This window comes from Mediterraneibacter agrestimuris (assembly GCF_943193195.1).
Taxonomy (GTDB): Bacteria; Bacillota; Clostridia; order Lachnospirales; family Lachnospiraceae; genus Schaedlerella; species Schaedlerella agrestimuris.
Genome location: NZ_CALPDG010000001.1, coordinates 1 through 230,686 on the forward strand (window position 1 = coordinate 1; position 230,686 = coordinate 230,686).

Annotated in this window: 210 protein-coding genes, 2 tRNA genes and 4 pseudogenes (1 of these 216 cut by a window edge); 46 read left to right on the forward strand and 170 right to left on the reverse strand. The window is 41.9% G+C overall.

Annotated features, from left to right (window positions below; all coding sequences use genetic code 11):
• Positions 1–73: 73 nt before the first annotated feature.
• Positions 74–394 (reverse strand): annotated as a pseudogene (locus tag NFS18_RS00005) (Y-family DNA polymerase); the annotation flags it as partial.
• Positions 395–586: 192 nt separating this feature from the next.
• On the opposite strand from NFS18_RS00005, the gene NFS18_RS00010 reads away from it, so the two are divergent.
• Together NFS18_RS00010 and NFS18_RS00015 are read left to right on the forward strand one after the other, a co-directional pair.
• On the forward strand, positions 587–1,327 hold the full coding sequence (locus tag NFS18_RS00010; protein WP_251386433.1) for a helix-turn-helix domain-containing protein: 741 nt from the start codon (positions 587–589) through the stop codon (positions 1,325–1,327).
• 67 nt (positions 1,328–1,394) lie between these two features.
• Positions 1,395–1,625, forward strand: coding sequence for a helix-turn-helix transcriptional regulator (locus NFS18_RS00015; RefSeq protein WP_251386434.1), 231 nt, complete (start codon positions 1,395–1,397; stop codon positions 1,623–1,625).
• Between the two features lie 94 nt (positions 1,626–1,719).
• Here NFS18_RS00015 and NFS18_RS00020 read toward each other — a convergent pair whose 3' ends face one another.
• The 9 genes and pseudogenes from NFS18_RS00020 to NFS18_RS00060 all read right to left on the reverse strand — a co-directional run bounded on the left by NFS18_RS00020 (position 1,720) and on the right by NFS18_RS00060 (position 14,938).
• The gene (locus tag NFS18_RS00020) at positions 1,720–2,841 is read right to left on the reverse strand and encodes a hypothetical protein (protein ID WP_251386437.1); all 1,122 of its coding nucleotides are present in this window, start codon (positions 2,839–2,841) and stop codon (positions 1,720–1,722) included.
• Entirely contained in the window at positions 2,798–4,717 is a 1,920-nt protein-coding gene (locus NFS18_RS00025; protein WP_251386438.1) for a UvrD-helicase domain-containing protein, read from the reverse strand. The genes NFS18_RS00020 and NFS18_RS00025 overlap by 44 nt, the downstream gene beginning before the upstream one ends.
• A complete protein-coding gene (locus tag NFS18_RS00030; RefSeq protein ID WP_251386439.1) occupies positions 4,702–6,693 on the reverse strand; it encodes an ATP-dependent nuclease in 1,992 nt (663 codons plus the stop codon). Before NFS18_RS00030 ends, NFS18_RS00025 begins: the two co-directional genes overlap by 16 nt.
• Before the next feature lie 23 nt (positions 6,694–6,716).
• A complete protein-coding gene (locus NFS18_RS00035) occupies positions 6,717–9,941 on the reverse strand; it encodes an N-6 DNA methylase (RefSeq protein ID WP_251386440.1) in 3,225 nt (1,074 codons plus the stop codon).
• Positions 9,938–11,899: an Eco57I restriction-modification methylase domain-containing protein gene (locus tag NFS18_RS00040; RefSeq protein ID WP_251386441.1), complete on the reverse strand. Its 1,962-nt coding sequence runs from the start codon at positions 11,897–11,899 to the stop codon at positions 9,938–9,940. The genes NFS18_RS00035 and NFS18_RS00040 overlap by 4 nt, the downstream gene beginning before the upstream one ends.
• Entirely contained in the window at positions 11,892–13,676 is a 1,785-nt protein-coding gene (locus tag NFS18_RS00045; protein WP_251386443.1) for a DNA methyltransferase, read from the reverse strand. Before NFS18_RS00045 ends, NFS18_RS00040 begins: the two co-directional genes overlap by 8 nt.
• 38 nt (positions 13,677–13,714) lie before the next feature.
• On the reverse strand, positions 13,715–13,924 hold the full coding sequence (locus NFS18_RS00050) for a helix-turn-helix domain-containing protein (RefSeq protein WP_251386445.1): 210 nt from the start codon (positions 13,922–13,924) through the stop codon (positions 13,715–13,717).
• A gap of 152 nt (positions 13,925–14,076) precedes the next feature.
• Positions 14,077–14,547 (reverse strand): annotated as a pseudogene (locus NFS18_RS19660) (GNAT family N-acetyltransferase).
• A 28-nt stretch (positions 14,548–14,575) separates the two neighbouring features.
• Positions 14,576–14,938 carry an MmcQ/YjbR family DNA-binding protein gene (locus NFS18_RS00060; RefSeq protein WP_251386843.1) on the reverse strand — a complete coding sequence of 121 codons (363 nt, stop codon included), beginning with the start codon at positions 14,936–14,938 and terminating at the stop codon, positions 14,576–14,578.
• Between the two features lie 257 nt (positions 14,939–15,195).
• On the opposite strand from NFS18_RS00060, the gene NFS18_RS00065 reads away from it, so the two are divergent.
• Positions 15,196–15,519, forward strand: a complete 324-nt coding sequence (locus tag NFS18_RS00065; RefSeq protein ID WP_251386447.1) for a plasmid mobilization protein — start codon at positions 15,196–15,198, stop codon at positions 15,517–15,519.
• Positions 15,486–16,853: a relaxase/mobilization nuclease domain-containing protein gene (locus tag NFS18_RS00070; RefSeq protein WP_251386449.1), complete on the forward strand. Its 1,368-nt coding sequence runs from the start codon at positions 15,486–15,488 to the stop codon at positions 16,851–16,853. The genes NFS18_RS00065 and NFS18_RS00070 overlap by 34 nt, the downstream gene beginning before the upstream one ends.
• A 208-nt stretch (positions 16,854–17,061) precedes the next feature.
• Here the strand turns inward: NFS18_RS00070 and NFS18_RS00075 are convergent, their stop codons facing one another.
• The 6 genes from NFS18_RS00075 to NFS18_RS00100 all read right to left on the reverse strand — a co-directional run bounded on the left by NFS18_RS00075 (position 17,062) and on the right by NFS18_RS00100 (position 20,640).
• Entirely contained in the window at positions 17,062–17,448 is a 387-nt protein-coding gene (locus NFS18_RS00075; RefSeq protein WP_251386451.1) for a GntR family transcriptional regulator, read from the reverse strand.
• A gap of 156 nt (positions 17,449–17,604) precedes the next feature.
• Complete coding sequence (locus tag NFS18_RS00080; protein ID WP_251386454.1) at positions 17,605–18,093, reverse strand: hypothetical protein; 489 nt, start codon at positions 18,091–18,093, stop codon at positions 17,605–17,607.
• A gap of 15 nt (positions 18,094–18,108) precedes the next feature.
• Positions 18,109–18,393, reverse strand: a complete 285-nt coding sequence (locus NFS18_RS00085) for a hypothetical protein (RefSeq protein WP_251386458.1) — start codon at positions 18,391–18,393, stop codon at positions 18,109–18,111.
• 5 nt (positions 18,394–18,398) lie between these two features.
• Positions 18,399–19,169, reverse strand: a complete 771-nt coding sequence (locus tag NFS18_RS00090; RefSeq protein WP_251386460.1) for an ABC transporter permease — start codon at positions 19,167–19,169, stop codon at positions 18,399–18,401.
• Positions 19,166–19,888: an ABC transporter permease gene (locus tag NFS18_RS00095; RefSeq protein WP_251386462.1), complete on the reverse strand. Its 723-nt coding sequence runs from the start codon at positions 19,886–19,888 to the stop codon at positions 19,166–19,168. Before NFS18_RS00095 ends, NFS18_RS00090 begins: the two co-directional genes overlap by 4 nt.
• Positions 19,885–20,640, reverse strand: coding sequence for an ABC transporter ATP-binding protein (locus NFS18_RS00100; protein ID WP_251386464.1), 756 nt, complete (start codon positions 20,638–20,640; stop codon positions 19,885–19,887). The genes NFS18_RS00095 and NFS18_RS00100 overlap by 4 nt, the downstream gene beginning before the upstream one ends.
• A 151-nt stretch (positions 20,641–20,791) precedes the next feature.
• Between NFS18_RS00100 and NFS18_RS00105 the strand changes: the two genes are divergently transcribed.
• The 9 genes from NFS18_RS00105 (at position 20,792) to NFS18_RS00145 (ending at position 28,416) form a co-directional block, all read left to right on the forward strand.
• A complete protein-coding gene (locus NFS18_RS00105; RefSeq protein ID WP_251386466.1) occupies positions 20,792–21,496 on the forward strand; it encodes a response regulator transcription factor in 705 nt (234 codons plus the stop codon).
• 1 nt (position 21,497) lies between these two features.
• Positions 21,498–22,901 (forward strand): sensor histidine kinase, encoded by a 1,404-nt coding sequence (locus NFS18_RS00110; protein WP_251386468.1) that lies wholly within the window; start codon positions 21,498–21,500, stop codon positions 22,899–22,901.
• A 153-nt stretch (positions 22,902–23,054) separates the two neighbouring features.
• Positions 23,055–23,219, forward strand: a complete 165-nt coding sequence (locus NFS18_RS00115; RefSeq protein WP_251386470.1) for an aromatic acid exporter family protein — start codon at positions 23,055–23,057, stop codon at positions 23,217–23,219.
• Positions 23,220–23,393: 174 nt separating this feature from the next.
• Positions 23,394–23,582, forward strand: a complete 189-nt coding sequence (locus NFS18_RS00120; protein ID WP_251386471.1) for a helix-turn-helix domain-containing protein — start codon at positions 23,394–23,396, stop codon at positions 23,580–23,582.
• Entirely contained in the window at positions 23,575–24,261 is a 687-nt protein-coding gene (locus NFS18_RS00125; protein ID WP_251386472.1) for a response regulator transcription factor, read from the forward strand. Before NFS18_RS00120 ends, NFS18_RS00125 begins: the two co-directional genes overlap by 8 nt.
• Positions 24,262–24,268: 7 nt before the next feature.
• Positions 24,269–25,306 (forward strand): sensor histidine kinase, encoded by a 1,038-nt coding sequence (locus tag NFS18_RS00130; protein WP_251386473.1) that lies wholly within the window; start codon positions 24,269–24,271, stop codon positions 25,304–25,306.
• Positions 25,307–25,415: 109 nt separating this feature from the next.
• Positions 25,416–26,099 (forward strand): ABC transporter ATP-binding protein, encoded by a 684-nt coding sequence (locus tag NFS18_RS00135; RefSeq protein ID WP_177297618.1) that lies wholly within the window; start codon positions 25,416–25,418, stop codon positions 26,097–26,099.
• The gene (locus NFS18_RS00140) at positions 26,096–26,743 is read left to right on the forward strand and encodes an ABC transporter permease (RefSeq protein ID WP_251386474.1); all 648 of its coding nucleotides are present in this window, start codon (positions 26,096–26,098) and stop codon (positions 26,741–26,743) included. The genes NFS18_RS00135 and NFS18_RS00140 overlap by 4 nt, the downstream gene beginning before the upstream one ends.
• Positions 26,744–26,751: 8 nt before the next feature.
• Positions 26,752–28,416, forward strand: coding sequence for an ABC transporter permease (locus NFS18_RS00145; protein ID WP_251386475.1), 1,665 nt, complete (start codon positions 26,752–26,754; stop codon positions 28,414–28,416).
• A gap of 9 nt (positions 28,417–28,425) precedes the next feature.
• Here the strand turns inward: NFS18_RS00145 and NFS18_RS19895 are convergent, their stop codons facing one another.
• From NFS18_RS19895 to NFS18_RS00275, 27 genes are all read right to left on the reverse strand, one after another.
• The gene (locus NFS18_RS19895; RefSeq protein WP_408631540.1) at positions 28,426–28,677 is read right to left on the reverse strand and encodes a hypothetical protein; all 252 of its coding nucleotides are present in this window, start codon (positions 28,675–28,677) and stop codon (positions 28,426–28,428) included.
• 9 nt (positions 28,678–28,686) lie between these two features.
• Complete coding sequence (locus tag NFS18_RS00150; RefSeq protein WP_251386476.1) at positions 28,687–29,559, reverse strand: ATP-binding cassette domain-containing protein; 873 nt, start codon at positions 29,557–29,559, stop codon at positions 28,687–28,689.
• A gap of 4 nt (positions 29,560–29,563) precedes the next feature.
• Positions 29,564–30,235 (reverse strand): hypothetical protein, encoded by a 672-nt coding sequence (locus NFS18_RS00155; RefSeq protein WP_251386477.1) that lies wholly within the window; start codon positions 30,233–30,235, stop codon positions 29,564–29,566.
• Entirely contained in the window at positions 30,235–30,498 is a 264-nt protein-coding gene (locus NFS18_RS00160) for a hypothetical protein (RefSeq protein WP_331477405.1), read from the reverse strand. Before NFS18_RS00160 ends, NFS18_RS00155 begins: the two co-directional genes overlap by 1 nt.
• Complete coding sequence (locus NFS18_RS00165) at positions 30,479–31,096, reverse strand: response regulator transcription factor (RefSeq protein ID WP_251386844.1); 618 nt, start codon at positions 31,094–31,096, stop codon at positions 30,479–30,481. Before NFS18_RS00165 ends, NFS18_RS00160 begins: the two co-directional genes overlap by 20 nt.
• 62 nt (positions 31,097–31,158) lie before the next feature.
• Entirely contained in the window at positions 31,159–31,833 is a 675-nt protein-coding gene (locus tag NFS18_RS00170; RefSeq protein ID WP_251386478.1) for a response regulator transcription factor, read from the reverse strand.
• Between the two features lie 499 nt (positions 31,834–32,332).
• Positions 32,333–35,422 carry a YodL domain-containing protein gene (locus NFS18_RS00175; protein ID WP_251386479.1) on the reverse strand — a complete coding sequence of 1,030 codons (3,090 nt, stop codon included), beginning with the start codon at positions 35,420–35,422 and terminating at the stop codon, positions 32,333–32,335.
• A gap of 20 nt (positions 35,423–35,442) precedes the next feature.
• Positions 35,443–36,201, reverse strand: a complete 759-nt coding sequence (srtB, locus tag NFS18_RS00180; RefSeq protein WP_251386480.1) for a class B sortase — start codon at positions 36,199–36,201, stop codon at positions 35,443–35,445.
• 82 nt (positions 36,202–36,283) lie between these two features.
• Positions 36,284–37,147 carry a MerR family transcriptional regulator gene (locus tag NFS18_RS00185; protein ID WP_251386481.1) on the reverse strand — a complete coding sequence of 288 codons (864 nt, stop codon included), beginning with the start codon at positions 37,145–37,147 and terminating at the stop codon, positions 36,284–36,286.
• A gap of 144 nt (positions 37,148–37,291) precedes the next feature.
• The gene (locus NFS18_RS00190) at positions 37,292–37,807 is read right to left on the reverse strand and encodes a helix-turn-helix domain-containing protein (protein ID WP_251386482.1); all 516 of its coding nucleotides are present in this window, start codon (positions 37,805–37,807) and stop codon (positions 37,292–37,294) included.
• Between the two features lie 183 nt (positions 37,808–37,990).
• The gene (locus NFS18_RS00195) at positions 37,991–38,869 is read right to left on the reverse strand and encodes a MerR family transcriptional regulator (protein WP_251386483.1); all 879 of its coding nucleotides are present in this window, start codon (positions 38,867–38,869) and stop codon (positions 37,991–37,993) included.
• A gap of 84 nt (positions 38,870–38,953) precedes the next feature.
• Entirely contained in the window at positions 38,954–39,127 is a 174-nt protein-coding gene (locus NFS18_RS00200) for a hypothetical protein (RefSeq protein ID WP_251386485.1), read from the reverse strand.
• A 149-nt stretch (positions 39,128–39,276) separates the two neighbouring features.
• Complete coding sequence (locus NFS18_RS00205) at positions 39,277–40,176, reverse strand: DUF3658 domain-containing protein (RefSeq protein ID WP_251386487.1); 900 nt, start codon at positions 40,174–40,176, stop codon at positions 39,277–39,279.
• Positions 40,177–40,314: 138 nt separating this feature from the next.
• Positions 40,315–46,503 (reverse strand): DEAD/DEAH box helicase family protein, encoded by a 6,189-nt coding sequence (locus NFS18_RS00210; RefSeq protein ID WP_408631542.1) that lies wholly within the window; start codon positions 46,501–46,503, stop codon positions 40,315–40,317.
• 278 nt (positions 46,504–46,781) lie between these two features.
• A complete protein-coding gene (locus tag NFS18_RS00215; RefSeq protein ID WP_251386491.1) occupies positions 46,782–47,273 on the reverse strand; it encodes a TnpV protein in 492 nt (163 codons plus the stop codon).
• Between the two features lie 214 nt (positions 47,274–47,487).
• Positions 47,488–47,799, reverse strand: a complete 312-nt coding sequence (locus tag NFS18_RS00220; RefSeq protein ID WP_251386493.1) for a DUF6050 family protein — start codon at positions 47,797–47,799, stop codon at positions 47,488–47,490.
• On the reverse strand, positions 47,777–48,772 hold the full coding sequence (locus NFS18_RS00225) for a DEAD/DEAH box helicase family protein (protein ID WP_251386495.1): 996 nt from the start codon (positions 48,770–48,772) through the stop codon (positions 47,777–47,779). Before NFS18_RS00225 ends, NFS18_RS00220 begins: the two co-directional genes overlap by 23 nt.
• Positions 48,773–48,910: 138 nt before the next feature.
• Entirely contained in the window at positions 48,911–50,347 is a 1,437-nt protein-coding gene (locus NFS18_RS00230) for a hypothetical protein (RefSeq protein WP_251386497.1), read from the reverse strand.
• A gap of 182 nt (positions 50,348–50,529) precedes the next feature.
• The gene (locus tag NFS18_RS00235; RefSeq protein WP_251386499.1) at positions 50,530–50,691 is read right to left on the reverse strand and encodes a hypothetical protein; all 162 of its coding nucleotides are present in this window, start codon (positions 50,689–50,691) and stop codon (positions 50,530–50,532) included.
• A 127-nt stretch (positions 50,692–50,818) separates the two neighbouring features.
• Positions 50,819–51,724 carry a DUF5688 family protein gene (locus tag NFS18_RS00240; RefSeq protein ID WP_251386501.1) on the reverse strand — a complete coding sequence of 302 codons (906 nt, stop codon included), beginning with the start codon at positions 51,722–51,724 and terminating at the stop codon, positions 50,819–50,821.
• A gap of 30 nt (positions 51,725–51,754) precedes the next feature.
• Positions 51,755–52,555: a recombinase RecT gene (locus tag NFS18_RS00245; RefSeq protein WP_251386503.1), complete on the reverse strand. Its 801-nt coding sequence runs from the start codon at positions 52,553–52,555 to the stop codon at positions 51,755–51,757.
• A gap of 72 nt (positions 52,556–52,627) precedes the next feature.
• Positions 52,628–53,023: a HEPN domain-containing protein gene (locus NFS18_RS00250; RefSeq protein WP_251386505.1), complete on the reverse strand. Its 396-nt coding sequence runs from the start codon at positions 53,021–53,023 to the stop codon at positions 52,628–52,630.
• On the reverse strand, positions 53,008–53,337 hold the full coding sequence (locus NFS18_RS00255; RefSeq protein WP_251386507.1) for a nucleotidyltransferase domain-containing protein: 330 nt from the start codon (positions 53,335–53,337) through the stop codon (positions 53,008–53,010). Before NFS18_RS00255 ends, NFS18_RS00250 begins: the two co-directional genes overlap by 16 nt.
• 246 nt (positions 53,338–53,583) lie before the next feature.
• Positions 53,584–54,390, reverse strand: coding sequence for a YqaJ viral recombinase family nuclease (locus NFS18_RS00260; protein ID WP_251386509.1), 807 nt, complete (start codon positions 54,388–54,390; stop codon positions 53,584–53,586).
• Positions 54,371–54,706 (reverse strand): hypothetical protein, encoded by a 336-nt coding sequence (locus tag NFS18_RS00265; protein WP_251386511.1) that lies wholly within the window; start codon positions 54,704–54,706, stop codon positions 54,371–54,373. The genes NFS18_RS00260 and NFS18_RS00265 overlap by 20 nt, the downstream gene beginning before the upstream one ends.
• On the reverse strand, positions 54,687–55,094 hold the full coding sequence (locus NFS18_RS00270) for a hypothetical protein (protein WP_251386513.1): 408 nt from the start codon (positions 55,092–55,094) through the stop codon (positions 54,687–54,689). The genes NFS18_RS00265 and NFS18_RS00270 overlap by 20 nt, the downstream gene beginning before the upstream one ends.
• 66 nt (positions 55,095–55,160) lie before the next feature.
• Positions 55,161–55,442, reverse strand: a complete 282-nt coding sequence (locus NFS18_RS00275; protein WP_251386515.1) for a hypothetical protein — start codon at positions 55,440–55,442, stop codon at positions 55,161–55,163.
• A gap of 102 nt (positions 55,443–55,544) precedes the next feature.
• Here NFS18_RS00275 and NFS18_RS00280 point away from each other — a divergent pair, with 102 nt between their 5' ends.
• Positions 55,545–55,865, forward strand: a complete 321-nt coding sequence (locus tag NFS18_RS00280) for a helix-turn-helix domain-containing protein (protein WP_251386517.1) — start codon at positions 55,545–55,547, stop codon at positions 55,863–55,865.
• Here the strand turns inward: NFS18_RS00280 and NFS18_RS00285 are convergent, their stop codons facing one another.
• The 4 genes from NFS18_RS00285 to NFS18_RS00300 all read right to left on the reverse strand — a co-directional run bounded on the left by NFS18_RS00285 (position 55,866) and on the right by NFS18_RS00300 (position 57,675).
• Positions 55,866–56,117, reverse strand: coding sequence for a hypothetical protein (locus NFS18_RS00285; RefSeq protein ID WP_251386518.1), 252 nt, complete (start codon positions 56,115–56,117; stop codon positions 55,866–55,868).
• Between the two features lie 97 nt (positions 56,118–56,214).
• Complete coding sequence (locus NFS18_RS00290) at positions 56,215–56,901, reverse strand: hypothetical protein (RefSeq protein ID WP_251386519.1); 687 nt, start codon at positions 56,899–56,901, stop codon at positions 56,215–56,217.
• 13 nt (positions 56,902–56,914) lie between these two features.
• Entirely contained in the window at positions 56,915–57,412 is a 498-nt protein-coding gene (locus NFS18_RS00295) for a relaxase/mobilization nuclease domain-containing protein (protein WP_251386520.1), read from the reverse strand.
• Complete coding sequence (locus NFS18_RS00300; protein WP_251386521.1) at positions 57,400–57,675, reverse strand: hypothetical protein; 276 nt, start codon at positions 57,673–57,675, stop codon at positions 57,400–57,402. Before NFS18_RS00300 ends, NFS18_RS00295 begins: the two co-directional genes overlap by 13 nt.
• Positions 57,676–57,888: 213 nt before the next feature.
• Between NFS18_RS00300 and NFS18_RS00305 the strand changes: the two genes are divergently transcribed.
• Both NFS18_RS00305 and NFS18_RS00310 read left to right on the forward strand, forming a co-directional pair.
• A complete protein-coding gene (locus NFS18_RS00305; RefSeq protein ID WP_251386522.1) occupies positions 57,889–58,074 on the forward strand; it encodes a helix-turn-helix domain-containing protein in 186 nt (61 codons plus the stop codon).
• A 188-nt stretch (positions 58,075–58,262) separates the two neighbouring features.
• Positions 58,263–58,763, forward strand: coding sequence for a QueT transporter family protein (locus NFS18_RS00310; RefSeq protein WP_251386523.1), 501 nt, complete (start codon positions 58,263–58,265; stop codon positions 58,761–58,763).
• 113 nt (positions 58,764–58,876) lie between these two features.
• On the opposite strand, the gene NFS18_RS00315 is transcribed toward NFS18_RS00310, so the two are convergent.
• The 17 genes from NFS18_RS00315 to trmB form a co-directional block, all read right to left on the reverse strand.
• Positions 58,877–63,634, reverse strand: a complete 4,758-nt coding sequence (locus NFS18_RS00315; protein ID WP_251386524.1) for a SpaA isopeptide-forming pilin-related protein — start codon at positions 63,632–63,634, stop codon at positions 58,877–58,879.
• A 227-nt stretch (positions 63,635–63,861) separates the two neighbouring features.
• Positions 63,862–66,309, reverse strand: a complete 2,448-nt coding sequence (locus NFS18_RS00320) for a C39 family peptidase (RefSeq protein ID WP_251386525.1) — start codon at positions 66,307–66,309, stop codon at positions 63,862–63,864.
• Positions 66,215–67,537, reverse strand: a complete 1,323-nt coding sequence (locus tag NFS18_RS00325; RefSeq protein ID WP_251386527.1) for a class I SAM-dependent methyltransferase — start codon at positions 67,535–67,537, stop codon at positions 66,215–66,217. Before NFS18_RS00325 ends, NFS18_RS00320 begins: the two co-directional genes overlap by 95 nt.
• A gap of 58 nt (positions 67,538–67,595) precedes the next feature.
• Positions 67,596–68,519: a bifunctional hydroxymethylpyrimidine kinase/phosphomethylpyrimidine kinase gene (locus NFS18_RS00330; RefSeq protein WP_251386529.1), complete on the reverse strand. Its 924-nt coding sequence runs from the start codon at positions 68,517–68,519 to the stop codon at positions 67,596–67,598.
• Between the two features lie 121 nt (positions 68,520–68,640).
• Complete coding sequence (locus tag NFS18_RS00335; protein WP_251386530.1) at positions 68,641–69,375, reverse strand: GntR family transcriptional regulator; 735 nt, start codon at positions 69,373–69,375, stop codon at positions 68,641–68,643.
• Positions 69,365–70,126: a GntR family transcriptional regulator gene (locus NFS18_RS00340; RefSeq protein WP_251386531.1), complete on the reverse strand. Its 762-nt coding sequence runs from the start codon at positions 70,124–70,126 to the stop codon at positions 69,365–69,367. The genes NFS18_RS00335 and NFS18_RS00340 overlap by 11 nt, the downstream gene beginning before the upstream one ends.
• A 204-nt stretch (positions 70,127–70,330) precedes the next feature.
• The gene (locus NFS18_RS00345; protein ID WP_251386532.1) at positions 70,331–70,996 is read right to left on the reverse strand and encodes an HAD family hydrolase; all 666 of its coding nucleotides are present in this window, start codon (positions 70,994–70,996) and stop codon (positions 70,331–70,333) included.
• An 8-nt stretch (positions 70,997–71,004) separates the two neighbouring features.
• Entirely contained in the window at positions 71,005–72,018 is a 1,014-nt protein-coding gene (locus NFS18_RS00350; RefSeq protein ID WP_251386533.1) for an SIS domain-containing protein, read from the reverse strand.
• Between the two features lie 44 nt (positions 72,019–72,062).
• Positions 72,063–72,896: a PTS system mannose/fructose/sorbose family transporter subunit IID gene (locus tag NFS18_RS00355; protein ID WP_251386534.1), complete on the reverse strand. Its 834-nt coding sequence runs from the start codon at positions 72,894–72,896 to the stop codon at positions 72,063–72,065.
• A complete protein-coding gene (locus NFS18_RS00360) occupies positions 72,886–73,671 on the reverse strand; it encodes a PTS mannose/fructose/sorbose/N-acetylgalactosamine transporter subunit IIC (protein ID WP_251386536.1) in 786 nt (261 codons plus the stop codon). The genes NFS18_RS00355 and NFS18_RS00360 overlap by 11 nt, the downstream gene beginning before the upstream one ends.
• A gap of 21 nt (positions 73,672–73,692) precedes the next feature.
• The gene (locus NFS18_RS00365; protein WP_251386538.1) at positions 73,693–74,160 is read right to left on the reverse strand and encodes a PTS sugar transporter subunit IIB; all 468 of its coding nucleotides are present in this window, start codon (positions 74,158–74,160) and stop codon (positions 73,693–73,695) included.
• A 17-nt stretch (positions 74,161–74,177) separates the two neighbouring features.
• A complete protein-coding gene (locus NFS18_RS00370; RefSeq protein WP_251386540.1) occupies positions 74,178–74,591 on the reverse strand; it encodes a PTS sugar transporter subunit IIA in 414 nt (137 codons plus the stop codon).
• Positions 74,588–75,712 carry an SIS domain-containing protein gene (locus tag NFS18_RS00375; protein WP_251386542.1) on the reverse strand — a complete coding sequence of 375 codons (1,125 nt, stop codon included), beginning with the start codon at positions 75,710–75,712 and terminating at the stop codon, positions 74,588–74,590. Before NFS18_RS00375 ends, NFS18_RS00370 begins: the two co-directional genes overlap by 4 nt.
• 577 nt (positions 75,713–76,289) lie before the next feature.
• Positions 76,290–76,362 (reverse strand) — tRNA-Lys (locus tag NFS18_RS00380).
• Between the two features lie 297 nt (positions 76,363–76,659).
• Complete coding sequence (locus NFS18_RS00385) at positions 76,660–76,977, reverse strand: thioredoxin family protein (protein WP_251386544.1); 318 nt, start codon at positions 76,975–76,977, stop codon at positions 76,660–76,662.
• 18 nt (positions 76,978–76,995) lie between these two features.
• The gene (locus NFS18_RS00390; RefSeq protein WP_251386551.1) at positions 76,996–77,145 is read right to left on the reverse strand and encodes a hypothetical protein; all 150 of its coding nucleotides are present in this window, start codon (positions 77,143–77,145) and stop codon (positions 76,996–76,998) included.
• Positions 77,146–77,215: 70 nt separating this feature from the next.
• The gene (trmB, locus tag NFS18_RS00395) at positions 77,216–77,863 is read right to left on the reverse strand and encodes a tRNA (guanosine(46)-N7)-methyltransferase TrmB (RefSeq protein ID WP_251386552.1); all 648 of its coding nucleotides are present in this window, start codon (positions 77,861–77,863) and stop codon (positions 77,216–77,218) included.
• A gap of 315 nt (positions 77,864–78,178) precedes the next feature.
• On the opposite strand from trmB, the gene NFS18_RS00400 reads away from it, so the two are divergent.
• From NFS18_RS00400 to NFS18_RS00440, 9 genes are all read left to right on the forward strand, one after another.
• On the forward strand, positions 78,179–78,490 hold the full coding sequence (locus tag NFS18_RS00400) for a hypothetical protein (RefSeq protein WP_251386553.1): 312 nt from the start codon (positions 78,179–78,181) through the stop codon (positions 78,488–78,490).
• A 3-nt stretch (positions 78,491–78,493) separates the two neighbouring features.
• On the forward strand, positions 78,494–79,543 hold the full coding sequence (locus NFS18_RS00405; protein ID WP_251386554.1) for a V0D/AC39 family V-type ATPase subunit: 1,050 nt from the start codon (positions 78,494–78,496) through the stop codon (positions 79,541–79,543).
• Positions 79,540–81,492 (forward strand): V-type ATP synthase subunit I, encoded by a 1,953-nt coding sequence (locus tag NFS18_RS00410; protein WP_251386555.1) that lies wholly within the window; start codon positions 79,540–79,542, stop codon positions 81,490–81,492. The genes NFS18_RS00405 and NFS18_RS00410 overlap by 4 nt, the downstream gene beginning before the upstream one ends.
• Positions 81,493–81,525: 33 nt before the next feature.
• Positions 81,526–81,957: an ATP synthase subunit C gene (locus NFS18_RS00415; protein WP_251386557.1), complete on the forward strand. Its 432-nt coding sequence runs from the start codon at positions 81,526–81,528 to the stop codon at positions 81,955–81,957.
• 2 nt (positions 81,958–81,959) lie between these two features.
• Positions 81,960–82,268, forward strand: coding sequence for a V-type ATP synthase subunit F (locus tag NFS18_RS00420; protein WP_251386559.1), 309 nt, complete (start codon positions 81,960–81,962; stop codon positions 82,266–82,268).
• Between the two features lie 169 nt (positions 82,269–82,437).
• Complete coding sequence (locus NFS18_RS00425) at positions 82,438–83,025, forward strand: V-type ATP synthase subunit E (protein ID WP_251386561.1); 588 nt, start codon at positions 82,438–82,440, stop codon at positions 83,023–83,025.
• Positions 83,018–84,784 (forward strand): V-type ATP synthase subunit A, encoded by a 1,767-nt coding sequence (locus NFS18_RS00430; RefSeq protein WP_251386563.1) that lies wholly within the window; start codon positions 83,018–83,020, stop codon positions 84,782–84,784. The genes NFS18_RS00425 and NFS18_RS00430 overlap by 8 nt, the downstream gene beginning before the upstream one ends.
• A 15-nt stretch (positions 84,785–84,799) precedes the next feature.
• Complete coding sequence (locus NFS18_RS00435; RefSeq protein WP_251386565.1) at positions 84,800–86,188, forward strand: V-type ATP synthase subunit B; 1,389 nt, start codon at positions 84,800–84,802, stop codon at positions 86,186–86,188.
• A gap of 16 nt (positions 86,189–86,204) precedes the next feature.
• Positions 86,205–86,828, forward strand: a complete 624-nt coding sequence (locus NFS18_RS00440; protein WP_251386567.1) for a V-type ATP synthase subunit D — start codon at positions 86,205–86,207, stop codon at positions 86,826–86,828.
• An 83-nt stretch (positions 86,829–86,911) separates the two neighbouring features.
• Here the strand turns inward: NFS18_RS00440 and NFS18_RS00445 are convergent, their stop codons facing one another.
• Together NFS18_RS00445 and NFS18_RS00450 are read right to left on the reverse strand one after the other, a co-directional pair.
• Positions 86,912–88,270, reverse strand: a complete 1,359-nt coding sequence (locus NFS18_RS00445; protein ID WP_251386569.1) for an MFS transporter — start codon at positions 88,268–88,270, stop codon at positions 86,912–86,914.
• 23 nt (positions 88,271–88,293) lie between these two features.
• Complete coding sequence (locus NFS18_RS00450; protein WP_251386571.1) at positions 88,294–89,130, reverse strand: acetoacetate decarboxylase family protein; 837 nt, start codon at positions 89,128–89,130, stop codon at positions 88,294–88,296.
• A 282-nt stretch (positions 89,131–89,412) separates the two neighbouring features.
• On the opposite strand from NFS18_RS00450, the gene NFS18_RS00455 reads away from it, so the two are divergent.
• The gene (locus NFS18_RS00455) at positions 89,413–90,930 is read left to right on the forward strand and encodes a PucR family transcriptional regulator (RefSeq protein ID WP_251386578.1); all 1,518 of its coding nucleotides are present in this window, start codon (positions 89,413–89,415) and stop codon (positions 90,928–90,930) included.
• 176 nt (positions 90,931–91,106) lie between these two features.
• Here the strand turns inward: NFS18_RS00455 and glgB are convergent, their stop codons facing one another.
• The 12 genes from glgB to NFS18_RS00515 all read right to left on the reverse strand — a co-directional run bounded on the left by glgB (position 91,107) and on the right by NFS18_RS00515 (position 107,301).
• Positions 91,107–93,032: a 1,4-alpha-glucan branching protein GlgB gene (glgB, locus tag NFS18_RS00460; RefSeq protein WP_251386580.1), complete on the reverse strand. Its 1,926-nt coding sequence runs from the start codon at positions 93,030–93,032 to the stop codon at positions 91,107–91,109.
• A 145-nt stretch (positions 93,033–93,177) separates the two neighbouring features.
• Positions 93,178–96,243, reverse strand: a complete 3,066-nt coding sequence (locus NFS18_RS00465; RefSeq protein ID WP_331477411.1) for a hypothetical protein — start codon at positions 96,241–96,243, stop codon at positions 93,178–93,180.
• Between the two features lie 1,270 nt (positions 96,244–97,513).
• Positions 97,514–98,452 carry a transketolase family protein gene (locus tag NFS18_RS00470; protein WP_251386584.1) on the reverse strand — a complete coding sequence of 313 codons (939 nt, stop codon included), beginning with the start codon at positions 98,450–98,452 and terminating at the stop codon, positions 97,514–97,516.
• Positions 98,440–99,276 (reverse strand): transketolase, encoded by an 837-nt coding sequence (locus tag NFS18_RS00475; protein WP_251386586.1) that lies wholly within the window; start codon positions 99,274–99,276, stop codon positions 98,440–98,442. The genes NFS18_RS00470 and NFS18_RS00475 overlap by 13 nt, the downstream gene beginning before the upstream one ends.
• A gap of 37 nt (positions 99,277–99,313) precedes the next feature.
• A complete protein-coding gene (fsa, locus tag NFS18_RS00480; protein ID WP_251386588.1) occupies positions 99,314–99,967 on the reverse strand; it encodes a fructose-6-phosphate aldolase in 654 nt (217 codons plus the stop codon).
• Between the two features lie 313 nt (positions 99,968–100,280).
• Positions 100,281–101,396, reverse strand: a complete 1,116-nt coding sequence (locus NFS18_RS00485) for a LacI family DNA-binding transcriptional regulator (RefSeq protein ID WP_251386590.1) — start codon at positions 101,394–101,396, stop codon at positions 100,281–100,283.
• 13 nt (positions 101,397–101,409) lie between these two features.
• Positions 101,410–102,006, reverse strand: a complete 597-nt coding sequence (recR, locus tag NFS18_RS00490) for a recombination mediator RecR (protein ID WP_251386593.1) — start codon at positions 102,004–102,006, stop codon at positions 101,410–101,412.
• Complete coding sequence (locus NFS18_RS00495) at positions 102,006–102,350, reverse strand: YbaB/EbfC family nucleoid-associated protein (protein WP_251386595.1); 345 nt, start codon at positions 102,348–102,350, stop codon at positions 102,006–102,008. Before NFS18_RS00495 ends, recR begins: the two co-directional genes overlap by 1 nt.
• Before the next feature lie 2 nt (positions 102,351–102,352).
• Positions 102,353–103,969, reverse strand: coding sequence for a DNA polymerase III subunit gamma/tau (gene dnaX, locus NFS18_RS00500; protein WP_251386597.1), 1,617 nt, complete (start codon positions 103,967–103,969; stop codon positions 102,353–102,355).
• A 24-nt stretch (positions 103,970–103,993) separates the two neighbouring features.
• Positions 103,994–105,112 (reverse strand): 6-phosphofructokinase, encoded by a 1,119-nt coding sequence (locus NFS18_RS00505; RefSeq protein ID WP_251386599.1) that lies wholly within the window; start codon positions 105,110–105,112, stop codon positions 103,994–103,996.
• A 182-nt stretch (positions 105,113–105,294) separates the two neighbouring features.
• Positions 105,295–106,284 carry a CPBP family intramembrane glutamic endopeptidase gene (locus tag NFS18_RS00510; RefSeq protein WP_251386601.1) on the reverse strand — a complete coding sequence of 330 codons (990 nt, stop codon included), beginning with the start codon at positions 106,282–106,284 and terminating at the stop codon, positions 105,295–105,297.
• A 12-nt stretch (positions 106,285–106,296) separates the two neighbouring features.
• Positions 106,297–107,301: a LacI family DNA-binding transcriptional regulator gene (locus NFS18_RS00515; RefSeq protein WP_251386603.1), complete on the reverse strand. Its 1,005-nt coding sequence runs from the start codon at positions 107,299–107,301 to the stop codon at positions 106,297–106,299.
• A gap of 241 nt (positions 107,302–107,542) precedes the next feature.
• Between NFS18_RS00515 and NFS18_RS00520 the strand changes: the two genes are divergently transcribed.
• Both NFS18_RS00520 and NFS18_RS00525 read left to right on the forward strand, forming a co-directional pair.
• The gene (locus tag NFS18_RS00520) at positions 107,543–109,024 is read left to right on the forward strand and encodes a UxaA family hydrolase (protein ID WP_251386605.1); all 1,482 of its coding nucleotides are present in this window, start codon (positions 107,543–107,545) and stop codon (positions 109,022–109,024) included.
• Positions 109,025–109,082: 58 nt separating this feature from the next.
• Entirely contained in the window at positions 109,083–110,567 is a 1,485-nt protein-coding gene (locus NFS18_RS00525; protein WP_251386607.1) for a tagaturonate reductase, read from the forward strand.
• A gap of 97 nt (positions 110,568–110,664) precedes the next feature.
• On the opposite strand, the gene uxaC is transcribed toward NFS18_RS00525, so the two are convergent.
• The 4 genes from uxaC to NFS18_RS00545 form a co-directional block, all read right to left on the reverse strand.
• The gene (gene uxaC, locus NFS18_RS00530) at positions 110,665–112,071 is read right to left on the reverse strand and encodes a glucuronate isomerase (RefSeq protein ID WP_251386609.1); all 1,407 of its coding nucleotides are present in this window, start codon (positions 112,069–112,071) and stop codon (positions 110,665–110,667) included.
• 70 nt (positions 112,072–112,141) lie between these two features.
• Positions 112,142–113,449: a TRAP transporter large permease gene (locus NFS18_RS00535; protein WP_251386611.1), complete on the reverse strand. Its 1,308-nt coding sequence runs from the start codon at positions 113,447–113,449 to the stop codon at positions 112,142–112,144.
• A 24-nt stretch (positions 113,450–113,473) separates the two neighbouring features.
• Positions 113,474–113,980: a TRAP transporter small permease gene (locus tag NFS18_RS00540; protein WP_251386612.1), complete on the reverse strand. Its 507-nt coding sequence runs from the start codon at positions 113,978–113,980 to the stop codon at positions 113,474–113,476.
• A gap of 3 nt (positions 113,981–113,983) precedes the next feature.
• Positions 113,984–115,036: a TRAP transporter substrate-binding protein gene (locus NFS18_RS00545; RefSeq protein WP_251386614.1), complete on the reverse strand. Its 1,053-nt coding sequence runs from the start codon at positions 115,034–115,036 to the stop codon at positions 113,984–113,986.
• Positions 115,037–115,372: 336 nt separating this feature from the next.
• Between NFS18_RS00545 and NFS18_RS00550 the strand changes: the two genes are divergently transcribed.
• Together NFS18_RS00550 and NFS18_RS00555 are read left to right on the forward strand one after the other, a co-directional pair.
• Positions 115,373–116,671, forward strand: a complete 1,299-nt coding sequence (locus NFS18_RS00550; RefSeq protein ID WP_251386616.1) for a DUF1015 domain-containing protein — start codon at positions 115,373–115,375, stop codon at positions 116,669–116,671.
• A gap of 56 nt (positions 116,672–116,727) precedes the next feature.
• Positions 116,728–117,591, forward strand: coding sequence for a methionyl aminopeptidase (locus NFS18_RS00555; protein WP_251386619.1), 864 nt, complete (start codon positions 116,728–116,730; stop codon positions 117,589–117,591).
• A 187-nt stretch (positions 117,592–117,778) separates the two neighbouring features.
• On the opposite strand, the gene NFS18_RS00560 is transcribed toward NFS18_RS00555, so the two are convergent.
• From NFS18_RS00560 to NFS18_RS00615, 12 genes are all read right to left on the reverse strand, one after another.
• A complete protein-coding gene (locus tag NFS18_RS00560) occupies positions 117,779–119,191 on the reverse strand; it encodes an MmgE/PrpD family protein (RefSeq protein WP_251386621.1) in 1,413 nt (470 codons plus the stop codon).
• Positions 119,192–119,208: 17 nt separating this feature from the next.
• On the reverse strand, positions 119,209–119,919 hold the full coding sequence (locus NFS18_RS00565; protein WP_251386623.1) for a maleate cis-trans isomerase family protein: 711 nt from the start codon (positions 119,917–119,919) through the stop codon (positions 119,209–119,211).
• A 199-nt stretch (positions 119,920–120,118) separates the two neighbouring features.
• Positions 120,119–120,829 carry an aspartate racemase/maleate isomerase family protein gene (locus NFS18_RS00570; protein ID WP_251386624.1) on the reverse strand — a complete coding sequence of 237 codons (711 nt, stop codon included), beginning with the start codon at positions 120,827–120,829 and terminating at the stop codon, positions 120,119–120,121.
• Positions 120,830–120,831: 2 nt separating this feature from the next.
• Positions 120,832–121,674 (reverse strand): sigma 54-interacting transcriptional regulator, encoded by an 843-nt coding sequence (locus NFS18_RS00575; RefSeq protein WP_251386625.1) that lies wholly within the window; start codon positions 121,672–121,674, stop codon positions 120,832–120,834.
• A complete protein-coding gene (locus tag NFS18_RS00580) occupies positions 121,619–122,167 on the reverse strand; it encodes a hypothetical protein (RefSeq protein ID WP_251386626.1) in 549 nt (182 codons plus the stop codon). Before NFS18_RS00580 ends, NFS18_RS00575 begins: the two co-directional genes overlap by 56 nt.
• A 45-nt stretch (positions 122,168–122,212) precedes the next feature.
• The gene (locus NFS18_RS00585) at positions 122,213–123,202 is read right to left on the reverse strand and encodes an ornithine cyclodeaminase family protein (RefSeq protein WP_251386627.1); all 990 of its coding nucleotides are present in this window, start codon (positions 123,200–123,202) and stop codon (positions 122,213–122,215) included.
• A 129-nt stretch (positions 123,203–123,331) separates the two neighbouring features.
• Positions 123,332–123,598 carry a tautomerase family protein gene (locus NFS18_RS00590; protein ID WP_251386628.1) on the reverse strand — a complete coding sequence of 89 codons (267 nt, stop codon included), beginning with the start codon at positions 123,596–123,598 and terminating at the stop codon, positions 123,332–123,334.
• Between the two features lie 12 nt (positions 123,599–123,610).
• Positions 123,611–124,324: a maleate cis-trans isomerase family protein gene (locus tag NFS18_RS00595; protein WP_251386630.1), complete on the reverse strand. Its 714-nt coding sequence runs from the start codon at positions 124,322–124,324 to the stop codon at positions 123,611–123,613.
• 35 nt (positions 124,325–124,359) lie between these two features.
• The gene (locus NFS18_RS00600; RefSeq protein WP_251386632.1) at positions 124,360–125,763 is read right to left on the reverse strand and encodes an MmgE/PrpD family protein; all 1,404 of its coding nucleotides are present in this window, start codon (positions 125,761–125,763) and stop codon (positions 124,360–124,362) included.
• 111 nt (positions 125,764–125,874) lie between these two features.
• Entirely contained in the window at positions 125,875–127,329 is a 1,455-nt protein-coding gene (locus NFS18_RS00605) for an SLC13 family permease (protein WP_251386633.1), read from the reverse strand.
• A 27-nt stretch (positions 127,330–127,356) separates the two neighbouring features.
• A complete protein-coding gene (locus NFS18_RS00610; RefSeq protein WP_251386634.1) occupies positions 127,357–128,427 on the reverse strand; it encodes an NAD/NADP-dependent octopine/nopaline dehydrogenase family protein in 1,071 nt (356 codons plus the stop codon).
• Positions 128,428–128,572: 145 nt separating this feature from the next.
• Positions 128,573–129,286, reverse strand: coding sequence for an aspartate racemase/maleate isomerase family protein (locus tag NFS18_RS00615; protein WP_251386635.1), 714 nt, complete (start codon positions 129,284–129,286; stop codon positions 128,573–128,575).
• Positions 129,287–129,564: 278 nt separating this feature from the next.
• Between NFS18_RS00615 and NFS18_RS00620 the strand changes: the two genes are divergently transcribed.
• Positions 129,565–130,890 carry a sigma 54-interacting transcriptional regulator gene (locus NFS18_RS00620; RefSeq protein ID WP_251386636.1) on the forward strand — a complete coding sequence of 442 codons (1,326 nt, stop codon included), beginning with the start codon at positions 129,565–129,567 and terminating at the stop codon, positions 130,888–130,890.
• Between the two features lie 121 nt (positions 130,891–131,011).
• Here the strand turns inward: NFS18_RS00620 and rpoN are convergent, their stop codons facing one another.
• The 13 genes from rpoN to NFS18_RS00685 all read right to left on the reverse strand — a co-directional run bounded on the left by rpoN (position 131,012) and on the right by NFS18_RS00685 (position 141,315).
• Complete coding sequence (gene rpoN / locus NFS18_RS00625) at positions 131,012–132,319, reverse strand: RNA polymerase factor sigma-54 (RefSeq protein WP_251386637.1); 1,308 nt, start codon at positions 132,317–132,319, stop codon at positions 131,012–131,014.
• A gap of 282 nt (positions 132,320–132,601) precedes the next feature.
• Positions 132,602–135,169 carry a sensor histidine kinase gene (locus NFS18_RS00630; RefSeq protein WP_251386639.1) on the reverse strand — a complete coding sequence of 856 codons (2,568 nt, stop codon included), beginning with the start codon at positions 135,167–135,169 and terminating at the stop codon, positions 132,602–132,604.
• An 11-nt stretch (positions 135,170–135,180) separates the two neighbouring features.
• A complete protein-coding gene (locus NFS18_RS00635) occupies positions 135,181–135,876 on the reverse strand; it encodes a response regulator transcription factor (protein WP_251386640.1) in 696 nt (231 codons plus the stop codon).
• A gap of 334 nt (positions 135,877–136,210) precedes the next feature.
• The gene (locus tag NFS18_RS00640; RefSeq protein WP_251386641.1) at positions 136,211–137,077 is read right to left on the reverse strand and encodes a sigma-70 family RNA polymerase sigma factor; all 867 of its coding nucleotides are present in this window, start codon (positions 137,075–137,077) and stop codon (positions 136,211–136,213) included.
• A gap of 79 nt (positions 137,078–137,156) precedes the next feature.
• Positions 137,157–138,005: a hypothetical protein gene (locus tag NFS18_RS00645; protein WP_251386642.1), complete on the reverse strand. Its 849-nt coding sequence runs from the start codon at positions 138,003–138,005 to the stop codon at positions 137,157–137,159.
• Between the two features lie 11 nt (positions 138,006–138,016).
• Positions 138,017–138,409 carry a hypothetical protein gene (locus NFS18_RS00650; protein ID WP_251386645.1) on the reverse strand — a complete coding sequence of 131 codons (393 nt, stop codon included), beginning with the start codon at positions 138,407–138,409 and terminating at the stop codon, positions 138,017–138,019.
• Between the two features lie 258 nt (positions 138,410–138,667).
• Positions 138,668–138,877 (reverse strand): hypothetical protein, encoded by a 210-nt coding sequence (locus NFS18_RS00655; protein ID WP_251386649.1) that lies wholly within the window; start codon positions 138,875–138,877, stop codon positions 138,668–138,670.
• 119 nt (positions 138,878–138,996) lie between these two features.
• A complete protein-coding gene (locus NFS18_RS00660; RefSeq protein ID WP_251386650.1) occupies positions 138,997–139,194 on the reverse strand; it encodes a hypothetical protein in 198 nt (65 codons plus the stop codon).
• A 105-nt stretch (positions 139,195–139,299) separates the two neighbouring features.
• Positions 139,300–139,803, reverse strand: a complete 504-nt coding sequence (locus NFS18_RS00665; protein WP_251386651.1) for a hypothetical protein — start codon at positions 139,801–139,803, stop codon at positions 139,300–139,302.
• A 2-nt stretch (positions 139,804–139,805) separates the two neighbouring features.
• The gene (locus tag NFS18_RS00670; RefSeq protein WP_251386654.1) at positions 139,806–140,678 is read right to left on the reverse strand and encodes a phage replisome organizer N-terminal domain-containing protein; all 873 of its coding nucleotides are present in this window, start codon (positions 140,676–140,678) and stop codon (positions 139,806–139,808) included.
• 2 nt (positions 140,679–140,680) lie between these two features.
• Complete coding sequence (locus tag NFS18_RS00675; protein WP_251386655.1) at positions 140,681–140,899, reverse strand: helix-turn-helix domain-containing protein; 219 nt, start codon at positions 140,897–140,899, stop codon at positions 140,681–140,683.
• A gap of 5 nt (positions 140,900–140,904) precedes the next feature.
• A complete protein-coding gene (locus NFS18_RS00680) occupies positions 140,905–141,048 on the reverse strand; it encodes a hypothetical protein (protein ID WP_251386656.1) in 144 nt (47 codons plus the stop codon).
• Positions 141,049–141,126: 78 nt separating this feature from the next.
• The gene (locus NFS18_RS00685; RefSeq protein ID WP_251386659.1) at positions 141,127–141,315 is read right to left on the reverse strand and encodes a helix-turn-helix domain-containing protein; all 189 of its coding nucleotides are present in this window, start codon (positions 141,313–141,315) and stop codon (positions 141,127–141,129) included.
• Positions 141,316–141,451: 136 nt separating this feature from the next.
• Between NFS18_RS00685 and NFS18_RS00690 the strand changes: the two genes are divergently transcribed.
• The 3 genes from NFS18_RS00690 (at position 141,452) to NFS18_RS00700 (ending at position 145,006) form a co-directional block, all read left to right on the forward strand.
• Positions 141,452–141,895 carry a helix-turn-helix domain-containing protein gene (locus NFS18_RS00690; protein WP_251386660.1) on the forward strand — a complete coding sequence of 148 codons (444 nt, stop codon included), beginning with the start codon at positions 141,452–141,454 and terminating at the stop codon, positions 141,893–141,895.
• A 725-nt stretch (positions 141,896–142,620) separates the two neighbouring features.
• Positions 142,621–143,784 (forward strand): tyrosine-type recombinase/integrase, encoded by a 1,164-nt coding sequence (locus tag NFS18_RS00695; RefSeq protein ID WP_251386667.1) that lies wholly within the window; start codon positions 142,621–142,623, stop codon positions 143,782–143,784.
• A 412-nt stretch (positions 143,785–144,196) separates the two neighbouring features.
• The gene (locus NFS18_RS00700) at positions 144,197–145,006 is read left to right on the forward strand and encodes a GH25 family lysozyme (RefSeq protein WP_251386668.1); all 810 of its coding nucleotides are present in this window, start codon (positions 144,197–144,199) and stop codon (positions 145,004–145,006) included.
• A gap of 857 nt (positions 145,007–145,863) precedes the next feature.
• Here NFS18_RS00700 and NFS18_RS00705 read toward each other — a convergent pair.
• From NFS18_RS00705 to NFS18_RS00835, 27 genes are all read right to left on the reverse strand, one after another.
• Entirely contained in the window at positions 145,864–147,225 is a 1,362-nt protein-coding gene (locus tag NFS18_RS00705; RefSeq protein WP_251386669.1) for an MATE family efflux transporter, read from the reverse strand.
• A 211-nt stretch (positions 147,226–147,436) separates the two neighbouring features.
• A complete protein-coding gene (locus NFS18_RS00710) occupies positions 147,437–148,150 on the reverse strand; it encodes a hypothetical protein (protein ID WP_251386846.1) in 714 nt (237 codons plus the stop codon).
• Between the two features lie 2 nt (positions 148,151–148,152).
• The gene (locus tag NFS18_RS00715) at positions 148,153–148,320 is read right to left on the reverse strand and encodes a hypothetical protein (protein ID WP_251386674.1); all 168 of its coding nucleotides are present in this window, start codon (positions 148,318–148,320) and stop codon (positions 148,153–148,155) included.
• A gap of 21 nt (positions 148,321–148,341) precedes the next feature.
• Entirely contained in the window at positions 148,342–149,127 is a 786-nt protein-coding gene (locus NFS18_RS00720) for an acyl-CoA dehydratase activase (RefSeq protein ID WP_251386676.1), read from the reverse strand.
• 21 nt (positions 149,128–149,148) lie between these two features.
• Positions 149,149–150,795: a 2-hydroxyacyl-CoA dehydratase family protein gene (locus NFS18_RS00725; RefSeq protein WP_251386678.1), complete on the reverse strand. Its 1,647-nt coding sequence runs from the start codon at positions 150,793–150,795 to the stop codon at positions 149,149–149,151.
• On the reverse strand, positions 150,792–152,000 hold the full coding sequence (locus NFS18_RS00730) for a 2-hydroxyacyl-CoA dehydratase family protein (protein WP_251386680.1): 1,209 nt from the start codon (positions 151,998–152,000) through the stop codon (positions 150,792–150,794). The genes NFS18_RS00725 and NFS18_RS00730 overlap by 4 nt, the downstream gene beginning before the upstream one ends.
• 11 nt (positions 152,001–152,011) lie before the next feature.
• On the reverse strand, positions 152,012–152,776 hold the full coding sequence (locus NFS18_RS00735; RefSeq protein ID WP_251386682.1) for an ATP-binding protein: 765 nt from the start codon (positions 152,774–152,776) through the stop codon (positions 152,012–152,014).
• Positions 152,777–153,237: 461 nt separating this feature from the next.
• Complete coding sequence (locus NFS18_RS00740; protein ID WP_251386684.1) at positions 153,238–154,167, reverse strand: alpha/beta fold hydrolase; 930 nt, start codon at positions 154,165–154,167, stop codon at positions 153,238–153,240.
• Positions 154,168–154,175: 8 nt separating this feature from the next.
• Entirely contained in the window at positions 154,176–155,546 is a 1,371-nt protein-coding gene (locus NFS18_RS00745) for a citrate/2-methylcitrate synthase (protein ID WP_251386686.1), read from the reverse strand.
• Between the two features lie 222 nt (positions 155,547–155,768).
• On the reverse strand, positions 155,769–156,656 hold the full coding sequence (gene rsmA / locus NFS18_RS00750; RefSeq protein ID WP_251386688.1) for a 16S rRNA (adenine(1518)-N(6)/adenine(1519)-N(6))-dimethyltransferase RsmA: 888 nt from the start codon (positions 156,654–156,656) through the stop codon (positions 155,769–155,771).
• A 60-nt stretch (positions 156,657–156,716) separates the two neighbouring features.
• On the reverse strand, positions 156,717–157,478 hold the full coding sequence (locus tag NFS18_RS00755; protein ID WP_251386690.1) for a TatD family hydrolase: 762 nt from the start codon (positions 157,476–157,478) through the stop codon (positions 156,717–156,719).
• 36 nt (positions 157,479–157,514) lie between these two features.
• On the reverse strand, positions 157,515–159,518 hold the full coding sequence (locus NFS18_RS00760) for a beta-propeller domain-containing protein (RefSeq protein WP_251386692.1): 2,004 nt from the start codon (positions 159,516–159,518) through the stop codon (positions 157,515–157,517).
• A gap of 19 nt (positions 159,519–159,537) precedes the next feature.
• Positions 159,538–160,050 (reverse strand): RNA polymerase sigma factor, encoded by a 513-nt coding sequence (locus NFS18_RS00765; protein WP_251386694.1) that lies wholly within the window; start codon positions 160,048–160,050, stop codon positions 159,538–159,540.
• A 335-nt stretch (positions 160,051–160,385) separates the two neighbouring features.
• The gene (locus NFS18_RS00770; RefSeq protein WP_251386695.1) at positions 160,386–160,577 is read right to left on the reverse strand and encodes a hypothetical protein; all 192 of its coding nucleotides are present in this window, start codon (positions 160,575–160,577) and stop codon (positions 160,386–160,388) included.
• A gap of 23 nt (positions 160,578–160,600) precedes the next feature.
• Positions 160,601–160,828, reverse strand: coding sequence for a hypothetical protein (locus tag NFS18_RS00775; protein ID WP_251386697.1), 228 nt, complete (start codon positions 160,826–160,828; stop codon positions 160,601–160,603).
• A gap of 43 nt (positions 160,829–160,871) precedes the next feature.
• A complete protein-coding gene (locus tag NFS18_RS00780; RefSeq protein ID WP_251386706.1) occupies positions 160,872–169,649 on the reverse strand; it encodes a DUF7507 domain-containing protein in 8,778 nt (2,925 codons plus the stop codon).
• Positions 169,650–170,254: 605 nt separating this feature from the next.
• Positions 170,255–170,803, reverse strand: a complete 549-nt coding sequence (gene lepB, locus NFS18_RS00785) for a signal peptidase I (RefSeq protein WP_251386708.1) — start codon at positions 170,801–170,803, stop codon at positions 170,255–170,257.
• A 42-nt stretch (positions 170,804–170,845) separates the two neighbouring features.
• Entirely contained in the window at positions 170,846–171,649 is an 804-nt protein-coding gene (locus tag NFS18_RS00790) for a sigma-70 domain-containing protein (protein ID WP_251386710.1), read from the reverse strand.
• 358 nt (positions 171,650–172,007) lie between these two features.
• Complete coding sequence (locus NFS18_RS00795) at positions 172,008–174,275, reverse strand: hydratase (protein ID WP_251386712.1); 2,268 nt, start codon at positions 174,273–174,275, stop codon at positions 172,008–172,010.
• Between the two features lie 147 nt (positions 174,276–174,422).
• The gene (locus tag NFS18_RS00800; RefSeq protein ID WP_251386714.1) at positions 174,423–175,085 is read right to left on the reverse strand and encodes an FHA domain-containing protein; all 663 of its coding nucleotides are present in this window, start codon (positions 175,083–175,085) and stop codon (positions 174,423–174,425) included.
• 187 nt (positions 175,086–175,272) lie between these two features.
• A complete protein-coding gene (gene deoC, locus NFS18_RS00805) occupies positions 175,273–176,034 on the reverse strand; it encodes a deoxyribose-phosphate aldolase (protein ID WP_251386715.1) in 762 nt (253 codons plus the stop codon).
• 189 nt (positions 176,035–176,223) lie between these two features.
• Entirely contained in the window at positions 176,224–177,468 is a 1,245-nt protein-coding gene (locus tag NFS18_RS00810; protein ID WP_251386716.1) for an oxidoreductase, read from the reverse strand.
• A gap of 22 nt (positions 177,469–177,490) precedes the next feature.
• Positions 177,491–178,990: a sugar ABC transporter ATP-binding protein gene (locus NFS18_RS00815; protein WP_251386717.1), complete on the reverse strand. Its 1,500-nt coding sequence runs from the start codon at positions 178,988–178,990 to the stop codon at positions 177,491–177,493.
• Positions 178,991–179,014: 24 nt separating this feature from the next.
• Positions 179,015–179,989, reverse strand: coding sequence for an ABC transporter permease (locus tag NFS18_RS00820; protein ID WP_251386718.1), 975 nt, complete (start codon positions 179,987–179,989; stop codon positions 179,015–179,017).
• 39 nt (positions 179,990–180,028) lie between these two features.
• A complete protein-coding gene (locus NFS18_RS00825; protein ID WP_251386719.1) occupies positions 180,029–181,096 on the reverse strand; it encodes a zinc-dependent alcohol dehydrogenase in 1,068 nt (355 codons plus the stop codon).
• A 16-nt stretch (positions 181,097–181,112) separates the two neighbouring features.
• On the reverse strand, positions 181,113–182,093 hold the full coding sequence (locus NFS18_RS00830; protein WP_251386721.1) for a sugar phosphate isomerase/epimerase family protein: 981 nt from the start codon (positions 182,091–182,093) through the stop codon (positions 181,113–181,115).
• 69 nt (positions 182,094–182,162) lie between these two features.
• Complete coding sequence (locus NFS18_RS00835; RefSeq protein WP_251386723.1) at positions 182,163–183,194, reverse strand: substrate-binding domain-containing protein; 1,032 nt, start codon at positions 183,192–183,194, stop codon at positions 182,163–182,165.
• Positions 183,195–183,583: 389 nt separating this feature from the next.
• Between NFS18_RS00835 and NFS18_RS00840 the strand changes: the two genes are divergently transcribed.
• From NFS18_RS00840 to NFS18_RS00850, 3 genes are read left to right on the forward strand one after another with little or no spacing between them, the layout of a single operon-like run.
• Positions 183,584–184,378 (forward strand): DeoR/GlpR family DNA-binding transcription regulator, encoded by a 795-nt coding sequence (locus NFS18_RS00840; RefSeq protein WP_251386724.1) that lies wholly within the window; start codon positions 183,584–183,586, stop codon positions 184,376–184,378.
• Between the two features lie 30 nt (positions 184,379–184,408).
• Positions 184,409–185,866, forward strand: a complete 1,458-nt coding sequence (locus tag NFS18_RS00845) for an ATP-binding cassette domain-containing protein (protein ID WP_251386725.1) — start codon at positions 184,409–184,411, stop codon at positions 185,864–185,866.
• An 18-nt stretch (positions 185,867–185,884) separates the two neighbouring features.
• On the forward strand, positions 185,885–187,411 hold the full coding sequence (locus NFS18_RS00850) for a xylulokinase (RefSeq protein WP_251386726.1): 1,527 nt from the start codon (positions 185,885–185,887) through the stop codon (positions 187,409–187,411).
• A gap of 123 nt (positions 187,412–187,534) precedes the next feature.
• Here NFS18_RS00850 and NFS18_RS00855 read toward each other — a convergent pair whose 3' ends face one another.
• Positions 187,535–188,323 (reverse strand): hypothetical protein, encoded by a 789-nt coding sequence (locus NFS18_RS00855; protein WP_251386727.1) that lies wholly within the window; start codon positions 188,321–188,323, stop codon positions 187,535–187,537.
• Positions 188,324–188,731: 408 nt separating this feature from the next.
• Here NFS18_RS00855 and NFS18_RS00860 point away from each other — a divergent pair, with 408 nt between their 5' ends.
• On the forward strand, positions 188,732–188,974 hold the full coding sequence (locus NFS18_RS00860; protein WP_251386728.1) for a TIGR03905 family TSCPD domain-containing protein: 243 nt from the start codon (positions 188,732–188,734) through the stop codon (positions 188,972–188,974).
• A 220-nt stretch (positions 188,975–189,194) separates the two neighbouring features.
• Here the strand turns inward: NFS18_RS00860 and NFS18_RS00865 are convergent, their stop codons facing one another.
• Positions 189,195–189,698, reverse strand: coding sequence for a DUF6147 family protein (locus NFS18_RS00865; RefSeq protein ID WP_251386730.1), 504 nt, complete (start codon positions 189,696–189,698; stop codon positions 189,195–189,197).
• A 93-nt stretch (positions 189,699–189,791) separates the two neighbouring features.
• Complete coding sequence (locus NFS18_RS00870) at positions 189,792–190,712, reverse strand: DUF4367 domain-containing protein (protein ID WP_251386732.1); 921 nt, start codon at positions 190,710–190,712, stop codon at positions 189,792–189,794.
• 89 nt (positions 190,713–190,801) lie between these two features.
• Between NFS18_RS00870 and NFS18_RS00875 the strand changes: the two genes are divergently transcribed.
• A complete protein-coding gene (locus NFS18_RS00875) occupies positions 190,802–191,869 on the forward strand; it encodes an undecaprenyldiphospho-muramoylpentapeptide beta-N-acetylglucosaminyltransferase (protein WP_251386734.1) in 1,068 nt (355 codons plus the stop codon).
• Between the two features lie 58 nt (positions 191,870–191,927).
• Here the strand turns inward: NFS18_RS00875 and NFS18_RS00880 are convergent, their stop codons facing one another.
• Positions 191,928–192,491 carry an RNA polymerase sigma factor gene (locus NFS18_RS00880; protein ID WP_251386736.1) on the reverse strand — a complete coding sequence of 188 codons (564 nt, stop codon included), beginning with the start codon at positions 192,489–192,491 and terminating at the stop codon, positions 191,928–191,930.
• A 14-nt stretch (positions 192,492–192,505) separates the two neighbouring features.
• Positions 192,506–192,913 carry an HIT family protein gene (locus NFS18_RS00885; protein WP_251386848.1) on the reverse strand — a complete coding sequence of 136 codons (408 nt, stop codon included), beginning with the start codon at positions 192,911–192,913 and terminating at the stop codon, positions 192,506–192,508.
• A 261-nt stretch (positions 192,914–193,174) separates the two neighbouring features.
• On the opposite strand from NFS18_RS00885, the gene NFS18_RS00890 reads away from it, so the two are divergent.
• Positions 193,175–193,906 (forward strand): sensor histidine kinase, encoded by a 732-nt coding sequence (locus tag NFS18_RS00890; protein WP_251386737.1) that lies wholly within the window; start codon positions 193,175–193,177, stop codon positions 193,904–193,906.
• Here the strand turns inward: NFS18_RS00890 and NFS18_RS00895 are convergent.
• The 17 genes from NFS18_RS00895 to NFS18_RS00975 all read right to left on the reverse strand — a co-directional run bounded on the left by NFS18_RS00895 (position 193,884) and on the right by NFS18_RS00975 (position 209,055).
• A complete protein-coding gene (locus NFS18_RS00895; RefSeq protein ID WP_251386739.1) occupies positions 193,884–194,465 on the reverse strand; it encodes a rhomboid family intramembrane serine protease in 582 nt (193 codons plus the stop codon). The two genes, NFS18_RS00890 and NFS18_RS00895, sit on opposite strands and share 23 nt — an antisense overlap.
• Before the next feature lie 172 nt (positions 194,466–194,637).
• Positions 194,638–195,480, reverse strand: coding sequence for a DUF6382 domain-containing protein (locus tag NFS18_RS00900; RefSeq protein WP_251386741.1), 843 nt, complete (start codon positions 195,478–195,480; stop codon positions 194,638–194,640).
• On the reverse strand, positions 195,437–195,874 hold the full coding sequence (locus NFS18_RS00905) for a TadE family protein (RefSeq protein WP_251386744.1): 438 nt from the start codon (positions 195,872–195,874) through the stop codon (positions 195,437–195,439). Before NFS18_RS00905 ends, NFS18_RS00900 begins: the two co-directional genes overlap by 44 nt.
• Position 195,875: 1 nt before the next feature.
• Positions 195,876–196,325: a prepilin peptidase gene (locus tag NFS18_RS00910; protein ID WP_251386745.1), complete on the reverse strand. Its 450-nt coding sequence runs from the start codon at positions 196,323–196,325 to the stop codon at positions 195,876–195,878.
• Between the two features lie 19 nt (positions 196,326–196,344).
• On the reverse strand, positions 196,345–197,151 hold the full coding sequence (locus tag NFS18_RS00915; RefSeq protein ID WP_251386746.1) for a pilus assembly protein: 807 nt from the start codon (positions 197,149–197,151) through the stop codon (positions 196,345–196,347).
• Between the two features lie 93 nt (positions 197,152–197,244).
• Entirely contained in the window at positions 197,245–198,627 is a 1,383-nt protein-coding gene (locus tag NFS18_RS00920) for a DUF5702 domain-containing protein (protein WP_251386747.1), read from the reverse strand.
• Entirely contained in the window at positions 198,608–198,817 is a 210-nt protein-coding gene (locus NFS18_RS00925) for a Flp1 family type IVb pilin (protein ID WP_251386748.1), read from the reverse strand. Before NFS18_RS00925 ends, NFS18_RS00920 begins: the two co-directional genes overlap by 20 nt.
• An 89-nt stretch (positions 198,818–198,906) precedes the next feature.
• A complete protein-coding gene (locus tag NFS18_RS00930) occupies positions 198,907–200,148 on the reverse strand; it encodes a secretion protein F (protein ID WP_251386749.1) in 1,242 nt (413 codons plus the stop codon).
• Between the two features lie 46 nt (positions 200,149–200,194).
• On the reverse strand, positions 200,195–200,881 hold the full coding sequence (locus tag NFS18_RS00935; RefSeq protein WP_251386750.1) for a type II secretion system F family protein: 687 nt from the start codon (positions 200,879–200,881) through the stop codon (positions 200,195–200,197).
• A 19-nt stretch (positions 200,882–200,900) separates the two neighbouring features.
• Complete coding sequence (locus tag NFS18_RS00940; RefSeq protein WP_251386849.1) at positions 200,901–202,112, reverse strand: CpaF family protein; 1,212 nt, start codon at positions 202,110–202,112, stop codon at positions 200,901–200,903.
• Positions 202,106–203,101, reverse strand: a complete 996-nt coding sequence (locus NFS18_RS00945; RefSeq protein ID WP_251386751.1) for a P-loop NTPase family protein — start codon at positions 203,099–203,101, stop codon at positions 202,106–202,108. Before NFS18_RS00945 ends, NFS18_RS00940 begins: the two co-directional genes overlap by 7 nt.
• Positions 203,102–203,323: 222 nt before the next feature.
• Positions 203,324–203,533 (reverse strand): pro-sigmaK processing inhibitor BofA family protein, encoded by a 210-nt coding sequence (locus NFS18_RS00950; protein ID WP_251386851.1) that lies wholly within the window; start codon positions 203,531–203,533, stop codon positions 203,324–203,326.
• Between the two features lie 112 nt (positions 203,534–203,645).
• A complete protein-coding gene (locus NFS18_RS00955) occupies positions 203,646–204,140 on the reverse strand; it encodes a deoxycytidylate deaminase (protein ID WP_251386752.1) in 495 nt (164 codons plus the stop codon).
• A gap of 61 nt (positions 204,141–204,201) precedes the next feature.
• Positions 204,202–205,722, reverse strand: a complete 1,521-nt coding sequence (locus NFS18_RS00960) for an L-threonylcarbamoyladenylate synthase (protein ID WP_251386754.1) — start codon at positions 205,720–205,722, stop codon at positions 204,202–204,204.
• Positions 205,723–205,767: 45 nt separating this feature from the next.
• The gene (locus tag NFS18_RS00965) at positions 205,768–206,454 is read right to left on the reverse strand and encodes an N-acetylmuramoyl-L-alanine amidase (protein WP_251386756.1); all 687 of its coding nucleotides are present in this window, start codon (positions 206,452–206,454) and stop codon (positions 205,768–205,770) included.
• Between the two features lie 81 nt (positions 206,455–206,535).
• Positions 206,536–208,536, reverse strand: a complete 2,001-nt coding sequence (locus tag NFS18_RS00970) for a glycosyl hydrolase family 18 protein (protein WP_251386758.1) — start codon at positions 208,534–208,536, stop codon at positions 206,536–206,538.
• Positions 208,537–208,797: 261 nt separating this feature from the next.
• Positions 208,798–209,055, reverse strand: a complete 258-nt coding sequence (locus NFS18_RS00975) for a hypothetical protein (RefSeq protein ID WP_251386760.1) — start codon at positions 209,053–209,055, stop codon at positions 208,798–208,800.
• Between the two features lie 443 nt (positions 209,056–209,498).
• Here NFS18_RS00975 and NFS18_RS00980 point away from each other — a divergent pair, with 443 nt between their 5' ends.
• The gene (locus NFS18_RS00980; protein WP_251386762.1) at positions 209,499–210,218 is read left to right on the forward strand and encodes an adaptor protein MecA; all 720 of its coding nucleotides are present in this window, start codon (positions 209,499–209,501) and stop codon (positions 210,216–210,218) included.
• A 167-nt stretch (positions 210,219–210,385) separates the two neighbouring features.
• On the opposite strand, the gene NFS18_RS00985 is transcribed toward NFS18_RS00980, so the two are convergent.
• Together NFS18_RS00985 and NFS18_RS00990 are read right to left on the reverse strand one after the other, a co-directional pair.
• Positions 210,386–210,595, reverse strand: coding sequence for a DUF1858 domain-containing protein (locus tag NFS18_RS00985; RefSeq protein WP_251386763.1), 210 nt, complete (start codon positions 210,593–210,595; stop codon positions 210,386–210,388).
• A gap of 638 nt (positions 210,596–211,233) precedes the next feature.
• On the reverse strand, positions 211,234–212,391 hold the full coding sequence (locus NFS18_RS00990; protein ID WP_251386764.1) for a C40 family peptidase: 1,158 nt from the start codon (positions 212,389–212,391) through the stop codon (positions 211,234–211,236).
• A gap of 407 nt (positions 212,392–212,798) precedes the next feature.
• On the opposite strand from NFS18_RS00990, the gene NFS18_RS00995 reads away from it, so the two are divergent.
• The 3 genes from NFS18_RS00995 to rbr all read left to right on the forward strand — a co-directional run bounded on the left by NFS18_RS00995 (position 212,799) and on the right by rbr (position 214,477).
• On the forward strand, positions 212,799–213,194 hold the full coding sequence (locus NFS18_RS00995; RefSeq protein WP_251386765.1) for a Fur family transcriptional regulator: 396 nt from the start codon (positions 212,799–212,801) through the stop codon (positions 213,192–213,194).
• 36 nt (positions 213,195–213,230) lie between these two features.
• Positions 213,231–213,773, forward strand: a complete 543-nt coding sequence (locus tag NFS18_RS01000; RefSeq protein ID WP_251386766.1) for an NADH peroxidase — start codon at positions 213,231–213,233, stop codon at positions 213,771–213,773.
• A gap of 167 nt (positions 213,774–213,940) precedes the next feature.
• Complete coding sequence (gene rbr, locus NFS18_RS01005; protein ID WP_251386767.1) at positions 213,941–214,477, forward strand: rubrerythrin; 537 nt, start codon at positions 213,941–213,943, stop codon at positions 214,475–214,477.
• A gap of 96 nt (positions 214,478–214,573) precedes the next feature.
• Here the strand turns inward: rbr and NFS18_RS01010 are convergent, their stop codons facing one another.
• The 10 genes from NFS18_RS01010 to NFS18_RS01055 form a co-directional block, all read right to left on the reverse strand.
• Positions 214,574–214,840 (reverse strand): GIY-YIG nuclease family protein, encoded by a 267-nt coding sequence (locus NFS18_RS01010; RefSeq protein WP_251386768.1) that lies wholly within the window; start codon positions 214,838–214,840, stop codon positions 214,574–214,576.
• Between the two features lie 284 nt (positions 214,841–215,124).
• Positions 215,125–215,871: a M23 family metallopeptidase gene (locus NFS18_RS01015; protein WP_251386769.1), complete on the reverse strand. Its 747-nt coding sequence runs from the start codon at positions 215,869–215,871 to the stop codon at positions 215,125–215,127.
• 102 nt (positions 215,872–215,973) lie between these two features.
• On the reverse strand, positions 215,974–216,948 hold the full coding sequence (locus tag NFS18_RS01020) for a SpoIID/LytB domain-containing protein (protein ID WP_251386770.1): 975 nt from the start codon (positions 216,946–216,948) through the stop codon (positions 215,974–215,976).
• A 144-nt stretch (positions 216,949–217,092) separates the two neighbouring features.
• Complete coding sequence (locus NFS18_RS01025) at positions 217,093–217,971, reverse strand: hypothetical protein (protein WP_251386771.1); 879 nt, start codon at positions 217,969–217,971, stop codon at positions 217,093–217,095.
• A gap of 45 nt (positions 217,972–218,016) precedes the next feature.
• Positions 218,017–220,506, reverse strand: coding sequence for a glycogen/starch/alpha-glucan phosphorylase (locus NFS18_RS01030; protein ID WP_277613520.1), 2,490 nt, complete (start codon positions 220,504–220,506; stop codon positions 218,017–218,019).
• 13 nt (positions 220,507–220,519) lie between these two features.
• On the reverse strand, positions 220,520–223,681 hold the full coding sequence (gene ileS / locus NFS18_RS01035) for an isoleucine--tRNA ligase (RefSeq protein WP_251386772.1): 3,162 nt from the start codon (positions 223,679–223,681) through the stop codon (positions 220,520–220,522).
• A 545-nt stretch (positions 223,682–224,226) separates the two neighbouring features.
• Complete coding sequence (locus NFS18_RS01040; RefSeq protein ID WP_251386773.1) at positions 224,227–225,282, reverse strand: coiled-coil domain-containing protein; 1,056 nt, start codon at positions 225,280–225,282, stop codon at positions 224,227–224,229.
• A 168-nt stretch (positions 225,283–225,450) separates the two neighbouring features.
• A complete protein-coding gene (locus NFS18_RS01045) occupies positions 225,451–226,764 on the reverse strand; it encodes a D-alanyl-D-alanine carboxypeptidase family protein (protein WP_251386774.1) in 1,314 nt (437 codons plus the stop codon).
• A gap of 67 nt (positions 226,765–226,831) precedes the next feature.
• The gene (locus tag NFS18_RS01050; protein ID WP_251386855.1) at positions 226,832–227,485 is read right to left on the reverse strand and encodes a potassium channel family protein; all 654 of its coding nucleotides are present in this window, start codon (positions 227,483–227,485) and stop codon (positions 226,832–226,834) included.
• A 22-nt stretch (positions 227,486–227,507) separates the two neighbouring features.
• Positions 227,508–228,860 (reverse strand): TrkH family potassium uptake protein, encoded by a 1,353-nt coding sequence (locus tag NFS18_RS01055; RefSeq protein ID WP_251386775.1) that lies wholly within the window; start codon positions 228,858–228,860, stop codon positions 227,508–227,510.
• 436 nt (positions 228,861–229,296) lie between these two features.
• On the opposite strand from NFS18_RS01055, the gene NFS18_RS01060 reads away from it, so the two are divergent.
• Positions 229,297–229,370 (forward strand) — tRNA-Arg (locus tag NFS18_RS01060).
• Positions 229,371–229,639: 269 nt separating this feature from the next.
• A pseudogene (locus NFS18_RS01065) lies at positions 229,640–229,879 on the forward strand (ORF6N domain-containing protein); the annotation flags it as partial.
• Positions 229,880–230,144: 265 nt separating this feature from the next.
• Here the strand turns inward: NFS18_RS01065 and NFS18_RS01070 are convergent.
• Both NFS18_RS01070 and NFS18_RS01075 read right to left on the reverse strand, forming a co-directional pair.
• A pseudogene (locus NFS18_RS01070) lies at positions 230,145–230,276 on the reverse strand (helix-turn-helix domain-containing protein); the annotation flags it as partial.
• A 330-nt stretch (positions 230,277–230,606) separates the two neighbouring features.
• Positions 230,607–230,686 carry the end of a DUF3267 domain-containing protein gene (locus NFS18_RS01075; RefSeq protein WP_251386776.1) on the reverse strand. It continues 547 nt past the right edge of the window, so the window shows 80 of its 627 coding nt (coding positions 548–627); its start codon lies beyond the right edge, outside the window; the stop codon is at positions 230,607–230,609.

Genomic DNA, 230,686 nt, shown 5'->3' on the forward strand with positions numbered 1-230,686 from the left:
TCAAGCGTGATAATTATATTGAAAACAAAGTGGCTCTCAAGTATGAGAACGATAGCTCCCAAGCTTGATAATAATCATCTATTCCATACGGCTCAATTTTGTCCGTATATTCTGAATAAATTTCTCTCGCCATGCTGGCAAATCTCAAATACAGATCCATCCTCGGCGGCACAAAAATGATTTCCGGACAAACCTGTTTTGCCTGCCAGAGCGCCATCCCGGTTTTTACACCACATTTCTTTGCAATATAATTTGCTGTCAAAACGATTCCTTGCCTTGCTTCCGGATCTCCACCTACAGCAAGTGGCTTTCCCGCAAATTCCGGATGATGCAACATTTCTACGCTGGCATAAAAACAATTCATATCACTATGTAAAATTGTCCTGTCACCCATCCTGTTCTCACCTCCGTCCGGCTTTCTTATCATTCCTTGCATGGTTAGTATAAGCCGACATTATGGAGATAGTCAACTGACATTTTGGTTGTGTTATCTACATATTGGAGATTTTACTTGATTTTCTTGTATATGTGCTGTATAATGCACCTATAAGAATCTAACGAAATTTCATAGAAATGAGGCGAATATATGCGTTCTATCGGCAGAATTATTGCAGAAAACAGAAAAAAGAAACAGCTTTCGCAGCCAGAACTTGCAAAACTGCTCTCACAGCAGGGTATTGACGTTACTGCTAAGGCAATCTCCAAATGGGAGACAGATGCACGAGAACCAGGACTGCATGTTTTTCTAACTCTCTGTAAATTGTTGGATATTGAAGATATTTATGATGCTTATTTCGGGAAAAATCCATACAGCGTAATGGACGGTCTGAATCAGGAAGGAAAAGATAAGATAAAAGATTACGCAAAAATACTAAAAGCCTCCGGCTTGTTTGAACCAGTAGTTACAAACATTATTCCTTTCCGTAAAAAAGAAATATTTATGGACATCTTCGGAGATGCTGTTTCTGCAGGTACCGGTAATTTCCTGACAGATGCGCCAAAAGAATCTTATGAAGTTGGCGATCTTGCCCCGGACAATGCAGACTTCGGAGTCCGGATATCTGGTGACAGTATGGAACCGGAATACCACAACGGGGAAATTGCATGGATTCAACAAAAAGACAGCATCTGCAATGGAGAGATTGGCATTTTCTATCTCAATGGAGACGCCTACATCAAAAAGCTCCATGATGAACCAGATGGATTATTCCTGATCTCCCTGAATAAAAAATACAAACCTATCGCAATTCAGGAATCGGACTCTTTTAAAATATTCGGCAGAGTTGTCGGCAAGTGTGATGCTTCCGACATCCCCGGTTTTCAATAATCGTAATACAGTCCGTGCCATTCAAACCGGCTGTTGAAACAATAATAAAGTTAAAGGAAGTGATTGGATGGCAATCAGCAACATCCTGAAAGATATTCGTGTGGAGCGAAATCTAATTCAAGAAGACCTTGCAGAAGCAACCGGCTCCTGCAGCCGTACCATCGGCAGAATTGAACGTGGGGAGCGAAACCCCTCATTGGAAATGGCAATCCGACTTGCCCATTATCTGAATATGAGCGTGGAAGAAATATTCAAATTAGATGACGAAGTTTCAAGCCAACAAAAAGCCGAGGAATAATTTCCCGAATTCTATCTACACTGATTTAACATAATATACATCGTTCACCTATAAAAAGCCAGTCGAATGATAAAACATCAACTGGCTTATTTTTTTATAAAAGCATTTTTTTTAAAACCTCATACTCATGAGATAGCAAATTTTTCACGGTCAAAACTTTTTCTTCATCTTGCATATTGGTAAAGGGCCGAATTCTTGCATCTCCAAATTTCATTTTCCACAAAGCTTGAAGTTTCTTTCGTTCATTTTTTGTCGTAAAGATTGCACTTATTGCATTAGACCATTCCCCTGTTGGAATTATATTCAATACTATTCTTTTTTGAGTTTCATCATCAGTAGCAAACATAGTGTTTTTTCCGTTTTCGTCTCGATAATAAAACATACTCCAAAGCGTAATATATGTAACATCCCAAGTCTGGTTTTTTATTCCTTTTACAACTTTTTGATAGTCTTTCACCTTTGCATTTTTAGGTGGAGCAACATCGGGAATATTAGCAAAAATCATTGCCGCATATACTACTACGCTTTCTGCTATATCAAGGTTATCAGCATACCAATTCATGAAATCAATAAACTTATCAATTGCTGTTAATTCTGAATTACGAATAAGCTGCACCATTTTTACCATTGCAGCTTCGTTGCTCAACAGTAACAGGTTATCGCCAAATTGATATTCCTTTATTTCTTCTATAACTCCGGTATATAAAAACACATCCGGTATGCTATCTCTAGATGCGAAAGCAATTTCTTTCCATATTTGTGCTGGAATATTATCCAAAGCATGTAGAAATGCCAATTGATATTCCTCACCAGGGATAGTGGCAAGTCCTACAGTATCATTTTCAAAAAGACTGACACCACAAGTCAAACGAGCATGAATGGATTTTGTCCATGTAACAAACATCGCAACCTTTTGCATTCTTAGCTCGTTGTTTAACCTTCCTTTTTTTGCAATCTCACAAATTGGAGATACCAGATTATTATCTGCTATGATAGTAATATCTTTGTCTTTTGAATCTAACTTAAAGATATTTTTCACAGTAAATTGACCATCAGGTGCATAGACTGGATGATAGCACATCTGTTGACTATTTATCACTGTGAGCATATTGTCGAAATCATCATCTTCAAAATAAATATAGCTCATATTTAATCCTTTTGTTCTAAAGAAATTATGTGAATTCATATTCCAAAGAGCATTTTTTGTCTTGGACATATAAATCAATCTGCTGTTTTATAGTTCTTTTCAGCTTCTGATCATCAGGAATATGTATATACAACGACTTACGTGCACGACTGCATGCAACATAATATATACGAACAAACTCGTCAATACTATTTTCACCTAATATTCCTGGTGAATTAAACATATTAGTCAAACTTGTATTATCACGCCTTGTTGGTATAGCAGCTACTACAACAGTATCCCATTCAAGCCCCTTTGCTTGATGCACTGTCATAAATTTTGCATCCTTTGAAAATACTTCTGAGAATAGTTTTGAGGCAGTATCCCAAGTTATTTTCTTAATTTGATCAGCAATTTTTTCATCGAAGTCAGTTATATATTGTAAAGCAAATCCATTAGTATCAAATAAGATCTTCTGCAAATCATTATATTCTACCCCAAAAAGTGTGGCATTAAATTTATCTATAACATCGGACACTAAACTATAGGCAGTTAATCCTTCAAAAGTTTTATCCAACAGCTTTCTAATTTTCAATATTACTTTAGCAGAGAATGCGCCATTCACCTTTATATGAGAAATCTTAGAATATAGCCCAATTGCATTGAGAACGTCTATCAGCGATCCACTTTTATGCGCAGAGTTAAGTAGCATGATAAATCGAAATGCTCGAACCCACATCACACGATTATGCTCAACAATATCTGCTCGAATATCAATAGACGTCGGAAAATAGCTGTTATAAATTTTATTTAATATAGTTCTCTGCCCATCATCTATGCCTTGAATATACGCAAAGGCAGCTGCCCATGTTCGAGTTAAAACAACACCCCCATCTTGTACAAGAGCATTGATTCGTTCCATAGTTTCTGGAGAATCACCACAGATAAAACGAACAGGGATTTGTTTACTTTTTCGCTCATCTTCCTTATTTTTGTATGGTTTTATGCTGATTTGTTCCAGCACATCTGAACTTCTAAGGTAATTACACAAACTTACAATATTATTTGTTGATCTGCGATTCCCTAAAATATGATATATGTCAGTTCCTTTTGTACCGGACACTGTAAAGCTGCTGAATTGCGAAGGTTGCGCTCCCTGAAAACTGTAAATGGACTGCGCCACATCACCAACAACGCCTATTGTTGTTGACTTTTCACCCAAGTGCTTAATAATAAGCGTTTGAAGCGGATTTGTGTCTTGGAACTCATCAACAAAAATAAAAGGGTATTTCACTCTTAAGGCATAGGTTATTGTCGAGTTTTCCTGTAACATGCGATATCCAAAATATAATATTTCGTCATGAGTCAACTTACCGACAACTTCCCATACATACTTTTTAATGTGAGAGACATGAGCGTCATCTATTTTTGTAGAATGAGTAAATACATGCAAGCCACCATGTAAATAAGCATTGTTGTCTATTTCTACTTCACTGAGCATTTTTTTGCTATAATCGATGTTGGAACAGGGAATAGCTTTCTGAAGGTATTCATTTATTGTTTCTTTTTCATACCCATGTAGAATACTTAGTCCCTCGATTTGTGATGTAATTTTCGCTCGTCGTATTACATCAATTCCAAAGTCTTTTTTCATAACTTTTTTTAGATCGCTTTGGAACGGAATAATTATATTATCAATAATAAAGCCATGAATTGTGCTAATCACTACTGACGAAGCATACCTATCCAATCTTCTCTGAATTTCATCAACTGCAGTATTCGTATAAGTAATGCACAACACTTTGCGTTCATTGCTATTGATTATTACAGGATGTGTGGTGACTATGTTCTTTATGTTATTTACAAGGAAATGTGTTTTCCCTGATCCAGGACCAGCATAAACAGCGAAATGACTATTAAGCTGCTCTTCCGTTAATAAATCGCCAGATGTTAGATCGATAGCCATGCAATTCCCTCCTTGATGTAAGGAGGAACTTTAAGTTCGCTCATAAGTTCCTCATCAACTAAAATTTCTAAAGCAACATCACCTTTCTTATTTTCTGCGTAGGCATAAAAAAGCTTTGCAAAAAATAGTCCTTTGTACATGCGGGCTTCATCCGGATACAATCCTATAGAATCTATCACAGAATCGAGAATTTTAAATATTCTTTTCTGGCTTATAGTTGGGATTTCAGCTCTATTTCTATCCCATTTGTTAAAGCTAATTCCGTTGTTTTCAATAAATGCGTGCAAAGATACAGGCAATGCAATTTTCAACAGAGCTTTTGCAACTTTACTACTTCCAATATTACACATAAACAAATCGTCTTCAAAAGTTGAACCATAAGACTTCTGTATTACCGTTCTTACGTTACTGTCGCCTGCAAATGCTAAGTTTAAATTGGATACATGGGTAGGAATATGAGCTTTATACTCTGCAAGTGTTTTTGCCGAAGCACCTAATTCCCATGCAAAATCCCCATCTGTGATGCACAACACCTTCTTTTTAACTGGATTATTAGCAAATGCCCGTACAAAGTAAGTGAAATTTTTACCACCAACCTCAACAATAGAAATATGTTCATCCTCATATGGAAAACCGCATTTTTCAAGAAATTTAGGCAATAATAATTTTTCTGCAATTCCCTCAACAAAAATCACCTTATCAGCAAACAGCATATCTGAGCGAGTCACATCAAGAAATTTCATCATGTGTTTTTGGGCTGGTTTATCATTCTCGAATTGTTTTTTTAAACTCCGTTGTCTACAATCAGCTGGACTATTTTCTCGATCATACGCCAGCATGTACATATTATCTAACCCCGCTACAGCGGTGATATTTGATGAATGTGTCGTTACAAATATCTGCTGATTTAGATTTTCTTCTTCATCAAGTCTCTTTAAAAACTTAAATAGTTTGTACTGCATTGCTGGATGTAAATGTGCTTCAGGTTCTTCTAAACACAAAATGCGAAAATCTTTACCTTTCTGAATTTCTACCAACTTTACAAGCATATACATATTGATCAAATTATTATAGCCCAGGCCATTATGTGACAAAGGAACTACATATCCAGATTTAGTATCCTTTACATCAATAACATATGCCCCAGAAATAGTAGTGGATGGACGTAAATCTTGAGAAATTGCCACATTACCCTTTGATAATCCTATATCGTTTTTCTCATGTTCCACTAATCCGGCTATTTTGCCCAACACAGGATCTATAGCTTCTTTCATTTTCTGAGAGAGTTCTTGCTGAATCGTTCGTAGTTTGAGTGCACCTTCAGGATCACTTTTTAGGAAACGCTCAATTTCTCTCTTTGTTTCACTATAAACTGCCTCACTATTGCGTTCAGCTTCAATGAAATCAACCCTAAATATTTTGGTAGCCTCCTTAGCTTCAACAAGTGTTTCCGAAACGCCATTTGTATACGTCCAGCTATAATACTTTTGACAAATCGCAAGAGCGGAGAAAAACTCTTCAAAAGTGGTTGATTCAGATACAGATTGCAAATACTCAGTAAGGTGTTTAGGATCGAGTGCATACTTTGCCTTTACACAAGCTGATAAAGTATACTTTGTAGGATCGTCTCCAGCATTTTTACTGGAGACAATCTCATCCATCCCAATGAAAGAGAGTAGCTTTATTATACTTTCATCCGCAGTGTCATCTTCTGAAATATCATGCTTTATATGGTACTCAATAACAATTTCTGGAGAAGATTCTTTATATTTAGAGTCATAATTGAACTGCAAGTCATTCTTATTGAAGTCTTCTGATGAAATCTGGCCAGGTTCACTTAATAAATAAATTGCTTTTAAAAGCCCAGTCTTACCTGCATTATTGGCACCTACAATGACATTTAATCCATCATGAAAACTCATATCAAATTCATGAAAATTGCGAAAATTTATTATTTTTATATGACTAATATACATTGAAGCACCTCACTCCTTTTCATTTAAATCCCAAGAACTGCCTTACAGGCATTCTCATATTCTTCATACGAATTTAAAGTTCTAATTGCACGCTGTTGACGTTTTCTACGACTTGAAAGTGATCCGCTGTTGGGATTCAACAATGCCTCCCATTCTCTTTGCGTATAAAGAATGGCACATTCCGCAATTAATGCTTCTGTTTTGGAAACTATGTCTTGGTGTGCAGGATTCTCAGAATCAAACCTTGGCATTATTTTGTATGGTAAAGTATGAATATGTCTCTGACCAAACTCTCCTTGGGGTTGAAAATCAATGATTGCTTCCGCCAGAGAATTACTATTCAGTATACCAACAATATACTTTGCTTCTTCTTCACTATTCACCAAATACCAATACAAGGTCTGGTCAATTATCAACCGGGACCTATCGCAATTCTCCAGGGAGATATAGGCAGCACAAGGATTTTTTCCACCAGCGTTTGAAAGTATCAGCCAATTACCTTGCGAGAAATTTTGCTGGCTAAGTTTTCCCCTATAGTTTATCGTGTCTTCCCACCATCTTTGCAAAGATTTTTTCAAAATACCCTGTATCTGTTCAAAGAAATTTCTCGTACTTACATTCATAAGAACCAAATCCTGATTTTGCAGTGCATGCCATGTACCATTCTCTTTTCTTCCAGGCATAATTACATTCGCAGGATCTGCAACATAAAATGGAGACATAAGCTTTGAAGTCAAACATTTATAAATGTACTCGTTTTCAAAATCTGTTGCTGTCAGCTCAATGCCTTCTTCGCTTTTCCTTTGATTAATCAGATAATAAGATTGACTGGTTGGAACAATTTCTTCAAAACGCCAATTTCCGTTAGCTTGACGTTCAAACTCATGGAACAATGCAGTTCGTGGCATCACATCTGCCCCTTGTTTAAATATCATTGGATTAGTGTTAATCAAATCTTCAACATCAATAGTACGCTGAGAATCAGCCCATGCTGATCGTCTTCCTTGAACCTTTAAAACAAATTGGTTTGCCACAAATGTTGTTTTGTCTTCATATACACGACCGTTTATACTAACCGCATTTCTGTTACCACCTTTTTTACCACCCAATACAATTGCTTTGTTTTTAAATGTCAATTTAGGGAGCTCCCAAATTTCATCAATTAACATTGAAACTGGGATAGCTGACCCACGGTACTCTTCTCGACGAAGACGTTCATGATTATAACCACTAAGCAAACTTCCAGGCATAACACAATACCATACCCCATCTTCAATCAAATACTTGTCTATTGCTCCAAGCAAGAATGTTGATGCCAATTCTGTATGTAAGTGTGAAGCTCCAGGCGGTTGAATACCATATTCTTCAGATCTTGTTTTCAACATGGCCCTATATGGATTATCTGCCAACTTGCTCATAGCCAGCCAAGGGGGATTAGAAACAATACAATTAAACTGATGAGATGCAAGTCCGGGACGATAACTATTACTCAATATGAAATACCAAATTCCATTACGTCCCTCTCTCTGCATACATTCAAGTTGAATAATTAAGTCATTTGCACCACCACGAAGTTGTCCAATTAGTTCATCACTCAAGTCAACTTCACTCTCACGTTTTACATTATCAATAAGTCTTTCAACGATAGCTTCATCCAACTCGGTTTCTGGATCTTGTGCTCTGACCATTGCCAAATTATAGCAACGATTCATAAATGAATCATACACCTTTTTGTATTCAGGTGTAACCAATAGTGCCGGTAGGACAATTTCGTTTTCGTCAAAACGCAAAACAATAGATTCCGTGCCATCTTCCGGAATTTTTTCAGTTATCGGTGTCGCTACAAACATTGAGTCTGCGTGATAGATTGGAATTACAATTTGTCCATGATGTAAGCCGAACAAATCATTCATGGCAAGTACCCAGTTTGCTTTAGCAAGCATAACTGCAAGAGGGTCAATATCAAATCCAGTAACGCAAGAAAAAGCTACGCAATCTTTCCTCTCGTCAAAACTATCTGGACGTATATCAAATCTTTCACGCACTGCTTTAATTGCTTCTATTAAGAACACTCCCGAACCGCAACACATATCCAAAAATCGGGGCTCTTCATTTTCCGGAATACGATTAAGACTTTGATCAACCATCGCCTTTGCTACCCAGTGTGGTGTGAATTCCTGTCCTAACAGCAATCTGTGTTCCCGATTAGCCAGCTGGGCCAGCAGTTCACCAAACAAATCTTGATCGGTGTAAGAAGAAAAATCGTAACTGGTTAATTGCCGTTGAATATTAATAGCACACTCTGCTATTTCAGCCGCATAAGGTTCATTATTTAGCCAGCCAAAGTAATCATAATCAACAAGATTAGAAATACTTCGACTCTCGAAATACCTACCATTAAGTATACGTAAAACAGCTTGTTCATCACTAATAATCGGGGTCTTATTGATTACGTTTGCACAAATTATCTTTGCTACAGTAACAAGATAGAATTCGTTAATGTATGTCTGTTGCGAAAAGTTACCATAGTCAGATGCCCCTAAATATGCAACAAAATTCTGCCAAACTCTTTTAACTAATTCTGCATAATTAGGTTTTTCTATCATTGCACGATTGACTAAATCTGTAAAGATAGCAATATTACGGTGATAAAAACTACTATCCATACCAAAATCACGAACAAGCGCAGAAGCTTCTAATGGGTATATCTGCACTCGGTTTAGATATTTATTAACAAACAGCTCAAATTTATGAAATTCCAACTCTGTTGCTGTAGACAAATCTATAAAGTCTGCTTGATTCAAAACAATATTGTTTACACCATATAGGCCATGCTGTGGCTTCCCGGTTATTGTGACTTTATATCCGTACCACCTCACAGTATCCGAAAGAATACCATAAATCTCATCTACTTGAATACCTTGGTTATACAAACCTGCACAATATTCTTTTACTTGGGCATAGCCCTCTTGAAAAATGGCTTGTACGTTCAAATTTTTTTCATATTCAATGGCTGTTTTTCCGACAACAGCGTCTGCAAAACCTTGCTTCACTACATTGTTCTCATCAAGGAAATGTAAACGAGTCTCTGATCTATCTGCATGCACTTGAATCCAATGGGGTCTATCCGGAAAAATGGATGTCAAACTTGTTGACAATAAATGTCGTAAAGCGTCTTCTAGCGCACCATTGTTTATTTGATGTTGCGCCGCTTGAGCATACAGGTATAATTCTTCGTTATTAATCAAAGCGTTGCCCCCCTTTCTGAAAGAAGCATTCTAAGAGTATCTCTCAATTTCTGTAAAACATCGCCGCTATTTAGACCAAATGGCTTTAATACTATGGTATCAATTTCATCTTGAATTTTGGGAGACAGTACAAGTTCATCTCTTAACCTCTTGCCACATTGGGCAAGTAATGCAATCTGCTTAGTTGAATACTTAGGAAATAATACTTTTCGAACATGCGCTGCTTCTACTTTAAGTGCCCCGCCTCCCATTACTGTTGAAATACACTCCATATAACATTTGAACCAAGTGGAATTCAACAATGCAAAGACAAAATATTGCATAGTAGAATCATTGTTCCACAGAGTTATAAAATTCGCATCGACAGCAATAGGAGTATCTTCGCTTTGTTCCACAAACATGCATTCAGTAGCTTTACCACATACTCTGGGTATACACAGACATGGAATATGTCTTGGCGCCATTTCAGGAAGCATATACCAAAACTTTTTATAACCATTGATATCTTTATGCTCATTGGGTTTTACGGCAGATCGCTCAGGAAATGGTTTTAAGCTTTTCCCAGAAGTCGGAACGTAGTTTTCACCAGCACAGATATAATCTGAAGTTTCAGTATTTAATATAGAAAAACGCTTTGAGACCTGCGAGCTTAATGTTGCAAGTTCAGATCTGCGGACTTGTTTTGTGATGTATAAAACTCTTCTATTCAAAACATCTTTTGTAACGCACAGACCATGAATCTTATTTCTATTTTGTAGAACATGCAATAAGTTTTGGTTGTCTATATTAACCTCCTGCTCATACCAATTAAAATGAACAATGGATTTGTCTGAATCTTGCGAAACAATATCGCAATAGAAAAAGTCATTTGCTCCTGTTCTTAAACCTTGACCAACACTCCATCCCATTTCGTCGATCGTAACCAGATTATCGAATGCACTTGTGGACAATACCTCTCTAATTCCAATTGGAAGAAAACTAAAGTTGTTTATTGCATGCGATTTTTTTATATAATTTCCGTCAAACAATCTCGGAAATAATGTGTAAGTACTTTCTACGGTGGCTCTACAGTCATCATTGATGATTGACACACGGTCACTTACCATGTTTGAAAAAGCAACCATACCATGAGAATTCTTGTAGAAAAGATTATCTATAAGTGATGTATCACCAACTAAATTCTTTCCCAGTTTGATGCAATATGTTTCAGAGCTTAAAGCTTCATTGAGCTCAATCGTAGATTTTCGTTGTGCGACAATTAGACAAGTCTTAACCTGTGCATTTTCAAACCAAGCCAAACCAGAATCTGATACTATAGCCAAAACATCATAACACCTCAAAAGAAGATTTTGAATTGGAGTTGCATATTCTCTGTTCAACCATGTATCCGGAACAACCATAGCTAAATATCCATTTAACTTGACCATGGATGCACACAATAACCATGATGGCACAGCCATATCAGACAAACCCGAATAACTTTGAGCAAGTTCAAGAAACAGCTTCTTGTCGCTCTTATCTAGATTTTTACTCTTAGAGATAGTAGAAATAAGGTTGCTTCTTATTTGTTCACCAGAAGGCAACCCGTCCATATTATCTGATTCATTCAACAGCTGATATCTTACATATGGCGGATTTGTTATCACCAAATCCCATCCATTAGGAGCGTTCGGAACTTGTGTAACAAAAGCATCGCCTTGGATTATTTCGGATGTTGGATTGTTGCTTCGGCATGTATCAATTATTGAAGAATCGATTTCAATGCCTACCAATCGATCGATTTCCCAATCCGTTGAAGATATTGCAGAAAGCAGGTCTCCAGTACCAACCATCGGATCAATTACATTTTTTATGTGAGCTTCTTTCGGCAAAAGCGATACCAATAAATCGGATACTTTTCTTCCCGAAAAGTATTGCCCGTAGCGCTTCTGACGAGAGATTCTTTCTTTATCATTCATTGATTTCATCACTATACCTTTCAATGTAAGCATATGCATCCTTAGCATCTAAAGCAACTACTTGCCCTCGTTTCAAGCACTCATTAACATAAAGAGAATAAATCCTACGCTCATCAACAATCCCTGAATTGTATGCTTCTGCAATCAGCATATCCAAAATATGTTGATCTCGAATCACATCATTTTTTTCTTGTTCAGCAGCTTTTAATAAAACCAGAGGATCCCCTTGAACAGAACCTGCAGATACCACTTGCTTGAAACTTGACTGTTTTTTATCCAAGATGCTTGCCATACAAACAGCTAAACCAGAATCTATAATAGCATTTTCAAAAGCTTTCCAAATTTTGGCTTTAGCCGCATGAAATACTACTGCAGCATAATGATCCGATTTAAGTACACGAGCAATTTCTGTAAACACTTGTGTCAACATACATTGGTAATCAGACACACTTTTTTCCTGTGAAGGACTTATAATAATCTCTTTTTCGCGGTCTGTTGTTTGATCCAACCACAATTCATTAATTTGATTAACTTCAGCATAAGGAATAAAATCTCCGAAAGGAGGATCTGTAAACACAAAGTCAATCGATCCTGTTTTCTCTAACATTTCCTCGCTCGAAGAATTGTAAACCTTCAATTCTCCAGTACATTTTTCTAATAGACCATATGCTTCATAGAAGGGAATCGATTTACGCTTCAACCCTAAAAGGATATTCTTTTCGACAGGTAATTTGCTAATGTACAGAACACCACTTTGAGCACCTGTCAAAACAAAATCTTTTGCATTTCGTTTCGCAACCACACGAGTCATCATTGTACAATGAGTAGCATTATAACTGAGCAAAAGAAGCTGTAAAGCATCTCGAATTTTGTCTGGATACTGTTCTGTTAGTTTCCATAACCTGTACATGACGCAATAGTTTCTCTTTGTGTAGAACTGGTGCAAATGAGTAATGCCCAAATGATAACCTGCTCTATGAAGTTCTCCCCAGCATATTTCCTTCGGCATATCAGATTCTTCATATTCCCGTTCTTCCAATGTTTGGATGAAAACTCGATCTTCGTCATTTGCTTTGCGATCCCAGTTCTCACCGTTTGTTGCTCCGTATATCCACGCAGGCTCACGCTTTTTACGAACAACATTCTTTTTCAAAAGTGAATCATAAACATTTTCAAGAGCAGGCTTGAAAATCTCAGTATTATGAGTTTTTCCACAATGAGGACAGGTTATTGTTTTTGCGAACTGCACTGGATTGCGACTGGTGCCATTTTCGAAGTAGGATAGTTCCTTGCCACATTCAGGACAAATTAATACCTCACTCCAAATAATATGGCGCATAATTCCATCATTACCATGTGCATCTTTAGTCCTGTAATACCACGCTAATTCCATTTCAGCACGCTGCACAAAATCATTTACCGAATAACGAAATTCATTTGCAGTTAACCTATTAGAAAGAGTTTTTGCCGCAAAAGAACCATATGTACCAATTTCATATAATACGGCATTTCTTTTTCCCCACTTCGGCGTTACACCAAGACCATCCGCTAACTCTTTCATTTTTGCTGTGGGATATTCACAAAGTAACGCAGCTATTCCTGTACTTCCGCTGCCACCAAATGCATCTAAAACAGTATCCTCTGGATTTGTAAAGCAAGCGATATATACAGCAATAGCCTCCGGTGAAATCTTTGTGGGATAAGGAAAAGTATTATAAAATGCGCCAGACCTTGTAGATGGCAATGGTTTAGATAACAGTTTCTTTAAATTATTCATTATTATCTCCGTACTATGTATATAATCTTTGTCTGCTCTCAATTGCAGTCTGTTGTAATTTCCATAATATCGCCTATATCACAATTAAGTGCTGTGCAGATTTTAACTAACACATCCGTCGTAACATTTTCGTTTTTTCCAAGTTTTGCCATAGAAGCATGGCTAATACCAGCTGCAATGCATAAATCCTTCTTTTTCATATCTCGTTCAGTTAATATCTTCCATAATTTTTTGTAACTCACTGCCATAATATGCACCTCATCCATTATGTATAAAAACGCTTCTTTAAACTTTGTAAATAGAATTTTTTTCAGCGAACGCTGAATTTATATTAGTATAGCACACGAAAACATTTTCAGCAAATCAAGTGTTTAGAACCCTAAAATTTGAATCTGTCGAATTACAACTTGCAAACAATATATTCTTCATCGTTTTCATTAACAATATTGAAACCGACCTTCGTATACATATGGACAGCATTATTTATCTTTTGAACCGACAATGATGCCTGCTTATATCCTTGCTTTTTAAGTTCAAAAAGCATTCTTTTCATCAATTCCGTTCCTATGCCATAATTCCTATACTCTTTAAGAAGCGAAATAGCAAATGACGGAGTTTCATCATCGACATGTCCATAATCATCCATAATGCGAACTCACACTGCTCCTACTATTTTGTCATCACATTCGGCTACATAACAGATATCACCTTTTTGTTTGCCAAAATCTGTTACATATACTTGTAATTCCGGTTGTTTAATAATTTCATATGGCGGTGCATCAACTCCATCTGGAATAAATATCGCTTCATACAAAAATTTATTTAATACATTTAGTTCATTCTGCTTTAATTCTCTTATCTCGTAACTCATATAAATCTCCAATTTACTATTCTATAAATCAGTTGTTATATCCATCAATCAAATCGTAACTCATATCCAAAAAATCTAAAATCTTTGATTCTCCCACTGTTCCATCCAACAAAATCGTAATCCAATGTTGCTTATTCATGTGATAGCCCGGCAGAAAACCATAGGTCTGGATAATCATTCCTGTCATTTCCGGATCACATTTAACATCTATAATTTCCACGGTATCATCTCCATCCAATCCAAGTTTGGATCTCTCAACATTCATGATCACCGCATACCATTTTCCATTATGATGGCGAAGCACTGCACTATCCGGAGAACTGCTCCACAAATATTCAGGTATTGTTCCATACTGCTTCTTCACATATTCAAAGATTTCTTCTCTATCCACTCTTTTTTTCACCTCTGGATGTTCTCGTATATTGACAATAATCATACCACATTTTCATGAGCTGCACTACCTGTTCAGTTCCTCAAATTCTTTTGCACTTCTCTATTTCACCTGAATTTATCTATTAGAGGGTAGAACAGCAAGGACAGGAAGTGTATATACACTTCCACAAAAATGGCAATTCAGGGAACCCTGCCCTAAATTGAAAACCCCGAAGCACCCCAAAACCGAATTACGTACAGAAGGAGAAAATAGACATGTCAAACAGAAAAAGAAACATCCAAATATTGTTTTGTGTTACTCCAGAGGAAAAGAAGCTGATCCGCCAAAAGATGATTCTGTCAAAGACCAGAAACATGGGCGCCTATCTTAGAAAAATGGCTATCGACGGCTATATCATCAACACCGACACAACCCCGATCAAGCAGATGTACGAAGAGATGCACAAAATCGGTGTAAACATCAACCAGATTGCAAAAAAGGTAAATACCACCGGTGATTTGTACCCGGAAGAAATGGAAGAATTGAGAAGGATGGTAAGCGAGATATGGCATATATTAAAATCTTCCCCATTAAAGTAACTGACAAAAAAGCGCTGGACTATATTATGAATCCGGACAAAACCGAAGAAAAATTACTGATTTCCAGTTTTGCCTGTTCCCCAGAATCTGCTGATCTGGAATTTGCTTTCACCAGAGATGAAGGTAAAAAGAACGTGATGGATAAAGGCAACAATCTGGCATTTCATTTAATTCAATCTTTTAAGCCTGGAGAGGTTGACGCTGAAACCGCACATAAGCTCGGCAAAGAATTTGCTGACGAAGTACTAAAAGGGAAATATGAATATGTCATCAGTACCCATGTTGACCAGAACCATATTCATAACCATATCATTTTTAATGCTACCAGCTTTGTTGACCATCATAAATATGTCTCCAACAAACGCAGTTATCATAAAATCTGCAGGATCAGCAACCGTATTTGCCAGGAAAACGGTCTGGCCACCAGTATGCCAACCGGCGAAAAAGGGAAATCTTATAAAGAAAATATGGAATACCATCGTGGAAACAGCTGGAAAGCAAAACTAAAAGTCGCTGTAGATAAAGCGATCTGGTCATCCATCAACTATGATGAGTTTCTTCAAAAAATGAAGCTTGCCGGATATGAGATCCGTCAGGGAAAGAACCTGGCTTTCCGGGCACCGGAGCAAAAAAACTTTACAAATATGAAATCTCTGGGTAGCTATTATACGGAAGAAAATGTATTACTCCGCCTTGAGAAAAATCGGCATAAAACAAAATCTCCACGTAACGTCTCCAGAGAAGTACGACTTTTTGTCAATATCTCATCTTATGTAAGTACCGGAAACCGTGCCGTATTTGAACGGTGGGCACAACTCAATAATCTGAAAGAAGCAGCACGAACCTTCAATTATCTATCCGAAAACAATTTGCTGAATTACGAAGACTTTAGGCAGCATATTGCAGATATTGATAATTCTTTTATTGCTACGGAACAGCGAATTTCTGAATTAAGCTCTGAAATATCCCACCAGGAACTTATTCAGAAACATTGTTCGTCCTACCGTACCTGCAGAAAAATAGTAGAAGATGCAAAAACAGCACCGGATCCTCAGAAATATAAAGCCGCTCACCAGTCAGAATACAAACTGCATGATTCCTTAAAACAGCAATTACAGGAACTGGGCATTACCAAATTACCTTCCCCGGAAAGACTGCAGAAAAAAATAGACAACCTTAGAAATGAACGTTCTTCTGCGACCAAAGAAAAGCAAGATTTAGAAAAAAGACGATCTACATTAAATACCATAACCGCCAATTTCAACACCTTGCTATCCAATGACGCACATTTCAAGGATATTTCTGAACACCGGCAAGAGGAACATGACTTATAATAATCTCCATATGCTATGAGCTAAGGTCAATTACACTGTACATCATTGGCCTTAGCTCATTTTTTACTCTTCATCAATTTCAAACAAAAATCCCTCCAAACTCAAAACGGGTTTAGAGGGCAGATGGAATTTTATCTGGGCGTGACAAATCCGCACACCAAAGCACCGTTTTTTATTGGCGGGCCTATGCCTTTCTATTAATAGTTCTTTATTGATGACACCTTAGTTTATCGCAGTAATTCTGTAACTGTTCAATAGCTTCGGATTTGCTAAATCCCAATGCAAACATCTTGCTCAAATATGAGCAACAAAGTTCTTTAATGGTATTTTGCTTTACCTGCTGTATGCAATCATAATCTTGCGTGACAGAATACTTTCCGCCCTTAGAGCAAATAATAAGGTGGTCTTGTTTTATCGCTTTATAAGATTTCAAAACGGTATTTGGATTGATATGTAGTATTTCAGCCATTTCACGAACAGACGGAATACTATCCCCAGAGGAAAGCTCATTACTCAAAATGGCATATATCAGCTTCTGGGTAAGTTGTCTGGAAATAGGGGTTATGTCGTGAAACGCCCATTTTTCATAATTCATTTTTTTCCTCCACCAATCGTAAAATTTCATCCGTAGAAGTCCATAGAATAAAAATAAGTATAAGCAATATGCCAACTGGTATCAGCAGTATTCCGATTAGGATCACGCTGATACCAGTTATGGTATAAGATAGACATTTTCTGAAATACAAGCCTGTCATTCTACTGTCAATGTCAGAGTACCGCTGAAGTCCTCGCCTTTAAGGACGATGTAGTTATCTCCAGAGGAAATGGTGTACTCCTTTGTATCTTCTGAATTGTCATTTGCTATCGTATATTCATCACCACCTGCAATCCAATACAACTCAGCCGTACCTTCATCTATGGTTATCGTATAAGTCACAGTAAGTTGATTACCGTTGCCTCGTTCCAAAGCTGTTCCGCCGAAGATAAACTCTTTCCCATTGAATTCATCATAAGTGGCTGTATAAGTACCCGTGTATGCGTCATCACCCTTATCTTTTTCGCCTTGTAGGTCTTTTTCCTTTGTTAATGCGTGTTTGCTAAAAGATTGCATCCAACTATCCCATCCGTCAATCAGATTATCTTTCAAACTTCCTTTGTCGTGATTTGAGCCGCAGCCTGCAACACAAAAAGTCAAACATAAAATCAAAATCAGAGATATTATTACTTTTGCACTTTTCATATTCCGCATATCTCCTTACATAATTTTCGGTAAAACCATCATAGCGAATACAGCAACGCCGCCAACTGCATAAAGACCGTTCACAATCAAGCAAATCTTCATCAAATTGTTCTGCACTTTTGCCCTAACATAAGATATGATTGTAAACACTCCGCTGAATATCATAAACGCCGCATAGCAGGAAATCATAATTTCAGCTACGGGTGACTCTAACGCCCAATCGAACATTCTAAGCGGCAGGATAGTCCACGGAACAAAAAGCATAATGGTACTGATAGTAGTTAAAATTTTATTTTTCATACTGATTATCTCCTTTCAGCCTTTCCGAAGTAGGAACAGGCAATCAATAAACAAATTACTGTGATACAGACAGCAACAGGCAGCCACGGAACTAACTCAACCTGTGCTGTATTTAGATTAGACGCTATCCTTCCGTACTCTGCCGTTACCACAAAGAACGGGTAAGCCATAGGATACGCAAACCAGATTTTCGTGTTAATCATCAATACGGACGGCACAATCGAAGCAAGTCCGATCCCGACAGAGAAAATCGGCGTCTGAATACAGACAGATAGAAGCCAGAAAAAGGTAAGCATCGGTATAGATGACACAAGCAACAGTCCTGCTTCCTTAATTACAAATAACGGCGACAAGATAAAATTATAGTTCTGCGTTCCTGTCACAATAGCGGCACTCAGGTAATACATAGCAACTGACATAAGGACTTGGACAGCTGCCAAAGAAAGCAGCACCACAAACTTTGCCATACATAATTTCGCTGTACTGATAGGCAGCGCAAGCATTTTCAAAATACCCTTGTTGCTTCTTTCGGTTTGGTTAAGCAAAACGGTACTAACAACCATACTTGCAGGGAAAATAAACCACGACATTGCAAGAAAGCCCTGTATCAAAAAATTATATTCTGGAGATATGCCCTCTGCTTGCATTTGGAAGTTCATATTCGCATTAAAAATTGATGGTAGCCATAGGGCAATTACCGCTACTGATAAAATCAGCATTATTTTAGAACGGCGTATTTTCTTAAACTCAACGCCGAGTAATGAAAGAAAACTCATTCCATAAACCTCCTTACCTTCAAAAGAAATACTTCCGCAATAGCGATAATGACGGTTTCAACCACGCTTGCAATCAGCATATTTCGGATAACATTTCCTGTTGTTCCTGCGAATGTCTGAAACGGCAGAGCAAATGGGAATATGGATAAAACAAATTTATCGGTAGGAAGCATTGTTGCCATAAACACACAAATAACTCCAATGCCAAGTGATACCCACATATTCTGACAAAGCGATGCAATGAAAAGTGATAACAACGCTGATGGCAGCATCAAGGCAAAGGCATATCCGAAACTTTTCAGCAGTTCCAATGCAAAATTGCCCGAAAGCTCAAACCAATGAGCAGAACAGAAGGCGATACCAATAGCTTCAAATATTAAGATGACTATTCCCATAACCGCAATCAAAACAGTTTTGCCAAAGAATAAATCCTGTTCTTTGATGGGCAGCATACACATTTTTTGAATAGCATTATCTGCATACTCGGTATGGTACATCAAACACGCACCTGCCACTAAGAGCAGAACATTCAGCATAGCCATCATCTGCCAGTTGGCATCCATCAAAATTTGAATTGGAGAGCTTTCAAGTCCGACATAAATTTCTGAACGAACTGCCATATTCACAACAGGAACAGCCGCATCCAGCAGACCGCCTACAATGAATGTAGGGATAAATCCTGTCCGTTTTACCTTTTTACATTCCAAACCGAAGGTCATCTTGTACCACCTCTCTGCCTGTTGTCGACATCAATAAGTGCAAGGAAAGTATCTTCCAGATTATCCGTAGGATAGCCCTGTGATACGGCTCTCTGCTTCAGTTCATCAAGACTTCCCTCAAACAGTAACCGTCCGTGATTGAGAATACCGATGTTGTCTGCCATAAGCTCAATTTCGGAAAGTAGGTGTGAGGACACCAAAACCGTGCAATCAAATTTTTGTGGTAGAGAACGAATAAGTGTTCTGATTTCGTGGATACCCACGGGGTCAAGTCCGTTTGTCGGCTCGTCAAGGATAAGGATAGGCGGTCTGCCAATCAATGCACTTGCAAGTCCTAATCGCTGTTTCATACCAAGCGAATATTTTTTTGCAAGTCTGTCTTTGTACTGTGTCAGCCCGACAAGTTCCAACGCATCCATAACGGCTGATTTTGGTAATCCCAAAATTTTACATACAATTTCCAAATTTTCCTTACCGCTTAAATTTCCGTAAAAAGCAGGGGCTTCAATGAAAGACCCGACTTCCTTCAAAATCTCAACTCGATTCCCCGGATATTTCTTTCCGTCAATCACAAAAGAGCCGCTTGTAGGTTTCGTCAGTCCGAGAAACATTTTCATTGTTGTGGATTTACCTGCTCCATTCGGACCGAGGAAACCATAAACCTTTCCTTTTGGAATATGAAGATTAACTTCAGATACAGCCGTAAAGTCTGCATAGGATTTCGTTAAATTGTTTGTTTCAATGATGTTCATATCTGTTTGCTCCTTTCTCGATATGGTTTCATTCTACAATTCCAACCTTGCGGCAACATTCTCTCTACCTTACATCTACCTTACATTTATTCGCACATTATAAAATTTCATATTTATATGCTATAATGTGAAACAGAAAGAAGGTGTCCGTATGGATTTTGAATATTTGAAGAACAAACGCCTGCTGCTCGTTGATGATGAGCAGGAGCTTTTGGATATGGTTGTATCCATTTTAAAAGAGGAAGGTTTTAATAATATAGCAACTGCTAAAACTATCAAAGAAGCACTTGCTTTGGCAGACAACTTCCAACCAGAATTTGCAATCCTCGATGTAATGCTGCCAGACGGTAACGGTTTCTCTTTAATGGAACAGCTAAAGCAAAAGGGTGAATATCCCATATTATTTTTAACTGCCCGTGGAGAGGACGAGGACAAATTCAAAGGCTTTGGTCTTGGTGCAGATGATTATGTGGTTAAACCATTTCTGCCAAAGGAGCTGACATTCCGCATAATGGCTATCTTACGCAGAAGCTATAAAGGCGAAAATCCTCTTATAAAATTACAGAACAGCGAAATTGACTTTGACCGTGCAGAAGTAATCAAAGGCGGAGAGCATATTGCTCTGACCGCAAAAGAACATGATATTCTGGCTGCCTTGTACCGCAATGTAGGTCGTATCGTAACAATAGATGCTCTGTGTGAAGCAGCTTGGGGCGAAAACCCTTTCGGGTATGAAAATTCTTTAATGGCTCACATAAGACGTATCAGAGAAAAAATCGAATTAAATCCCTCACGCCCCGTATCATTAATCACGGTTAAGGGATTAGGATATAAGCTGATTGTCGGGGGTAAGTGATATGAAAAGTGTACCTAAACTAATACGCCGTTTTGTCGGCATTTTACTTCTCAGCTCAATTCTTTTAATCATCTTAAATATCGTCCTGTTAGTTGTATTTACAACGAGGCAGATACCCAATGCGAGGCCGTGGAAAACTGCTGAAGAAGTCGTTAACGCCTTACATCAGGCAAAGGACGGAAATTATGTACTGACAGACGAAATGGCTCTTGAATTAAGTGAAGCCGATGTCTGGGGCATTTTCATCGACAATGACACGAAGCAGGTAGTCTGGAAAACAGATAATTTACCAGACACCGTACCTACGACATACACTCTTTCGGATATTGCAAGCTTAACCCGTGGATATATAAGCGACTATCCAACCTTTACGGGCGAAGCAGAAAACGGGCTTGTGGTGCTTGGCTATCCAAAAGAGAGTTTTTGGAAACATATGTGGTCGAGTTGGGATTATCAGTTAATCGCTAACTTACCTAAAACTGTCCTTACGGTATTGATAATCAATGTTATCGTCATATTTATTATCTATGTGACAGCGAATACAAAACTCTTAAAATCGGTCAAGCCCATTACAAAGGGAATACAGGATTTATCTGTTGGAGAGCCTGTGCAGATTAAAGAAAGCGGTTTGCTTTCCGAAATTTCCGCAAACATTAATCATACCTCTGATATTCTTCAAAGTCAGAAATATCAACTACGAAAAAAGGAAACTGCAAGAGCGAATTGGATCGCAGGAGTTTCTCATGACATCAGAACTCCGTTATCTATGGTTATGGGGTATGCAGGTCAACTAAAGGACGATGCAAATTTGAATCCTGAAGAACGCCAAAAGGCAGAAGTCATTGTTAGACAAAGTAAGCGTATGCAGAACTTAATCAATGACCTTAATCTTGCGTCCAAATTAGAGTACAATATGCAGCCGATAAATCCTGCAAAGCAAAATCTAATTGCTATTGTTCGGCAGGTAGTTGTTGATTTTATCAATATGGATATTGAGGACAAATATCCGATTGAATGGGAAACAGACGAAGCCTTAACTATCTGCCCTGTAAATGCTGATAAGGATTTACTAAAGCGAGCGATTAGCAATCTCATTCAAAACAGCATCAATCATAATGAACAAGGCTGTAAAATCTATGTCAGCGTTACGGCTGATAGCTACAAATGCACAGTAGGTGTTTCTGATGACGGCGTTGGAGCTACTGACGAGCAAATAGAAAAGCTCAATAATGCTCCGCATTATATGTTCTGCGATGAAAATACAACTGAGCAACGCCACGGTTTAGGATTGCTTATCGTAAAACAAATTGTAGCTGCACACGATGGTATAACTGTAATTGAACATAGTACCTATGGCGGATTTACCGTTAAACTTACATTACCGATAAACAACCTCGTCTTTTGATAGGTAACAAGGCAACTATATTTATCTATGAATAAATTTTGCATTGGATAAATTATAAAATCTAAATGCTGGATTTTATCTCATCGAGTCGTATCGTGAAATGGACGAACACATTCTGGAGGAATATATATTGAAAGGTGTATACAACAAGGTATGGGATCCTATCCCCTAAAAGTCGGGGGACGTATTTATAAAACTGTATTCGCTGTATTTGTATGCTTTTTTATTGATACAATTCGTAACGCTGGTGCTCCGTTTTATGCGGCTATTGCTGCCATTCTTTGTATGCGGCAGAATCAGCAGGACAGTTTTCAATAAGCCAAAAATAGAGAATTTGCGACCATAATAGATGGTATATGGGGAATGATTTTGCTGCCGCCCTTTCCCATAATCGAAGAAAGGGGGATTTTCCATGACTGATTCCAAACACTTAATATTGAAGGTTGTATTGTTCGATTTAAAGAACTATAATAGATTCTATGGAGGTGCGAGATGGACTATATGACATTAAAAGAGGCCGCCGAGAAATGGGGCGTGACACCTCGTAGAGTGAATTATTATTGTGCCGGTGGGCGTATCTCCGGCGCTGTGAAGATGGCCTGTGTTTGGCTGCTCCCTAAAACTGCGGAAAAGCCAGTTGATGGCCGGACAAAACAAGGAAAGGAGCAAAAGCATGAGTAATATATTACTTCTTGAAGATGATCTGAGCCTGATTAACGGGCTTTCTTTTGCGTTCAAAAAACAGGGATTTGAATTAGTTGTTGCCAGAACCCTCAAAGAAGCAGACAGTTTGTGGACAGATGGAAAATATGATTTGCTGGTGCTTGATGTATCACTGCCGGATGGCACTGGATTTGAATTTTGCAAAAAAGTGCGGCAGGTTTCCAAAGTCCCCATCATGTTTTTGACAGCGGCAGATGAAGAAATGAACATTATCATGGGATTGGACATTGGCGGAGACGATTATATTACAAAACCGTTTAAGCTGGGAGTGTTAGTATCCAGAGTAAATGCACTGCTTCGTCGGGCAAAGGATTTTAGCTCCGCAGATACACAGCTGGAATCCAACGGAATGAAAGTGCTTTTGCTGCAAGGGGAGGCGTTCAAGAATGGAAAGCTATTGGATCTGACTGCCGCAGAATATAAACTGCTGTGTCTGTTTATGAGAAACCCTAACATGGTACTTACCAAAGAACAAATTTTAGATAAGCTATGGGACTGCGATGGAAATTATATTGACAGCAGTACCCTTACCGTATATATGAGGCGGCTGCGTATGAAGATCGAGGATAATCCGAGTGAACCACAAATGCTCCTGACGGTTCGGGGAATGGGTTACAAATGGAATGTGATCGGGTGAGGGGTCTATGAAAATATTTGCAAACAAAGAGATCAAAAGATTGTTTCTTGTATTATCAGTTATTTGGGTGACCTCCTTTCTGCTGACACAAGGGTTCTTATGGCTGTGCTATCAGCGGTTTTCTTTGTTCCTATTGCTTGTTTTTGTATTGGAAGGAGGGGCCATATTGGCAGCGTGTTGTTCCTATTTCACCAAACAAAATCAAGTTATGGAACAGGCGGTATCACAGATCAATGCGTATCTTGACGGAGATCACAATGCCCGTATTGAATGTGATGATGAGGGCGAACTGTATCGGTTGTTTCATTCTGTCAATTCTCTGTCGGCTGTCTTAAATGCTCACGCAGATAACGAACTTCGGGAAAAGGAATTTCTGAAAAATACAATCTCTGATATTTCCCACCAACTGAAAACACCGCTGGCTGCTTTGAATATTTATAATGGTCTGCTTCAGGACGAAGATATGGAATTGAGTACGGTAAAAGAGTTTGCTGATTTATCCGAACAGGAACTTGACCGCATTGAAACACTGGTACAAAACCTGCTCAAGATTACAAGACTGGATGCCAGTGCCATCGTGTTGGAAAAGGCCACAGAGAATGTGGCGGATATGATACGGGATATTGAACTGCATTTTGCATATAGAGCCAGACAGGAAAAGAAGGAAATCATTCTGTCTGGCTCGGATCATGTTTCTCTTTGCTGTGATCGTGATTGGCTGTCTGAGGCAATCGACAATATTGTGAAAAATGCGTTTGACCATACGGAAAATGGTGCTGCCATTCGCATCACATGGAAGGCGTTGCCATCTGGTGTTCAAATTGTGGTAAAGGATAATGGATGTGGCATCCACCCGGAGGATATACACCATATTTTCAAGCGTTTTTATCGCAGCCGTTTTTCAAAAGATACACAGGGTATCGGTCTTGGCCTCCCGCTTGCGAAAGCAGTCATTGAAGCACACGGGGGAGCAATCGAGGTAGACAGTGAATTGGGCAGAGGGACAAGTTTCACGATGAATTTTCTGATTCCTACAAAATTGTAGGCTGATTGTAGGGTTACAGTAATATTTCAGTGCTATTCTTTCAGTCGTAGATAGGAAACGAAGTCTGCCTGTCTGCATCGCAAAAACATAAGAAAGAGGTGTTTGCACTATGAATTTATTAGAGGTCAACAAGATTTGTAAGACCTATGGCAGCGGGGAAACCGCTGTTAAGGCACTGAAAGATGTCAGCTTTTCCATCCCCAAAGGCGAATATGTGGCAATCGTGGGGGAATCCGGTTCCGGCAAGAGTACGCTGCTGAACATGATCGGCGCTCTGGACACGCCCACATCGGGCAAGGTGAGGATCGACGGCAAGGACATTTTTTCCATGAACGACAAGAAACTGACCGTATTCCGGCGCAGGAATATTGGCTTTATCTTTCAGGCGTTCAACCTTGTGCCGGAGCTGACCGTGGAGCAGAATATCATCTTCCCTATGCTGCTGGACTACCAGAAGCCGGATAAGAAGTATCTGGAAGAACTACTGACGGTACTGAACCTGAAAGAGCGCCGTAACCACCTGCCGAGCCAGCTTTCCGGCGGCCAGCAGCAGCGTGTGGCAATCGGGCGGGCGCTTATCACCCGGCCAGCTCTAATCTTAGCTGACGAGCCGACCGGCAATCTGGACACGCAGAACAGCAGCGAAGTCATTGCCCTGCTGAAAGAGGCATCGAAAAAATACGAGCAGACCATCATTATGATTACCCACAATCGCAGTATCGCGCAGACGGCTGACCGGGTTTTGCAGGTATCGGACGGTGTACTGACCGACTTCGGGAGGTGCCGCGAATGAAAAGCTATCTTAGCCTTATTCCGATTTCTGCAAAGGTGCGGAAGAGACAGAATAGGATGACGATGCTGTGCATCATTATCTCAGTGCTGTTGGTTACGATGATTTTCAGCATGGCAGATATGGCGATCCGCATGGAAAAGACACGAGTGATCAAAGAACATGGGAACTGGCATATCATGTTGAAGGAGCCATCCGAGCAACAGATTGAGCAAATCGCACAGCGAACAGATGTGATGACGTCCTCCCGTTATGACGGACTGAACTTTGATTTATCCGAAGACTATACGATCAATGGAAAAAGCTGCGTCATCGCAGGTGGTGATAATGCGATTCTAACGGAGATTTATGACAATTTGACGGAAGGCCGATATCCTACAAAAAAGGATGAAATTTTACTTTCGAATCGTTCAAAAGAACTGCTTTCTCTGAAGATTGGAGAGGCGATTACCGTACATACACCAGCTGGAGATTTTGGCTATACGATTTCCGGTTTTGGAGGAGATGTTACCATTACCACAGATGCCGACATTGTGGGGGCTTTTCTAAATTGGACTCCTTCCAAAGTCTTGCAAAAGCAGAAGGAAGTAAGCTTGCTCCCGTTTGTTTTGTGCGCTTTCACGAGAATATCCATATTCGTAAGGTGATTGCAGAGTTGCGGAAAACCTATGGCTTTACCGACGAAACATTATCCGAAAACACGGCTTTGCTGGGATTGACGGGATTCAGCAGTGATTCTTATGTCATGGGAATGTACCTTGTAGCTGCAATCTTGTTTGTTCTGGTTTTGGCTGCGGGAGTCTTTATGATTGCGGGAAGCCTGAACAGCAGAACCGCAGAGAGAACACAATTTTTTGGAATGCTTCGTTGTATTGGAGCAAGCCGGGCACAAGTTATGCACATAGTCAAGTTGGAAGCACTCTATTGGTGCAAAACAGCGGTTCCGATTGGCGTGATAGTTGGGATTGTGGGCACATGGATGCTTTGTGCACTGCTCCGGTTTGGTGCGGGCGCTGAATTTGTACAGATTCCGCTATTTGGGATTAGTAGTGTCGGTATCATCAGCGGAATTGTTGTTGGTGTTTTGACCGTGCTGTTATCTTCCATCTCTCCCGCAAGGCGGGCGGCAGGTGTTTCTCCGGTTGCGGCTGTTACCGGAAATCTTTCCGAAAACTGGAACACATCCCGGCCAATCAAGCAGAACTTTTTGAAAATTGAGATGGCCTTGGGGATTCATCATGCCGTATCCTCTCCCAAAAATCTACTTCTCATGACTGGCTCCTTTGCACTCAGCATCATTATGATTTTGAGCTTTTCCGTTCTTATACAATGGGTGAATATGGCACTCAATCCCTTAAAGCCATGGGCACCAGATGTCTTTTATAGTAGTCCTGATAATCTGTGCGACATTAAACAAAGTTTTGCCAAAGAGGTGGAAAGCCGGCCGTATGTAAAGCGGGTATTTGGGCGGATGTATCAAAGCCTTCCTGCAGAATATGAAGGGAAATTGGGGCAAATTGATTTGATTTCTTATGAGAATCAGCAGTTTCAGTGGGCAGCAGAAGATTTGATTGCAGGTGAAATATCGGCTGTCTCTGAAGGCAACGGTGTACTGACGGTTTTTGATAAAAGCAATTCTTTGAAGGTTGGAGATACGATTCAGCTGGATCAGACAGAGCTTACCGTGGCTGGAGTCTTGAAAGATAGTCCCTTTGATACATCGGATCAGCCAACTGTGATTTGCTCAGAGAAAACGTTCAAGGAAATTACAGGCAAAGATGCCTATGCTGTTCTTGACGTACAGCTGTCCAAAAAAGCAACAGAGCAGAATGTAAATGAGCTTCACGTATTGGCAGATGGACATTATCGCTTTTATGATCGACTGGCGCAAAACAAAGACACACAAAATACCTATTTTATGTTCTGCCTGTTTGTTTATGGATTCCTCGCCGTGATCACATTGATTACTATTATTCATACGGTAAACAGTATTTCTATGAGCGTGTCTGCAAGAACAAAGCAATACGGAGCCATGCGTGCAGTGGGGATGGATAGTTTACAAATCAAGAAGATGATTCTCATGGAAGCCGCCACGTACACAATGCTTGGATTCCTCGCAGGTTGTGGTCTGGGGTTACCGCTGCATCATTTTCTCTATTCGCAGATGATTACAAATTATTGGGGAACGGCATGGCAAATCCCTTTAACATCTATTGGAGAAATACTGGTGCTGCTTGTGTTCACTTCTCTTCTTGCACCTTTCGCTCCGGCAAAACGCATCTGTAACATGCCGATTACTGCAACCATCAATGAATTGTAATTCAATATTTTAATCTGCCGCACGACGGCAAAAGAAAAAAGCCGTCGTACAGCAGACACATTTCCACGTGCCTATGAAGCGGCAGCTTTGATTTTCAGAGCCGCCGTTTCTATATTTGTTTTTTTTACAGTACTCGGAAAGGAAGAACATGAATAAAAAGAAACGAAGTGCCAGAAAACACTGCCCAAACGGCTTTCTTGCGCTGCCACCGGACATTGCAAATGGTATTACAGTCTTTCCACTGCAATCATAAGTTTCCAAAAAAGTATACTACTGCTTATTGGTGATATAAATGTATGCATCTTCCAGCGTTGCAGATACCGGAGTGCAATCAATGTCCGGTTTTCCCTTATTGATTAATTTTATCCGCAATTCTCCATCTACATACTGTTTAGAGGAAACATGATATTTCTTCTCTATCTCTCTGGCCTGCTTTTCATCCGTAGCCCTGCAGATCCAGATATGCCCCTTTGCTTCATTGATCAATTCCTGCATGGAACCTGCATAAAGAAATGCTCCTTTTTTCATCACTGCAAGCTGATTACAGGTCGCTACCAAATCCTCCACAACATGAGTAGAAAACAAGATAGTACGTTTTTCTGAAAAATCCACCAGCAGATTACGGATGCGGATACGTTCCTCCGGGTCCAGGCCGGTGGTTGGTTCGTCTATGATCAAAAATTCTGGTTCGTTCAGAAGGGCTTGTATCAGTCCAACCCTTCGTTTCATTCCACCGGAAAGCTGGCGCATTTTTTTCCTGCGATGTTCTATCAGACTGGTCTTTTCCAGATAATACCGGATACGTTCCTTACACACTTTTTTCGATACCCCAGCCAGGTCTCCCATATATTCCAGACATTCCTGCACGGTCAGGTTCGGATAAAGTTCAATTTCCTGGGGAAGATATCCGATCTTCCTCTGGATTTTCTCATAATTCCCCTCACTGTATAACATCCCATCCAGCGTAACGGTTCCACCCGTAGGTTTTAACACAGTTGTCAGCACCCGCATTAACGTAGTTTTTCCAGCACCGTTTTCCCCTAGCAGCCCAAACAGCCCTTTCGGGATTTCCAAATCAGCATGATCGATTGCCGTCACTCCATTTTTAAAAGTTACTGTCAAATCATTTATCTTAATACTCATAGTTCTATCCTCTTTTCTTTATTATTTCAGGTAGCATGGCGCCCATGATCAAGATCAAACATACACAGACTATTTTCCCACATATCCACTTTAGATCCCCATTATCTTCTATATTTCTGAATGTATAAGAGAATACATTCCATTTTCCTAACAGCCGATCTCCAATCGTTGAATTTGTTGTGATCCACAGGATTAAGGCGCATCCGATCCCCGCCCACATATTACGAAACAAACAAGACAGAGTATGGGATAAAAGCCCCCAGAAAATAAGGGTAACAGCAATAGCTGCCAGATACACCAAAAACATTTTTAGTTCATCTTTTATTACAATTTGTGTTCCATAAAGCGAGAGCGGTTTTTGAATGATACCATACATTCCATAACTTGCCGCTGCAAGAAGGAACAGATAGCCTTCTTGTACCATCATCCTCTTTATGATAGAAAGTGTTCTGTTTTTTACCGGATACAGACGCTCTACTTCCGCCCTTTTACTGACAATTTCCTGTACATAAGTATCTGCACAGAACACGGCTGCAAGTAAGGCCAATGGAGGCTCCAGCGCAACTCCTATTTCATTTGTAAAGCTCACTCCCCGGACTATACATAAAATACTCACGAAAAAAGTGGAATATACGATCTTGTAGAGGGATAAACAGATCTTCACTTCCTTCCCCATTACATCCTCCTCCTTTTCCATAGCTGTATACAGATTAGAATAATTCCTATCGCTGCCAGTACCAGAAAGCTTTGATTCAGCAATACCATCGGCGGCTCCGCAGTGTCAAAGAACCGGCCAGGGAACCGCACCATGATAGCCAGCGGTCTTCCATAATAACCATATACCCCTTCCGCATTTCTGCCGCCGGCATTGGAATACACCATATATAAGATGAGGAACGGTACTGCAGGCAGCGGATTTTTAAACAATAGGGAAATCAAACCATCCCATCCCCCATACCGTTTCGATATACTCTTTCTCCGTCTGCAGACTCATTTTCTTTCGGATTCTTCGTATCAGTTCTGTAACCACCCGGCTGTCTCCCTCTCCATCATATCCACAGACTTTTTCATAGATTCTTTCTTTGTCAAAAACAAGTCCCGGATTCATAGATAAAAATTCAATAATCCCATACTCCAGTTTTGTCAATTCCAGATCATTCCCATTGATCTGCACCGTTTTTGCCGTATAATCGATCAGGAGTTCACCCTGAAAGCGATACTCTGATTTTGTTTTATGACGTTCTTCCCGTTTTAAGTGTGCGATGATCCTTGCCTCCAGCTCCTTTAAACTAAATGGCTTTAAGATATAATCATCTCCTCCAGATAAAAGACCATTCACTCTGTCCTGTTCCTCTACCCTTGCGGTCAAGAACAAAATAGGGCAAGCCACTTTGTCTCTGATTCTGCGGCAGACCTCCATTCCATCAAGCTGAGGCATATTCACATCCAATAAAATGATATCCGGATTTACTGCTAACATCTTCATTGCTTCCATCCCATCTTCTGCCGTAAATATAGAATATCTTTTTATTTTTATAAATGCTGTACCCTACAGTGAAGCATAACAGCACCACAAGTATGATATTGAGAATCATGTTCCTATTCCTTCCAAATATATCCAACCCCATGAATGGTCTTTATAAACTTTGGATTGGATGCATCCTCTTCTATCTTCATTCGCAATCTACTGATATTTACTGAAACTGTATTGTTGTCTACATACTTTCCGTCACTATCCCAAATCTGGCTTAAAATCTGTTCCTTCGACAGCACATGGTTTTTATTTTCAATGAAGTACATCAGCAGCCTGTATTCTAATTTGCTTAATGCTACTTCCTCCTCATCCTTATAGACTTTACAGGTACTTTTATCAATGACAATATTTCCGGAGCATAAATATGCCGTTTCTGCTTTTTCATTTAGAATCCGTTTCATTCTCGCTTTCAGCACACCCAGGGAAAACGGTTTTGACAGATAATCATTCACCCCCAGTTCCAATGCCTTGATCTCATCCATTTCCGTATCACGGGCAGTCAGCATGATAATGGGAATCATGCTGAACCGGCGCACTTCCCTGCACAGGTCAAATCCAGTTCCATCCGGGAGGTTGCAATCCAAAAGCACAAGATCATAACTACCTTTTTTGATTTCCTGCTGTCCCTCTCTTCTGGTTCCCACATCGAAAACCTCATATCCATCTCCTTCAAAAGAAAAGCGCAATCCTTCTCTTAAATCCATATCATCTTCAATAATCAATAGTTTTTTACCAACCATTATTTTCTCCTTCCCAGGCAATCATTTCGTTATTTCGCAGTGCAGCACTGATTATACTCGTATCTGCAATCAAGAAACTGCTTATAGAATAGCATATCTGCGAAAAAAAAACATCTGCCAGCTTTCATCCACGGACAGATGCCATTATCCATTTTACATACTTACCCCACAAAACGATATCCACTATTTACAACAGTTTCTATGTACCCCTCTCCAACTTTTCTCCGAATCTGGCTGATCACATTCACTACTGCATTCGCAGTACGCAACCTACAATATTGTAATATTAATATAGAAAAAATCTAACCTTACTCTTTTAACAAAAATAGAAAATTGTGCAAAAAAAAATGCTATCTTAAAACATTACATATTAAAGCGGACAGGAATGACTATCTTAAAACATTCCTGTCCACATTAACGTCACTTCTACACCTCTTTATTTTATCTACCATAATACAAAAAGAAGAACATATCTTTTGAACGAACTACATTTTAGTATTCAAACAAGCTCAACCCCTTTCTCTTTGCTATCTTTTCCCTGCTGTTTGGCAATGATCTCCTTATTGATTTTTAATCGCTCATGAATAGACTTCCTCTCCGTTTGCACAGTTTTCGACTTTTCATTCCCAACAGATGCTATTGTCTTCCCTGTTTCCATTTCTGATTTTGATACCGTGGTCGGTTCTACTGATCTCTCTGGTGCTCTTTCTTCCAAACTGCAGAAACTCTGCAAATATGGCAGCACATGCTCCTGCATATCCGTAAGATCTGCCATATATGCCTGAAAGGATTCTTCGCCCTTACCCTTTTGGTAATTCAGCCAGCTTTCATCGTTCAGTTTCATCTCATTCTGGTTCTTCAACTGGCTCACAATACCGCCGTTTCCATCTCCGATATTGATTTTTCCTTTTAATTCCTGCATCTGATCACGATCCGGGTAATAAATTGTAAAGTACATCTGTACAGTTTTCTCCGGCATTCCCGTCTTAGGGTCCGCTTTTGAAGCCAGCTCTGCATCCATTTTGGCTGTAGTTTCATCCAGAGTTCCAAGCTTCTGATAACCGGAAAAGTTCATTTCCTTATCCTCACAGAAATTGATGTGGACAACCGGTACTGCTGTCTCCGGTATCTCAGGCTGATAGGCTTTCAGTTTCTCCAGAAGTTCTTCTGCCCGTGGAGACTCTTCACATTCCTCATCTATAATATCTTTCAAGAACGGAATGTACTTATGGGCATAACCACATCTTAATTCCAATGCGACAGTTTCCACCATATCTTCCTCCGGGCTAAAGTTATCATGATAATCATAATGGTCAAAGTCTTCCGCTAATTGATCCAGTGCCGCCGCCAGTTCATCCGCAGTCATTTTCTCCGGATAATAATGGACATTCAATTCCTTTGGAGGATAATACCGAAAATCAGGGAACGCCTCTACAATCTTTTCCAGTGCTTCATGTACCATTGGAAGTGCTGCCAGAAATGCCACATCATCCAGGTTGTCTCCCCGGATAGATTTCCTGCTGACCAGAGATACCTCCGCCTCATCATAAAAAGTATCATTCGGGTCACGGTAAATAATTCCCATGCCGTTTCCATAGTAACTTAACGTAGGGTCATCAATGATTTCCCGGTATTTTGCAAGTATCTCATCCAGATTGGTACTCTTATAAATGTTGCCAAGGCTATGGTATTCATCACATTCTGCAGCATAGTATTCCAGATACGGCTCTTTCTTTGGCGGCATATTGTTCAGGACGTTATCGATCATATTGTAGTTTGCCTCCTCCAACTCTTCTACTTTCGCCAATGGCTTGTACTCCTCACTGGCTTTCATCTGCTCCGTTTTTTCATCCAGATACCGTTCAGATTTTTCAAGAAAATCTTCTAACGTACCAGTCTTATCCGGTCTGATCGGGTTCATATCCACTTTCATATTACCAGTCTTATACCCTGCTTCATTCAATACGGAAAACAAATCATCCTCCCGGACAGTTCCCTCATAAGCAATTACCACATCCACATCAGAATCCTCTTTATATAGCCCATCCCTTGTACGGCTGCCGTACACACGCACAGCCTGTATCCTGGCATCCAAATCATTTTCAATAATCTCTGCCTGTGCAATCGCCCATACGGTCTCTTCGATTTCTGACCGGCTCATTCCATTTAATCCGGCTTCCACTTCCGTATGATCCGAAATAGCCGGCACCCGTTTTCCCTGACTTCTTGCTTCCTGAAGGATCTCTGCCTCTACTTCTTCCGCTTTTTCCTGAAGTTCATCATAATCTACCGGTATCCTTTCTAACTGCTCCAGCCCTTCATCTTCTAAAATATTCTGAATAGCCTGTCTCATAGAAATATCCGGATCCTCCAAAATGCCTCCGTCCATGAGTTTATACTCCTTATCATAAAAGGAATAATCATATCCCTCTGTTGCCACCTGAATTGAAAAGTATTGATCCCCGATCCGGTAAGCCACTTCCTCCTGGTTCATTTCCGGCTCCAATTGCAGAAAATCCGGCAATTCACGGAAGCTGATACTGTCTACAAAATAGGCTTTTACATTTCCATTTTCATTGAAGACTACAATATCGCTTACCGATAAGGAATGCCCGGTATAATCCGCCGGATGGGCAATATTGAATTTCTCATACAGAGAATCCAACGTGTCGCCATAAAGCATTTTATCGGAATAGATTAACTCATAGTCCTCTTTTTTCACCTGATACCCATGCCTTTCAATGAAATTCAGATCCATAAATTCATATTCTCTGCCGGGGCTGCCCTCAACGATCTGGTATATTCCATATCTGTTTTCTGTCCCCAGAAGAAGTTTCGCCTCTTTCAATGACTTTATCTGTGGATACTCCTGCATCCGTTTTTCCAACGTCCTGATCCGTTCCACCTCCTCTCTCTCCATCTGATAATGCTCCGGTCCTCTTTCAATCTCCATCCGTTCCCGCACCGCAATCGGTCTTGGATAAGTGGTAATCAGATATACGGTCTCCCCCGCATCGAACATCCTTAATGCTTCATCTCTATCCAGATCTGTCATTGGAGGCTGATACAATCCAGCTTCCTCAAAATCTATTTCGTCCTCCCGCTCCTGCATACGCTGCCATGCCTCTTTTTCAATTCCATAGAGACCTTCATGTTCCAGTATCATCTCTCTGCTGGCATAGTCCCCATGGGAACCATCTGACTGCAGGCAGTACACCTTTTCCCCGACACGATGAAGCTCCAGTGCCATCTCCTGACGAAGAGGAAACATATCATCTGCGGTATAGCCATATCTCTTTAGTTCTGCCATACCAACGGAACGATCCGGGAATTCGTCAATTTCCTCTCTTGCATCCCTCAGAATTTCTTTCACCTTCTCTTCATCCGAGGAACGGACAGCATCTGCAAGATCTCTGATCATTTTCCTGATATCATAATCATCCCCAGTCATAGCCGCATATTCCAGAACCTGTTCTTTCTGTTCCTCTGTAAATAAAATGTCTTCCCGCTGTTCTGCCCGCTCCATCTGTCTCTGGGCATAGTCCCGAATTTCTTTTTCTGCCATTGTCATAATCCTGTTCATTGCCATACGCATTTTCCTCCCTATCGTCAAATTCTTCTGGCAAGTACAATCAGCCTGCCGTTTGTGCTGGAATATTCACAGGTAGATAAAGAAAGCAGCTCATCATCCTCCCTGACGGTAACACCCGTCGGATAAAGCTGATAAGCTGCCATCTGCTGTAAATAATCCATCTGCTGTTTTCGTGTTTCTTTGTGTAAAAAATCATAATAACCACCGCTTTGTGCCACATTTGTCACATACACAGCAGCTACTTCATACTGGTATTTCTGGTTTTCCAGATATAGTGTGATCTCCTTATGCTCATAATAAAACTCTTCTTTTTTATATCCATGCAATTGCTTGAACATGCTGCCATCTTTCATTTGGTGACCATAAATAATCAAATGTTCCTGCCCGGCTTCAATATCATTCCGGCAGTCCAACATCAGTGTTCCACAGATAGCATAGTTTTTTTGAAAATCATGATGAAGATAAAACTCATTGTCTTCTCCCTGCACGACCGGATAACTGATATCAGTTCCATCAATCTTCAGCCACCCGATGCAGTCTGAATTTTCATCCAGCAATGACTGATAATCAAAGTCATCTATCTCTGTCGTTGGATTATCCTCATTAGGTTCTGTCTCCTCTTCCTGTGTATCCTTCTCCGGAAACGCTATCTCTTCCACCTGCCGGTAATTCTGTCTGTTATCATAGGAATCCTGCCAGTAATCCAAGAGGAATTTCCCGCATATCAACGAAACAACCAGAAACACAGTCAGCATCATATTTTCTATTTTTCTCACATAGCACCTCCTTCCGGCATGAAAAAACCGGCAGGTATTTCACTGCCGGCGAATATAGGTTATAAACCATGATCGAATTTAATTACTTTTGAGTTCCATTGTCATATTGATAAAATTGCTTGATTGCATTTGCAAAAAAATTAGATGCCCCTTCACCATAATCTGCATCAATTTTTTCTCGCACCCTCATATCACGATATGATTCTGCGACAGAAAGCATAACTGGTTTTTCATCTTTAATCTGATAAAGCATTTTCATAATAAATCCATACTCTGCTACTGCTTCTTTGATTTCAAAAGAATCCAGTGGATACTCTCTTCTTGCCAATAATTTTCTCAAAACTGTATCGATTCGTTTATTAAAGCATTCTGCTGTTTCCTTACTGATTGGATTGTTAGCAAAAGACAAAAATGCTTCTTTACTTCCATACCACTCGATAACTTTTGCATATCGCTCCTGCATATCTTTTGAAGACATAACCTCAATATAATGCTGTTTCCATTCCTCTTCACTTCCAAACTCGTTAATTGAAATCTTTCTTATATTCTCAGGCATATGATCAAACATAGTCTGAAACATTTCTTCGATTTCCTTCTCATTGAATACTGAAAAATCCATTTTGTTCTCTCCTTTTAGAATATCATCAATACTTGCAATTAAACGCTCCATGCGTTCTTTTTTTGCAACAAGCATTTTTCTCTGCATCTGCAGAATTTGGTTTCTATCAAAATCAGGAGATGTTATAATAGATTTTATTTCTTTTAAAGGAATATCAAACTCACGAAAAAACAGTATTTGCTGTAATGTTTCTAAAGCTTTATCATCATAGAGTCTGTATCCCGCCTCACTCTTTGCTGTCGGCTTCAATAATCCAATCTCATCATAATAATGAAGTGTACGTGCACTGATCCCTGTAATTTCTGCAATTTCCTTTACGGTCATCATTATCATTATCCTCCTGTCTTTGATAATCTGAATATACTCTATGACGTTCCGTGAAGGTCAATACTTTTCTTTAAAATTTCTGCGCTGAAAAACAGAATCGTTCCACTCAAAGAATAAAAATTATTCAGCTCTACAAACTGGAAGTTATCGTTTTCTATATGTGAATACAATTCCAATTACAGAACCAATAAAAACGAATGGCGCCAATCTTACAAACAAAAATTCAAAGCCATGTAATAGAGTACTTGCAATTGCCAACTCCGGATCATTAAAATCCCAAGTCAAATATTCACTATTCATAGCTGCAAAAGCAATAAATACTACTACAATGATCGCACACACTATAATGAGCAGACAACGAATTGTTCGAACTCTCATCTCACTTCTTTTCACAAGCTGAAGATTGATAACTTCAAGTTTTTCAGAAATATTCTTTAAACTTCCTTCATTCAAACTTTCTTCCTGTATAGTTTCTCCGAGCAAAGTACTTACAGAAGTATCAAATTCTTCTGCTAATGAGACAAGTAAACTTGAATCAGGAACCGATAATCCTTTTTCCCATTTAGATACTGTTTGCCTTACTACATTTAGCTTTATAGCCAGCTCTTCTTGAGAAAGCCCTTTTGCTTTTCGCAGATTTCTAATATTTTCATTTAACATAACCTGTGCCTCCTTTGTTTTGATACATCTATTAAATATCAAAACAATCGTTGCCACAAGCAACGCAAATTAACATCTATTGTTATTGCATAAAATTCTAGGCACTTACATGTTTTCAATCTCTCTGTAAAGCTAGAAGTTGCATTGCATCATTCTTTTACTCCATAATTAGATACAGCAATTTCACTTGGACTTTTTTATAACTAAGTTGTAATTACTATCATAGTGCAGTCCAAGCTCTCTGCACATTCTATCGTTCACCTTATCTAAGGCTTTCTTATATTCTGCATACTGCGGCGACAGAACCATCATGTTAGGAATGAATATATCATTATATCCTTTATCCTGGAACTCTTTCTGCATTTTTCTCTGTGCGACAAACGAGGGATGGTATTTCATGATACCAGTTTTCATTTTAGCACCATTCCATACCATTTTTTTTAATCTTTCGTATTCGCTTTCACTCATATCACGATAATGGGCTATCATCTCATCAGCAGTTCTTTTTTCTTGAATAATCCCACCTGCCAACTTCACACCCATTCCCATAATAAAAGGAACTTTCAATGTAGTTTCATCACAATACTCTAATATATTCCTTAGAGCTTGCTTCTGCTCCGGCGTTCTTAATCTTACATTAAGAAATGGTTTGAAGTGACTTTTTAAGTAATCGCCCCATTCTTTTCCCGGTAGCAAAGACTCAATTGCATTTTCAACAGTCTGGTAATCAAGTAACTCATTTGCTTTATCTGCATTACCATCATCTATGAATTGCCTCAAAGCTTCAAGTTCTGATTCTTGTAAAGCTTTTTCCTCCAATTTTTCTTGGTAAATACGAAGAAGAATGCTTTTGTCTCCACTTTCCAAAAGACTTTGTATATCTTTAATACCAATACCGAGCTTTCTATATACTGAAATCTTTTTTAAAGTTTCAACATCTTGTACGGAATAGTTGCGATAACCGTTGCTATCTTTATCTACTGACAGCAATCCCTTTTCTTCATAATACTTAACTGCACGCTTTGTCATTCCGACTTCATTTATAATCTCGTTCAATAACATCGGAAACACCTCCTTGTGGTGATAGTATAAGGGTGTACGCTGCGTACAGGTCAAGAGATTTTCGTACTTTTTCAATTTTCTTATTCAAACCGGGAGTTGCTGTTCTCCATTTAACAGAGAATGCATCTTCATATCAATCACTTTCCCGTTCTTTATGGCATTGCTTGTGTGCAAATGCTTCAGCATAAATACGATGTGGACTCTATTCGCCCATTTATAATATCCAAATTTCATGCCCTTTTCATAGTTTCCAATCAAACAGATATCACCTGGGTATCACGAATGCTTCTCCTTAATCGCCTTATCTACATGGTGCTAGCACCATGTAATTAAAGTTTAACATCTGGTATTTTATAAGCCTTGATTTATCTAACTCTTTAACCTGAAAATAAAGTGGTCAATCAACTTTATCCTCTGTTGCTGCAAATCATTCTTGCATATTTATTCTTTGAATCTTCAACAACACGAATCTCCCCCTGTTTAATATAATACTCTATTCTTCGATTGTACCACCAGTCTCCCACTCCAATTTGCGACTGACCAAGGATATCCCCAATCAGTCTGGCCTCTTTCAATGGAACATTTTTCAGCCTTTGCCATATTAGGAAATCATAGAAATCTTCTGGAACGCTAAGAACTTTGCCATTAACTACCGCGCGAAGCGGGCTGTTCTCTTCAATCAATTCACTCCATAACATAGCATACATACGAACTTCTTCTTTTGAAAGCGCTTTTTCATATGGTAAAAATCCTGCAAATTCTTCTGCGGATACCTCACTCCAACTTTGGTAAGAGACAATGCAATTCTCCCGAACGATATGCGCTGGAAGCTTTACTGCTGATATTTCGTTTTTATACCCTTTTAATATCTGGCACAAGCTATAAAAACCGCATCTGGAATAGGGAGTATCGCTGTACCATATCCTGACAGCTTCTCCGTGATCCAGAAATTCCATCAATCGATATAATTCTTTTACATAAACATCTCCGGCATTTTTCAGTTCTTCCTCTGTCTCTCCATCCTGTTCCCACTGATTTTGCGCATACATAGAATAAATCAATTCCCTGCGGTAAAGACTATCCATTTGCTCTTTGATGTTTCCAATATCTAGCATAAAGCCAAGACAAATCACTTCCTCCGATGTCCCCTCTATCCATCCGGTAAAAGGTTTTTGTGGCGGCGTCTTTTTCCCTGCCATCCATACAGAAACAGGACCATTAACCTTACCAACCACTATTTTATTTTTTGCTGCTTTCATGGAACCGGCTTCGCTCTCACCAAACAATATTTCAATCATTAACCCCATTTCCTCCCTGGCTAAACTCACTTTTGGATACATTATCCAAATACCCTTGTCTCCTCGACTTCCAATTTGTTCATTTCAAGGGGCATAACCCTATGCCCCTCATTTTACACCTTATAACCTGTCTTGTATATCAAAAGATTACCCGATACACGCTTCTGTGGTTCTCACTGCAGCCTCTTTCACATCCTGTTTCTGGCTGTTCTGCTTGATGGCACTAATTCTGTCATGAAGAGACTGGTGTTCCTCTTTCTCCTCGTCCTGTTCTTCCTCCCCTTCCATCACAGTTTCCTTTTCATCCATGTTCAACAAGGCATTCAGTTCCGAGAGACGTTCCAGTTTCTGGTTCAGTTCTTCCTCTTTCGGGAACGTTTTTTTCACCTCTTCCATCGCATTTTTCAGCTGTCCCTGCACCGTCTCAAGCTTACGCTCTGCTTCCGCCAGTTTTTGCGGGATTGCTTCCAATGCGTTATTGATCCTGATGATATTACCATTTTCATCGGAACCAAGGCTGACACGATATACATTTTCATTTTTCAGGGAAAGAATAAATTCCTTGTTCCAGGAATCAAACTTTAGTCGGATAGAAAATCCTTGATACTGTCCGACATTGATTATGGCATCTGCCTGTTTCATGGACTGGCAGACAGCAAGAAGGGCTGCTCCTGCCTCTTTTTTCTCATAAAATACCGTGCCGCCGACTTCCATCACAAATTTCTCCGGATCTGTGATCTTATTTGCCTGATACTGCACCAGATCCACTTTGTACCCCTCAATGCTTTCCTTAAGTACTGCTATCTGTTGCGGGAAATTCTTTGCAATATCATCTTCCAGCCGATAATGGTTGCTCACAAAATTCGCTTTCAGCAGTTTCAGCTTCGATACTTCAACATCCAGTGCCATTTTTTCCTTAATCGCCGGATTCCCTGTTGCCAGGGCTTTTACTTCCGCATAGGATAATGCCGTATCGTCCACATCCTCGCAGCTTCGTACCGGAGATTTGCTGGTCATGATCTGGGAAATGAATTTCTGCTTACTTTCGATCAGCTGCCACATGTAACTGTCGAAGGTTGCTTCCGTCACATACCGATAGATATGCACTTTCTTATTCATATTACCCTGACGGATAATACGCCCTTCCCTTTGTTCCAGGTCAGAAGGCTTCCAGCCCACATCCAGATGATGCAGGGCAATCAGACGGTCCTGCACATTGGTTCCGGCACCCATTTTTGCTGTGGAACCCAATAAAAAACGAACCTGTCCGGATTTTACTTTACTGAACAGCTCCGTTTTCTTCACTTCCGTATTGGCATCATGGATAAAAGCAATCTCTGCTTCCGGTACTCCTTTTGCCATGAGTTTCTTCTTTAAATCGTCATAAACATTGAATGTCCCATCCCCTTTCGGTGTGCTGAGGTCGCAAAAAATGAGCTGGGCTGACCGTTTTGATGCCGTCTCTTTCCAGATAGCAAAGCTCTTCTCCACACAGGCACAGATTTTACTATCCTCATCATCCTGAAGCAATGGATTTACAAGACGCTGATCCAGTGCCAGCTTCCTTCCATCATTTGTCACTTTCAGCATATTGTCAACAGAGGAATCCACACCGCCGTCCCGGATTACTTCTGCACGTTCTCCAAGGCTTTCCACAATCTCTTTCTGGTGCTCGGATGGTTTTAAAACCACCGTTTCATATTCCGCGTCCGGCACCGGAAGTTCCAGCTGGTCTGCCGTCTTAATGTCAGCAATCTCCTTAAACATGCTCATCAGTTCCGGGATATTGTAAAATCTGGCAAATCTGGATTTTGCCCGGTATCCGGTACCCTCAGGAGCCAGCTCAATACTGGTCACAACCTCACCAAAGGTGGATGCCCAGGAATCAAAATGTCCCAGCCCCATCCGGTTCAGTTTGCCATACTGCAGGTAACGCTGCATGGTATAAAGTTCCGTCATGCTGTTGCTGACCGGTGTACCCGTTGCGAATGTAATGCCTTTCCCGCCGGTGATCTCATCCAGATACTGGCATTTGCTAAACATATCTGCCGATTTCTGTGCTTCATTCTGGGCAATGCCTGCCACATTCCTCATTTTTGTGTAAAGGAATGCATTTTTGTAATAATGGGCTTCATCCACATACAAACGGTCTACCCCCAGTTCTTCAAACGTTACCACATCATCCTTTTTCTCTTTGTTCTCCAGCTTTTCCAGACGTCTCCTGAGACTTTTCTTTGTCTTTTCCAGCTGTTTTACCGTAAAACGGCCGCCATCACTTTCCAGCTTTGCCTGCTGAATCCCTGCTTCCAGCTCTTCGATCTGCTCTTCTATGATCTTTTTCTGGCGTTCTTCCGATAAGGGGATCCTCTCAAACTGGGAATGCCCGATGATCACTGCGTCATAGCTGCCCATTGCGATTCTGGCACAGAACTTTTTACGGTTTGCCGGTTCAAAATCTTTTTTCGTTGCCACAAGGATATTGGCTCCCGGATAAAGCTGTAGAAACTCTGCGCCCCACTGCTCCGTCAGGTGGTTGGGAACTACAAAAAGGCTTTTCTGGGCAATACCAAGACGTTTGCTCTCCATAGCTGCAGCTACCATCTCATAGGTCTTTCCACTTCCCACTACATGGGCAAGCAGGACATTATCCCCATAAAGCTGATGGGCAACGGCATTTTTCTGGTGCGGGCGGAGCTCTATTTCCGGATTCATTCCCGGAAAGGTCAGATGGCTGCCATCGTATTCCCTGGGACGGATGGAATTGAAGCGTTCATTATAAATCCGGCACAGCTTTTCCCTCCGTTCCTGATCCCTGAAGATCCAGTCCTTAAATGCTTCCTTGATTGCATCCTGTTTCTGGGTTGCCAGCATCGTTTCTTTTTTATTCAACACACGGATTTCATTTCCCTCTGCATCCATCTTTGTGTCATAGATCCGGACATCTTTTAAATTCAGGGTTTCTTCCAGAATCTTATAGGCATTGATCCGGCTCGTACCATACGTTGCCGTGGTCAGCACATTCCGGTCACTGTCCGCATTTTTACCGCTGATATTCCATGCACCGCTGGCTTCCGAATACCGGATATCAATTACCCTTCCAACCAGATACCCCGGGGTATCAAATATTTCTTCCATAAAATCCCGGTATATTTCCGGAGCGATCCATGTAGCTCCGATTCGGACTTCAATCTCTGATGCATCCAGGTCTACCGGCTGCACCTGCTTAAGGGCATGTACATTGCTGGTAAATTCCGGATGGTTTTCTGCAAAGATTTTTGCCGTTTTCAGCTTCTCCCGGACATTCCCGGATAGATATTCATCCGCTGTCTCCCATTGCCCGTTGACCGGATCCCGAAAGATTACTCCTGTCAGTTCTTCTGCAACTTTCTCTTCCGTCTTACCTGTCAGCCCTGACATATAGGGAAGATCAACCCTTGCTTTTTCATTCAGAGAAATCGTCAGGGCTTCCGCCGCAGTTTCAACACTGGTCACAGCCACTGCTTTCTTAATCGTCCGCTTGGTAAACATATCCGCTTTCCGTTTCAATGTACCATCTTCATTAAGATCCTCCAACGAACAAAGCAGACAATAAGAAGAGTCATCGGAGAATGCCCGTTTGTTTGCATTGCTTCCGTTGACCCCATATTTTTCCGTATAAGCGTCATAGACCTGATTCAGTTTGACCTGAAGCTCCCGTATCGCCTCATCCGTTGCATTTTCCTCCATCTGCAGGGCGATCAAGTCCCGGACTACCTCACGGATCTCTACCATACCCTTTACACGTTCCGCTGTGGCTGCAGGCAGCTTCACCGGATTCATCAGGGAATTTACCCGGTAATAGATCTGGTCATCCACCACGGTAAAACTGTAGTTTCGGACAGACGGATCCGCAGGAATACTTTCCATGATCTCATCCAGTTCTGTTTCTGCCGTTACTGCCGAAACCATCGTTCCATGGATCTTCGCTGCGGCATCTTCCAGCTGTTCCGCCAGGTCTGCCCCTTCCAGCGGAAGGCAGGCAGTCTCCATGCCATAAGGTCCGGACACCTCTGCCATTGTTCCAAGTACCATTTCCGGATGGGTAATAAAATACTGGTTTATGGTAATCCCATTCTTATCCTCTCCAAGAGCAACCCATTCCGGCTCTTCCATGGAAATGCTCTCCCTCTTCTGGAAAAACAGAATGTCGGCACTGACTTCGGTTCCCGCATTCGCCTTAAAAGCATTGTTCGGAAGACGGACCGCACCGAGAAGTTCTGCCCTCTCTGCAAGATACTTCCTTACTTCCGACGATGCTTTATCCATAGTTCCCTTTGTTGTGATCAGGGCAGCCACTCCACCCGGTCGTAACTGGTCAATGGTCTTTGCAAGGAAATAGTCGTGGACCATAAAATTATACTTTTCATACTGGCGGTCATTCACTTTATAGGAACCAAAAGGGACATTTCCGATTGCCACATCAAAAAAATCATTGGGATAAGCGGTCTTTTCAAATCCTTTGATCTCGATATCAGCGTTCGGATAAAGCAGTTTTGCGATCCTTCCGCTGATGCTGTCCAGTTCCACTCCGTAAAGCCGGGACTGCTGTAACTTGTCTGGAAGCATTCCAAAAAAGTTTCCTACACCCATGGATGGTTCCAGGATGTTTCCCTTTTCAAATCCCAGATTCTGAAGCACCTGGTACATGCTCTCGATGATAACAGGCTGTGTATAATGGGCATTCAACGTGGATTCCCTTGCCGCCGCATATTCTTCTTTGGTAAGCAGATCTTTCAGTTCCTGATACTCGTCACTCCAGGAAGCTTTGCTTTCATCAAAGGCATCCGGCAAGCCTCCCCAGCCAACATAGTATGACAGGATTTCCTGCTCCTCTGGTGATGCATAACGGTTCTCGCTTTCACATTTTTTCAGAACCTGGATTGCCATCACATTGGCTCTGAATTTTTCTTTTGCTGTTCCGTAGCCCAGCTGGTCATCCGTGATATGAAAATTAACTGCCGGTATCTCAACAGACAATTCCCGTTCTCTTTGCCCATACTCATTCCAGACACGTTCCGATATTTGCCGGAAATAGATGGATTCATTTTCCATGATACTGTAGCTGACTTCCCGGAGTTCTTCCAGATTCGTCGCATTTTCGATATCCTCATGGTATCGAAAATAAAGGGCTTCCCGTTCCAGTACCATCTCCAGCCGCTCCAGTTCCGGTTCGGACATCCGCTCCCAGATATCATCTTTTTCCGTATGGATGGTGAACCCTTCCCCGCCATCGTGGTATTCCACCGTATAATGCAGGATATCCTGCTCCCCACGTATCTCACAGGTAAAATCATACTCCGTCGTCCTGCTCACAGAGGAATACTGGCGGTTTACTAAGACCAGGTTCTGCACATCTTCTGCCCTTAATGGCTGCCCATCTTCTTCCGGCTTATCTTCCACATTTTCTTCCGCATGAACTTCTTCATTAACCTCCTCAATTTCTTCCGGAACTTCCTCTGTTCCCAGTGACTGCTTTACCTCTTCCATATCAGCAAGCCGCTGTGCTTCCTGCCGTTCTTCATACTTTTCCAGTTCTTCCGGAGACAAAAAATCATCCATCCGGATCAGCTGCCTCGTCCTTGAAGCTGCCTGTTTCCACTTGACCAGTGTTGTCAGGCTTGGGTTGGCTATCTGTCCTTTGCTCAAACGGATCCCTTTTGCATCATGCCACTCATCGGAAAGATCGCTTCCCTGGATACCGGGTGTGCATCCTCCGTCTCCATACTCATGTTTTAAGAAGTCAGCTGTTTCTTTCTCATCGTGATGTTCCATGAAAAATTCATAGATACGGTTCCTTCCGCCAGCTACATTTCCACCTCTCCGTAAAACAGAGTCGATCTCATCCTGCGTAATAAAAGCCATTTCCGGCGGTGTTACGGTATCTTCCTGCCTACTCCAATCGAGAGTCCTTCCAAGGTCATAGACCCTCTGCTTATATATAGGATTATTCCGGATCTGGTACCTCATATAGTTTTCCGGATGACGTTCCATATCCCGTTCCAGTTCCACAAGCATCTGGTAATACTCCCTTGTCTGTTCCGGATCATCCAGACCTGCCCGAAATCTTTCGGTCGTTTCTGTATGGCTGTATATTCCCCTGATAGCCCCGGTATCCCGGAAATGAAGTGCCAGCTGGCTGGAAAGCTCATCACATTCCACTTTAATGGAATTTAGCATAATCACGTTGGAAACATAAGTCCCCGCATCATACATATCCTGAATGCGGTTTGCCGCTTCTTCCCAGGTAAGCATACGGTCATAATTGCGTCTTGCGGATTCCCCACGTCGGAAACGCATACCATCCCCGTCATACCAGACGCTGAATTTCTGTCCGGAAAACTCAAACCCTTTCCCGCCGGTACCATATTCCTGGATGAGAAAACTTCTCAGCTCCTCATGGTCAATTCCCTCCACAAGCTTTGCAGTGATATGGAATAACGTATTCTTCCGTCCGCTTCCGGTACGAAGCACATCCTCCACGATCTCATCCGAAACAAAAAAAGCGGCTGGCTGTGTGAGTGCAGCTGCCGCTTTCCTGATCTCTCCAAACTGTTCTTCCTCTGTGGGGAACAGGCTTAATTGTATATAATCTCCTGAACCACCATCTCCTCTGCCTGTGCCCTGATCCGGTTCATGTGACGGGTCCATGCCATGCTGTCGGCTGATTTCTCCGGTGCCGGGTCTTTCTCCAGAAGCTGTATACATGGACCACACTTGGCATAACAACAGTCGTAACATTCATCCTTTTCCAGTTCCTCCTGTGCCATTTCAGCCTCAAACATACTCATAAGCAGTTCATACGCAGTTTTTAATTCCAGATATTTCTCTTCTGCTTTTTCCATCTTCCTTTTAAATTCCGGAAGCATCTGGCGAAGAACTGGATGGAAATGTTCTTCTTCATCATCCCAGGCACAGGATGCCATCATGCATCTTGGAAATTTTTCATAACTTCCTGCATAATAAGGGCAATAAGAACAGCCCCTTTCCCGGAACATAGCCGGTGCAATAACCGGAAGCTGCCCTCTGATTTCTTTCGTAATCTGTTTGTTCTTGATTCGCTCTCTCATGTTCGTTCTCCTCCGTCTTTTTCTTTATGCAAAAGGGGATTCCCCCTGAATTGCCTGCTTTATCGCACATTTCGCAGCATTGCTGCTCAATGACCGTTAGCTGTCAAATACAAATCCAAAACAATTTTGGCTTTGTACTTTCCAGCTTTATCGCACAAAAAAAGGCAGGCTTACGAATTTGTTTTTCGCAAGCCTGCCTCAAATCTGCTACTCATTATCTTTTTACTATATACCGGATGGTCACATAGATTGCCCTCACAATATAATATGGGATCATAAGGCTTCCCAATAAACCACCCACAATAACACTCAATGCGATCATTCCAACAGTACCCCCAACATCATAGCCTCTGGGGATTAAAATGATACACATTTTATGTATTCCAAACGGAAGCCCTGCAAGGAACAGGAACATAAATAAATCTGTATTCCCGGTCACTCCCATAATCGTTTTTACCATCCAGAGCCAGAATGCCATAGCTGCCAGTGGTAACAATGCCTTTTTAATCACATCCACGATTGTCATTATGAACACGCTCCTTATTGTCTGCCCATTCCTCTAACAATTTAAAAATCACTTCTTCTATCTGCTCTTTTGTATAACTCTCCGGAAAAAACATCCGGAGCTTCTTTTCCGGCAGCTTCACCTGTAATTTCTCTGTTTTACCCTGGCAACAGATACGATCAATTTCCGGATATGTCAGTAAATGTTCCTTAGAACACTTCTTCATTTCCTGTGCCTGCTTCATGGACGGAACCATTTCATGGTTACCCATATACTGAAGCAATATATCCTGCTCCTCTTTTTTCAAATATGATAGTTCAACAGCAGTATTAAACGGGAGCTGTTTATGGTCAGCCATATCCAGAAGAACCGGAAGTAATTCCGTCAGATGGATATAAATTAGCGTCATAGGAGTAGTAAATCGTTTTGGGAACATCAAATATTCGGAAAAATCATTTTCCCTAACCCATTTCATGTACCGAACATTAACTCCATATTTCTCCCATACAATCCGTTCTTTTAGTTCTCCTAACGTTGCGGATATGCAAACCAAACAACTGGAAATATCTTTTAAAAATTTTACCAGCCATATGATTTGTGGATTGAAGGCGGAATCTTCCAGTAAGTAGTGTATTTCGTCGCAGACAACATATTGGTACCTACGATTCATTTCCCATATATATCCTTCTTGTTGACATAATAGTTGTAGTTTCTGGTAACTCATAATAGTAATGCCGTCAAATTCCTCTACATTTTCAAGCCACGTAAGTTCTGCTGGTAAATCTTGCTTTTCTGCAATCTCTTGTTTAATTTGCTCTTTCAGTAAAAAACGATTACTAAGATAGAGCAATTCCATATTCAAAGAGTTGACAAATGGTAGTAACTCCTTTAGAATAAATGTGGTTTTACCTGCACCTGTCGGGGCTTCTAAGAAAATGCAATCCCCGACATTCCAATTTTCATAATTATCCTTAATTACTTCTGACACATACATTGTTTCTGTCCTCCTTTATCTACCTCTATCATACTCCTTAAAGAGCATTTAAAATATCAGGCAGTTAGGAATATATGTATGATATATTCATGTAAAAAGTTCATTCTATTGTATATAATGTACAAAAACCTAAGTGCTTTAGCACTCAGGTTTTGATTTTATCCACTCTATTATTATTATTCTATACAAATCAAGCAGAACAGTAGGGTTACATTCATTTACTTGAAACAGATTCCATATAATCTGCGAAATGTTACAACAATCATATTTTATACAAAAATATTCTTTGCTATCTATTCCTTGGCTTTCTAAAAACGCTTTTTTTATCTTATATTGTAAAAATAGTACCTCCTCATCTAACTGATACCCTTTGTAATACTCATTCCGTAATATTTTATTAGCAACAACTTCTGCGGATACCCCTTTGTATTTTATTGATTTATCTTTATATATTTCATAATACATCATCTTTAAATTGTCTTCTGTAATGGACTCATAACGTGAAAGGTTATGTTCCATATACCATTGTAATAACTGCTGGATTTTTACTCGCTTTTCTAAATATCCATTATCTACAATTTCAACAAGAGGTATTTCTGCTGGATTTTTTAACAGTTCATAAATCGAAGCCCTAACGCTGTTTTCTTTTCTCGTTGTCTGACACATCAGTCTCCATTCATATTCTTGGTAAATATCATATCCTGTCTTATATTCTTTCCATTTCGATGATTCTGATAAATTTAATTCAAAAAATCTGTCATATGTATTCTCCAAAATATTACAAATCTCCTTAAAACTCTCCTTCTTTTTCAAATAACAGATTTCAAAAAAATTAAAAATACACCCTTCAATTATGCCTATTATCGAATATAATTCTAAAACATTTTTTTCTCTCAAATTAGTAGATAAATATTCTTCCGAAATTTTATCTATCCATTTGCGGATACTATCTGCAATTTCAAAAGAAATATTATCGTTATCACAATGTCGTTTCTTCAGCTTAAACTGCATTTCTTGAGCCGTTTCTAGCTTTTCTCCATCTATGGAGCTTTCATTTGGATTGTTTTCCGACACATAGTTGCAAAGATTCGTGAAATCCATATTCAAACTAGACTTTTTCAAATCTCGAAAAAAATTTTTATTCCAACTGGTACGGTCAGTTTCTATTTTATCATAGTAAATAATGCGGTTCTCCTCATATCGTAATGATGCAATCATCACCAAAAAATCTTCTATTTCTTTTTTTTGTGTTTCTGCAAGCCTATCTTCCTTGTATAAAAATCTCTGCAAGAACAATTTATCATCTGTCAAACCGAAATTGCTTTTTATAACCTGATTGAGCAATTTTCTTACTTCATCTCGTTTGGTTTCTTTCACCTTACGGTCAGCATATTTTTGTCTTTTTTTCTCTAACGCTTCTTCGGAATAATCATGCTCAGTAGCACTTTCAGCCCTATATTCTGCTCGAAATTGGTCTCGCTTATCACCATGTTTTGCTTCTAATTTAAAATCATACTTTTTGGCTATTCTTGTAATAGCATTCTTTTTTATGGCATCCAGTTCTTTCGTGTTCATGTAATCACTAGCTCCTTATGGAAGATTTTATCAAATTATAATTAGGAAAATTTTTTCTTCTATTATATATTAAAATCGTGTACATTTTTTCCATAACATTTCATTCATACATAACTTAATGAGGCACGCATTCACGTGCCTCATCTTATTTAATTTTCCCTGTGCATAGACACACATCTTATCTATATCGTCTGCGTAATTTCTTTTTCTAAGGTTTCAACCTCATCTAAGGTCAAACCAAAATAATTGGCAATTTCTTCTTTTGCCAATTTTTCATCTCTTAATATTTTTAAAGCAATTTCTTTTTTCTCTTCACTGATTAACTCTTCGATAATCTTACACATAGTTGATACAAAATTCCCCTCCATATCAGCTTTTTTATCATTATCTTATCATTTCCTTTTTTTGATTTCAATATTGCCCTTAGTCAGATTCTGCAGCAATAGAAGAGTAGGAGAGTAGTGACCTTTTTTAATATGTGATTCTGTTTTGTCTCCAGTCATAATAATAGGCATGATTTGATAATCGTTCATCTTCTGTTACCTGTTCCTCATTGACGTTTCTTACCATAGTACTTAGTGTTTCCATGTCGTATCCATCAGTATCTTTCACCAAAATCAGCTCGTGGACACTAGACGGCAAAATATAGAAATTCTGTTTTCCAACTATTTTTTGAAACATCTCGGCACACAGAAAGATTCCTGCAGCACCAAAATATTTTATTTGATTTGTCAGCACATACATAGGTTCTGCTTCTTCTATTTCTTCTTCAGCATCTTCGGTAATACCCAAAAGATTTTCTTTGACTACACTGTTAAGACTTCTTACCCGATAGCCATCCGTTTTCAAATTTTCAACTGCCTGATGATGAATTTCATACTCACTGACCTTCCATGATTTTACCATCTGTTTTGTAATCTTGATACTTCCAATTCCCACTTCCGTAACACGAATAACATAAAGGATAAGAAAATCCAAGTATTCCTGATAGAAATATTTCCCTTTCAAATCCTCATTTTCTTTCGCTGACACAAGCATTGGATATACCTTATTCTGAACTTTCTCCCAACGGTTCATATTTTCAATACTTTTTAACTCTGCCATGATTTTTTCCTCGTTCTCTTTCTGATGCTTATATACTACACAGATTTCTTCCACACACTCTGAAAATTCTTTCTCTTGTAAATATCTCTCAAAACATTCCTCCAAATAGATAATAGGCATCACTTGCTGCGGTTCCTGCGTTTTTCTGATAGAAAGACCTGTTTTTTCTGTTCCGTTAAGTTTCGGATTTGTAGTAATCTGTACTTCATAATCCTTTCCTAAATGCTCTTGTATCTTCTCTCTTATTTTCTCTACAAATGTTCTGTAATCCATAATCCACTTCTCCTCGTATTTTATCTCTTTCTACGCTATTTCTTCTCTGTATTCTGCATCCCAGATTTCTTCACCATGAATTTCACTCATATCATCTGACAGTTCCTTTTTGATTGTTTCATCATTGGACAGTGCCTTCCGAAAATCTGTCTTCAATGGTGCATATTTCAAAGCCTGTTTGATAACGGTTTTCTTCGCCATGCCAATATAATTGCTCTTCCAGGGACTAAAGGAAGAATCAAATGCTTTTGAATATTCCTTTGCATACGCATCCATTGCTGTTTTACTCATAACCTCAAATCCAAATCCTCCATTCACGAGTTTAAAGAACCCATAAAACAAACGAACTTCTCCTCGCTCTCCTAAAGTCGGGCAATGTTCCAGTTTCGGATTCAATCCTAATTCATAGGAAAAATCGTCATTTTCATAAACTGCCTGTGCTGATATAATCTGCACCTGCGGATTGCGGTAACTTAAATCAATCAGTCCTTTATAGCCAATCTGAAACTGACATTCCATTACTCCCTTATTGTTATAAGGAATCAGATATGCCTGTCCCAGTGGGGTATTGGGTTCCAATCCAAGTTGTGCTGCATTCATTAACGCCGCAAGAAAACTCATCTGCGTACATTCTCTTAACTTTGGTGTCATATTTAACGCAGACAATGCCATTCTTGTAAATCGTTCTGGCGTAATGACTTCTGGCAGAGCCTTTTTAATTTCCGGTTCCATAGCTTTAATTAAATCTGCAATGCTCATAGACTTGGTTAATTTTGTTTCGCCCTTTGTATTTTCAGCCTTTTTGGCTAATTCTTCTTTTATTCCCGTCATTTTCTTTGCCTCCTAAAAATATACAAAAATAAGAGGCAGACTGTTACATCCACCTCTTAATCTTTGTTCCCTCTATTCCTGTTCGGTTAAATATTTTTCTACTGCTTCCAGAAAAACCTTTGCACTTGCAAGCTGGTTCTCCGTTTCTGTTCTTCCTACTATGAAAAAATCGTCATAGTCCGATTTTTCTCTCAAAAAGGAACTGCTTTTTATAATTACGGATAATTCCTTATCCATGATACCTTCCTTAATATATTCCTTATTGAAATATGCAATCACTCCCGAATGTTTGGAAGAATCGAAACCTTTTAAAATATTCATAGCTCTCATTGCGTGAAAGATTGCATAATAGGAACGGTTTAAAGAAGTTTTATACTGACCAATCTTCAAGTTGTCCTCCGCTGCTGAAAGCATTTCTTTTGCCCGTTCCATACGGTATCCTGCCAGTTCTTTTAAGCTGCTTTCCACAAAACAACACCTTCCTCTCTTACATTCTTATAGAAAGGAAGAACTTCTCCCCATTTTTCTAACTGTTCTTCTCGAATATCAACGATTGAAAACACTCTGTTGTATTGAATATCCATTTCAGCAGACCAGCGGAGAAATTGTTCCTTCTCAATTTCTTCCATATCTTTTCTCATAATAATTGCAATGTCAATATCACTTTCTTCTGTGGCTTCATTCCTTGCAACAGAACCGTATAAGATAATCGTCTGAATATCATCACCAAAAATCAACCGTAGCCCATGAATCAGGTCTTCTTTCATTTTTTCAGATAACATCCGTCTCACCTCTTTCTGTGATAATTATTTTTACCCAAATAGTATTTCTGTATATCTACATATTATCATAACCAATTATATCAAACAATCCAAATATTCTAATTTAGACTGGTCAATAAAACTTCTTCCCAAACAGCATTGCCAAAAACTCTACAATCTGTGGTCTAAAAATCAAAATCAGTAAAATCAATACCATGAAAACCAAACAAATTTTTACATAATCATGTTTCATTTCTCTTTCCTTTCTTACGCTGCTTTTACCGTAAATCTTCGGCTCAACACCGATTTCTTATATTTCTCATAGATTTCCGGCTGTTCTTCTTTTAAGCGCTTCTCATCTAAACGGTTACTTTGCACTGCTTTCCATGACACTCGGTACTGTTCATTTTCTGCAATCTCTGCCTCTCCAAGATACAGTTTTAACTCTTGTTCAATCTGCCGTTTCTCCGTATCCATCTTCCCAATAATCTCTGAAAGTTCCTGACGCCGTTTTAATTTCTCATTAAATCCCGTCAAAGGAATAGTTTCTGAAATAGCCTGCTTATAATATTCTGCAATGACACTGTCCGCAAGTTTGGAACCGTCAGGGCTAGGTATCTGTCTTTTCAGAACATAATTCTGCCAAAAGTCCTCCTCAATCCGAATTAAATCCGCAATCATTTCCTCATCACGCTCTATCCGGTAATACTTAAATTCTTTCCCGTAAATTAAAACTGCGATATACCATGCCTCTGCACCGCAAACCGCCATATAATGAAGACATTGGATTTGGTAGGAGAGTGGAATTTTGCCATTTTCCCACTGTTCAATCATATAAGGACTTGCTGTCTTGCATTCTAACCCTGCATTTTCTCCTACAACCATACGGTCTACATCTGCAAGCATAAAAGGATATTTTTCGTGATAAAACATTGCATTGGCACGTCTGACCTTTCTTCCTGTTGCTTCTGTAAATCTTCGTGCCACATAATCCTCAAATTCCCTTCCCTGACGCATAGCCTCGTTGTCAATCTCTTCTGTTTCCTCTGAAATCTTATCCTGATACACCTGCATATTCGAAATACTGTGTATACGCCTTCATCAAATCAGTTTGTTCTTTCCCACTTAACTGACCGAGTTTCATTTGTAAATTATATATCCTACTTAAAGCAGTTTCCTCATTCATACCTTGTAATTCAAAAAGTAGGTTTTCTTTCAATTTTTCTATTTTTCCAAATCTTCTAATATATTCCTCGTCTATTAATTTTTTTAATTCTCCATATAATTTTTGAAAACATTCTTTTGATACCAAAAGGCATTCTGCATTATCATCCCCTCCAAACGCTGAAGGTAAATATTTTAAATCTCCATCATAACCGAATCTGCTCAATTATTCTCCGCTCCTTACTAATATCATCACCAATATAGTTATCTTGAAATGCACCTTTTTGTTTTATTGCACTTAAAACCACATGTCGCAAAAAATAAAATTCTTCATTTTTTTTATTTGCTTTGAGAGCAATTTCATCAAAACATCGTCTATCTATAATCAAATCTAGAAGTTTTTTATATGCCTGTTTATCTTCTATAAAAAAATACCATTTACCATCAGACATGTGCATCGTTATAACTGCTATCCTAATAAAATCAATGTTAACACATATTTCCTTTAGTGATACTATATTTGCTGAACAAATTTGTGTCAAAGTGCCATTGATATATACTCCATTTTCTTTAGAATCAACTAGTACTTGATTCTTCCTATCTACCATATCCATCTAAACTTTTCTCCTGTTTTTATATTTTAACGACTATTACTAATTTACTAATCGTTTGTACTAATCTTAGAATATTTTCTGAAGAATCCGTTCACATCCACTTTCATACTCTGGTTTTTGCTCTTTTAAAATATTTAATCGTTGAAAAACCCATTCTTCATTTGAATACAAATTTTGGTCTAAAATCATATCTGATATTGAATAACAGCCACTTTTTATTCCTAAACTACATTCATGGTGACAAATATGGATTCCTCCATCTACAGCTCTTCCCCATTCTATTCTTGCTGAAGGCATATCAATCTTTTCTCCGCACACATCGCATATCACATTCTTCTTGTAATTCATAGCCAAACCCTTTCTAACAGAAACATTTTTATAGTTTTAGATAATTATACTGCAACTATAAAAATATTACAATTAGAAAAATACAGTTTGGGAGTTTGTTATATGGATAAATTAAATTTTGAACGAATAGGAGAGAAGTTAAGAACAATCCGGCTATCTAAAAATCTGACACAAGAATATATTGCCAATGCAGTTGACATAAATACCAGCCACATCAGCAATATTGAAAACAATCGTGTCAAAGTATCTCTTTCTACACTGGTACAAATATGTAATGCTTTAGATACTACCGTTGACTATGTTCTTTCAGAAGAATATAATGATTCTTCTTCTGCTATCGAGCAGGAAATAATCCATGAACTGCACGCTTGTAACAATGAAACCAAAGAACAGATTTTGAAAATTATAAAGGCTTTACAGTAGTTATTTTGCTGTATAGCACTCTGACATCAACATTACAGCATACTGAAAACCTTTAATAAATCCTGTTTCTTCTGAAAAACTTGTCAGAGCAAATAATTCATCTCGAACTTTTTCATACTCCGTTTCATTCTGACAAAGCATACCTTTTTTCAAAAAAACTTCTACCGCCTTATCAATATCTTTTCTTGACTCTTTCAAATACTCCGTTTCTGATAATAAAAACTGATAGATTTCTTTTATTTTTTTATCCATAACTTTTCTTCCCCTTTCTTGGAACATATATAAGTTCCAAACCACAAAAAACAGCCAATGGAGTTTCCCCATTGACCATTTCCAGTGATTTTATTTCTTATAAATGTAAATGGGGAAATTTCTTAACGTCTTCATACATTGCCTGTATATCTTCTTCTGTAAGTAAATTCCCCATAGATACAATCACAACTCCTAAGCCCTTTTTTCCATACTGTTCTAGTTCTTGTACCATATAGTAATGGTAATCCAACCATTCCAATCGTGGTCTTACAAGAAAAACCGTATCCCCTAAAATTTCCTCTACATTTCTTTTGGAATACATCAGGTAATGAGGAATCCGTTTTATTCCCAAAAATTCTTTTGTTGGATATTTATTTCCACACCCGGATTCATAATAGTCCATAAGTTTTTTCTGATGATAAGCAAACACATATTTTCCAGCGTAATGCCGCTTGTCCAATTTATCCTTGATGCGAAACCACAAAGAGCGTTTAAATTGAAGCTCTGCCCTACACATGACTAGATGGTGCGAATCTTTGTAATATTTTCCAATACCATTCTGTTTACATGGAAAATAGATGATTTTGTTTTTATCATTTGCCAAAATAGCACAGGCATACGTCATCCATTCAAAAGCCTCTTTGCAGCCATCTACAAGCAGCATCTTTTCAGCCGGATGGTCATCATACGCCCACATGTGCTTGATAAATGGAAATTTCAAAACTTCGTAGGTTCTGCCTTTTTCATAGACGTTGTATTTCTCTATCTTTATTTTCTTTTGCATTTTATCCTTCCTCTCAGCAAAGCGATTCTGCGTTAATTGACTTTCCAAACCAAACCATGTCTGCCATTGCATCAACACATTTTTCTGCATAAGCTTTCAATTCTTCAATCTGCCAGTATGCTTGATATGCTCCGTTTGTGTATGCGATTGTATTGATTCCCATATGTATGTGCAGATGCTTTGTATCTGTGTGCACTGCAAATATTACTTGCCTTTCATTTCCAAAATATTGTGCAAGCCAATAGCCTAATATTTTTACTTGTTGCGGATTAAAATATAGAGTAGATTCTACTGAAAAAATGATATGGCGAATTTGTTTTCCTTCCATTTTTCCATAGAACTGTTTCACTGCGTAAAATTGTTCGATAATGTTCTTTTTATTTGTTATTAAAACTCCGTATCCACCGACAAGATTCATATCATCTAATCGCAAGATATAAGATATCACTTTATCTACTGCATCATAGTTTTCATACTGTCCTTTCGGAATCTCAACTTCTATTTTAGACATAATTTTTTCGCCTCCCTCTGTAATTCTATCTTATGCTTTTTCGGGATTTCTTCATCTTCTATAATTTTTGTACATAGAGTGAAAACTTTACATATCTGCTCCATAACATTCATCTTGTCCGTCCTATTATATATATCATCTAATATAATCGGTCTAATATAGTCACTTATATTTGTATTCGATTCTTTTACCTTTTCCATCAATTTATCATGGTCGCTTTTTTTGAGTTTGATTGTAACTTTAACTGTTTCTTCTGTCTTCATTTCCTGTGCCTCCGAATCTCTTATATTAACAGGTAATACAGTGTCCGACACTTTTATCGAACCGTTGCATTACCTTGCTTTATTTTCTTGTTAGTAAGATCTTTTTTCTTTACAGAACTTTTTATAATTTTATTACGCTTTAGCGAATTATGTTTATATATCTTTACTAACATTAGGAATAATTAAGAGAATAATCATAGGAGGCGACAGATAATGTTTCAAGAAAATTACAATGACATGATAAGTTTAGATGATTTGTGTGAAATGCTTTCAATCGGTAAAAATACGGCTTACCGTCTGCTAAAGACGAATCAGATTAAAGCATTTAAAATTGGACGGATTTGGAAAATACCACGAGATGCTGTATCGCAATATGTCATATCCCAAAGCCAAAAATAATTCTATTTTTCCCAAGTTGGACAAATTTTGGACAAACCTTGATTTTTGTACTTCTCTATGCTAAACTATTACCCGTTACAAAAACCCGAAAAACAAGGTCTTATAAGGGTTTCGCCGATTTCCGGCGTAAAATGAATCGTGTGTTCGAGACCTTCCACACGTAAAACAAAACTAAAGGAGACAATCAAATGAAAGTATCAAACAACAGCCATGTGCACTTCATGGCACAGGCGGCAATGATCGCCGCTATCTATGTCGTTATTACCCTTATGTTTGCACCCTTCAGCTATGGAGAAGTGCAAGTCCGTTTGTCAGAGGCGCTGACGATTCTTCCGGTATTTACTCCGGCTGCAGTTCCCGGATTGTTTATCGGCTGTCTGATCAGCAATATCCTGGGCGGATGCATTGTACCGGATATCATCTTCGGAAGTCTGGCAACGCTGCTCGGCGCAGTCTTCACCTACACCTTGAAAAACAGAAGTAAATATCTGGCTCCGGTTCCGCCGGTCATCGCCAATATGCTGATCGTACCGTTTGTTCTTCGTTACGGTTATCAGGTGCCGCTGCCGATCCCATTTATGATGCTGACTGTCGGTATCGGAGAGATCATCTCCTGCGGACTGCTGGGTATGATTCTCTACACCACCCTGAACAAATATAAAACAGCTATTTTTCGTACAGCTCTTTAACAGATTTCACAGACTTGAATATTTGCTGTAAGACAAATACAACCAGAGGGGATTGCAAAATGTAGAATTTTTGCAATCCCCTCTATACTTAAACTATACTCCCAAACAGTTTATTACACTTCTTCGCGCTTCTTCATAAAAATCCGATAGAACACTGCAACTACCACGGGTACACCCGTCAACAATACAATTACCAGATACCACATCCATGATACATCATCTCCAGTTTTTGGGAAATGAATTTTCTTTGCGGAAGCAGCTTTACTGTCACTGTCCAGCGCTTCCTTTTGCAATCCCGGATTTGGCTTTATTTCCGGCTTCTCCGGCACAATCGGCGGGTCCGGCTTTGTATCCGGTTTCTCCGGCGCAATCGGCGGGTCCGGCTTTATTTCCGGCTTCTCCGGCGCAATCGGCGGGTTCGGCTTTGTATCCGGCTTCTCCGGCGCAATCGGCGGTTCCGGTTCCTCCGGGTTAATCGGTTTCTCCGGCTTTGGTGCATTCCCAATTATCATATCAGCTTTTGTATAATCCAATGCGTATACATTGGAATCTAATTCGTAATTTTCCGGCGCCTTTAACTCCTTCAGCCAATATGATTTTGTTTCCAAAAGATTTTCAAATATAACAAGACCATCCTTTCCGCTGATTCTTTCCTCCACCAGCATTTTGCACTCTTCATCGGAATAAACTCCGAATACGGATCCCTCAAGCGGAATCTTCGTTCCCTCAATTATTTTTGTAATTGTCAGCACCCATTTCTCCGGTATTACATCAACGATACCATCCTTTATCTCTTCTCCGGTTACCGGATTCTTAATTGTAATAATTGAATCCCCCTGCATATCAAATCCCACGCTCACTTCCAAAAAATGACTGTCCATCTCATATCCTTCCGGCCGTTCCAGCATATATATCCAGTAATCCCCTTCAGGTAAATCCTGAAATACAATCCTGCCATTCTTATCACTTCGTACTGATTTGTCTGGATTCTTATCCTTCACATCCTCCCATGTCTCGCCTGAATTTTTCCGCCATATTCCCCACAGAACATTCAGAAGCGGAGTCTTATCCTCGCCATCCTCCACAGTAATGGTCACATCCTCTGCACGATAATTTTCCCATGTCAGGTTCACGCCGCTCTCCGGCAGAATTACCTTCTGACTAACCTGTTCAGCAGCATACCCCTTCGGTACAGTCTCTCGAATGATATAATCAAGTCCGGTTTCCAGATTATCAAATACTGCGATTCCCATATCATCTGTTGCCGTCTTCGTTATCAGTTCCTCTTGCGAACTGTAGAGTGAGAATTCTACACCTTTTAACCCAGCCAGTGTATCTCTGTCTATCTTTTCGATTCTGATGGCTGCCTTCTCGGACACATTCATAATCTCATCCCGTGGTTTATCCGGCTCTGCAGAATCTGACGGGTCAGTAATCATTACATTGCCATCCTTGTCTACTGTCAGCGTATACTCTTTGTTATCCGGCACATGATGATCAGGTGTCTTCGTCTCCTTCAAACTATACACCCCATATGGAATATCAGTAAATGTAACCTTACCGTCTGCCCCGCTGATCGCCGCCTGACTCCATGTACTTCCTGTTGTCTTATCTGTTAAAGTAAACTCGGCGCCTTCCAGAACGCGTCCCAGATCATTTTTCTTTACAAAAGAAATACTTCCCTTCACAGGCTCATTTTTAATCGGAACCGGATATGTATACTCCTTTGGCATTGCCACTGTATCTTTGATTATTTCAATTTTGACCAGATCGTCCAATTTATGATACCCTTGCGGCGGAGTTATCTCTTCAACTGTATAAGTCTTTCCCCGTTTCAAATAACGAAACACAACGTTTCCATCCGCATCAGAAACGGCATCATTCATCGGACCGTCTTCATCATAAATCCGGAACACAGCTCCTGCCAATTTCACACCCGGACGTAAAGCATCTGCCTTATTTAATGTCAGATTAACCTTCGGCGAAGAGGTTCCCCCGCCTCCGCCTCCGCCGGCTCCCGGACCTGCAGCATTCCCATCTGATCCGGACACTCCGCCTGTGATTCCCTTCAATGAGATTTTATTGCTGAACGATGGCTTTGTAAGGTCTGTCACATCTGTAGTATATTGAAGTACATACGCTTTTTTTGCTGATGGAAGTTTAATTTCAAACCATCGTTCCAGCACATTTACTGTTAAGATATCAGCGAGATTCACCTCTGTACCCTGTGTAAAACCTCCCGTTTTATCTACATTCGCTTCGTACAGCTTGATTGTATCCTTATCAATCTGCAACCCCTCAGGAAGTTCATCTCTCACTATGGCATCATCCAATTGTATTCTGTGCGGGTTCAAATTCACGCTGTATTCAATCGTTCCCTGCTCTTTATTGTATTTACCCGATTTATCCAGAATCCGGTTATCAATCTGTTGTTCTGCGGACTCCTCCACATCATCAAAATCGGTACGTTTCAGAACCGCTGTATTGGATATTTTAATACCTGTACTATTTTTAAATCCATCAATTTCATCTACTGCTGCTTTGGTACGGAATCGAATAAAGATTTCATCATTCAGCTCTTGACTGCTATCATATTTAAATACAACTTGCTCTTTTCCGTCTGTAGTAGTAATTTTTTTATCTGTAATACCTGTAAATTCTACTATATTGCCGTTGTTATCTTCCTTCGTTACACGCATAGAACCATCTACATATGACAGACCATTCTCCAAAATATCTGTGACAAGAACGTCAGCAGCAGATTTCATTGGCATTTTGTTTTTATTTACAGTAATACACCATCCAATCGTATTATCGCTGTAGTCGTATCCTTCGGCTTTCTTTTGTAATACATTACTCGTAATGGCCTGTGTGCCTGCTGCACTTGCAGTAAGCTTGCTGCCTGGAGTACCATTATTTAATACTGCCTCTGCATTAACCGTATTCTTATAATCTTTTTTGGTGAGATTATAAGCATAATCACCCGGATCATCGACTGTTGTCTTAAATGTATATGTAATTGTTTTTGTTCCTATATTCTCAAATCTAACCGTTAAAATTCCCGTATCATCATCTATTTCCACCTTCGAATCAACCGACGGATCCGTTAACTGCGCATCCAGACTATCCTTTACATAAGTCTGTCCATATGCCTTTATATCGTCTGTGATCACAATCCCTGATAAATCTAATCCACGCGGATTCACTTCGACCTTCCATGTAATCTCATGGCTGCCTGGATTGTATCCGGCGCCTGCCTTTGTAATCAGCCGCCCATCAACACCGATCGGCTTACTAACCGTTGGCGGAGTTTCCGGTCCTACCATGCCGCCGTCATCGGTCATCCATTCATACTCCAATGTTGCATTATTTATAAATTCTTTATAATTTTCACTATGGAAATACTCTTCGCTGATATAAGTTTTGTAGTTCACTTTATACTGATCTGCAAGCTTATCCGTATTAAATATCAGATCAAATCTGTCCTCATTCGGAGATACGTTTATCATGTGTCCAAAGTCAACGGCTGTCTCATCTGTCTCCGTCCCAGACCGGTATGCTTTAATCGTAATATCTAAAGCATTAAATTCGGCATATTCCTGCCCGTTTGTCATCCGGTCATGCAAAATCAGCTTATTCAAGTCCTTACCGTTTGTATTGACTGTTACTTCCCATTCAACATATTTCCCTTTTAAATCTTCTTTAAGTCCGCCCACACTTTCTTTCAAAAGCCAGTCAACTTTCTTGAACATCGCCTCTCCGGTGACCTCTGTTCCCACTTTATCCCCCTTAGCATTCGTTAACCATGCTTTATTTGTCACTTTCCTGTCAGTTATGGAAGCAAGTCCTTTATCCGTAAGCGTTGTTTCATAAGTAATCGTTACCGGATCACTCTTTTCGGATACCTCCTCCGGAATTATACACTTAATTGTTGTGACGGTTTCTGTAGTATCCACCTGTAACACTGCGTCTGTAACATTAATATCATTTATTTTAAAACTCCCCTGCCTGTATTCATGGTATGCCGAATCAAACTCATCCACCAAAGCCAACGGCAAATCTGCCTCTTTCTTGCCCGGCTCATATATTATCGTCCATGTAAATATTCCGTTGGCATATGCTCCCGTTTTCTCTGACAAGGAAGAAGCTCTCGGCTGATTTTCTTGAATTAATATAGTCAATGTTTCACTGTCTAATACAATCTCGCATTGCTCAGATTCATCCGGTCTGCCCAGCTTAACCTCATCAAGCTTACACCCTAAAAATACATAGGCTCCATCAATTCCATCCGGCGCTTTTATCTCCAAATTGCTTTCAAAAATGAGACTGGCACTAATTTCTCCGTCCGTTTTTTTACAACGAAGCGTTGCATACGGTATAGCAGAACCTTCTAAACACAATGGTGTATCTGGCACTGCACTCTTCCATCTCAGTCCATCCGGAAGCTCAAGACGATATTCCTTACCTGACCTCTCATCCAACTCCTCCTCTGGTACTGCAAATAAATATTCCATAATTAACTGGTCATCAAATGATACCATTTCCCCATCCTTTAAGATTTTACTCTCTTCCGGCTGTCCTGATATCCATGTATTGTCTTTAAATAACTTCCTTGAAAAAGTTAATTCGGCTTCTCCAATTACAGGTTCTACCTCTATAACGTCTACATCAACAGCTTCCACTGCAGTCTGATCATCCGTTTCAGCTTCTATATCGGCTGGATCCCCACTGTCCTGAGCAATATAGCTACTGTTATCAATGTCGCTCGTATTTTCTGCCTGTACGCTTCCTGTATTCCCCATCATACCAATCATAAGCATAACAGCTAATGTTTTCGCAATTATTGATTTCTTTTTTTCATGCCCTTTCATCCATTGACACCCTTTTCCACTTCTTTAATTTTGTCTGCCAGTATTTTTGATTATACATATGAAATTATTGTTTGCAATGTACCCTGTTTGAAATTACTGAAAATGGATTTTTCTTACTCAAAACAGTCCGCCGGACTGTTTTATCGCACGTCCGGCAACAAAAATAAAACCACTCTCCAAAATCTGATTTTCTCATTCACCTCAGATTTTAAAGAGTGGTTTTCTATTTATACCTTACAATATCCTATAAACGTATTTCCGCTTCCTGCCATCATCGCATCCATTTCATCCATTGATAAGGCAGTTATACTTCCATTCTCGGGATCCATATAAATGACTACATCTGTCGTATATCCCACCACAAGAACCGCATGACCGGGATCCGGCATTGCGATCACCGGCATTCCCTTGTTGATAATATACAGTACCTGACTCAGCGTACATCCCGTCAGGTCGATCCGCTTCGCCTTATATCGCTCCATATATTCCACACATGCTTCCATACTTGTCTGACCATCCGCCTTCCGGAAAGCTTCCACCTCAACCGTATACGCCAAGTCCCGGTTTCCCTTTTCCCAGATATATGCCTGTTCAGAAGAAATCACAACACCAGAAATCTGCTCTGCTTTCTGGATCGCATAAGCCGCCTTGTCATATACTGCAACCAGTTCGCCAACCCCGTATACATAGTATTTATCTTTCTTCATCTTATCATCAAACGCAATCGTCACAGCTTCATCAATGCTGACCAGCTTCGGACGCAGAATCTTCGGCGATATTTTTTTGAGACCCTCTGTAAATGTCAGACGCACCTGCGTTTCTTTTAACTCTGTCACAAATGTTTCTACCGTCACAGCGCTTTCCCTTCGTTCTTCGTTACTTGTGATATAATCCTGCTCCGTGCTTGTATAAATTCCGTCTGTCTTTTTGACGCGATTAACGGTCACCAAATTTTCTTCTACAAATATATCAGAAATATAAATATTTTCTTGTGAATATTTCTTCAGAGACTTTTCTGACTTATCAAATATCTCCATCTCATACATCGGTATGACAGTTTCGCCTGCTACTGTCTTTCCCTTATCCACTGTCTTTCCGTAACCGCAGATAAAATCATTATTAATAAATCCCAGCGGCCGGATATAAGAACCTTTTGGTGCTTCCACATCATAGAATTCTCCGGCTGCCAGATTCATCACCCGGACTTCTTCCGCTTCATTCAGCCCCCCATCAATCTGATATGCTATCAGATGTCCGTCTGCGCTTGCGGCATACTGCCCTTCTGTCAGTTCCTCTGCCAGTACTTTCTGTCTGCCGCTTCCCACGTCTGCACAATACAGTGTACCGCCAGCAAGCACATACAAAAGATGTTCCTGCTGGTTGTAATACACCATTTTTCCCAGTTCATCTTCTGCAATTGCAAATGATTTCGTACTTGGAATAAATGCAATCTCTCTCACTGCATTTTCTCTGATGTCAAAATAAAATACATTGACCCCCACTTTACCCTCGTGTTCTCCGCAGTTCATATATCCATATACGGCAAATGTAGTGCTTCCATCGTCTTCCATACTGATGATACGTACTTCATGTTCATCATTCCGGCTGCGCGCATCGCGCCCTTCCGCTTTGGCAAAGCTGAACACCTGAGATAATTCACCATTTTTCACATGATATGTCCAAAGGACCCGTTCCTGAACAAATGATATCACAGTCCCTTTCTTGTTCGTCACATAATCCACATCCGCGTCTGCCATTCCAAGCATAATACCATTTTCATCCAATACAGCTTGATTTCCGTCAAACACCTGATTCATAGTCCGGTTATAATCCAACAGGAACATCTCTTCATTGCTGTATCTCACCCGGAAAAACTCTTTGACATTATAAGTTTCTTCTTCGCCGCTGTCCCCTCTGGCTGTCACCTGATACTCAGCCCGCAGAGAAGTAAAGACACTGTTGCACTCCTTGATCCCCCACTCCACATCTGTTACCAGCTTCGGTTCCATATCTCCCCATTCCACATGAGCCAGATTAGAATGAATATTGACAGTCTGCAGTGTCGTATTATCACTCTCATCATTGGGTTCCAGATACTTAGCCAGAGTATTTCCGTCCTTGGCAATAGCTTTCTTATGAAAATCTTGTGCAAATTCCAGGCATTCCTTAATCCGCAAGTCCTGCTGCCTCTCGATTCGTGTGTAAAAATACACTTTTTCTCCACTATCACGCTCCATTTCCACCCGAAGAACAGATTCCGCTGTATCCTCCGGCAGTCCCGCATTCAGATCCAGCGTCACATTCGTTCGTGAAATATCCTTAACCACACTTTTCAAATAAACAGTCTCACCATCTAATGAACATACTTCATAACGAATATCAGTGATATCATTTCCATTACGCTGCAGGTTCATCATCAGCATCCCGTTATCACCAACCGGCGTAATCGTATCACGCATTGCTGTAATATCCATCTCTTCCGTATATCCCGGCAGCACATTTACCGCCTGATCTGCCACCATAAAAGAGACTCTCGGCAGTGTCGGGTCACCGATCCCCACCGTCCGGTCATCCGGTCCTCTATTCGTGATCAGCGAGCTGACGACAAGCGCCGCTATAAATATTCCCAGCAGAATCCCCGTCCTCTTGCAAATATTTTTTATTCTTACTTTCATATATTTCTATCCCCATATTATATGATCTTTTTAATAATTTTCCCAACATCGGTTCTACCTTCAAAAATGTTTCACACTCCCTGATCTCATCCAGCTTTTTCTGCCTGTTTTCTTCCGCCTGATCCGCATTTCTAACAGCCTGCGGTTTTGCAATTTTTGCGTAAGACAAAGCAGGATTCTTTACAGCCCGCAGAAGAATATTTTTCGGTGTATGCTCCATGTCGATAAACTCCATTACCTGTACATGATACCCTTCACTTTCCAGATACTCTGCGCGCAGACCATCCGTCACAAGCGCCGCAAACCGTTCTTTCAGAAGTCCGTATCTCATGATCGGCGCCAGCACATCATTTTCAATCTGTCTGTTCAATTCATGCTGACAGCACGGAACTGAAAGAATCACCCGTGCATTCCAGCCAACCGCCTTCGCCAGCGCATAATCCGTAGCTGTATCACAGGCATGAAGCGTCACAACCATATCCACTTCACTGACCCCTTCGTAATCTGCAATATCCCCCACACGGAATGTCAGCTTTTTATAACCGTATTTCTCCGCCAGTTCATTACAGTGCCGGATAACCTCCTTCTTTAAATCCAGACCAATAATACGAATATCATATTTTTTCATCTCATGCAGATAATAATACATGGCAAATGTGAGATATGATTTGCCGCAGCCAAAATCCAGAATAGTTACCTCCCGCTTCTTATCAAGCTGCGGGAGAATATCCTCGATAAATTCCAGAAAACGATTGATCTGGCGAAACTTATCGAACTTCGTACGGACAATCTTACCTTCCTGTGTCATGACTCCCAGGTCCTGCAAAAAAGGAACCATAATCCCTTCCTGCAGGATATACCGCTTGCTCCGGTTATGAGAAACATCCATCTGCCCTGATTTTCTGCCTTCTACTTTTCGTTTCTGGATCGTCACTTTACTCTTTTTACTAATCAGCACGGTATAATCCATATCTCCGGAAGATAACTGCATCTGACGGAATTCACCCATCGCATTGTCTATCCGTTCCACAGCCTCTGCCACATCCAGATTTTCATGAAACACTTGTGTCTTCGTAAAAGATTCACACTGAAACAAACGCTTCTCCTTAATCTCTACCGGCCGAACCTTGATTTTCAGGATCCCCTCTTTTGTGCGGGGATTGCTGATAACCGCCTGTATAAAATCCCTGTTTAATGTATTACTTAATAATGCTTCTATTTCATTCATATTCTTTCCTTAAATCTCAATCTATATCAATCAAGTATCTATGACAGTGAATTTTCTGCTATTTCAATAGCATTCCAAGATATTTCTCAAAATTTGCCCCCTCATTGCGCGACACACGTTCTTTTGCTGAATCTGATGTCGCCGCTCCTATAAACGCTCCTGCCAGTTCCACCGTTTGGAAAATATCGTCATTCCTGATAATTCCTCCTGCTACAACTGAAGCAAACAAATCACCTGTACCGGAAAAGCTTCCACCGATATATGGAAAAGCCGACAGCTCTGTACGCTGTTTTGTTACCGTCAAATTGCCGATTTTCATCTGGTCTTCCTTTTCATCAAAGAATCGGATTCCGGTTACGATAACCGTTTTGACTCCCTGAGCAAGAAGTTCTCCCGCTAATCGTTCTATCTCTTTAATCAAATGTTCTTTATTCCGGCAAAAATTCAAATCTCCATTCTCCGGTTTATCCAGGACGGAATCTGCCGGGCCTTCCTTTTCCCTGGCTATGCGGATAATTTCCTTATAATCGCTATCCGTCAGCAGACACAGTTCCATAAGATTCGGCGTCACCACATCTGCCCGTGCTGCCAATGCCTTCATATCACACAGCAGCGTATCTGTACAAAATGAAAAACGGGTCCCTTCATCTCCCATGATCGGATCCACCAGAAGGACCGTATCTTCTTTATAAAATGTATCCAGAAAGCAAAATACTTGCTGAATCTGCGCATCACTTCCCATAAACCCGGTATAAATCCCGTCAAAACATGCTCCCATTTTCTCCCATTCCTGACGGAAATATTCCATTTTTTCTGTATAATCATCAAAATAATAACTGGAAAACCCGGTCTGTGCGCTCAATACTGCCGTAGGCAGCGGACACGGCTGTGCTCCCATTACTGAAATCACTGGAATTGCCGCCGTTAAAGAGCATCTTCCGAATCCGGACAAATCATTGATAACTGCTATTCTTTTTGTCATAGTGTACCTCTTTTTGATTACAATCAATCCAGTCAAAGAGCTGAACTGTTATTCCTTTTAAAACTCTCCTTACAGAATGCCGTTTTTTCCCTCAAATGTCAAGTATGACGAACAGCCTGTCCTAATCACTCTCTGCGTTATAACGGAACTCCGTAAAAGAAGGATTCATATAACTTCGCGTATACTCCACAACTTGATCGTCCTGATCAGCGCCCTGATACTCTATCAGGAAAATTGCAGTCCCTTTCTTTAATTTCAGAAGTTCCGCCGCTTTATCGTCTGCGTTGCATACAACAAGCTTCTGTGTAAAATGTACAGGCAAATGTCCTTTTGCATCCATATAATCATAGAGAGATACCTTTGCAAAATCAAATTTCTCAATATCCTCGAAATATTTCTCCGGTACAAAAGTACATTCAATTGCAAATGGTTCTCCATTGCCGAGTCTCACACGCTCTATTCCCCATACCGTTTCTGACATCGGCAGGCATAGCTGGTAATTCAGATAATGGTTTCCCTGCACACCGCCCTTTCCCAGCACCTTATTCGTCAAAGTAATATCTGTTTTTCTCAGCATTGCACTGATTCCTACATTGTCTGCCTCCAAAGCATAATCAAAATCAATCTTTTTATTATCTCTCTTAGCTACAAATGTTCCTGCACCAGGCTTACGTACAAGATATCCTTCGTCTACCAGACGTTCCACTGCACGTTTCACAGTCATTCGGTTAACGCCATATGTTTCCGCCATTTTTCTTTCACTTGGGATTGCCTCTCCCGGCAGATATTTCTTCTCTTCAATTCTCTTCACTATAACATCCTGAAGCTGAATATATAAAGGCATTCTATAATCCATATAATACCGCTCCCATTTTCTGTTCTATCTGTTCATTTCTCTGTTCAAAAGAAACCCAGTCTTTGTTCATCACCGCATGTATATATTGCAGAATATTACCCTCCCCATCATAGGTGATTCCTTCTTTCAGCACAAGCGGTGTCATCTTATCCACTTTCAGTGTCTTTGCTTCAAATTCATCCGCATATACAATCTCTATAATCTGTTCTTCACGCTTCGGAATACGTCCGTACCCATTCCGCAAAATATCAAACAGAGAATTTTCCTCCAGATCATATTTTATCAGCTTGTCTGCTATACTCTCTGGAACATAAGCATACTCGATCAAAATCGGCAGGAGCTCCTCCTTCCACCAAACTTTTCTCACTCTTGTTATCTTATTCAAAGAAGTGCCTATTGGAAGTTTGACCTTTCCGGATAACTGCTTGTCAACTTCTACCAGTTCAAATGCCAGCAGCTTATTCTCAATCCGCATTCCTATATGATTCAGTTTCTCACTAAAAGACTTAATCTGCCGGAGATCTGTTACAATCCTCTCATGCCCCATATAACGTCCGCTTCTCTCCTGAATCTCAATGATTCCCTCTTCTTCAAGCATTCGATATGCAGAGCGCACAGTTGCACGCTGAACTCCATATTGTTCTGCCAATTCCCTCTCCGACGGCAATTTCATCCCCGGCTGAATATTATTTTTTATAAAATAATATTTCAATTCATCTGCCAAAAATTCATCCTTGTTAAGTAGTTTCACTTTCCCAAACCTCCTGACATAATCAGTATACCAATTTTGGACTGCTTTTCCAATCCATTTTTACAAAAACACATACCAGAATATACTGGCCTGTTACCATGCAGTGTGGTGCACATCCCATGAGTGAGCAGTAACAATAATTTTTCTGTATTACACAAAACAGAGCATGTCCGCCATGAACATGCTCTGTATGCCAAATACTATTTAATTATGTTGAATAATATCTAGAATTTCATTCAGACGGCTGATAAGAAAATCTGCGCTGCTCTGATCAAATCCAAATCTTTCATCACGGATCGCCGCCACCGGAATCCCTGCCGCATGTGCCGCCTGTATTCCATAAGAAGAATCCTCAACCGCAAGACACTCTTCTGGCATCATCCCCAATTCTTCCAGCGTCCGGATATATATTTCCGGATTTGGCTTGCTTTCTTTTAAATCTGCCCCGCTCATTATGACGTCAAACCACGGTTCAAGTTCAATCTCCTCCATCACCTTCTTAATCTCTTTCAGTGAAGAGGAAGAAGCCAGCGCAATTTTAAGCCCTTTCATTTTCAGGCATCCGACAACTTCTCTAAGCTGTGGATTCATGATTTCCTTTGCCGAAAACGGATAGTCCTCACAGAATAAATTAAATATTTCGTAGACATCTTCCCCCATGGGGATTTTCTTCCCTGCACTCACCCACCATTTTTCCAGAGTCCTCCTGTAATCCTGGGAAGATATCCCCGCCATTCGGCATAATTCCTCTTCTGTTACCTGAATTCCATTAACACTCAGAAACCTTTCCAGCCAGTTGTTATACACTGGTTCACTGTCTATAATGACGCCGTCCATATCAAAAATAACTGCTTTTATCCGCTGTCTCATCTTCGCTCCTAATATTGGAACTGACGATAATAACGTCTGAACTCCAGACTGTGTCCGGTATTTAATTCATAATGAATTGCCAGCCTTTCTGTCAGAATTGCAGTAATGATCATCGGAGAACAGATCACACGGAAATCATCGTCAATTCCTTCCAGCACATAATCCTTTGTATCAATGATAACAGCCTTCTTCGTATGCTCTTTTACAAAACGTTCTACACGTTCATCCAACGGTCTGTACTCGTCTTCGCCTTTAATCACAAACACCGGAACTCTGTCATCCACCAGCTCCAACGGACCGTGGAAAAAGTCTGCCGATGTAACAGCTTTTGTTCTCACCCACTGCATTTCCTCAAGAATGCACATAGTAAACAAATAAGTTTCTCCCCAGAGAACACCGGATCCTGTAAACATTGTATATGGCTCTAATGCATATTTCTTTGCAATTTCAGCCGCCTGCGGCTCAAACTTCTCCCTTACTGCAACCAGTGCCTTGAAAATATTCTTCATCTGATCTGCCCATCTGTCATACTGCGGAAAATCCCCTCTGTTTTTAAGAATTCTCAATACAACAAAATAATAAATCAGATAAGAGTGTTCACAGTCACCGCAGGCATTGTAGATTGGATCTGTCAGAAGCTCTGCAAGAGGAGTTGTCTCATCTTTTGTAAATCCATATACATTCAATCCCATTTCCTTACAAAGTTTTACTGCGTTCAATATCTCCTTTGTATCTCCGGATGCAGAAGATGTAAATATCAATGTTTTATCTGTGATATGTTTTTTGTCCTTAACCATAAATTCCGCTGCATTTTCCAAATAAATCGGAAGATCTGTATATTTCTTTGCAACCTCTGTTACCGGATACCACTCAGCCCACGTTCCTCCGATTCCAAGAAGACATACACTGTCATAATCGCCTGCTGTCAGTTTGTCTATCAACGTCTCGATCTCACTGCGAAGTGAATATGTCTTCTCACCATCTTTTAAATACTTCTCCATTTTAAAATTTCTCAATGCCATTTTCATTTCCTCCTTAAGCTTTTTATAATATATAAAATTTTTTATTATAACCCCAAAAATCCAAGTCCTGCTCCAACAATGCCAAATACAAGCAATATCAGCATTATAATCAACGGATTCATCTTTTTCTTCAGCATCCAGTAAACCACTCCGAACAGAGCCAGCGTCGGCAGTCCCGGAAAAATTCCACAAAGGATATCCTGCAGCGTTGACGCCTCTTCACCAGTTCCGACCTGCGTGACAAAATTAATCGCCGTCATTTCCATCGTCATTGCTCCGACAACCATCATACCTACAATAGACGCTGCCTCCATCACGCTCTCCATCAAACCAGAAGCTGTAATCTTTGCAATGGATTCGCTTCCGAGCTTATATCCAAGAAATGTACAGATATACCGGATGATATAGTGCGGGATGTTAAACGCAAGCAAAAACAGTATCGGTCCAAGTATATTTCCCTTTAATGCCAGCGTGCAGCCGATGCCGGTTGCGATAACACGCAGGGTTCCCCAGTAAAAAGCATCACCGATTCCCGAAAGCGGACCCATCAGCGCAGTCTTCACGTCACTGATCGACTCTTCATTAAATTCCTCCTGCGTTGCGTTCGCTTCTTCCATGGCTGCCGCGATTCCCATCGGAAATGTACTGATATACGGAGTCACATTGTACACTGTCAGGTGACGTTTCATTGCCTTTGCCAAATCTTCCTTGTTCGGATATAATTTCTTCAAAACCGGGTACATGGCAAATGTAAATCCCACATTCCCCATACGTTCATAGTTCCATGAATGCTCATATGGAATGGAACGCCAAAACACTTTCATTAAATCCTTTTTCGTCAACTCTTTATCATAATTGCTGTGTATTCTAAAATTCATCGAATCCACCTCCATCATACTCTTCTGCGGCGGCTACCGGTTTATTTTTGTTAAATGCTCCAAACATTACCATGATCAGCACGAGACAAATTGAAAAGATTGCCACTCCTGTTGTAGTAAGTCCCATATATGCAACTACAAAGAAACCTACAAAGAAAAATGGAGCCACTTTTTTGTTCATCATAGTCTGTGCCAGCATTGCAAATCCAAGCGCCGGAAGCAGAGCCGCCGTGATATCCATACCGGTCTGTACAAATCCCGGAATGACTCCCAGAATCTTAGTCACCGCTTCTGTACCGAAATAAAATGCCAACGGAATACAGAGGATTCCCCAAATATTCTGAAGATAACCTGCAATAAACATGTCCCTGTTAAATGCATGGATATTGCCCTGTTCTGCATCACGGTCACATTTATGGATAAAAAGAAGCATGAGCGGCTGTCCCAGTCCTGTGTTCACTGCCAGCATCACTGTTGCAATCGGAATCCCCAATGTCAGGGCTGCCTCCGGGCCTGCTCCTGCCTGAATAGCAAGGGATACACCCAGAACAGTTCCTGAAATCAAGTCCGGCGGGTTATATGCTCCAACGGATATTGCTCCTATCATTGCCAGCTCCAATGTTGCTCCCATAATAATGCCGGCCTGCATATCGCCAAGAACCAGACCGACCAATGGACCGAGCACGATCGGTCTCTGCAGAAAACTGGTTCCTGTCAGCCATTCTGAATATCCAAGCAGTCCAATCAAAAAAATAAGTATTGTTTTTACAATCATTCCTGTCTTCCTCCTCTTTTGTCAGAACAATGTCTTACACTTTATGCTTTTCTCAGCCGGAATCATTTGTATGTACAAGTCTAATCCTGCCTCCAGCATCTCTTTTACAAGCACTTCTTCCTCCGGCATCAGATAGGCACTCTTTCCATATAACTTTGCACCCTCGCGATAAGGAGTGTTTCCAATATTCAATTCCTTTTCCTCAGTCGCCGCCATGATTACTTTTGCAATCTGGAGATTCTCACAGATAATAAATAATTTGTACTTATCTGTCACACCGCTTTTCAGTGCTTCCACAGCTTCTGCAGTATTCTTAATCACAACTCTCACTCCTGCCGGTTTGGCAAGCTTCAGAGCATTCATTCTCAGCGGATCTGCCTTTACCGTATCACTGACAAGAAGCAGACAGTCTGCTCCCAGCGCTGCTGTCCATGATACTGCCACCTGTCCATGCAGTAATCTATAATCTACTCTTGTTGCTTTAATCACCTTTCTCTTCCTCCTTCCTAAAACTCATCATCTTCGACTTCTACAATATCCATGTGTTCGCAATACATCATTGCATCCTTTGCCTCTTCAATCGCGTTCCGTATCACACTCACTGTATCTTCTTCCATATCAGATGTCAGAATCCCTATTGCTAATGCAAGTGAAACGCCTGTCACTACATGAATTCTGCTGTCTTGAGTTAATATCAGTGCATTATTATTCACACTTCCGCCGAACAAATCTGTCATAATAACAATCTCATCGTCCGGATATTGTACAAGCAGCTTCTGAAATTCCGGCATCGGATCAGGACACTCTTTTGTATATGCACATATACAGGTAAGATTCTCCTGTTCACCAGCGATAATCTCTATTGTAGAACGGAGTCCTTCTGCCATCTGGCCATGTGTAGCAATTACATATCTCCTCATTTTTCCACCTCCTTACTCTTTCTGATTTTTTCATTCATGACCGCATCGTAATCTGATGTCTTACAATGTATCTTTTTCTCAAATTCCCCAAACAGCGGATGACATTTAAAGTTGTTTTTTTCTTTTGTTATGACCGCAGCAATATACTGAAACAGAACCACTGTAAACAAAGGTGTAAGTTCATTTCTTACAGTATTTTCCACACAAAGAATATTTGATTTCTTTTCTGCTTTTTTGTTCGTTATCATGTAAGCATGTTCTGTAACAATAGCCGTTGCTTCAAAAACTTCCCCCATCCGGTTATGTCTTGGATTTGTATCAATAAAAAATACTGCATAGTCCGGTGTAAGCTGCATATTTGGTCCATGGATATATTCTTCACTTTCATAATAAACCGTTGGTATTTTTAAAGTTTCCTGAAACTTCAGGGCTGCTTCTCTTGCAGTTCCCATATTCGCCCCGTCGCTGACAATGATTGTCTTTTCCATCTGCATTAGTTCCCGGTAATACTGTTTTGTAAATATCTCCGCTTCACGGTACATTTTCATATTAGAATGGCAGCAGACTTCCATTTCCTTAACCAGGTCCATATATTCCTCATCAGATATGTATCCGCTCTCTAATCCACTCTCCATAACGAACAGCAACAGATATTCAATCAATGTAACATATCCCAAAGTGACATAGTCTATTGTTTCGTTCCCAACTCCATATTCAATCAGAGGGACGGCATAGTCTTTGAGATTCCCCTCCTGGTTTCCGGTCAATGCAACACTTGGGATTTTGTCAGCTTCCAGTACCTTTACCGCCTCGATAATGTTCGTACTGCATCCGCTTTGTGATATTACAACTACAAAACTGTCAGCTGCTGCTTCCCTGTGGTAATCCATATAATCACTGGGACTTAAAATTTTTACCCGATTTTCTGTATAACAATTCATAAAATTTTCAGCCGCCAGCGCTGCATTAAGTGAAGAACCGGATGCAATGATGCAGAGCTTTTTTCTTCCTGACTGTTTGTATCTTCTCCGAAGTTCAGCCGTCAGGTCTTTTCTGCGCTTAAGATTTGCCTGCATAACCGATCCGCAAATCTGTACATAATACAACATGTCCTTTTCCATGCCCGCCTCCTTACTGGTTCTATTACCATTCCGCTTTCCTCTTTTACTGTACCACATTTTCAAAAAATTGCAATACCAATTTTGTTTTTTTATGTACCACATTAAATCTCTTTATAGTCATTTTGCACAAATCCTTGCTGCTTCTGGGTTATCTCCATCTTTTTTTAATTATTACCCTCTTTTTTTGCTTCATTTTTTCTAATTTGTTCCATTTTATAATCCATTTTTGTTAATTTTTACACCAGTTTTAACTTCATACTAACTCTAAGCAATACACACAACTGCTTTACCGGAATTTTCTAGAACAAAAAATGTGCTTCGATTCCGCTGACGCTTCATCTCGGTCGTGGCTTTCGCCACATATTCTGGCTTTGTCCGCAATTAAGCCATCTCACCTCGATTCCGCTGACGCTCCATCTCGGTCGTGGCTTTCGCCACATACCAAAACAAAAGGATACGTCGAGGAATGCAAGCATTCCTCGACGTATCCTTTTGTTTTGGTGAGATGGCTCAATTGCTGCACGCAAAAAACCGCCGTCCCCGAGACTCCATCGTTCTCAAAAACAGCGATTTCAAGTGCGCGATCAGGGGCTCGAACCCTGGACACCCTGATTAAGAGTCAGGTGCTCTACCAACTGAGCTAATCGCGCATATTCTCTTTTGTTACGTCCCCCTCTTTGTTAACGCAAGGTATATTATATCTCATACTTTTAAAAAATGCAAGCCTTTTTTAATATTTTTTTAATTCCCTTTAAATGAACTTCTAAATACCACCCTCATGCTGAATTTACTCTTACATTTCTCAACTCTATCCTTTATGATCAAACTGATTAAGGCTCCTTTTGTCTGCAATGCCTGCAGCAAAAGCGGATGCCAACTGGATAAAGTCTATTATCGGGCTGCCAGATAATAGAAAAATTGCCAGATTTAAAAATCTGACAATTTTTCTATTTTTTTCCGAATACCATCCTGGCCAAACTCTCCCGGCTAAGAAGTCCACTTGCCGCCGTCACCGGTTTTCCTTCCTGAAACACAACAAAAGTCGGTACAATCCCAACTTCAAAGCTTTCCGCCAATTCAGAAGATTCCTCAATCTCAATCTGACATACTTGAAATATTCCATCATATTCCCGTGCAAGTTCTTCCAATATATCTTCCATCATGGCACATTTACTGCACCATCTGGCATAAAATTCCACCAGAACCGGAAGTTTGCATTTCAGCACTTCATTTTCATAATTATCGGCAGTGACTCTGATTTTCATTTTCTTCACCTGCCTTTTCTATTTACATCTGCCGCCATGGCATCCGCCCTGGTTGAGAATACGGATCACTTCATCAAGGGAACATTTCAGGCACATGAGCTTCTTGTTCCATTCCGGGTTACAATATAATTTTTCACAAACATGATACTGCCAATTTCTTTTTTTCACTGCTGCGTCTATCCGTTACTTTTACTTTCTAAATATAATATGCAGCATACCGCATTTTTGTTTTTCTTAATTACCTCTTAATAATCAGTTTATTGATGGCATTCCCCTTTGCCGAGAATTTCTCCTCATATTCCGTCATAATATTTCCCAGGTTCATTTCCTTATTATGGTGCAGGTCATATGTATGAGCAATCAACTTCCATTCCGCTTCCTCCGCCTGTTCCAGTGAAAACTCAAAGAGCGGCGTATTATCTGTCTTGAACTCCACTTGTCCGTCTTTTTCCAGTACCTTTTCGTATCTGGAAAGAAATTCCACAGAGGTCAGACGTCTTTTAGCATGACGTGCTTTCGGCCATGGGTCCGAAAAATTCAGATAAATCCTTTCCACTTCTCCCGGTGCAAAAACCTGCTCCAATTCTCTTGCGTCCATACATACAAAACGAATATTCTTTAAATACTGATATTCTTCCGTATCCATACGCTCAACCGCACGCAGCAGCACACTGGAATACCGCTCGATTCCCACAAAATTAATGTCCGGGTATGTCTTCGCCATATTCAGCAAGAACTGCCCCTTCCCCATGCCGATTTCAATATATAACGGATTATCATTCCTAAATACATGTCTCCAGCATCCCCGCTGAGCCTCTGGGCTTTTGATTACCAACGCATTTGCTTTCAGTGTGTTGTCCGCACGTGGAATATTTCTCAACCGCATAATTAAAATACCTTAAGCCTTTCATTATTATAATGTATTGTTGTTCATTGAAAATATAATATCATGCACAGCAGCACACGTCAAAGCAAACAGATAAGCGGCAAATAAACTAGTAATACAGTTCAGCCTTTCGGCTTCACTGTTACTAAATCTCCATCTATTTTGTTTAAAAATTAACAAAATCTGCTTTTTTACGTTTTTACCGTTGATTTTTTCTGACAAAGTTGTATAATCGTATCGATAAATCAATAGAGTGAACCACCGTGTTCATGTATTTATTTCTATAGATTTAAAAATAAACGACAGGAGGTTACTATGGAATCTGTTATTAGAAAAATATCCGAGATAGAATCTGCTGCTTCCGCAATCGTCGCAAATGCTGAGAAACAGAAAGAATCGCTGGATCACGAATACCGTGCCAGACGTAATGCATTCGACGAAGAACTAGAAGATAAGACAATGCGGGAAATACAGAAGATCCGGGATGACCTTGAATCGAAAACATCTGCCTTGCTAAATGAGCAGAGTGTTGAAAACGACGACTCTATCACCGAACTTCAGAGGCAGTATAATGAATATCATACTCGATATTCACAAGATATATTAAAACGGATTACAGAGGTATAGACTATGGGAACTCTACTTAGTTATAGTGGAATCGTAACGAAAGTCCGTGCCATGGAAGCCCGGCTGCTGACACAGGAAAACTTTGAAGAGATTGCCAATCTTCACAGCGTACCGGAAGTTGTTTCCTATTTAAGAGAAAATTCTTCCTACGACTATGTGCTTAACCTCTTGGAAGACAGCCAGCTCCACCGGGGCGATATTGAAAAAATACTGATCCGGCAGCTATATTATGAATATTCCAAGATATATAAGTTTTGCAGTCTCTCACAACGTAAGTTCCTGAAGCTCTACATCAGACGTTATGAGATCGACCTGATCAATTATTGCTTCCGGATCGTCATCAATCATTACACAGAGCCTTTTGATCTGAACTACAAAAAGCCGTTTTTTGACAGATATTCTCAGATTTCCATCGACAAACTGATCACATCCCGTACAACGGATGAACTTGTCGATAATTTAAAGGGCACTGAATATTACGAACCGTTGAGCAGGCTTCGGGACAAACCATCCATCACCCTGTTCGATTATGACCTGACACTGGACCAGTACTATTTCGCTTCTACATGGAAAGAAAGCAAAAAGGTGCTGAAAAACAAACGAGAACTGGAACTCTACATGAGAGACAGCGGTACGAAGATTGATCTTCTGAACCTGCAGTGGATATACCGTGCGAAAAAGCATTATAACATGGCTCCTGCCGATATCTATTCTCTCCTTGTTCCGATTCATTACAAGGTATCAACCGAGTTGATTAAAGAAATCGTGGAGACTCCGACACCCGATGACATGATCGCATCTCTTAAAAAGACCTCATATGCACGGCATTATGATTTCTCAAGCGGACTCACCATTGAGCAGATGTACTCTGACTGCCTGCAGCATCTCTACAGACTGGATCGGAGGATGCATCCATATTCGATTGCAACAATCAACACATACCTGTTTCTAAAGGAAGAAGAACTAAAAAAGCTGACCACCGCAATCGAGTGTATCCGATACGGACTGTCACCAGGCGAGACGTTAGCTTATATTGGAGGTAAAACTCAATGATCGTAAAAATGAAATTTATCAATATCTCCGGACCGCGTACTGACATCGACCGCGTAACCGAGCATTATCTCTCCAAATATGAGATTCAGCTTGAGTCCGCATTGTCTGAGTTAAAGACAGTCGATAATCTCCGGCCCTTCGTGGAGCTGAACCCCTATCGGGATACTCTGGCAATTGCCAGTCAGTTCGTAGGACTTCTGGAGAATCCAGACAACGTAACTCCTGACACGTCACTTGGTCTGGACGGTCTGTTTGAAATTGTGCAAAACACAAACCATGACTATTTACATTTACAGGAGAAAAAAGAAAACTACAAAAAAGACATTGAAGAATGCCGGAATAAACAACGTGATATCGCTCCGTTCCGGCCTTTGGACTGTAAACTGGAAAATGTATTAAATTATAAGTACATCAATTACCGGTTCGGTAAGATTCCGCTTGAATATTATCATAAGATGCAGAAGTATCTGATGAACGATCTGACTGCCATCTTCGTAGAGGGTGAGCGCGACGAAAGTTCTGTATACGGAGCCTACTTCGTAACGCCTGGGGAATCAATTAAGGTAGACGCCGTGTTCCGTTCCCTTCACTTCGAGCGGATCACCCTGAATCTGGTATCTGACGGCACTCCGGCAGACCTTTACCGGGAAATGGACAATGAGATCGCCAACATCACCAAGAAGATTGTGGATATCGACAAGGAATCTGCAAAGCTACTTTCCAACAGAGCGCCGCAGCTTGTTGCCGCACAGCAGAAGCTGGAAGAAATGTCCAAGAACTTTGACGTGCGTAAAATGGCGGCGCGGATGCAGGACGACGATGAAGACTCCTACATCCTCTGCGGATGGATGGCAGAGAAGGATGTGACCAAATTCCTAGAAGAGACAAAAGACGATGACAAGGTTTTTGTCATGGTCGAAGACGATAAAGAAACCTACTTCGGAGAACCGCCTACAAAACTGAAGAACCCGAAACTGTTCAAACCTTTTGAGATGTATGTACAGATGTATGGGCTTCCGGCGCACAATGAGATGGATCCGACCGTATTCGTTGGACTGACCTATTCCTTTATCTTCGGCGCTATGTTCGGAGATGTGGGACAGGGACTGCTCCTTGCACTGGGCGGTGGATTGCTGTATTTTTGGAAGAAGATCCCGCTTGCAGGTATTATCGGGACAGCAGGTATCTTCTCCACATTTTTCGGATTTATGTTCGGAAGTATTTTTGGATTTGAGGACATCCTTGATGCGATCTGGCTGCGGCCCATCGACAGCATGACGACTCTGCCGTTCATCGGCAAGCTGAATACCGTGTTCATCGTGGCAGTTGCTTTTGGTATGGGAGTCATTATATTTACCATGATCCTGCATATCGTCAATGCACTGCGAAGCCGCGATCCTGGAGCTGCCTGGTTTGATGTCAACGGAGCTGCAGGCCTTGTATTCTACACATCCGTTGTTGTAACAATTGTACTGTTCATGACCGGACACAAAACTCCGGGCGCGCTGGTAATGGCAATCATGTTCGGTATCCCGCTGCTTTTGATTCTGTTCAAAGAACCACTGACAAAAAAGATCCAGAAGCGCACCGACAAGATGGAAGAAAGTAAAGCCATGTTCCTTGTCCAGGGATTTTTTGAACTATTTGAAACACTGCTGAGTTACTTCTCCAACACTCTTTCATTCGTTCGTATCGGTGCATTCGCTGTCAGCCATGCGGCAATGATGGAAGTTGTACTCATGCTGGCAGGTGTGGAAGAAGGAAATCCAAACTGGATCATCGTCATCCTCGGCAACCTGTTCGTATGTGGTATGGAAGGACTGATTGTTGGTATTCAGGTACTGCGTCTGGAATATTATGAAATGTTCAGCCGTTTCTATAGAGGTTCCGGCCGTGCATTTAACCCGTATACAAAGAAAGCAGTGAACAAAACGAAAAAAAATATTTAATAAACCGTGATTATTTAAAGGAGGATTCTAATCATGACTATGGCAACAAAACTTATTTTCATTGCAACATTAATTTTGAGCATTATTGTACCTTTCGGATATTATCTGATCGGTGAAAAGAGCAAAAAGCGTTATAAAAAAACAATCGGCGTAAATGCGTTCTTCTTCTTCGGAGCATTTGCCATTGCGTCCATCATGCTTCTTGGCGGACCGGAGGTACAGGCTGCGTCTGCTGACGGCGGAGCAGCTCTGTCTACAGGTCTTGGTTACATTGCAGCCGCATTGGTTACCGGTTTATCCTGTGTCGGCGGCGGTATCGCAGTAGCAAGCGCTGCAAGCGCTGCCCTCGGTGCAATCAGCGAAGATTCCAGCGTACTTGGAAAGTCCCTGATCTTCGTAGGACTTGCAGAAGGTGTATGTCTGTACGGACTGATCATCTCCTTCATGATCCTTGGTAAGCTGTAATTATGAAAATGTATTTGATCAGTGATAATGTTGATACCTATACAGGAATGCGCCTTGCAGGTGTAGATGGTGTTGTCGTGCATGAACGCAGCGAACTGAAGGAATCGCTGGAAAAGGTTCTCAAAGACAAAACAATCGGCATCGTTCTTTTGACGGAAAAGTTCGGACAGGAATTTCCCGATATTCTGGACCAGTTCCGTCTGGAGCGCAGGCTCCCTTTACTTGTAGAGATTCCTGACAGACACGGAACCGGCCGTAAAGAAGACTTTATCACATCCTATGTAACCGAAGCTATCGGAGTTAAATTGTAGCTGTTCACCATAGGACTTTGCACTTGCTGCAAAGTCCGTAAGAATGCGTGATGGAAAAATATAATCCGCCCTTTCACCGCAGGTGAATTTAAAATAGGGCGGATCCAGTAACAGTGCAGCCGGAAGGCTGAACTGTTACACGTTAAATTGTAGAAAGGAGGGACTCCTCTTGACTCTGGAAGAAAAGATGGAACACCTACAGGCAGTCTCCATGGAGGAGGCACGCGCGGAAGGCAACGCGATCATCGACAACTACCGCGCAGCGTTGGAAAAGGTATTGGAAGACCATAAAGATGAGGCAATTCTGCAGTCTCAGACCCGTATCAAAGGCGAGACGGTCAATGCGAGACAGCAGTTGAACCAGGCTACCGCTAAGGCACAGTTGGAGCTGAAACGAAAACAGGGCAAAATCCAGCAAGAATTAAAAGATAAAATATTTGAAGAAACCATGACACTGGTTTCTGATTATATGAAGACGGAAGAATACGAAGATTTCCTTGTCAGATGTATCCGTAAGGCAGTTACTTTTGCCGACGGTGAAGAGATGACGATCTACATCAATCCGTCCGACGGGCAGAAGCAGTCTGACTTAGAAAAAGCTTCGGGCGCAAAACTGACCGTCAGCGCCGAAGACTTTATCGGCGGAGTCCGCGCCGTGATCCGCGGACGTAATATTTTGATCGATAACTCATTTAAAACACAACTGCGTAATGAATACGACAGATTCTTATTCTCGGGAGGTGACGGCATTGCTTAAAACTGCACAAATTTACGGAATCAACGGTCCCGTCATCTATTTGAAAGGCAATACAGGATTTCGTATGTCAGAAATGGTCTATGTAGGTCGCGAAAAGCTGGTCGGTGAAGTCATTTCGCTGGACAAAGACATGACTACCGTTCAGGTATACGAGGAAACATCAGGTCTGAAACCAGGCGAAACCGTAACTGCCACAGGAAATGCGGTATCTGTTACGCTTGCACCAGGAATCCTGAACAACATTTTTGATGGAATCGAACGCCCGCTGGAGCGGATTGCCGATACCGGCGGCGCATTTATCACACGTGGTGTCAGCGTAGATTCGCTGGACATCAACAAAAGATGGCAGGCACACATGACGGTATCTGTAGGTGACTACCTGCACAGCGGAGACATCATTGCCGAAGTTCCTGAAACCCGCGCAATCGTACACAAATGTATGGTTCCGCCGGATGTGGAAGGAACCGTTGTAAATGTCGTTCCGGACGGTGAATACACCATTCTGGAACCGCTTATTACACTGGAACTAACTGACGGCACGCAAAAGGAGCTGCCTATGATGCAGCAATGGCCGATTCGTGTCGCCCGTCCGACACACCACCGTTTCCCGGCTTCCGTTCCGCTTGTAACAGGACAGCGTATCATTGATACCATGTTCCCCATCGCAAAGGGCGGTACTGCGGCGATTCCGGGTGGATTCGGAACTGGCAAGACAATGACCCAGCATCAGATTGCAAAATGGTCCGACGCTGACATCATCATTTATATCGGATGCGGCGAACGTGGAAACGAAATGACACAGGTTTTGGAAGAGTTCAGCGAGCTGACCGACCCAAAGAGCGGCAATCCGCTGATGGACAGAACAACCTTGATCGCAAATACTTCCAACATGCCGGTTGCTGCCCGTGAAGCGTCCATTTACACCGGTCTGACACTGGCAGAATATTACCGTGACATGGGTTACGATGTCGCAATCATGGCAGACTCCACATCCCGGTGGGCAGAGGCTCTTAGAGAGCTTTCCGGACGCCTGGAGGAAATGCCTGCTGAAGAAGGTTTCCCGGCTTATCTGGCTTCCCGTCTGTCTGCCTTCTATGAGAGAGCGGGCATGATGCACAATTTAAACGGAACAGACGGTTCCGTATCCATTATCGGAGCGGTATCTCCGCAAGGCGGCGACTTCTCCGAGCCGGTTACACAGAATACCAAGCGTTTTGTACGCTGCTTCTGGGGACTGGATAAAAGTCTGGCATATTCCAGACATTTCCCCGCGATTCACTGGCTGACCAGTTACAGCGAATATCTGGGGGATTTAGCGCCCTGGTATCAGGAACATGTATCAACGAAGTTCGTGGATTACCGAAACCGTCTCATGGCGCTTCTGAATCAGGAAAGCAGCCTGCTTGAAATCGTCAAGCTGATCGGAAGCGATGTGCTTCCGGACGATCAGAAGCTGATCCTTGAGATCGCCCGTGTCATCCGGCTTGGTTTCTTACAGCAGAATGCATTCCACAAGGATGATACCTGTGTTTCCATGGAGAAGCAGTTTCTCATGATGGACACCATTTTATACCTGTACAAACAGGCGCGTGCACTCGTAACTATGGGACACCCGATGTCCGTACTTAAATCCGAGAACATTTTTGAAAAGGTTATCGCTATTAAGTATGATGTCCCGAATGACCGTCTGGAAATGTTTGCACAATATAAGAACGACATTGACGAATTTTACCAGCGTGTGCTGGAAAAGAATGCCTAAGGAGGGAATGATACCATGTCAATAGAATATTTAGGTTTAAGCAGTATCAATGGTCCTCTGATTGCGCTGGAGGGCGTTCAGGACGCGTTTTTTGATGAAATCGTAGAATTTGTCGTAGACGGCACAGAACGCAAAATAGGACGTATTGTAGAGATTTATGAAGACAAAGCCGTGATTCAGGTTTTTGAAGGTTCCGATAATATGTCCCTTGTTAACACACATACCAAGCTGACCGGTCATCCAATGGAGATCGCACTTTCCCCGGATATGCTGGGACGTACTTTTAACGGTATCGGTCAGCCCATCGACGATCTCGGACCGCTGACTTCTACTTTAAAGCGTGACGTCAACGGGCTCCCGCTGAACCCGATCCGCCGGGAATACCCGCGTAACTATATCCGCACCGGTATTTCCGCTATTGACGGACTCACCACACTGATCCGCGGACAGAAGCTCCCGATTTTCTCGGGAAACGGACTTCCCCACGACCAATTGGCAGCGCAGATCGTAAAGCAGGCTTCTCTCGGCGATAATTCCGGAGAACAATTTGCGATTGTATTTGCCGCTATGGGCGTAAAACATGACGTTGCCGAGTTCTTCCGCCGTACCTTCGAGGAAAGCGGTGTATCCGACCACGTTGCCATGTTCCTGAACCTGGCAAATGACCCTGTTGTAGAACGTCTGATCACACCAAAGGTAGCGCTGACTACCGCTGAATACCTTGCGTTTGAATTAAACATGCATATCCTCGTTATCTTAACGGACATGACTTCCTTTGCCGAGGCGATGCGTGAGGTTTCCTCCTCTAAAGGAGAAATCCCCAGTCGTAAAGGTTTCCCAGGTTATCTGTACAGTGAGCTTGCTACGATTTATGAACGTGCAGGTATTGTACAGGGTGTCAACGGATCTGTGACGCAGCTTCCGATCCTTACCATGCCGAATGACGATATCACACATCCGATCCCGGATCTGACAGGATATATTACCGAAGGTCAGATCGTACTGGACCGAGGACTTCACGGACAGTCTGTTTACCCGCCGATCAACATCCTGCCGTCACTGTCACGACTTATGAAGGATGGCATCGGCGCCGGATATACAAGAGAAGATCATCAGGATCTTGCCAACCAGCTCTTTGCCGCTTATGCAAAGGTTGGAGAAGCCCGGAACCTTGCTTCCGTTATCGGTGAAGACGAACTTTCTCCTATCGATAAGAAATATCTGGAATTTGGAAAAGACTTCGAGGCACGATACATTGGTCAGGGACCGGCAGAGAACCGTACCATTGAAGAGACATTAGATCTGGGATGGGAATTGCTGGGACTCCTTCCGAGGGAAGAGCTGGACCGTGTAGATACCAAGATTTTGGAGAAATACTACAAACCAACTGTAAAAGAAGACTAATTAAAGGAGGGATTCTATGGACCCGCGTACATTTCCCACAAAAGGAAATCTTATGCTCGCCAAAAATTCACTGGTTCTTGCAAAACAGGGCTATGATTTGATGGACAAAAAGCGGAACATCCTGATCCGCGAGCTGATGGATCTGATCGATGAAGCACGCGACATTCAGAATGAAATTGATTCCACCTTTACCTATGCTTATGCATGTCTGCAGCGCGCCAATATCGAGCACGGAATCAACATGGTTTCCCAGCTTGCCTATACTGTACCGATTGAGCATTCGGTTACGATTCAGACGAGAAGTATTATGGGAACCGAGATTCCCCACGTGAAGTACACTCCGGCAAATGAAATGCCGACCTATTCTTTCAGTACGACACATGAATCCATTGACGCTGCGACAAGGGCATTCCAAAAAGTAAAAGATTTAACGGTAAAGCTCTCCATGGTAGAAAATGCTGCCTACCGTCTTGCGAGCAATATCAAGAAGACACAGAAGCGTGCCAACGCACTTCAAAATATCACCATTCCGATGTATACAAATCTGGTGTATACTATTACAAATGCACTGGAGGAGAAGGAACGTGAAGAATTCACGAGGTTGAAGGTAATAAAGAAGATGAAGCAAAACGCATCTTAATAATATCCTCTTTTATCAGAGGAACCAACCCTCCGGACGAAAGAAAGGAGGGTTGGTCAATGTATCTGCATCTATATATAATTTTATTCACGACTCTGCAATTCTGCTATAATAGCGGGATATTCTTTATCCAGATGATAAAACAGCATAATAACAATCATTGCCAATGCAATCCCCGCCACACCGAATACATACAACCTGTATATCGTCTTCACAGCGCCTTCTGTCTGTACCATAGCTGTTCCAATATAACCGCTGGCTTCCATAATCGTTCCAATCAGTACACTCCCCACACCAGAACCTATCTTCTGTCCGCAGGATGCAGAACTTAAAATCACGCCGGGGGAACGGATTCCTGTCTTCCAATGTCCATATTCAATAACATCCGCTATCATTATATAGATTAATGCATAAGTAGCTGAGAATCCAAAACCGCGTATAAACGAAGATAACATTACTACATACATATTATCCGGTGCCGCCGGAAGCATCAAGCTCCCTCCAATAATCAATATATTGCCTAAAATACAGAGAGTCTTTTTACTGAATTTTGCTAGCAGAACTCCTGTCAGAGGAACCCCGACCAGCATCACTATCTGCCCTGCCATATTAATTGTACCCATCATTTCTTCATTATTGAGAAGATATTTACAGTAATACGTCAGCATAGTTCCGTTAAATGTCATATACAACGCTGTAAAAATAAAATACAGTGTAATAATCCAAAAGTATTTGTTCTGAAACAGAATCTTTAATGCCATTGATACCGGCAATTTTTCCCCATCCAGATTATCTTTTACAGCAACGCGTTCTTTTGTCTGGAAAAAGCACCACAACATCAGCGCCATTGCAATCAATGCATATATGGCAGTAACCTTCACCCATGCCGACTGGTCTCCGCCCATTGCATTAACAACTTTCAAAAAAGTCAGTGTCACTGCGATATTTGCCAGAGGAGACATCGCCATACGCACAACGCCCAAACGTGAGCGCTCTTTCTGATCCCATGTAATATAAGTCATTAAGGTAGAAAATGCTATAACAAGCATTGTATAAACAACTGTCATCAATAGATTATACGTAATAAAAATGTAAATCAGCTGTGCAAATTCCCCCACTGCCGGAACTGTCATAAGCAGCACAAAAGAAATACCGTAAGGTATAGCCATACGAAGCAGCCACGGACGCGCCCGCCCATACTTTGTCTCCGTCCGGTCAATCAGAACTCCCGCAACAATATCTGAAGCACCATTGAAAATCTGCGATACACCTATGATCGCACCTACCGCGGCTGCACTGACACCGACTACATCTGTGTAAAAGAAAACCAGAAGCACTGTAGTAATGGAAAAAAGTACATTTGTGGAAATTTCTCCACATCCAAACGAAAACACTTCCAGATTACTCAGTCGGTTTGCGGATTTATTATCTAATAAATTCAAAATATCGCCTCCTGACTATATGTCTAAATATGACGCACATAATTCTGACATGTTCCCAGATAAAATGGCATAAAATCCTCACGATTCGGCCAGCTCTTTGTCGGAATATCATTTACATAACTCAGCAGCGTTTCCAGATATTCAAATGAACATTCTCCAACTACTGGAATATCATCCAACGCGTCTTTATAGCCTCCTGATAATTTCAATGTTCCAGTCCCTACTCTTTTGTGAAGTGGTTTGGATATCCGCCGGCTTACAGCAGCAATCGGATCATACATCATTTCATTCTGCTGATGGGTCAGACAACATTTCAAATGTGCACCGTAGGTGATATCCGGCTCCTGCTTTCCAAGGTCCGAACCCAAATCCGCCTCAATACTTGCAATTGATTGTCCAAATCTGACAAGAGAGGCACTGACATGGTCATCAAACAGAAATAGTTCTGTTTCTCCAAAACGTTTCGGCTCCCCCAGAAATTCTCTGCCGGAATAAATCACAGCTTCCTGATTAAAATATACCAGTGGCGTATATTCAGCCCGTTCAGGCAAATCTTCGTACCAGCAGTCAAATCCTATAATTGCAAGGTCGCAATAAGTATATCCCAAATCAATAGGCTGTGTACCATAGGTTTTGACCTTTCCCAGTGTAATCGTTGCCATGGGAACCTCCGGAACCTTATAGCATGGCGGCATAATAGAATGTACAAAATCCCTATCCGTCTGAAAACGAGCCGCAATACTTTGTATTTGATAAGTTACTCCTTTATTGTTCGCTACGATTCTGCATGCCTCATCTGACGCTCGGAATGGATTTGGCATAATAATGTTGTCTTTCCCAAAATTGTTTTTCATATCCATAGATTGTTCCCTTCCTATTCGTTTTTATTGTTTTTATTCTGACAGCGCTGCAGTTCTTATATGTTATAATAAGATAAACATCTATTTAATACAACATCGCAGTTTCAGAAAAGAACAAGTATAGTTAGTAAATTTTTATAATTATTTATGATAACTTTCGACAATATATTTCATTATTTTTGCAAAATTTTACAATACATGGTATATTAAAAAAAGATATGGAAGTACAAGCATTAAATCACATATTTGCCTGAACATGCAAAAAACAACAGGAGGAATAAAATGATCGTTTCTGTTTCCACTTTTTACGAAGAATTGAATGAATATCAGCCGGAACTGATACAAGGACAGGTAAAAACCATACAATATTTCCGTCCGATTTATCACGGCATTGAAAATGGTTTCTCCACTGAAAATCTATATATTGGATTAATGTCCCAACTTCCGGAGATTCCGCCAGATGTTCCTTGCTGCTATATGCTGGTTGAAGATTGCATGCTGCCTGATTGTTACAAAGTTTCTGTTCAGAACACTTATCTCCTGCTTTCAAAAGAATATCGTAATTTGGATTTATTTGCCCTGTCATCCGGTATCTTTGAGAATCAAGTAATGGTCGGTCTGTTATCTGCAGATCTGCTAGGATCTGTCAAGAAAAAGGCGGAACTGGACGTGATTCTTTTACAGGGTTATGAGGTACTGCAAATACCGTTGGTCCTGATAGACCGCTCTTTTAATATACTTGCCTGTACCGACTTCGAACATGCTGAACTTTCAGTTTCTTTTCTTCATAAACTTTTTGAAAAAGATAACCAGATACCTACAATTTCATCCAAAGAATATATCAATTATGAAATGTCCACTGACTCAGGATATTTTATTGCAGGAAGAATTATGAGAGACTCTTCTCCGTCTGCATATCTGATCGGACTAATCAACGGAAACAGGATCAATGACCGGATTCGTAAGTTGTTTCAAATATTATGCAATTTCCTTGAACTCCGGATGCAGAATGATATTATGTACCGCCCCGACTTATATTCTTCGGGAAATGCCTTCCTACATGGTATCATATGTGGAAAATACAATGATCCTGACAGAATCGCCAGACATCAGGAGCGTCTCGGTCTGCGCTTCTATGATTTTCTTTTTGTAATCGCACTGGAACACCGGGATGGCAGCAGTACCGATGATCAGCTTCACCTGCTGCATTTCCGCCTGAATTCAATCTTGGGTCCTTATTACTGGATTACAAAAAACGGCCGACTTTTGATTCTGTATGATAAAAAAGAAAAAGACCCTTTCACTCACATACAGCAAGAGCATCTGCAACAGTTTCTGGAAGAAACAGATTTCAGAGCAGTCATAAGTCTGCCCTTTTCCTCTCTTGATGAGTTTGCCGCCAGCTGCGGTCAAACACTCGCTGGCATGTCTGTACTCCAACAAAAAAAAGATGAGCGACGGATTGTTTTTTATGAAAATATAATGATAGACCATATGCTTCTGAACTATGGGGAGATTATCAATCTGGAAAAACTGGTACCTGATTATATTTGGAAACTGCATGCGATGGATAAAGAGAAAAACTACGGATTTGTACACACTCTATTCACCTACATAGAACATAATCTTAACATGACGCAGACTGCTGAAGCTTTATATATACATTACAACACATTAAAGCACCGGATCAACAGAATTTTAGAACTGACCGGTGCAGACCTGACTTCCCCGAATGTGGTGCTTCGTCTATTTCTTGCAAAACAAGTTTTTTCCCTTTTAACCGAACAGCATTTGATATAAGCAGAGTGCTGTTATAGATGGATTAGCCTTCACAAATTACTCTACTTTGAAATTATGTTCACGGTTTGAAAAGAGTTTTCTGAGCACTTCGGACAATATCCTATAACGCAAATACTCCCATAGAATATCAGATATTCAAAATACTGATTTCTATGGGAGATTTCTATTTTGAAATTTTAAAACTCAAATACTGCAACTCCATATGGCTGCAGCGGATATGCAAATGAATATGGCTGTCCGTCACACTCACCCTTCTTTGCCCTGTATGCCAGCGGTCTTTCCTCTCCCGTTCCGCCATATCTTACATCATCACTGTTCAATACTAGCTTGTACTGCTTCCCCCTCGGCACGCCTACACGGTAGTCAGGACGTTCCATCGGTGTAAAGTTACATACAAACAGCAAATTCTTTTTCTTATCCTTAGAATGGCGTGTAAAACTGAAAATACTTCTGAACAGATCGTCCTTATTGATCCAGTTAAATCCTTCCGGATCTGTATCCAATTCATACATAGCCTTGTTCTTCTTATACAGTTGGAGCAGATCCTGCATCCAGTTCTGAATATACTGATGCGGTTTCTCCGCCAACAGATACCAGTCAAGCTCACGCTCCTCGCTCCATTCACGAAGCTGTGCAAACTCCTGTCCCATGAACAACAGCTTTTTGCCCGGATGACCCATCATAAAGGCATATCCTGCTTTTAAATTGGCAAACTTGTCAAATCCCAGTCCCGGCATCTTATTGAGCATAGAACACTTCAGATGCACTACCTCGTCATGTGAAAGCACAAGAATATAATTCTCACTATATGCGTATTCCATAGAAAATGACATCATATAATGCGCGTTCTTCCTAAATAACGGATCCAGCTTCATATATTCGGTAAAATCATGCATCCAGCCCATATTCCACTTCAGGCTGAATCCCAGCCCGTCATCTTCCGGATCTCCGGTCACCTTTGGCCATGCCGTAGACTCCTCTGCGATCATCATACTTCCTGGATTACGCCCCAGTACAACAGAATTTAAATGCTTAAAAAACTCGATTGCTTCCAGATTCTCGTTGCCGCCATTTTTATTGGCAACCCACTGACCATCCTGCTTACCGTAATCAAGATACAACATCGATGCAACCGCATCCACACGCAGCCCGTCTACATGATAATGCTCAATCCAGAAAAGCGCATTCCCTATGAGGAAATTCTGTACCTCCGGCTTCTCAAAATCAAAAATCTTCGTCCCCCAGTCCGGATGCTCTCCCTTTCTTGGATCTGCATACTCAAAAGTCGGTGTGCCGTCAAAATCAGCCAGTCCGTGTGCATCCCTAGGGAAATGCGCCGGTACCCAGTCCAGAATGACACCAATCTTGTTTTTATGCAGATAATCGATCATGTATGCAAAATCTTCCGGCGTACCATAACGTGATGTCGGTGCATAATACCCGGTCACCTGATATCCCCAAGAGCCGTCAAACGGATGCTCCGCCATACCCATCAATTCTACATGAGTATATCCCATCTTCTTAACATAATCTGCAATTGCAACAGCAAACTCCCGGTATGTGTAAAAGCCTTCATCCTCACGCCCGGGATGACGCATCCAAGATCCCATATGGACCTCATAAATGGACATTGGACTGATCTTGTTATCCCACTCCTTACGTTCCTCCAGCCATGCCTTGTCCGTCCACTTCAAATGTTCGATATCTGTCACGCGGGAAGCCGTTCCCGGACGCACTTCCGCATAGTTCGCAAACGGATCTGCCTTAAACAGGCGCTTGCCTTGCTGTGTCTCAATACAGAACTTATATAAATCCCCGTCCTTTGCCTCCGGAACAAACTTGGTGTAGATTCCTAAAGGTTCCTGACGCTCCATATAATCCAGATCAAAGTCCCAGTCATTAAATTCTCCGATAACTGATACCCGCTTTGCATTTGGCGCCCATACGGCAAAATACACGCCCTTCACACCATTCTGTGTAACCGTATGTGCCCCCAGCTTCTTATAAATCTCATAATGTCTTCCCTGGCCGAACAGATACTGATCAAGTTCCCCGATCTCGTACGGCTGCAGATTCTTCTTTAAGGTTTCTTTCTTTTTCATAAATATACCTCGCCGCTCATAATGATATACTCATTATACTTGATATCAGTAAAAAATAAAAGAGAAAACACAAAAAAGAACAGGTAAACTATCCCCTGTTCTTTTTGTGTTTTCTTCTTATTTTGCTGCAGATGCCGCACCCGGATCAAACATTAAAATCTTTCTCTGTTAAGATAATCCTGTCAGAATCATCCGTATTCTTACCAAATACTCTCTTCACCAGTTTCTTTGCAGATGCTTTCTGTGAATGTGCCATCGCTTCATCCATAATCTCTTTCACTTCTGCAATAGTTACAGCATGATCTTCTCTCTGAAGAGAATCAATTCGGCTGTAAAGCGCCAGAATGCTCATTTCATCAATACGGTATCCATTCTCCTGTGCATAGGTCTGACCAAATGTTACCAGTTCATCATTGATAAATACCGGCACTTCCAATCGACTTGTAAACTTCCTTCTAAACTCTCTGTTAGAACTTAACAGTCTGTCAAGCGGTTTTCTCTGATCTTCCAGTACAATAAACAATTCTCCTGTGTCCTGCTCCATTGCTTTATTCAGCCTTGAAACTGTCTTCTCATTCATTTTGCCGGCCTTTTCGATGATCAGAGCTCCCCCATACAGCTTGCCCACAATATCACTGATTTTCTTCTTATTCAGAGACTCCCCTGTTACAATAGCAACCTTGCCTCTATGAATTTTTCGCTGTTTCTGAATTGCCTTAACAACATCAACGGCGAGAACTGTTTTACCATTTCCCTTGTTACCAATAATCAAAAGATTACCTGTACAGGATGTTCCCTGGCGGTTTGTACAATTCTTATCCTGCTCTAACACATCGACCAACTGTTCACTCATACCTCGAACCGGTACAAAGTAAGAAAACAGCTTCTTCTGCTCTTCTGTCAGACCTGCACGCGTGCCAATTCCACTCTGTGTCTTCAAGTCATATCTTCCATGTACAATAAATCCTGTGTCCGACATAGACAGTGCATCCGAAATCTCATCTAATGGCAACGGCGCTGTCTTTCCGGTTGCGATCAATTTTGCCGTTTCTTTCCTGCTAAGCGGTGTTGTTGCAGACAAGAGATCCATTTCTTCCTCATCGTCATCCGGAACCTCACGATCGTCAATGCCATCTGCATACTCACGGAGGCGGAACTCTTCTTCAAGATTAACCTCGGCAGACTCTTCCTCCTCTAAATCAAGGTCATACTCATCATCTTCTTCGTAATCATCATCCATCTCATCGAACTCGTCATACTCATCTGCGAGTTCTTCATCGTATTCTTCATACTCGTCTGCAAGTTCTTCATCGTACTCTTCATCATTAAATTCACCGGATTCTTCATCCCCATCAAATACTCCTGAAAACACTCCTGCTGCTTCTTCTTCATCTAAAGCATCTTCCGTGCCCCATTTAAAGGCTTCTTCCTCGTAATTCTCTTCTGCTGTAATATCCTCTGCCTCTTCTGTTTCCCCTTCCTCCATAGGGGGCTTTTGATCTGCATCCTCCTGCGGCGGAATATTCCCTTCGATTTCATCAATCAGCCGTTGAATATCCGGCGATAAAATAGGTGTATCGTTCTTCTTATTCTCCATAGTCTCCCCTTCTTGTTCTATTATAACTGTATTATCTGCATCCTCTGCAATTTCTTCAACAGATTCTGGTTCCCCTTCTACAAAGTCCTCTACAGCCTCTTCTAATACTTCTGCTTCCTCTTCTACAAAGTCCTCTACAGCCTCTTCTAATACTTCTGTTTCCTCTTCTACAAAGTCTTCCGCAGCCTCTCCTAATACTTCTGCTTCCTCTTCCACAAACTCTTCCGCAGTCTCTTCTAATACTTCTGCTTCCTCTTCTACAAAGTCCTCCGCAGTCTCTTCTAATACTTCTGCTTCCTCTTCCACAAAGTCCTCCGCAGTCTCTTCTAATACTTCTGCTTCCTCTTCCACAAAGTCTTCCGCAGTTTCTTCTAATACTTCTGCTTCCTCTTCTGCAAAGTCCTCCGCAGTCTCTTCTGACACTTCCGCTTCCGGTTCTCCCCATCCTTCAAGAATATCCATAAAGCTCATCTGACCTTGAATCTGATCTCCATTAGACTCAGCTGCTTTCTGTATTTTGACATCCTTCTGCTCTTGTGCCTCATCATCTACTTCTAATTCTTCTTCCGGCAACGGCTTAAGCTCCTCCAGATCCGGATCGACTTTAGTAGCTTCTCGTTTTCTTATACCTGCCACCTTTTCTGCAAATCCCAAATCTGCAACAGATTCTATTGCCTCAATCTTACTCTCCAGCTCCGTCAGATCCTCGTCCGTCTCTTCTGCCGGCTCTGGTTCGCCCGCTGGCTCATCCTCTGCTTTAATCACGATATTCAACAAACTCTTCAGCGCTTCGTCCAGCTTCATTGTATTACCGATTTTTTTCTTGCCCGACTGCTGTGCTGCCAGATCATTTTCCTTACTGACCTCACTGTCGGTATTATCTTCCTTCATTCCCTGCGGCTCATCTGATATCTGAACGTCCGGTTTCTCCCCCGCTGCTTCCGTCTTCTGATACTGCGTCAGATCCGGTATCTCTTCTGTCTCATTGGACACAGACATCTTTTCATATCTCCGGTCGTATTTCTCCTGCTGCGACGGTGTCAAAGGCTTATACTGCATCTTCAATTCCATTGTCTGGTATACATACTGCCCCTCGCTGAACCAAAGAATCAAGTCGTCACATTCCTCCAGGCACTCTCTTGTCATGCCGGCTTCCTGATATAACTTTGCCAGCTCATATGCCCATTCTTCAATATACTCCGCTTTCTTAAAAGCTTCAAGTGCATGTATCTGCTGCTCGATCGGTGCCCTCTGAGCCCGCAGAATCCGATATTTTAAAATAAACTGATTCGGGTCTTTTGGTGCAAGCTCCATAAAGTCATCATAATAATCTATTGCTTCATCAACATTCCCTGTCCTTAGTGCAAGTGTGCATAGACGGGAAATAATCTTACGGCTGCCCTCCGCCCGATTGTACGCAACACGCAGAACCTCGTAGCTCTTTTGATAATCTCTGTTCTTCTCATAAATCTCGCTGACCGTTCCCAGCATCGTCGAATTACGTACCCGCTTCCAGTCAATGGTATCCGCAATCTCTGCGGCTCTGTTGTATGCACCGTCGTTCATAAGTTCAAGCATCTGTTCTGTCTTTAACTTATACTCATACTTATCCACTGCACTCACCTCATCAACTTATTCTCTTCTTAGTCTCTTTCTGTTAATCTTTATTTTAGTAATTCATATTTTATCGGACAAAGCCCGCCGCAGGCATGAATTATGGGATGCCCGGGTGGGTATACTTACCGATATTCTTTCAATAGTTTACCATACTGAAACCATGTTGTCAAAAAAAAGTACATCCCTGGCTGACACCCGGATGTACTTTTTATTTTTATTTAATTATTCTTTCTTTTTATTTATAAAACCGGAGGAATCTCACGATTTAATTCCTGTAGACTTTACCTTTTGTTATGATATATAAATTACTTTATACCTATTCACCTGCATTCTCATGTAACCCTTGCCACAGAATTGATGTCCGAGTGAATACATCATTTTTATATTTATTTACAACAAAATCCTTACGGTACCATCATCATATTCTGAAGTATATCCTTAGGTTATTTCATCTATAATTGTTCAACCGCCGCAATATCATTACTCTTAATACCCCAACACCTTACTAAATTATTCTTTCTATAACTCATGTATACTTTCTTATGAGATCATATTCCTTAGATGTTTCTTCACACATCACTGGAACTTTCATTGAATGTGGTAACTATACTTCAATATGTCTGCGAATGTAAAATCTTAACTAATTACTTTTTATTCGGTCTTCCTTACTCTCCGATCCGTCAGTTTTCTCATTCTAACTTTACCGAATATTCTTTATCTTGTACAGGTAAAAGTCTCTGCATCACAGGAACTTCCATTCACCGTACCACTGACATATTGAATAGAAAATATTGAAATACTGTCCATGGGACCTTTACCTCCTTTTCTATAATCTATATCCGCTAAAGAGTGCTGTACTCTTTTGAAAATATCCTCTTAAAATCTCTCTTGAGATATCATTTTGAAATACGAAAATTGTATTCTTTATGTTTTAGGATATTTGTTTTTGGATTGACTTTATAATAGCACAGCAGTTTTTAATTGTCAACCTCTTTTAATATATTTTAAATATAAATTTATAATTGTTTGTTTTATTATGAATTTTCTGAAAATTTAATTGTTTTTTGCCACATATTATTTTGTATTCTTATTGAACCACTAATGTTCAATAAGTATGGATTTTTGCACGTTACTGTGAACAGTGATACTAATATTCCCTACGTATAAAAGAGGCATACCCTCCTCGGTACACCTCTCTCTTTTTGTCGTATGCATGGCAACTGAATCCGCCCTATTTTATATTATTGTACTCTCAAAAAGCCAAGTCTTATACAAATGCCTTTATACGTTCATAAATACTATCTGCATCCAGACCATACTTCTTAACCAGCTCTACTGCCGGGCCGGATTCGCCAAATGTATCATTGATTCCGATCTTCAGTGTTCTGGTCGGTGCCTGCTCGCTCAGCACATCACATACAGCGCTTCCAAGACCGCCAATTACCGAATGCTCCTCTACAGTCACAACTTTTCCTGTTTCTTTTGCGGCTGCCACAACCAGCTGCTCATCTAACGGCTTGATCGTGTGAATATTGATCACCTTCGCATCAATACCGTCTGCTGCCAGCTTCTGTGCTGCTTCCAGACAGTTTGCTACAGGCAGTCCGCTTGCGATAATTGCCACGTCCTTACCTTCCCGAAGCACAACACCTTTTCCAATCTCAAATTTATAATCCTCTTTGTCATTGATAACCGGCACTGCCAATCTTCCAAAACGCAGATATACCGGACCCTGATGCTCGTAAGCTGCTTTCACCGCAGCACGTGCTTCCACATCATCAGATGGATTAATAACAACCATTCCTGGTATTGTTCTCATCAGCGCGATATCTTCATTACACTGGTGAGTCGCACCGTCTTCTCCAACGGAGATTCCTGCATGAGTCGCGCCAATCTTAACATTCAGCTTCGGATATCCGACAGAGTTACGCACCTGCTCAAAGGCACGTCCTGCTGCAAACATAGCAAATGAACTTGCAAACGGTACTTTCCCTGCCGCAGCAAGTCCTGCTGCCACGCCGATCATATTAGACTCTGCAATGCCACAGTCGATATGTCTCTTTGGAAATACTTTTTTAAACACACCTGTCTTCGTTGCTGCCGCAAGGTCAGCATCCAGAACAACTACATCCTCATGCTCTTTGCCAAGTTCAGCCAAAGCATTACCATAACTCTCTCTTGTTGCGATTTTCTTTACATCTGACATAATGCTTCACCTGCCTCTTCTAATTCTTTCATTGCCTCTGCATATTGCTCATCATTCGGGGCCACGCCATGCCAGCTCACCTGGTTCTCCATAAAGGACACGCCTTTTCCTTTGACAGTCTTGGCAACAATTGCCGTCGGCATTCCCTTTGTCTCTCTTGCTTCTTTGAAAGCAGCTTCAATCTGGTCAAAATCATTTCCGTCAATATTGATCACATGGAAATTAAATGCCTCAAACTTCTTGTCTATCGGATATGGGGAGTTAACCTCTGTAATTGCTCCGTCAATCTGAAGATTGTTATTATCCACGATCACTACAAGATTGTCCAGCTTACGGAACCCTGCCAGCATAGCAGCCTCCCAGACCTGACCTTCCTGAATCTCACCGTCGCCTAACAGCGTATATACTCTGTAGTCAGCGCTATCCAGCTTTCCTGCGATTGCCATACCAACTGCCGCAGAAATCCCCTGTCCCAGAGAGCCAGAAGACATGTCCACCCCCGGAATATGCTTCATATCCGGGTGCCCCTGCAAGTACGAACCTGTGTGACGCAATGTAGTCAGATCTTCTGTCGGAAAAAATCCCCTGTTTGCCAAAGTGGAATATAAACCCGGTGCAGTGTGTCCCTTAGATAATACAAAACGGTCACGGTCTTTCTTCTTCGGATCTGCCGGATCAATATTCATTTCTTTAAAATACAAATATGTGTAAATGTCTGCCGCAGACATAGAACCGCCTGGATGTCCGGATTTTGCGCTGTGTGTTGCAGTTACAATGCCTTTGCGGACTTCATTCGCAGTTTTCATCAATTCTAATTTGTCCATAAGTTCCTCCTGAAAATATATTGTTATAGTAACTGAACTAATTTCCAAATACAGCTCTGTAATCAGCCTGGAATTTTTCAATTCCTGCATCAGTCAACGGATGATGTGTCATCTGCTCGATTACATTGTACGGAACTGTTGCGATATCAGCACCTGCCAAAGCGCAGTCTGTTACGTGAATCGGATTACGCACACTTGCCGCGATAATCTCTGTCTCAATTCCTGCAACTTCAAAAATCTGAGCAATCTCTGCGATCAAGTCTGTTCCGCGTACGGAAATATCATCCAGTCTTCCAAGGAACGGAGATACATATGTAGCTCCTGCTCTTGCTGCAAGAAGTGCCTGGTTTGCGGTAAAGACCAGTGTTACATTTGTCTTGATCCCCTCGGCTGTCAGCGCTTTACAAGCCTTCAGACCTTCTGCCGTCATTGGAATCTTTACTACCATGTTCGGGTGAATCTTAGCAATTTCACGTCCTTCTGCGATCATCCCTTCTGCATCAACTGTTGTTGCCTTAACCTCTCCGCTGATCGGGCCATCAACAATGGATGCGATTTCTGCAATTACTTCTTCAAATACACGTCCTTCTTTTGCGATCAGAGACGGATTTGTTGTTACCCCGCAGATTACTCCCATGTCATTTGCTTTTTTGATGTCCTCAACTTTTGCTGTGTCGATAAAAAATTTCATAGCTTTTCTCCTTTTTATATGTGCGTTGTCTATTCTGATTTTGATTATAATCAACAAAAATGCAGCGGTCAATGGGTGTCATTTTTATTAATTATTTTCAGCAATTAATATTCAAAAATTATTAATAAAATCAAATGTCTTTATTAAAAATAAGAACTTTCCTTCTACTATTAATTTCATGAATTGCGCACTGTACCTGCATATTTTTATTCCTTTAAAAATATTACAAAAAGCATTTCCTCGAATTTATTATTAATAAAACTTGGATTTTAGTTAATTTAACTTTTTTCTTGTATGTTCTGCGGTCACTTAGCTATTTTGTCAAATGTGGTCTGTTTCCCCCTCTTATTTTCGGACTTGAAGTTGTTCCCCGCTTCACAATTCTGGGCTCATATTCCACATGGTAAATACTAACTGGTTCCATATCTGCATATCTGCGGTCATGGGTTTTTATCTTCTTCATGATAATATCGCAGGCATCCCTGCCCTTATAGATGACAAAATGTTCTATCGTTGTCAATGACACTTTATGCATTTTTGCAAACAGTGTATTATCGCACCCCATCACAGATATATCTCCCGGTACTTTATACTTCGCATCATAGAGCGCGTCCAGAATTCCAAAGGCGATCATGTCATTGAGTCCTACGATCGCCGTCAGATTATCATACTCCGCAAGCAGTTCTTTCGTCAGATCATACCCAATCCGATATTCTGAATCAATTCCGGTTACATCCTCGTCAATGGATTCATTCGCCGCTTTAATGACGACATGTTCCCCAATTCCGGCTTCTTTAAATTCCTTTAAAAATCCCTCTACACGCTTGGACCGCTGTTTCTGTCTCACAGTCAGCGGCGGTGCGATATATGCCACATCCCGGTGTCCCAATTCCAGCAGATGGCGCGCCATAATCCGGCCCAGCTTAGAATTATCCAGCTCCACTGCATCCACATCCAGCCGTTCATTCTGATTATTTATCACAGCAAAAGGAATCCTCTGTGACATTTCCTCTATCAACGGCAGAAAACTCCGGGTTGGATTGCACATATAAATTGCCCCGCGCGGATTCAGGGACGGAAGCATTTTCAAATATCGTTCCTCCAGTTCCAGATTCCGCTGTGTATTACACACAAACAACCCGTATCCCTGTTCCTTCGCACGGGATTCAATCCCCTGCAAAAGCATAACATAATAAGGATTCGTCAGATTCGGACAAAATGCAACGAGCAGTTTTTCTTTCCTGCTCTCCCGCTGAACGCGCCGCCTGGGCAGTTCATAGCCAAGTTCTTTTGCTGCATGTTCTACCCTCTCGATCACTTCTTTAGAAAAGGATACATTATATTTTTTGTTCAGCACCATCGACACCGTTGCCTGTGAAACTCCCGCCCGCTCTGCAACATCAGAAGAAGTCACTTTATGTCTGCTCATGTTATTTCCTCTTTTATAACTCTGTACGTCCCTCCAGCGCACGTAACAACGTTACCTCGTCAATGTATTCCAAATCTCCGCCTACCGGTACCCCGCTGGCGATCCGGCTTACTTTGATTCCTGCGGGCTTGATCAACTTGCTGACATACATCGCCGTTGTCTCTCCTTCCAAACTGGAATTGGTTGCGATGATCACCTCGTCCACATCTCCCTGCAGACGTTCCATCAGTTCTTTCAAGCGGATATCCCCGGGACCGATTCCCACCATCGGGGAAATGGCACCGTGCAGTACATGATATACGCCGTTATACTTACCCGTCTTCTCATACGCCGCCAGATCTCTTGGTGTCTCCACCACCATAATCGTCTTCTGATCCCGCTCTGGATTCTTGCAGATCGGGCATAACTCCTGATCTGTCAGCGTACAGCACTGTGCACAGTAGCACACATTATTGCGTGCGTCCACCATTGTCTGTGCCAGATGCTCTACCTGCTCTTTCGGCATATTGATCACATGAAATGCCAGACGCTGGGCGGACTTTGTTCCAATCCCCGGCAGTCTTGAGAATTCCTCGATCAGCCGGCTGATCTGATTACTATAGTATTCCATTAAAAGCCGAATCCTCCCATGCCGCCTGTCAGCTTAGACATTGCTGCGCCGGACTCTTCCTCTACCTTACGGAGCGCCTCATTAGTTGCTGCCACGATCAGGTCTTCCAACATTTCAATATCATCCGGATCTACCACTTCTTCATCCAGCTTTACCTTCAGCACTTCACGCTTGCCAGATACCGTCACTTCTACAGCACCTCCGCCCGCTGCTGCGGTAAATTCCTTTGTTTCCATTTCCTTTGCCTGTTCTTCCATCTGACGCTGCATCTTCTGTGCCTGCTTCATCAGATTTGCCATATTTCCCGGCATACCGCCTCCCGGGAATCCTCCACGCTTTGCCATAATTAACCCTCCACTGTGATTTCCATATTAATGACACTCTCCATGTGCCGTTCCAAATCTGCAAATGTATCCTCGAAGCGCCGTCCGTCTTCTACCTGCCGTATCTCCACTTCAACCTTTTTGCCGATCCGCTGCTCGATCAAGTTCTCCAGCTCTTCCTTGTGATCCTCTCTTCCTACAATAGATGCACCCATTGCGTCCGGCAGAACCACCATCAAACGATTATCACCGCCCAGACTCAAACGTGCTTTCTTCAAGTAAGTCCGCACCGGTCCGGAAGTCTCATCCGCAATAGAGCGGAAATTCTTCACTACTTCTTGTACATCTTCTGGAATTGCCGCCGGAATTTCAGGTTTTTTCTTCAGCGCACTGCCCGTCATCCCTGCTGGCGCCCACCCCTGATATCCGGTCTGCATAGCATTCCCCATATCGGGACCACACCCGGTCTGTGGCGCCGCTGCCAGACCATTTTCCACTTTTTCTTCTATTGCGCGGATTCGGTCTAAGAGCGTATCCTGTGTCACTTCCATTGCCGGAGTGCATAGCTTGATCAGCGCTACTTCCAAAAGAACCCTCTTCTGAACGGCATATTTTAACTGCCCTGACAGTTCGGAAAAAATGCGGATATAACGCAGCAGCATATCTGTCTCTATCATCTGCGCTTCTTCCCTGAGCTGCGCCAGATTCTCACTGGATACATCGAGAACATCTTCTATACTATCAGACGTTTTAACCAAAAGCAAGTTCCGCAGATACCATGTAAAATCTACTGCCAACTGCGTCAGCTCCCTTCCCTGCATGACCAGATCTTCAACCGTATCCAGCACCTTCGGTACATCACGGACGATAATATTTCTCAGTAGTCTGCTAAACACATCCGTGTCCACAGCACCAAGCACTTCCAGTACATTATCATACGTCAATGTCTGACCCAGATAAAATGCAATACACTGATCCAGCAGACTCAGCGCGTCTCGCATAGAACCGTCTGCAGCCTTGGCAATGTAGCGGATAGCTTTGTCTTCCACATTAACCCGCTCTGCCTCCATCAGCTCCTTCATCCTGTCCGCAATCGTATCAATTGTAATCCGTTTAAAATCATAATGCTGACACCGGGACAATATCGTGATCGGAATCTTGTGCACCTCCGTTGTTGCCAGAATAAAGATTACATACTCCGGCGGCTCCTCCAGTGTTTTGAGCAATGCGTTAAACGCGCCTATAGATAACATATGCACCTCATCGATGATGTACACTTTATAATTGCCTTCTGTCGGACGGTAAGTCACTTCCTCACGAATCTCACGAATATTATCTACACCGTTGTTGGACGCCGCATCAATCTCAATTACATTCATAGACGTGCCTGCCGCAATAGATCTGCACATAGCGCAGACTCCGCAAGGGCTTCCGTCTGCCGGGTGTTCACAGTTGACCGCCTTGGCAAATATTTTCGCCACGGTTGTTTTACCTGTTCCCCTTGTTCCGCAGAACAGATAGGCATGACCAATACGATTTGCCTTAATCTGGTTCTGCAAAGTTGTAATAATATGGTCCTGCCCTTTTACATCTTCAAATGCCGTCGGGCGGAACTTTCTATATAATGCCGTATATGACATGAACTGTTCCTCTTACTTCTCGTTTTATTTTGCTTTGTCAGCTTTCTCCTTCTTTCCGGTCTTTCCCGCTGGTTCTCCAAAACTGATCCCCAAAAGCTTCGCTTCTTTGATCAGACTGCAGTTCGGATCTACATATTTCAACTTACCTGCCACGTCTCCCAGCGGTACTGCTGTTGTCTCATTGTTGATCATTGCAACCATGCAGCCGTATTGCTCTTTCAAGATCAGTTCAGCCGCCTTTGCTCCCACTCTGGAAGAAAATACCCTGTCATAAGGACATGGCGAACCGCCCCTCTGTGTATGTCCCGGAACAGTAATGCGTACTTCTTTGTCAGTCTTTGCCTGAATCTGTTCTGCCAGCTCATAAGCAATTGATGGATATTTTCTCTTTGCCAGCTTCTCTTTATACTCTTTTTTCTTCAGCTTTGCATCTTCCTTTGAAATTGCGCCTTCTGCTACTGCTAAAATCGTAAATGACTTGCCCGCCGCACTCCGTTTCTGAATCTCGTCCGCAATCACGTTAATATCGTATGGAATTTCCGGAAGCAGGATAATATCCGCACCGCCCGCAATTCCCGCATGCAGTGTCACATGCCCCACCTTGTGCCCCATTACCTCTATAATAAATACACGGCTGTGGGAAGTTGCCGTTGTATGAATCCGGTCAATGGTATCCGTTGCAATATCCACTGCGCTCTGAAAACCAAAAGTCATATCTGTTCCCCACAGATCATTATCAATTGTCTTTGGAAGTGTGATCACATTCAGCCCTTCCTCCCGAAGCAGGTTGGCTGTCTTATGCGTTCCGTTGCCGCCTAAAATCACAAGACAGTTCAGACTAAGTTTGTGATATGTATGTGTCATAGCCGATACTTTATCCAGTCCATTCTGATCCGGTACACGCATCAGCTTAAATGGCTGCCTGGAAGTTCCCAGAATGGTACCACCCCGGGTCAGAATTCCAGAGAAGTCCTTCGATGTAAGCATTTTAAAGTTCCCATATATCAGACCCTTATAACCATCTTCAAATCCAAAAATCTCCACATCATTCCTCTTAGAACATACACCCTTCACTACGCCGCGCATTGCCGCATTGAGCGCCTGGCAGTCTCCGCCGCTTGTCAACATACCGATTCGTAACATTTCCTTGTCCTCCTGTTCCGTTCAGTTCAACCCTTTACAGCCGGAAAATCTACCGATAGATTTCCTCCGGCTGCTCTGCTGTAACAGTTCAGCCTATCGGCTGTACTGTTACGCTCTGCTTCCACCATGTATCTTAACATATTTTTACAAGAAATAAAACTGCAAAGTCCTATGCCAAACTCTTACTCCAGCAGCTGCTTTATGATCTGCCAGATCCAAAACAGACTGTACAAAACCATTCCCCCATTGAGAATTACTGTTCTAAACCACTGTCCTTTCAGAATCGTAACCTCTCCCGGCGCACATTTCATTTTCTTAAAGCTCAGCGCCCAGCATATCACTCCGACTGTCACCAGCACAATAATGAATATCAAATATAGAATATAAATCAGAATTTCCTGCGCATAATTCACAAACAGATTCATCATTTCATCTATATCGCCGGACATATTTGCAAATTCAGTAAATACTCTCGATCTCAACATCAGAATCCCCGGAACCGACCCCATGAAATTGATTGCAGCATGCAATGTAATTGTATAAATCAACTTTCCTGTCTTCACATAAATAAATCCAAAAAAAGTTCCCAGTGTAAATGCATAAACAAACTGATTCAGATTCCCATGGAACAATCCGAACATCAAACCTGACAGTACAATAGCGGTCCGCTCACCGTACTTTGCCGTCCTGTCAACAAGCAGCTTCCGAAAGGTATATTCCTCTACAATAGGAGCACAGAGCACCATCAACACAAATGCCGTCAGCGGTGAAATCTCCGTAACGATCTCCCCCAGCGGGTTGTTGACTATGTCACCTTTTACCAGTCCAATACCCTGTGTGATCATTAATCCGATAAGATTTGAAAGATACATCGCCGCATAACTCATTAAAAACGCGATGAACCATTTCCCGATACTCATCTTATGCCTTTGAAGCGTCGTTCCTGGAATCCGCCTGACTAAAACCACCAGAAACGGCATGGCAAGCAGATACATGGACAATGACGATATTATCAGCACTGCATCATATCCTGTCATAATTTTAGGAAAAAACATCTGCACAATCCATACTGCCAGGTATTGTACTGCAAATATAGCTGCTGCCCCCAGAACATAGATATAACCAATCCTGGAAAAATATTTCTTTGTCATAACTTTTTCATAAGTCCCCATATCTGTCTCCTTTTAAAAATCTGTTGTACACCGCTTCACAATTTCGCAGACAATCTTATTGTCCTGACGGACATCCTTCTCTCCCTCCAACACACGAATCAAACCATCCACCGCCTTATTACAAAGAATCTCTACCTTATTGTCCACTGAAGTCAGCTCAGGCTCACAGCAAACTGCCATTTTAGAATTATTATAACCGGTTACACTCAAATCTTCAGGGATTTTTATCCCTTTTGCCTTTGCATATTTGAGCACACCTACCGCCAGCGTGTCATTACAGGCAAATACACTGTCAAACTCCAGTGTTTTGTGCATCAGAAGCATTTCCTTCACGTACTGAACCTGCTTCCTCGCATAAAATTTCAAATCACCAAGAATCGGATATCCCGCTTCTGAAAGCGCCGCTTCATACCCTTCCATCTTCTGTCTTGCACTGAACGTATGTGAATCTGAAAGAAACAATATCCGCCTCTTCCCCCTGCGAATTAAAGCCGCCGTCACATCATAGGCCCCTTGTCTGTCATCTCCGTAAAAACAGTAAATATTTTCTCCCTCTACATAACCATTAATCAAAAATACAGGAACTTTCTCTGCCGCCTGCCGTACATACTCTGCCTCCAGGCACCCCTCTCCTTTTTCCGCATATGCAGATCCGACCATAATCAGTGCGTCAATCCGTTTTGACAAAAGCAACTCTGTATGATACACCTTCATCTCCCTCTCATCACCACTGCAACCCAGAATACAGTCATATCCATGGTTATGCAGTCCCTTTTCCAGAATCGACACCGCCTCTGACATATATGCATCCGAAATATCCGGACAGAGGATTCCTATGGTCTTCATAGAATCCAATCCCAACCCCCTCGCAAATATATTGGGTGTATAATTAGATTTTTCAATCACCGCCATCACTTTCTGCCTTGTCTTTTCACTCACATTCGGACTCCCATTTACAACCCGTGATACCGTTGCAATGGAAACTCCTGCGATTTCTGCAATATCATAAATATTCATTGTACTTTTGTCAACTCCTTCTTTTTTGTCTCATATTTATTATTTTTTATTATAATGTAAGTTCTTACTTTTTCCAATCCTTTTACTCGTCTTTTTCACCAATTTTCCTCTTTCCTTTTTGTTTACTTTTACGAAAATATCTGTTTTTTCTTTTTATTCTTGACGGTTTCTGAAAAATAGATTATTGTTTATGTAAGCGCTTACATAATTTTGTAAAAGACAAATAAAGAAAGGAATCAGCATGAAGGAATTTATTAAAATCCATCCAAATGACAACGTGGCAGTTGCTCTTCGTTCTTTACCGGCAGGAAAAGAAGAACACCTCTTAGGAGAAACAATTACACTATTTGAGGATATTCCACAGGGACATAAATTTGCACTCCGTTCTCTTAACAAGGGCGAGCAGATCATCAAGTATGGGTGTCCTATTGGTATTCTGACGGAGCCTGCAAAGCCGGGAGCATGGATACACACCCACAATCTGAAAACCGGACTCGGTGATTTGCTTACTTATACTTATGAACCCCAGCTTCCCGAACTTGCCCCCACCGAAACAAAATATTTTCAGGGATACAAAAGAGCCAATGGCAAAACCGGCATCCGCAACGGTATCTGGATTATCCCAACCGTAGGCTGTATCAACAACGTTGCCACAGCTATCGAGCGTCAGGCACAGAAATATGTCTCAGAAAATATTGAAGAAATTGCAGCATTTCCGCATCCTTATGGCTGTTCTCAGATGGGCAGTGACCAGGAACACACCCGTCAGATTCTGGCAGATCTGATTAATCACCCGAACGCAGGTGCCGTCCTCGTTCTTGGGCTTGGCTGTGAAAACAGTAACATTGAAGAATTAAAAAAATATATTGGTGATTATGATCCGCAGCGCGTCCGTTTCCTCGTTGCACAGGAATGTGAAGATGAGATTGCCGAAGCCCTGAATATCATCGAAGATCTGGCGGCTTATGCAGGACAATTTCATCGGGAGCCAATTAGCTGCAGTGAACTGATCATCGGTATGAAATGCGGCGGAAGTGACGGTCTCTCCGGTATTACAGCCAACCCCGTCGTAGGCGGATTCTCCGACAGGCTGATCGCTTGCGGCGGAACAACGATTTTGACAGAGGTTCCAGAAATGTTCGGTGCAGAAACACAATTAATGAATCGCTGTGAAAACGAAGAGCTGTTCAATCAGACCGTTTCATTGATCAATGATTTTAAAAAGTACTTCAAAAGCTATAACCAGACCATCTATGAAAACCCGTCCCCAGGCAACAAAAAAGGCGGTATTTCAACACTGGAGGATAAGTCCCTGGGCTGTACACAAAAGTCTGGAAGCGCAGCGGTAAAAGGCGTGCTCGTTTATGGCGAGCAGGTTCATACCAGAGGACTGAACCTGCTGAGCGCTCCGGGAAATGATTTGGTCGCTTCCACAGCACTGGCTGCTTCCGGCGCGCACATTGTCCTCTTTACAACCGGCCGGGGAACACCTTTTGCCAGTCCTGTACCGACACTGAAGATTTCAACCAACACGGATCTTGCAGAAAAGAAGTCTAACTGGATTGACTTCAACTGCGGAACAATGGTAGAGGGCAAGACATTGGATACACTCTCCGATGAACTGTTTGACTACGTACTTCGCATCGCTTCCGGTGAAAAGGTCAGATCCGAAGCCGCAGGCTTCCATGATATGGCAATCTTCAAACAAGGGGTAACGCTATAAACAAACGCTTGATATATGATATCAATATTGATTATTTGCAGAAAGGACTCAGTAAATCATGAAAAAATTATGCTACCAGACACTAGAAGAAATGCACTATGACGGATATCTTCTCAAAAATGCCCCGGAGCGTGTGCTCCAATTCGGAGAAGGTAATTTTCTCCGTGCATTTGTTGATTACTTTATTGATATGTTAAATGAAAAGACCGGATTCAATTCCAAAGTAGTCCTCTGCCAGCCGATTGCTTCGGGACTTGCCGATATGATCAACGAGCAGGAAGGTCTCTACACCTTATATCTGCGCGGCTTTCAGGGCGGGCAGAAAGTCAACAGCAAAAGAATCATTTCCTGTGTAAGCAGATGCCTGAATCCATATCAGGATTTTGAAGCTCTGTTGAAATGTGCGGAGAATCCAGATTTGCGTTACATCACCTGCAATACAACAGAGGCGGGAATTACCTATAATCCTGAATGTCTATTTACAGATATCCCAGCAGACAGTTATCCCGGGAAACTGACCCAATTTATGTACCGCCGTTTCCAGACCTTTGGTGCAGAGAAAGGAAAAGGATTCGTCATTCTCTCATGCGAGCTGATCGACAACAATGGGGCAGAACTTAAGAAATGCGTCCTTCAATATGCAGAACAGTGGAACTTGGGCGAGGACTTTATCACATGGATTCAGGAAGAAAATATCTTTTGTTCCACATTAGTAGACCGTATCGTAACAGGTTACCCACGCAGCGAAGCAGCTTCTATCAGCGAAGAAAACGGATACATCGACAATCTGATCGATACCGGAGAAATCTTCGGTTTCTGGGTCATTGAAGGGCCAGAATCCTTAAAAGAAGAATTGCCCTTTGAGAAAGCCGGACTTCCGGTACTGATCACCGACGATCACAAGCCATACAAACAACGTAAAGTTCGTATTCTGAACGGTGCACACACCTCTTTCGTATTGGGTGCTTATCTGGCAGGAGAAAATATCGTCCGTGACTGTATGGATAATGAAATCATCTGCGGATTTATGAACAAAACCATTTATAATGAAATCATTCCAACGCTGGCACTTCCGCAGGAAGAACTGGAGAACTTTGCCGCGTCCGTAACCGAACGTTTTAAAAACCCATTTATCGATCATGCTTTGCTTGCAATTTCTTTAAATTCCACCTCCAAGTGGAAAGCACGTGTCATGCCGTCACTAAAAGGTTATCTGAAGAAAACAGGCTCTCTTCCGGCATGTATTACAGCTTCATTTGCATTTTATATCGCTTTCTACAGAGGACAGGATCTGACCGAGGAAGGCATGAAGGCAATCCGCGGCGCTGATACTTATATAATTAGAGACGACCGTTTTGTACTGGAATTTTTTGATGCCCATAAGAATGATGGCACTGCTGCACTGGTACATGCTATCTGCGCCAACAAAGAGTTCTGGGGCGAAGACTTAAGCCTTCTTCCGGGATTCGAGGAAGCAGTAACAGGGTATCTGAAAACAATGGAGGAAAAAGGCGCCTATGAAGTAATGAAGGGGCTCTTGTAATTTACAATCACAGAGATAACCAAATGCAAATAAAAATACAGCAGACAGAACCACACTAGAATCTGTCCGCTGTATTTTTTATACTCTTAAAATCATACTACAATTTAAACCCAAAATATCTCACTGCATTATTGTACGAAATATCTTCCACCATCCTGCCAAGTGCTTTCATATCTTCCGGATATTCTCCATTCTCTACCCAGCCGCCTATCAGCTCGCAGAGAATTCTGCGGAAATATTCATGTCTTGTATAAGACAGAAAGCTTCTGGAATCCGTCAACATTCCGATAAAGTTGCCGAGCAGCCCCAGGTTCGCAAGAGATACCATCTGCTCTGTCATACCCGCCTTGTGATCATTAAACCACCATGCGCTTCCTTGCTGAATCTTACCGACTGCAGAAGAATCCTGGAAACATCCGATAATGGTTCCGATTGCCGCATTGTCGTTCGGATTCAAACTGTAAATAATTGTCTTCGGAAGCTCATCTGTTTCATTCAAAGCATTCAAAAAGTCTGCCATCTGTCCTGACGGTGCATAGTTGTCAATACAATCATACCCGGTATCTGGTCCTAACTGCCCGTAACGAAATACATTATTGTCACGCTTACATCCATAATGAAGCTGCATTGCCCAGCCAAGGCGTGCATATTCTTTTCCTGCAAACATCATAAAGGCTGTCTTAAATTGTAATTCCTCCTCCCTTGTAATTGCTGCCCCGCTCAGACGTTTTACGAACACTGCTTCCACATTTTCATGAGAAGCCGGTGCATACATCACATATTCTAGTGCATGGTCGGATGCGCGGCACCCCATACTGTCAAAAAATACCATTCTCTTTCTCAGCGCTTCCTTTAATTCTTCAAATGTGCGGATTTCCATTTCCGCTGCTGCACCGAGTTTTTTCAGATAATCTACATAATCCGGTTTCTCAATATTCATTGCCTTGTCAGGTCTCCATGCCGGAAGCACCTGTACACCGAAACTTTCATCCTCCGCCAATACCTTGTGCCATTCCAGAGAATCTGCCGGATCGTCTGTTGTACACAGCAACGTAACGCCGGAACGTTTAATAATATTACGCACACTCATCTCTGGCATCTGCAATTGTGCATTGCACAGATTCCATACTTCTTCCGCTGTATCTCCGTTCAAATAACCCTCATATCCAAAATATCTCTGTAGTTCCAAATGACTCCAGTGATAGAGCGGGTTGCCAATCGCCTTTTCCAATGTCTCTGCCCATTTCTGAAATTTCTCACGGTCAGACGCGTCCCCTGTAATATATTTTTCATCTACACCATTGGAGCGCATCTGCCGCCATTTGTAATGATCGCCTCCCAGCCATACCTGTGTAATATTTTCAAATTTTCTGTCCTTCGCAATCTCTTCCGGATTGATATGGCAGTGATAGTCCAGAATCGGTGTCTGTTCTGCATGCTCATGAAATAGTTTCTGTGCAGTTTCCGTGCTAAGCAAGAAATCTTTATCCATAAATTTTTTCATTACTTCCATCTCCTTTTCTTTTACCATTCAGAGTGTTTAAAAGGTCCGTTTCCCGGACCTTTTATATATTTTATACATATCTCATCAGACTCGGCAGCCACAAAGACAATGCCGGAATATAAGTTACCAGCAGCAGTACGATGAAAATTGCCGCAAAATATACAAGCAATTGTTTAAATACAGTCTCAATCTTGACATTTCCTACCCGTACACCAACAAATAATGTTGTTCCCACCGGAGGTGTGATCGTTCCGATACAAAGATTAAAAATCATCATAATACCGAAATGTATTGTATTCATTCCCAGTGCGGTGCATACCGGAAGAAAAATCGGTGTAAAGATCAGACATGCCGGTGTCATATCCATAAATGTCCCCACAAACAAAAGAAGAACATTTATAATCAGCAAAATAATAATCTTGTTATCTGTCAGTCCGAGCAATCCGTTTGAAATTGCTGTGGGGATTCCGGTAAATGCCATTATCCATGACATGATACTGGATACACCGATCAGGAAAATGATGATCCCCGTCATTTCCGCACTCTCTTTGAATATCTGCGGAAGTTCCTTTAATTTAATTGATTTATAGAAGAATAGTGACAGAATCAAACTGTATACAACTGCTACAACAGATCCCTCTGTCGCCGTAAATACGCCAAAGATAATTCCGCCGATCACTATGATGATCAAAAACAGACACGGTATTGCCTGAAGCAGTACCTGAATCGCTTCTTTAAAAGTAAATCTTGCCGTACTTCGATAGTCTCTCTTCTTTGCCATAAAATAAATAACTGCCATACATGCCAGCCCCCAAAGAATTCCCGGGATATATCCTGCCATGAAAAGCGCTGCTACAGATGTTCCTCCGCTAACCAGTGAAAATGTGATCATTACATTACTCGGCGGAACCAAAAGTCCCGTCGGAGCTGTCGCAATGTTTGCAGCAGCGGAGAAGTTGGGATCATACCCCTCTTCTTTCTCAATTGGTCCTATGATAGACCCCATTGCAGAAGCTGCTGCCGTACCAGAACCGGAAATAGCTCCGAACAGCATATTTGCCACTACATTTGTCTGGGCAAGAGCCCCTGGTGTACGCCCTGTTACCAGCTTCGCCAGATTAATCAGACGAACTGCGATACCACCCTTGTTCATAATATTTCCCGCAAGAATAAAGAACGGAATTGCCAGCAATGAAAAAATCGAAATACCGGAAAAGATACGTTGCGCTCCGGTGACAACTGTTGCCTCAAAATTTAATACCGGCAGAATCGCGCAAATTGAGGATACACCGAGCGCAACTGCGATCGGAACTCCGGCAACAAGCATGATTACCAGTAATACTAATATAATCAATCCAGATAATACTGCGATATCCATATGTTTTCTCCTCTCCGGCCATGCCTATTCCTTTGCTTCTCTGTGCGTCTGATCCTCTTCCCCCCGAACCAGATCAATTACATTTAACACACCATACACAACAATCAAAATTCCTGACAGCGGAACAACAGTATATACAATTCCCATCTGGATTCCAAGCGACGCCGTTACCTGTGTCATAGTCAGGTCCATAATACTTACACCGCCGAAAATCAACACAACGACCGCAAATGCGATAATAAGAAGTTCAATAACTGTTTCCAATATCATACGTGCCTTTCCGGTCAGCTTGTCCGCTATAAATCCCATACGCATATGATCTCTTTTTCCAAACACGTAAGCAGATGCAAGCAATGCCATCCATGTAAAGCTATATGTCAAGAGTTCTTCGGACACAGTACTTGGTGTACCGAAGAAATACCGAACAATAATCTGATATGTACCGAGACATACCATGAATGCAAAAATAACAAAACATGCGGTGCTGAGTACCATATCAATTCCTTTACGAAGTCCCTTTAATACCTTCATTGTTTACTCTTCCCCCTTTACATTTGTCTGTACCGCGGGATATTCCGCATTAATTTCCTGAATATGCTCATAAAAATCCTGAATCCTCGGATTCTCTTTTAACATTTCTGCATGTAAAGGCAGTACCTTCTCTTTAAATGCTTCTAAATCTACATCGATAAACTCTACGCCCATATCTTCCTGGGCGATTCGTTTTGCTTCTGCCGCTTGATCATCCCACTCAGCCATCTCCTTCTCCGTGGAAATTCTTGCCGCCTCTTTAAATATTCCAAGCTCCTCATCAGACAGACTCTCCAGAAATTTCAGGTTTGCAATCAACATATCCGGGACCATCTGGTGTTTGTTATAAGAATAATATTTAGCAACTTCTCCGTGCTTATTATTAGTCAATGCCAATTCATTATTCTCCGCGCCTTCAATGACCCCCTGCTGGATCGCCGTATATACTTCGCCAAAGCTCATCGGCGATGCCGCCGCGCCAAATGCCTGCATCATCGCTACACTTGCCGGAGACTGCTGTACACGAATCTTTTTGCCCTTCAAATCCTCCGGTGTATAGATCGGATCTTTTGCATAGAAACTTCTCGTTCCCGCATTGTACCACGTCATAACACGGAACCCCGCCGCATCCGTGGATTCATAAATCTTTTCCATATAATCTGTATCTTCCATAGCCGCGTGATAAGCGTCTTCCGAATCAAACAAATACGGCATACTAAATATTTCATATATGTCCGCAAATGTCTCAAGATTGGCAGTGCCCGCCACTACAAAATCAATCGCACCTGTCTGTGTCAGCTCAATCGCTCTCTGTGCCGCACCGAGAACCTCATTCGGAAAAATCTGCACTTCATATTTATCGCCAAGATTCTCTTCTACATACGCTTTAAACGCAAGCAGCCCCAAATGCTCGGGATGTGTTTCCGACTGGGCATGGGAAATACGAACAATCCGCCTCCCCCCGGTTATACCGCCGCCTGATGAAGAGCATCCTGCCATCCCAAACACCATGCAGATGCAAAAAGCGACTGATAACAGTTGTTTCACTTTCTTCATGTTACTCCTTCCTTTCCTCTTTTTTAATATCAGCATTACCATTTCTCCTGGTAATGTAAGCACTTACAAACCGTATTATAGACAGGCATTATCAGAAAGTCAACAGCCGAAAAAAACTTCGGAATCTTATACAATTTACGCCCCCTTTTTCTCACCAAACCAGCTTATTTTTTGTGCAATTTTCCAGTTTTAAGTACCTTTTTTCCATTATCATTTCTTTCTTTATTTGTTTATGTAAATACTTACATATGAAGTGATGAAAGCATATAGATACTGGCAAATCTGCTCCCTTTATGGTACACTCAAGACATGATAAATAAAAAGGAGTGTTGCCCCATGACTGTAATCCGCCCTTTCCGCGGGATCCGGCCGGAAGACGAACTTGCCGCCGCAATCGCCGCGCTTCCTTATGACGTATACAACCGCGCAGAAGCAAAAGAAGTGGTTCAGAACAATTCGTTCTCATTTTTAAAGATCGACCGGGCAGAGACCCAGTTTCCCGGCGAATTCGATATGTATTCCGAGGAAGTCTATGCACGCGCACGCGATACATTTCTGAATATGCAAAAAGATGGATCTTTTGTCCGTGATGAATCAAACTGCTTTTATCTCTATGCCTTGACGATGAACGGACGCACACAGACAGGAATTGTCGGCTGCGCAGCCATTGACGATTATCTGGACGGTACGATCCGCAGGCATGAAAACACCCGTGCGGAAAAAGAAACGGACCGGATCCGCCACATAGACACCTTAGACGCCCAGACAGGACCAATATTTCTTGCCTATCGCCAAAATCCGGCATTACACACCTTAACTGAGCAATTAAAATCTGGTACACCAATTTATGACTTTATAAGCGAAGATGGCATCCGCCATCAGGTCTGGAAAATATCAGATTCCAAAACTTGCCGGGAAATCACTCAGCTTTTTGAAAACATCGGTCATGTATATATCGCAGACGGACATCACCGCGCAGCCTCTGCGGTAAAAGTTGGTTTAAAACGCCGAGAATCTCATCCAGACTATGATGGAAGTGAAGAATTTAACTATTTCCTGTCGGTACTTTTCCCTGCAGATGAATTAAAAATCTTTGACTATAACCGGGTTATAGAAGATATGAACGGGTATACAGCAGATGAATTATCAGAGTCGCTGCTGAAAGATTTCCATGTAAATATGATACAAGAGACCACAGGCTTTAATGACTCTTCTGCCAGCACATACAGTCTCTGCCGCCCTTCTGCCAAAGGTGAATTCTCCATGTACTGCGAAGGAACATGGTATAAATTGACAGCAAAACCACATCTATATAAAAAAGACCCTGTAGACAGCTTGGATGTATCCATTCTGCAAAACACGATTCTCTGCCCTCTGCTCGGTATCAAAGATCCCAAAACAGATTCCCGTATCCGTTTTGTCGGTGGAATCCGGGGGTTAAAAGAATTGGTACACCTTGCAGACGCGAAACCGGGACGGATCGCATTTGCCATGTATCCGACTTCCATGGACGAATTACTTGCCGTTGCAGATGCCGGCAGACTTATGCCGCCAAAGTCCACATGGTTTGAACCAAAACTGCGGAGCGGACTGTTTATTCACACATTTGCTGATGAATATAACGACAGACATTGACAGAAAAGGATTCCCGTGTTTAAATTGATATAATTGATAAAAGGAGATGTAACAACATGGAACGTAATGCCCTTTGCTGGTGTGGAAGCGGAAAAAAATATAAAAAATGTCATATGCAGATTGAAGAGAAAATCCAGCTGCATAAAGCCAACGGTGAAATAGTTCCCCCCAGGAAAATCCTAAAAACACCTTATCAGATTGAAATGATCAAAAAAAGCGCGGCGCTCAACACCGCTGTTCTTGATGCAGTCGCAGAAAAAATCTGTATCGGCATGAGTACGGCAGAAATTGACCGTATCGTATATGACTACACAACAAAGCATGGCGGAATTCCGGCTCCCCTGAACTATCAAGGTTTCCCGAAAAGTGTATGTACTTCTCTTAACAATGAAGTCTGCCACGGAATTCCAGATGAAAATATCATTTTACAGGAAGGGGATATCGTTAACGTTGACGTATCTACCATTCTGGACGGGTTTTACTCCGACGCCTCCCGCATGTTCACGATGGGTAAAATTTCCGAACGTGCACAGCGCATTATCAAAGTAACCGAAGAATGTGTGCAACGCGGACTTGCTGCGGCAAAACCATGGGGACACTTGGGTGATATTGCAGACGCCATCAACTCCCATGCACAGGCAAATGGCTATTCTGTTGTAGAAGACATCGGAGGACATGGTATCGGTCTTGATTTCCATGAAGAACCGTTTGTCAGCTATGTCACGCCAAAAGGAAGTGAGATGCTCCTTGTACCGGGTATGATGTTCACCATAGAGCCGATGATCAACGAAGGCAGCCCGGACTTCTTCGTAGACGAAGATAATGACTGGACTGTTTACACTATTGATGACGGACTTTCCGCCCAGATTGAGTATATGGTACTTGTTAAAGAAGACGGTATTGAAGTATTGACGAAATAAATAAGCCAAAACAGGAGACAGTAACTAACCGTCTCCTTTCGCACCCGCACCACAGGATAGATTTTAAATTTTAGCACTTTAAAAATATGCGCCGTCAGGCGCACCACGCAGAAGGGGGTGGCCACGTCAAAACGTGACCACCCCCTTCTGTACTAGAATTCTAAAACACCCTCAAATTCTTTACGACTTATACAAATAGTTTGTCTGCTATTTCTGCAATATTATCGTATTTTTCAATATTACATAAAATATCAATCCACTCCTGAGCCTTTTCCGGACTCATCACGTGGGATACCTGAATTTTAAATCGTTCAACAAACTGCTCTCTGTCCATCATGTTTGCCGGATGTCCCAGCGGGCAATCCAAAGACTCCTGATATACCTTACCGTCCTTTGTACGGATGATCACAGTCTTCATCGGGAAAGTTCCATGTCTGAACATATCGAAGGATTTCATGAGCTCATGAGGTTTAGAATCACTTCCGTGAACCTTTTTAGCCAGTTCCAATACTCTTGGATTTACCAGATTATCCTCTGAATACCAGTTTGCGCTTGGATCCGGATCACAAATCATTGCTGCCAGCGCAAATGGAACACTAAACTGTGCCAGCATCATGGAATCATAACCATTTTCAGACAAAGCCATTCTTCCATTTGTCGGCGGATCAAGAATGACTTCTTCTACATCCTCTGCAGTTATGTTATACTTTGTAATCAAGTTGTAAGTAATTTCCAATGGCGTCTGCAGCCACATATTTGCAGGCCAGTGCTTCATCAGAGTTTCCATTGTCAGGTATTTCTTACCCAAATCTTTGGTGTACCATTCCGGACGCTGTTCTTCTGTAAGATGGAAGCCGAAGGAATATTGATCATCAAAGCAGTCCATTGCCTTATCAATACCAATCTGTGCAAGCTCTGCTGCTGCCACACCATCTTTAGAGCGGATACCATGTTCATAGTGATAGAGACTGGACATCGTGCTGTGCGCCAATACACACGTAATCGGTGTACATGCTGCTGAAATGCCGAGTGCCTGATTAATCTGCTCGCTATTCAGTCCTAAGAGCTTACATGCAGGAACTGTTGCTCCATAAATCTGCCAGCTGGTAAGCCCCCAGCCCTTAAACACATCCCAGTCTGCAGGTGGTTGAACAGCCATAGCAATTCTCTGGTATACTTCAAATCCGGCTACAATTGCTGTTAGGAAGTCTTTTCCGCTCTTTCCTTCAGCCTGTGCAATTGCCCAAGCGGTAGGAATAATACTTGCAGACGGATGCCCTGTCCAAGAGCAGTCCTCCCAGTCTAAAACATCTGCAATTGTACCGTTTACAAGAACCGCATTAGATGGGCTGAGTTTTGTTCCGCTGATCCAGGAAGTTGCCTTTCCGCCCTCTCCGCCATTTAATGCTTTTGCAAGTTTTAAAACATTCTCAGCAATCGGGGATTCTTTTGCCGCCAATGAAACCGCAATAGTCTGCAGTGCGATCATCTTCGCACGCTCAAGTACCTCGTCTGGTATCTGATCATATGTAATCTTCTCCAAATACTCAGATAATACCTGTGTGTAGTTTGTGTCAACTTTGTTTACTCTAAATCCCATGTGAAAATTCCTCCTTTTTATTTTTCAAAGAGCTGTCCCAGTCCCAAATCGTCCTGAATGCCCATTCTTCTAAGTGCGTACCACAGCGTTGCCTGAACACTTGTGATCGTCTGTTTTTTCATATCCCGCTCAATCAAAGGAACATCCTTCAAAAAGCACAATCCTGTACAGCTTACAAATACGGTATCTGCCTTTGACCGTTCAAGGCTTCTGGTAATACGGTAAATATCATCCACATTTACCGTTGGAATCCTGCATGAGTCTGTGATTCCAAGTCCCTGAATTTCTGTCACCTCATAGCCGCTGTCCTCTAAGAATTTCTTCTCAATTTCATTGACTGCATCACAATACGGCGTTGAAATTGCAACTTTTTTTGCATTCATCGCCTCAAGTGCGGCAGTCACAGCAGTCGTAGTTGTGATGCATGGAACCCCCGACACTTCTTCCATCTGGTGAATCAACTTTTGATCATACCCATGCCCTTTTATAAGGCTTCCGGATGTACAGCCAAAAACAATCAGATCCGGCTTCGCAGTCGCCAGCACCTTAGCCGCCTCAGTAACCCGCTCTTCCATAGCTCCCAGACCTTTTTCATCCACACTTTCCAGTAAAATCCTTGTTGTTAATGTTGCTACCCCCTCTGGCGCAAACCGATTGAAATCATTTTCAATCGAGGGGGATGTAGCCGGAGAAATCAACCCGATTTTGCCGCGCCAACCATAATACATGTATTACTCCTCCTTTCTTAAACCTTATTACTTCTAATACATTTTTCAGGTTTTATTTTTTATTTATACTCTTATTAGCAATTCTTGTGCCAACTTATATTTCTCTAAAAAAACAGGCGATTTTCCTTAATTTTAAGGATAAACCGCCGTTATCAAATCAATTTATCAAGATTATTCTCAACAACATCAAGATTCTATATCACTTCTCAGCAAAAAACTTGTGAATATACAGTTCTTCTGTAGATATGCCGATACGTTTCAATGCGGCATACATCAAAATCTGATTGGACGGCAGAATGGGAACGTCCGTCATCTGCTCTAACTTTTCTGTCAGTTTAAAAAACTGTACAGCCGGACTGTCTAAAATCACTGCCTGTGCACCCGAAAAATCAATCTGGCTTATTTTTTCCAAAACAGCCTCGGTGTCTATCATATCCACCTGATTTGTTCTTCCCTCAAAATTGTCAACAATATTGACAATCTTTATAATATTAATGTCGTTTTTCCCGAAAAAATATCGTTCAAGAAGCCCAAACTCAGTTCCCAACAGGCAGACCATGATAATCTCCCGGCATCCCAGCTTTTTTAACAGTTTTATCGCCTCCACTGCCGGAGACAGCACTGGAACTCCACTCTGCTGCTCTAATGGGTTTGTCATTCGTTCCCCCTTGATACAGCTTCCCGACATACTGGTAATGGTTATTACACTGGGATTACTTACCATAATTGTCTCCACCGCTTCCGGAAGACGGGAAATCATTTCCTGAACTCCGTCATAGGTGACATTCTTTATCGCCAGCCTTGTTGTCACAATATGCACATCATTTGGCAGACATTCGTGAAATTCTTTTTCTGTAACAAAGCTGGAATGTGTAATCAGTCCGATTACCGGCTTAATCTTGTCCTTCATAATTATTTCGCCTCCTGCTTTATATATCGTTCCAGAGTCTCATCGAAAGACTGGTGTCCGTCCACTATAAAATGATTCTCATCGGGATTCACCATAATCTCATCCAGCACACGGCTTTTTCCTTCGTATTTCACAAAAATACCCTGCTGAATACCACTGCTGATATGATGAAACTTGATACGAATCATATCCTCTTTTTCTGAAATATAATTAAAATAAACCTTAGCGCAGGTAAGCCGGATATCAGACTCCAATTGTCCTATATTAGCAACACACTTATAATGAACAAGTATATCAATAATATCCCTGCTCAAATGTATCCTCTGCTTTATCTTCTGGGCTTCTTTCCATAAAAAATAAAATACCAGGATCAGCCGCTCCTTCACAGACCTCTCTGCTAACGATGGCAGCAAAATGTGAACCGACACACGCCGGAGGAATGTATTGAGCATGCAGTCCTCCAATGTCTCTGTGGTTGCACCGATGAGCCGCAGATTCACTCTGCGCTCCTTCCCTGTCTCTCCCATTCGCTTGAATTCCCCTTTGTCAATCAGGAAAAATAATTTTTCCTGTCCTTCCGGCGAAAGTCTGTGAATTTCATCTAAGAAGAGGATTCCCTCGTCCGCCAGCTCCACAAGCCCCGGCATATCCTTATCAGCTCCTGTATAAGCGCCTTTTACATAACCAAAGAGCTGAGACATTAAAAGTTGAGGATTATCCGCATAGTTGGCACAGTTAAACGTTACCATTGGTGCATCCTTTTTTAAAATGCCGCATTTTCTGGCATAGTCATGCATGCAGTATGCAAATTGACTTTTCCCTACTCCGGTAGGCCCTGTAATCAATACATGAAGCCCGTTGGGCGGGTAGATAATTGCCGCCTTGGCTGTTTCTAATAGAAGAAACCAGACTGCCTTCCGCTCCTACCAGGGAATCAAACAGAGAATCTGTATCCGCCCGTCCTATTTCTGTCCAGGATGCTTCTTTCTCCTTCTCTTTTCCCACCTCTTGAAGTGATATTTTTTTATTTTCAATTTCAGGAATCAGATATTTCTTTAATTCTTCCTTTCCCGAAAACTCATTAACCATAAGTGTCCGTCCCAGCTTTTCCTCCAGTAAAGGGAGCGAAAGGTAAAGCACCGGCCGACCAGAGACCCGCACCAGAAGCCCTTGCTTAAACAACGTCTTAAGCTCCGTGCTCAGATTATTGAGAGAAATCCCTGTCATAGAGGAAAATGAAGCTATCGTCACCCTTTGTATTGATTCTTCAAATCGAGACAAATCAAATTCTTTTGTAGCCGATTCCACTGCCTGCAGTACCTTATTAATCCGTTTCATAATACGATTCCCCTTTGCAAATGAACTTCTCCCTTAATCGTAATATTAAATCTCCAGAATCGTGCCGATTCCTTTTTCCTTAGCTCTTGTATAAGCGATATTGGCACATGCAACGTCGAATGCTCCCATACCCATGTGAGAGTAGATCAGAATTTCTTCATCATTCTCACGTCCTGCCTTTTTTCCACTTAAAAGCTCCGGAATATCCGAATATACCATGCTTTCGTCCAACTTGATGCCATGGGTCAAGTCAGAACTTGTAGTATAGTGCAGTAAGTCCTCCTGCCACATCCCTATTACCCACTTATCAGCCAGTCTGACAACTTCCGGATCTATATCCTGAAAGCCATTAATAGCAATCACCGTCATTCCCGGCTTAACCCAATCCTTCTCTACTAAAATTTCACAACTGCTGCTGCAGGTCATAAGAATATCGCAGCCCTCCACTGCTTCTTTTACAGTGGAACATACTTTAAATTCCACTCCACTTTCGCTGTACATCTGAGCGATCACTTCACAGGCTGCCGGATAAGCATCGTATAAACGAATTTCCTCCAAACTCTTAAACTCTTCCAGGAAACCACCTACACCGTTACACCCCTGACCCCCGCAGCCTATCACCGACAGTATCTTCGGATCCTTTTTCACCAGACAACGTGCACCAATTACACCATGACCGCCTGCTGTGCGCATAGTAGTAATATTCGTCGCACTGACTACCGCCAAAGGCGAGCCGGTTTCTGTGTCATTAACCAGTACTAAATTTCCGTGACTAAACGGGTATCCTTCTGCCGGCTGGTTGTAGATATTGATCCATTTCAAACCTAATACCTTCTCCTGCGGTATGCTGACGGGCATTGCGATAAAGCGGTTTGGTTTGCCGTCTCCTGTTGACAAGAAGCTATTCTGCCCAAGCACAACGCTCTCTTCTCCCGCCTGGCGGAAAATCTTCTCAACTGTATCTATGACATCTCTTCTGCTGAGCACTGACTCTACATCGGCTGAACTTAAATATAATAATTCTTTCTTTTCCATTTATCTATTCTCCTTTTCTGGTATTTCCTTTTATTCTTGATCCTTAACCACCAAACCCCCGCCATCCGGATCATCACTCCAAACAGCGAGGGTTTGCTATCATAAAATATTATCAGCCTGTACTTGCTGTCAGGTCTTTTTTCGTTTTTTTCCTGTCATTCTCAGATACTCTGCATCCCAGTCATAGGAAGGCGGCAGAAGAAGATTGGGATTATTCTGAATATCATGATCATATACATAGCCCCAGTCCTCAAGTGTCTGATCCTCTACGGCAACAGTTACATGCTCTGTTCCGCAATCTAATACCCGTCCCAGTTCTGCCTGCAATGCTTTTGCAAGTCTCCGCTTAGTATCCTCATCCCGGCCTTCAAACAATTTTACTGTAATGTGCGGCATAATCGTTCTCTCCTACAGCTTAAACAATCTTCCAAGTCCCATATCATCCTTGATGCCAAGCTCTCGAAGTGTTGCCCACCAGGTTGCCTGATTGCTTGTAATCACCGTTTTTCCGAAATCCTGTTCCATCATAGGCACCGCATCTATAATCCCCAGTCCCGTACAGCTAACAAAAATAGTATCTGCTTCCGGCACATCTATCTCTTTAGTAAGATTATACATCATATCCGGAGTAACCTTCGGCATCAACAGCGGATCCTTATAACCAAGCCCTTTAATTGCTAACACTTTAAATCCATTGTCCTCCAGGAACTTTTTTTCTACTTGGTCCACTTCTTCTGAGTAGGGAGTGGTAACAACCAGTTTCTTTGCTCCGACTGCCTTCAATGCCCGAACAAGAGCCGTGGACGTTGTCATTGCCTTTTTGACACCAGAAGCTGCTTTGATCTGTTCGCATAATTCCAGATCATAGCCATACCCTCTGATCAAACTTCCCGTCGTACATGGGAACACAATAATATCCTGTCCGGCTTTTCCCAACAGAGCAGCTCCCTCCGTCACACGCTGACTCATTTCATATAATCCATCCGGATCAACCCGTTCAAACAGAATACGAGTCGTATTGATTGTTACACCTTCCGGCAAATACTTATGATATTCGTGTTCCGGTGCCGACCCTGTATGAGGAAATACAAGTCCTACTTTTCCGCGCCAACCATAATACATCGTTTATTCTCCTTTCTGTCTGAAAATATTATAAATTATTTCAGCAATTCTCCAAATGCTGCCATATTTTCAACATTCTCAATGTTCAGTACAAAATCAATCAGCTTTTCAATGGTTTCATCACTGTAATACCGTCCTGCGTTCATGCGGAACAGCTCTATAAATTCCTCGCGAGACAACATATTCTTCGGATGTCCCTTATGGTAACGCATACTCTCCTCATACACCTTGCCGTCTTTTGTTGTGATAGTAACTGTCTTCTCAGGATGACTTCCGCTCTGGAATACATTGAAAGAATGAGTCAGAGTGTCCTCTGGATCCTTGCCGCCTTTCACACGTTTTGCCAGCTCCATGATACGCGGATCTTTGAATTTATCCGGTGTAAACCAGTTCGGATTCGGAGTCGGGTCTAACAGGTAACTTGCAATAACAAATGGTGTGCTGAACTGTGCTTCCATCAGAGAAGAATATCCGTTTTCCGGGCAATGCATACGGTACTGGATCGGCGGATTGATTACAATTTCCTCGATATCCTCCGGCTTAATACCATATTTCTTTGTCATATTTGCAACAAGCTCTACCGGATTCTGCACCCACATGTTTGCAGGCCAGTGCTTGATCAGGATTTCCATAATCATAAACTGATCCATATCCTTGTTCAGCCAGCTGCGGTCTACCACATCGGTCAGCTGCTCGCAGTAACCATACGGAATGTCAAAACATCCCTGCATATTAGCAATACCATATTTTGCGCACAGTGCAGCCTCGAGTCCGCTCTGCGATACCTGTCCCCATTGATAGTGATATGCATTGGACATAGTTGCCTGCTGCATATTAGACGGCATTTCTGCGAAATGACAGGATAAACCAAATGCTTTATCAATCTGTGTTGCATCCAATCCCATCAGCTTGGCAGCGGCAGTTGTAGCAGCCCAAATATTCCAGTTGGCGATCGCCCATCCCTGGCTGTGGTCAAAGTCGGGACCTGGCTGTACTGCCATAGAAACCCTCATACATACTTCAAAACAAGCAATAAGCGCCGCCAGATATTCCTTACCTGTTGAATGCTGATCCTCTGCTACCGCAACCGCTACTGGAACAGCGCTTGCAGAAGGATGCCCCGTCCATGAGCAATCTTCCCAGTCCAGAATATCTGAAATTGTTCCATTTACAAACACCGCATTCGCCGGTGAAAGTTTTTCTCCTGTTGTCCATACAGTTGCGCTTCCGCCAATTCCGTTGTTCAACTCACTTCCGACTTTTACTGCATTCTGCGCCAGTTCATCATTCTTAGCTGCCAGCGTTACACCAAGGGTATGCAGTGTCATCAGCTTTGCCCGCTCAATTACTTCGGCAGGAATCTTGTCGTAGGTCAGGTTTGCCGCATACTCGGCTAAAACCTCTGTGTAATTCGTTCCATTGTTCTTAAAATAACTCATAACAATATACCTCCTCTTAAATTATCTTTTTATGAACTATGTTCATAATTTTCCATATCTGACCGTTTCATTTCTTACAAGGATTTTTCTGTCCCAACTATTAGTTAGCATTTAAAAAATAGCGTTTATCAGACAGAAGTATGGAATACCCAAAATAATATATATCAGGCAGGCAACACCCGTATGTGATATGATCATTTTTGCATCCAATTCTTTTTGTCCATAGCACAATGCGGAGAGTGCAGATGCACCCGGGAACATCAGTCCAAGGCTGGCACTGTAAATAATAACGATACCTAAAAGCCCCATATCTGCTCCCATCTGTTTTCCAAGCGGAACTGTGATCGCTATCAGGAACAATGCAACTCCTGTGTTGCTTCCCAAATTTGTCAAAACCAGAGTTACGATCAGGATAAAGGAAATCAATATCGGGATACTTGCGTTTGCAAAAAGCGGGTTCAGGATATTTGCAAACAGCTCCAGAATTCCGGTAGCGTCAGAAGTCAACGCATTTGCAATTGGAATAGCCGCTGCACAGATCAGGATCGGCTCCCAACGAACACCTACCTGAGATACCTTAGCAAAGTCCATCAGAGGCTCTCCATCCATTTTCACGAGACATAATACAGCAATGATCAATGCATAAATACCTGCTGTTGTAAATTTCTGGTTGATAATCTGTACAATTGCCATTTCTGCCGGCAATACAGAAGCTATCAAAGTAATCACCATAATGAAAATGAAAGTTCCTAAGTAGATTCCCTGTACCTTGGTCATACTCTTCTGGCTGGATGCCAGTACGCTTGCGTCAAAATCAGCCAGTTTGGAGAAATCATGTTTAAAAATATACTTCATTGCCAGTACACACAGGAAAATGATAATAATTCCAATCAGCAGTGCTGAGAAGATGAACAGCGGATAATTAGCCGGTGCTCCAACTGCTGCTGTATATGCATTACACAAGGCAAGCTGCCAACCCTTAAACGGAACACAAAATTCACCAAGTCCGCAAGCCATAGCCATGTAAATTTTTAAAGCTTTTATAAAGGATGAATTCTCATCATACCCTACAATCTCTGCCAGATTCTGAATAACATTCCACGCCAGCAAGATAACGCCGATGGAAATTGTCATAATAGAAGAAACAAAGAAGCCCACGAAAAACATAAATGTAAACAGAATCGGTCTTCCTTTCAGGAATGGACGGCTGATAATCCATCTTGCAATATACTCGCCAAGTCCGCAGGCTGTAACACCACCTGCTAAAAGCATGAACATCAACACCTGCCATACCACAGAACTACCCAAACTTAAAGCTATTGCTTCATTTACTGTACAGTAACCACTCATACCCAGAGCTACGATTCCCATCAGGGCCGGCCATGCAAGACCCACTGTTGACCACAAAAACAGTACTGAAATAAAGATTCCGAGAACCTTCATACCAACCGGAGTCAGCGGCTCAATTGGTGTAAGCATACCAAAACCAAACATGAAGAATAGTCCGATCAACGTATATATCCAATACTTAAGGTCTTTTTTATTTGCTTTTGCTGCAGTATTCATTTTTATCCTCCTTTGTATTCCCAAAATTTAGTTCCCTGTTTCCAGATAATTATTTATCTCTTCCACAGACTTTTCTGCCAGTCCCAGGTTTTCCAGGGTAAGACCGCCGGCATAGAAATCTTCATTGTCATTGAGCACGGAAGCCAATGTCAACAGTGCTTCTACTACAGGTGTCTTAATGCCAAAATTCTTGGCAATAGAAAGCAGAAGGCTGTTTCCGGCATGTGCGTCCTCTATTACATAGCGGTCATGGACACCCTTTACCGGTCCCGACAGAACACGGAACTGAGCCAGCTCCGGATGTTTTGGATACTCTAACAGAGAGTAAATCTGACCTACAGCACGTGTTCTCTGATATCCCATTTTATCCATCACGCTTTCGCGTTCATTTTCTACTGCATCAATAACCGTTGCTACTGATGGAGACATACCGTCCTGATACAGGCGGAAATCATTCATTGTCTCCATTTTGGACGTATTCATCAATGTTCCTGCAAGATGAATCGATACATTCGGGGAACTTAATGTTGCCTGAAATACGTTTTTAATTGCATGACATGGATATACCTTGGAAAGTCCGGCAACAAGCGCATCATTATCACAAGCCGGGAATGCCGCTACTGGTTTCTCAGCATACGGGAACGCACAGGTTACTGTTGTCGTATCAACCAGACGGCAAGGACCAATATTCCCCTGCATTTCACCTACAACAACCTTCTTATCCCCTAATTTCTTCTTCAACGTGATGGACGCACAGTTTCCTGCTGAGAAGCAGACCGTCTGCCCCTCTCTCAGATAAGGCGCAATCCAGTCTGAGATTGACTCATGGCGTTTTGCCATAGCCGAAATCAATACAACCTCTGCATTCTTCAGCGCTTTCTCTACATCAAATGTAATCTCATGGATTACTGCGTGCCCTGTCCCGCAATTTCCAATCAGATTCATTTCATTTCCGGCTTTCTGAATAGCTTTCAGACGTGTACCATGCCATTCCTCGTCACAGATAGTGACCTCATGACCTTGAATCGTCAGGTAGGTAGCCATGAAAATAGCTGTACCGCCGCCTCCTATCACTGTTACTTTTGTTGCCTTTCCCATTGCCTTACTCTCCTTTTTTTATATTATAATCATAGTACTCTCATAAATTACTACGACTATTTCATGTTTATAACGTGCCTCAAACAGACATTTTTCAAATTGGAGAATTCAAAGCTACTTCTTCAAACGTATACCAGAGCTCTTATCAGTCTAAAAATTTTGACAGGAACAAATGACCAGTGTGCTCTCCTACTCGTTTCAACGCGGAATAGAGTAAAACCTGCGTCGTTGAAAAGAATGGAACCGGAATCATCTTTTCCAGTTCTTTTCCGATGCCTGAATTTAAATCTAACATCGGATGGTCAAAAACCACTGCATCCACATCCGAAAAATCTGCCGCTTTCAAATGCTCCATCATATCTTCATAGCAAATATTAACCACAGTATAGGGGTTCGTTTCCATAGTCTCCGACATATTAATACTCTGAACTACACTAATATCCATATTTTCAAAAAACATTCTTTCTAACAGACAGAATTCATTAGAAAAAATCGATACAATTGCAATCCGTCTGGCTTTAATCTGCCGCAGCACTCTGACCATTTCAGATGATGGCATTAAAGCCGGAATTCCCGTCATCTGCTGCAACGTGTTAACTAACTCATTTCCTCTGATACAACCTCCAAGGAAACTTGTTATTGCAATAACATCCGGCTGTGCCTCCATCAAAAGCTTTGCTGCATCCGGACATTTTCTGGTTACCTCCAAAAAACCATTATAAGACACTTCTCCAAAAGGTACCCGGGTCGTGGTAATCTGAACCTGATCCGGTACATTTTTATGAAATTCTTTTTCTATGGAAGCGCTCGCTCCCATTACAATAAGACCAATCAATGCTGTTTTTTTCTGCTGTAACATATGGTTCCCTCCTTGAATAATATAATTAACCTTCTACATTGTATCACAATCATTGCGGGAACCCTAATGCTTTACTTTTTATAATTTTAATATAAGCAACTAGTGTGCCAACTTTTTTCTATCAATTTTTTTGTGTATTTATGCCAATATCTTTCCGCATTTTTCCGAGATTTTAGCACTATTTTTGTACATATTGACAATCTATACCATATGTATTATAATTAATATTACAACTTTAATATTAATACTATTTTTATATTCTTATTATTGGAGAATTTATGGAAAATAAAAAAGAAAAAAGAGCAGATAAAATATATCAAATAATTTCAAAGCATTCCCAGAACTTAGAACTTTCATATCTAGAAACAGGACTTGTGTTTCTTCAAATTCAGAATATTGCGCGGGAGACAGGCATTACACCGAACAATGTAAGTCTGGAAAGTAAAAAACTCTATGAATCCGGGTGTCTGATACGGATTGGAAACCGCCCTGTAGCCTACGCTTCACTTGTTCATATAGAAAATCTTCTGGGCCGCACCGTAGAAACACGATTCTTCCCCAGTGTTGACAGCTTTATCCAATATTGTCTGCCAAACCAAGAGACTTATCATACACAGTCAGGTCTTCATTTAACAGAATCTTTTTCCGACTCCTCCTTTGAGCATATCATCGGGTGCAGAGAAAGCCTTTCCACTCCCATTAAACAGGCAAAGGCTGCTATGCTCTATCCGCCCCACGGTCTGCATGCCCTGCTTACCGGTCCTACTGGAGCAGGTAAAAGTATGTTTGCACGGGCTATGTATGATTTCGCTTCCAGAAGCGGACGAATTCAGGCTGGAAAATCCTTGATCACTCTGAACTGTGCAAACTACGCGGATAACCCGCAGTTGCTTATGTCACTCTTATTTGGTTATGTAAAGGGAGCTTTCACCGGCGCCGAACGTGAACGAAAAGGGCTGATCGACCAGGCTAATGACAGTATTCTCTTTCTGGACGAAATTCATCGGCTCAGTCCCGAAGGTCAGGAAAAACTTTTCCTCCTTATGGATCAAGGTGTATACAGCCGTCTTGGACAAACAGAACAGGAACACCGTGCCAACGTGCTTATTATCGGAGCAACCACCGAAAATCCATCTGAGGTCATGTTACATACATTTTTACGCCGAATGCCTGCACAGATATCACTTCCCGCCTTAAGAGAGCGCACCATTCATGAACGTCTGCAGCTGGTTATTTTCTTCCTCTGGAAGGAATCTCAAAATATCCATCTGCGTATTTCAACCCATTCCGCTGTAATTAATGCACTCTGCTCCTATGAGTGCAGCGCAAATATCGGTCAGCTTTCTTCTGATATAAAATTAGCCTGCGCCAACGCTTATTTTGATTATTTATCCGCAGTAAGTCCTTCCATGCTTGTGCATCTCAGACATCTGACCGAGCAGGTACACAATGGACTTTATATCATACCTACAGAAAGCAGCAAGATCCTGGATCCTATTTTAAAAAATGAACAGTTGGTCATTGACGGCTCTTCTCCCTTTCAGCAAAACCTGAAAAACTGCATCCGTGAGCACGATGATTTATGGGGCAGCACCACTATTTAAATATACATCCAAAAATTTCCCCTATAGACATGTTTTCCTGCCAGCGGATGTTTTATCACATACTTTACAGCAAAAGGCTCATGTCCTGATCGGACATGAGCCTTTTGCTGTAAATAATATTTTATAGCGATTCTTTCATTTCTTTCCGTTCAAAGCTCCCCCTGATACCAAGTGCTTCCCGATATTTTGCCACCGCCCTTCTGGATATCGGTATCCCCTTTTCATCAAGCATTTCTTTTAATTTCTGGTCACTGTAGGGTTTTGCTTTGTTTTCATTTTCAATCCATTTGCAGATCATATCTTTAATTTCCTGCGCGTTCATTTCCTCCTTCGTTCCATTTTTTACTACAGCAGCCGAAAACATATCTTTTAATAAAACTGTCTTCTTCGGAAATTGTATATATTTCCCCTTAACCGCCCTTGAAATCGTAGACGGATGCACTTCCATTTTTTCAGCAGCATCTGCCATCGTCATTGGTTTTAAATTTCCGCAATCTTCCAGATAATCATTTTGGAAATCCACAATCAGGTTCGCCAGGTTGAGCAGCGTCTCTCTCCGCTGTTCGACATTTTTCATAATGTATCTTACTCTTTGAGCTTTTTCCTGAAAGTATCTCTTCAGCTCCTTGTCCTGTGTTTCCTCCATCATCCGCAGATAATAGTCACAAATCTGATAATTTCCAATCCATGAATCATTCAGTATAATCTCCCACTTCTCTTCTTTTCTGACGATAATATCCGGAACTATATATTCTGTGTCCCTGGTTCCAAAGCCTCTTGCCGGTCTGGGATTCAATGTTGAGATCAGTAGTGCACATTTTCGCACCTGCGCCGTTGAAATATGCAGAAGCCTTGAAATCTTCCCTATATTCCCATCTGCCAGATCTTCCAGATGGTGCGCAATAATATTCTCTAATTCCGGAAGTTCTATTTTCATAGATTTTACCTGATACAACAGACATTCTTCCAAATCGGCGCTAAAAACGCCGATTGGTTCCAATTGCTTTAACTCCTCCAGACATTTTCTGATTTCTCCAACAGAAGCTCCGCACTGCACCGCCATCTCTTCTACAGGCATCGTAAAATATCCGCTGTCTTCGATACATTCTATCAGATATGTTTTTATTCTGATTGTGTTTTTATCATCAATTCCAATCTTAAGCTGACTTTTAAGATACTCCCGTAAATCTACCGATTCTTCTATCTTCTGATTCCATTTCCCATCTTCACTCGATGGTTGTACGGCATTGGAGAACAATGCGCTTTCTCCTGTACCATCTGTATGCTCCAGCATAGGATTTTCCAAATATTCAGATTGAAGAAATGCCTCCAGTTCAACATTATCCATTGTCAGAATTTCCAGCGACTGGATCTGCTGATGTGTAAGTATCTGTTTTTGTTTTTGTAACATCTGATAATGCTGTTCCATGCAAATCTTCTCCCTTTTATCTCACGGTACGTCTCAAACAGTCTTCCTATTTTCTTTGGTTTCTATTTTACCACCTTTTCTACTTCCTGTAAATGGACCATCACCTAAGTTTCACCCTCCAGGTTTTCCCATCACACATTTTTACGGAGTTTGCAGCAAGTGCAAACTCCTATGCTGAACTGTAACGTTACTGTGCACAGTAACCAGAAAAAGCTTATTGATCCACCACACATAAAATCCACTTTGTGAACTCCTGTTTTATTGAATCAATAAGCTTTTTATTTAAAATTCTATTATCACTTTGAACAAATCTCCGTCCAAATAGAGCTTGAATGTTCCGCCCTGCATCTCGGTCAGATCTCTTGCAATAGACAGTCCCAGTCCGCTGCCCTCCGTACTTCGTGACACATCGCCGCGGATAAATCGTTCAGTCAGTTCCTCTGCATTGATATTAAGAGGATTCTCAGAAATATTTTTCAAAGAGAATTCCACTCCGTTTTCTTTGACCCTCAAATCCGCATAAACGCGGGTTCCCGTCATGGCATACTTTGCCGCATTGTTGAAAATATTTTCCAGTACTCTCCACATCCGTCTGCCGTCCACATGGACGATCGCCGGCTCCTCCGGAAGAGATGCGACTACCGTCAGATTCTTTGCTTCCATCTTCTCGGAAAATTCTCCGATCGTCTGGTTTACCATCTCTACCAGATTGACATCCATCATCTCCAGCGTGATATTTCCGCTGCTTACCTTAGATGCTTCCACCACGTCTTCGGTCAACGTCTTCAGTCTTTGTGCCTTTGCCTCCAGAACCTCCAGATACCCTTGAATCTTTGGATCGTCCAGATTCTCCCGTTTCAGCAGATCCACATAATTAATGATCGATGTAAGAGGAGTCTTGATGTCGTGGGATACATTCGTGATCAAATCCGTTTTCAGCCGCTCGCTCTTCATTGCCGCCCCCACCGCATTGTTCAGTCCATCTCCGATACCATTGACCAGTTCTGCCATCTCACGGCTTTCCCCATGTACCTTCTCAAGCGGGATCTGATAATTCACATTCCCAGAAGCAATTTCCTGAATTCCCTTGCGTATCCGATCCTTATCAATAGCGCTTCGGATAGTAAGATACAATGCTCCGAGTTCTGCCGCAAACATCAGCAGCATAATAAATCCATTCCCACCTGCCAATATCGCCAGCCAGTGAATCAGAACAAATCCGCCGATCAGAAGAAGCGACCGCAGGCACACACTCCGATGTCTCCAGAGCTTACTAAAGATTCGGTACACCCAAACTATCACACTATTTTTCCAGATTGTTTTTCCCTTGATCCTGCGCACCAGACTCAGGTAACCGGTCAGAAAAAGTATCATCGTACTGCCTACATAGCCCACGATCACCAGTGCGTCCGCAGCCGTCATAGAAAATGTATAATAAACATATCCCGCATGGTACTGATTCATCTTATAAGGCATCGATGTATAACCGAGCCCTGTCCAGTTCGCTCCCAGAAACCATGTTATCCCAATCCACGGTATGATAACTGCCGCTGCGCCAAGCCCAGTCTTCCATCGGTCGAATCCATTGAGATGCAGTTCTTCATCGTTCATACGCCGTCCGGCAATCACAGTCAGCCAGACCAGAGAAACCATCAGCAGAATTCCGCCAAGAATGATAAATATTCCCGCATTGCGCAGATATGGCGCATATTTCCCATATTCCTTTGCGCTTACATAGAAAATATCCTGTACCGGATATTCTGTATCCACTGCCGCGGCAAATATATATTCTCCGTCTGCTCCATAGGCTGCCGGCACTCCCCGCCACTCGGACGCATCCGCATGCATGTTGCTTTCAAAATCCGCCAGCTTCGGCTTCACGACTACATATTTCCCCGCTTTCTTTATTTTCTCAATACTTGCTTCCACCTGTTCAAATTTCTCATACGCGCCGTTATTTGTATAAACGATCTTGTGTTCTTTATCCACGAAAAGATATTGGAAGTTTGTATTGCCCTCAGCCCACATCTCATCAAATACTTCATACTGCTCGAAATCCCATGGAATATTTGAAACCGCGCTTTCCAATGCAACAAATACATTTTCCAGTTCTCCATTCAACTCCGGCGTTTTATTTACCACCTCCAGAACATTTTCTGCACCTACAGGCTTCACTGTCTCGACAATTCCCGGCTGGAAAGGCCAAAAGTCCCCGTAAAGCATCTCTCCGTCTGGATTCAGTATCTGTATTCTTTCTCCATAATAACCCATCGGTGAATACCCGCCCTCCAGCGCCTGAATTACATTTTGAACCAGATCTTCTTCATAATAACTTTCACTCTCTTCTGCAAAAGCAGCGTTAAGCTTCAGATCACCTTTTTGTAATAAATCTTCAAATTCATCAAGATAATAATAGTAATATGCTCCGTCCCGCTTCTTACAAACCACGATAGTTGTATCAGCATAGTTCTTGCCCGATTCCCATTCAACCAGTTCACCCAGTTTATAACTCAGCCCGGACACATTTTCGCCGCTGATCTTCCCATTTTTATAATATTCCATTATATCCACAACACGACCCGGATCATATTTACCGTCCATTATCTCAAGAGACCGTTTGGACACGATGCCGTCCATCACATTGTATGAAACATCCCGCATACGTTCTTCAAATGCAGAAGACTCCTCATACGCATTCTCCTGAAATCCCATCAGATTGTCGGAATTCACGATTCCCTCTCCCTGATTTCCCAAAATCAGCACCGAACTCAGGCTTACAACAATGGCAGACACAACCGCTGCTCCTATAAGCCCCGCTTTTACCGGTATGCTTCTATACCATTTCTTCATAATATACTCCTTTACATTTTCTCAATCTTGTATCCCACTCCCCAGACCACCTTCAAATATCTCGGATCCTTTGGGTTGATCTCTATCTTCTCCCGGATATGACGGATATGTACCGCCACCGTGTTGTCTGCCCCGATCGCATCTTCATTCCAGATTGATTCGTATATCTGATTTATCGAAAATACTCTCCCTTGATTCTTCATCAATAATAATAAAATATTGTATTCGATCGGCGTCAGTTTCACTGCATCGCCGTCCACGGTCACTTCTTTTAAATCATCGTTGATCCGCAGACCGCCTACTTCATACACCTTCTCTGCGTTCTCCTGCTTTGTACCGCCGAATTTTGTGTATCTCCTCAACTGAGATTTCGCCCGTGCCACAAGCTCCAGTGGATTAAAAGGCTTCGTCACATAATCATCGGCTCCTACATTTAATCCAAGAATCTTATCCACATCCTCAGATTTTGCCGACAATATGATAATCGGAATGCTGTGCTTCTCCCGGATTTTCAATGTTGCCCGGATACCGTCCAAACGCGGCATCATCACATCTAAAATCAACAGATGAACCTCCTCCGTCTCCAGCACTTTAAGCGCCTGCTCTCCATCGTATGCCTTCAGAATGTGATACCCCTCCTGACTCAAATATATTTCAATTGCTTCTACGATTGCTTTGTCATCATCACATACTAATATATTGTACATTTCTCATCACCTCCCTTACAGTATACATGATATCAGTGAAAATTTAAGGAGTATTGGGGAAAATCTTATGAAATTATTAATTCTTTAAAATTCCTATAGATTCGAGCCTTATGTACAGAGCTGACAATGGCGGTTTTATGGGATTTTTCGATATTTGATACATTAAGAAAATGGTCTTTATTTACTCAACTAGTGCTTTACTAGTGTTACTCCCCCTTAAGCTACTAGTGCTACTCTACTAGTGTTACTGCTTGCCGATCGAATGCTGCTTCTCCGAATTGGCAGCAGTACGTTTTACAGCATCACATTTATAAACATTCCTTTTTTAAGGTGTCTAAAATGTCTTGATAGCCTGTAGCTCTACTTCACTTGTCCATGTCCGTTGGAAGTCTGCAACACCTACATGATGCACCGGTGCAGCAGCCAGGTACTGCTCATAATATGCCCGGTACTTCCGGCTGCGTCTCGGTAACCTCAATGTCCGCATTGCCTTATCGCTTATATTCCGTACATATTCAGCAGATACCCCCTGACGCTCCCCGGTCTCCCTCAATGTCAGCCCGTCCATATACCGCCGCCGGATAACATGCGCCTGATCAGCCGGAAGAGAATCTATTGCAATCCACAATTCACGCTTCATGGCTTCCCGGTCGAGCCGCCGGACGCATTCATCTTCAAGGTCCTCACCAGATGCAACAGTATCCCCAAGAGTCAAGTCCTCGCCCTCTTCTCCTATCGGTGCGCTCAGGCTCTGTATCCGCTCCATTCCGGCATCTTCCTGCAGCCTGCGCAGTTTCTTGCGGCTCACCCCCAAAAGGGCGCACAGCTCACGCTCAGATGGTTCAGAGCCATAATACTTGAGGTATTCCCCTGATATCCGCTTGTATTTCTGGATGTCCTGTCTTGCATGGCTCGGAATCCGGACAACATTACCGCAGTTATCAATATAACGGATCATGCCCTGCCGGATCCAGAAAGCAGCGTAGTTGATAAATGGGATGCCCTTTTCTGAATCATAATGCCGCACCGCTTCACACAACCCCAGATACCCTTCCTGTCTCAGATCGTCCATCTCTGCATGACCGGAATACTTCAAGGCAATCTTTGATATAAAGCCTTTATTCTGCTCCCACAGGGCAAGCATACGCTCAGCTTCGTTCTCATGCGCTCTGATCAGAGCTACCAACTGTTCATTCGTCATAGTGCGCCACCTTTCAAAAATACCCCAGACGCGAGGAAAAATCGTCCGGGGCACCTTTATCAAATTATTAGGTCATGTCTTATGCTGCAGGTTTGTTCTGCTGGTAGTAGATCGCCTTTTTCTTGTTATCCAGCACATGCGCGTCATATACAATACGTCCCTCAATCAATGTTCCGCTGATTCCCGGCGGATCCTGGTGTGTTTTGTAATCTGCTAACTTGGTGGGGCAGACTGTAGCGCACGGATGGGCTACCATGAAGCCGAAATCCTCCGGCACACGCTTAGATGATACTTTAATCACATTCATACCGTCCAGATTGGATATAACACCCTTTAATCGCATATCTTCCCCAACATTCGTATTCAATACAATCTCTCTGCTCTGCTTCATCAGCTGATACACTTCCGGCACTACTAAAAGCACCCGTCCTGTTTCATGCACCTCTGCATCATCAAGAACTGTGGTAGCCTTGATAATTTCCGTGTAAATGTTATCCGCTGTCAAAGTTACCGATTCCGGCTTAGTTCCTGCATTTTTACACATGTTACCATACACATATGAATCAACCTCGGGCACAACTACCTCCCTCAGCTGACGCGCCAGCGCCGAAGCTGCTTCAAGCGTTCTTCCTGTCTCGTCACTATCCAGCTTATCAATCACAAACGTGAAAGAGCGATCTTTTGTGATCGTCATTGATTGCGTGTTCGCTGTAAGATTTCCGATTGCCCCATAACGTGACCCAGTCGCCCCGGACTCGCTGCCATCACGGTCATAATCATTCATTGCAGATGTGCCAATCTTGTACACCTTTACCGTATACGCCCCTGTCCAGTCAAAATCATTATTTGTAAGAAGAGACTTCTTACTCTCTGCCTTAAATAGTTCATCAACATACGGCAGGTACTTCGTTACTAATTCTATTGCCATTTACCCAACTCCTATACTTTTAACCCCATAGCTCTTCGGATGTCATCGTCTTTAAAACCATTTCCGCCAGTAGGACCGACTGCGTTTAAAATCGGTTCTTTCATCTTCTGGGCATACGGGGCTATAATCTTTAAACATTTGTCAACGGTTTCTTTATCCAATCCTGCGAACTCATCAGCAAGCTCTTTGTCAAGCCCGGCATTTGCGACGGCTTCACGTACATATAACGCGCGTTCTCGCTTCTGCAAGTCGAGTTCCCGCTGATCCGGTTCATTCGTTGTCTTTGCCCTGGCAAGCCGCTCTTGGACAATGCGGTTCACTTCGTCCTGCGTGAAAGTCCTTTCGCCTGTCTGTACGGTCTGCTGCGGTTCCTGATTATTTACAGTATTTGTGTTTCCTTCCATGTTTCCACGTCCTTTCCCCGTTTAACGCCCGGTCGGCTCTTTGGTTACTGCCTAAATACGAAAGACAAGCAAATAAAAAAGACGCAAGAACAGCTATTAGTCATTTTTGACTATTAGTTATTCCCACGCCCTTGTAAAGGCTTACACACCAGAGAGGTAACATCTGTGTGCGGTACTCTATATTTATTCTATTTGCTCTAAAACAATTATATCACACTGACCTCCAACAAATCAACTACTTTTCCAATCACAATCACATCATTTCCCGCTGTTCCCCCGCTGTTCGATGCCAGATCCTCCCTGTTTCCTGATCTGTTTTGGTGCCGCTGTTTCACTGACACCATATGCCCTCTTATACTTCCCGTTTGACGGCTGTCTCTTCCATTTCTTCACTAATGGAGACAGCAGCCGGGTTATTCCGGCAAGCTCCTGATCGTCTGTATATGAAACCCTGATCCTTACGCTCATGTATGCCACCTCTTTTCGTTTGTTTTGGTAAACCGTTCGGCAACGTTGCGAACGTTCTCTTGTCCATGCCGCCCCGGTTCTGCTGTTGGCGCAGCTCCCCGGGGAGGGCAGCACGTGTTTTATTTCATTCTGATCAACAACGGTCTGCGCTGGTCAGTAAAGGCAAACAACTTCTGCAGATACTCTCTACACGCATCATGTTCCTTCCGGCAGATTAGAAGCACAATTTTCGTCATATTATATGTATCAACGTCCATCTTCAACAGCACTTCTACTGATTCAGCAACTATCTTGTTGAATTCTTCTCTATCTTTCATAACACTCTTCCTTTCGTGTTCAATTCATGTTATTATGTACCTGTCACATACCATCGCCCATAAGCGCGTATGTTGACATATACGGCGCCCTGTGGATGTTTTCATCTACGGGGCTTTTGTTTTCTGCTTATCCGGATTATCCACCAGAGAAAGTAACCAGCAAGGATTATTTTCCATAAATGAAAGCTCTCCCGTGGTAAAGGCAGCTTTCGGAACATACATTATATAAAACGTCCTCCATTCAACCGGAAGAGCAAGATTCTGCTCTTTAATTAATTTAGAGATTAATTTTTTATCTATGTATTTTCCGCACTTCTGTTCAATTTTTTTTGACATAATTTCATCTTTTTTAATTTGTTCATCGTTTGCCTTGCATGGCATTTCCCAACCTGTTATTTTTAAAATATCCTCTGTAAGTATTCCACCTATAAACAAATCTTCTCTACCTAAATAGGCACATGAACACAAAACACGAAAAACTCTTAGAGGAAAACTCATCATCCGCATTGTATCTGTCATTAACCCCTCTTTGTCGAATGGATCTGTATGTTCATAATATTCACACATAGTCTCCAACCATCTATTCCAAATTTCCCTAGATATCTTCATCACTATTCCCCCTCATCCTCATCTAAAAGTCCATACTGTCGCATATAATCTTTAGTCATTTTTTTTCTTTCCAGTTGGGGATTAGATTTTTTTTGTGTTTTCTGCCTCTGTTGTGTTGATTCCGCGCTTTCTGATTTTTGTTTTTGATATCGCTTATGGTTCTTTGCAAATCCCCGCATAGCCAGCAATAAGTTTGTAACTGGTTCGCCTTTTATTTTCCATCCGTCTTTTTCCATGCGGTTATAAAAAGCCTGTATGCCATCTTCCGAAAGATTAACCTTACCTTCGTCCGCACACTCCTGACAGTCTATAAGAGTAAAGGGGGATGCTCCGCCAGCGTCAGCAGAAGGCGGAAGCGTATCCCCTTCCTTAAGAGTAAGAGAATTAAAAAGAGTATTTTCTAACTCTTTTTCTTCTCTTACTTTATTCTTACTTTTATCTTTAGAGTTACATTTTGTTACATTACCGTTATACTCCGTTACTTCACTGTTACATTGTAACATTTTTCTTTCTCTGTATTCCCTCACTCTTTTAGCTGAGGCGCTTTCACTACCAGTACAATCTAAAGCCTCTGGAATAAATAAACTATCATTCTCATGCTCTGTTGTCACCATTTTATTTTCAATAAGAAAATCAATGGTTTGTTTCACAAGCTCAAGCGGTTCATTAAATTCTTCTGCAAGTTCCTCCTCAATGGAATCATATACACCTTGGTAAAAAATGTAGCCTTTGTTGTCCAGACTTAAAAGCATCATCCGCAAATAGATAACTTGCATTTCAAGTCCTTGTGATTGCTTACGCATTTTCTTTTGAGATAGTTGGTTAAAGTATGTATTCTTTAGCTGTAACCAGAACAACCTTTTTTCTGCTGCCATTTTCACTCCTTCCCTTCCAGCCGTTCATAGTCAATTACATCTTCCGGATCAATGCACAGAGCCTTGCACACTCTGCCGAAACGCTCCATCTTGACATAATAGCCGCGTCTCATCCGGTACACGATACTGACGCTTACACCGGCTTTGTCAGCAATCTGCTGCGGTGTCATGCAACTCTTTACCATTGCTGAGATAATCACATTCACTTTAGCGCATACCAAATCTATCACCTCCTGTACTTCTCCAGCTCTGCATCGATTTCCATCAGTTCATCTGCATATTCTGGTTTCCAGCTCTTCCCAGAACACAATACAATCTCCGAACGTCTTAGTACTAACGCAGTATAGTCTCTGATCTGTTCTGTTTTCATCCGTTTACACTCCTCCTTTTGTACCGGTACAAATCTTCCATTTCCTCACACCCTGCCCGGGGTGTTTAATTGGCTTTTTCAAATTATTTCCGTTACATTAACTCCCAAACTACGAGCAATCTTACCGACTGATGCCGGTGTTACATTTTTTTGGTTCAGAATCATAGCGTAACGCTGGCGGCTGATTCCGGCACGCTCCGCAGCCTGTCCGATGGTCAAGCCGCTGTTCGCTAAAGCAATTTCAAATTTCCTGTTGTCGATTGTCATTTTCTCACCTCGCTTTACAACTTTTGTTGTTACCAATATTACAGCTTTTGTTGTTATTTGTCAACAACTTTTGTTTTAAATTTTGTTGACTTATATTTTTATCGCTGTTATCATATTAGAAAAGGAGTACACGATTATGAGCTTCCCAGAAAATTTAAAGAAATTACGCATTAAAGAAAATATAAGCCAACAAGAACTTGCACAAAAAATCGGTGTATCGCAGACAGCTATATATCAATGGGAAAAAGGAACTAGAACACCTAAAATAGATGCCATCGCAAAATTAGCTAATGTTTTGCACGTTACCCCAGCACATTTGTTTATGACGGAAAAAGACGGAGATGATGTTATAGAAGTGACTATTCCCGATATATCAGGAAATAACATAAAAGATTATTTAAATGTAATTCTCCCGGAATATATTGAAGAATGCAGAAAAGAACAAGAGTTATACAATAGTATTGATAAAAAGAACACTATACTTAAAAAATTAGATGAGCTCAACTCACTAGGGCAAGACAAAGCCATAGAACAAGTAGAACTGCTCACTAAAATCCCAGAATACCGAAGAGACGAATAACGCTCAGATCGGAGGCATCACACCGACCGACTGTGGTCACTGAAGAACGCTTACTAAAATTTTAGTATTTGCGCCAGCGCAATTCGTACCACAGGACGAAAACAGCTCAAGCCAAAATATTAGCTCTTCATAATGAAGAACCGCCCATAAAAATGTGAGCCTGCATTGTTTCGTTTTCGGATGTCACTATTAGTCACATCTGAATCAGAACCACCGTACAAATAGGTACACTGGTAAATGAGTTTTTTTCCATATTGGGAAGAAACTGGAACAGCCCTAGAAATCGCACAACTATGCTTTGTGCTCGATAGTCCTCAAATACTTCGTACGTTTTTCGTACGAAAGGAAAATATAGTTTCGCTAATATCTTAGCGAAACCGTACATTGACAATAATATACTTACCTAGGGAGCTGATGAGGTGCTGCACTGGTTGCCGGATACTAAAGAAGGGAGCTGGTGCCAATGGTTACATATAACGATTTATTTACGTTTGTAATTATGCTTTGTGCTGTGATTACCCTTGTTATCACGATTTATAGACACAAAAAATAGCGCCCCTGTCTGGTAAACTGAGCGCTATTTTGTAAAACTCATTTACCGGCAGCTAGATGTCAGCTAGCTATCGGCTCCCTTGTTAAGTATATTATAGTCAATTCAAGTAAATATGTCAACTATCTTCCCTTTCCTCACACCCTGCCCGGTTTCATGAAGGGAGATAGATAATATGGCACTGATAACTTGCCCGGAATGTTCCGGCACTGTATCCGACAAAGCGTATACATGCCCTCATTGCGGCTATCCACTGCAAGGCAAAGTATTTGTACCACCGGTAGTCAAACGCACCGCAAAGCGCCGTCCTAACGGCTCTGGCACCATTGTTTACAGGAAAGGCAGCTACCGTAATCCGTACCAAGTCCGGGTGAATACACGGATTGATGCCCGTGGATATCCAAAGTTTGACGTTTTGGGGAATTACCCGGATCGTGTGACTGCAAGTATTGAGCTGGCAGAATTTAACAAGAATCCTTTTGATCCAGCAAACCGCAAGAAGACATTCGCTCAAGTATTTGATGCGTGGTATCAATGGAAGTATAAACAGCCGGTTGATTCATCTGAAAAGAAGAACAGCTCACAATATTGCTATACTGCTGCCTTTAAAAAATGCAGCGTGCTGCATACCCGTGTTATGTCTGAGATTCGCTCTGTGGAGCTTCAGGAGATTCTTGACCGTGAAGACCTGTCCCACTCCATGCTTGAGCATATTAAGAATTTATTCAACCAGATGTACAGCTTTGCTCTGCAATTTGAAATTGTATCAAAGAACTGTTCGGAATTTGTAAGCATTGGAAAAGAGGACGATACAGAAAGTGGCGTGCCTTTCACTAAGGATGAGATTGCATTGCTCTGGAAGAACAAGGATGTGCCTTTTGTAGATACCATCCTTATATACTGTTACTCTGGTTGGCGCATTAACGAACTGGCCAGAATGCCGCTTGCTGATATTGATTTAGACAGCAGAACATTCACCGGTGGTTTAAAGAACCGGTACAGCCGTAAGCGTACCGTTCCAATTCATTCAAAGATATACGACATGGTTAAGGTTCGGTACAATCCCAAATTCAAAAGCCTGATCTATCACGATGGCACCCAGAATATTTCCGAGGGAAAATACAGGGAATATTTTACGGCGGCGCTGAAAACCTGTGGCATTACCACAGAGCATACTCCCCATGACTGCCGGCACACATGCAACAGCCTGTTGTACCGCGCTGATGTGGACAGGGTGGCACGTTATAGAATCATGGGGCATACAGGGAAAGATATCAATGAAAAAATATATACCCACCTGACCGTTGAACAGCTCCGTGATACGATTGAGAAAATTTAAAATAAGCCATGAATACAGCTTTTACCGTTGTACTCATGGCTTTTCCAATAGTATTAGTGTTAGTTTCATGAAATCTGGAATTTCCCATATTTACGGCATTTCTTGGATATTTCCTCTTATGAAATTATTAATTCTTTAAAATTCCTATAGATTCGAGCCTTATGTACAGAGCTGACAATGACGGTCATTATAGCCTTTCAGGCAAGCTATGAAAGGGGCTGATGCTATGGTTACATATGGTAATTTATTTACGTTTGTAATTATGCTTTGTGCTGTAATTACCCTTGTTATCGCGATTTATAGACAGGAGAAAATCAGTTGTCAAGTTATCCTTCACATTTTTGCTCCCCGCCGCATATAATATAATCGAAACCAGACTTTCTATTTTTATTATATAGAAAAAGGAGTTATTATGAGTTTAAAAGGACTTGATGTCAGCCAATTCCAAGGCGTTATAGATTGGTCACAAGTAAAAAATGCAGGATATCAGTTTGCCATGCTCCGTGCTGGTTACGGATATGGTACGGTGGATGAGCAATTTCACAGAAATGCTTCTGAGTGTAATCGTCTCGGCATTCCTATCGGTGTATACTGGTTCTGCTATGCCCTAAATCCTGAAATTGCGGCACAGGAAGCAGACGGCTGTCTAAATACGGTTTCAAAATATCGGCTGGATTATCCTGTCTGCTACGATATCGAACAGGCAACAATCAACTACGCAGCAGAAAACGGTGTTACCATAACCCCGGCGCTTGCTACAAATATCGTCAAATCCTTCTGTAACCGGATTGAAGCACGCGGATATTTTGCCATGTATTACAGCAACCGCAATTTCCTAAACACTTACTTTCCGGCAGACCTGTCAAAACGCTACGCACTCTGGTACGCATATTATAACAATACCTTTGACGGTACAGACTGCGGCATCTGGCAATCCACCTCTCAAGGAAATGTTCCCGGTATTGCAGGAAATGTAGATTTAGACACTAGTTTTGTAGACTATCCGTCTGTCATCCGCGGCGCTGGACTCAACCATTTAAGCGGCGGTACACCAACCCCTCCGCCGGTAAATTATATTACCTATGTCATTCAACCCGGAGATACATTAAGTGAAATCGCACAGCGATATGGAACGACAACGAAGATACTTGCAGAATTAAACGGAATTTCCAATCCAAATCTCATTTACTATGGAAATACACTCCGTATTCCTGAAAATTAATAGGGCGATTTTAGAAAATACAAAGATTTTTTCAATTCCTTTAATAAAATCGACATACTTTGAACACATTTTGTGGTTATACTATGTTACAGATAGTTGAAACAACAACTATCTCCCCCTCATAAACGTGAACGCGCCGGGGAAGAACCCCCGGAGCATCACGTAACTCTCATTCCTTTGTATAATTATAAACACAAACGAAAACCCGTCAGCCGAATGGTTGACGGGTTTTCGCATGTATAAAACATATAAAACATTGATTTTCAGATCCGCTTTACAAGCAGTTAAAGACAGACTTTATATTTTAAAAAAAGTTTTTAGACTTTCATAATATTTTTTCGATTTCTTTTATTGTTACAACATAGTTTAGACACATTTCTTGGATATACTAAATTCAGATAGTTGATTAACAACTATCTCCCCCCTCATAAAGTATTGACATTCAGGGGAAACACCCCTGATGTCGCACTTTACTCTCATTCCTTTAGATAACTATAAAACAACGGAACCCGTTAGCCGGAAGGTTAGCGGGTTTTCGCTGTTTCCACATCTGCTCTAATTACCTTTCGGTCAAATTCGGGTCAAATTTTTCTAAAGGAGGGCTTAACTTATGAGTGATTTTGAAATGCTCTCCATCGTACTAATGATACTTAGTATTGTTGTAACGATTTTGATTGCGTACATAAATCAATCAAAAAAGTAACCGCCCCTCGACCAAAGGATTACGGTTACTTTTTTAAGTAATAAAATAATTTGGACTAACCAACTATCAGTAGTGCCTTATTTATATCTATAATATACCACTCACTAAGCACATTGTAAATATGCAACTTTGTAACGCCCTAACCCTAATTTTTCTATTTTTTCTTCACTCTTCTTCTCACAAAATAATAACAAATCACCTGCAATACGATCGTGACAAGCCATGATGCTGGATAAGATATGAAAAGGATATCCAGCGAACGTTGCTTTGGGAATACAAAAAATATCCACACGATTCTGGTTCCTACTGTGCCGACAATAGACAAAACCATCGGCGCTGCCGAGTATCCCATTCCACGCAGTGCTCCCGGAAACAGATCCATCAGTCCACACATAAAATAAGTAACTGTTGTATACAACAAGATTTCCATTCCGCACTGGATCACCGCCGCATCAGATGTATAGATTTTCAAAAGCTTTGGACCGAAAATATATGCGCCTCCGCCCAGAGTCACCGATACAATAATTGATAGCAGGATACAGTTTTGAAGCACCTTATCCATTCGTTTCCATTTCCCTGCGCCGTAATTCTGACTGGTAAAGCTCATACATGCCTGCGTGATCGAATTGACAGACGCAAATAAGAACCCGAAAATATTATTGGCAGCCGTATACCCCGCCATCGCAACAGAGCCAAAAGAATTTACAGATGACTGCAGCAGAACATTGGAAAAATTAATCACTGTGCTCTGTATTCCCGCTGGAATCCCTACTTGAAAAATTTGTTTCAGATAGGAACCTTTCAACATCAGACTGGAAAAGCGAAGCTGATAACTTGCTTCTGTTTTATACAGGCAACGCAGCACCAGAATGCAGGAAAGCATTTGCGCGATTACTGTAGCAATTGCAACGCCCGCTACACCCAGATGAAAAACGACTATCAAAATCAAGTTCAAACCAGCGTTTACCATTCCTGATATAATCAGGAAGAAGAGCGGTCGTTTTGTATCTCCAACCGCGCGCAGGATCGCCGCTCCGTAATTATAAAGCATGAAAAATGGCATCCCTGCAAAGTAGATTCTCATGTAAAGCGCTGACTGGTCAATCACATCCTCCGGAGTGTCCATCAATCCAAGCGCCACTTTGGAAAAGAACAGACCAACAAATACCATTACAATCCCGCTGATAAGTGCAAATGTAATCGCCGTATGTACTGTTTCCGACATCTCCCTCTCCTTGCCGGAAGCATAGAAACGGGCTGCCAGCACATTTGTCCCAAGTGAAATACCAATAAACAGATTAATAAACATATTGATCAAAGCCGTTGTAGAACCGACAGCCGCAAGCGCCTGGCTTCCCGTAAATCTTCCTACCACGATGATATCCACTGCATTAAACAAGAGCTGCAAAATGCTGGACAACATCAGTGGTATGGAGAATGATACCAGCTTATCCATGATTGAACCATTGCACATGTCTATTTCATATTTATTCCTTTTTGACGATACTGAATCCATTATAAAACCTTCTTCCTTTATTTTTTACAAATATTCTTATTTTATCAAAGAGTATCTTCATTATTTTTCAGCATAACATAAAGCCACCCTAAATATAAGGGGTATTTTTATGTTTTACTCCTTATATTCAGGGTGGCCTATTATATGTAATACTCGATTACTCTTCCTTTACATCACGCTTTCTTACGGACTTTACAGCAAGTGCAAAGTCCTACGCTGAACTGTTACCAAAATGTATCTTCCGCAGTTCTTCTACATCATCACAAATCGGATGCAGTGGACACAGATCACAATCCAAAATAATATTTTTCAAGATATGGTCAAAGGCATTAGTGATTTCCTCTGTCTTTTTCCCTTGCTCAATCAACTCTTTTATCACCGGAAGTTCTTCCGTGATAAACAGTACCTGCACATGCTTTGCCTCAAACTCTTTCTTATATTTATCGATGATCAGATGTCCAATGGTCGCAAAATCCAGCCCCGCTTTCACAGCCTGTTTGCTGACCTTCACCTGCTCCCTTTGCTCCATACTGGAAGAAAGCATCATATATCCTTTCGGAATTATTCTAAACCGTGCAAACTCCATCTTCTTTATCTGCTGATATGCTTTATTCTGGTCTTCAGCCGGCTCTGCCTGAATCCATGTAATTCGTGTAAACGGCACGTTGCCCTTGATTTCCTGTAAATCTTTTCCGTAGAGAAGAATCTTATCTTCGCCGACGAGTTCCTTAGAGGAAGTTACTGCCTGATAACAAGTAGACAGATACGCCCGGTCTCCCAGCTCAAACGCAACTTCATTTCGTAAAAGGAATTCATTTTCCGTAAGCATAGACCACTGTTTTACAGGCTGTCCGGTCAGATTCCTTGCCTCAAAAGGCGCAAGTATCTCTTCTGTTGTCTTGATTACTTTATCATATACCTGCATTGTCAAATATGGTCCTCAACCTTCTTGGATTCATGATATTTTAACAGTTTGTCATATATAAACTCAATCAGCTTGGAGTCTGAATTTGTAATATAGATTACAAACAGTATACCCGTAATTGCTGTGACAACAGCAAACAGTTTTAGGATAAATTTCAATAATTTTTTCATCCGCATTGCTCCTCCATTCTTCTACAGTCCCTTTTGTCTCGCATATTCTGCAGCGCCCAGTGCGCCCATCAACTGCGGGTCTGTCTTAAGGTCAATGACTTTCATGCGGAGTACCTTTTCAATGGCTGCCTTTAACCCCTGATTCTTTGCACAGCCTCCGGTCAGGGTAATGGCGTCCTTTGCACCTGCTTTTTTTGCCATAACAAAGCATCGTTTTGCCACCGCCTGCTGAATGCCCGCCGCGATTTCATTTCTCGGCTTACCTTCGCCCACCAGTGTAATTACCTCTGACTCTGCGAATACCGTACACTGGGCTGTGATCGGTATTACATTTTCCGCAGTCAGGCTTAGGTTGGAGAATTCTTCCAATGACAGCTCGAATGCATTTGCCATGGACTCAAAAAACCGTCCGGTTCCGGCAGCGCACTTGTCATTCATGGCAAATGTTTTGACCGTTCCGTCAGTATCAACGGCAATTCCCTTGACATCCTGTCCGCCGATATCGATGATCGCCCGCACAGAAGGATCCGTCACATGCACGCCCATGGCATGACAACTAATCTCGGAAATATTTTCTGCTGCCTGTGGCACCTTGTTACGTCCGTATCCGGTTCCAATCAGATAGGTCAGATCAGAAATCTCTTTCAGTCCCGCTTCCTGAACCGCCAGTTCCAGTCCCGCTTTTGCGCTCTCTGCGCTATTGATCTTACTTTTGATCGTATTGGCTGATACGATTCTTCCATCTTCATCCAAAATCACTGTTTTTGTATATGTAGACCCTACGTCACATCCACCGAAATATTTCATCTCATTTACCTCCTGCTTTCTCTACCATGTCAGTTCGTCACTGTAATCTAAATACGTCTCATCCAGCGGCGTCTCACGGAATACCGTTGACATATATTTGTTTACAGCATCACGCATTGCTTTCCTTGATACCGTTCTTGGATCCATCAGATCATGCTGTACCCAGATGAGATGAATACCGCGTTCTCTCGCCTGATCTTCAAACAGACCGTGCAATCCGCCGAAGTTCTTGCAGGATACATGATCATACATAATGACAATGTTGGCATTGAATTTCTCGCACATTTTCCAGCATTCATCCAGCGCATTAACATAGCCGCCGTTACTGTGAGAACGCATCATCATCCGCTCATAAGCCATTGCCATATCTGTCAGAGCCTGCTCTTCATCTCCGATATGATAGAAGTGGTAGCTCAGCATACTCTCCATATCCACCAGTGTACGGATGCCCCATGTATGCTCCGCCCATGTTGTGAAATGTGTGTAATAATGAGCCGGACAGCACCATACGATCGCACGGTACTTATAATCTCTTCTGTCTGCCGCCTTATCTTCCTCGTAGCCTTTGAGCATCATTTCATTGACTTTTTCATCCTGCTTTGTCAAAAATGGATCGAGACATGCCGCAGTCTGGAATTCATACTCTCTCTGCAAGGAGAGTGCGCTTCCGATCACCTGTGGATACGGGGTGCAGTTAACATCCCATTTATCCAGCATACACTGGGTTGTGCGGTTATATTCTTTAGCCTTCTCCCAGAATGCATCCCAATCCCATTTGACATTGTATGTATCTTCGATAAACTTAATACAGTTCTTCAAATCCTTTACCGCATAAGCATTCGTCTCCGGCTCGTTGAACCGCTGCGGCGGCGTCAGGGTAAATGTGGGCAGCTTCTTCATATAGCGGTCCATGAAAAGCGCAGCCCCCAGTGATCCATCGCATGGCATGGAACTGGTAATAAAGGAGCTTCCCACCTGTGGATAATCATCCACGATCGCACAACCGACTTCTGCCGATGGAAGCGGACATACATCTGCCGCCAGTCCCATTCGCTCTGCCGCATCCACATACATCACATTGGCGTTCTGGTCTACCTCACCCGGAAGGCAGACCGGAGACATAGCAATGTCAATCCAGTCCAGCATTGGAAATCCAGCCATGATAATTGAGGGGGTCATCTCATCAAACATAACCGTTTTCCCGCGAAGAGACGCCGCCCGTTTATTTTTTGGAGAATTCAGATTCTCATCCCGCTCGATAATCTTTGCGATAACATCTACCGAATTGTGCACTACCCCATAGAATTGTTCTTGTGTGTACCGAAGCTGATTGCCCCGCAGTCCCAGTTTGTGGCGGTCCAGCATATTTGCAACAGTCAGGTAGGACGCCATCCATGGATAACGCTCAAAGGACTTCAATAATGGAACCGGATGTTTTCCAAGAGTCACCGCCATGTAACCATAGACCTTCAGCCAGGAGACAAAATCGTATGCCGTATCCTTGACGCCCTTCCACTCTCTCTGATTCAAACTCCGGTAACCTTCTGTATAATAATCTCCAAGACCTTCATTATGTAACTTCACTCTCGGTTTTGCGTAATGTCTGATATCCTTGACAATATCTGGAGCAGCCTGTTTGATCTTCTTCAGAAGCTTCTGTGCTTTCATTTTCCGGCCTCCTCTCTGCGCGCCTTAATCTTTTTAATTTCAAGACTTTCTACAAATGCCTGCACTCTCGTCCGCAGCTGTCCGCTGGACTTCGCCTGATACGGACGGTCAATAGATAGTGTCGGAATATGATATTCCTCCGCCAGTACATGACTCTGCAATGTACGTTCAAAAGACCAGTAGGAACAGAATTTCATCTGTTCATAAATGATACCGTCAGCGTGATATTCTTCCACGAGCTGCGCCGCCTGATCCTGACGGAACTGAATCTTATTCGGCGTCACATAACGAGGACACGCAGTCTGCTCAATATTGAACCGTACAATCTGCGTCAGCACATCTTCCTCATCATTTAAAATAATTTCCTGTCTGCCCGGAATAGAACCATAGCAAAAGCGGTCTGCAGCTACATATGCTCCGCTTTCTTCTACCAGCTCGATCATATCCGGATCGTCAATCTCGCCGCCCACAATGACAACACGTGCCCTGAACGGTGATTTCTTATCCGGTTCCCGGGTTTTCAGTTCTTCCAGAGTCTCATATAATTTATCCAGAATCAGATCTTTCGGACAGACATACGTCGCCAGCACGATCTTGTGGAACTCAGCGCCCGTAATCACCGGGTTCTCTGCTTTTCGCATTTCTCCCATCTCGGAAATGATACGGCAGATCTCATTGTGTTTCTCTGCCGCTTCACGAATTGCCTTCTCAGAGATATCAGTTCCGTATCTTTCATGCAGAGGATTCAGTACCTTTCTTTGAAGCTGTTCAACTACGTGCTCCACAGTAATTTCTTCATCCTTACCCGGTACATCTACATAGCTGATAAAGAACTTATCCTTGTTCTTACCCTTGATATCCAACAGTTCCATATTCTCATAACAGCGGTTCATACATTCGCAGATATCCACTCCCGCAATCGCGTCCAGAAATTGAAAGCCGCCTTCAATGGCACGTTCCAGGATCGCCCTGGAAAACTCACAGGAACTGCTCGCCAGATAATATGTCGCAATCTCCGTGGAGCCCATGTACGGCGCGCGGAGTCTGACCGAAAAACAGTTGTCCAGATTCAGAAGCACTTCCGGTATATGGAAGCATGTATAACCGACCGCAACCCTATTCTCCGCCTGGGCTTCCCGTACCAGATCGTTATAAGCGCTATCCAGAAGCTTTTCAAAATATATCATGTGTTTTAAATCTTTCATAGGATTCTCCTTTACAGAATTCCAAACCTTTGCATTGCCTCACGGATATATACGACAACCAGAGAATCATCCGGCAGTTCTGTAATACTCCGTCCTTCAAAGTCATACATTGCCAGCGTCTTATCTGAAGGAACCGCTGCCAAAAGTTCCAGCCCCTTTGTGTCCAGCCGCTCCATCATTGAACTTTCTTCCACCCGGTTCACGATCAGTCCGATCTTATCATACTGCACCAGATCCATCGCAACATTTTCAATCGTCTTGATGACCTCCAGTCCTTTCTTGCTCGTATCGGAAACCAGCAGCAAATGCGTAACCTTTTCCATCACACGCCGGTTGATCTGCTCAATTCCGGCTTCCCCGTCAATCACGACATAATCAAACTGCCCGGATATCATTGTAATGACATCTTTTAAATAGGAATTTACCCGGCAATAACAGCCCGCTGACTCTGGTCTTCCGATTGCCAGAAATGCAAATCCGTCCTTCTCTACAACTGCCTCGGCAATCTTATACCGGGATTCCGACAACAGTTCCATCGCTTCCTGTGTTTTGCCTCCCTCCACATTCTCGACAATTTCATTGCGGATATTATCCAAGGTCAGCTCCGGCTCAATTCCAAGCGCCGTTGCCAGTCCGATTGCCGGATCCGCATCGATCGCCAGAATTTTCTTGTCCGGAAACGCTTGTACAAGCAACTTTACCAGAGCCGCGGAAATGGAGGTTTTTCCGACGCCGCCCTTCCCTGTCAGCGCAATAATCTTCGTGTTCCTGCTCATAACTCAACTCCTTTTCCTGCCGCAATAAAATATACCGATTCACTTATAACAGTTCAGCCTTACGGATGCACTGTTACATTCATTTACCGCAGCATCTTATTTTATTGTATATTTTATACGAAAATCTTGTCATAATTATAACATTTTTCCACAGTATAAACAATGTATAAGAACCATTTTTGTTACTGTTTACATGGCACCCGTAAGGTGTGAACCGTAACACTGTTCACAGTAACCTGTTTTCCCATAATAAAAAAGAAGTGAAATTCCACTGAACTCACTTCTGATCATTTTTATAAAGTAACAGTTCAGCCGAAAGGCTGAACTGTTACTCAAAACAGTCCACCGGACTGTTTTATCGCATGCTTGGCAACTGAATCCGCCCTATTTTAAATTCACCTGCGGTGAAAGGGCGGATTCTATTTTCCCATCACGCATTTTTCAGTATTTATCCGGAACTTCTACCAGATCCGGCTCTTCATCCACTCATATAAATCAACATATACCTGCTGACGGTCTGTTTCATTAAGCAGCTCATGTCTGTCTCCGGCATACAGCCGTAAAGTCACATCTTCAATCCCTGCCTTTTTATATCTCTCATATATTTTCCGCACACCTTTGCCGCAGTTACCTACAGGATCATCAGACCCCGCTGCAAGCAATACCGGAAGACTCTTCGGAATCATAAAAGCACTTTCCTTTTTGCTCACCTGCTGCAGTCCACTAAGCATATGATAATATGCATTCACAGTAAATACGAAAGAACAAAGCGGGTCGTTGACATACTTCTCCAGATGCTCCGCATCACTGGTCACCCAGTCGGCTCTTGTAAGCGCCGGTTTGAACCTTTTATTAAAAGATCCCGTTATCATCTTATCTACAAGTCTGCTCCTGTGATGTCCTCCCTTAACTGCTGCCAATCCCCTGCACAGCATTTTTCCTACGCGCAGAGCTGACTGCGGCTGCTCTGCAACCACCCCCAGTAAGAGAACTCCTGCCAGACCATTCCCATAAACCTGCATATACTGACGCATCAGGATAGATCCCATACTGTGCCCCAGCATAAAATACGGAACGTCTGGATATTTCTTCGCAATACGGGTCCGCAATGTATGCATATCTGCAATCAGACAGGCATTCCCGTTCTTTTTATTAAAATACCCATACTCGGACTTACTCTGAACAGATTTACCATGTCCCAGATGGTCATTTCCTACCACATAAAAGCCCTGCTCACACAAATAGTTGGCAAATTCATCATATCTGTCAATGTATTCTACCATGCCATGCACCATCTGGAGGACTGCTTTTACCTCTCCTTCCGGTTTCCATACAATTGTATGAATCTCTGTATTTCCATCTTTAGATGGAAAATAGAATTCGTCTTTCATATCACTCTCTACCTATCATCCAAATTTATATATTCGCGATGCGGCGCAAGCGCTTTGTATGCCGGACGGATAATCTTGTCTACATTCTTCAGCTCTTCCAGGCGATGTGCGCTCCAGCCGACGATACGTGCCGCAGCAAAAATCGGTGTATAAAGCGCCGGCGGCAGATCCAGCATGCTGTATACCAGTCCGCTGTAAAAATCTACGTTGGCATTAACACCCTTGTAAATCTTACGCTTCTCCCCGATGATAACCGGAGCAAGCTCCTCCACCTTTTCATAAAGGGCATATTCCTCTTCTCGCCGCTTCTCTTTGGCAAGTTCCTTCACGAAGCTCTTGAAAATATCTGCACGAGGATCAGAAATAGAATAAATCGCATGCCCCATTCCATAAATCAGACCTTTATGGTCAAATGCCCGTTTATCCAAAAGTGCTTCCAGATATGCACGTATCTGTGCTTCGTCTTTCCAGTCAGTCAGAGAACCTTTCATAGCTTCAAACATTTGTGTAACTTTAATGTTTGCACCACCATGCTTCGGTCCCTTTAAAGATGCCATAGCAGCAGCTATTGTCGAATATGTATCCGTTCCGGATGAAGTAACAACATGAGTTGTAAATGTAGAGTTATTACCGCCGCCGTGATCCATATGGAGCACAAGCGCCATATCAAGAATCTTCGCCTCAAGCGCTGTATACTGTCTGTCCTCACGAAGCATCATCAGTATATTTTCCGCCATTGATAACTGTGGATCTGGTGCATAAATATATAAATCCTTACCCCTGCGGTAATTATATGCATGATAGCAGTATACCATCAGCATTGGAAACTGACTGATCAGATTCAGGCTCTGGCGCAGCACATTCGGAATCGTTGTATCATCTGCCTTAGCATCATATGTATAAAGCTGCAGAATACATCTGGAAATTCCGTTCATCATATCCCGGCTGGGCGCCTTCATAATCACATCACGTACAAAGTTCGGCGGAAGCGTTCTCCGTTCAGCCAGCATTTCCTGAAACTCTTTCAGCTCACTGTTTGACGGCAATTCTCCAAAAAGTAACAGATACGCGGTTTCTTCAAATCCAGAATGCCCCGCTTCCAGAAATCCCTTTACAATATCTTTAATATTATATCCACGATAATAGAGGCTTCCTGCACACGGTACTTCTTCCCCATCTACTATTTTCTTTGCACAGACATCAGATACATTTGTCAATCCGGCAAGCACACCTTTTCCGTTTAAATCACGAAGACCCTTCTTAACGTCAAACTTCGTATAGAGGTCCTTTTCAATTGCATTGTTATCTTCACACCTTTTTGCAAGCTCCATGATCTTCGGTGTGTTCTGAAAAATCAAACTGTTGATATCCTTCTGCATGCAGTCATCCTCCTTCTCTTTTTTACATATACCTTTCTATTATACTAAAGATGTGCTTTTTATACAATAAATACAATATTAAATATTTATGAATAAGTAACAGTTCAGCCTTTCGGCTGAACTGTTACTTATTCCGCCCTATTTTAAATTCACCTGCGGTGAAAGGGCGGATTCTATTTTCCTATCACGCATTTTTACGGAGTTTGCAACAAGTGCAAACTCCTACCCTGCACTGTTACATAAATCCGCCCCCAGCAGATTACTCAATTTTGCAAATTCTTCTAAAGACAATGTCTCTCCCCGGACACTTGTCCCCTTGCCCATCTTCTCAATCGCCTGTTCGATCTGCTCTTTTGTAAAGTCCAGTTCCGGCGAATTCCTTAATCCATTCGCCAAAGTTTTTCTTCTCTGGTTAAAAGATGCTCTGATAATTTTGAACATCAGCTTTTCATCACCAACCTGTACCGGAGGATTTTCATACCGTTCCAGACGGATCACCGCAGATCCGACCTTTGGTCTCGGCATAAAGCAGTTCGGCGGTACATTTGCCACGATATACGGGCTTGCGTAATACTGCACTGCAAGAGACAATGCACCATAGTCCTTTGTTCCCGGTCCGACCTGCATCCGGTCTGCCACTTCCTTCTGCACCATGACCGTGATGCTCTTAAGCGGCACATGATTTTCAAATAATCCCATAATAATCGGAGTTGTAATATAATATGGGAGATTGGCTACTACCTTGATCGGTCTGCCGCTGTTCTGCTCTTTTGCAAGCTTTGCAATATCTATCTTTAGCACATCTTCGTTGATGATCTGCACGTTGTTATATCCATCCAGTGTGTCTTCCAGAATCGGAATCAGCGCTTTATCAATCTCTACGGCAACAACCTTTCCCGCCGCACAGGCAAGATACTGGGTCATGGTCCCGATCCCCGGTCCAATCTCCAGTACCATGTCATCCTTCGTAATCTCCGCAGAACGAATAATCTTATCCAGTACATGCGTATCGATCAAGAAATTCTGACCAAATTTCTTTTGAAATGTAAAATCATATTTTTGAAGCACCGCAATTGTATTCTGCGGATTACCAAGTGTCGGTTTTTTCATACAGATATCCTCTTTCTGTTTCCTGCGGTATGATAACTATTCAGCCTTTCGGCTTCATAGTCACAATCCATAAAATCTGCGTGCATTTTCCTCTGTAACCCGAATGACCTCTTCTGTTGATATACCTTTAAGTTCTGCGATTGCTGCAGCCACATCATGCAGATTAACAGAAGAATTACGTTTGCCCCGGTTCGGCTCCGGCGCCAGATATGGACAATCTGTCTCCAATACAATATGGGTCATGGGAATTGCCTGTACCACTTCTTTTAGCTTTCTGGCATTCTTAAATGTCACCACTCCGCCGATACCGATCAGATATCCCATACGGACATATTCTTCTGCCATCTCCTTTGAATAGGAATAACAATGAATAATTGCCTTCATCCCCTGTCCGTATTGCTTCAAAATATCCATCGTGTCCGCAGCAGCCTCCCGACTGTGAATATTGACCGGAAGCCCGATTTTACGTGCCAGTTCCAGTTGACGGATAAACCAGAGCTTCTGAACATCATGACTCTCATTATCCCAGTAGTAATCCAGACCGATCTCCCCGACTGCTGCAATCTTATCTCGCTTCAGAAGTTCTTCCATTTCCGCAAACTTCTCTTCGTCCAGCATACCGACTTCATCCGGGTGAACCCCTATCATTCCATACATAAAAGGATATTTCTCTGTCAGTTCCAGGACACGCTGCCAGGAATCCACCGCGGCGCTTGCATTCACGATCGTTCCGATACCATGCTCTGGCATGGATGCAAGAAGTTCCTCCCTGTCTGTATCAAATTGTGAATCATCGTAATGTGCGTGTGTATCAAATATCATAGTTATATCATCCTTGTTCTCTGCATATGAAGCATATTATAACACAATATCGTCTATTTTTTCAAATGTCTCCAGACGATAAGACTCTACTGTATTTCCTGCTGCCAGATAGAACGTGTCACCCACATAAAGACCTCGGATATTTGAAGACATTCCCGTCAGTTCTCTTTCAAACACAATTTCGAATCCGTCTTCTTTATCATAAGAGAAAATATAATATTTCTGGTACTCTCCATATGCGCTGAATCCAATCAGACCTTTCTCTGCATCAATAAATGCAGCCTTATAGTTATATGCAACATCTGTAGAATAAGCGCCTTCTATCACGTATTTTTGGATCTCCTGTACATCCTTCGGATCGCTGATATCAAACATAGACAGTTTTACGCCGTTAGTCGTTGTTCCGGTCTCATCCACATCCATCCCGACACCCAGCAGCATTCCCTCTCCAAATGGATGTAAATACTCTGAAAATCCCGGTATCTTCAATTCTCCCAGTATCTTCGGATTTTTCGGATTCGATAAATCTACAGAAAACAGTGGGTCCATCTGCCTGTATGTCACAAAATATCCGGCGTCTCCCATAAATCTCGCTGAATATACTCTTTCATCTTCTGCCAGATTTTCGATCCGAGATAATTCTTTTAAATTCTTATCCAAAATATACAGCACGTTTGTATCTGTCTTTGGCGCTTCACTTTCCTCTTCTGTATCACCGAACAGTGTAAGCGGCATAATACCGCTGTTTCCCACAGGGCTGACTATCGTCACCAGCCGCAGATTGCCTTTATATTCATCAATACTAAAAGAATCATTCAGCGTGCCGTCTATCTTTACCTGTCCGACTGCTTTAAGCTTTCCGTCTTTATACCCAATCTTGCGGATCCATGTCCGGGTAATGTCGGTGCTGCTCTTTCCGTATCCATAATCACTCTCACAGATGTAGATATTCTCTCTGCTTACATAACACATTCCCATTGTTCCAAATACTGCCTTGCTGTCAACCTGCTCTTTTGGATCATCTAATGAGAAGGACGTGATCACTGTATACTGACTTCCTGCATTAAATGAAGGAAGAAAGATATCTGTACTTTCGATTGTCTTTCCCTGTACCATCGGAATATAGTCTTCCAGATTTCTTGGCACACAGCCCATATCAGGATAATAATTACTCAGCATATAGACGTGATCACCCACAATACGCATGGTGTTGAAATTACCGCTCTGTGTAATCTTTCCGATAGATTTCGCATCCTTTGGATCGCTGATATCAAAAGTCTCTGCTACAGAATATTCCCTATAACTTCCATACTCACTGCCGCCCGCCGGCTCAGTATATTCTGAACGGGTATACACTGCAATAAGTCTGTCATTTTTCACAAAAATCTCTGACACATATATATTACTTTCCAGATCGATTACTCCCAGTTCTTCCAGTTCTTCGTCTGTAATATCTACGATATTGATCCGGTGACCGTTGAGCACATAAAGCTTCTCGCCGTCTGTTTTAACAATGTCTCCCTCGCCAACGCCCTCTTCACGGGTATTTGTATCCGAATACCCGCCTTCTGCATAAACAGCGGCGCCTGCGTCCTGACCTGCTGCCTGGTCCATCGCCAATTCCGTCTTTGCTTCCATCGTGCCGGCATTATTGCTCTGATTTCTCCGTTTATTTTCCGCTTCTATATAAGAATAAATCTCATTATAGTCCCTTGCAGACGCGATTTGAGTTACCTCTCCCTCATCACCTTCCGAAGCAGTTGATTCTTCTGTGGATTCTGATGCACTGTCCGCTTTTGCAGAAACTCCTTCTTTACCGTCCTTATTCTGGTCTCCCAAAAGTCCCGCGCCCGCCGCTCCAATGCCTGCAACAACAACACAGCATGCTGCTGCCGCCATGAATTTCCGATAATATGCCAGTTTCCGTTTCTTTGCTCTCTCTTCTAACTGATCCATCACACAATCCGGTTCCAGGGTAACCGGAATCTGAATCTTGCCGGACTGTTCTTCGATTAATTTTTTCAAATCTTTTTCTTCCATGATCCAAAACTCCCTTCTTTTACTCTATCACCTGACGCAACTTCTCCAATGCCCGGGCTTTGCGAGAACGCACAGTGGCGGGATTCATCCCTATCATTCCCCCGATCTCCTCGCTGGGATACCCGCCCAGGACCGAACAGGCTACTATCATCCTGTCCTCTTCATTAAGCTGCATAAAAGCTGCCCGTACATCGCAATTCACCGCATGGTCCGTCTCCTGCGCTACAATCTCCTCCGTCAGTTCCGCTGTCCTGCCCTCCTGCCGGAAACACTTCTTACACTGATTCGACAAAATCGTGAAGATCCAGCTTCTGAAAGATTCTTCCTTTTTCAGCTTATGCAGATTTTCATAAGCAGCAACAATTGTTTCGCTGACCACATCCTCTGCATCTTGCGGCTGTCTCATTGTATAAAGCGCAAAGCGGTACAGATCTTTATATATCCTTCCATATAATGTACCAAATGCCTGTACATCCCCATGACGGGATTTCCGGATCAGCGCCCGCTCCGAATACTTCTCATAATCCTGCATCCGTTCCCCTCCTTTCAAAGCTATTACATCTATTAGGTAACAGTTCAGCCTTTCGGCTTCCTGTTACAGGCATCAAGCCATGCAAAACCACTTCGTGGTGGCTTGATGCATCTCTACCTGTACGTTATTTCACGGACTTTGCAGCCAGTGCAAAGTCCTGAGCTGAACTGTTACCTATTAGAGTCTTTTTAAGTGAATTTTGTTGCATTTAAAAAGTAACCGCCCCTCGACTAAAGGATTGCGGTTACTTTTTTTGTGACTTATTAATTTGGGATTAACCAACTATCAACAGCGCCTTGTTTATTATATTAACAAAAGACTTTTGAATTGTCAAATTAACCTTCGCTGTCCAGCTTTGCTATATCATCCGTATACAACTCGGCGATCTTATCTTCCAGGTCTCTTTCCTGCTTTTTCATGTCATGATGTTTCCACGCAAACACCACAATAACAAGGATCAATATGATCAGAGCAGGTATATCCCACCAACAAAAACCTAATGTTGTATGTTCTAATATATATGACATATCCATTCCTCCTTTTCTTGTTATTATATGTTTGTGGATCCTTCATTCACTCCATGCAGTTCATCGAACTCTTTCTGCATAGCTTCCAGCTTTTCTTGCCTTTCCTCATCGAAATCTTTCTCGCGTTTCCTCTGATTATGAGTGTGTACGATCAGCATGACAATCATAACCGCTCCTACCAGAAGCGCCGGCAGATCCCAGAAGTGTAAGCCTAAACTGTTGTGTACAAAATATGAAAAATCATACAACATCCTGATTACCTCCTTCTTAAACAACTATATTTCATCTGTTTCTTTACTCTGCCGATTCCTGCTGTTTTCTCTTAAGCATCTCTGCCTCAAGCTCCTCTACAAGTTCAGCAATTCTTTCCTGCCGTTTCTTCATGCTTCTTGTATATGCTGCATATACGATCATTGCGATCAGCATCAATAAGAAATGTAATACACAGCACTCATGATCATCAAGATCTCGATTAGCCAACGGTACTTCTTCGTCAACTACAGGAACAACTTCAACTTCACCGTTATCGTCTGTTGTAATCTCACCGCCGGTTGTTCCGTCTCCAGGCGTCGGTACTGCCGGTGTTACTGCCGGAGTCGGCACTGCCGGTGTTGCTGGCGCTGCGTCTCCGCCCGGTGCTGGTGTTGGCGTTGGTGCTGCGTCTCCTTCCGGTGTTGGGGTTGGTGCTGCGTCTCCTTCCGGTGTTGGCGTTGGTGTTGTGTCTCCTCCCGGTGTTGGCGTTGGGGTTGTGTCTCCTCCCGGTGTTGGCGTCGGGGTTGTGTCTTCTCCCGGTGCCGGGGTTGGTGTTGTATCCCCGTCAGGTGTTGGAGTCGGTGTCGGTACTACTACAGGATTTTCTGTGTAAACAACCGTTATTACAACATCTCTTGCCGGCATGCCTTCCGCTCCCGTTCTTACGAATGCGTAGTCTGCTGTATATCCGCTGATTATCGGTGATGTATAACCAAATGTTTCACCTTCCAGATACTGGGCATTTACGCTCGGCGCTGCTGTTGTTCCATCAGAGTATATATAATTGATTGTCAATGTATAAGTATCTTCAACTTCTGTAGGCTCTGTTGTACTCGGCTCTGTAGGCTCTGTTTCATCACTGTCCCCGATTGCTGCATTTACAAGGTCATTTCCTGCATCCGCTCTCACTACTTCATAAGAACATTCCAGTGTAACTTCCACACCTGGTGCAAGAGTATCAATGATAGCTTCGTTGTCATCATTTACTTCAATATTATCTGCCCATGTTACCCGCCCTGCTGCATTCAGGTTATCCATAATAACTACGTTGTTCAATGTGACGTTTCCTGTATTTACAACTTCAATTTCATATGTGATTACTTCACCAATTTCGTAAGTATTCCCTTCTTCCGGTACAGATGTTACGGTCTTCACAACAGTCATGTTCGGATTCTGTTCCTCTGTTTCAACCTCTCTTTCTCCCGGATCAATCTCCGGTTCCGGTCCGTCTGGATTCTCTTTATCAGCTGTTCCTGCCGCTACATTAACTACGCTGCCTGCCTTGATGTCCTCTTCTGTTACTGTATACTCTGTTGTAAATGTTTCACTTGCTCCCGGTGCCAGTGTCTCAATTGTCCACTCATCACCTGTAAGCTCATCTGTTACAACGATATTCTCCAGAGTCTGGTTACCACTATTTGTTGCCGTAATCGTATATTCGATTACTTCATTCAATGCATATGTCTCGCCGTTTTCCGGTGTGCTTGTTGTGTCTTTTGTGATTGTTAAGTTACCATTTGCTTCTACTGTTGCAACTGTTTCATCATCAGAAGCCCTTACAGCCTGCCGTTGCGGATTTTCTGCTGTTCCTTCTGCTGTCGCCACATTTTTAACTTCACCTGCCACCAAATCTTCTTCTGTAACAGCATACTGAGTTTCAAACGTTCCACTTACTCCCGGTGCCAATTCTTCAATCGTCCACTTATCACCTGTAAGCTCATCTACAACTTCTATATCCTTTACTGTAAGATTTCCGTTGTTGAGTACTATAATCTCATAAGGAATCTCCTCATTAAGACCAACTGCTCTGCCATCCGCTAAAACAGCCTCCTTATCTACATAAAGACTCGGCGCCGCCGTTTCTATCGGTTCATCCTTCTCCCCCGGTGTTACATCCGGTTTTTCTTCATCCGGATCAGGACTTGTTCCTTCTGCTGTCGCTACATTTTTAACCATTCCGGCAATAACATCTTTTTCTGTTACTTTATACTCTGCTTCAAATGTTTCGTCTTCTCCCGGTGCCAGTGTCTCTATCGTCCACTCATCACCTGTAAGCTCATCTTCTACCGTAATATTTGTAATTGTAAGGTTTCCATCATTCTTCACAGCAATCTGGTAGTTGATTACTTCACCAAGTACATAAACTGCCCCATTTTCCGGTGTACTCAATGTTGTCTTGCTTACTGTTAAGTGACCATTTTTATCATCCGTGTTATCTGTTACATCATCTGCTGCTGTAACAGCATTGCCGTTAGATGCTGTTCCTTCTGCTGTTGCTTCATTAAGGATACTGCCTTTAAGAATATCTTCTTCTGTTACTTTGTGTTTAAAAGCATATGTTTGCTCTCCATCCGGTACCAGCTGGTCAATAACTCCGAGTAACTTTCCATCCTCAGGACTAAGACTATCTGTTACATTAATATTGTTGACTGTAAGATTTCCAGTATTTTTTACAGTAATCCGATACTCAATCTCACTGTCTAATGCAAATGTTCCATCTTCCGGACTGTTTGTTGTTACCTTCGTTACCCGCATTTCTCCGTTTGCATCAGCCACATCAACGCTATCTGTTGCTGTATAAGTTTTACCACCTGAAAAAGATGCTGCTGCCTCATTGACAAACTGTCCTGCAAGAATATCCTCTTCTTTAATATCATAAACAGCTTTTGTTGTTCTTTTTTCCCCTGCCGGAACATTTTCAAATACAGACTCACCTGTAATTGTTACACCGTCTTTTTCAGAAATCGTGATAGTACGTTCTGTTGCGTATATGTTCTTTACAGTAATCTCAAATTCAACAGTATCACCAAGACCATATTCTCCGTCCTCATGAGCCTTGGTAATAATCCCAAGTCCGCTTGGATCTGTAATCTCATCTGTAACTGTCAATGTTCCTTTTTCTTTTTTAACGTCATAGTTATCTGTCGTATCTTTACCACCTGCTGTATATATTTTCACTTCCTGAATTACGTTATCAGAAGAACCAACATACGGCTGACTTCCCTCAACCGTTATATTTGCTTTCTGACCGGCTGCAAGAGTAGAATCGTTAATAAATTCATATCCCTCGGCTTCTAATGCTTCGCCGTCATATACCTTTGTGCCTGATGCAGCTTTAACAGTAATCGGCCGTTTTGATACTGACAATGTTCCTCCTTTATATGTTACAGAATTATAGCTGTCTGTTACATCGACTTCGTTACCATCTATTGTACGGACAACCTTATAATCCTTAATTGTATTTGATGAATCCCCTACATCTGTCTGGCTTCCGGAAACATCTGCTGTAAGAGTGTCTCCCTCTACTAGAATACGCTCGTCATTAACTGTAAATCCGGAATTCGTTAATGCTGTTCCATCATATTCTTTATTATCACTGGCTGCTGTAAGAATAATCTCTGTTGCAATCGGTGTGATCGTTAAGAATCCGTCTACTACCCTTACTTTAAGATTTTTGTAGTTCCTTGATTCTGCCTTAAAGTCAGCTTCTGTAAGTTCCATCGGATATTTTCCGGCAGTAATTCCTTTTGCCTCCGCTGTATGACCCTCTTCAAGACTTACTGTAATTGTTGCATCAATTGTTTCTGCATTAGACGTAAAGCCTGTTACACTCTGCTCGTTTCCATCGTATACTCCGCTTTTGTTCGCTCCAGTTACTTCTACTTCCACCTCTTCTTGAACCGGGGTAATCTCAAGCCAGCCATCCTCAACTACAAATTCAAAGTTATTATAATTATCGGATGCTGCTGTAAAGTCTTCCGGTACAAGTTCCATCAGATACTTGTCAGCTTCTGTTCCCGTTGCAGTGTCTTTTCCGGTTTGTGAAAGTGTAACTGTTACATCAGCCGGTGCATCAGATGTAAATCCTGTCACACTCTGCGGAGTTTTATTATATTCCTTAGAGTCTTGTGTACCTTTGACATGTATTGTCAAGGTATCTGCTGGGTTAATCTTCAGCCAGCCGTCTATAACATCTACATTAATTTCACTGTAATTATCAGATGTAACTGTAAAATCTTCCTCTGCCAGTCCCATATAGTATTCACCGGCTTCTGCTTCGGTTATACTGTCTTTCCCTTTTACGTTCAGGACAACTGCTACATTCGCTGGTGCATCAGATGTAAATCCTTCTATCGTCCACTCATTACCATTGTAAGTCTCCGTACGATTTTTTCCAGTGATTGTTACCGTAAGAGGTTCTGTAATTGGTGTGATATCTAGATAACCATCTACTACTTTTACATTAATCGTCTCATAGTTATCAGATGTAACTGTAAAGTCTTCCTCTGTCAGTCCCATCCGATATTGTCCGACTACGGTTCCCGTTGCAGTATCTTTCCCAGTTGTGTTAAGTATTACATCTACATTTGCTGGCGCATCAGATGTAAATCCTGTTACACTCTGCTCACTTCCGTTATATACCTTACTGTCATGATTTCCGGTAATTGTTACGGTAAGAGGTTCTGTAATTGGTGAAATATCTAGATAACCATCTACTACTTTTACATTAATCGTCTCATAGTTATCAGATGTAACTGTAAAGTCTTCTTTTGTCAGACCCATCGAATAATGTCCGACTATAGTTCCCTTTGCAGTATCTTTCCCAGTTGTGTTAAGTATTACATCTACATTTGCTGGCGCATCAGATGTAAATCCCGTTATACTCTGCTCGCTTCCGGTATATATCTTACTGTCATGATGTCCAGTAATTGTTACGGTAAGAGGATTTGTATCCTTCGTAATATCAAGATAACCGTCTACTACTTCTACTTTAAGATTATTGTAGTTATCAGATACTGCTTTGAAGTCCTCTGCTTGAAGGCCCATTTCATAATGTCCGGCTACGGTTCCCTTAGCAATAGCCTTTCCTTCCTCTTTAAGTTCCACACGAATTGTCTCATCAACCTCTTTCGCATTAGATGCAAATCCTGTTACACTCTGCTCACTTCCGGTATATGTTTTGCTATCATGATTTCCTGTTACTGTTACTATTGTTTCCGCAGTAGTTGGCGTAATCTCAAGCCAACCATCTTCCACCTCTACAGCAACATTTGTATAGTTCTGCTTACTTACTTCAAAGCTCTCCTCTGTAAGTTCCATTTGGTAAGTATCAGCATTGATTCCTGTTGCCTCTGCTTTTATACCATTTTTCAGTTCTACCTGGATGCCCTTCGGTGCATTAGATGTAAATCCTACTACTGTATGTGGATTTTTGTCATATTCTACAGTAGATGTGTTGCCTTTGATCTTTACAGTTGTCGGGGTAGTGATCGGGTTAATCGTCAATTTACCATCCACAACCTTCTTTGTAATATTACAGTAGTTTTCTGATGTTACTACAAAATCGTCCTCTTTAAGCCCCATATAGTAAGTATCGGCATTGATCCCCTTTACAACTGCTGACCTTCCAGAAGCCAGCGCAACTGTTACGCTCTCGGGTGCATCAGATGTAAATCCTGTTATTTGCTGTTCGTTTCCATTATAGGTCACTTCATCGCTATTTCCGGTAATTGTAACTTCCAGTTTATCATCTGTCGGATTAATCTTCAGCCAGCCGTCTTCTACTTTGACTGTCAGATTTGTATAATTTTCCGATGTTGCCAAAAAATACTCTGCTTCCAGTCCCATCATATATGGTTTTTCCTGAGCATTTGTACCGGACGCCTTTGCCTCCATACCTGCTGCAAGCTCTACATTGATTGTTTTATCAATTTCCTCTGCATTGGATGTAAATCCTGTTACACTCTGTTCTTCACCTGTATATGTTACAGTCCCATGATTTCCGGTTACTTCTACTACTGTTTCCACAGTAATTGGCATAATCGTCAACTTACCGTCTTCTTTAATATGAACGGTAACATCTTTGTAATTAGGTGAGGAGGCTTTGAAGTCACCTGCCGTTAAGTTCATGTAGTAATCGCCTGCATCTGTACCCTTCGCTTCTGCTTTTTTTAAGAATCTTAAATCCACCTTTGCGTTTTTAGGTGCATCTGATGTATAGCCTTCTACACTTTGTTCTTTTCCAGTATATTCTACTTCATCACTATTTCCGGTGATATTAATAACTAAAGTATCTGCCTTTTCAATCTGCAGCCAGCCGTCTATTACATTTACTGTAATGTTCTTATAATTTGGCGATGTCGCTGTAAAGTCATCTGCCGCTAAGTTCATTTTATATGTTCCGGCATCCGTTCCGGCGGCTTTCGCTGTCCTGTCTGTTTTTAACTCTACATTTACGTCTTCCGGTGCATCCAGTTTTTCATATCCAATTACATACTGTTCCGCTCCGGTGTAAGCTACTGTCTTCGTATTCCCTTTGACGTTTACCACCAGTTCTTTGTCTGTCGGATCAATCTTAAGCCAGCCGTCTTCTACATTTACTTTAATATTTGTGTAGTTCGGTGATTTGGCTTCAAAATCCTCTGCCCTTAAATTCATCGGATATGTTCCGGCATCCACACCACTGACTGTCGGCTGACCTGTCCCGCCCTTCCAGGTAACTGCTACATCACTCGGCGCATCAAATATAAAGCCTGCTACAATGTGCTGTTTCCCAGTGTAAACTTGTGTATCTGTACGTCCTTTAACATTTACTACCAGTTCTTCGCCTGTCGGATCAATCTTAAGCCTGCCATCTGTTACTTCTATATCAATGTGCTCATAATTATCAGATGTTGCTACAAAGTTTTTCTTTGTTAGGTTCATCAGATATGTTCCGGCATCTTTTCCGGATGCTTTTGCTTCGGCACCTTCTGCTAACTTAACCGATACACCTTTAGGTGCATCATAGATATATCCTGTTACTTCTTGTATCCCACCAGTATATGTTACTGTCTTTGTCTTACCAGTAATTTTTACCTTTGCTAAGTCAGCCTTCTCAACTGTCAAAGAACCGTCATTTACAATTACTTCTATATCCGAATACTTTTCAGATACAACATCGAAGCTATCTTTGCTTAATCCCATCGGATATGTTCCGGCATTTGTTCCAGTTGCTCCTGTTTTAAAATCCTTTTTTAAATGAACCTCGATGCTTCCCTCTGGAATGCCCTCCGGATATTCTACACTATATTCTGATGTACTTTGTTCTTTTCCGTTATAAGTTACAGTTTTATGTTCTCCATTAATGATTACTTTCTGAGGTTCCGGTTCTGCTTCCTTCTCCCATTTTGCGTAAAAGTATACCATAGGCTCTGTCACTTTGTATTCAGTTCCTGGCTGATATAAAGTTCCCTCACCTTCTGCATCCCGTGTCCAACCCTTAAATTCATAACCGGTTTTTACCATAGAACCCTGTCCGCTCAATGTGATTACTTCGTCTTTTTTAGCTTCTACACGATCCTCTTCCGGCTTACCTGCTGTATGTCCATTTCCTAAATATTGAACAATATAAATATCATAGTCCTCACTGCGGTCAACATTATATCTAAATGTAACTTCTGTCATTTTATATTCGTTTACATAAGATGCCCAGTTCGTTGTCTCTCCCCAATTTGCATCTGTCGTATAATACAGCTTTCCATTTTCAATCTTAAATGCATAAACATAGGTACGGTTATAATCATTTAACTCAGCAAAAGAGTATACCCAGTGTCCAGTTCCCCAATTTACACCCCCATCCGGCGCCAAATTCAAATCGGCATCAAACTCATAAAGATTAGAAGAAAGATTTGATGCATTTAGCTGAAAGGGAAAACCCTCTTCCGCAGTAATGCTGCCGGATTTAGGTGCACCATTTCCTCCTTGATCACCATTACCATTTCCTACATGCCCATCTCTCAAAATCGGCATCGGATCTAATGGAACCGTTACAAGTTTTCCCGAAGCTTTTGCTGCCCGGAACATTGTTCTGTTTTCCTCTGCTTCGCTGTCAGACTCTTTTTTATCTTCCTCTTCTTTATCTTTGTCCTCGTTATTAGTTTCCTCTGACTTCTTATCCTTTGTCAGAGCCTTTTTATCATCTTCCGGTTTCTGCTCTTCTATCGAATCTGCTTTCAAAATTTCTTCCCTGTATAATGTAGTAATCTGTTTATCTCCTGCGATTACCATTTTATATGTGGAAACATTTCCATTTACTGATTCTGGATTCAGAATGTTACCATACTGATCTTTTACCTGGTCAACTTTATAGTTTCCTGTTGTTTGTATTTCAAAGCAGAGAGTAGTATTATCTTTTACTTCCTTAATATACTGTCCATTCGTATAGGAAGCATCTGTTTTTGCTTCCCCGTCAGCCCACACACGAATGATACCTTCGTTAGCTGTCGGCTGTTCAAATATAACACTGAATTTCTCCTCTGTTGCTTCAGCCGAAACTTCCGGTTCCTCTTGTGTCTGATTTTGCTCCTCCAATACTGGCGGTTCTTGTATTGTCTGTTCTTCTGTCTGACGCTGTTCCTGTACCGGCAGATCCTGTACTGACTGCTCTTCTGTCTGACGCTGTTCCTGTACCGGCGAATCCTGTACTGGCTGCTCTTCTGTCTGCTGCTGTTCCTGTACTGGTGACTCTCCTACTATTGCTGCCTCCAATGTCAGCGGTTTTTCTGCCCCGGGCTCTTCCTGCTGCGGAAGCTCTATCTCTTGTACTGTTACTGTAGGTTCGGTCTCACCCTGATATGGGATCTCCGCACCCTCACCTTCCGTTACATTAGTGACAGCGATGTCGCTCTCTGCAGTTGTGTCTGTACTTTGGGCACCATCTGTCACCGCCGGTTCTCCATCGGTTGCCGAAAGAAAACCATCTGCGTGTGACAGGCATGTTCCTGCGACCATTGCCACTGCAAGCACCAATGCCAGCCATCGTTTGAAATTCTTTTTCATAACCCTCTCTCCTTTTTCAAATCCTTGTCACACTCAATTTTGTCTGACTACTACTCTTTTTGTTGTTTTATATATGATGCCAAGATTGTGGGCGTGCACAGCACGGAACAATCCGCAGGCATTAAAGGGTAAAGCATTCTATAAAAACCCTAGAAACTCTTCCTATATAATATAAGAGCGTTCTACTTGAGAAAAAGGCTCACGTTTTCCACATTTTTTTAATTTTTTTCATAATGTGTGGATAATTGTACATAATCAAATGGTTAGACAGTGACGATAAGAGCAACAACTAACCTAGTGGGTACTTTACCACTATAAAAGAAAAGAAGAATCCCCAAACTGTGCTGCAACACGGTTTGGGGATTCACTTTTTGTCCGCATGGACTTGTGATTTCTTTTTGCCTATTGGCATTATAGCATCTGGTATCACTCAAAGGCTGAACTGTTACATTTTTACGTTACTGTTCACAGTCGAAATGCGCATAAACTGCGCATTTACGACCTAATACAGCGAAGTTTACAAGCATTTGTGCCTCGCCGCAGGCGATTTTAAATGCACAAATGCGGTTACTGTGCACAACAGCAGGCTGTGAACAGTAACATTTTTACTCTACTTTTCGTATATAATATTTGCCCTTCTGTCTGCCCATCTGCAAAACCAGCTTCCCTTTGATCTGCCGTTCGCCTACGACTCCAAAGGTACGGGAGTCCGCGGATTCCTCACGGTTATCTCCCATGATAAAAATCTGCCCTTCCTTTAACGTCATCGGATACTTCACAGCTCCCTGCTGCTCTGTCCTGCCTTGAATATAATCTTCCTCAATCTGCTCTCCATTGACATAGACGCTGCCGTCCCGGATATCAATGGTATCTCCGGCTGCAGCAATGATTCGTTTTACATAATATTCTTCCGACGGAATCCTCACGGAAACCACATCTCCCGCTTTGTATTTTGGACAAAACCTCACATACAACACCAACTCGCCATTTTTAAGCGTGGGCAGCATAGACTCTCCTTTGACAAAAGAGCAGCCGATCACAAAACGAAAAACAAGGAAAACGATAACAAGAAGTAAAAGAAATTTCTCTGCATCCTTCAGCCAGCCATATTTCAATCCGTCGAATTTTCTAAAGAGCCTTCTATCTTTCCTCACAATGTCACCTTCACTAAAAACCATCACTTTAAGCAATAAGTACTATATTAAATCAGCTTTTCCGTTGTCTTTATATTTATCATACAAATCTTCGCCTGCCAGTTTCATAATATCCAGAATTGCTTCCTCCGGAATCTCCATATACTTTGCCAGTTCTTCAATCGTTACTGCACGTCCTTTTTCATCCGCCAGATGATGCAGTGCAGTATCCAGATCATTCACCTTCTGTTCCATCCTTTTATCACAGCGTTTCAATTCAGTCTGCTCCTCGATCAATATTTGTATCCCCTGGCGGACTTCTTTTCTAAGACACATATCCCATTCTGCTTCCGTCTCTCCTTGCACACCCCCGGCTTTTAATAAATCAACCGCAAGAATGAGACTGACATTTCCTTCTTGTACCAAATCTCCCAGAAAAACTTCCTGACATCTCATCTGCAATGCAATCTCCAACACGACTGGCAGATAAATTTCCACCAGACGGCTCTTTGCCTTTGCATCCCCTGATGCAATCTCTGACAAAAGCTGCTCACGCTCTCCCGGTCTTTCTGTCCGAAGAGCTGCAAGATCCTCCTGATATTCTTTTAAATACCCCTCTTCTTCCGCACTCATGCCGCCATTCCCTGCACTCCCGCCGCTTTCTGCAATTTTGCCGCTCTTCATATAACCTGTCACAGTAATCCGCTGAGACAACAGATAATCATAAACCAGAAGGATCTGCTCCTCTGATAATGTCTCATCACAGAAAAACTCTTTCACTTCCTCCTGTGAAATACGGCTGCCCTGTTCCATCGCTTTTTCCTTCAGCAGTTCTAACTTTTTCAGAAATTCCTGCTCTTTTCTCACACTGTCTCCTCCTTGCTTTTTATGATTCTTATCACTTAGATTCCCGTTATTTTTACTTTCTGTTACTACAATTCCTATTACCTATTTTGAAAAAGGACTTGTCGGCTCCAGTGAATCCGGCAAATCCTTTTGTACATCTTTTCGTTTCTTATTTCTTTAAATACATTTCTTTTGATAAGATTATACTTACCTTTTTAGTAATGAAATTAACCGTTACTGTTCACAGTCGAAATGCGCATAAACTGCGCATTTACGACCTAATACAGCGAAGTTTACAAGCATTTGTGTCTCGCCGCAGGCGATTTTAAATGCACAAATGCGGTTACTGTGCACAGCAGCAGGCTGTGAACAGTAACAATTAACCTCTGTAGTAATTAATCAGGCATCCTTTCAGTATAATCTCACGCTCTGCATCAGTCATATCTCCCAGCTTCAATTCGATTTCTTTCAAGGTATCGCCTACAACATAGGCTTTCACTACAGCGTCTTTCTCTTCTATACACTTACGAATGTCCGGTACAAAAATATAATCTCCATTCTTAAACGGAAGCGCCTCGTGATCTACATCTGTCAAAAACGGAAGCATACCCCAGTTGATCAGGTTAGAGCGGTAACGCTTTGTTGCATATTCATTGGCAATATTTGCCCAGCCGCCGAGCACCTTCTGACAGGACGCTGCCTGCTCACGGGCGGAACCATCCCCCGGTTTCACTGCAAAAATAGTACTTCCGATTCCGATATTTCCTTCACCCACTTCTGGATAATCCTTCTGGATCACTGCCATCACTGGCTTCAGCTCTTCCAGCACATCCAGCGGACACGTTCCCGCTTCAATAGCTTTCTGGGCAACCTGTACTTCCTTGGCACGTCCAACATAAGCCGGGTCTTTTCTGGAGAGAGCAAATTCTGCCAGTCCCAGCGGATTGGAACGATAAGAAGAAGTCTCGCCGGACGGTATCAATTCATCTGTAGTCGTAACCGGATCATGAATCTCAGAAACTACCTTCAAAACCAGATTCTGCGGCAATGCTGACATCGCCGGCCAGTCCTTAATATTGGGCCCGAACTGAATCTCAACAGACGGGTCTGCTTCGCCCTTGCTGTCAAAAACACGATTCTCATATATACTCTTATCAAAGTAATACTTCTGTCCCTTATATTCCACATCCATGGCTGTCGCCGGAGTCAGGAATCCCTTATTAGCCGCGGTTGCCGCAATGGAGCGTGCGTCCATCAGTGCAACAGAAGAAATCTGCCCGCTCTGCAGCTTAGAACCTTCACGGTTCGGGAAGTTTCTCGTAGAATGTCTGATAGAGAACGCATTATTTGCCGGAGTATCTCCCGCACCGAAACATGGTCCGCAGAATGCAGTCTTCACAATTGTACCCGCCGCCATCAAATCTGCAACTGCACCGTTCTTCACAAGTTCCATATAAACAGGTGTACTTGCCGGATACACGCTGAATGTAAAGGCGTCAGAACCGATGTTTTTACCCTTGATTATATCAGCGGCTGCACAGATATTTTCAAATCCGCCGCCCGCGCATCCTGCAATAATTCCTTGCTCTACATACAGCTTTCCGTCACGGATCTTATCCTGTAATGAATAATTTACTGCACCGTCAAGACTTACAAGAGCTTTTTTCTCTACATCTTGCAAGATATCCTTCAAATTTGTATTTACCTCATCAATAGTATACACATTGCTCGGGTGGAATGGCATAGCGATCATTGGCTTGATTTCGCTTAAGTTCACATAAACCATACCGTCATAGTATGTACATGCTCCCGGATTTAATTCCTTATAATCACCGCTTCTTCCATGAATCTCATAGAATTCCTGAATCTTCTCATCTGTTTTCCAGATAGAAGACAGACAAGTAGTCTCTGTTGTCATTACGTCAACCCCGATACGGAAATCCGCGCTCAGCTTTTCTACGCCAGGTCCGACAAACTCCATCACTTTATTATTGACATATCCATTGCCAAATGTAGCGCCGATGATCGCCAGCGCGACATCCTGCGGTCCCACCCCTTTCATAGGTTCGCCGTCCAGATAGATTCCGATAATTCCCGGCATCTTGATATCATATGTCTTATTCAAAAGCTGTTTTACAAGCTCCGGTCCGCCTTCGCCCATCGCCATCGTACCAAGGGCGCCGTAACGCGTATGACTGTCAGAACCAAGAATCATCTTCCCGCCTCCGGAGAGCATCTCCCTTGCATACTGATGGATAACTGCCTGATGAGGCGGAACATAAACACCGCCATACTTCTTCGCACAAGTCAGTCCAAACATATGGTCATCTTCGTTGATAGTACCGCCGACCGCACACAGAGAGTTATGACAGTTTGTCAGCACGTACGGAATCGGGAACTTCTCAAGTCCTGACGCACGTGCAGTCTGAATGATTCCGACAAATGTAATATCATGAGATGTCAGTTTGTCAAACTTAATCTGCAGGTTGTCCATGTTGCCGGATGTATTATGTGCGCTCAAAATGCTGTACGCAATTGTATTCTTTGCAGCTTCCTCTTTGCTCAGGGGCGCCTGTACACTGCCGTTATCTTCTACAATCTCCATTCCATTCAGCAGATACACGCCGTTATCATATAATTTAATCATCTGAATCCTCCTGTTATTCTACATTATGGGTTTTATTTTATCACGGTGAAGTGTGCTTGTAAAGAAAATGGGAGTTACTTTTCACACCCGGGCCGTGCACTAGTTGCTTTGAGCACCGTAGGTGTGAAAAGTAACAAAGGGGAGCGATTATTCTCGCTCCCTGAGTACTTTCTTTACTTCAATTTGGGTTTCACCTATTCGGATCACATCATCCCGCTGGATTTCCTTCTCTTGGTAAATCCTCTCTCCATTCAAATATGTTCCATTTCTGGATCCCATATCCATCAGATACAGCCGATCCTCCTGCCGCAGAATAGCACAATGCAGCTTCGATATTCTCGGGTCTTCCTTGATCGTCAGGAACTTTTCAAACTCTCCGTCTGTTCTGCTTCTTCCAATTCCTATATTATCATAAAACGTATAGCTGAACTTCTCCCATGTGTCCAGATTCTCCAGAATTACTTTCCACTGTCTCTTCGTTTTCTTTGGAGGCTGTGAAGCCGCCTGCGGCTGCTCCGCTTCCGTATTCCTGCCCTGTCCTCTTGGCTCTGACTCCCTAATCCTTCTCTCCGGCTCTTCCTGACGGCTTTGTCTTGCTCTTACAGACTCCGGCTCTTCCTGATGTCTCTGTCTCGCTCTTACAGGCTCCGGCTCTTCATCGCCGTATTCTTCATACTCGTCATCTACATCATATCCATCGTAATCATACTCATCCTGCTGCTCATTGTTCTTCCTCAGGGTAACCACAATTGCAATAATCAGACCTAATGCGACCACAACTAAAAGCCCCATTATAACCCAATACAACATATGTTTCTCTCCTTTGTACATTCGCCGCCGAATGACCATACATATTCAGCCGGCAGTTTTATCATTCATGAAACTCTACTTATCTTACTATATTTTTACGTTTCAGGCAAGAAGTTTCAGACATATTAAAAATACTGCCCTTCAGCCACCTAGTTTCTTTCAAATGATAAACAGCCGTCGTCCGTTCTTACAATTCCGCCTCATCGATCACAACAGTATCCAGATTGATCTCTCCTCCCATAGCGTCTACCTCTGCAAGAATCTGCTCTGCAGCCGCACAGCCGATACCGAACCGGGTTGCGCCCAGCTTGTACATCTTAAGAAGTGTATCCAGATCTCTTACTCCGCCTGCGACCTTAAGCTGCGCTCTGTCACCAATGGTATCCATAATAACCTTTACATGATGCAATGTGGTCGGCTTTCCAACTGAGAAACCAGAACCTGTCTTCACGTAATCTGCGCCTGCCTTAATAGACAGCTCACATGCTCTTACAATTTCCTCATCCGTCAGAAGCATTGCTTCAATAATTACTTTCAGCGGAACTCCAGGTGTTGCGTCACGAACAGCTTTAATATCATTGTATACAAGATCATCAAAGCCTTCCTTCAGCCAGCCAACATTAATCTGCATATCATTTGTTGCCGGATCCAGTTCCATAAACTGGTGCGCAAGGAATACCTTTGTCTCTGTTGTCTCCTGTCCTGTCGGAAATCCAAGGGACGTACCGAACTTTGTCACTTCTGCGTCCTCCAGCAGTTCTACAAGCTGCGGATAATAGCATGGCCAGCAGAAGCATGTGCCGCATCCATATTTTTTGCAGACCTCAACCATATGCTTTACATCACTTAATGTTGTATCCAGCTTCAATACGCTCGGGTCCATCATGTATGCAATGTCATCCTTGGTTAATATGGTCTTTCTTGGTCTTTCTGTTAAAATTCCTTTCATTTCTATCACCTTTCTTCTATTGTCAGTTTAATCGTAACAGTTCAGCCTTCGGCTTCCTGTTACAGGCATCAAGCCATGCAAAACCACTTCGTGGTGGCTTGATGCATCTCTACCTATACGTTATTTCACGGACTTTGCAGCCAGTGCAAAGTTCTGGGCTGAACTGTTACGTTTGAGCAGCTTCCTTTATCAGGTATGAAGCTCTGTCAGTTTACCATATTTCTTTCTGCACTCTACAAACCTCTCAGTATACGGCTTGTTATAAGCAACACAGCCTACTGGCTGCTGACGGATCATCAATTCCTCACAGTTCATACACTGTGTACAATATTTAATCTCATCTTCTCTGCCTTCCAGCAGTTTCTGCGGTGTCAGCGGATCTGCAAATGACTGTCTTCCAAGTCCGACCATATCCATCATTCCTTCTTCGATACAATGAGCGCCCATTGCGAACAGAGAAGATTTCTCAGGATCAACAGACATCAGCTTGTTCTTCTTTCCCCTGAACGGAGAGAAATGAGAACCAATTACAACAGTTTCCGGTTTCAGTGCTTTCTTCATCATATCTGAAAAATAAATATGCAGGTAAGAAAGCTCAGGAGCATCCTTCAATGCTTCCATATAATTCATTGCACTATGTACATTTCCAAGAGATTCGATAAAGTAAGTAGCGCCGCGCTCTTCCAGTCCCTTAATCAAGTCAAGCGGTTCTGTCATATCCATCAGCGGAGATTCCGGTCCTGCTGAACCAAATCCGCCCGGATGTCCTTCCCACATGGACATCTTGGAACCGATAAGAAAGTTCTTATCATAATTAACTGCCTTCATGATTCTTTCCTGCAGATCAAACGCCCACTGCCTTCTCCGCTCCCAGGAACCGCCGTATTTCCAATCACGGTCATTGAACGGACGGATAATCTGAGAACCAAGATATCCATGGCAAAGCTTCATATCAATTCCATCTGCACCGACCGCATATGCGATCTTAGTTGCCTCTGCAAACTGATCCATGATATGATCTACTTCTTCTTCAGAAAGGATATCGCCTCCGATGCCGTACATCGGTTTTACACAAACCTTCCGGGAGAATTCTGACTCACTGATCTCACCGGAATGTGTCAGTTGGAATACGATCAGTGTATCCGGGTTCACTTCTTTCAGTTTCTTAATAAAATTTGCCAGAGGTTTTTCATTCCGCGGCATAATCTCCAGTTGTGTCTTTCTCGCTCTGGATTCATTTGTAACGGTAATCGCCTCAAGATCTACCAGTCCAAATCCGCCTTTGTAAAGATTTTCATATCTTTGATATGTAAGGTCTGTCGGATTTCCTTCTGCATCTGAATCTACACATTCCATCGGTTGTGCAAAAAATCTGTTTTTACATTCTCTTGTTCCTATTTTAACCGGACTTAATAACGTCTCTTTATAACCCATTTTTCTCTCCCTTTCTGCTGTTTTATGCAACGGATTCTCCGCTCGCCAGTTTCATAATATTTTCTTCTGAAAAATCACCCGTCATCAGTTCTCCTGTAATTGTTCCCTCATGCATCACCAGTACACGGTCTGATACTCCCATCAATTCCGGCATCTCTGATGAGATCATGATGATGCTGACTCCCTCTTGAACCAGTTTATCCATCAGCAGATAAATCTCGTATTTTGCTCCCACGTCAATTCCTCTTGTAGGCTCGTCTAAGAACAAAATCTTACATTCTGATGCCAGCCATTTTGCCAATACAACCTTCTGCTGGTTACCGCCGGAAAGATACTTGCACAATTTATCCATATCTGGAGATACAACCTTTAGCTCCCCAAAATATTTCTCCGCCAAAGCCTGCTCTTTTTTGCTCTGCATGAATCCAGAAACAGATACCTTATCCAATGCTGCCGCCAGAATATTATCCTGAATTCCCTGATTCAAAAACAGTCCCTGTGACTTACGGTCTTCTGTTGCAAATCCCAGTCCGTATTTCAATGCTTTATTCGGATGATTGATATGCGCTTCTTCTCCGTTGACTTTTATTGTTCCGGCACTGTGTTTATCTGCCCCGAAAATCGCCCGGAGCACCTCTGTGCGTCCAGCCCCGACCAATCCGCCGAGTCCCAGGATCTCTCCCTTTTTCAGCTCAAATGATACATTTTTAAACCGTTCTCCGGTCAGACCCTCTACCTCCAGCACTGTTTCGCTGCTACGGCTTCGGTGACGGGGAGGAAATGTATCTTTCAAATCCCGCCCGATCATCTTACTGATCAGCCAGTCTTTATCAATGTCTGCAATATCGGTGTCTGTAATATATTTACCATCCCTAAGCACCGTAACTCTGTCGCAAAGCGCAAACAGCTCTTCCAGACGATGTGAAATGTAAATGACAGTAATACCGTCTTCCTTCAGCTTTCTGACAATCTCAAATAAAGTCTCAATCTCGCTGTTTGTCAGACTGTCTGACGGCTCGTCCATAATAATAATTTTAGAATGATAAGATAATGCTTTGGCAATATCTATCATCTGCTGCTGTGCAACGCTTAAGCTCTTCACCGGTACTTTGTAACTTGGAATACTTCCCCTGCTCACATAATCCAGATATTCCTTCGCAAACTCATTTTCTTTCTTTGTATTTATGATCTGTAATGTATTTTTTTCCTGTCCCAGCATGACATTTTTAATGGCGTTCAACTCTGGAACCAGACTTAGCTCCTGATAAATGATCGCCACACCTTTATCGATCGCGTCCCGCGGATTCTTGATAGAAACTTCTTCCCCATTAATTCTGACGGTACCTGCATCCGCTTTATATACCCCGGAAAGGACCTTCATAAGTGTTGATTTTCCTGCGCCGTTTTCACCGATCAGCGCATGAATCTCACCTTTTTTCACGCGGAGATTTACATTGTCAAGTGCTGTAACTTTTGAAAATGTTTTTGTGACTCCCAACATTTCCAATGCATATTCGCTCATTCTTTCACCTTCCCCACATGAATGTTATTTTTCTTTTCTCTGGAAAATAACAGCCACAAGGATAATCAATCCTTTGATCAGACTCTGAAGATTCGGATCAGCGCCGATCAGGTTGAGGATGTTATTTACCATTGCCATAATGATTACACCTGCCAGTGTTCCGGCAAGTGTTCCGACTCCGCCGCTCATTGCAGTTCCGCCGATAACGGCTGCTGCAAGTGCATCCATGTCATACCCTGTACTTCCGTTCGGCTCTCCGACCCGTACACGTGCCATAAGCATTACTCCGGCAAGCGCAGCAGTAAATCCGCACAACACATATGCCATGATTTTATTAAAGTTTACTTTAATACCTGTCAGCCTTGCCGCTTCTGCATTACTTCCGATTGCATAAATGTGTCTGCCGTATACAGTCTTATGCAATACGATCAGGAACACGATCATCGCAGCCGCATAAAGTATAACCGCACACGGTATGCCAAGCACATAGCCGGAACCAAAATTCTGCCAGAACTCAGTAACCTTTCCGCCCGGAGCGCCCTTGGTATATACCATGACAACACCTTTGATGATCATATTCATTGCAAGAGTGACAATAAACGCTTCCAGTTTTCTTGTAACTACTATGATACCGTTGATCAGTCCGATCAGACATCCAAGAATCAATACCAGGACTACCTGACCCGCCATAATTCCGGTCTGTCCCGCCGCTGCTCCCTTCTCCATCATATCCGCCAAAAGACAGGCCGTCAGAGCCATGATACTGGTTACAGAAAGGTCGATTCCTCCTACCAGAAGAACGACAGTCATTCCAATACTGACTACACCTACGATAGATGCCTGTCTCAAAATATTCATAATATTAGAATAGGTCGGAAATATGTCTGGAGAAGCGATGGTGGAAATAATAAATGTCAGGACAAGCACACCATAAGGTACGCTTACCGGGTTATTTTTTATTCTTTGTAAAACACTGATTTTCTCTGCTTCCTTACTCATCGCTTTCTCTCCAATCCGTTGCTGCTTAATGTAATGATGTTATTTATATAATATCGTGCGTTCTGTTGCTTCCGGACTTACCAATACTTTGATTAATTTTGAATTCTTTTTAATTTCATGAAGTGTCTCTTCCAACTCTTCCAGAGGAACAATCATAGAAATCAATGGGGTCGGATCTACACGGTCATACTGCATCAAAGTCAGTGCGTCTGCCCAGTCGTATCCAATCCCTGCACAGCTTCCGCTGATCTTCTTCTCACTCGTTACAAATTCGATCGGCGGAAGTGATGCAAAATCATCGTCTGCACACATACCAAAAGCTTCTAGTTTACCGCCCTTGCGAAGCATCTTAAACGCCTGCTCATAAGTACTGTGATGTCCGACTGCTTCTAATACATAATCAGCGCCGATTCCGTTCGTCAGCTTCATAACCTCCTCAACCGGATCACACTTAGATGCATTGATAACATAATCAGCTACAACCTCTTTTGCCATTGCCAGTCTCTCTTCGTTTGTATCTACCATAATGATCGGCGCCGCGCCGCGGGCTTTTGCCAGTTGTGCGTGCATCACACCCAGACCTGCTCCGATGATGACTACACTGCGTCCAATCTCACAGTTCATTTTATGTGAGGCATTTAAACAGGCTGTCAGAGGTTCCACAAAAGCTGCTTTGATATCGGATACTTCATCTGGAACTTTGTAAATATTCTTCCATGGAACTTTTACATACTCTGCAAATCCGCCGTCTGTATGAATTCCGATCTGTTTAAAGTCAGAACACAGTAATGACTCGCCGATCCGGCACTGGTAACAGGTACCGCAGGGAATCACGATATCATAAGTAACTCTGTCTCCCACTTCAAGCCCCTTTGCATTTGCACCGACTTCTGCAATTGTTCCGCATACTTCGTGTCCTGTTGTCAAAGGAATACACTCTACTTCATCGGCATATTTTCCTGTATAGGATCCCCAGTCTGAACCACAAATACCACAATATTTTACTTTTACAAGCACCTCATCATCATTGATCTCAGGAATCGGTACCTCTTTCAGTTCAAACCGCCCTACTTCAACCAATACCTGGGCTCTCATTGTTCCTTCCATAGTTGTTTACCTCCATTTATTTTGTAAATAATTTATCATGTCTCTCTTCATATGGCGCATTGATCATCAGCGGTCTCAGGAAATCAATCGTTTTCTTTGTACCATCGTCAACACTCATGATCACGTCCTCATGTTCAAAGTTAAATACACCCTCATAGCCATTGAGATACAGTTCGCTGATCAGCGCTTTCCAGTTCACATCTCCCCATCCCGGGATTCTGAATCTGAAGGATCTGTCCCTTCTCGCCCAACCGTCCTGCATATACATATTCAGACCGCCGCTTGCAAGATGATGCTTCAATATCTCACAATCCTTAGCATGTACAGTTACGATCCGGTCTGCCAGTTCATATACAAACTGGTTTACATCAATTCCTGAGAATAATACGTTTGCCGGATCCAGATTGATCCCAAAGCTCTCATGATTATCTGTTACTTCCAAAAGGCGCTTCGTAGATTTGATGTCGTATACAATATTGTTCGGATGCGGCTCAAAAGCAACCTTAACACCATATTCTTTATATTTATCAAATACATAGCCCCATTTCTCGGCAAATTGTTCTTCCTCGTATTTCCATCCGTTTGGCTCCGGCCAGTCATTGATATGTCCGTAGTTTTCCATTCCGGAAAATGCGACAACACATTTTACTCCAAGTTCTGCCGCAAGCTGTGCCGAACGGATCATACTCTCCTGACCGAATTTGATTTTTTCTTCTTTACTGCCCGGACAAATGGAGTCCATTCCTGCACTGTATGGTCCCATGATCAATGGGGAATCTGCATGGTTGCTAAGTGCAGAAATGAACAACCCGTGATCTTCAATTTTCTTTTTAAATTCTTTTGCATTGCTGCCCTTTAACAATTCTGCCGCATCTACCTGTCCATTGTCTGTATATGCCGGAAGCTCCACCGCGTCGTAGCCATTTCTTGCGGCAATCTCACAGACCTTGTCCACCGGTAAATTTGAATAGTTCACTACACAAAACCCTAATTTCACTTTTTATTCCTCCATGCCTTTCTACTTTGTTACCACTTTTTATAACTCGTATTTTGTTTTAGTCTGTCATTAATATGTCCAGTCAAAATCATCTCCGTCTTCAATTACATATTCACCAATGTTCTCTGCTGTAACAGTAATCGGCTCCTTGATGACAATCTTTTCTTCCGGATTTTTGCCTTCCAGCGTATCAATCGCCAGATGAAGCGCCTCTACAGATGCCGCACACGGGAACTGTGTAAATCCATAGAATACACCGTCTTTTACATTCTTTGCGACTCCGTTGATTCCATCTGCGTTTACAACAATGATTCCTTCATCGTCTCTTCCTGCCTCTACAATTGTATCCCATGCTGCCAATGTTACGACTCCGTCCTGTGAAATCACTGCGTCAATCTCACCTTCACCATATTTGCTCAGAAAATCTTCCATAACTGACTTGCCTTTTGATGCTTCAAAATCTGTATACTGTCTGTCAATAATCTTGATGTCTGGATACTGGGAGAATACTTTTTCCTGCCCTGCTTTCTGTCCGTTATCTGTACCAGAACCTGCAATAGAATCAAGTGCGATAACGTTGCCTTTAGCTTCGCCGTTTTTCTCTGTGATCGCATCTACAACCATCTGTGCACAAGCCGCTCCGTTGTTCTCATCTGTCCAGCCTACGAAATGTGTATAGTCCTCAGTTGTAGCTGTTCTGTCAAACAGGATAACCGGAATCCCTGAAGCATAAGCTGCTTCGATCCCCGGGTTAACTGCATCCTCTACTGCCGGTGTGATCAGAATTGCATCCAGATCCTTTTGCAGCATTGCTTCAATGTTGCTGTTCTGAGTATTTGCGTCATCATGTGCATCTGTCTCAACAATTTCAACTCCCAGCTTCTCTGCCTCTTCCATCAGCATATCACGCATTTTAACACGCCAACTGTTAGATACAGATGCATTTGCAAAACCAATCACATACTTTCCATCGTCTTTTTTCTCTTCCGTGGTTTCTGTTTTTTCTTCTTCCGCCGGTTTTTCTCCGCTGCTGCATCCTGTCAATACCAGTGTTCCTGCCATAACTCCTGCCAATATCATTGAAATAATTTTCTTTTTCATATTCTTTTCTTCCTCTCTTTGTTATTTTTACCTTTCATTGCGAGCTCGTCTAACTGATTTCACTATATCACATTTGCTTTCGTTTGTCATTTTATTTTTTTGTTTTATTTTGTTTTGAATTAAATTTTTTTCGTTTTTTTGCGTTTTTAGCTTTCTTTTTTGTATAAAATATACATATATCATTTCTGGAATATCCAGTTTTCACAGTAAAATTTGTGTATTTTTTACACCCTTTAACATGCATTTTCGTTTTCTTTCGTTTTGTATCATTTTATTTATTTTTTCTTCTTTTTGTTTGCTATCCGTATTTCTTTATGATATTATGATAGTAACTAGATTAGTTTTACCGGATATTTATTTACATATCATTTATTATAGAGGTGGAAATTTTGTTTAAAGTTGAACGCCACAGGCGAATCAAAGAGATTTTAAAGGACTGCCGCCAAATTGAGGTTTCATCGCTCAGTAATCTTCTGGAGGTTACAGATGCAACGATCCGCAAAGATCTGGAAGAATTAGAACGGGAAGGATTTCTTACCCGTTTCCACGGCGGGGCAACCCTCAATTCCAAAGAAACGGATACTCCCGTCGGTACCTCCTTCGTTAATCAGATTACAGAGTATGATAAAAATAAAGAGGACATTGGACGGACTGCAGCACAGTTGATCAATGAACGGGAATGGATTTTTCTCGGACCGGGAACAACCAGCTATTATATTGCATGTGCCCTGCGGGACCGTATTAACATCAATGTTTTAACTAACAATTTTTTAGTAGCTCAGGCACTATATAACTCTCCCGGGATCCGTGTGATATTTTGGGGCGGACAAGTGGAATACCCCGGCTTCTATACGATTCCTGACAACCTGGAAAAGGAATTTGAAAACATGTATCTTGATAAGGCTTTCTTTTCCATTGATGGTGTTGATATGAACGCAGGATATACCTTATCTGACCGCCCGGTATATGATTTAATTTCCATGATCAAAACTCGTTCCCGTGAAACAATCATGGTTTTTGATTATACCAAATATAATCAGCGGGCATTCATGAAGATCGGAAGTCTCGATTTTGCGGCTACAATCGTTACAACCCCCGCTATTCCAGACGATTATAAACAATATTTTTTAAAACATAAAATACAAATATATACAACATATGATCTGAAACCAATTAACTTTTAATTTTTATTTTGAAGAATTGAAGAGTTTATTATGAAATCCTTTTGTATACAAACAAGGTCATTATCTAAAATTGCTGACCGGACGTTGCTTACAGATATTGATTTTACAGCTTATTCAGGTGAAGTGCATGCTATCATCGGCAATAACGGGGAAGGTAAAACTGTATTTGCCAAGCTTCTTTCCGGTGTGCGGAGCAAAACCAATGGTTCCATTTTTCTGGACGGGACAGAGCTTCACTTTTCCGACCCTTATTCCGCTCAGAAAGAGGGGATTTATATCCTGCAGCAAGAGCCGGTGCTTTTTCCAGATCTCTCTGTACGGGACAATATTACAATGGGAGTAGAAAAACATATACAGAAGCGTTGCTTTTGGGCGCCGTCCGTGCGAAAGCTGGATTCCGTATGCCGTTCTTATCTAAAAAACTTCGGTCTGGAATCTCTGAACTTAAACGCCCCTGTCTCTGCTCTGACCGCAATGGAAAAGCTGATGATACAGTTCTGCAGGATTCTAATCTGCAATCCCAAGGTTCTGATCCTGGACGAGCCATCTGCCATGCTGACAAACACGGAAATCGAAATGCTCTTCCATTTTTTGGAAGAATATAAAAAGGACCGTATCATCCTTCTGATCACTCACAATTACTCTGTCCTTTTGAACCATTGTGACAGAGTTTCCTTTATGAGCGACGGACAGATTGAGGCAACATTTACAGTGGATGAGCTTGCAGCGCCATCCAGTCAAGCTTACCTGGAACGTTTAAAAATGAGCTTTTCATATCCAACAATGCATTTGTCCCCTGAAGAAGAAGTTATAAATATCAGCTCACTCTCCACGGATTTTCTTTCCGGTATAGACTTTTCTATACACCGAAAAGAAATTGTCAGCATTGCCGGTCTGAAAAAAGAACAGAAGGAATCCCTTATTTCAGCGCTTTTACACAAAAAGGGAATCACCGGAGGTTCTGTTACATTTCCGGAAAGCAAACAGCAGCCGCTTATCAGCCTGATCAGTGACAGTCCTGCTTATGAAATGCTTTTTGCAACACAATCAATACCATTTAATATCACGGCATCCGATTTTAGACGGACACGGGAACATCTTTTTACTTCTGCAAAGAAAATGCGTTCCTATGGAGTGCATTATTTTCAGAAGCTACATATAAAGGATGCGGATATACACACCCCGCCGATGTATCTGAGCACCGGAACCAAGCAAAAGGTCATTCTTGCCCGTTCGCTTTTTAAGCGGGCTAATATTTACATATATGACGAACCAACCAAAAACCTGGATTCAACAGGTAAACTGGATTTTTATAACATTCTAAATGCATTGGCTTTAGAAGGAGCATCGATCCTTCTGATATCCTCTGATTATTCAGAAATGATCGGCATGAGCAGCCGCGTTATTCTCGTAAAGAATGGGTGTCAGGCAGGAAATTATTCAACAAATTACCTTTCAGCCGAGACTCTGTCTAAAGAATTAGAATAATGCAAAGGACGAATGGATATGAAAAAAAATAAACTGATTGCTTATGATCTGGGAACCGGAGGTATCAAAGCCTCCTTGTTTGACGTGGATGGAAATTCACTTGCCGAAGTGTTTCAGCAATATGAGACTTTCTTCCCCAAAGATAAGTTCACGGAGCAGCGTCCGATGGACTGGTGGGCAGGTGTCTGCCATGCCACCCATCTTCTTTTGGAGCAAAGCGGCTGTCTTGCAGAAGAAATTGCATGTGTTGCGCTTTCAGGACACAGTCTTGTCGCTGTCCCTCTGGATAAGGACGGAAAACTATTATTGGAACAGGTTCCGATCTGGTGCGATATGCGCGCAGAAGATCAAATTCCTGAATTCTTCAAAGACTTATCCTATGAAGACTGGTACACAACTACCGGAAACGGTGATCCTGAAGAATGTTATACCATTTTGAAACTGATGTGGATGAGACAGCATCAGCCGGATATTTTTGACCAAACGCACAAAATTCTCGGTTCAAAAGATTTCATTAACTACAAGTTAACCGGAACGATCTGCACAGATCCTTCTTATGCCTCCGGTTTTGGCGTTTTTAATCTGCTGAACTGGAACTATGAAGACCGCTTTTTTAAAGCAGCAAAAATTCCTCGGGAGATTTTCCCCGAAATCCGCCCCTCCGATTCTGTCATTGGCTATGTAACAAAAATTGCGGCAGAGGAATGTGGTCTCTGTGAAGGAACACCTGTTGCATGCGGAGCTGTAGACAACACCTGTATGGCTCTGGGCGCCCGCGGATTAGATGAAGGAGTTGCTTATACTTCCCTCGGTTCTTCCAGTTGGATCGCAGTTACCTCTCAGAAGCCTGTTACCGACCTTAAAACACGGCCTTTTGTATTTGCGAATGCCAGAAAAGGATACTATACCTCTGCTGTTTCTATTTTTTCAGCAGGCAATTCATTCCGCTGGGTACGTGACCGACTGTTAATGGATCATCCTGATGACACAGAAACGTATGATATTATGAACCAGATGGCTGAAGCAGCGCCTCCGGGAGCTAACGGAATATTGTTCAACCCAAGCCTTGCCGGCGGGAGCGCCCAGGAGCCAAGCCCAAATCTGAACGGCAGCTTTATGGGAATTACACTCGGCAATACAAGAGAAGATCTTATACGTGCTTCCATGGAGGGTGTGGCTATGGCATTGCGGAAAACGCTGGACATTCTTCTTAGCCAGACTGCGGTTTCCGGAGAAATGCTTTTATGCGGCGGCTGCAGCAAAAGCGCAGTATGGCGCCGTATTTTTGCGGATATTTACAATATGCCTGTCATCAAGACCAACATCGACCAGGATGCCGCCTCCCTCGGGGCAGCCGCGCTTGCGGCAAATGCCTGCGGTCTCTGGAATGGATATGACAGGATACCGTCTATACACAAAATAGAGGATCACTTAGAGCCTGTTCCTGAGAATGCAGCATTCTATGAAAAACTTTTGGAAATATACGATGAGTGGACTCAGACACTTGCCCGGCTCGGAGATAAAATGAATCAAATACGTCTGTAAATGTGCATTTTGACTATGCACAGTAACAATTATATCAAGTGCAAAGGGGACAACAGGAAAATAAATCATTTTCCTGTTGTCCCTCTTTTATTGCATATCGTAACAAAATTTAATAATAAATATTCAGGCAAGAAATTCTTCTAATATCTGCCGGATCGTCTCTTCCTTCAAAGCGGATTCTCCGCCTTCCTCAGGCTTCTCCCTGGCAGCCTTACGGATGACCTGACGGGCAGCCTCCCCTTGCTGCGCATGCCGTGGTTCTCCTTCAATATTGATAGACAGTTCCGGTCCTGCTTCTGCCATCTCTTCTTTTTCCTTCCCTTTCACATTATGGCGTACTGCCGCAGTGTCAGGCTGGATTACATCAATCCGCTCTTTCTCCTGCTGCCGTGTTCTGCGTGTCTTTCGTACACAGGCATTTGACAGATAATCGACCATATAGTTTTTTACTGCCTCGATCTTATACTGCTCGTCCGACAACTGTCCGATTACGAAAAGTAATATCATTTCTGCCGCGCCTATGGCTGCATACTGATATACCTGTTCGCAGAATCCGTGCGCCATATAATGGGAAATCGTACCCACTGCCGCCAGTATTCCCGCAAACCAAACCGTCTGTATCTCTAACTGTCTCCACGTATGTATCCGGAACAAAAACCCCCGGTACTCATATATGTATTTCTCCACAAATGCGCTTATATTTTCTACCCTGTCATGCAGCATACATGCATGTTCATATTTTGCGCGCACCAGTTTTATCAATTTGTGTGTGCTCTTGGACATATTCCCCGCTGCTCTCACCATACGACGCAGAGTGAACTGATTCACCAGCTTTGCCAGCACCCCTGTGACACCGACTGCAATCATAAGATAAAATACAATGTTCGTGTCCGTCACTACCTCATTAAACATAACGAAGCCCTCCTGTTATTTTGTTTTATATTTATCACAATTTCCCCTACATTGTGTTGAGGCTATTATACCTTGCATTTTCACATTTTTCCTCAAAAAGCGTCCGACATTTTTCTACATTACTGCAGCCGTTCCCCTTAAAAAAAGAGCTTCCCTGTTGTGCTTTTTCACCCCCTTTTAACAGAGGTTTTTATCTCAGCGTAAATGCATGTCCCCCTGTTTTGTGAACTTCAGAAAAGGCTGCTCCTTTTATGTCCTTTCTTGCTATGTGGTGCCGAAATATGGCTTACGAAAATTAACAACTAGTATTTTTTCTCAGGCTTTGTTATAATCACTAATAGTAGGATCAAGCCAAATGATTCTGAAAATACAAAACATGCTTTGGATTTTTAAAGGAGGATGACAGCTATGAAATATAGACCAAGAGGTGTATGCTCACAAGAGATTAGCTTTGATATTGAAGACAATAAAGTAAGGAACGTATCTTTTCTCGGCGGATGCAGCGGTAATTTACAGGGAATCGGCCGTCTGATCGAAGGAATGGATGTCAATGAAGCAATTTCCCGGATTGAAGGGATTCACTGCGGCTTCAAAGCAACTTCCTGCCCTGACCAGCTCGCACAGGCATTAAAAGAAGCAACCAGGCAATAATCCCCAGCTGCTTCTTTGCATTTCTTATAAATTCCTTCTCAAGCGCCGAAAGCAGCCGCCGTATGTATCATGAAAATTAGTGGTGTTTTCTCGGCACAGGTTTTTTTACTTCTATTAATTACGTCAGTTAATAGTTGCTCCTGTTGATAGCAGCACGGCGGCTGCTTTCGATGCTTGAGGGGAATCTTATTCTGTTTTTAATATTCTGCCTTATTGACTGTCATGGTATAAAGATACCATTTGTGAAGGAAAAATTCTGGTCATACATTGGCTGTGATTTATTTCCTGCAAAGTGGTCACAGTGCACACGATAATAATATCCTCTGTCTACCAATATAGTTTTTCCTGTCGATACATAATAGGTATTCTGATCTTCCACTGTCCAGGTTGCAACTTGCCCCCATGCGTCCTTCTCTTCATTATATTGCTCTACATAAACAATAACGGCTATAAAATCCACTTGATGGTTCGCTGTAGTTGCTCCATATGCATAGATACGACCCGTTCCGGCTTTGGAAATTCCGCTGTTGCCGTCCATCAGGTGCTCTCCGCGCAGCATTGGATTGGAAGCTGTACTCCCTTCCGAGGAATCTTCCATCGTCAAATATGAACCGTCTACCAGCTTCATATCACTTTCTTCTGCCGCAGCGTTCAAAACCTGTCCAAACAGCATTGTGCTTACAACAGCCAGCATACCAATTACTGATATTAGTCTCTTTTTCATCCTTTGTATTCTCCTGTATTTGCTTCCTATTTGTTTCCCTTTACTAATAAGACAACCAAAGAGGAAAATCCTTACGCGTTTTTTTAAATTTTTTTATAAAAAATATAAATTCTCTAATATTTTCTCAAATTCTGAGTCTTCTATATTTCCTTTTATTTCATAATGCATTCCTTTATACTCAAATCTTGCCGCCTTAGTCTGTTCTTTCTGATTAGGCTTGTTAATTCCATCGACCTCAATCTCAACCCCGTTTATTTCTCTTATATACTCTTCTGCTATTATATCATCTTCCCCTTCCGCCCAGGATGAATCTTCCTGACTTGCGTAAATGGAGTATCGAACAGTTCCCCCATTATAGCTAAAGATCAATCTTGCCAATTGCAGTTTTTCATCAATATCATAATCTGCTACGATCATCTCCTTCGGTTTATATCTCATCCATACCGGAGTCTGCCCAAACTTCTCACCGATTTCCTGATAGACTTGCATTTCATCAATATCTTCGCTATCTTTCTTATCCATATCCTCAACATCGATCATCCTCGCTGATTCTTCTCCCATCAGTACATCCAACAATTCTTTCAAATAAGACTTACTTCCTATACTTGTCATACCAAGTCCAAGCGCCAGAACAAGTACTGCTGCCAATGCTGCAATCCAACGGACCCGTCTTCTCTTATACCTAATTACAGTACTCTTCCCAGCATCGGGAATGAAATTCATTTTTGAAATCAGCTCCACATCCGGAGCCAGTTCTTCGGAAACTTCCATATCCAGTACTTTTTTATTAAGCTTCTTTTCCTTAATTCTCTCTGTTCCGTCCCTGCTAATTGCCGCTTTCTCCGCCTCTGCCTTTTCCTTCTCATATTCCCGGATTTTGGACATTAAGACTTCATCCATCTCTTTTGTCACATGAATCTGATCCAGTTCGGGACGGCTGGCAATTTCTTTCTCTATCTGTTGTATATCTTTTTCGATTTCTCTTTGCAGTGATCGTTTTTGGGAATTTTCCATATCTTTGCTTCTCACTTTTTCTTGACTTTTCTTTAAATAAGGTTAATATGAATTTATGACGAAATAATTTTCATTCTGGAGGTTTTTATATGAAACGGATTATCTTAACCGGCGGAGGAACTGCCGGTCATGTCACTCCAAATATTGCCCTGATTCCAAAATTAACGGAACTTGGCTACGATATTCAATACATTGGTTCTTATAACGGAATCGAGAAAGAGCTGATCGAGCCCTTCGGCATTCCTTACCACGGTATCTCTTCCGGCAAGCTGCGCCGTTACTTCAGTCTTCAGAACTTCACGGACCCGTTCCGTGTACTCAAGGGTCTGGGCGAAGCCAGAAAGCTGATTCACGATCTTCAGCCGGACGTTATCTTTTCCAAAGGCGGTTTTGTCTCTGTTCCGGTTGTACTTGCAGGAAAAAAATGCAAAGTTCCGGTTATCATCCACGAATCCGACATGACACCCGGACTTGCCAACAAGCTTGCTATTCCGTCTGCGACAAAGGTCTGCTGTAATTTCCCTGAGACACTTAATCATCTCCCAAAAGACAAAGCTGTTCTGACCGGGTCTCCCATTCGCCAGGAATTACTCTCCGGCAATAAGATTGCCGCTATGGACCTGTGCGGATTCTCCGCCGACAAACCAGTCATCCTTGTAATAGGAGGAAGCCTCGGCGCCGTTGCAGTCAACAATGCCGTACGCGCCGCACTCCCGGAATTGCTTGAGACTTTCCAGATCGTACACCTCTGCGGTAAGGGAAAAATAGACGGATCATTTAACGGCACAAAGGGTTATAAGCAGTTTGAATATATAAAAACTGAACTTCGCGATATCTTTGCTCTTGCTGATATTGTAATCTCACGTGCCGGTGCAAATGCAATCTGCGAATTGCTGGCATTACGTAAACCGAATATTCTGATCCCTCTTTCTGCAAACGCAAGCCGCGGCGACCAGATTCTAAATGCACGCTCCTTTGAACGTCAGGGCTTTAGTATCGTGCTAGAAGAAGAAGAGGTTTCAAAAGAGACTCTTCTTGATGCCGTCTGTAAGCTCTATGAAAACCGCAGCAGCTATATGAATGCTATGCGTGATTCCGGTCAGCAGGACTCCATCCAGACCATACTTGATCTGGTGCAGGAACTGACACAGAATTAATTCTTTTCCTAAATACAACACCGGAAAGCAGATACCGGTTACTGGCATCTGCTTTCTCTTAAAACCGGTTCAATTCATCATACTCTACACCATAATTCTTTTTGATCCACGTTCTTGCTCTGTGCAGCATTCCATAAAATGCGTCTTCACTCATATTCATTTTCTTTGCTGCATCTACTTGCAGATATCCTTGTACACAAACGAGCATAATTGCTTCATACCATTTCGGGTTCTTCTCCACAAGATGACTGAAAATACGTTCATGAAGATTGTATCTTTCTTTTTCTATCAGTTCCCCAAAGTATTCCTCTTCCGTACTTTCTCTGTTTACCTCAAAGTCATTGCCATCCGGATCCATGATTTCTACTACAGAAACCTCTTTCACTTCTCTCCTTGCCGCCTGTTTCTTATAGTTAATCGCAAGGTACTTCGCAGTCGTACACAGCCATGCCTTTACATTCGGATGCGGTTTCTCATCAATTTCCTTGTACAGATTCAGAAAAGTATCTTGCATAATATCTTCTGCCGCAACATAATCCTCCGAGTACATATAAGCAATTTTCAGAACAAGATTCTTATATTCCTCATAAATCTCGTTAAAATTACATTTCTCTGTTAACATTTAGACACCGACAATTATTTTAATTTATTCAATATTTCTTCCTTATCTGCTTCATTCAATTCTCCCATGTTCCATCCTAATCCTACATGATCTCCCTCATATCTGGGAATCAAATGCATATGAAAGTGAAACACCGTCTGTCCCCCTGCTTCTTCATTGTTCTGTACAATATTGTAACCATCGCAGCCCAGCACATCCCGCAATTTGTTGATCATCTTCTTTGCCAGAACCAGCGCTTTCGCAGCCAGCTCATCATTCAAATCAAACAAATTCCGATAATGCTCTTTGGGTAAAATCAAAGCATGTCCTTTTGATGCCGGACCCAGATCCAGAATCACCCGGAAATCCTCGTCCTCATAAAGTGTTGCTGATGGAATCTCACCTGCCGCAATTTTACAAAAAATACAATTTTCGTCTCTTATCATAACACTCTCCTTCTCTATATAATAGTAATATCAACAAGACATCGACCCTAACCCTATACGCATGCCAATATTATTGTATCAATTATATCCCATTTCCTATCAAAAGAGAATAGTAAAGTTGTTTACAAAAAATAAACCATGTCGAAAGATGTCGTATGACTTTTCTTGAACACATCTTTTTATCATGGTAGACTAAATCTGAAAATAAATAAAATCATAAAAATTGCTATTATATTACAAAGGGGTGAACAGACCGATATGATGTACAACATTGATATCAACAAAATGAACCAACTGATGCGAGAAAATGAAACTGCCAGAGACATCATCAATCAACTTCTTGAAAACCAGCATTCCATGGTTTCCACCATTGCACATGAAGTTAGAAACCCATTGACACTGATTTTTTCATCTCTTCAGGTTATGCAGGTACAGCACCCAGAGGTCAAGGAATTTCCGCACTGGAGCCAGACATTAAGCGACGTAGAATTTACTTGTCAGCTTCTGAATGAACTTTCCGCACTTAACAATGGAAACTCTCTGAATTACTCCGTTTTCTCTATTTCAAGACTTCTTAAAAATATTGCGGTCTCCTTTGCAATTTCTCTGGACAGTCAGAACAATTCGATCGAATTCACTTCCTCCATTCCAGAAGATTTGGACGATTTTACAGGAGATAAAATCAAACTGGAGGAAGTCTTTTTAAATCTGCTAAAAAATGCCAGAGACGCCGTCGGAGATTCCGGAAGGATCTCACTTTGTGTTTCCCAATCAGAGGATTCTCTGATTATCCTGGTGAACGACAATGGCTGCGGAATCCCGCAAGACCATCTGGAAGATATCTTTGAACCATTTAAGACCTACAAAACAGACGGTACAGGACTGGGACTTGCACTCGCCAAACGCATTGTGGAATCGCACGGCGGCTCACTGTCCGTTTCTTCTATAGAAAATACAGGCAGTACCTTTACTGTAAAGCTCCCAAGATAATCTGTAGTAAAAATCCACACACAAGACCGCCGATATGCGCCGCATTATCTACACCACTGCTTGTCAGACCAAAATAAAGACTTAAAACAACCATGAGAATTAAGCCTCTCTTACCCAATCTGCCTACATATCCTTTCCGTTGAATGGCGGCGCAGACCAAAGCACCCATGAGACCGAATACTGCTCCTGATGCGCCAGCCGATACAACGGCGGTTCCCTCCAACTGGTTTACAAACAAAGAACAAAGATTACCGCCGATTCCACTGAGCAGGTAGATCAGCAAAAACTTGATTTTTCCGATTTCAAGCTCCAGATTCCATCCAAGAGCGCCGAGCATAATCAGATTGTTCATCAAGTGATCAATCCCAAAATGCAGAAACATACTTGTTACCAGCCTGTAATACTCGTGCCCTTGTATTACATACGGCTCGTACATCGCTCCATGTTCCAGAATAAACTGCGTATCTTCTGTTTTGCCGAGAAACATCAGTATTACAAAAACAACAGCATTACTTCCAATTAGCGTAGTTGTTATAACTGCCTTTTGATTCCTTTTCAAAATAAAACCTCTTTTCATAACATACGTCACTTCTGAATTGTATACCCATCCGGGCATCCCATAATTCATGCCTGCGGTGAAAGGACGGATTCTTTTTTCCATCATGCGTTTTTACATACTTTGCTGCAAGTACAAAGTTCTGCACTGAACTGCTACCTAAATATTAGCTTTATTATAGAATAGACTTCTCTTCTTGTCTATCTGTTTCCAGAATCAGATCACTCCATTGTCCCCAACGTTTCCCTGGAAAATTCCGTACAGCTTTTCTCCAGACTGGCAGCCGGATACCCTCTTCACAGACAGCGCCCGCCACATGCATTTCATACTTTTTTTGACTGTTAAATTGTCTTTCGTATTTTTCTGTTTCCTCATGTTCTTCTTCCTCTTCCAAACTAAATATATTCCCATAGTTTTCTTCTGTTTGTGTAACCTTTTTTTCCTTTTCTTCCTGCTCTTTCCGGCGTTCTTTCTCATGTCTTTCATATTCTCTCATAATACCTGATAAATCGCAGTGTTCCTGCAGCGTTGCCTTATGTAATTCATATGACAGAAAGATACCTTCTGTATCTTCATAATCCAACATCTTCACAAAATACTCTGACAATTCATGTAAAGCTGTACCCATTCCCCCGTTATATCCCGGAAGATAACAAAAATAGCATTTATGGCCTTTACGGAAAATATACTCCGGCTGCAAAAGCAGACAATCTGAATTCAGCATATATTGCCGGAGTACTTCTACTGTCCTAAGCAAGTCCCCGATAATTTCCTCAATATCCTTTTTCCTTATCCGTTTCTTCTCATACAACGCTTTCAATGAAGTAAGACCGCTGATGTCATAGGAATAACGCCCCGCCCCTTCCACTTCGCATCCTTCTACCGGAAGCACACCTGTGATCTGATTTGATCTTAGCATAGGCATTTGATAATCTTCCGTATATTCTTCCTGCGTATAAATATGCATCCATACTTTACTCATCCCGGCTTCTATCTCCATCCGAATCGATTTCTCCAACTCCCGTCACCTCTTTTATACGAATCTTCTTTTCTGGTTTTAATACCGGTGCCTGCTGCCTCACCGACACTGATATCCTTCTATAGTTTGCAGCGGCTGAAACTGTCACCAATTTATCCGTAACCTCTACATCTACAGATGCATCCCCAAACAGAATCAGTTTTCCTGCAATCCTCTGCCTGCAGAATCCAGTCAAATCTGTTTGACCACTCTCATCCGGTTTTCTTTCTAACTGAGCGCCTAATACCGCAGTCTCTGCCGCCGCTCCGATTAGAATATTCTTATCGTGAAAATAAAAAACAGTGTATATGATCACCATAAAGACAGATAAGATTATGGGAATTATATAGGACAGCTCCACCGTGATCACACCTTTTACTGCCTTGTCCCTCAACTTAAAATCCTCCTAATAACAGCACCGCCGCATACCCCATTCCCAAAAACGGAACAAAAGGCAGCATTGTTTTCCGTCTGAATTTGTGTCTGATAAGAACCGCCATAGCAGTCCCGGCAGCAAATGTAAACGTCACCGCCAATAAACTCAGCAGGTTCCAAAATCCGAGATAAATCCCCAATATCCCTATCAAAATACTGTCGCCGTATCCGAAGTTTTCTCCTGTTGCTTTACTGACTGCCAGAAACACAAGACCAACCGTACCACCCAGTACAATCAGAATTCCCGGCACTCCTCCCCATATTATCTGAAATCCAACTGCCAGGATTCCACCCGCTGCCAAAAGCCAGATTGGAAGTCTTCTGCTTCGTATATCCACAATAGACAAACTACCCAAATAGAGCAGACACCCTGCCTGACTGATCTCATAAATCTGTGCAATTTCTCTCATAATCCCTCATAATCCTCCTTTACTGCCCGCATTTGCTGCATGCACTCATCCCCTGGCACTCCCCCTTTTTCACAGAATAAACTGTCCTTTTTAAACTGCTGCAGTTTAATGAATTGTGATACTTATTCCCGTAATCTGTAATATAAACACCCGCAGACGCACCCCCATGCACACACTGCTCACAGGCATGATATTTTCCTCCGGCTTCATTCCGCAGATCAGACATTCCCGAATATGGCACAAAACGGATTGACAATTTCAGATAATTGCACTGGTAATTTGTATGATATACCCCTCCCGTTTCTGTCACATATACAATCTTGCCGCTGTCACTGTCCAATTCGGAATTTTTATATCCGTTCCATGCCTTAACTAAAAAACTGTCTCTGCATTTCATCCCCATATTTGTAAACTTTGGAAAAGGAAGTCTGACCTTATAATCCAACTCCACATGTATCACTCCGCTATCAGATTCATACCACGACCGCCAACAGTGAATTCCTGAACTTCCGCCCTCCACAATACTTCGTTCCAAACGTTCTGATCCGATAATCTGTACCAAATCTGATTTCATCTTAATAGGATTAAAAACAGGAAGTACCGCCATGTCTTCTGCCGCTGCTTTTGCCGCTCCCTGTGCCGCAGAACTCACTGTCAGACGAATTGCCTGAATTTCCAGTATATAGATTAATGACAGAATTGCAAACAAAAATAACGGCAGTGTAAGCGCTGCTTCTGCTGTGACGCTTCCCTGCATCTTTTTCCTTGAGTCCGGTACAGATGCCCCTTCCCGGTTGGTATACGGTTTGTTGTAAAATTGTGCCATCACAGATTATCCTTTCTTATTTATTAATTATTGTGGGTATCCTGTCTGCAGGGAATTCAGACAGTTTAGAATGAAAGGGCATCTATGCCGGACTCAAAGATATCCGAAATATGCCTGAAATGTATAACTGTAGCCGCTCCACATATCAGCTTTATTTTGTAGTTTCATTTTTGTGACACAAGCATCCGCCCTAAAATACTCCAGCCCCTTTTCAAACCTTAGATTCTGTTCTAACCGGTCCAGTACCCGCATATTCAAGTCAGTTTCATCTTTCAAGTGCAGTAGTATCTGTAAATACTGCCCGTAATTTAATCCTTCTTCTGCATCTGCCCCTTCATACCCGGCATCTGATCCCCAGAATGTAAACACTCCAGAAAGAGGAAGCTGCCAGTTTTGTGAATTCTTCACCAGCGCCGCTCTTCTGCCCGCCAGAAGAGTCCGCAGATCCACCACACTTTCTCCAAAACACCATACAAGAAGTATCAACTGTTTCAGAGCGTCTTTGGCTTCTGGGCGCAGACTCACGGCTGCTAACGCAGCCGCCATAGTCTCTGCTTCTCCTTGTTTACCAGAATCTATTGCCAGATGTGCATAATTTAACCCCATTCTGACTAATAACATCTGATTGACAACGTCCTTCAAATTTTCCGCGTCACTTTCTTTTCCGCTGATCAGATATTCAATTTCATAATCCAGATTTCGGGTTTCTGATTTCTGTTCTACAGCAGAACTAAACATTTTCAGTATGTACTGTTCAAATAATAACTTCTCAGCCTGTCCGTTTACCCTGCTCCTGGCTGGAAATGTCCCCCTGCCGGCATGCCTGCTTCTGCAAGATACCAATTTCTCCTGCCCCACATATTTTCCTGACAGTTCAAATCTCTCCGGCAAAACAAGGGACAAAATGCCAGTTTTACGGATTTCCAGTATTCCGGTATTTTCCTCTGGAAGCATTTCCTCTCCATGAGACAACACTTGATCCAACTGTTCAGAAACTTCTTCGCCTTGTATTTTTTGTTCCTGCCATGCGGCACACAATCCAGTCACATCCTGAAGAACCCCCATACCGGTCTGTGTTTCCATATATTCAAGCATCTGTTCCCGAAATGCCTGTCCATTATTATCAGTAAGAAACTGTATATCTGTGATCGTCTGTTCAATCCCCATACTTCCGTAATGTGACATTCTGTTTATAATTTGCTGCTCTTCAAACTGCCCGGTTCCATAAGTCATATCAAACGCAAAAACTTTATATTCCTCCAACAGCTCTTTATGGTATTCTCCGAATACAGAAAACAGTGCGTTATCTACCGCTATTCTCTTTAAATTCTTAGTTGTCTGGATTTGCGCACTTTGTGATATTGCCAGAATAAACGAGACAAGAAGTACAAATATCAAACTTAAAAATGCTGTAATCTCGCCTTTTTTCTTTTTCATCTCATCATATCCATATCTGTTATATTCCTGAGCTCTCACTCGTAATCTTCTGAAATATAGTATTGACCAGATTAGTTAGCTGTGTCTTGAAGATCAAAACAAGCGCAATAATAACGACGAGTATCAGCAGCATCTCTATAACTGATAACCCCGAATCATCTTTTAGAATCTGAATTCCATCTCTTACCTTCTGTCTGATCCTCCATCCAATAATCTGTAATTTAATCATCCTTATATCCATTCCTCCACTTTATACTTTATTTTTCTTATTCTTTCTGCTATCCTCTCCGCTTCACATCTGTTACTGTGCACAGTAACTCACATCTGCATTGAGAAGAATGCCGGGATGACAATGATTGCCAGAACCATACCAAACATCAGGAACATAGGAAGAAGCAGTTTTGTTCCCGCCTCCTCTCCCAGCTTTCTTGCAAGGCTTTTTCGTTCCTCAAATGTACCTGCTGCCTCCTGTTTCAGCAAATCTGTCAGCCCCTTTGTTCCTTTTTTCATATTCTGCGAAAGCAGTGTTCCAAACTTCCTATATACTGTCAATCCGCACCGCTCTCCAAACTTTTCGTAGCACTCACTTTCCGATGCTCCGCTTTGTATCTCATGCATGGTATAGAGCATTTCTTCATATATTGCCCGTTTTTCTTTTTCCTTTTCCCTGTTCCGATAATCCTCTGCTAATTTAAACCATACCTTTCGTACCGGCATTCCTGCCCCCAGATAAAGTGTAAACCGGTTAATAACCTGTGGATAATCCAGTTCCAGCTGCCTCATCCGATCTTCTTCCCTCTCTTTCTTCTTCCGGCGGTCAAAAGCATACATCGACAAGGATAACGCAGTTCCAAGAAGAAGCAGCCCCGCCGCCCGGTAGTCAGTTACACGTCTCCACACAACACTCATTTCACCGACCTTATCTGGAAGAGGCATTTCACTGTCCTCTTTTGTTTCCGCATGCAGCCTGTCCAGTTCTTCATTTAATTTTTGAAACCACTTTTCTTCTCCCGAAAGTTTCGGTGTAAATAAATTTGCATAAAAGGTATACTGTGCCTTTGCTTCTTTGTAATTTAAAAATGCATCCAGTTTCACAAGTGTTCCATTCTTATTTAATGCTTCCGTCTGAAGCTCGCCCTGCAGATTCATCACCTCATAATTATCCAATTCCCATGTAACTGTAATTCCACTGTCTGGAAGCTTAGTGATCAGGTTCAAATCACTTCTGACTTCATCAAGCCTCTGATTCTCTCCCAGTATAAGCGTCTCTAGTTCTTCTTCCGCCTCCTTGAATTTTACTTGAATCTCTTCCCGGGTAAACTGTTCTTCTTCAATTTCTACTGTAATTTTCTCTTCGGCTTCCCCAATCCGGACCTCCCACTCCTCTTCCCGCTTTCCTCCGCCCGGTTGGTTCCGCTCTAAAGTTATAAGCCCTCTTTCATTCTGCGGAAGCGTCTGACTGTTATCTGTCAGAAAGAGGATTCCCGCCGCGGTTCCTGTCACGGTAACTAATGCCGCCATCTTCACATATATTCTGTTTTCTTTCCATTTCAAAAACATTGCAGCCTCCTTTTATACTCCTCTCTATTACCTGTTCGATCATCCTTTATACTTCAATCCTGGTAATACGGACACCCATCTGAAATGCATACAGATATATTCCAAGACATCCGCTCATCAATAAAATACCAGCCGGATTTCCATACAGTACTGATAAAAATTCCGGGAATGCCAGACGCATATAAAAAACCATTCCCAACGGTATCACACACATAATCCTGAATTCCAATGTCTTCGATGCCAGTAGTGTCTGAATCTCCCGCTCCGTTTCAATCTTGCCTGAAATAATCCTTACGGTCTCCCGTAAAATACTGATGCTGTCCCCACCAGTCCTTTTAGCGGCTGCAAATACAGTAACAAAATTCTTCACATCCTCCTGCTGTACCCGGTTTTCAAAACCCTTCAGTACTTGTTCCACAGACAGATTCATCTTTAATTCCCGCCCCATCCTTTCATATTCTGTCCGAATCCGGCATTCTTCTGGGTACAAGGGCATTAGTTCTTTTTCCGTTTCTCTGATTGCATTTTCCACAGAATAGCCTGTCTTCAAAAGAGATGCCAGTATCTGAATACTATTCTGAAACTGACTGCGGAATTCCATTTCTTTCTTGCGGCACCGCTCTTCCCTCCATTCATGCAGATAGATCACTCCCACGGGACAAAGCACAATAACCGATGCTATCGAATCGTAAAATAAATATGCAAATAACCCGATCAGACCGATTGCCTGCAATATAGCAAAAACATATTCCTTACAGCCGATATCCTGCTGCCAGCAGCTTGTCCCGGTAAGCCAATTCTTCCACCTTCACAAGTGTTCCTTTAATTTTGTCACCATCCATCCCCTCCTCCCTAAATTCATACAAGGTCTGCATCTGAATCCTCCCATCTTCATATCCCAACACTTCTGCAATCTCCAACACGCGCCGGCTCTTATCTCTAAGCCTTCCCAAATGAATGATAATATCCAGCGCCGATGCAATCTGTCTCTGAATCGCAATCAATGGCAGATCAATTCCCATCATCATCATCGTTTCCAGACGATGCAGCATATCCGCCGGATTGTTGGCATGCCCTGTTGACATTGAACCGCTGTGACCGTTAAGCATCGCAGAAGATATCATGTCCACCGTTTCTTCCCCCCGTACCTCTCCCACAATGATTCGGTCCGGTCTCATACGCAGCGCTGACTTGATCAAATCACGGATCGTCACAGCTCCTTCTCCTTCCAGATTGGCATTCCTTGCCTCCAGCCGTACCAGATTCTCTACACCTCTAATCTGCAGCTCCGCATTATCTTCAATTGTAATAATTCTTTCATCTTTCGGTATATAATCAGACATTGCATTCAAAAATGTCGTTTTTCCCGCACCAGTTCCGCCGCTCACAAAAATATTATATTTCGCCCCCACAAGTGTCTCTAAAAAGCTGGCTGCTTCTTGACTGATGCTTTTCCATGCAATCAATTTCCCTATCGTCACCTTCTCTTTCGGAAATTTCCGAATTGTCATTATCGGACCATTGAGAGCCACGGGCCTCAGTACTACATTGACACGAGAACCATCATCCAATCTGGCATCCACTATCGGGGACAGCTCATTGACATAACGGTCCGTTCCCGCCACAATCTGCTGAATCACATCTTCCAGCTTACTCTGAGACATGAATCTTCTGTCAGATTTCACGATTTGTCCGTTCCTCTCCAGAAAAATATCATCTGTGCCATTAATCATAATCTCTGTAACTGTTTCATCCTCCACAAGTTCCTGCAAAATATCCAACTTCCGAAAGGAATGAAACAACTGTCTGCTTAAAGCAATCTGCTTTTGAAGTGGAATGTACTCCTCTTTTGCCTCTTCCTGCAGAATTTCATGAATCAAATCTGTCAGTTCATCGTCTCCGATATCTCTGGTCAAGTCCAGCTTGTCCAATACCCGCTCATATAGTTGTTCTTCTTTTAATATGCGCGCCTTACTCCCTCCCTTCTCTGCAAATGTTCCGGTGCCCTACCGGCACTCTTACTGCTCTCAGTCTTGATTACCCTTTTCTTCCTTAAAAGCTTCTGCACTGTCTTTTCCAGAATCTCTTCCATACCAGTTTTTCTTAAACTCTCTGTATACTGTGTCAGCTTCGCCATAGAAATTGATTCATCAATATACGGTGTATAGATAACATCACACGCTTTCAAAATTTCAAACAGTCCATCCACACAATCGCCGATATCCAGAATCACCTTTCCGTAAATGCATTCCCTCCGAATCCGTTCCAGAAGTCCCAGCCATTCATCCTTCTTCACTGCTTTTAAATCCTGTAGATAAAGCATTGGATAAATGTAATCCAGATTTTCTCTCTGTCCAGCCATTGTACTGATGCGAATACCGAGGTTACCTCTCCCCTGCCGATGATAATAAAGCAGATCCCCCAGATTTCCCTCCGGCTTTTCCCGAAAATAAAACTCTTCTCCTGAATATTCTTCCAAATTGAGATAGAGGACGGATTCCTTTTCCGCCAGTTTCTTTCCCATACCAATTGCAAACCTAGTCTTTCCGATTCTGTGAACCGGCGAATACACACCGATGACTGCTCCGTTTGTCCCAACAGTTACTGATTCAGGATCCCGCTCCTGTTCCGCTGCATTTTTAAATATCTGCGTCCAGATCGCATCTGCACTCTGATATCGAAGAACTCCATTTTCTCCATCCGGCAGCAGCTTATTGTCCCGAATAAGTACATATCTGGAATCAGCCGGTATCTTTTCTCTCTCTTCTTTTAGATACTCGCCTGCAATAAGCAGAATATGGATTTTTTTCTGTTCTGAAAACTTCCTGAGTTCCTCCAGGGTATAAAACAGATATAACTGTACCCCCGCCTCATGCTTACTGCTGAATATCTGCAGCAGATTTTTTGCATACTGCTTTTCACGGTCGCAGATTACTAAATTTCTTCCATACAACCTATCCCTCCTATTCTTTTTTGTTATTACTTTTTGAAATGTTTGCTGTGATTCTACAGCCTGATCAAATCTTGAAGACCGAAACCAGAATGTCCGATCTAAGATATATGCTCTCAGAAGCGAGAGCCGATACACAACTTTTTGCTGTGTGAGTTGTATTATAAACATCCTCTCTAAAAATGTCCAGAGACATTTTTAAAATTGCAGTTTTTTGTGAAAATCTCACAAAATCTGATACATCAAAATCCCATAAAGCAGGCAAACCCCAGGAATACCAAGTGTTCCGGATGTCAAAAAGGAGACAGCGTTCAGTCCCACCTTCAATGTATTGTCATCCGGAAGCACATAATTATTGATAAAAAAAATCAGTCCCATCCCCAGTATCGCCCTAAGGATAAAGTTTGTAATCACCGTTACCCATTTGCTTTCCAATTCTTCTCCGCCTTCCCGCACTGCCCGTTTTTTATACAATTAACTATATGCCTCAGACCGGCGGTATATTCTCATAAGAATATAAGTATTTTCCATGACAAAAGTGTGCCGTTTATAATTCTATTTCTATTTTTCTTCCAGTTCTCTCATACTTATGATATTTTACTCCCGCTGCATCCAACATCCTTTTTGACGCGATCACGCTCGGAGTATCTGCATACTTATCACAATCATAAATCAGTTCCCTGATCCCGCACTGAATAATTGCCTTCGCACATTCGTTGCACGGAAACAGTGTTACATACATCCTTGCCCCTGTAAGTGCCTGTCCAGGACCATTGTAATTTAAAATCGCATTTAATTCGCTGTGTGTAGAATATACATATTTTGTCTCCAGAGGATCATCTCCGTCTCTTGTCCAGGGAAAATCATCATCCGAACATCCCAGCGGAAATCCATTATAGCCCATCGACAAAATCTTATTGTCCTGACTTACGATACAACAGCCGACTTGCGTCCCAGGATCTTTTGAGCGCATTCCAGAGAGCATTGCAACACCCATAAAATACTCATCCCATGAGATATAATCTGTTCTCTTATCCGACATTCTCAACTACCATCCTCTCCTGTTTTCTGTATAAATTCAGGGTATGTATGCCACCTGATATTTATTCTTCAGCAAACGAATTTAATTTCTCAGTTAACTTATCAATTAACTCCGAAAGTTTTTCCATACATTCTCCGTATGAGTTCAATGCTTTTCCATAAGGGTTTAATATCTCTCCGTCTACTCCCACATATTCTGTCAGTGTGTACACGCTGATGTCCGTTCCGTATTCAGAGGCAATTTTCTTTTTCTGACTTGTATTCATTGTCAGCAACAGTATCTCACTGTCTATTTCCGCCTCTGAAAATGCGGTTGCCATATGTTCCGCAAGGGTCATCCGCGCACTCTTCATCACTGCTTCCGCTTTCTGGTTCACCGGCTCTGGAAAGAGCACGATCATTCCTCTGGAATCTATCACATATTCCTGGCGCAGATCACGATGACGAAGTAATTCCGCAGCCATCGGTCCGCGGCATGTATCTGTATCACTGACAAATACAATTCTTCTGTATTTTTGACGGCTGGTAACTTCTCTCGCAGATATTCGCAAATGTCCTGCCGCTTTCTCCAAACGATTCATGATCGCATTGCCGATTCCGCTGATCGCAAAGGATTCACTGTAAATGACATCCACATCTTCGTCATCAAATTCTCTCAAAACTGCGTAAAGATTCCTGGCAATTGTTTTCTCATTTTCGCGGGAACCTATATTCTTGATCACACCGTGTCTGTAATAGCAGATTGTTTCTCCGGTTGCCATAATTCCAACCTTTTCACCCTCACGCACTGACGCATAACAAAGCTGGCGTATTGCCAGAACCACTTCCTTTATGTTCCCCTCTACAATAATCAGCTTTGCTTTCGGCGCATAATGACGATACTTCATCCCCGGCGCTTTCGGCGCTTTATTGCTTTCACTACCCAGCACGGTTTCATCAATCGCCACATCACCGATAACCGGTTCCATCATTTCTGCAGTGACCGCACCCGGACGCAAAATCATGGGAGGTTCCACTGTCATATCTACGATTGTAGACTCCAGCCCGATTTCTACACTTCCGCCATCCAAAATCATATCAATCTTCCCGTCCAGATCTACTCGGACATGTTCCGCCGTTGTGGGACTTGGACGTCCCGATGTATTGGCGCTGGGAGCAGATACATAGCCCCCTGCCGCCCGGATCAGTTCCTGTGCCGTCTGATTGGCAGGCATCCGTACTGCAACTGTATCCAATCCTCCCGTTGTACTATATGGAACAGCTTCACTCTTATCGAAAACCATTGTCAGCGGTCCCGGCCAGAAGTTCTCCGCCAGTCTGACTGCCGACCATGGTATATCTACTGCTATCTTCTCAAGCGCATCCATATCTGCAATGTGTACGATCAAAGGGTTATCCGACGGTCTTCCTTTTGCCGCATAAGTCCTGGCTGCCGCATCAGCATTCAAAGCATCTGCCCCCAGACCATATACTGTCTCTGTAGGAAATGCAACAAGACCGCCCGCTTTCAATATGGCGCCGGCCTCCTGTATCGCCTGCCCATCTTTATTCTTTTCATCTGTTTTTTTAATTATCGTTTTCATTCTTCCATTATATCATTTTTCTAAAAAAATTACAGTCCCTTTATTCTATATTATTTCCAGTATTCCATCAACAATTGCCTGCGCCACCTGAATCTGATAGTCTTCACTGCAAAGCTTCTCTGCTTCTTTCTGATTACTTAAAAATCCACATTCTACAATGACAACCGGAACCTCTGTCTTCTTCAGCACATAATATGTATCATTTGCCTTTGCCTGCCGATGGTTCTCCGGTTCAATTTTCCGAAGAGCTTCCTGCAAAATGTTCGCTGCATTCTCCCCATCTTTGGAATGTGTATAATAAAATACCTGTGCCCCGTGAATGTTTTCATCTGAATAACTGTTCTGATGAATACTTACCACAAGTGCCGGTTTCGTCTGATTGATCAACTCAACTCTGGCTTTTAAATCCCCCGCTTTTGATTCTCGGAGACTTGATTCGTCTTCCCTTGTCATCACAACTTTAATTCCTTGTTCTTCCAATAAATTCTGAACCTTTTGAGCTATTTGTAAATTAATATCTTTCTCAAGTGCGCTATTAATGCCGATTTTACCAGGATCATTGCCCCCATGTCCACTGTCTATAATCACCACTTTTCCATTCGCCTTTCCGGACGTCGGAATCTTCCCCCCATGCTTTGATCTGTCTAAAATTCTTTCTCCTGTCATCTGGCTGACAGCGATAACTCCAAACAGCGCTGCCATTAATAGGATAATTCCTATCTTTTTCCGCACAAAAAACATCTCCCTTCACATATACACTTGTATCATATACTTATATATATGCGAAAAGGAGATGTCCTCTTCATATTTCTGTTAATTTACATACTGGAGAATCAAATTCCATACCGAGGAATTCTCCCAGCCAAGCTTCCATTCAGCAACTCCTGCAAGATTATTGCTCTTAATCAGTTTCAGCTTTTCTTCCAGAGAAGCTTCATCCTCAAGCCATATCTTGTAAATACCGCCGTCAGCCTCCCACTGTGCATAGTTCTGTTTTGTCACATCATCCCATACCGCCTGGATTCCGCCGGCATTCAATGTCTGCTGTGCCTCATCCATCCCCATGGCTATACTAGTGACTTTATTCGGATACTCTGCGGCATCTGTTCCTGCATCCTCTGCAAGCTCAGCCTCCGTCTTAGGCGTCTCAAACCAGAGTCTTGTATAAAATGGAATACCTACAACAATTTTCTCTGCCGGAATCATTGTCAATGCGTCTGCAATTCCCTGTTCTACATATCCATATGAAGCAACTGATCCGGCTTCATAAGAGCCGTCAATATGTTCATCATATGCCATAAGGAATACATAATCTGCCATGATTCCCTGTTCTTTTAAATTATAATGTTCATTATACGGCTGCGGAACATAATTATCGATAGAAAATACAAGTCCGTTCTGCCGGCATTTCACAGACAATTCTCTTACAAACTGAATATAGTGTTCTCCGCATTCCAGTGAAATCAACTCAAAGTCCAGATTAATTCCGTCTATACCTGACTGCAGCGCTGCTGCGATCACTTGATTGATCAGTGTCTCTCTCTTGGAAGTGTAGCTTAAAACTTCGTAAGTTTCATCATAGGAACTGATTCCACCGTGAAAATCTCTCAGTGCCGCCCACACTTCCAGATTGGACTGGTGCGCATAATTCACATATTCTGAACTGGCAATGGACGTCATATTTCCATTTGTGTCCGCCAGTGTAAACCACGTCGGTGAAATAACATTCAGTCCTTTCGTGCCTGCAATTGTTTCCAGCACATAGCTGTTGGCTATTTCATTTTCCACATTGTGCCATGCCATATTAATTAGCTTGTTTCGAGAAATATTCGTGTACTCCTGTTCTGTAAAATCACGGGAAGTTGTCTCCTCTTTGATTCCACGCAGGTTCTTTGTCTTGACATATCCGATAAACCCGTCTTTAGTTGCAACCTTTTTCCAGTCGTCCTCGTCCTCAAGCACCGTAACCTTATCAGACTTTTTTACCTCTGTCAGTATCGGACTCTTAACTCCGCCCTGATAGCGTATCTCTGCGTCCCGCTTCATTACTGCAGTCTGTATCTTGCCCCATGAGCAGGTAATCGCCGCTCTGTCCGGATTCTGATATACACTGTAGTCCATATTGGTATACTTCTGAATAAATGGCAACGCAATATATGCCTTTCTTCCATCCGTCTTCAGAATTGTATAATTCTCACTTTTCTTTTCACTGACCTCCGTGTACTCGCTGCTGCCTACCGTAACAGAAACATTCCCATTCGGCAATGTATAAAGCATGATACTTTCATTCGGATCCCAATAAAATCTTTCATTAATCTGCTTTCTGACTACCGAATACTCAATATAAGCTTCTCCGTCGATCATCTTTCCCGCCGGTATTCCAGATTCTTCATCTTTGATCACCTGATCATTAACAATTACAGCCAGATCATTTTCATTTGCCAGTCCATAATATTGTTCCAAATTCATTTTCTCTCTTGACGGGCTGTACTTCTTCCATACTATGAATCCGCCGACTGCCCCAATCAATATCAGAACCATAAGAATCATAAACACTAACCTGTTGCGTCTTCTTCTACGGGCCCTTTTACTGCTGCGTCTTCTGCCATTCGGGTTCGGTCTCTTTCCAAGCGGTCTTTGCCCTGCCGGACGTTGTTGTCCCGCTGGTCTTGTTCCTCCTGCCGTACGCCGTATATTCTGATCATTCCCTATACTTCCTGGTCTATCAACGCTGCTGCCTGGGCGCTTATTCATCCCCTGCTGTCCGTTTCTTAAACTAGAGACATTCAGGTCCTTTCTTTCTCTTTCGTCCAATGCCGCACCTCCTACTATGTTATAAGCTTGAATTGCATATAATGCAATATTATACCATAATTCCGTTTCACTGCATTATGGTTCGCGTACAAGAATCAAATGTCACTTCGTGCCGCTTGATTCTTTGTATTCGCGTATATTATACCATATTTTTTTCATGCGTCATTAGTATTTTGCCAATTTAATATATTTTTACCACAATTTTAAGCAATTCTTCTACTATTATCTGTTTCAGCCTTTTTTGCTATTTTTCTTTTCTGCTTAAAGGGGATCGTACGGCCGATAATATCTGCGTCTCCTCCTGTTCTTATTAATATTGATAAAAGAAATTGCTTCCAGTCTTCCTTCTTCATCTACTTCGTAGTCTCGCATATAGCTCACATGTTCTCTCGCCATATGTGCTTTCACAACCTGCATCGGACTGACGCTATACCCGTCCATCAGTATACAGACGCCGTTCTTTTCATATTTTTCTAACTCATCGTACATTTCTCCGAATCCCGGTTTTTCCTTTTTCATATGTTCCGCTCCTTCCCTGCCGGTTCTGATAAATAGTCTTCGCTGCATATAAATGACCATTCGGAAGTTACGTGACATACCCGCAGGACAACGCAGCCAGAAAGATAGTACGAACCCCACAGTAAATGTATAATAATCTTAACGTTCTCTGATTTTTATAATCTGAATCTAATTTGATGCAGCCCCCTCTCTAAATAAAATTTATTTATCCGGAAGTACTACCTTCTGTATCTGCAATTATAAACAGCTATTTTGTGAATTTTCAATGTAAAATTTGTTGGTAACCCCTACAGATTTGTTGGTAACTTTTCCCACGTAGTTATTCCCAATTTCTTTCTACTTTACATATTTATATTTTTTGTTTATACTAATATAGAATAAATATATTTTATACAAGAGATTGTAACAGTCTCTATAAAAGTCAATGAGAAGGATGTGATTATATGAAGATTGAGAAACTAAATGAAAATCAGATTCGTTGTACGTTGACACATGCCGATCTGGCAGCACGCCATTTAAAATTAAGCGAACTTGCTTACGGTACTGAAAAAGCAAAGTCTCTGTTTCGTGATATGATGCAGCAGGCATCTTTTGACTTTGGTTTTGAAGCTGATGATATCCCGCTGATGATTGAAGCAATTCCTGCATCTGCGGATTCTATCGTATTGATCATTACAAAGGTAGAAGACCCGGAAGAACTGGATACCCGTTTTTCACGGTTCACCAATCCTACTGAATCAGAAGGCAAAACCCCCGAATCTCTCAGTAAACTAGAAGGGGCAGAGGAATTCATGGATCTTCTTAATAAAGTAAAGGAAGCAGCGGCAAGTACCTCAAAGCCCACTTCCAAAGAAGATAACTCCACTCAGTTCCTTGTGAAACTGTTTTCTTTTTCAAATATTGACCGTGTCATCCAGGCTTCTCGCTTGGTTGCGTCAGTGTACCACGGCGCCAATACATTATACTTAGACAAGGAGAATGCTATGTATATTCTGGCTCTTACTCCGTCTGACCACAGTACCAATGAGTTCAGTAAAGTGTGCAACATGCTTTCCGAATACGCCAATCAGGAAAAAGCTTCTGCTTCTGTCCTGGCATTTCTGGAAGAGCATTGCGAGATTGTCATCGCATCGGATTCCGTACAAAAACTTGCCGGCATTTGACCGGTTATTCACATTATGTAAGATACATTATCATCCCGAAGTGAAATAGTTTTCCCGGGATAATGTAAAAAACAAGCGGCAGAAATCATGTAATCATGAGATCTGCCGCTTTTCCTTTGTAACTATTCAGCCTTTCGGCTAAACTTTTACTTTCCTTTTACAATACTCTATTTTCCCATTGCTTTTTTTGCTGCGTTGATTTTCTCAACAAGCAATTCTGGATCAATGCCATGGACAAAAGCTGCTTCTTCCAGGCTTTCTCCCTGTGCAGACGGGCATCCGAGACAATGCATACCAATCTCCATCAGAATCGGCGCTGACTCCGGAAATACTACCAGAAGTTCACCAATTGTTGTACTCTTAGTAATCTCAGCCATTTTATCTTCCTCCTGTTTATCCTTCAATTCTGTTCTTTATTATAATCGCTCTTTTCCAAATTATCAACCATAACACAAAAATAGATACATCACATTCTATTTATCGTTACTTTTCACACCTACGGTGCTCAAAGCAACGAATCCGGTCTATTTAAAGTTGCCTTACGGCAAGAGACCGGATTCCAGCCCCGATACTGTTCAAATCGTCTGAATTGTTTATATATTATACTTCAATTTTTGACTACTTAAAAGTCAATATTTTTTAGACCTTTTTTCGACAAAATTCTAATTTCATCACTTCCGCCAAAAACATTTGTTCTTTTTTAACCCCGAGTATTCCACCAATTTCACACCTTTTTGTGTGGAAAATGTGGATAACTTCTTTATATTCTACAGTTTTCCACGTTTTTTGAGGTTTTTGATGGGGATAAGTTGATAACTTCCTATTTTTACAATTCGACATTTTTTTACAAAACGGATTTTTTTTGTGCAATTTGTATATTATGTTGTTGTACCACATGACCACTCCGAACATATATTTCTAATAAAACATATAGAAATTATCTGTAAACTCTATTCTTTTCAGTTAAAAGAAAGACATCATCAAATTGCGATGATGTCCAAAATCTTCTCTTTTTTTACAATACTCGCCGTATAGTTAAAATCGGTGCATACGTTGCGGTGCAAATTCCAATTCCATCTACCTCATTCATTGCATTTACGATATTTCCGTCACCCATATACAATCCAACATGGCCATCATATAGAACAATATCTCCCGGTACTGCCTGATCATAGCTGACCTCATATCCGATATTTACCATATCATAAGTTGTTCTCGGCAGACTAATTCCAAAGTTCGCATATACTGACTGAACAAAACCAGAACAGTCCGCTCCCTGTGTCAGGCTGGTTCCTCCCCAGACATAAGGGTTTCCGATAAACTGACAGGCAAAATTGATAACAGCCTGTCCTGCAGAAGTTCCGCCGTCCGGATATCCCATAGTCTCCCATGCGTCCGTCTGCATATCACTACTGTCTGGACGGATTCCTTTTGACGTATCGGCTGCCAGAGCCTCTGCCAGAGCCTTGTCTGCTTCTTCCTGCGCAATGCGCTGTTCTTCTTCTTCCTTAGACTCGGCATATGTCCATGTTGTCTCGATATTTATATAATTACCGCTGACCCATCCATCAATTTCGCCAACCTTTACAGGATACCAGTTTCCCACAGCCTCCCCGGTAACTTCATACTTCTCATCCAGTTCTATCTGTGTCAGAATCTCTGCATCAGTTCCCTGACCGGCGCGCACATTCAACACATATGCTTCTACAGTTGCTTCTTCTTTCTCATAATCCTGTGCCCGCTGTTTTGCTTCTTCTCCTGTATGCAACACATTTCCCGGCACATAGCCTTCTACACTTCCTGACTGAATCTTAGTCCATTCTCCCGCATAATCAAGCACAGTCACAGTCGAATCACAGTACAATTTTCCAACCCAGTCGCTTTCATTATCCGGTGCATTTCTAATGTAAGCAAAATCTCCCTCACTTACATTAGAAAATGCCCTGTTCAAATACTCTCCCTCTTTTGTCGGTACCATATATAAATTGATATTTTCTTTGACATTCGTTTTATAGCACTCTTCCAGTACCGATTCGATTCCTGCAATCGGCAGTGTCGACGTGTTTTCCTTCTGTTCTTCCGCCGCCTCTGCTGTCAATGCACACCCCGGAATCATGATCGCCCCCACCAGAGCAGATACGATCAATTGCTGCTTCTTACGTGTGTTCTTCATATAAAACCTCCTTTTTATTTCTGACTTTATCTTTTGTAGGAAGTTTTAAATGTTACATAATTATTAAATTTTGTTACAACGAGATTATATCAATCAAAACTAACTATGTCAACCTTTTTAACGTTTTTTCGTATTTCAATAAATGGCAATAACCAACATAATTCTATTGAAATATTTTTTTATAGAGTCGATTTGTTAACTATTTTGTAATATTTTTATAGAATTTATACATAAAACAAATACCATTTTTCTGTCCCTTCTTATTAAATATGATTTTTCTAAAATCTATTTAATAAATATCGCAGTAAATATTTTCAACTTTCTATTGACATTTTACAAATCCTCGTATATAATCCAATTATAGTAATCATTACTATTATTGTTTTAGGTTTGGAAGGAGGATTTATGTGGCCAACTTGAAGTATAGTCGGCAACGCGAATCCATTAAACAGTTTCTGGCAACAACGAAAGAACATCCAACTGCCGATACAGTATATATGCATGTGCGGGACGAATTTCCGAACATCAGTCTGGGAACGGTATATAGGAATCTGAAGCTGCTGACCGAATTAGGGGAGGCTGTAAAGATTACTGCTCCCGGCGGCGGTGACAGGTTTGATGGATGCGTTCAGCCACACAACCATTTTTACTGCACTAAGTGCAGACGAATACTGGATCTTGACCTTGACATGTCCAAGATTGAGAAGATCAATCTTGCGGCAGGCGAGAATTTCGATGGTATCATCGAGTCCAGTAACACCATATTTTTTGGTCAATGCAGTGACTGCATTAAAAAGTCATAATTATATTATTTTAAAAAGAAAAGGAGAACAAAAATTATGAAAAAATTTGTATGTACAGTATGTGGATATGTTCACGAAGGAGACGCAGCACCGGCAGAATGCCCGCAGTGCCATGTTGGAGCTGACAAGTTCAAAGAGCAGTCCGGCGAAAGAGAATGGGCTGCAGAGCACGTTGTAGGTGTTGCACAGGGTGTCAGCGAAGACATTCTTGCTGATCTGAGAGCAAACTTTGAAGGAGAGTGCTCAGAAGTTGGTATGTACCTGGCTATGGCAAGAGTTGCTCACAGAGAAGGATATCCGGAGATCGGTCTGTACTGGGAGAAGGCTGCCTGGGAAGAAGCTGAGCATGCTGCTAAATTTGCAGAGCTTCTCGGTGAAGTTGTTACAGACAGCACAAAGAAGAACCTTGAGATGAGAGTTGACGCTGAGAACGGCGCTACTGCTGGTAAATTTGATCTTGCTAAGCGTGCTAAAGCTGCTAACCTTGATGCTATCCACGATACAGTACATGAGATGGCTCGTGACGAGGCTAGACACGGAAAGGCATTCGAGGGTCTGCTTAACAGATACTTTGGTTAAATCTACACCTGATAAAGTTATCAGTAATATCAGTAATTGAAAGAGGTGTTGGCATATTAGCCGACACCCCTTTTTATTCAATAACAATCTACAAAAAATATAGCTTAAAGCGCTCCGCACGGAGACACCACATTATATATACCATATTTACAGAGGAGGATTATCATATGTCAAAATACGCAGGAACCAAAACAGAACAGAACTTAATGAATGCATTTGCCGGAGAATCTCAGGCACGCAACAAATATACTTACTATGCTTCTGCAGCAAAGAAAGCAGGATTTGTCCAGATGGCAAATATCTTTGAAGAGACTGCCAATCAGGAGAAGGAACACGCAAAAATGTGGTTCAAGGAATTCCATGGAATCGGTTCCGTAGAGGAAAATCTTGTTGACGCAGCAGCGGGTGAAAACTTTGAATGGACAGACATGTATAAAAAAATGGCTGAGGAAGCAGAAGCAGAAGGTTTTACCGAACTGGCTGAAAAGTTCCGTGGTGTAGCGGCAGTTGAAGCAGCTCATGAAGCACGCTACAACAAGCTTCTGGAAAGCTACAAGGCAGAAAAGACATTTAAAGGCGACGCTCCGCTCGGTTGGAAATGTAACAACTGCGGATACATTCATCAGGGAGAGGAAGCTCCTGAAATGTGTCCTGTATGTGCACACCCGCGGGCTCATTTTGAAAGAAAAGTAGAGAACTATTAATCTATCTTTATTTTATCTGCATCAAAGTAAAAATTACAAGTTATGCAAAATGGACGGTTTCCGCACCCGGAACCGTCCATTTTTTCTCATAAATTCCTATATTGTCCTCCCGATTAAAACTTCCTTCTGTTTCCGGTTCAGTTTCTTAATCGCATATTCCCGGCTCATCGCTTCTTCCTTTGTCTCAAATTTTTCATAGTATTCCAGCACGACTGGGCGGCGGGACTTTGTATATTTTGCTCCCTTACCGTCATTATGGTCTTTTATCCGCTTTTCCAGATTATTTGTCCAGCCAGTATAGAGCGTGCCGTCATTACATTTTACAATATAAACATAGTTGGTTTTCACTGTTTTTGAGTTCATAGTCATCTTATGTCTCTACTTCTTTCCACGATTGCAAAGATTCCATAATTCTTTTTATCGTATTGATGGACTTTCCTGTCCCTTCCGCCAGATTAATCTGGTTCTTATGATAACTGCCGCCAAAGCTACTGTCAAGTAATCAATGGAACTTTTATACAGTCTATTTCCCATCACGCATTTTTACGGAGTTTGCAGCAAGCGCAAACTCCTATGCTGAATTGTTACCAACCTATCCTTATCTGCGTCAAAAAAGGACGCGGCACTTTCTCGCCGCATCCCTTCACTTAGCCTTCCATATAATCCAGAGGATTGATCGGAACACCGTCTTTTAAAAGCTCAAAATACAGATTAGGACCCTCCACAGAATAGTACTTAGTAGGCTCACTCAAATGCCCTAATGTCTGTCCCTTATTGACATACATACCAATTTCCACCGGGACTTCCTTTAACTGTCCATATACAGCACTGTAGCCATTTCCCATATCTACAGTCACACTTAAACCAGTCTGAGCATCCTGCTCAATAGAAGACACAATTCCCTCTTGTGCTGCCCCGATCATTTCACCGATTTCGCCGCCCACTATCAAAGCCGGATTGTACTTATACTGCTCCAGTGTCGGAAAGAATACCGTCTTGTCCATACTATAATCAATCAGCACCGCGCCGCTTGCCGGCCAGTCCAATGTACTATTCTCATCAAACCACACATTATAAGTGTTTCCTGCTGTCTCTTCTGTGCTGTCTGCTGCTGATTCATCTTCTGCGGCTTTCACATCTTCTTTTGCGTCTGACGTATCGGTATCACTTTTTGGTTCAGGCAGAATGATATCATCTGTCGTTGTTTCCTCTGTCTTTACTTTTGTCATATCTTCTGTCTCTTTTTCCGCCTGTGCCATCTGCTTTTCTAATTTGTTCTGATAATTACGAAATGTAAATGTTCCGACAAGTGCAATTACAGCTACAAAGCCGATGACCAGAGCGACTGATGCTCCCTTTCCTTTCAGGAAAGACTGCTTTTCATTATTATTCATATTCATCACCTCTGACCTTATTTTTGCCAGAAATGTGATGCCTTATTCCACTCCGTGTAAATATATTTTATTTTTGTGACAGTACTGTCCGCTATAAGACTGTCATAAAGCATCTTCCATCGTTTTTAATTCTGTCCCTTCAAAAAAATACTGAAGTATCTCCTCATATCCTTTTCCCTCCTTCGCCATTGCCTGCGCTGTCCATTGGCTCATTCCCAGACCATGCCCTACTCCCTCCGTTGTAATCTGTAAACAGTCGTCCTTGTCCTGTATGGAAAATGCACTGGAAGCCAATGACATCGCATCCCGGAACTCATCTCCACTGCAAATGGTTTTACCAATCCGAAATTCTTTTACGTATCCTGCCGTATCTACAGATACAATTTCAAAATCTTCAAATCTGTACGTCATTTTTGCCTCATCCTCCGTCACCGCCACAAGAAAGGACCGGCACTTCTCCTGTACCTCTCTGTATGGAAAAGAGACTACCTGAATTTCTTCCTCCGCCTCTTTGTCCAGCGGACATTCCCTCGCAGTAAGATAAGGATATTCCTCGGTTCCAAATACCTCCTGTGCATTTCTCGTCATCCCATTGCTTGACTTATGAAAAGGCGTCCATGCATAAGTTTCCCCATAAAACAACACTTGATTCTCCGTCTCCCGCACTGCTTTATCCAATTGTTGGTACTGTTTTTCATATTTTTCTTTTCCCCAGTATTTTCTCAGCTCCTCTGCACTCAAATACCTCTCTGTAAACACCACGTCTCCGCCGCCATCCTTCTGCTGCCAGAGCTTTGTCCGGGTAAGCACCGCCTGTGCTTTCAACAACTCGGGCTCACTGTTTTCTGGTGTTTCCAATGCCAATACACCAAAAAAATATTCTTTTAGGGGCACCTCTGTGAGTGTTTTCTCTTTTCCTTCTGTCCCCGCCTGAACTGTTTCCACTTTTACATACACCGTATCCGATATCCTATTTTCCCTGTCCACCCCATGGAAAAATACTGTAAAAATATATGGCAGCAGAATCAAGATCATAAGAAATGATCCCATCGATTTTAAACGCGTATATTTTTTCATAAAAAAATGTCCTCCATATCTGATTTAAGATATGAAGGACACTCCTCTTTTATTCGTAATAATCTATCTCTGTTTCTTCACTTTGCAGTACCTGGCTGTCTGTTCGGAGCATCGTCGCAACAGTGCAGCCAGAAGGCTGAACTGTTACACATCGTCTTCCGCTTTTTCAGTCTCCGGTACTTCAGTTTCCGGTACTTCCGGCTGAACAGTACTCATCAGCCCTCTCTGAGGAACAAATCCGCTTTCCTGGTTCACAGGCTCCTCCGGCACTTGATTCTCATCATTCTGTGTCTGTACAGGAGCTTCCGGCATAACCGGTGATGTCCCGCCCATATACAAATTCGGATCTTCCGGCGGCATCTGCATAAAAGGCTTTACCTGTACCGGCCCCATACCCGGATTATAAGGTTTTCTGCTCATAACCAAAAAGCATATTGCCTCATACAACGGAATAATCCCCATCAAAATCGCATGTACGATAGACATATTTGGAGAAGTAAATTTGCCCAGTATCTGATGATTTACCAATATACGAAGTACCTGTAGAGCCGCATTGAACACAACCAGCACAATCACAAATACAATCATCAAAAAAATCATCAGCCCAACCGTTCCGGCGCTCATTCCCGGACCATAATAGCCGGACACCGTATAGCTGAATGCGCTGAAGCCGATCGCCCCGAATATCACAAGATACAATACAAAAACAGCTGCGCCCTCTACAAACGGCAGTACCAGAAGCCATATTCCTGGATTGCGGATTGATTTCTTTTTAAAAACAATCTCTCCGCCCAATTCACCCTGTAAATATGTTCTTGCAAACGGTACAAATGCAAGCCACGGATATTCTGCCCCTTCACGTTTGGCAATAGTACATATTCCAATCGCTTTGATAATATAACTCACCAGTGAAAGCAGTCCCCATATCAGGAAAATACCGAAATAAACCATCAGTATCGTAACTGCCATTGAATCCATCGATGATCCATAATCATACATATAATCATAATCATAGAAATCCATTGTAATCTCCTCCATGCAGTAGTTCATCTGCTGCGGAATCCACTTTTAAAATGTTTCTGGTGTCACTGTTACTTTTTCTAATTTCCAGATATCTTTCACGTACTCCTCTATGGTACGGTCAGATGTAAATTTACCGCAGCAGGCAGTGTTAAGCAGTGCCATCTTAGACCATCTCTGACTGTCACGGTATGCCTCTTCCACACGCTTCTGCGCATCTGCATAAGAACGGAAATCCTTCAGGATAAAATACGTATCCGCTCTGTCTGTGCACTGTGTATTCAGCAGAGAGTTGTAAAGGTTCTTATACATATTATGGTCGCCATGTGCATAAGTTCCATCCATCAGCTGATCGATTACACGTTTCAGTTCCCAGTCATTGAAATAAATATCAATCGGATCATATCCGCCGTGGTTCTCATAGTTGATTACTTCCTCAGAACTCAGTCCGAAGATAAATGTATTCTCGATTCCGACCTCTTCTACAATCTCTACATTGGCTCCATCCATTGTTCCCAATGTCAGTGCACCGTTGAGCATAAATTTCATGTTTCCTGTACCGGAAGCCTCTTTAGAAGCCGTGGAAATCTGCTCACTGACGTCTGCTGCCGCAAAGATCATCTCTGCGTTAGATACACGGTAATCCTCGATAAATACAACTTTCAGCTTCCCGTTAATACTTCTGTCATTATTTACCACATCCGCAACCGAATTGATCAATTTGATTGTCTCTTTCGCTCTCAAGTATCCCGCCGCTGCCTTGGCTCCAAAAATAAATGTTCTTGGATAGAAGGACATTTCCGGATGCTCCTTAATCTGGTTGTACAGATACATAACATGCAGAATGTTCAAAAGCTGACGTTTATATTCATGGAGACGTTTCACCTGCACATCAAAGATAGATCGTGGATCTATATCAATTCCATTATGCTCTTTGATATATTTTGCCAGACGTATCTTATTTTGATACTTAATCTGCATAAAGTCTCTTCTTGCCTGCTCATCATTTACAAGCGGCTTCAGATTGGCAAGCTGTGCAAGATCTGTCTTCCATCCGTCACCGATCCGGTCTGTAATCCATTCTGACAAAAGAGCATTGCCGTGAGCAAGAAAGCGTCTCTGGGTAATACCATTTGTTTTATTGTTAAACTTCTCCGGCATCATCTCGTAGAAATCACGAAGCTGTTCCTTTTTCAGAATTTCCGTGTGAAGGCGTGCAACACCATTTACAGAAAATCCGGCAATAATTGCCATATTTGCCATACGCACCTGACCATCCCAGAGAATCGACATCTTCTTAACCTTTTCTTCATTTCCAGGATATTTTGCACGAACTTCTTTTAGGAAACGTCTGTCAATCTCCTGCACGATCTGGTAAATTCTCGGAAGCAGTCTGGAGAACAAGTCAATCGGCCACTTCTCAAGCGCTTCTGCCATAATCGTATGGTTTGTATAAGCGCATGTTTTTGTTGTTACATCCCATGCTTCTTCCCATGTCAGTCCCTCCTGATCGATAAGCAAATGCATCAGTTCAGGAACAGCAACCGTCGGGTGGGTATCGTTCATCTGAATAATTACTTTTTCATGCAGCTTCTTGATGTCCTCATTCTCACGTTTGTATTTCGCAATGATTTCCTGCAAACTTGCAGAAATAAAGAAATACTGCTGTTTCAGACGAAGTTCTTTTCCCGCGTAATGATTGTCGTTCGGATAAAGCACCTCTACAATTGTCCTTGCAAGATTTTCCTGCTCCACTGCTTTGTGGTAGTCTCCTCTGTCAAAAGATGCCAGCTGGAAATCTGTAATCGCTTTAGCATCCCAGATACGCAAGGTATTTACTACATGGTTGTTATATCCTACGATCGGCATATCATACGGAATTGCCAGTACAGACTCAAAATCTTCCTGAACAAATTTATCCGCCCCTGTTTCTGCATCACGCTCAAAACGCACAGTACCACCGAATCGTACCTCCTTGGCATACTCATCTCTGCGGATTTCAAACGGATTGCCGTCCTTCAGCCAGTTATCCGGCGTCTCTACCTGATAGCCGTTTTCAATTTTCTGCTTAAACATACCATAACGATAGCGGATTCCGCATCCATATGCCGGATAGTTCAATGTTGCCAGAGAGTCAAGGAAACATGCAGCCAGTCTTCCCAGACCACCGTTTCCAAGAGCCGCGTCCGGCTCCTGATCCTCGATTACATTGAGATCAAATCCAAGCTCATCCAAAGCTTCTTTCACTCCGTTATACATTGTCAGATTGATGAGGTTATTTCCAAGTGCACGCCCCATCAAAAACTCCATAGACATATAGTACACGGTCTTTGCTCCGGCTTTCTTGTATGCCGCCTGTGTTGCCAGCCAGTCATCGATGATCGCCTCTTTTACAGCATAACAAACTGCCTGAAAAATCTGCTGTTTGCTGGCTTCCTCTACAGTTTTACGGTAAAGGGTCTTTACATTTTCCTTTACCATAACCTTAAACTCTTCTTTATCAAACTCTTGTCTTTCTTTTAAAATGTTATTATTCATTTCTTCACATTCCTTATTTTTCTTCTTTTTGAACACCCAGAACAACTGCTTCTCCATTTATTTTCCATTCCTTTACATATCCCGCTGGTTCTGCCTTTTCTACAGAATTTGCCAGTACCTCTTTTCCAATTGTTCCGGCATATTCTGCAAAGACCGCTTCTGCTTTTTCACTTCCATCATAGGTTACAGCAATCTTATCCATAACTTCAAAGCCTGCTTCTTTTCTCATAGTCTGAATCTTGCTGATAATTTCTCTTACAAAGCCTTCCTTTAACAATTCCTCCGACAGATTTGTGTCCAGAACAACTGTGATTCCATTGTCATTTTCTGAAACAAATCCCTCTACTTGCGCAGTATCGATCAACAGGTCCTCTTTAAACAGCGTCACTTCCTGACCGCCGATGTCAAGCTTCAATGTTCCTGATTCATTTAACTCATCCATTGCGTTATTGCCGTCCAGTACATCCAGCGCCTGTTTGATCCCTCCTAATAGCTTACCATATTTTGGTCCAACTGTCTTTAACTGTGGTTTAAAACTATAAGAAGTAAAATCACGGACATCTTCTGTAAATTTCACATTTTTTACATTCAGTTCATCGGCTACAATTTCCTTGTAGAAGTCCGGCAGATCAAATCCTGCCTTTACAAACATCTGTCCAATCGGCTGACGGTTTTTAATGTTGGAAGTGTTGCGGCACGCACGGCCCATAACAACCAGTTTGAGAACATTTTCCATATTGGCTTCCAGTTCAGAGTCAATATATGCATCGTCTGCCGCCGGGTAATCGCACAAGTGAATACTTTCTGGAGCAGTTTTATCAATACTGCACACCAGATTCTGATAAATCTCTTCCGTCATAAACGGAATCATCGGAGCCGCAACCTTGCAGACGTTCAAAAGAGCTGTATATAATGTCATATATGCATTGATCTTATCCTGCTCCATTCCCTTCGCCCAGAAACGCTCACGGCTTCTTCTGACATACCAGTTGCTCATATCATCTACAAAATCCTGCAGCGCTCTTGCACTCTCCGGGATGCGGTAGTTTGCCAGATTATCATCTACTGTTTTAATCAGTGTATTCAATTTGGACAGAAGCCATCTATCCATAACAGATAATTTTTCATAATCCAGTGTATATTTTGCTGCATCGAACTCGTCAATATTTGCATACAATACAAAGAATGCATATGTGTTCCACAGAGTTCCCATGAACTTACGCTGTCCCTCTGTCACTGCTTTTCCATGGAACCGGTTCGGCAGCCATGGCGCACTGTTTACATAGAAATACCAGCGGATCGCGTCTGCTCCATATGTGCTCAGGGCATCAAACGGATCAACCGCATTTCCCTTAGACTTACTCATCTTCTGCCCGTTCTCATCTTGTACATGTCCAAGAACGATTACATTCTCATACGGCGCCTTATTAAACAGCAGCGTAGAAATTGCCAGCAAAGAGTAAAACCAGCCTCGTGTCTGGTCTACTGCTTCGGAAATAAACTGTGCCGGGAACTGTTTCTCGAAAAGTTCCTTATTTTCAAACGGATAGTGATGCTGTGCGAACGGCATGGATCCACTGTCAAACCAGCAGTCGATCACCTCCGGTACACGGTGCATCGGCTTTCCACACTTCGGGCACCGGATAGTCACTTCGTCTATATACGGACGGTGCAGTTCAATATCATCCGGACAGTTATCAGACATGGATTTCAGTTCTCCAATACTTCCGATGGAGTGCTGATGTCCACATTCACATTCCCAGATATTGAGCGGAGTTCCCCAGTAACGGTTACGGGAGATTCCCCAATCCTGTACGTTCTCCAGCCAGTCTCCGAAACGTCCCTTTCCGATGCTTTCCGGAATCCAGTTAATAGTATTGTTATTTGCAATCAAATCCTCTTTTACTGCGGTCATCTTGATGAACCATGACTCACGTGCATAGTAAATCAGCGGAGTATCACATCTCCAGCAGTGCGGATAGCTGTGCTCGAACTTCGGCGCATCAAAAAGCTGGTTTCTTGCATCCAGATCTTTCAGCACTTCCGGGTCAGCCTTTTTCACAAACAGCCCTGCAAACGGAGTGCTTTCTGCCATATTTCCCTTCTCATCTACGAGCTGAACGAACGGCAGGTCATATTTTCTTCCTACATTTGCATCGTCTTCACCAAATGCCGGCGCGATATGAACTACGCCAGTACCGTCTGTCAATGTTACATAGGTATCGCAGACTACATAAAATGCTTTCTTGTGCTGCTTCTCTGCCGCATCTGCGGAACACTGGAATAACGGCTCATACTCTTTGTATTCCAGATCTGTTCCTTTGTAAGTCTCCAGAACCTCATATGCTTTTATGCCCTCTTCCTCATTCGCCAGCTTCCCAAGAACCGTGTCAAGAAGCGCTGCCGCCATATAATATACATATCCGTCGGCAGCCTTTACTTTTGCGTAATCCTCATTCGGATTCACGCAAAGTGCAAGGTTAGACGGCAATGTCCACGGTGTGGTCGTCCATGCCAGAATGTATGCATCCTCGTCTTTGACCTTAAATCTTGCAATTGCGGAACGCTCTTTGACGTCCTTATATCCCTGCGCCACTTCCTGTGCAGAAAGCGGAGTTCCGCAGCGCGGACAGTAAGGTACGATCTTGAACCCTTTGTACAAAAGTCCCTTATCCCAGATCTGCTTCAATGCCCACCATTCAGATTCGATAAAATTATTGTCATAAGTTACATATGGATCGTCCATATCCGCCCAGAAACCAACGGTGCTGGAGAAGTCCTCCCACATTCCTTTGTATTTCCAAACGCTTTCCTTACATTTGTCAATAAACGGTTCCAGCCCGTATTCCTCAATCTGGTCTTTTCCGTCCAGACCTAAGAGTTTCTCCACTTCCAGCTCTACCGGCAGACCATGAGTATCCCATCCGGCCTTTCTCGGCACTTCAAACCCTTTCATTGTACGGTAACGAGGAATCATATCCTTTATAACGCGTGTCAGTACATGTCCGATATGTGGTTTTCCATTAGCAGTCGGAGGACCGTCATAGAAGGTATACATAGGCTTGCCTTCCCGCTCCTTCATACTTTTCTGGAAAATATCATTATCGGCCCAGAACTTCTCGACTTCCTTTTCACGCTCTACGAAATTCATATCCGCAGATACTTTCTTATACATGTCCCTTCTTCCTTTCTAAAAACATTTTATTTTACAGTTCCATAAGATTGAAAAAAAAGCCCTTCATCCTGTAACAGGACAAAGGGTCAACTCTTTGCTTATACCACCTTTTACAACATACTCCGGCATCCTGACCGTTCATACGCGTTCCGGTAACGGCGGAACTCCGGCATTTCCTAATGAAAGCCCAGTTATAAGTAAACGTCTTACCGGAATACAAAACAACTGTCCTTCGTTCGGAAACTGCAGCTCAGAAGTGATCTTCAAAAATAACTTACTCGTACCGGACTTTCACCAACTCCGGCTCGCTGAAACTTTGTGTTATACTCTACTGTCTTCGTCCATGCTTTTTCAATCTTCTTTTCACGGGTGTAATTATAAAGAAAAACACAAAAAATGTCAAGTCTAAAGCACTGCATATCCATCACCAAAGTAACAACAGTTCAGCCTTTCGGCTGCAATATTACAGAATCCGCCCCTTCACCGTAGGTGAAAGGGCGGGTTCTATTTTTCCATCATATGTTTTATTCCGTTATAATACTCTCTTACCAATCTGTATAAATATCAATTGTCCCAGAAGCACACCCAGTATCATATACCATCCCGGTACCAAGAGATGTTTCAACAATCGTCCCTTTAGGATAATCACTGCTTGCCACACAAATGTAGCCGTTCGCATCCCGGATTGTTCCGTCAGATGCCACATGCCGTCCCGGGATATCTAATCCTCCGCCCGGCAATACACGCTGAGAATAATATGTCTCACGATGTCCATTAAAATACACAACACCGATCCATGGATTTAACTGCCCGTCCCCTGACGGATAATTATACCCGCCTCCTGTGCTGACACTGTCATTATTATCATTGTTAACATTGCTGTTATTCATATTATCAGAACCACTGTCGGACGTTGTTGAATTATTTCCACTGCCGCCTGCCGGAGCATTTGTCTGTGTAGTATTCCGATCTGTTCCTGCTGCACGTTCAGCCTTCATCGCTGTAATTGCCGCCTGCACCATTGACAGATCTGCAGAAGTCTCCGTTGCTTTTGCATTCAATGCCTCTCTCTTTGCATTCAACTCTTCTTCAAGATTCTGATATGACTCTTTCTGTTTCCTCAGATATTCTTCTTCACCTTCAATCGTACAGCGAAGATTCTTTAGTTCATCAAACATTCCGCGGTCATATTCGCTCATCGTCTGCACGAAATAAACCTTATTGATAAAATCTGATAAACTGGTCGCGGAAAAAATCATGCCAAGAAGAGATTCTCCGCCATTCTCATAAATATACTGGATACGAATCTTCATATCATCATAATGGGCATCCTCATTATTCTTTGCAATATGAAGCTGTTCCTCTGTTTTGATAATATCATTATTGACAGATTCCAATTCTACCTCGTTTTTAGCAATCTGCTCTCCGATTTTAAGAAGTTCTCCATTAATGCTGTCCAGCTCACTCTGCAAACCGAAAGACTGGTTCTCTAAACCATCCAGGTCATCTGCCCGAACCTTCAGTGCAGGACATAACAAACTAAATACGCACACCACGGCTGCTATCTTTCGTAACCATTGATTTCGTTTTGTTTTCATCATACCTTTTCTTCCTTGATATATTTGGGAAATGAATACCTATACAGTTCCCTCACTTTAGGGTAGCTTATATATTTTACTATGTTTTTACATGATTGTCAAACTAACAGACTAAAAATAAGCACTATAATAACGATTCAGCCAGAAGGCTGCACTGTTACTGAATCCGCCCTATGCCGGATACTTTCTTTTCCGGTGTCTGCTGAAAAAGATAAGAAGCAGTATAATTGAAGCGCCCACACCCGTCAGGCAGATTGCAATAACCAGATTTTTCTTTTTTTTCTCTTCTTCGTTCTTCTGTCCATCTTCTGATTCTACAGTATCCATATCCTTCACAAATATATTCTTTTTCAATTTGACCTCTGTACTTCCCACTGTCTGCCCCTGATATTTGTAAACAGCTTTTCCATACGTTCCATCTTCAGAAGTGACTATACATTCCATCTCCGAAGCATTCATGCCCTTTGGAAGCACCACATAAGCATTTTCGTTTGTATAACTTTTTACCTGACCCGGCATATCTAGTTCCCACACAGGTACTTTAGAAAAATTGTGGAATACATAATCCATCATAGCCCTTGTATCTGTATATGCATCCACTCCATAGTCATAAAGTACAACAGCCGCAAGCTGCATTTCCCCGTTATCTGCCATCGTCACAAGGGTCGTCATTGACTGATCTGTATACCCGGTTTTCCCTCCGGTGCAATATTCATAGTAATAGTCGTTTCCATCCCAGAGCATCTTATGATTCTGTTGAAAAACACGCTCTTCTTTTTCCAGATTAGTCGGTTGAATGCGGTATTCCAGCGTCTTCATAATTTCCCTGAATTCTTCTCTCTGATAAACCGCCGAGGCAATCAATGCCATGTCATAGGCAGTTGTATAATGATTTTCATCATGAAGTCCGTTGGAATTGACCCAGTTAGACCCTGTACACCCAAGCTCTTTTGCTCTTTTATTCATCAATTCAATAAATGTATCATATCCGCCGTTTAAATAATTTTGTCCTATGCTCTCCGCTACCGCATAAGATACTTCATTTGCAGAAGCAAGAAGAACCGCATATAGTGCGTCATTCATACTGATTTCTTCTCCTGGCCGCATACCGATACTGGCATCATCCCAGTTCAATATGTCCACACTTTCCTGTGAAAATGTAACCCTGTCTGCCAATGTCCCATTCTCCAACGCAACCAATGTGGTCAAAAGTTTTGTGATGCTTGCCGGATAATGCCGTTCATCCGGCTTCTTCGCATAAAGGATTGCTCCACTCCCCATATCAATCACAATAGCCGACTGCGCATACACAGCAGGACCTTCCGGCCAGTTTTCCAGACTGTTCGTATCAGCGGGAATTTCTAAAGATGCCCTCTTCTCTGCTTCTAATTGTGCATTCTCATCTTCTGCCCTCACATCCTGCACCGGCTGGACTGCGAACACTGTTACTGCCAGAAGTCCCGCCAAAACCCTTTTTAAATTCATTCCATACTCTCCTGATATCATTCTTTTTCAGGCATTTGATAAATATCATAAACCTGTTCTTTTAATTTTATATGTGAAAACACTTTTGAATATCCTGTATTGTACCCAGAACCAGCATGGTATTATCCCCGTCCACCGGAATGAATGTATCGGATTTGATATTCATATCCATTTCCCCATTGTGTTTAAATGCCATAATGTTAATATTATGGCTGTTACGGATATCCAGTTGTCCTACAGTCTTTCCAACCCATTTCTTTGGTATCATAATTTCAAAAATTGCATGGTTTTTGTCCAATTCTACATAATCCAGAATGTGGTCTGCAGTGTAACGGATCGCCGTCCATGTCGCAAGCTGTTTTTCTGGATATACCACCTCGTCTGCTCCATTCCGCAGCAGAAACTTTGCATGTACATCTCTTGCCGCTCTTGATACGACCAACACTGCCCCCAGTTCCTTCAACAAAGAAGTTGTTTCTAAAGAAGCCTGAAAGTTATCGCCAATTGCAACAATACACACATCGTAGTTCCGCACACCAAGAGATTCCAAAAATTCTTTGTTCGTACTGTCTCCAATCTGCGCATTTGTAACATAAGGCAGCACTGCATTCACCCTGTCTTCCTGAACATCAACTGCCATCACCTCATGGTGAAATTCATCCAGTTTCCCCGCGATATGACGTCCAAATCTACCAAGTCCGATTAATAATACTGATTTCATCATTTTTCTGTTCCTCCTTCATTTAACCTACTGTGATTTTTTCCTGGGGCAATTCTGATACATTTATTTTTCGTTCTGAAACTGCTGCAAAAATTAAAGTCAAACCTCCAACTCTTCCAAAAAACATCAATCCGATCAAAATTACTCTTGAAATCCCTCCCAGCTTCAATGTCATCCCCAATGATAATCCAACTGTGCCAATTGCCGAGCTGGTTTCAAATAATGCAGATAGCAGCGGGATATCTTCTATATAACTGATAGCCATTCCGCCGCTCAAAGACAGTACAACATACATCATAAAGACCGTTGCGGCAATCTGGACTGCTTCTTCTGGAACCCGTCTGCCATAAAAATGTGCAGACTCCTTTTTTCGGAATACCGCCCATGCATTAGAGCACATAACCGCCGCAGTTGTTGTCTTCATACCACCAGCCGTAGATCCCGGAGAGCCTCCGATCAGCATTAATACAATCATTGCCATCAATCCAGTTTCACTTAACATAGTCAAGTCCACTGTATTGAATCCTGCAGTTCTCATAGTTACAGACTGAAACAATGAACTCAATACTCTTTCGCTCAGGGGCATATCTTTAAATTCACAGAAAAAAAGCCAAGCTGCCGGAACAATGATCAGCCCTGCTGTTACAGACAAAATCACCTTGCTCTGCATCCGGTATTTCTTCCAGTGCCACTTCTGATTTTTAATATCCTCCCATGTCAAAAAACCTATACCTCCAATCACGATCAAAGCCATAACGGTTCCATTTACGATCGGATTTGTTGTATAAGATGTCAGTGAGGAAAATGGCTCCCGAATCCCAATCAGATCAAATCCCGCATTACAAAATGCAGAGATAGCATGAAACACAGAGTACCAAATACCCTTTGCAAATCCAAAGTCCTTACAAAATACCGGCATCAGAAGCACTGCCCCTGTCAGTTCTATCACAATACTAGTCTTTAAAATAAATCTGGTCATTCTCACAATACCGCCTACATGATGTGCTGAAATTGATTCCTGCATAATACTTCTCTGCATCAGACCTATTTTTCTTCCTGAAATGGCTACAATGGCCACCGCAACGGTTACAACTCCCATTCCGCCAATCTGTATCAATAACAAGATTACACCTTGCCCAAAAACAGACCAATAGGTTGCCGTATCACGTACAACAAGTCCTGTTACACATACTGCAGAAGTTGCTGTAAACACTGCATCCTGGAAGTTAGCACCCGCTCCGTCCTGAGTCGCCACAGGCAACATCAGCAATAGACTCCCTATCATAATTACCGAAAAAAAACCTAATATAATCACTTGAAATGATGTAATATTCCTATGTGTTTTTTTTCTTTCCGTCCATTGATTCGCACGCATCTTATCTCACCTTTCTTTAGCCCATATTGTCAGTGTATAATTTCCATTGCCAATAATAGAATTATCCGTTACTGTGCACAGCAGCAGACTGTGGGCAGTAACAATTATTCCTAAATAAAAGGGAAGAAGAGAAAATCCCTGCTTCCCAATAATATCGTTTAACTTTATGATATTTATTATCCAGAAAAACCGAAAATGAATTTGTATGATGGAATTTATTGTAGCGGAAAAACTGACAGAATTCAAGACCCCAACAACAGAAAATCATAGAACCAAAAACATAAAAACATTAAGAACATTTACGACGCAAAAAATCAGAAAGAGAAACTTTAAAATTTTGTTTTTGACATATAATAACTAATCAAGTATAATGAATAAGTACTCCTGTCCGGTTTATGGATAGGATAGATAATAGTTTCTTTTAAGCTTTCCAAATGTCGCTATAGCTCAGCTGGATAGAGCGACCGCCTCCTAAGCGGTAGGCCGGAGGTTCAAATCCTCTTAGCGACGTCTAAAGAAATACCGAGAACATTGGGATTCCAGAGTTTTCGGTATTCTTTTTATCTACAAGTTTGCTAATCAAAATGGCGTTTCTGCTAATTGTCCGAAAAATTTTGTTGAAAATCTTGCTAATTGAAAAGGCGGAAGTTTCCAGTTCAAATTCGTAACTTCGTCCCAAGTTGTGACGAAGTTAAAATTGAATTAACGATTTGTGATTTCAAGTTACTCATAGTTTTGAGGTTCTAATTTGGCACTTCAAAATAGAAAGGGCGATAAAAATGGCTGATACAGAACAAACAGCTCTGTCAAAAGAAAATAATGATACCCAAGAAATATGCATTGAATCAGCAGAGTCCGATATAAAAAGTATGATATATGTTATCCGTAACCAGCAGGTTATGATAGACAGTGATTTAGCGATGCTGTATCAAGTAGAAACAAAGCGATTAAATGAAGCGGAAAAACGTAATATCTCAAGATTTCCAGAAAGATTTCGCTTTCAACTGACGAAAGAGGAATTAAGGCAGTAATACACAAACAAGTTCCTGCAATATTTTCGTTCAAGATACCTATCGTACTTTCGCTAATTACCCCCAATATTAAAAGGACTATCGGAGATAAGATGCACAAAAAAGCCGCATACGCTATTGTTTTAGCTGTCCTTGATTTTACAGAAAGAAAAGCTTTTGCTTCCTCCATAGATACACGCTTTAATGATGTCATATCATTGGACGAGTTGATATATTCAGCTTGCTCAATTTCGTCTTTAAGTAAATAATCTGTACTTACTCCGAATAATTCGGAAAGGCGTATCATTTTATCAAGGTCAGGAACAGATTGTGCTCCCTCCCATTTTGAAACAGATTGTCGTGTTACATTCTTTTGTCCTCCTGTTAATGCGATTGTTATACTTATATTTTAGTGATTTATAAAATTGCGGTCCTCTTATGTTCCTGCAAATAGTGTTTGTGTCGTTGCCCCTAATCTATTCGCACATACATCACAGTTTCCCGATTGCCACACTTTGTTATATTGTGTTATCAGATTTTTCTGCCCTTGATTTTGCCCTTATGATTATGCAGAACAAGGGTGACATTGTGTGAAATCATATAAAGGGATAAGGTGGACTGATTGCGATAAATCCTTTATTTTCAAGGCGTTTGGAGGATTTTATTAAAACTCTACGAGGTGTGATAAACACCTGTGAAATTGCGAGTTTCTAATTTGAATTTATAGTATTCGTTCTTATTTCTCAAAAACAACAAAACCACATTCGTAAGGATGGTCGCAATACACGCTTTCTTGCTTATCAGTACGGTATAGCA

What these genes read in the sequence shown, in the direction of transcription:
- NFS18_RS00010 (WP_251386433.1), top strand. Translation starts at nt 587, where the DNA reads ATGCGTTCTATCGGCAGAATTATTGCAGAAAACAGAAAAAAGAAACAG.
- NFS18_RS00015 (WP_251386434.1), top strand. Translation starts at nt 1,395, where the DNA reads ATGGCAATCAGCAACATCCTGAAAGATATTCGTGTGGAGCGAAATCTA.
- NFS18_RS00020 (WP_251386437.1), bottom strand. Translation starts at nt 2,841, where the DNA reads ATGTCCAAGACAAAAAATGCTCTTTGGAATATGAATTCACATAATTTC.
- NFS18_RS00025 (WP_251386438.1), bottom strand. Translation starts at nt 4,717, where the DNA reads ATGGCTATCGATCTAACATCTGGCGATTTATTAACGGAAGAGCAGCTT.
- NFS18_RS00030 (WP_251386439.1), bottom strand. Translation starts at nt 6,693, where the DNA reads ATGTATATTAGTCATATAAAAATAATAAATTTTCGCAATTTTCATGAA.
- NFS18_RS00040 (WP_251386441.1), bottom strand. Translation starts at nt 11,899, where the DNA reads ATGAATGATAAAGAAAGAATCTCTCGTCAGAAGCGCTACGGGCAATAC.
- NFS18_RS00045 (WP_251386443.1), bottom strand. Translation starts at nt 13,676, where the DNA reads ATGAATAATTTAAAGAAACTGTTATCTAAACCATTGCCATCTACAAGG.
- NFS18_RS00050 (WP_251386445.1), bottom strand. Translation starts at nt 13,924, where the DNA reads ATGGCAGTGAGTTACAAAAAATTATGGAAGATATTAACTGAACGAGAT.
- NFS18_RS00065 (WP_251386447.1), top strand. Translation starts at nt 15,196, where the DNA reads ATGTCAAACAGAAAAAGAAACATCCAAATATTGTTTTGTGTTACTCCA.
- NFS18_RS00070 (WP_251386449.1), top strand. Translation starts at nt 15,486, where the DNA reads ATGGCATATATTAAAATCTTCCCCATTAAAGTAACTGACAAAAAAGCG.
- NFS18_RS00075 (WP_251386451.1), bottom strand. Translation starts at nt 17,448, where the DNA reads ATGAATTATGAAAAATGGGCGTTTCACGACATAACCCCTATTTCCAGA.
- NFS18_RS00080 (WP_251386454.1), bottom strand. Translation starts at nt 18,093, where the DNA reads ATGAAAAGTGCAAAAGTAATAATATCTCTGATTTTGATTTTATGTTTG.
- NFS18_RS00085 (WP_251386458.1), bottom strand. Translation starts at nt 18,393, where the DNA reads ATGAAAAATAAAATTTTAACTACTATCAGTACCATTATGCTTTTTGTT.
- NFS18_RS00090 (WP_251386460.1), bottom strand. Translation starts at nt 19,169, where the DNA reads ATGAGTTTTCTTTCATTACTCGGCGTTGAGTTTAAGAAAATACGCCGT.
- NFS18_RS00095 (WP_251386462.1), bottom strand. Translation starts at nt 19,888, where the DNA reads ATGACCTTCGGTTTGGAATGTAAAAAGGTAAAACGGACAGGATTTATC.
- NFS18_RS00100 (WP_251386464.1), bottom strand. Translation starts at nt 20,640, where the DNA reads ATGAACATCATTGAAACAAACAATTTAACGAAATCCTATGCAGACTTT.
- NFS18_RS00105 (WP_251386466.1), top strand. Translation starts at nt 20,792, where the DNA reads ATGGATTTTGAATATTTGAAGAACAAACGCCTGCTGCTCGTTGATGAT.
- NFS18_RS00110 (WP_251386468.1), top strand. Translation starts at nt 21,498, where the DNA reads ATGAAAAGTGTACCTAAACTAATACGCCGTTTTGTCGGCATTTTACTT.
- NFS18_RS00115 (WP_251386470.1), top strand. Translation starts at nt 23,055, where the DNA reads ATGGGATCCTATCCCCTAAAAGTCGGGGGACGTATTTATAAAACTGTA.
- NFS18_RS00120 (WP_251386471.1), top strand. Translation starts at nt 23,394, where the DNA reads ATGGACTATATGACATTAAAAGAGGCCGCCGAGAAATGGGGCGTGACA.
- NFS18_RS00125 (WP_251386472.1), top strand. Translation starts at nt 23,575, where the DNA reads ATGAGTAATATATTACTTCTTGAAGATGATCTGAGCCTGATTAACGGG.
- NFS18_RS00130 (WP_251386473.1), top strand. Translation starts at nt 24,269, where the DNA reads ATGAAAATATTTGCAAACAAAGAGATCAAAAGATTGTTTCTTGTATTA.
- NFS18_RS00135 (WP_177297618.1), top strand. Translation starts at nt 25,416, where the DNA reads ATGAATTTATTAGAGGTCAACAAGATTTGTAAGACCTATGGCAGCGGG.
- NFS18_RS00140 (WP_251386474.1), top strand. Translation starts at nt 26,096, where the DNA reads ATGAAAAGCTATCTTAGCCTTATTCCGATTTCTGCAAAGGTGCGGAAG.
- NFS18_RS00150 (WP_251386476.1), bottom strand. Translation starts at nt 29,559, where the DNA reads ATGAGTATTAAGATAAATGATTTGACAGTAACTTTTAAAAATGGAGTG.
- NFS18_RS00155 (WP_251386477.1), bottom strand. Translation starts at nt 30,235, where the DNA reads ATGGGGAAGGAAGTGAAGATCTGTTTATCCCTCTACAAGATCGTATAT.
- NFS18_RS00170 (WP_251386478.1), bottom strand. Translation starts at nt 31,833, where the DNA reads ATGGTTGGTAAAAAACTATTGATTATTGAAGATGATATGGATTTAAGA.
- NFS18_RS00175 (WP_251386479.1), bottom strand. Translation starts at nt 35,422, where the DNA reads ATGGCAATGAACAGGATTATGACAATGGCAGAAAAAGAAATTCGGGAC.
- NFS18_RS00185 (WP_251386481.1), bottom strand. Translation starts at nt 37,147, where the DNA reads ATGATGACCGTAAAGGAAATTGCAGAAATTACAGGGATCAGTGCACGT.
- NFS18_RS00190 (WP_251386482.1), bottom strand. Translation starts at nt 37,807, where the DNA reads ATGTTAAATGAAAATATTAGAAATCTGCGAAAAGCAAAAGGGCTTTCT.
- NFS18_RS00195 (WP_251386483.1), bottom strand. Translation starts at nt 38,869, where the DNA reads ATGTTATTGAACGAGATTATAAATGAAGTCGGAATGACAAAGCGTGCA.
- NFS18_RS00205 (WP_251386487.1), bottom strand. Translation starts at nt 40,176, where the DNA reads ATGGGGTTAATGATTGAAATATTGTTTGGTGAGAGCGAAGCCGGTTCC.
- NFS18_RS00210 (WP_408631542.1), bottom strand. Translation starts at nt 46,503, where the DNA reads ATGCGTTTCCGACGTGGGGAATCCGCAAGACGCAATTATGACCGTATG.
- NFS18_RS00215 (WP_251386491.1), bottom strand. Translation starts at nt 47,273, where the DNA reads ATGAGAGAGCGAATCAAGAACAAACAGATTACGAAAGAAATCAGAGGG.
- NFS18_RS00220 (WP_251386493.1), bottom strand. Translation starts at nt 47,799, where the DNA reads ATGACAATCGTGGATGTGATTAAAAAGGCATTGTTACCACTGGCAGCT.
- NFS18_RS00225 (WP_251386495.1), bottom strand. Translation starts at nt 48,772, where the DNA reads ATGTATGTGTCAGAAGTAATTAAGGATAATTATGAAAATTGGAATGTC.
- NFS18_RS00230 (WP_251386497.1), bottom strand. Translation starts at nt 50,347, where the DNA reads ATGAACACGAAAGAACTGGATGCCATAAAAAAGAATGCTATTACAAGA.
- NFS18_RS00235 (WP_251386499.1), bottom strand. Translation starts at nt 50,691, where the DNA reads ATGTGTAAGATTATCGAAGAGTTAATCAGTGAAGAGAAAAAAGAAATT.
- NFS18_RS00240 (WP_251386501.1), bottom strand. Translation starts at nt 51,724, where the DNA reads ATGGATTACAGAACATTTGTAGAGAAAATAAGAGAGAAGATACAAGAG.
- NFS18_RS00245 (WP_251386503.1), bottom strand. Translation starts at nt 52,555, where the DNA reads ATGACGGGAATAAAAGAAGAATTAGCCAAAAAGGCTGAAAATACAAAG.
- NFS18_RS00255 (WP_251386507.1), bottom strand. Translation starts at nt 53,337, where the DNA reads ATGTTATCTGAAAAAATGAAAGAAGACCTGATTCATGGGCTACGGTTG.
- NFS18_RS00260 (WP_251386509.1), bottom strand. Translation starts at nt 54,390, where the DNA reads ATGCAGGTGTATCAGGATAAGATTTCAGAGGAAACAGAAGAGATTGAC.
- NFS18_RS00270 (WP_251386513.1), bottom strand. Translation starts at nt 55,094, where the DNA reads ATGGATATGGTAGATAGGAAGAATCAAGTACTAGTTGATTCTAAAGAA.
- NFS18_RS00275 (WP_251386515.1), bottom strand. Translation starts at nt 55,442, where the DNA reads ATGAATTACAAGAAGAATGTGATATGCGATGTGTGCGGAGAAAAGATT.
- NFS18_RS00280 (WP_251386517.1), top strand. Translation starts at nt 55,545, where the DNA reads ATGGATAAATTAAATTTTGAACGAATAGGAGAGAAGTTAAGAACAATC.
- NFS18_RS00285 (WP_251386518.1), bottom strand. Translation starts at nt 56,117, where the DNA reads ATGGATAAAAAAATAAAAGAAATCTATCAGTTTTTATTATCAGAAACG.
- NFS18_RS00290 (WP_251386519.1), bottom strand. Translation starts at nt 56,901, where the DNA reads ATGCAAAAGAAAATAAAGATAGAGAAATACAACGTCTATGAAAAAGGC.
- NFS18_RS00295 (WP_251386520.1), bottom strand. Translation starts at nt 57,412, where the DNA reads ATGTCTAAAATAGAAGTTGAGATTCCGAAAGGACAGTATGAAAACTAT.
- NFS18_RS00300 (WP_251386521.1), bottom strand. Translation starts at nt 57,675, where the DNA reads ATGAAGACAGAAGAAACAGTTAAAGTTACAATCAAACTCAAAAAAAGC.
- NFS18_RS00305 (WP_251386522.1), top strand. Translation starts at nt 57,889, where the DNA reads ATGTTTCAAGAAAATTACAATGACATGATAAGTTTAGATGATTTGTGT.
- NFS18_RS00310 (WP_251386523.1), top strand. Translation starts at nt 58,263, where the DNA reads ATGAAAGTATCAAACAACAGCCATGTGCACTTCATGGCACAGGCGGCA.
- NFS18_RS00315 (WP_251386524.1), bottom strand. Translation starts at nt 63,634, where the DNA reads ATGAAAGGGCATGAAAAAAAGAAATCAATAATTGCGAAAACATTAGCT.
- NFS18_RS00320 (WP_251386525.1), bottom strand. Translation starts at nt 66,309, where the DNA reads ATGAAAGTAAGAATAAAAAATATTTGCAAGAGGACGGGGATTCTGCTG.
- NFS18_RS00325 (WP_251386527.1), bottom strand. Translation starts at nt 67,537, where the DNA reads ATGAATGAAATAGAAGCATTATTAAGTAATACATTAAACAGGGATTTT.
- NFS18_RS00330 (WP_251386529.1), bottom strand. Translation starts at nt 68,519, where the DNA reads ATGACAAAAAGAATAGCAGTTATCAATGATTTGTCCGGATTCGGAAGA.
- NFS18_RS00335 (WP_251386530.1), bottom strand. Translation starts at nt 69,375, where the DNA reads ATGGATTATAGAATGCCTTTATATATTCAGCTTCAGGATGTTATAGTG.
- NFS18_RS00345 (WP_251386532.1), bottom strand. Translation starts at nt 70,996, where the DNA reads ATGAGACAGCGGATAAAAGCAGTTATTTTTGATATGGACGGCGTCATT.
- NFS18_RS00350 (WP_251386533.1), bottom strand. Translation starts at nt 72,018, where the DNA reads ATGGCATTGAGAAATTTTAAAATGGAGAAGTATTTAAAAGATGGTGAG.
- NFS18_RS00355 (WP_251386534.1), bottom strand. Translation starts at nt 72,896, where the DNA reads ATGAATTTTAGAATACACAGCAATTATGATAAAGAGTTGACGAAAAAG.
- NFS18_RS00360 (WP_251386536.1), bottom strand. Translation starts at nt 73,671, where the DNA reads ATGATTGTAAAAACAATACTTATTTTTTTGATTGGACTGCTTGGATAT.
- NFS18_RS00370 (WP_251386540.1), bottom strand. Translation starts at nt 74,591, where the DNA reads ATGAGGAGATATGTAATTGCTACACATGGCCAGATGGCAGAAGGACTC.
- NFS18_RS00375 (WP_251386542.1), bottom strand. Translation starts at nt 75,712, where the DNA reads ATGGAAAAGGACATGTTGTATTATGTACAGATTTGCGGATCGGTTATG.
- NFS18_RS00385 (WP_251386544.1), bottom strand. Translation starts at nt 76,977, where the DNA reads ATGAAAATCAGAGTCACTGCCGATAATTATGAAAATGAAGTGCTGAAA.
- trmB (WP_251386552.1), bottom strand. Translation starts at nt 77,863, where the DNA reads ATGCGGTTGAGAAATATTCCACGTGCGGACAACACACTGAAAGCAAAT.
- NFS18_RS00400 (WP_251386553.1), top strand. Translation starts at nt 78,179, where the DNA reads ATGGAATCTGTTATTAGAAAAATATCCGAGATAGAATCTGCTGCTTCC.
- NFS18_RS00405 (WP_251386554.1), top strand. Translation starts at nt 78,494, where the DNA reads ATGGGAACTCTACTTAGTTATAGTGGAATCGTAACGAAAGTCCGTGCC.
- NFS18_RS00410 (WP_251386555.1), top strand. Translation starts at nt 79,540, where the DNA reads ATGATCGTAAAAATGAAATTTATCAATATCTCCGGACCGCGTACTGAC.
- NFS18_RS00415 (WP_251386557.1), top strand. Translation starts at nt 81,526, where the DNA reads ATGACTATGGCAACAAAACTTATTTTCATTGCAACATTAATTTTGAGC.
- NFS18_RS00420 (WP_251386559.1), top strand. Translation starts at nt 81,960, where the DNA reads ATGAAAATGTATTTGATCAGTGATAATGTTGATACCTATACAGGAATG.
- NFS18_RS00435 (WP_251386565.1), top strand. Translation starts at nt 84,800, where the DNA reads ATGTCAATAGAATATTTAGGTTTAAGCAGTATCAATGGTCCTCTGATT.
- NFS18_RS00440 (WP_251386567.1), top strand. Translation starts at nt 86,205, where the DNA reads ATGGACCCGCGTACATTTCCCACAAAAGGAAATCTTATGCTCGCCAAA.
- NFS18_RS00450 (WP_251386571.1), bottom strand. Translation starts at nt 89,130, where the DNA reads ATGGATATGAAAAACAATTTTGGGAAAGACAACATTATTATGCCAAAT.
- NFS18_RS00455 (WP_251386578.1), top strand. Translation starts at nt 89,413, where the DNA reads ATGATCGTTTCTGTTTCCACTTTTTACGAAGAATTGAATGAATATCAG.
- glgB (WP_251386580.1), bottom strand. Translation starts at nt 93,032, where the DNA reads ATGAAAAAGAAAGAAACCTTAAAGAAGAATCTGCAGCCGTACGAGATC.
- NFS18_RS00470 (WP_251386584.1), bottom strand. Translation starts at nt 98,452, where the DNA reads ATGTCAGATGTAAAGAAAATCGCAACAAGAGAGAGTTATGGTAATGCT.
- NFS18_RS00475 (WP_251386586.1), bottom strand. Translation starts at nt 99,276, where the DNA reads ATGGACAAATTAGAATTGATGAAAACTGCGAATGAAGTCCGCAAAGGC.
- fsa (WP_251386588.1), bottom strand. Translation starts at nt 99,967, where the DNA reads ATGAAATTTTTTATCGACACAGCAAAAGTTGAGGACATCAAAAAAGCA.
- NFS18_RS00485 (WP_251386590.1), bottom strand. Translation starts at nt 101,396, where the DNA reads ATGAGCAGACATAAAGTGACTTCTTCTGATGTTGCAGAGCGGGCGGGA.
- recR (WP_251386593.1), bottom strand. Translation starts at nt 102,006, where the DNA reads ATGGAATACTATAGTAATCAGATCAGCCGGCTGATCGAGGAATTCTCA.
- NFS18_RS00495 (WP_251386595.1), bottom strand. Translation starts at nt 102,350, where the DNA reads ATGGCAAAGCGTGGAGGATTCCCGGGAGGCGGTATGCCGGGAAATATG.
- dnaX (WP_251386597.1), bottom strand. Translation starts at nt 103,969, where the DNA reads ATGTCATATACGGCATTATATAGAAAGTTCCGCCCGACGGCATTTGAA.
- NFS18_RS00505 (WP_251386599.1), bottom strand. Translation starts at nt 105,112, where the DNA reads ATGTTACGAATCGGTATGTTGACAAGCGGCGGAGACTGCCAGGCGCTC.
- NFS18_RS00510 (WP_251386601.1), bottom strand. Translation starts at nt 106,284, where the DNA reads ATGGGGACTTATGAAAAAGTTATGACAAAGAAATATTTTTCCAGGATT.
- NFS18_RS00515 (WP_251386603.1), bottom strand. Translation starts at nt 107,301, where the DNA reads ATGAATATTTATGATATTGCAGAAATCGCAGGAGTTTCCATTGCAACG.
- NFS18_RS00520 (WP_251386605.1), top strand. Translation starts at nt 107,543, where the DNA reads ATGAAGGAATTTATTAAAATCCATCCAAATGACAACGTGGCAGTTGCT.
- NFS18_RS00525 (WP_251386607.1), top strand. Translation starts at nt 109,083, where the DNA reads ATGAAAAAATTATGCTACCAGACACTAGAAGAAATGCACTATGACGGA.
- uxaC (WP_251386609.1), bottom strand. Translation starts at nt 112,071, where the DNA reads ATGAAAAAATTTATGGATAAAGATTTCTTGCTTAGCACGGAAACTGCA.
- NFS18_RS00535 (WP_251386611.1), bottom strand. Translation starts at nt 113,449, where the DNA reads ATGGATATCGCAGTATTATCTGGATTGATTATATTAGTATTACTGGTA.
- NFS18_RS00540 (WP_251386612.1), bottom strand. Translation starts at nt 113,980, where the DNA reads ATGAAGGTATTAAAGGGACTTCGTAAAGGAATTGATATGGTACTCAGC.
- NFS18_RS00545 (WP_251386614.1), bottom strand. Translation starts at nt 115,036, where the DNA reads ATGAAGAAAGTGAAACAACTGTTATCAGTCGCTTTTTGCATCTGCATG.
- NFS18_RS00550 (WP_251386616.1), top strand. Translation starts at nt 115,373, where the DNA reads ATGACTGTAATCCGCCCTTTCCGCGGGATCCGGCCGGAAGACGAACTT.
- NFS18_RS00555 (WP_251386619.1), top strand. Translation starts at nt 116,728, where the DNA reads ATGGAACGTAATGCCCTTTGCTGGTGTGGAAGCGGAAAAAAATATAAA.
- NFS18_RS00560 (WP_251386621.1), bottom strand. Translation starts at nt 119,191, where the DNA reads ATGGGATTTAGAGTAAACAAAGTTGACACAAACTACACACAGGTATTA.
- NFS18_RS00565 (WP_251386623.1), bottom strand. Translation starts at nt 119,919, where the DNA reads ATGTATTATGGTTGGCGCGGCAAAATCGGGTTGATTTCTCCGGCTACA.
- NFS18_RS00570 (WP_251386624.1), bottom strand. Translation starts at nt 120,829, where the DNA reads ATGAAGGACAAGATTAAGCCGGTAATCGGACTGATTACACATTCCAGC.
- NFS18_RS00580 (WP_251386626.1), bottom strand. Translation starts at nt 122,167, where the DNA reads ATGAAACGGATTAATAAGGTACTGCAGGCAGTGGAATCGGCTACAAAA.
- NFS18_RS00585 (WP_251386627.1), bottom strand. Translation starts at nt 123,202, where the DNA reads ATGGAAAAGAAAGAATTATTATATTTAAGTTCAGCCGATGTAGAGTCA.
- NFS18_RS00590 (WP_251386628.1), bottom strand. Translation starts at nt 123,598, where the DNA reads ATGCCGCACATTACAGTAAAATTGTTTGAAGGCCGGGATGAGGATACT.
- NFS18_RS00595 (WP_251386630.1), bottom strand. Translation starts at nt 124,324, where the DNA reads ATGTATTATGGTTGGCGCGGAAAAGTAGGACTTGTATTTCCTCATACA.
- NFS18_RS00600 (WP_251386632.1), bottom strand. Translation starts at nt 125,763, where the DNA reads ATGAGTTATTTTAAGAACAATGGAACGAATTACACAGAGGTTTTAGCC.
- NFS18_RS00605 (WP_251386633.1), bottom strand. Translation starts at nt 127,329, where the DNA reads ATGAATACTGCAGCAAAAGCAAATAAAAAAGACCTTAAGTATTGGATA.
- NFS18_RS00610 (WP_251386634.1), bottom strand. Translation starts at nt 128,427, where the DNA reads ATGGGAAAGGCAACAAAAGTAACAGTGATAGGAGGCGGCGGTACAGCT.
- NFS18_RS00615 (WP_251386635.1), bottom strand. Translation starts at nt 129,286, where the DNA reads ATGTTACAGCAGAAAAAAACAGCATTGATTGGTCTTATTGTAATGGGA.
- NFS18_RS00620 (WP_251386636.1), top strand. Translation starts at nt 129,565, where the DNA reads ATGGAAAATAAAAAAGAAAAAAGAGCAGATAAAATATATCAAATAATT.
- rpoN (WP_251386637.1), bottom strand. Translation starts at nt 132,319, where the DNA reads ATGGAACAGCATTATCAGATGTTACAAAAACAAAAACAGATACTTACA.
- NFS18_RS00630 (WP_251386639.1), bottom strand. Translation starts at nt 135,169, where the DNA reads ATGAAGAAATGGTATAGAAGCATACCGGTAAAAGCGGGGCTTATAGGA.
- NFS18_RS00635 (WP_251386640.1), bottom strand. Translation starts at nt 135,876, where the DNA reads ATGTACAATATATTAGTATGTGATGATGACAAAGCAATCGTAGAAGCA.
- NFS18_RS00640 (WP_251386641.1), bottom strand. Translation starts at nt 137,077, where the DNA reads ATGACGAATGAACAGTTGGTAGCTCTGATCAGAGCGCATGAGAACGAA.
- NFS18_RS00645 (WP_251386642.1), bottom strand. Translation starts at nt 138,005, where the DNA reads ATGGCAATAGAATTAGTAACGAAGTACCTGCCGTATGTTGATGAACTA.
- NFS18_RS00650 (WP_251386645.1), bottom strand. Translation starts at nt 138,409, where the DNA reads ATGGAAGGAAACACAAATACTGTAAATAATCAGGAACCGCAGCAGACC.
- NFS18_RS00655 (WP_251386649.1), bottom strand. Translation starts at nt 138,877, where the DNA reads ATGAGCGTAAGGATCAGGGTTTCATATACAGACGATCAGGAGCTTGCC.
- NFS18_RS00660 (WP_251386650.1), bottom strand. Translation starts at nt 139,194, where the DNA reads ATGAAAGATAGAGAAGAATTCAACAAGATAGTTGCTGAATCAGTAGAA.
- NFS18_RS00665 (WP_251386651.1), bottom strand. Translation starts at nt 139,803, where the DNA reads ATGAAGATATCTAGGGAAATTTGGAATAGATGGTTGGAGACTATGTGT.
- NFS18_RS00670 (WP_251386654.1), bottom strand. Translation starts at nt 140,678, where the DNA reads ATGGCAGCAGAAAAAAGGTTGTTCTGGTTACAGCTAAAGAATACATAC.
- NFS18_RS00680 (WP_251386656.1), bottom strand. Translation starts at nt 141,048, where the DNA reads ATGAAAACAGAACAGATCAGAGACTATACTGCGTTAGTACTAAGACGT.
- NFS18_RS00685 (WP_251386659.1), bottom strand. Translation starts at nt 141,315, where the DNA reads ATGACAATCGACAACAGGAAATTTGAAATTGCTTTAGCGAACAGCGGC.
- NFS18_RS00690 (WP_251386660.1), top strand. Translation starts at nt 141,452, where the DNA reads ATGAGCTTCCCAGAAAATTTAAAGAAATTACGCATTAAAGAAAATATA.
- NFS18_RS00695 (WP_251386667.1), top strand. Translation starts at nt 142,621, where the DNA reads ATGGCACTGATAACTTGCCCGGAATGTTCCGGCACTGTATCCGACAAA.
- NFS18_RS00700 (WP_251386668.1), top strand. Translation starts at nt 144,197, where the DNA reads ATGAGTTTAAAAGGACTTGATGTCAGCCAATTCCAAGGCGTTATAGAT.
- NFS18_RS00705 (WP_251386669.1), bottom strand. Translation starts at nt 147,225, where the DNA reads ATGGATTCAGTATCGTCAAAAAGGAATAAATATGAAATAGACATGTGC.
- NFS18_RS00710 (WP_251386846.1), bottom strand. Translation starts at nt 148,150, where the DNA reads ATGCAGGTATATGATAAAGTAATCAAGACAACAGAAGAGATACTTGCG.
- NFS18_RS00715 (WP_251386674.1), bottom strand. Translation starts at nt 148,320, where the DNA reads ATGAAAAAATTATTGAAATTTATCCTAAAACTGTTTGCTGTTGTCACA.
- NFS18_RS00720 (WP_251386676.1), bottom strand. Translation starts at nt 149,127, where the DNA reads ATGAAATATTTCGGTGGATGTGACGTAGGGTCTACATATACAAAAACA.
- NFS18_RS00725 (WP_251386678.1), bottom strand. Translation starts at nt 150,795, where the DNA reads ATGAAAGCACAGAAGCTTCTGAAGAAGATCAAACAGGCTGCTCCAGAT.
- NFS18_RS00730 (WP_251386680.1), bottom strand. Translation starts at nt 152,000, where the DNA reads ATGAAAGATTTAAAACACATGATATATTTTGAAAAGCTTCTGGATAGC.
- NFS18_RS00735 (WP_251386682.1), bottom strand. Translation starts at nt 152,776, where the DNA reads ATGAGCAGGAACACGAAGATTATTGCGCTGACAGGGAAGGGCGGCGTC.
- NFS18_RS00740 (WP_251386684.1), bottom strand. Translation starts at nt 154,167, where the DNA reads ATGAAAGACGAATTCTATTTTCCATCTAAAGATGGAAATACAGAGATT.
- NFS18_RS00745 (WP_251386686.1), bottom strand. Translation starts at nt 155,546, where the DNA reads ATGCAGAAGGATATCAACAGTTTGATTTTTCAGAACACACCGAAGATC.
- rsmA (WP_251386688.1), bottom strand. Translation starts at nt 156,656, where the DNA reads ATGAAAAAACCGACACTTGGTAATCCGCAGAATACAATTGCGGTGCTT.
- NFS18_RS00755 (WP_251386690.1), bottom strand. Translation starts at nt 157,478, where the DNA reads ATGATATTTGATACACACGCACATTACGATGATTCACAATTTGATACA.
- NFS18_RS00760 (WP_251386692.1), bottom strand. Translation starts at nt 159,518, where the DNA reads ATGGAAGAAAAAGATTTGAAAAAATTAATCGAAGAACAGTCCGGCAAG.
- NFS18_RS00765 (WP_251386694.1), bottom strand. Translation starts at nt 160,050, where the DNA reads ATGCAGGATTATGAGAAGTATTCGGAGCGGGCGCTGATCCGGAAATCC.
- NFS18_RS00770 (WP_251386695.1), bottom strand. Translation starts at nt 160,577, where the DNA reads ATGTCATATATATTAGAACATACAACATTAGGTTTTTGTTGGTGGGAT.
- NFS18_RS00775 (WP_251386697.1), bottom strand. Translation starts at nt 160,828, where the DNA reads ATGTTGTATGATTTTTCATATTTTGTACACAACAGTTTAGGCTTACAC.
- NFS18_RS00780 (WP_251386706.1), bottom strand. Translation starts at nt 169,649, where the DNA reads ATGAAAAAGAATTTCAAACGATGGCTGGCATTGGTGCTTGCAGTGGCA.
- NFS18_RS00795 (WP_251386712.1), bottom strand. Translation starts at nt 174,275, where the DNA reads ATGATTAAATTATATGATAACGGCGTGTATCTGCTGAATGGAATGGAG.
- NFS18_RS00800 (WP_251386714.1), bottom strand. Translation starts at nt 175,085, where the DNA reads ATGTTGTATTGGGTTATAATGGGGCTTTTAGTTGTGGTCGCATTAGGT.
- deoC (WP_251386715.1), bottom strand. Translation starts at nt 176,034, where the DNA reads ATGAAAGGAATTTTAACAGAAAGACCAAGAAAGACCATATTAACCAAG.
- NFS18_RS00810 (WP_251386716.1), bottom strand. Translation starts at nt 177,468, where the DNA reads ATGGGTTATAAAGAGACGTTATTAAGTCCGGTTAAAATAGGAACAAGA.
- NFS18_RS00815 (WP_251386717.1), bottom strand. Translation starts at nt 178,990, where the DNA reads ATGAGCGAATATGCATTGGAAATGTTGGGAGTCACAAAAACATTTTCA.
- NFS18_RS00820 (WP_251386718.1), bottom strand. Translation starts at nt 179,989, where the DNA reads ATGAGTAAGGAAGCAGAGAAAATCAGTGTTTTACAAAGAATAAAAAAT.
- NFS18_RS00825 (WP_251386719.1), bottom strand. Translation starts at nt 181,096, where the DNA reads ATGGAAGGAACAATGAGAGCCCAGGTATTGGTTGAAGTAGGGCGGTTT.
- NFS18_RS00835 (WP_251386723.1), bottom strand. Translation starts at nt 183,194, where the DNA reads ATGAAAAAGAAAATTATTTCAATGATATTGGCAGGAGTTATGGCAGGA.
- NFS18_RS00845 (WP_251386725.1), top strand. Translation starts at nt 184,409, where the DNA reads ATGAAATCCTTTTGTATACAAACAAGGTCATTATCTAAAATTGCTGAC.
- NFS18_RS00850 (WP_251386726.1), top strand. Translation starts at nt 185,885, where the DNA reads ATGAAAAAAAATAAACTGATTGCTTATGATCTGGGAACCGGAGGTATC.
- NFS18_RS00855 (WP_251386727.1), bottom strand. Translation starts at nt 188,323, where the DNA reads ATGTTTAATGAGGTAGTGACGGACACGAACATTGTATTTTATCTTATG.
- NFS18_RS00860 (WP_251386728.1), top strand. Translation starts at nt 188,732, where the DNA reads ATGAAATATAGACCAAGAGGTGTATGCTCACAAGAGATTAGCTTTGAT.
- NFS18_RS00865 (WP_251386730.1), bottom strand. Translation starts at nt 189,698, where the DNA reads ATGAAAAAGAGACTAATATCAGTAATTGGTATGCTGGCTGTTGTAAGC.
- NFS18_RS00870 (WP_251386732.1), bottom strand. Translation starts at nt 190,712, where the DNA reads ATGGAAAATTCCCAAAAACGATCACTGCAAAGAGAAATCGAAAAAGAT.
- NFS18_RS00875 (WP_251386734.1), top strand. Translation starts at nt 190,802, where the DNA reads ATGAAACGGATTATCTTAACCGGCGGAGGAACTGCCGGTCATGTCACT.
- NFS18_RS00880 (WP_251386736.1), bottom strand. Translation starts at nt 192,491, where the DNA reads ATGTTAACAGAGAAATGTAATTTTAACGAGATTTATGAGGAATATAAG.
- NFS18_RS00890 (WP_251386737.1), top strand. Translation starts at nt 193,175, where the DNA reads ATGATGTACAACATTGATATCAACAAAATGAACCAACTGATGCGAGAA.
- NFS18_RS00910 (WP_251386745.1), bottom strand. Translation starts at nt 196,325, where the DNA reads ATGAGAGAAATTGCACAGATTTATGAGATCAGTCAGGCAGGGTGTCTG.
- NFS18_RS00915 (WP_251386746.1), bottom strand. Translation starts at nt 197,151, where the DNA reads ATGGCACAATTTTACAACAAACCGTATACCAACCGGGAAGGGGCATCT.
- NFS18_RS00925 (WP_251386748.1), bottom strand. Translation starts at nt 198,817, where the DNA reads ATGATTAAATTACAGATTATTGGATGGAGGATCAGACAGAAGGTAAGA.
- NFS18_RS00930 (WP_251386749.1), bottom strand. Translation starts at nt 200,148, where the DNA reads ATGTTTTTGAAATGGAAAGAAAACAGAATATATGTGAAGATGGCGGCA.
- NFS18_RS00955 (WP_251386752.1), bottom strand. Translation starts at nt 204,140, where the DNA reads ATGTCGGATAAGAGAACAGATTATATCTCATGGGATGAGTATTTTATG.
- NFS18_RS00960 (WP_251386754.1), bottom strand. Translation starts at nt 205,722, where the DNA reads ATGAAAACGATAATTAAAAAAACAGATGAAAAGAATAAAGATGGGCAG.
- NFS18_RS00975 (WP_251386760.1), bottom strand. Translation starts at nt 209,055, where the DNA reads ATGAAAAAGGAAAAACCGGGATTCGGAGAAATGTACGATGAGTTAGAA.
- NFS18_RS00980 (WP_251386762.1), top strand. Translation starts at nt 209,499, where the DNA reads ATGAAGATTGAGAAACTAAATGAAAATCAGATTCGTTGTACGTTGACA.
- NFS18_RS00985 (WP_251386763.1), bottom strand. Translation starts at nt 210,595, where the DNA reads ATGGCTGAGATTACTAAGAGTACAACAATTGGTGAACTTCTGGTAGTA.
- NFS18_RS00990 (WP_251386764.1), bottom strand. Translation starts at nt 212,391, where the DNA reads ATGAAGAACACACGTAAGAAGCAGCAATTGATCGTATCTGCTCTGGTG.
- NFS18_RS01000 (WP_251386766.1), top strand. Translation starts at nt 213,231, where the DNA reads ATGAAAAAATTTGTATGTACAGTATGTGGATATGTTCACGAAGGAGAC.
- rbr (WP_251386767.1), top strand. Translation starts at nt 213,941, where the DNA reads ATGTCAAAATACGCAGGAACCAAAACAGAACAGAACTTAATGAATGCA.
- NFS18_RS01010 (WP_251386768.1), bottom strand. Translation starts at nt 214,840, where the DNA reads ATGAACTCAAAAACAGTGAAAACCAACTATGTTTATATTGTAAAATGT.
- NFS18_RS01015 (WP_251386769.1), bottom strand. Translation starts at nt 215,871, where the DNA reads ATGAATAATAATGAAAAGCAGTCTTTCCTGAAAGGAAAGGGAGCATCA.
- NFS18_RS01020 (WP_251386770.1), bottom strand. Translation starts at nt 216,948, where the DNA reads ATGAAAAAATATACGCGTTTAAAATCGATGGGATCATTTCTTATGATC.
- NFS18_RS01025 (WP_251386771.1), bottom strand. Translation starts at nt 217,971, where the DNA reads ATGGATTTCTATGATTATGATTATATGTATGATTATGGATCATCGATG.
- NFS18_RS01030 (WP_277613520.1), bottom strand. Translation starts at nt 220,506, where the DNA reads ATGAATAATAACATTTTAAAAGAAAGACAAGAGTTTGATAAAGAAGAG.
- ileS (WP_251386772.1), bottom strand. Translation starts at nt 223,681, where the DNA reads ATGTATAAGAAAGTATCTGCGGATATGAATTTCGTAGAGCGTGAAAAG.
- NFS18_RS01040 (WP_251386773.1), bottom strand. Translation starts at nt 225,282, where the DNA reads ATGATGAAAACAAAACGAAATCAATGGTTACGAAAGATAGCAGCCGTG.
- NFS18_RS01045 (WP_251386774.1), bottom strand. Translation starts at nt 226,764, where the DNA reads ATGAATTTAAAAAGGGTTTTGGCGGGACTTCTGGCAGTAACAGTGTTC.
- NFS18_RS01050 (WP_251386855.1), bottom strand. Translation starts at nt 227,485, where the DNA reads ATGAAATCAGTATTATTAATCGGACTTGGTAGATTTGGACGTCATATC.
- NFS18_RS01055 (WP_251386775.1), bottom strand. Translation starts at nt 228,860, where the DNA reads ATGCGTGCGAATCAATGGACGGAAAGAAAAAAAACACATAGGAATATT.